The sequence below is a fragment of the Dokdonia sp. MED134 genome, assembly GCF_000152925.2.
Classification (GTDB): Bacteria; Bacteroidota; Bacteroidia; order Flavobacteriales; family Flavobacteriaceae; genus Dokdonia.
In genome coordinates this window covers 1,095,758-1,326,443 of sequence record NZ_CP009301.1, presented here as the reverse complement: position 1 = coordinate 1,326,443, position 230,686 = coordinate 1,095,758, and the positions used below count along the sequence as shown (strand labels likewise).

Annotated in this window: 218 protein-coding genes and 5 tRNA genes (2 of these 223 cut by a window edge); 132 read left to right on the top strand and 91 right to left on the bottom strand. The window is 38.1% G+C overall.

What is annotated here, in order from left to right; all coding sequences use genetic code 11:
- On the bottom strand, positions 1-1,083 hold the 5' portion of the coding sequence (locus MED134_RS05890; RefSeq protein WP_021778284.1) for a Nif3-like dinuclear metal center hexameric protein. The gene continues 12 nt to the left of window position 1, outside the view; only the first 1,083 of its 1,095 coding nucleotides appear in the window; the start codon lies at positions 1,081-1,083; its stop codon lies off the left edge, out of view.
- A gap of 33 nt (positions 1,084-1,116) precedes the next feature.
- Here MED134_RS05890 and lpxK point away from each other — a divergent pair, with 33 nt between their 5' ends.
- Positions 1,117-2,136 carry a tetraacyldisaccharide 4'-kinase gene (gene lpxK / locus MED134_RS05885; RefSeq protein WP_021778285.1) on the top strand — a complete coding sequence of 340 codons (1,020 nt, stop codon included), beginning with the start codon at positions 1,117-1,119 and terminating at the stop codon, positions 2,134-2,136.
- A gap of 36 nt (positions 2,137-2,172) precedes the next feature.
- Here lpxK and MED134_RS05880 read toward each other — a convergent pair whose 3' ends face one another.
- The 4 genes from MED134_RS05880 to MED134_RS05865 all read right to left on the bottom strand — a co-directional run bounded on the left by MED134_RS05880 (position 2,173) and on the right by MED134_RS05865 (position 7,117).
- Positions 2,173-4,398 carry a response regulator gene (locus MED134_RS05880; protein WP_021778286.1) on the bottom strand — a complete coding sequence of 742 codons (2,226 nt, stop codon included), beginning with the start codon at positions 4,396-4,398 and terminating at the stop codon, positions 2,173-2,175.
- Positions 4,399-4,430: 32 nt separating this feature from the next.
- The gene (gene gap, locus MED134_RS05875; protein WP_021778287.1) at positions 4,431-5,432 is read right to left on the bottom strand and encodes a type I glyceraldehyde-3-phosphate dehydrogenase; all 1,002 of its coding nucleotides are present in this window, start codon (positions 5,430-5,432) and stop codon (positions 4,431-4,433) included.
- 4 nt (positions 5,433-5,436) lie between these two features.
- Positions 5,437-6,312: a lipoyl synthase gene (gene lipA, locus MED134_RS05870; protein WP_021778288.1), complete on the bottom strand. Its 876-nt coding sequence runs from the start codon at positions 6,310-6,312 to the stop codon at positions 5,437-5,439.
- 73 nt (positions 6,313-6,385) lie between these two features.
- Positions 6,386-7,117: a biotin--[acetyl-CoA-carboxylase] ligase gene (locus MED134_RS05865; protein WP_021778289.1), complete on the bottom strand. Its 732-nt coding sequence runs from the start codon at positions 7,115-7,117 to the stop codon at positions 6,386-6,388.
- Between the two features lie 83 nt (positions 7,118-7,200).
- Here MED134_RS05865 and rsfS point away from each other — a divergent pair, with 83 nt between their 5' ends.
- The 6 genes from rsfS (at position 7,201) to MED134_RS05835 (ending at position 11,972) form a co-directional block, all read left to right on the top strand.
- Entirely contained in the window at positions 7,201-7,572 is a 372-nt protein-coding gene (gene rsfS / locus MED134_RS05860) for a ribosome silencing factor (RefSeq protein WP_021778290.1), read from the top strand.
- Between the two features lie 10 nt (positions 7,573-7,582).
- A complete protein-coding gene (gene ftsH / locus MED134_RS05855) occupies positions 7,583-9,538 on the top strand; it encodes an ATP-dependent zinc metalloprotease FtsH (protein ID WP_021778291.1) in 1,956 nt (651 codons plus the stop codon).
- Between the two features lie 114 nt (positions 9,539-9,652).
- Positions 9,653-10,267 (top strand): LUD domain-containing protein, encoded by a 615-nt coding sequence (locus MED134_RS05850; RefSeq protein ID WP_021778292.1) that lies wholly within the window; start codon positions 9,653-9,655, stop codon positions 10,265-10,267.
- Between the two features lies 1 nt (position 10,268).
- Positions 10,269-11,072, top strand: a complete 804-nt coding sequence (locus MED134_RS05845) for a phosphatidate cytidylyltransferase (RefSeq protein WP_021778293.1) — start codon at positions 10,269-10,271, stop codon at positions 11,070-11,072.
- On the top strand, positions 11,062-11,712 hold the full coding sequence (locus tag MED134_RS05840; RefSeq protein WP_021778294.1) for a phosphatidylserine decarboxylase family protein: 651 nt from the start codon (positions 11,062-11,064) through the stop codon (positions 11,710-11,712). Before MED134_RS05845 ends, MED134_RS05840 begins: the two co-directional genes overlap by 11 nt.
- Entirely contained in the window at positions 11,712-11,972 is a 261-nt protein-coding gene (locus MED134_RS05835) for an acyl-CoA-binding protein (RefSeq protein WP_021778295.1), read from the top strand. The genes MED134_RS05840 and MED134_RS05835 overlap by 1 nt, the downstream gene beginning before the upstream one ends.
- A 74-nt stretch (positions 11,973-12,046) precedes the next feature.
- Here MED134_RS05835 and MED134_RS05830 read toward each other — a convergent pair whose 3' ends face one another.
- Complete coding sequence (locus tag MED134_RS05830; protein ID WP_021778296.1) at positions 12,047-14,680, bottom strand: valine--tRNA ligase; 2,634 nt, start codon at positions 14,678-14,680, stop codon at positions 12,047-12,049.
- Positions 14,681-14,860: 180 nt separating this feature from the next.
- Here MED134_RS05830 and MED134_RS05825 point away from each other — a divergent pair, with 180 nt between their 5' ends.
- The 3 genes from MED134_RS05825 (at position 14,861) to murB (ending at position 17,594) form a co-directional block, all read left to right on the top strand.
- Positions 14,861-15,247, top strand: coding sequence for a DUF1573 domain-containing protein (locus MED134_RS05825; protein ID WP_038597274.1), 387 nt, complete (start codon positions 14,861-14,863; stop codon positions 15,245-15,247).
- Between the two features lie 137 nt (positions 15,248-15,384).
- Entirely contained in the window at positions 15,385-16,575 is a 1,191-nt protein-coding gene (locus MED134_RS05820) for a pyridoxal phosphate-dependent aminotransferase (RefSeq protein ID WP_038597271.1), read from the top strand.
- Positions 16,575-17,594 carry a UDP-N-acetylmuramate dehydrogenase gene (gene murB, locus MED134_RS05815; protein WP_021778299.1) on the top strand — a complete coding sequence of 340 codons (1,020 nt, stop codon included), beginning with the start codon at positions 16,575-16,577 and terminating at the stop codon, positions 17,592-17,594. Before MED134_RS05820 ends, murB begins: the two co-directional genes overlap by 1 nt.
- A 63-nt stretch (positions 17,595-17,657) precedes the next feature.
- On the opposite strand, the gene MED134_RS05810 is transcribed toward murB, so the two are convergent.
- Positions 17,658-18,170, bottom strand: coding sequence for a fasciclin domain-containing protein (locus MED134_RS05810; RefSeq protein ID WP_021778300.1), 513 nt, complete (start codon positions 18,168-18,170; stop codon positions 17,658-17,660).
- A 123-nt stretch (positions 18,171-18,293) separates the two neighbouring features.
- Between MED134_RS05810 and MED134_RS05805 the strand changes: the two genes are divergently transcribed.
- The 14 genes from MED134_RS05805 (at position 18,294) to MED134_RS05740 (ending at position 32,655) form a co-directional block, all read left to right on the top strand.
- Positions 18,294-18,848 (top strand): RNA polymerase sigma factor, encoded by a 555-nt coding sequence (locus MED134_RS05805; protein ID WP_021778301.1) that lies wholly within the window; start codon positions 18,294-18,296, stop codon positions 18,846-18,848.
- The gene (locus tag MED134_RS05800) at positions 18,845-19,630 is read left to right on the top strand and encodes an anti-sigma factor domain-containing protein (protein ID WP_021778302.1); all 786 of its coding nucleotides are present in this window, start codon (positions 18,845-18,847) and stop codon (positions 19,628-19,630) included. The genes MED134_RS05805 and MED134_RS05800 overlap by 4 nt, the downstream gene beginning before the upstream one ends.
- A gap of 51 nt (positions 19,631-19,681) precedes the next feature.
- Entirely contained in the window at positions 19,682-19,879 is a 198-nt protein-coding gene (locus MED134_RS05795) for a hypothetical protein (RefSeq protein WP_021778303.1), read from the top strand.
- 12 nt (positions 19,880-19,891) lie between these two features.
- The gene (locus tag MED134_RS05790) at positions 19,892-21,007 is read left to right on the top strand and encodes a glycosyltransferase (protein WP_021778304.1); all 1,116 of its coding nucleotides are present in this window, start codon (positions 19,892-19,894) and stop codon (positions 21,005-21,007) included.
- On the top strand, positions 20,998-21,567 hold the full coding sequence (locus tag MED134_RS05785) for an RNA polymerase sigma factor (RefSeq protein ID WP_021778305.1): 570 nt from the start codon (positions 20,998-21,000) through the stop codon (positions 21,565-21,567). Before MED134_RS05790 ends, MED134_RS05785 begins: the two co-directional genes overlap by 10 nt.
- Positions 21,564-22,799: an Nramp family divalent metal transporter gene (locus tag MED134_RS05780; protein WP_021778306.1), complete on the top strand. Its 1,236-nt coding sequence runs from the start codon at positions 21,564-21,566 to the stop codon at positions 22,797-22,799. The genes MED134_RS05785 and MED134_RS05780 overlap by 4 nt, the downstream gene beginning before the upstream one ends.
- Before the next feature lie 75 nt (positions 22,800-22,874).
- A complete protein-coding gene (gene tgt, locus MED134_RS05775; protein ID WP_021778307.1) occupies positions 22,875-24,005 on the top strand; it encodes a tRNA guanosine(34) transglycosylase Tgt in 1,131 nt (376 codons plus the stop codon).
- Positions 24,006-25,082, top strand: a complete 1,077-nt coding sequence (locus MED134_RS05770; RefSeq protein ID WP_021778308.1) for an LptF/LptG family permease — start codon at positions 24,006-24,008, stop codon at positions 25,080-25,082.
- Positions 25,069-25,974, top strand: a complete 906-nt coding sequence (locus tag MED134_RS05765) for a DMT family transporter (RefSeq protein ID WP_021778309.1) — start codon at positions 25,069-25,071, stop codon at positions 25,972-25,974. Before MED134_RS05770 ends, MED134_RS05765 begins: the two co-directional genes overlap by 14 nt.
- A gap of 80 nt (positions 25,975-26,054) precedes the next feature.
- Positions 26,055-27,008, top strand: a complete 954-nt coding sequence (locus tag MED134_RS05760) for an acetyl-CoA carboxylase carboxyltransferase subunit alpha (RefSeq protein WP_021778310.1) — start codon at positions 26,055-26,057, stop codon at positions 27,006-27,008.
- A gap of 167 nt (positions 27,009-27,175) precedes the next feature.
- The gene (gene dnaB, locus MED134_RS05755; RefSeq protein ID WP_021778311.1) at positions 27,176-28,732 is read left to right on the top strand and encodes a replicative DNA helicase; all 1,557 of its coding nucleotides are present in this window, start codon (positions 27,176-27,178) and stop codon (positions 28,730-28,732) included.
- Positions 28,733-29,019: 287 nt separating this feature from the next.
- The gene (locus MED134_RS05750) at positions 29,020-30,762 is read left to right on the top strand and encodes an alkaline phosphatase D family protein (protein WP_038597265.1); all 1,743 of its coding nucleotides are present in this window, start codon (positions 29,020-29,022) and stop codon (positions 30,760-30,762) included.
- A 94-nt stretch (positions 30,763-30,856) separates the two neighbouring features.
- Positions 30,857-32,119: a hypothetical protein gene (locus MED134_RS15255; RefSeq protein WP_021778313.1), complete on the top strand. Its 1,263-nt coding sequence runs from the start codon at positions 30,857-30,859 to the stop codon at positions 32,117-32,119.
- Between the two features lie 5 nt (positions 32,120-32,124).
- The gene (locus MED134_RS05740; protein ID WP_038597259.1) at positions 32,125-32,655 is read left to right on the top strand and encodes a hypothetical protein; all 531 of its coding nucleotides are present in this window, start codon (positions 32,125-32,127) and stop codon (positions 32,653-32,655) included.
- A gap of 123 nt (positions 32,656-32,778) precedes the next feature.
- Here MED134_RS05740 and MED134_RS05735 read toward each other — a convergent pair whose 3' ends face one another.
- Positions 32,779-33,315 (bottom strand): DUF2911 domain-containing protein, encoded by a 537-nt coding sequence (locus tag MED134_RS05735; protein ID WP_021778315.1) that lies wholly within the window; start codon positions 33,313-33,315, stop codon positions 32,779-32,781.
- Between the two features lie 251 nt (positions 33,316-33,566).
- Here MED134_RS05735 and asnB point away from each other — a divergent pair, with 251 nt between their 5' ends.
- On the top strand, positions 33,567-35,237 hold the full coding sequence (gene asnB, locus MED134_RS05730) for an asparagine synthase B (protein ID WP_021778316.1): 1,671 nt from the start codon (positions 33,567-33,569) through the stop codon (positions 35,235-35,237).
- 150 nt (positions 35,238-35,387) lie between these two features.
- Here asnB and MED134_RS05725 read toward each other — a convergent pair whose 3' ends face one another.
- The 10 genes from MED134_RS05725 to MED134_RS05680 all read right to left on the bottom strand — a co-directional run bounded on the left by MED134_RS05725 (position 35,388) and on the right by MED134_RS05680 (position 43,967).
- A complete protein-coding gene (locus MED134_RS05725; protein WP_021778317.1) occupies positions 35,388-35,945 on the bottom strand; it encodes a carboxymuconolactone decarboxylase family protein in 558 nt (185 codons plus the stop codon).
- Between the two features lie 70 nt (positions 35,946-36,015).
- Positions 36,016-36,579, bottom strand: a complete 564-nt coding sequence (locus tag MED134_RS05720) for a TetR/AcrR family transcriptional regulator (protein WP_021778318.1) — start codon at positions 36,577-36,579, stop codon at positions 36,016-36,018.
- 75 nt (positions 36,580-36,654) lie between these two features.
- On the bottom strand, positions 36,655-37,140 hold the full coding sequence (locus MED134_RS05715; RefSeq protein ID WP_021778319.1) for a MepB family protein: 486 nt from the start codon (positions 37,138-37,140) through the stop codon (positions 36,655-36,657).
- Between the two features lie 77 nt (positions 37,141-37,217).
- A complete protein-coding gene (locus MED134_RS05710; RefSeq protein ID WP_021778320.1) occupies positions 37,218-37,529 on the bottom strand; it encodes an immunity 53 family protein in 312 nt (103 codons plus the stop codon).
- Between the two features lie 11 nt (positions 37,530-37,540).
- The gene (locus MED134_RS05705) at positions 37,541-38,056 is read right to left on the bottom strand and encodes an NUDIX hydrolase (RefSeq protein WP_038600962.1); all 516 of its coding nucleotides are present in this window, start codon (positions 38,054-38,056) and stop codon (positions 37,541-37,543) included.
- A 298-nt stretch (positions 38,057-38,354) separates the two neighbouring features.
- Positions 38,355-39,647 (bottom strand): hypothetical protein, encoded by a 1,293-nt coding sequence (locus tag MED134_RS05700; protein WP_021778322.1) that lies wholly within the window; start codon positions 39,645-39,647, stop codon positions 38,355-38,357.
- Between the two features lie 3 nt (positions 39,648-39,650).
- On the bottom strand, positions 39,651-41,846 hold the full coding sequence (locus MED134_RS05695; protein ID WP_021778323.1) for an ATP-binding protein: 2,196 nt from the start codon (positions 41,844-41,846) through the stop codon (positions 39,651-39,653).
- 1 nt (position 41,847) lies between these two features.
- Positions 41,848-43,077, bottom strand: coding sequence for a DNA cytosine methyltransferase (locus MED134_RS05690; RefSeq protein ID WP_021778324.1), 1,230 nt, complete (start codon positions 43,075-43,077; stop codon positions 41,848-41,850).
- Positions 43,078-43,079: 2 nt separating this feature from the next.
- Entirely contained in the window at positions 43,080-43,322 is a 243-nt protein-coding gene (locus tag MED134_RS05685; RefSeq protein ID WP_237747154.1) for a helix-turn-helix domain-containing protein, read from the bottom strand.
- 195 nt (positions 43,323-43,517) lie between these two features.
- Positions 43,518-43,967, bottom strand: coding sequence for a GNAT family N-acetyltransferase (locus MED134_RS05680; RefSeq protein WP_021778325.1), 450 nt, complete (start codon positions 43,965-43,967; stop codon positions 43,518-43,520).
- Positions 43,968-44,289: 322 nt separating this feature from the next.
- On the opposite strand from MED134_RS05680, the gene MED134_RS05675 reads away from it, so the two are divergent.
- Complete coding sequence (locus MED134_RS05675; RefSeq protein ID WP_021778326.1) at positions 44,290-46,686, top strand: O-antigen ligase family protein; 2,397 nt, start codon at positions 44,290-44,292, stop codon at positions 46,684-46,686.
- Between the two features lie 174 nt (positions 46,687-46,860).
- On the opposite strand, the gene MED134_RS05670 is transcribed toward MED134_RS05675, so the two are convergent.
- Together MED134_RS05670 and MED134_RS05665 are read right to left on the bottom strand one after the other, a co-directional pair.
- Positions 46,861-47,316, bottom strand: coding sequence for a GNAT family N-acetyltransferase (locus tag MED134_RS05670; RefSeq protein ID WP_021778327.1), 456 nt, complete (start codon positions 47,314-47,316; stop codon positions 46,861-46,863).
- Between the two features lie 176 nt (positions 47,317-47,492).
- Positions 47,493-48,074: an SH3 domain-containing protein gene (locus tag MED134_RS05665; protein ID WP_021778328.1), complete on the bottom strand. Its 582-nt coding sequence runs from the start codon at positions 48,072-48,074 to the stop codon at positions 47,493-47,495.
- A 23-nt stretch (positions 48,075-48,097) separates the two neighbouring features.
- On the opposite strand from MED134_RS05665, the gene MED134_RS15430 reads away from it, so the two are divergent.
- Positions 48,098-48,232: a hypothetical protein gene (locus MED134_RS15430; RefSeq protein WP_021778329.1), complete on the top strand. Its 135-nt coding sequence runs from the start codon at positions 48,098-48,100 to the stop codon at positions 48,230-48,232.
- Between the two features lie 183 nt (positions 48,233-48,415).
- On the opposite strand, the gene MED134_RS05660 is transcribed toward MED134_RS15430, so the two are convergent.
- The 6 genes from MED134_RS05660 to rpsO all read right to left on the bottom strand — a co-directional run bounded on the left by MED134_RS05660 (position 48,416) and on the right by rpsO (position 54,943).
- Positions 48,416-49,516: a hypothetical protein gene (locus MED134_RS05660; protein WP_021778330.1), complete on the bottom strand. Its 1,101-nt coding sequence runs from the start codon at positions 49,514-49,516 to the stop codon at positions 48,416-48,418.
- A 111-nt stretch (positions 49,517-49,627) separates the two neighbouring features.
- Positions 49,628-49,837 carry a hypothetical protein gene (locus MED134_RS05655; protein ID WP_038597251.1) on the bottom strand — a complete coding sequence of 70 codons (210 nt, stop codon included), beginning with the start codon at positions 49,835-49,837 and terminating at the stop codon, positions 49,628-49,630.
- 20 nt (positions 49,838-49,857) lie between these two features.
- Positions 49,858-50,430, bottom strand: a complete 573-nt coding sequence (locus MED134_RS05650) for a hypothetical protein (protein WP_021778331.1) — start codon at positions 50,428-50,430, stop codon at positions 49,858-49,860.
- A gap of 188 nt (positions 50,431-50,618) precedes the next feature.
- Positions 50,619-51,623 (bottom strand): hypothetical protein, encoded by a 1,005-nt coding sequence (locus MED134_RS05645; RefSeq protein ID WP_021778332.1) that lies wholly within the window; start codon positions 51,621-51,623, stop codon positions 50,619-50,621.
- Between the two features lie 370 nt (positions 51,624-51,993).
- Complete coding sequence (locus tag MED134_RS05640; RefSeq protein ID WP_021778333.1) at positions 51,994-54,222, bottom strand: polyribonucleotide nucleotidyltransferase; 2,229 nt, start codon at positions 54,220-54,222, stop codon at positions 51,994-51,996.
- Positions 54,223-54,673: 451 nt separating this feature from the next.
- Positions 54,674-54,943, bottom strand: a complete 270-nt coding sequence (gene rpsO, locus MED134_RS05635; RefSeq protein WP_021778334.1) for a 30S ribosomal protein S15 — start codon at positions 54,941-54,943, stop codon at positions 54,674-54,676.
- 169 nt (positions 54,944-55,112) lie between these two features.
- Between rpsO and MED134_RS05630 the strand changes: the two genes are divergently transcribed.
- A complete protein-coding gene (locus MED134_RS05630; protein ID WP_021778335.1) occupies positions 55,113-55,943 on the top strand; it encodes a hypothetical protein in 831 nt (276 codons plus the stop codon).
- A gap of 50 nt (positions 55,944-55,993) precedes the next feature.
- On the opposite strand, the gene gldA is transcribed toward MED134_RS05630, so the two are convergent.
- A complete protein-coding gene (gene gldA, locus MED134_RS05625) occupies positions 55,994-56,887 on the bottom strand; it encodes a gliding motility-associated ABC transporter ATP-binding subunit GldA (protein WP_021778336.1) in 894 nt (297 codons plus the stop codon).
- A 563-nt stretch (positions 56,888-57,450) separates the two neighbouring features.
- Between gldA and MED134_RS05620 the strand changes: the two genes are divergently transcribed.
- From MED134_RS05620 to MED134_RS05605, 4 genes are all read left to right on the top strand, one after another.
- Complete coding sequence (locus tag MED134_RS05620) at positions 57,451-58,269, top strand: prephenate dehydratase (protein ID WP_021778337.1); 819 nt, start codon at positions 57,451-57,453, stop codon at positions 58,267-58,269.
- Positions 58,266-59,411 (top strand): pyridoxal phosphate-dependent aminotransferase, encoded by a 1,146-nt coding sequence (locus MED134_RS05615; RefSeq protein ID WP_021778338.1) that lies wholly within the window; start codon positions 58,266-58,268, stop codon positions 59,409-59,411. The genes MED134_RS05620 and MED134_RS05615 overlap by 4 nt, the downstream gene beginning before the upstream one ends.
- Before the next feature lie 74 nt (positions 59,412-59,485).
- On the top strand, positions 59,486-60,337 hold the full coding sequence (locus MED134_RS05610) for a prephenate dehydrogenase (RefSeq protein ID WP_021778339.1): 852 nt from the start codon (positions 59,486-59,488) through the stop codon (positions 60,335-60,337).
- Positions 60,338-60,394: 57 nt separating this feature from the next.
- The gene (locus MED134_RS05605) at positions 60,395-61,486 is read left to right on the top strand and encodes a bifunctional 3-deoxy-7-phosphoheptulonate synthase/chorismate mutase type II (RefSeq protein WP_038600953.1); all 1,092 of its coding nucleotides are present in this window, start codon (positions 60,395-60,397) and stop codon (positions 61,484-61,486) included.
- An 80-nt stretch (positions 61,487-61,566) separates the two neighbouring features.
- On the opposite strand, the gene MED134_RS05600 is transcribed toward MED134_RS05605, so the two are convergent.
- A complete protein-coding gene (locus MED134_RS05600) occupies positions 61,567-63,216 on the bottom strand; it encodes a hypothetical protein (RefSeq protein WP_021778341.1) in 1,650 nt (549 codons plus the stop codon).
- Positions 63,217-63,358: 142 nt separating this feature from the next.
- Here MED134_RS05600 and rsgA point away from each other — a divergent pair, with 142 nt between their 5' ends.
- The 9 genes from rsgA (at position 63,359) to queA (ending at position 75,458) form a co-directional block, all read left to right on the top strand.
- On the top strand, positions 63,359-64,312 hold the full coding sequence (rsgA, locus tag MED134_RS05595) for a ribosome small subunit-dependent GTPase A (protein ID WP_021778342.1): 954 nt from the start codon (positions 63,359-63,361) through the stop codon (positions 64,310-64,312).
- Positions 64,312-64,764, top strand: coding sequence for a D-aminoacyl-tRNA deacylase (gene dtd / locus MED134_RS05590; RefSeq protein WP_021778343.1), 453 nt, complete (start codon positions 64,312-64,314; stop codon positions 64,762-64,764). The genes rsgA and dtd overlap by 1 nt, the downstream gene beginning before the upstream one ends.
- A gap of 56 nt (positions 64,765-64,820) precedes the next feature.
- A complete protein-coding gene (locus MED134_RS05585; protein WP_038597246.1) occupies positions 64,821-66,716 on the top strand; it encodes a DUF3857 domain-containing protein in 1,896 nt (631 codons plus the stop codon).
- A 5-nt stretch (positions 66,717-66,721) separates the two neighbouring features.
- Positions 66,722-68,728 carry a DUF3857 domain-containing protein gene (locus tag MED134_RS05580; protein ID WP_021778345.1) on the top strand — a complete coding sequence of 669 codons (2,007 nt, stop codon included), beginning with the start codon at positions 66,722-66,724 and terminating at the stop codon, positions 68,726-68,728.
- Position 68,729: 1 nt separating this feature from the next.
- Positions 68,730-70,730 (top strand): DUF3857 domain-containing protein, encoded by a 2,001-nt coding sequence (locus MED134_RS05575; RefSeq protein ID WP_021778346.1) that lies wholly within the window; start codon positions 68,730-68,732, stop codon positions 70,728-70,730.
- A 104-nt stretch (positions 70,731-70,834) separates the two neighbouring features.
- On the top strand, positions 70,835-72,718 hold the full coding sequence (locus tag MED134_RS05570) for a hypothetical protein (protein WP_021778347.1): 1,884 nt from the start codon (positions 70,835-70,837) through the stop codon (positions 72,716-72,718).
- 3 nt (positions 72,719-72,721) lie between these two features.
- Positions 72,722-73,048 carry a nucleotide pyrophosphohydrolase gene (locus tag MED134_RS05565; RefSeq protein ID WP_021778348.1) on the top strand — a complete coding sequence of 109 codons (327 nt, stop codon included), beginning with the start codon at positions 72,722-72,724 and terminating at the stop codon, positions 73,046-73,048.
- Positions 73,049-73,051: 3 nt separating this feature from the next.
- Entirely contained in the window at positions 73,052-74,305 is a 1,254-nt protein-coding gene (locus MED134_RS05560; RefSeq protein ID WP_038597240.1) for a 3-phosphoshikimate 1-carboxyvinyltransferase, read from the top strand.
- A 103-nt stretch (positions 74,306-74,408) separates the two neighbouring features.
- Positions 74,409-75,458: a tRNA preQ1(34) S-adenosylmethionine ribosyltransferase-isomerase QueA gene (gene queA, locus MED134_RS05555; RefSeq protein ID WP_021778349.1), complete on the top strand. Its 1,050-nt coding sequence runs from the start codon at positions 74,409-74,411 to the stop codon at positions 75,456-75,458.
- Between the two features lie 196 nt (positions 75,459-75,654).
- Here queA and MED134_RS05550 read toward each other — a convergent pair whose 3' ends face one another.
- Complete coding sequence (locus MED134_RS05550) at positions 75,655-77,127, bottom strand: helix-turn-helix domain-containing protein (protein ID WP_021778350.1); 1,473 nt, start codon at positions 77,125-77,127, stop codon at positions 75,655-75,657.
- Positions 77,128-77,252: 125 nt separating this feature from the next.
- On the opposite strand from MED134_RS05550, the gene aceB reads away from it, so the two are divergent.
- Positions 77,253-78,848, top strand: coding sequence for a malate synthase A (gene aceB, locus MED134_RS05545; RefSeq protein ID WP_038597237.1), 1,596 nt, complete (start codon positions 77,253-77,255; stop codon positions 78,846-78,848).
- A gap of 64 nt (positions 78,849-78,912) precedes the next feature.
- Positions 78,913-80,523: an isocitrate lyase gene (locus MED134_RS05540; RefSeq protein WP_021778352.1), complete on the top strand. Its 1,611-nt coding sequence runs from the start codon at positions 78,913-78,915 to the stop codon at positions 80,521-80,523.
- Between the two features lie 55 nt (positions 80,524-80,578).
- On the opposite strand, the gene MED134_RS15250 is transcribed toward MED134_RS05540, so the two are convergent.
- Complete coding sequence (locus MED134_RS15250) at positions 80,579-80,731, bottom strand: hypothetical protein (protein WP_158407701.1); 153 nt, start codon at positions 80,729-80,731, stop codon at positions 80,579-80,581.
- Positions 80,732-80,787: 56 nt separating this feature from the next.
- On the opposite strand from MED134_RS15250, the gene MED134_RS05535 reads away from it, so the two are divergent.
- Positions 80,788-81,951: a pyridoxal-phosphate-dependent aminotransferase family protein gene (locus MED134_RS05535; RefSeq protein WP_021778353.1), complete on the top strand. Its 1,164-nt coding sequence runs from the start codon at positions 80,788-80,790 to the stop codon at positions 81,949-81,951.
- Between the two features lie 138 nt (positions 81,952-82,089).
- Positions 82,090-83,130 carry a 23S rRNA (adenine(2503)-C(2))-methyltransferase RlmN gene (gene rlmN / locus MED134_RS05530; RefSeq protein ID WP_021778354.1) on the top strand — a complete coding sequence of 347 codons (1,041 nt, stop codon included), beginning with the start codon at positions 82,090-82,092 and terminating at the stop codon, positions 83,128-83,130.
- Between the two features lie 46 nt (positions 83,131-83,176).
- Here rlmN and MED134_RS05525 read toward each other — a convergent pair whose 3' ends face one another.
- Positions 83,177-84,031 (bottom strand): T9SS-dependent choice-of-anchor J family protein, encoded by an 855-nt coding sequence (locus MED134_RS05525; protein ID WP_021778355.1) that lies wholly within the window; start codon positions 84,029-84,031, stop codon positions 83,177-83,179.
- Between the two features lie 130 nt (positions 84,032-84,161).
- Here MED134_RS05525 and MED134_RS05520 point away from each other — a divergent pair, with 130 nt between their 5' ends.
- A complete protein-coding gene (locus tag MED134_RS05520) occupies positions 84,162-85,139 on the top strand; it encodes a polyprenyl synthetase family protein (RefSeq protein ID WP_021778356.1) in 978 nt (325 codons plus the stop codon).
- 87 nt (positions 85,140-85,226) lie between these two features.
- Here the strand turns inward: MED134_RS05520 and accD are convergent, their stop codons facing one another.
- From accD to MED134_RS05505, 3 genes are all read right to left on the bottom strand, one after another.
- The gene (accD, locus tag MED134_RS05515; protein ID WP_035325293.1) at positions 85,227-86,084 is read right to left on the bottom strand and encodes an acetyl-CoA carboxylase, carboxyltransferase subunit beta; all 858 of its coding nucleotides are present in this window, start codon (positions 86,082-86,084) and stop codon (positions 85,227-85,229) included.
- A 184-nt stretch (positions 86,085-86,268) separates the two neighbouring features.
- Positions 86,269-87,336, bottom strand: coding sequence for a class II fructose-bisphosphate aldolase (fbaA, locus tag MED134_RS05510; protein WP_021778358.1), 1,068 nt, complete (start codon positions 87,334-87,336; stop codon positions 86,269-86,271).
- 179 nt (positions 87,337-87,515) lie between these two features.
- Positions 87,516-90,047 carry a BamA/TamA family outer membrane protein gene (locus tag MED134_RS05505; RefSeq protein ID WP_237747152.1) on the bottom strand — a complete coding sequence of 844 codons (2,532 nt, stop codon included), beginning with the start codon at positions 90,045-90,047 and terminating at the stop codon, positions 87,516-87,518.
- Between the two features lie 77 nt (positions 90,048-90,124).
- Between MED134_RS05505 and MED134_RS05500 the strand changes: the two genes are divergently transcribed.
- On the top strand, positions 90,125-90,865 hold the full coding sequence (locus MED134_RS05500) for an RNA methyltransferase (RefSeq protein WP_038597218.1): 741 nt from the start codon (positions 90,125-90,127) through the stop codon (positions 90,863-90,865).
- 10 nt (positions 90,866-90,875) lie between these two features.
- On the opposite strand, the gene MED134_RS05495 is transcribed toward MED134_RS05500, so the two are convergent.
- Entirely contained in the window at positions 90,876-91,580 is a 705-nt protein-coding gene (locus tag MED134_RS05495; protein WP_038597212.1) for a porin family protein, read from the bottom strand.
- A 4-nt stretch (positions 91,581-91,584) separates the two neighbouring features.
- Positions 91,585-92,313, bottom strand: a complete 729-nt coding sequence (gene ubiE / locus MED134_RS05490) for a bifunctional demethylmenaquinone methyltransferase/2-methoxy-6-polyprenyl-1,4-benzoquinol methylase UbiE (RefSeq protein ID WP_038600947.1) — start codon at positions 92,311-92,313, stop codon at positions 91,585-91,587.
- A 247-nt stretch (positions 92,314-92,560) separates the two neighbouring features.
- On the opposite strand from ubiE, the gene trkA reads away from it, so the two are divergent.
- The 5 genes from trkA (at position 92,561) to MED134_RS05465 (ending at position 97,902) form a co-directional block, all read left to right on the top strand.
- Positions 92,561-93,910, top strand: a complete 1,350-nt coding sequence (gene trkA, locus MED134_RS05485) for a Trk system potassium transporter TrkA (RefSeq protein WP_021778362.1) — start codon at positions 92,561-92,563, stop codon at positions 93,908-93,910.
- 5 nt (positions 93,911-93,915) lie between these two features.
- On the top strand, positions 93,916-95,412 hold the full coding sequence (locus MED134_RS05480; RefSeq protein WP_021778363.1) for a TrkH family potassium uptake protein: 1,497 nt from the start codon (positions 93,916-93,918) through the stop codon (positions 95,410-95,412).
- Positions 95,412-96,386, top strand: a complete 975-nt coding sequence (locus tag MED134_RS05475; RefSeq protein WP_038600944.1) for a YpdA family putative bacillithiol disulfide reductase — start codon at positions 95,412-95,414, stop codon at positions 96,384-96,386. Before MED134_RS05480 ends, MED134_RS05475 begins: the two co-directional genes overlap by 1 nt.
- 152 nt (positions 96,387-96,538) lie before the next feature.
- The gene (ctlX, locus tag MED134_RS05470) at positions 96,539-97,480 is read left to right on the top strand and encodes a citrulline utilization hydrolase CtlX (RefSeq protein ID WP_021778365.1); all 942 of its coding nucleotides are present in this window, start codon (positions 96,539-96,541) and stop codon (positions 97,478-97,480) included.
- A gap of 14 nt (positions 97,481-97,494) precedes the next feature.
- A complete protein-coding gene (locus MED134_RS05465; protein ID WP_021778366.1) occupies positions 97,495-97,902 on the top strand; it encodes an RrF2 family transcriptional regulator in 408 nt (135 codons plus the stop codon).
- A 250-nt stretch (positions 97,903-98,152) separates the two neighbouring features.
- Here the strand turns inward: MED134_RS05465 and MED134_RS05460 are convergent, their stop codons facing one another.
- Entirely contained in the window at positions 98,153-99,589 is a 1,437-nt protein-coding gene (locus tag MED134_RS05460; protein ID WP_021778367.1) for an SDR family oxidoreductase, read from the bottom strand.
- A 4-nt stretch (positions 99,590-99,593) separates the two neighbouring features.
- Positions 99,594-100,025, bottom strand: coding sequence for a hypothetical protein (locus MED134_RS05455; RefSeq protein WP_035325282.1), 432 nt, complete (start codon positions 100,023-100,025; stop codon positions 99,594-99,596).
- Positions 100,026-100,207: 182 nt separating this feature from the next.
- Between MED134_RS05455 and argS the strand changes: the two genes are divergently transcribed.
- The gene (gene argS, locus MED134_RS05450; RefSeq protein ID WP_038597203.1) at positions 100,208-102,139 is read left to right on the top strand and encodes an arginine--tRNA ligase; all 1,932 of its coding nucleotides are present in this window, start codon (positions 100,208-100,210) and stop codon (positions 102,137-102,139) included.
- Between the two features lie 78 nt (positions 102,140-102,217).
- Here the strand turns inward: argS and MED134_RS05445 are convergent, their stop codons facing one another.
- Genes MED134_RS05445 through recF form a run of 3 tightly spaced genes read right to left on the bottom strand, consistent with a single transcriptional unit; the run spans position 102,218 to position 104,067 of the window.
- Complete coding sequence (locus tag MED134_RS05445; RefSeq protein ID WP_021778370.1) at positions 102,218-102,511, bottom strand: DUF721 domain-containing protein; 294 nt, start codon at positions 102,509-102,511, stop codon at positions 102,218-102,220.
- Entirely contained in the window at positions 102,511-102,927 is a 417-nt protein-coding gene (locus MED134_RS05440; protein WP_038597195.1) for a hypothetical protein, read from the bottom strand. The genes MED134_RS05445 and MED134_RS05440 overlap by 1 nt, the downstream gene beginning before the upstream one ends.
- Before the next feature lie 48 nt (positions 102,928-102,975).
- Complete coding sequence (gene recF, locus MED134_RS05435; protein ID WP_021778372.1) at positions 102,976-104,067, bottom strand: DNA replication/repair protein RecF; 1,092 nt, start codon at positions 104,065-104,067, stop codon at positions 102,976-102,978.
- Positions 104,068-104,210: 143 nt separating this feature from the next.
- Between recF and MED134_RS05430 the strand changes: the two genes are divergently transcribed.
- The 7 genes from MED134_RS05430 to MED134_RS05400 all read left to right on the top strand — a co-directional run bounded on the left by MED134_RS05430 (position 104,211) and on the right by MED134_RS05400 (position 110,533).
- A complete protein-coding gene (locus tag MED134_RS05430; protein WP_021778373.1) occupies positions 104,211-104,996 on the top strand; it encodes a tetratricopeptide repeat protein in 786 nt (261 codons plus the stop codon).
- A gap of 63 nt (positions 104,997-105,059) precedes the next feature.
- Positions 105,060-105,557 carry a 6,7-dimethyl-8-ribityllumazine synthase gene (gene ribH / locus MED134_RS05425; RefSeq protein WP_021778374.1) on the top strand — a complete coding sequence of 166 codons (498 nt, stop codon included), beginning with the start codon at positions 105,060-105,062 and terminating at the stop codon, positions 105,555-105,557.
- Between the two features lie 126 nt (positions 105,558-105,683).
- Entirely contained in the window at positions 105,684-105,971 is a 288-nt protein-coding gene (locus MED134_RS05420; RefSeq protein ID WP_021778375.1) for a hypothetical protein, read from the top strand.
- A 14-nt stretch (positions 105,972-105,985) separates the two neighbouring features.
- On the top strand, positions 105,986-107,866 hold the full coding sequence (gene mutL / locus MED134_RS05415; protein ID WP_021778376.1) for a DNA mismatch repair endonuclease MutL: 1,881 nt from the start codon (positions 105,986-105,988) through the stop codon (positions 107,864-107,866).
- A 3-nt stretch (positions 107,867-107,869) separates the two neighbouring features.
- Positions 107,870-108,604, top strand: a complete 735-nt coding sequence (locus tag MED134_RS05410; RefSeq protein WP_021778377.1) for a rhomboid family intramembrane serine protease — start codon at positions 107,870-107,872, stop codon at positions 108,602-108,604.
- A gap of 9 nt (positions 108,605-108,613) precedes the next feature.
- Entirely contained in the window at positions 108,614-109,498 is an 885-nt protein-coding gene (locus MED134_RS05405) for a rhomboid family intramembrane serine protease (protein WP_021778378.1), read from the top strand.
- 3 nt (positions 109,499-109,501) lie between these two features.
- The gene (locus MED134_RS05400; RefSeq protein ID WP_021778379.1) at positions 109,502-110,533 is read left to right on the top strand and encodes an endonuclease/exonuclease/phosphatase family protein; all 1,032 of its coding nucleotides are present in this window, start codon (positions 109,502-109,504) and stop codon (positions 110,531-110,533) included.
- On the opposite strand, the gene MED134_RS05395 is transcribed toward MED134_RS05400, so the two are convergent.
- From MED134_RS05395 to MED134_RS05355, 9 genes are all read right to left on the bottom strand, one after another.
- Positions 110,514-111,149, bottom strand: coding sequence for a WbqC family protein (locus MED134_RS05395; RefSeq protein ID WP_021778380.1), 636 nt, complete (start codon positions 111,147-111,149; stop codon positions 110,514-110,516). The two genes, MED134_RS05400 and MED134_RS05395, sit on opposite strands and share 20 nt — an antisense overlap.
- Positions 111,150-111,158: 9 nt before the next feature.
- A complete protein-coding gene (gene lepB / locus MED134_RS05390) occupies positions 111,159-112,778 on the bottom strand; it encodes a signal peptidase I (protein WP_021778381.1) in 1,620 nt (539 codons plus the stop codon).
- Between the two features lie 51 nt (positions 112,779-112,829).
- Positions 112,830-113,534, bottom strand: coding sequence for a 4-hydroxy-tetrahydrodipicolinate reductase (gene dapB, locus MED134_RS05385; RefSeq protein ID WP_021778382.1), 705 nt, complete (start codon positions 113,532-113,534; stop codon positions 112,830-112,832).
- 1 nt (position 113,535) lies between these two features.
- The gene (locus tag MED134_RS05380) at positions 113,536-114,135 is read right to left on the bottom strand and encodes a DUF5683 domain-containing protein (protein WP_021778383.1); all 600 of its coding nucleotides are present in this window, start codon (positions 114,133-114,135) and stop codon (positions 113,536-113,538) included.
- The gene (locus MED134_RS05375; protein WP_021778384.1) at positions 114,125-115,024 is read right to left on the bottom strand and encodes a ParB/RepB/Spo0J family partition protein; all 900 of its coding nucleotides are present in this window, start codon (positions 115,022-115,024) and stop codon (positions 114,125-114,127) included. Before MED134_RS05375 ends, MED134_RS05380 begins: the two co-directional genes overlap by 11 nt.
- A gap of 3 nt (positions 115,025-115,027) precedes the next feature.
- Entirely contained in the window at positions 115,028-115,795 is a 768-nt protein-coding gene (locus MED134_RS05370; protein WP_021778385.1) for a ParA family protein, read from the bottom strand.
- A 118-nt stretch (positions 115,796-115,913) separates the two neighbouring features.
- Complete coding sequence (locus tag MED134_RS05365; RefSeq protein WP_021778386.1) at positions 115,914-117,026, bottom strand: outer membrane beta-barrel protein; 1,113 nt, start codon at positions 117,024-117,026, stop codon at positions 115,914-115,916.
- A gap of 104 nt (positions 117,027-117,130) precedes the next feature.
- The gene (locus tag MED134_RS05360; protein WP_021778387.1) at positions 117,131-117,556 is read right to left on the bottom strand and encodes a c-type cytochrome; all 426 of its coding nucleotides are present in this window, start codon (positions 117,554-117,556) and stop codon (positions 117,131-117,133) included.
- Positions 117,556-118,671: a PQQ-dependent sugar dehydrogenase gene (locus MED134_RS05355; protein ID WP_021778388.1), complete on the bottom strand. Its 1,116-nt coding sequence runs from the start codon at positions 118,669-118,671 to the stop codon at positions 117,556-117,558. The genes MED134_RS05360 and MED134_RS05355 overlap by 1 nt, the downstream gene beginning before the upstream one ends.
- 283 nt (positions 118,672-118,954) lie before the next feature.
- On the opposite strand from MED134_RS05355, the gene trxB reads away from it, so the two are divergent.
- Positions 118,955-119,962 carry a thioredoxin-disulfide reductase gene (gene trxB / locus MED134_RS05350; protein WP_021778389.1) on the top strand — a complete coding sequence of 336 codons (1,008 nt, stop codon included), beginning with the start codon at positions 118,955-118,957 and terminating at the stop codon, positions 119,960-119,962.
- Between the two features lie 447 nt (positions 119,963-120,409).
- On the opposite strand, the gene MED134_RS05345 is transcribed toward trxB, so the two are convergent.
- The 5 genes from MED134_RS05345 to MED134_RS05325 all read right to left on the bottom strand — a co-directional run bounded on the left by MED134_RS05345 (position 120,410) and on the right by MED134_RS05325 (position 129,418).
- Entirely contained in the window at positions 120,410-125,287 is a 4,878-nt protein-coding gene (locus MED134_RS05345; protein ID WP_021778390.1) for a DNA repair ATPase, read from the bottom strand.
- A 147-nt stretch (positions 125,288-125,434) separates the two neighbouring features.
- Positions 125,435-127,501: a flotillin family protein gene (locus MED134_RS05340; RefSeq protein ID WP_021778391.1), complete on the bottom strand. Its 2,067-nt coding sequence runs from the start codon at positions 127,499-127,501 to the stop codon at positions 125,435-125,437.
- A 54-nt stretch (positions 127,502-127,555) separates the two neighbouring features.
- Positions 127,556-128,269 (bottom strand): hypothetical protein, encoded by a 714-nt coding sequence (locus MED134_RS05335; protein ID WP_021778392.1) that lies wholly within the window; start codon positions 128,267-128,269, stop codon positions 127,556-127,558.
- Between the two features lie 28 nt (positions 128,270-128,297).
- Positions 128,298-129,011 (bottom strand): PspA/IM30 family protein, encoded by a 714-nt coding sequence (locus tag MED134_RS05330; RefSeq protein ID WP_021778393.1) that lies wholly within the window; start codon positions 129,009-129,011, stop codon positions 128,298-128,300.
- 11 nt (positions 129,012-129,022) lie between these two features.
- Complete coding sequence (locus tag MED134_RS05325; protein WP_035334318.1) at positions 129,023-129,418, bottom strand: hypothetical protein; 396 nt, start codon at positions 129,416-129,418, stop codon at positions 129,023-129,025.
- A 266-nt stretch (positions 129,419-129,684) separates the two neighbouring features.
- Between MED134_RS05325 and MED134_RS05320 the strand changes: the two genes are divergently transcribed.
- Positions 129,685-130,440, top strand: coding sequence for a helix-turn-helix domain-containing protein (locus MED134_RS05320; RefSeq protein WP_021778395.1), 756 nt, complete (start codon positions 129,685-129,687; stop codon positions 130,438-130,440).
- 81 nt (positions 130,441-130,521) lie between these two features.
- Here the strand turns inward: MED134_RS05320 and MED134_RS05315 are convergent, their stop codons facing one another.
- The 5 genes from MED134_RS05315 to MED134_RS05295 all read right to left on the bottom strand — a co-directional run bounded on the left by MED134_RS05315 (position 130,522) and on the right by MED134_RS05295 (position 134,631).
- The gene (locus MED134_RS05315) at positions 130,522-131,259 is read right to left on the bottom strand and encodes a head GIN domain-containing protein (protein WP_021778396.1); all 738 of its coding nucleotides are present in this window, start codon (positions 131,257-131,259) and stop codon (positions 130,522-130,524) included.
- A gap of 141 nt (positions 131,260-131,400) precedes the next feature.
- Positions 131,401-131,847, bottom strand: coding sequence for a nuclear transport factor 2 family protein (locus MED134_RS05310; protein WP_021778397.1), 447 nt, complete (start codon positions 131,845-131,847; stop codon positions 131,401-131,403).
- A gap of 6 nt (positions 131,848-131,853) precedes the next feature.
- Positions 131,854-133,650: a PspC domain-containing protein gene (locus MED134_RS05305; protein ID WP_021778398.1), complete on the bottom strand. Its 1,797-nt coding sequence runs from the start codon at positions 133,648-133,650 to the stop codon at positions 131,854-131,856.
- Complete coding sequence (locus MED134_RS05300; protein WP_021778399.1) at positions 133,647-133,988, bottom strand: PadR family transcriptional regulator; 342 nt, start codon at positions 133,986-133,988, stop codon at positions 133,647-133,649. Before MED134_RS05300 ends, MED134_RS05305 begins: the two co-directional genes overlap by 4 nt.
- Before the next feature lie 112 nt (positions 133,989-134,100).
- Positions 134,101-134,631, bottom strand: a complete 531-nt coding sequence (locus tag MED134_RS05295; RefSeq protein WP_021778400.1) for a DUF4870 domain-containing protein — start codon at positions 134,629-134,631, stop codon at positions 134,101-134,103.
- A gap of 143 nt (positions 134,632-134,774) precedes the next feature.
- Between MED134_RS05295 and MED134_RS05290 the strand changes: the two genes are divergently transcribed.
- Positions 134,775-135,239 (top strand): DUF4442 domain-containing protein, encoded by a 465-nt coding sequence (locus MED134_RS05290; protein WP_021778401.1) that lies wholly within the window; start codon positions 134,775-134,777, stop codon positions 135,237-135,239.
- A 129-nt stretch (positions 135,240-135,368) separates the two neighbouring features.
- Entirely contained in the window at positions 135,369-136,544 is a 1,176-nt protein-coding gene (locus MED134_RS05285; protein ID WP_021778402.1) for a GlmU family protein, read from the top strand.
- Positions 136,545-136,558: 14 nt separating this feature from the next.
- Here the strand turns inward: MED134_RS05285 and MED134_RS05280 are convergent, their stop codons facing one another.
- The 3 genes from MED134_RS05280 to ribD all read right to left on the bottom strand — a co-directional run bounded on the left by MED134_RS05280 (position 136,559) and on the right by ribD (position 138,922).
- Positions 136,559-136,867 (bottom strand): hypothetical protein, encoded by a 309-nt coding sequence (locus MED134_RS05280; protein ID WP_021778403.1) that lies wholly within the window; start codon positions 136,865-136,867, stop codon positions 136,559-136,561.
- 187 nt (positions 136,868-137,054) lie between these two features.
- Positions 137,055-137,924, bottom strand: coding sequence for an EamA family transporter (locus MED134_RS05275; protein ID WP_021778404.1), 870 nt, complete (start codon positions 137,922-137,924; stop codon positions 137,055-137,057).
- Positions 137,921-138,922 carry a bifunctional diaminohydroxyphosphoribosylaminopyrimidine deaminase/5-amino-6-(5-phosphoribosylamino)uracil reductase RibD gene (gene ribD, locus MED134_RS05270; protein ID WP_038597183.1) on the bottom strand — a complete coding sequence of 334 codons (1,002 nt, stop codon included), beginning with the start codon at positions 138,920-138,922 and terminating at the stop codon, positions 137,921-137,923. The genes MED134_RS05275 and ribD overlap by 4 nt, the downstream gene beginning before the upstream one ends.
- A gap of 26 nt (positions 138,923-138,948) precedes the next feature.
- Between ribD and MED134_RS05265 the strand changes: the two genes are divergently transcribed.
- The 6 genes from MED134_RS05265 to MED134_RS05240 all read left to right on the top strand — a co-directional run bounded on the left by MED134_RS05265 (position 138,949) and on the right by MED134_RS05240 (position 144,575).
- On the top strand, positions 138,949-139,434 hold the full coding sequence (locus MED134_RS05265) for a GNAT family N-acetyltransferase (RefSeq protein WP_038597180.1): 486 nt from the start codon (positions 138,949-138,951) through the stop codon (positions 139,432-139,434).
- On the top strand, positions 139,431-140,306 hold the full coding sequence (gene prmC / locus MED134_RS05260) for a peptide chain release factor N(5)-glutamine methyltransferase (RefSeq protein WP_021778406.1): 876 nt from the start codon (positions 139,431-139,433) through the stop codon (positions 140,304-140,306). The genes MED134_RS05265 and prmC overlap by 4 nt, the downstream gene beginning before the upstream one ends.
- 44 nt (positions 140,307-140,350) lie before the next feature.
- Positions 140,351-140,947, top strand: a complete 597-nt coding sequence (locus MED134_RS05255; RefSeq protein ID WP_021778407.1) for a TIGR00730 family Rossman fold protein — start codon at positions 140,351-140,353, stop codon at positions 140,945-140,947.
- Positions 140,948-141,093: 146 nt separating this feature from the next.
- Entirely contained in the window at positions 141,094-141,795 is a 702-nt protein-coding gene (aqpZ, locus tag MED134_RS05250; RefSeq protein ID WP_021778408.1) for an aquaporin Z, read from the top strand.
- A gap of 76 nt (positions 141,796-141,871) precedes the next feature.
- Positions 141,872-143,866: an NAD-dependent DNA ligase LigA gene (gene ligA, locus MED134_RS05245; protein ID WP_021778409.1), complete on the top strand. Its 1,995-nt coding sequence runs from the start codon at positions 141,872-141,874 to the stop codon at positions 143,864-143,866.
- Complete coding sequence (locus MED134_RS05240) at positions 143,859-144,575, top strand: hypothetical protein (RefSeq protein WP_038597176.1); 717 nt, start codon at positions 143,859-143,861, stop codon at positions 144,573-144,575. Before ligA ends, MED134_RS05240 begins: the two co-directional genes overlap by 8 nt.
- Position 144,576: 1 nt before the next feature.
- Here MED134_RS05240 and MED134_RS05235 read toward each other — a convergent pair whose 3' ends face one another.
- Both MED134_RS05235 and MED134_RS05230 read right to left on the bottom strand, forming a co-directional pair.
- The gene (locus MED134_RS05235; protein ID WP_021778411.1) at positions 144,577-145,500 is read right to left on the bottom strand and encodes a bifunctional metallophosphatase/5'-nucleotidase; all 924 of its coding nucleotides are present in this window, start codon (positions 145,498-145,500) and stop codon (positions 144,577-144,579) included.
- Positions 145,497-146,270 (bottom strand): 5'-nucleotidase C-terminal domain-containing protein, encoded by a 774-nt coding sequence (locus MED134_RS05230; RefSeq protein ID WP_021778412.1) that lies wholly within the window; start codon positions 146,268-146,270, stop codon positions 145,497-145,499. The genes MED134_RS05235 and MED134_RS05230 overlap by 4 nt, the downstream gene beginning before the upstream one ends.
- Before the next feature lie 57 nt (positions 146,271-146,327).
- On the opposite strand from MED134_RS05230, the gene MED134_RS14690 reads away from it, so the two are divergent.
- The 13 genes from MED134_RS14690 to MED134_RS05165 all read left to right on the top strand — a co-directional run bounded on the left by MED134_RS14690 (position 146,328) and on the right by MED134_RS05165 (position 158,834).
- On the top strand, positions 146,328-146,849 hold the full coding sequence (locus MED134_RS14690; protein ID WP_021778413.1) for a DUF6913 domain-containing protein: 522 nt from the start codon (positions 146,328-146,330) through the stop codon (positions 146,847-146,849).
- The gene (dapA, locus tag MED134_RS05220; protein ID WP_021778414.1) at positions 146,849-147,724 is read left to right on the top strand and encodes a 4-hydroxy-tetrahydrodipicolinate synthase; all 876 of its coding nucleotides are present in this window, start codon (positions 146,849-146,851) and stop codon (positions 147,722-147,724) included. Before MED134_RS14690 ends, dapA begins: the two co-directional genes overlap by 1 nt.
- Positions 147,725-147,847: 123 nt before the next feature.
- Positions 147,848-148,660, top strand: coding sequence for an outer membrane protein assembly factor BamD (locus MED134_RS05215; RefSeq protein ID WP_021778415.1), 813 nt, complete (start codon positions 147,848-147,850; stop codon positions 148,658-148,660).
- Positions 148,661-148,671: 11 nt separating this feature from the next.
- A complete protein-coding gene (locus MED134_RS05210; RefSeq protein ID WP_021778416.1) occupies positions 148,672-149,010 on the top strand; it encodes a DNA-directed RNA polymerase subunit omega in 339 nt (112 codons plus the stop codon).
- Positions 149,011-149,014: 4 nt separating this feature from the next.
- On the top strand, positions 149,015-150,220 hold the full coding sequence (gene coaBC / locus MED134_RS05205) for a bifunctional phosphopantothenoylcysteine decarboxylase/phosphopantothenate--cysteine ligase CoaBC (RefSeq protein WP_021778417.1): 1,206 nt from the start codon (positions 149,015-149,017) through the stop codon (positions 150,218-150,220).
- On the top strand, positions 150,217-151,107 hold the full coding sequence (locus tag MED134_RS05200; protein ID WP_021778418.1) for a DUF4835 family protein: 891 nt from the start codon (positions 150,217-150,219) through the stop codon (positions 151,105-151,107). The genes coaBC and MED134_RS05200 overlap by 4 nt, the downstream gene beginning before the upstream one ends.
- Positions 151,108-151,216: 109 nt before the next feature.
- Positions 151,217-152,869, top strand: a complete 1,653-nt coding sequence (gene recN / locus MED134_RS05195; RefSeq protein WP_021778419.1) for a DNA repair protein RecN — start codon at positions 151,217-151,219, stop codon at positions 152,867-152,869.
- Positions 152,870-152,959: 90 nt separating this feature from the next.
- Positions 152,960-153,787 (top strand): enoyl-ACP reductase, encoded by an 828-nt coding sequence (locus MED134_RS05190; protein WP_021778420.1) that lies wholly within the window; start codon positions 152,960-152,962, stop codon positions 153,785-153,787.
- Between the two features lie 108 nt (positions 153,788-153,895).
- Complete coding sequence (locus MED134_RS05185; RefSeq protein ID WP_038600935.1) at positions 153,896-154,912, top strand: glycosyltransferase; 1,017 nt, start codon at positions 153,896-153,898, stop codon at positions 154,910-154,912.
- A gap of 9 nt (positions 154,913-154,921) precedes the next feature.
- Positions 154,922-155,866 (top strand): hypothetical protein, encoded by a 945-nt coding sequence (locus MED134_RS05180; protein ID WP_021778422.1) that lies wholly within the window; start codon positions 154,922-154,924, stop codon positions 155,864-155,866.
- 2 nt (positions 155,867-155,868) lie between these two features.
- Positions 155,869-156,468: a dephospho-CoA kinase gene (coaE, locus tag MED134_RS05175; protein WP_021778423.1), complete on the top strand. Its 600-nt coding sequence runs from the start codon at positions 155,869-155,871 to the stop codon at positions 156,466-156,468.
- Between the two features lie 70 nt (positions 156,469-156,538).
- On the top strand, positions 156,539-158,122 hold the full coding sequence (locus MED134_RS05170; RefSeq protein WP_038600932.1) for a sensor histidine kinase: 1,584 nt from the start codon (positions 156,539-156,541) through the stop codon (positions 158,120-158,122).
- A 1-nt stretch (position 158,123) separates the two neighbouring features.
- Positions 158,124-158,834 (top strand): response regulator transcription factor, encoded by a 711-nt coding sequence (locus MED134_RS05165; RefSeq protein ID WP_021778425.1) that lies wholly within the window; start codon positions 158,124-158,126, stop codon positions 158,832-158,834.
- 48 nt (positions 158,835-158,882) lie between these two features.
- On the opposite strand, the gene miaA is transcribed toward MED134_RS05165, so the two are convergent.
- The 7 genes from miaA to MED134_RS05130 are packed head-to-tail and all read right to left on the bottom strand — an operon-like array spanning position 158,883 to position 165,928.
- On the bottom strand, positions 158,883-159,836 hold the full coding sequence (miaA, locus tag MED134_RS05160; protein WP_052084272.1) for a tRNA (adenosine(37)-N6)-dimethylallyltransferase MiaA: 954 nt from the start codon (positions 159,834-159,836) through the stop codon (positions 158,883-158,885).
- Positions 159,787-160,647 (bottom strand): ion transporter, encoded by an 861-nt coding sequence (locus tag MED134_RS05155; RefSeq protein ID WP_021778427.1) that lies wholly within the window; start codon positions 160,645-160,647, stop codon positions 159,787-159,789. The genes miaA and MED134_RS05155 overlap by 50 nt, the downstream gene beginning before the upstream one ends.
- 39 nt (positions 160,648-160,686) lie before the next feature.
- Positions 160,687-162,066 (bottom strand): exonuclease domain-containing protein, encoded by a 1,380-nt coding sequence (locus MED134_RS05150; protein ID WP_038597170.1) that lies wholly within the window; start codon positions 162,064-162,066, stop codon positions 160,687-160,689.
- Between the two features lie 59 nt (positions 162,067-162,125).
- A complete protein-coding gene (locus MED134_RS05145) occupies positions 162,126-162,773 on the bottom strand; it encodes a YggS family pyridoxal phosphate-dependent enzyme (RefSeq protein WP_021778429.1) in 648 nt (215 codons plus the stop codon).
- Positions 162,773-163,993 carry a DUF1015 domain-containing protein gene (locus tag MED134_RS05140; protein WP_021778430.1) on the bottom strand — a complete coding sequence of 407 codons (1,221 nt, stop codon included), beginning with the start codon at positions 163,991-163,993 and terminating at the stop codon, positions 162,773-162,775. The genes MED134_RS05145 and MED134_RS05140 overlap by 1 nt, the downstream gene beginning before the upstream one ends.
- Before the next feature lie 29 nt (positions 163,994-164,022).
- Positions 164,023-164,910, bottom strand: a complete 888-nt coding sequence (locus MED134_RS05135) for a 3-hydroxyacyl-CoA dehydrogenase family protein (RefSeq protein ID WP_021778431.1) — start codon at positions 164,908-164,910, stop codon at positions 164,023-164,025.
- Positions 164,911-164,968: 58 nt separating this feature from the next.
- Positions 164,969-165,928 carry a Gfo/Idh/MocA family oxidoreductase gene (locus MED134_RS05130; protein ID WP_021778432.1) on the bottom strand — a complete coding sequence of 320 codons (960 nt, stop codon included), beginning with the start codon at positions 165,926-165,928 and terminating at the stop codon, positions 164,969-164,971.
- 181 nt (positions 165,929-166,109) lie between these two features.
- Here MED134_RS05130 and MED134_RS05125 point away from each other — a divergent pair, with 181 nt between their 5' ends.
- The 4 genes from MED134_RS05125 (at position 166,110) to MED134_RS05110 (ending at position 169,992) form a co-directional block, all read left to right on the top strand.
- Positions 166,110-166,751, top strand: coding sequence for a protein-L-isoaspartate(D-aspartate) O-methyltransferase (locus tag MED134_RS05125; protein WP_021778433.1), 642 nt, complete (start codon positions 166,110-166,112; stop codon positions 166,749-166,751).
- 58 nt (positions 166,752-166,809) lie between these two features.
- Positions 166,810-167,427, top strand: coding sequence for a recombination mediator RecR (recR, locus tag MED134_RS05120; RefSeq protein WP_021778434.1), 618 nt, complete (start codon positions 166,810-166,812; stop codon positions 167,425-167,427).
- Positions 167,428-167,462: 35 nt separating this feature from the next.
- A complete protein-coding gene (locus MED134_RS05115; RefSeq protein WP_021778435.1) occupies positions 167,463-168,593 on the top strand; it encodes a glycosyltransferase family 2 protein in 1,131 nt (376 codons plus the stop codon).
- Positions 168,594-168,672: 79 nt separating this feature from the next.
- A complete protein-coding gene (locus MED134_RS05110; protein WP_021778436.1) occupies positions 168,673-169,992 on the top strand; it encodes a dihydrolipoamide acetyltransferase family protein in 1,320 nt (439 codons plus the stop codon).
- 78 nt (positions 169,993-170,070) lie between these two features.
- Here the strand turns inward: MED134_RS05110 and MED134_RS14685 are convergent, their stop codons facing one another.
- Together MED134_RS14685 and MED134_RS05100 are read right to left on the bottom strand one after the other, a co-directional pair.
- The gene (locus MED134_RS14685; protein ID WP_021778437.1) at positions 170,071-170,724 is read right to left on the bottom strand and encodes a hypothetical protein; all 654 of its coding nucleotides are present in this window, start codon (positions 170,722-170,724) and stop codon (positions 170,071-170,073) included.
- On the bottom strand, positions 170,717-171,187 hold the full coding sequence (locus tag MED134_RS05100) for a hypothetical protein (protein WP_021778438.1): 471 nt from the start codon (positions 171,185-171,187) through the stop codon (positions 170,717-170,719). Before MED134_RS05100 ends, MED134_RS14685 begins: the two co-directional genes overlap by 8 nt.
- Before the next feature lie 98 nt (positions 171,188-171,285).
- On the opposite strand from MED134_RS05100, the gene MED134_RS05095 reads away from it, so the two are divergent.
- From MED134_RS05095 to MED134_RS14870, 7 genes are all read left to right on the top strand, one after another.
- Positions 171,286-172,059 (top strand): 3'-5' exonuclease, encoded by a 774-nt coding sequence (locus tag MED134_RS05095; RefSeq protein ID WP_021778439.1) that lies wholly within the window; start codon positions 171,286-171,288, stop codon positions 172,057-172,059.
- Between the two features lie 3 nt (positions 172,060-172,062).
- Entirely contained in the window at positions 172,063-172,677 is a 615-nt protein-coding gene (locus MED134_RS05090) for a fumarylacetoacetate hydrolase family protein (protein ID WP_021778440.1), read from the top strand.
- Between the two features lies 1 nt (position 172,678).
- Positions 172,679-173,014, top strand: a complete 336-nt coding sequence (locus MED134_RS05085) for an Hpt domain-containing protein (protein ID WP_021778441.1) — start codon at positions 172,679-172,681, stop codon at positions 173,012-173,014.
- A complete protein-coding gene (locus MED134_RS05080; RefSeq protein WP_021778442.1) occupies positions 173,015-174,265 on the top strand; it encodes a competence/damage-inducible protein A in 1,251 nt (416 codons plus the stop codon).
- A gap of 191 nt (positions 174,266-174,456) precedes the next feature.
- The gene (gene rpmB, locus MED134_RS05075; RefSeq protein ID WP_021778443.1) at positions 174,457-174,696 is read left to right on the top strand and encodes a 50S ribosomal protein L28; all 240 of its coding nucleotides are present in this window, start codon (positions 174,457-174,459) and stop codon (positions 174,694-174,696) included.
- Between the two features lie 19 nt (positions 174,697-174,715).
- Complete coding sequence (gene rpmG / locus MED134_RS05070) at positions 174,716-174,898, top strand: 50S ribosomal protein L33 (RefSeq protein WP_013749890.1); 183 nt, start codon at positions 174,716-174,718, stop codon at positions 174,896-174,898.
- A 3-nt stretch (positions 174,899-174,901) separates the two neighbouring features.
- Positions 174,902-175,054, top strand: a complete 153-nt coding sequence (locus MED134_RS14870; protein WP_021778444.1) for a DUF4295 domain-containing protein — start codon at positions 174,902-174,904, stop codon at positions 175,052-175,054.
- A gap of 177 nt (positions 175,055-175,231) precedes the next feature.
- Here the strand turns inward: MED134_RS14870 and MED134_RS05065 are convergent, their stop codons facing one another.
- The 7 genes from MED134_RS05065 to MED134_RS05035 all read right to left on the bottom strand — a co-directional run bounded on the left by MED134_RS05065 (position 175,232) and on the right by MED134_RS05035 (position 181,156).
- Positions 175,232-175,729: a DUF192 domain-containing protein gene (locus MED134_RS05065; protein WP_021778445.1), complete on the bottom strand. Its 498-nt coding sequence runs from the start codon at positions 175,727-175,729 to the stop codon at positions 175,232-175,234.
- On the bottom strand, positions 175,716-176,654 hold the full coding sequence (gene lgt / locus MED134_RS05060) for a prolipoprotein diacylglyceryl transferase (protein ID WP_021778446.1): 939 nt from the start codon (positions 176,652-176,654) through the stop codon (positions 175,716-175,718). The genes MED134_RS05065 and lgt overlap by 14 nt, the downstream gene beginning before the upstream one ends.
- Positions 176,655-176,750: 96 nt before the next feature.
- Positions 176,751-177,005, bottom strand: coding sequence for a membrane protein insertion efficiency factor YidD (gene yidD, locus MED134_RS05055; protein ID WP_021778447.1), 255 nt, complete (start codon positions 177,003-177,005; stop codon positions 176,751-176,753).
- The gene (gene cysS / locus MED134_RS05050; protein ID WP_021778448.1) at positions 177,005-178,489 is read right to left on the bottom strand and encodes a cysteine--tRNA ligase; all 1,485 of its coding nucleotides are present in this window, start codon (positions 178,487-178,489) and stop codon (positions 177,005-177,007) included. Before cysS ends, yidD begins: the two co-directional genes overlap by 1 nt.
- Before the next feature lie 115 nt (positions 178,490-178,604).
- Complete coding sequence (gene folE / locus MED134_RS05045; protein ID WP_021778449.1) at positions 178,605-179,288, bottom strand: GTP cyclohydrolase I FolE; 684 nt, start codon at positions 179,286-179,288, stop codon at positions 178,605-178,607.
- A gap of 120 nt (positions 179,289-179,408) precedes the next feature.
- Positions 179,409-180,107: a LytR/AlgR family response regulator transcription factor gene (locus MED134_RS05040; RefSeq protein ID WP_021778450.1), complete on the bottom strand. Its 699-nt coding sequence runs from the start codon at positions 180,105-180,107 to the stop codon at positions 179,409-179,411.
- The gene (locus MED134_RS05035; RefSeq protein ID WP_021778451.1) at positions 180,104-181,156 is read right to left on the bottom strand and encodes a sensor histidine kinase; all 1,053 of its coding nucleotides are present in this window, start codon (positions 181,154-181,156) and stop codon (positions 180,104-180,106) included. Before MED134_RS05035 ends, MED134_RS05040 begins: the two co-directional genes overlap by 4 nt.
- Before the next feature lie 248 nt (positions 181,157-181,404).
- Here MED134_RS05035 and MED134_RS05025 point away from each other — a divergent pair, with 248 nt between their 5' ends.
- Together MED134_RS05025 and MED134_RS05020 are read left to right on the top strand one after the other, a co-directional pair.
- Positions 181,405-182,811: an alpha/beta hydrolase family protein gene (locus MED134_RS05025; RefSeq protein ID WP_158407700.1), complete on the top strand. Its 1,407-nt coding sequence runs from the start codon at positions 181,405-181,407 to the stop codon at positions 182,809-182,811.
- A gap of 124 nt (positions 182,812-182,935) precedes the next feature.
- Positions 182,936-183,313, top strand: a complete 378-nt coding sequence (locus MED134_RS05020) for a MotA/TolQ/ExbB proton channel family protein (protein WP_021778453.1) — start codon at positions 182,936-182,938, stop codon at positions 183,311-183,313.
- Between the two features lies 1 nt (position 183,314).
- Here the strand turns inward: MED134_RS05020 and MED134_RS05015 are convergent, their stop codons facing one another.
- From MED134_RS05015 to MED134_RS04995, 5 genes are all read right to left on the bottom strand, one after another.
- Entirely contained in the window at positions 183,315-184,163 is an 849-nt protein-coding gene (locus MED134_RS05015) for a phosphatase PAP2 family protein (RefSeq protein ID WP_021778454.1), read from the bottom strand.
- 52 nt (positions 184,164-184,215) lie between these two features.
- Positions 184,216-184,953, bottom strand: coding sequence for an LPS export ABC transporter ATP-binding protein (gene lptB, locus MED134_RS05010; protein WP_021778455.1), 738 nt, complete (start codon positions 184,951-184,953; stop codon positions 184,216-184,218).
- A 98-nt stretch (positions 184,954-185,051) separates the two neighbouring features.
- Entirely contained in the window at positions 185,052-185,411 is a 360-nt protein-coding gene (locus tag MED134_RS05005; protein WP_021778456.1) for a carboxymuconolactone decarboxylase family protein, read from the bottom strand.
- A gap of 70 nt (positions 185,412-185,481) precedes the next feature.
- Positions 185,482-186,321 carry a twin-arginine translocase subunit TatC gene (tatC, locus tag MED134_RS05000; protein ID WP_021778457.1) on the bottom strand — a complete coding sequence of 280 codons (840 nt, stop codon included), beginning with the start codon at positions 186,319-186,321 and terminating at the stop codon, positions 185,482-185,484.
- A complete protein-coding gene (locus MED134_RS04995) occupies positions 186,321-187,286 on the bottom strand; it encodes an SIS domain-containing protein (RefSeq protein WP_021778458.1) in 966 nt (321 codons plus the stop codon). Before MED134_RS04995 ends, tatC begins: the two co-directional genes overlap by 1 nt.
- 85 nt (positions 187,287-187,371) lie before the next feature.
- Here MED134_RS04995 and MED134_RS04990 point away from each other — a divergent pair, with 85 nt between their 5' ends.
- From MED134_RS04990 to MED134_RS04845, 30 genes are all read left to right on the top strand, one after another.
- Positions 187,372-189,567 (top strand): RecQ family ATP-dependent DNA helicase, encoded by a 2,196-nt coding sequence (locus tag MED134_RS04990; protein ID WP_021778459.1) that lies wholly within the window; start codon positions 187,372-187,374, stop codon positions 189,565-189,567.
- A 103-nt stretch (positions 189,568-189,670) separates the two neighbouring features.
- On the top strand, positions 189,671-189,901 hold the full coding sequence (locus MED134_RS04985) for a hypothetical protein (RefSeq protein WP_021778460.1): 231 nt from the start codon (positions 189,671-189,673) through the stop codon (positions 189,899-189,901).
- Positions 189,898-190,917: a potassium channel family protein gene (locus MED134_RS04980; RefSeq protein ID WP_021778461.1), complete on the top strand. Its 1,020-nt coding sequence runs from the start codon at positions 189,898-189,900 to the stop codon at positions 190,915-190,917. Before MED134_RS04985 ends, MED134_RS04980 begins: the two co-directional genes overlap by 4 nt.
- 97 nt (positions 190,918-191,014) lie before the next feature.
- Positions 191,015-192,700, top strand: a complete 1,686-nt coding sequence (locus MED134_RS04975; protein ID WP_038597141.1) for an alanine/glycine:cation symporter family protein — start codon at positions 191,015-191,017, stop codon at positions 192,698-192,700.
- 11 nt (positions 192,701-192,711) lie between these two features.
- Complete coding sequence (locus MED134_RS04970; protein ID WP_021778463.1) at positions 192,712-193,596, top strand: helix-hairpin-helix domain-containing protein; 885 nt, start codon at positions 192,712-192,714, stop codon at positions 193,594-193,596.
- 54 nt (positions 193,597-193,650) lie between these two features.
- The gene (locus tag MED134_RS04965) at positions 193,651-194,835 is read left to right on the top strand and encodes an acyl-CoA dehydrogenase family protein (RefSeq protein ID WP_021778464.1); all 1,185 of its coding nucleotides are present in this window, start codon (positions 193,651-193,653) and stop codon (positions 194,833-194,835) included.
- Between the two features lie 83 nt (positions 194,836-194,918).
- Entirely contained in the window at positions 194,919-195,113 is a 195-nt protein-coding gene (rpsU, locus tag MED134_RS04960; protein ID WP_013749868.1) for a 30S ribosomal protein S21, read from the top strand.
- A gap of 158 nt (positions 195,114-195,271) precedes the next feature.
- The gene (locus MED134_RS04955) at positions 195,272-196,162 is read left to right on the top strand and encodes a tyrosine-type recombinase/integrase (protein WP_021778465.1); all 891 of its coding nucleotides are present in this window, start codon (positions 195,272-195,274) and stop codon (positions 196,160-196,162) included.
- Between the two features lie 68 nt (positions 196,163-196,230).
- Positions 196,231-196,536, top strand: coding sequence for an HPF/RaiA family ribosome-associated protein (locus MED134_RS04950; protein ID WP_021778466.1), 306 nt, complete (start codon positions 196,231-196,233; stop codon positions 196,534-196,536).
- 109 nt (positions 196,537-196,645) lie between these two features.
- Positions 196,646-196,719, top strand: a tRNA-Thr gene (locus MED134_RS04945).
- 101 nt (positions 196,720-196,820) lie between these two features.
- Positions 196,821-196,902 (top strand) — tRNA-Tyr (locus MED134_RS04940).
- 45 nt (positions 196,903-196,947) lie between these two features.
- Positions 196,948-197,020, top strand: a tRNA-Gly gene (locus tag MED134_RS04935).
- Positions 197,021-197,068: 48 nt separating this feature from the next.
- A tRNA-Thr gene (locus tag MED134_RS04930) sits at positions 197,069-197,140 on the top strand.
- Positions 197,141-197,257: 117 nt separating this feature from the next.
- Positions 197,258-198,445 carry an elongation factor Tu gene (tuf, locus tag MED134_RS04925; RefSeq protein ID WP_021778467.1) on the top strand — a complete coding sequence of 396 codons (1,188 nt, stop codon included), beginning with the start codon at positions 197,258-197,260 and terminating at the stop codon, positions 198,443-198,445.
- A 130-nt stretch (positions 198,446-198,575) separates the two neighbouring features.
- Positions 198,576-198,648: transfer RNA gene (locus MED134_RS04920), tRNA-Trp, on the top strand.
- Positions 198,649-198,750: 102 nt separating this feature from the next.
- Positions 198,751-198,954: a preprotein translocase subunit SecE gene (secE, locus tag MED134_RS04915; RefSeq protein ID WP_021778468.1), complete on the top strand. Its 204-nt coding sequence runs from the start codon at positions 198,751-198,753 to the stop codon at positions 198,952-198,954.
- Positions 198,955-198,964: 10 nt separating this feature from the next.
- Entirely contained in the window at positions 198,965-199,519 is a 555-nt protein-coding gene (gene nusG / locus MED134_RS04910; protein WP_021778469.1) for a transcription termination/antitermination protein NusG, read from the top strand.
- 82 nt (positions 199,520-199,601) lie between these two features.
- Positions 199,602-200,042: a 50S ribosomal protein L11 gene (rplK, locus tag MED134_RS04905; protein WP_021778470.1), complete on the top strand. Its 441-nt coding sequence runs from the start codon at positions 199,602-199,604 to the stop codon at positions 200,040-200,042.
- Between the two features lie 21 nt (positions 200,043-200,063).
- On the top strand, positions 200,064-200,762 hold the full coding sequence (gene rplA, locus MED134_RS04900) for a 50S ribosomal protein L1 (RefSeq protein WP_021778471.1): 699 nt from the start codon (positions 200,064-200,066) through the stop codon (positions 200,760-200,762).
- Between the two features lie 15 nt (positions 200,763-200,777).
- Positions 200,778-201,299 (top strand): 50S ribosomal protein L10, encoded by a 522-nt coding sequence (gene rplJ / locus MED134_RS04895; protein ID WP_021778472.1) that lies wholly within the window; start codon positions 200,778-200,780, stop codon positions 201,297-201,299.
- A gap of 56 nt (positions 201,300-201,355) precedes the next feature.
- On the top strand, positions 201,356-201,730 hold the full coding sequence (gene rplL, locus MED134_RS04890) for a 50S ribosomal protein L7/L12 (protein WP_021778473.1): 375 nt from the start codon (positions 201,356-201,358) through the stop codon (positions 201,728-201,730).
- 194 nt (positions 201,731-201,924) lie between these two features.
- On the top strand, positions 201,925-205,746 hold the full coding sequence (gene rpoB / locus MED134_RS04885) for a DNA-directed RNA polymerase subunit beta (protein ID WP_021778474.1): 3,822 nt from the start codon (positions 201,925-201,927) through the stop codon (positions 205,744-205,746).
- 96 nt (positions 205,747-205,842) lie between these two features.
- Complete coding sequence (gene rpoC / locus MED134_RS04880; protein ID WP_021778475.1) at positions 205,843-210,144, top strand: DNA-directed RNA polymerase subunit beta'; 4,302 nt, start codon at positions 205,843-205,845, stop codon at positions 210,142-210,144.
- Between the two features lie 251 nt (positions 210,145-210,395).
- Entirely contained in the window at positions 210,396-210,716 is a 321-nt protein-coding gene (locus tag MED134_RS04875) for a DUF3467 domain-containing protein (protein WP_021778476.1), read from the top strand.
- 266 nt (positions 210,717-210,982) lie between these two features.
- Positions 210,983-214,585, top strand: a complete 3,603-nt coding sequence (locus MED134_RS04870) for a CheR family methyltransferase (RefSeq protein ID WP_021778477.1) — start codon at positions 210,983-210,985, stop codon at positions 214,583-214,585.
- Between the two features lie 4 nt (positions 214,586-214,589).
- Positions 214,590-216,797 carry an ATP-binding protein gene (locus tag MED134_RS04865; protein ID WP_021778478.1) on the top strand — a complete coding sequence of 736 codons (2,208 nt, stop codon included), beginning with the start codon at positions 214,590-214,592 and terminating at the stop codon, positions 216,795-216,797.
- Positions 216,797-217,204, top strand: coding sequence for a response regulator (locus tag MED134_RS04860; RefSeq protein WP_021778479.1), 408 nt, complete (start codon positions 216,797-216,799; stop codon positions 217,202-217,204). Before MED134_RS04865 ends, MED134_RS04860 begins: the two co-directional genes overlap by 1 nt.
- A gap of 2 nt (positions 217,205-217,206) precedes the next feature.
- Entirely contained in the window at positions 217,207-217,752 is a 546-nt protein-coding gene (locus tag MED134_RS04855) for a response regulator (protein WP_021778480.1), read from the top strand.
- Positions 217,749-218,324 carry a biliverdin-producing heme oxygenase gene (locus MED134_RS04850; protein ID WP_021778481.1) on the top strand — a complete coding sequence of 192 codons (576 nt, stop codon included), beginning with the start codon at positions 217,749-217,751 and terminating at the stop codon, positions 218,322-218,324. Before MED134_RS04855 ends, MED134_RS04850 begins: the two co-directional genes overlap by 4 nt.
- Positions 218,325-218,369: 45 nt before the next feature.
- On the top strand, positions 218,370-219,386 hold the full coding sequence (locus MED134_RS04845; RefSeq protein WP_021778482.1) for a helix-turn-helix domain-containing protein: 1,017 nt from the start codon (positions 218,370-218,372) through the stop codon (positions 219,384-219,386).
- Here the strand turns inward: MED134_RS04845 and MED134_RS04840 are convergent.
- Positions 219,383-219,679, bottom strand: coding sequence for a putative quinol monooxygenase (locus tag MED134_RS04840; protein WP_021778483.1), 297 nt, complete (start codon positions 219,677-219,679; stop codon positions 219,383-219,385). The two genes, MED134_RS04845 and MED134_RS04840, sit on opposite strands and share 4 nt — an antisense overlap.
- Positions 219,676-220,512 (bottom strand): S-adenosyl-l-methionine hydroxide adenosyltransferase family protein, encoded by an 837-nt coding sequence (locus tag MED134_RS04835; RefSeq protein WP_021778484.1) that lies wholly within the window; start codon positions 220,510-220,512, stop codon positions 219,676-219,678. Before MED134_RS04835 ends, MED134_RS04840 begins: the two co-directional genes overlap by 4 nt.
- Positions 220,513-220,697: 185 nt before the next feature.
- On the opposite strand from MED134_RS04835, the gene MED134_RS04830 reads away from it, so the two are divergent.
- Together MED134_RS04830 and MED134_RS04825 are read left to right on the top strand one after the other, a co-directional pair.
- Complete coding sequence (locus MED134_RS04830; protein ID WP_021778485.1) at positions 220,698-221,654, top strand: PhoH family protein; 957 nt, start codon at positions 220,698-220,700, stop codon at positions 221,652-221,654.
- A 115-nt stretch (positions 221,655-221,769) separates the two neighbouring features.
- Positions 221,770-222,720 (top strand): phosphoribosylaminoimidazolesuccinocarboxamide synthase, encoded by a 951-nt coding sequence (locus MED134_RS04825; protein WP_148305632.1) that lies wholly within the window; start codon positions 221,770-221,772, stop codon positions 222,718-222,720.
- A gap of 84 nt (positions 222,721-222,804) precedes the next feature.
- Here MED134_RS04825 and MED134_RS04820 read toward each other — a convergent pair whose 3' ends face one another.
- Positions 222,805-223,884: a DNA topoisomerase IB gene (locus tag MED134_RS04820; RefSeq protein ID WP_021778487.1), complete on the bottom strand. Its 1,080-nt coding sequence runs from the start codon at positions 223,882-223,884 to the stop codon at positions 222,805-222,807.
- A 106-nt stretch (positions 223,885-223,990) separates the two neighbouring features.
- Between MED134_RS04820 and MED134_RS04815 the strand changes: the two genes are divergently transcribed.
- Positions 223,991-225,379, top strand: coding sequence for an alanine/glycine:cation symporter family protein (locus MED134_RS04815; protein ID WP_021778488.1), 1,389 nt, complete (start codon positions 223,991-223,993; stop codon positions 225,377-225,379).
- Here MED134_RS04815 and MED134_RS04810 read toward each other — a convergent pair whose 3' ends face one another.
- Both MED134_RS04810 and MED134_RS04805 read right to left on the bottom strand, forming a co-directional pair.
- The gene (locus MED134_RS04810; RefSeq protein ID WP_021778489.1) at positions 225,380-225,808 is read right to left on the bottom strand and encodes a cytochrome c oxidase assembly factor Coa1 family protein; all 429 of its coding nucleotides are present in this window, start codon (positions 225,806-225,808) and stop codon (positions 225,380-225,382) included.
- Positions 225,809-225,871: 63 nt separating this feature from the next.
- A complete protein-coding gene (locus tag MED134_RS04805) occupies positions 225,872-227,500 on the bottom strand; it encodes an acyl-CoA carboxylase subunit beta (protein WP_021778490.1) in 1,629 nt (542 codons plus the stop codon).
- A gap of 163 nt (positions 227,501-227,663) precedes the next feature.
- Between MED134_RS04805 and MED134_RS04800 the strand changes: the two genes are divergently transcribed.
- The 3 genes in view from MED134_RS04800 to MED134_RS04790 are tightly spaced (at most 9 nt apart) and all read left to right on the top strand, a layout consistent with a single transcriptional unit that may run on beyond the window.
- A complete protein-coding gene (locus MED134_RS04800; protein ID WP_021778491.1) occupies positions 227,664-227,846 on the top strand; it encodes a CAL67264 family membrane protein in 183 nt (60 codons plus the stop codon).
- 9 nt (positions 227,847-227,855) lie between these two features.
- Entirely contained in the window at positions 227,856-229,163 is a 1,308-nt protein-coding gene (gene tilS / locus MED134_RS04795; protein WP_038597123.1) for a tRNA lysidine(34) synthetase TilS, read from the top strand.
- Positions 229,160-230,686, top strand: partial view of a protein-disulfide reductase DsbD family protein gene (locus MED134_RS04790; RefSeq protein WP_021778493.1) — the 5' portion only. 489 nt of this gene lie beyond the right edge of the window; 1,527 of the gene's 2,016 nt are visible here — the first part of the coding sequence; its start codon is at positions 229,160-229,162; its stop codon lies beyond the right edge, outside the window. The genes tilS and MED134_RS04790 overlap by 4 nt, the downstream gene beginning before the upstream one ends.

The window sequence follows — 230,686 nt, the reverse complement described above, 5'->3', positions numbered from 1 at the left end:
GATAGGATTGGTATTTTCCTCAGATAAAATGATTGCAAAAGTACTAATTTTTTCTGTAAGATGGTCGGCAATTAAGTTTTTCGTAAAGCGTTCACTCTCATAATGTCCCACATCACATAGCAATATCTTATTTTCGGCTTGATAATAGTCGTGGTATTTTAGATCTGCAGTGATAAGTGCATCTGCTCCTTGAGCCTTTGCTGCACCTATGGCAAATGCGCCACTACCACCTAAAACAGCAATTTTCTTTATGCTGGATCCCTTTAGTGCAGAATGACGTATACCTCCCGTTTTAAATATAGTTTTTGTGTAAGAAAGAAAATCACCTTCAGGCATTGCGGTCTCAAGCTCACCTATCATACCCATTCCCACATTTTGTAGTTTGTTTTCTAGTTGTGTAATCTCATAGGCCACTTCCTCATACGGGTGATTTGTAAATAGGGTTTTAAGCACTTTAGATTGTAAATGCTTTTCAAACGTTATATTTATTTGTGTCTCCGCTTCTGTATGGCGCACACCAGCTGTCCCTATAACAGGGTTGGACTTCTCATTGCCCTTAAAAGTTCCTTTCCCTTCTAGTTGAAAATTACACTCCTCATAATTACCTATGCTCCCCGCACCAGTGCTAAATAAAGCTTCAGAGAGTGCTTGTGCATTTTTGTGAGGAACATATGTAGTTAGTTTTAAAATATGATTCTTTTTTGGGCTTAGTATTTTTGCATTTTCTAGTCCTAGAGCCTTGCACATTCCGTAATTCACCCCGTGTTCTACATTGTCTAGAGCCGTGTGAATTGCAAATATGGAGATGTCATTTCTTATCGCTTTTTGAACCACTCGCTGCACATAGTTGCCACCCGTTAGTTTTTTTAAACCAGAAAATATGATGGGGTGAAAACATACAATAAGATTACAATCTTTTGCAACAGCCTCATCAACCACATTTTCTAGTGCGTCGTGAGAGACTAATATATTGCTCACCTGCTGGTTATAATCACCCACAAGCAAACCTACGTTGTCAAAATCTTCGGCATAGGCTAGGGGAGCCCACTCATTTAATATATTACTTACCTCTTGTACTGTCATAATCGTAAAGATAAAAAATGATACCTTCGTTTTATGAGAAAACTACGTCTCTTATTATTTCCTTTTGCTGGAGTGTACTATACAATTACGCTTACGCGAAATAAACTCTTTAATGCGGGTATTTTATCTTCAAAAAAGTATGACCTGCCCGTTATTTGTATAGGTAATTTAAGCGTGGGTGGTACAGGAAAATCTCCAATGACCGAGTATGTTATAAGGCTACTGCAAGCCCATAAACGTGTTGCAACCCTGAGTCGCGGTTATGGACGTACTACAAAGGGTTATAGAGATGTCTTGTCTACAAGCCTAGCGACAGAGGTAGGGGATGAGCCATTACAGTTTGCTCAAAAATTTGATGCTATTCAAGTAGCCGTTTGTGAAGATAGACAGGCTGGTATCTCAAGGTTATTATGTAAGGAAAATATACCAGAAGTCATACTTCTAGACGATGCCTACCAGCATAGAAAGGTAACTCCAGGATTCTCTATTTTATTAACTGCCTACGGTGATTTGTATAGTAATGATTATTTATTGCCTGCAGGTAATTTGAGAGAGCCTAGATCTGGCGCAAGTAGAGCAGATGTGGTTGTGGTTACAAAGTGCCCCTCACAACTAAGTAAGGTCGAGCAAGAAAATATAATACGACAACTAAAAACTATAGCAGGCCAAAAAGTGTTTTTTACAAAAATAGCTTATGACGATTGTGTTTATGGAGCAAATGGCAATGTGCAGTTACATAGTTTAAAAGTGCATAATGTAACTCTGGTTACAGGTATTGCAAACCCCGAGCCTCTAGTAAATTACTTAACAAGCGATGGCTTGTCTTTTAATCATAAGTCATATGGTGACCATCATAATTTTTCTGCTTCAGAGATTGTTGAGTTAGAAAAATTAGATTGTATCCTCACTACAGAAAAGGATTACGTAAGGTTACGCCCATTACTTACAATGAGACATTTATATTACTTACCTATAAAAGCGGCATTTTTAAATCATAGTGAAAACTTTGACAAGCGCATTACCCATTTCGTAAATGAGTATAATGAGAAGTAAATAGTTTCTGTTACGCTTTCGCGAAAGCGTAAAAAACTAGTTTAATACTTTACTGTTTCTAAGGCCGTTGTGTATTTTCTGGAAGAACTCTTCGACTTTATACGGTTTAGGTATGATATCATTAAAACCTACTGCATAAAAATCGTCAATATTTTCATCTATAGTAACAGCAGTAAGAGCTAGAATAGGAATTTCTTTATTGAACTCGCGTATTTGTTCTGTCGCCTCCATACCACTTATGCCTGGCATATGGATGTCCATAAGGATGAGGTCGTATTTTTTTGTTCTTGCCTTTTCCACAGCAATCTCGCCATTATCTGCAGTATCACAAGTCATCTTATTTTTTTCAAGAATCTTACGAGTAATCATCTGGTTAATTTTGTTGTCTTCTACCACAAGAATATGACGATTTTCTAGTGCGACATAATCAATGTCATAAATAATATTATGAGGATTGTCTTCACCAGGTAATGCCTGCATTAGATTGTATTTAAGGTCAAACTTGAAGGTTGTTCCTTTTCCTAGTGTACTGTCTAGAGATATTTTACTATTAAGTAAGTCTAATAGATTTTTTACAATAGATAGTCCTAACCCAGTACCCCCAAATTTTCTGTTTATTGCTACAGAACCTTGAGTGAAGTTTTGGAAAATGGTCTTTTGTTTCTTTTTTGAGATTCCTTCACCATTATCTTCTATCTCAAAATGTAATCTTATATCTGCCTCGCCTTGTGCTATTTTTTGAACGCGTATCCATACGTCACCATCTCTCGTAAACTTGATAGCATTACCTACAAGATTTATAAGTATTTGCGATATCATAAGAGGGTCTCCTAGTACCTCAAGAGGTATATCTTCATCTATTTCTAGGTGTAACTTGTTACCTTTATCTCTAGCAGACTTCCCTAATGCAAAAAGTACATCTTCAATACGCTTCTTGAGATTAAAGCTCGTTTCTTCTACCTCTACTTTGTTTGCTTCTAGTTTATTAAGGTCTAGTATATTATTTATGAGTGAGAGTAAGTACTCTCCAGAGAATTTGAGCGAGTCAAGATGCTTTTTTTGCTCGTCTGTAGGGTTTTCTGATAAAAGTAGGTGTGTGAGGCCTGTTACTGCATACATAGGTGTGCGCAGCTCGTGAGTAATGGTAGATAAGAATTGTGCTTTTACTGTAGATGCTTTTTCGGCATTATCTCTAGCAATAACAAGCTCAACATTTTTTGCCTGTAAGAGTTCATTTGCTTTTGCCCTTAAATTGTTGTTTTTATAAAGCGATAATGTAAGTAAGGCTAGAATAGAACACAGTGCAATACTAAGCACTAGTGTTAATCGCATTGCTTTTGAGTTTCGATCTTTTTCAATAAGCACATCTTTTTCAAGTTGAGTAACCATTGCATCTAGTTCCTCATTTGGTCCATTAGGCAATACTTGACTTTGAGTTCTTAAATCGGTGTCATCTTTTGATGCATAGTACATCGTAAGATAATCATTTGCTTCTTTGTAATTTCCTCTAGCTTGTGCTATGAGATGTTTTGTCTTGTATAATGTATTTGTGATGTAAGGAAGATCTTTGCCGTTTGCAAAGCCCTCTATTTCTAGCAAGGTTTCATCTGCTTCCTCTAGTCTTCCTACTGTGGCAAGGCTTACAGACTTATTAGCAAGTGATTGTGTTTTTAAGTATGCATTATTTGCTTGAGATGCGAGTGTGATACTTTGGTCATATGCTTGTATTGCATCTATATGATTGCTGCTTGATTGTAATATAGTACCTCTTAAGTTATATAGTTGTGATTTTAAATCATCACGACTGCTATCTTCAAGTATCGATAGTCCTTTTGTGATGTTGTTATTAGCTTCTCGTTGGTCTCCATCTACAAGCGAAAGCTCAGTGGCGGTAATATAACTTTGCCCTAAAAGGTCAGGACTATTTGCTTCTTTTTGTGCTAAAAGAGCTTTTTTATTTTCTCTTTTTGCACTCTCGTAGTCATTAAGTTCAAAATATAATTTTGCTAGTGTTCCTGATGTTAAGCCCACTCTTTTAGTATGACCTATATCTGTTGCAAGATCTCGAGAGTAGTTTAAAATATCTATGGCTTGCGTGTAATCACTTTCAGAAACAGCTATAACCGCTCTATTAAGAAGCGAGTCTATCTTATTATTTACAAGTGTTTCCTCAATAGTTTCCCTCTTTTGGGCAACACTTATCATAGGATAAGTAAGGAGTAGTGCAAAAAAGAAACGTACTAAGAGTACATTCACATTCATAGTTTTTATCTAAAATCTTTGTGCAAGATAAATTATTTTGTAGAAATGTATAGAATTAAGTCAACTAATCTGCTAGAATATCCCATTTCATTATCGTACCAACCTATAATTTTTACCATTTTTCCTATTACAGATGTCATTTGAGCGTCAAAAGTGCAAGAGCTTGTGTTGCCCACTATATCTATAGATACTATAGGGTCTTCTGTGTATGATAAGATACCATTAAGTCTACCATTTGCCGCTGTCTTCATAGCCTCATTAATTTCTTTAATAGTGGTATCTCTTTTTACATTAAAAGTGATATCTGTAAGTGATCCATTAGGTACAGGTACACGTATACCACAACCACCTATTACATCAGATAGATGTGGGAAGATACTCGTAAGTGCTTTTGCGGCTCCCGTAGTAGTAGGTACAATACTTTGCCCTGCTGCGCGAGCTCTCCTTAAATCTCTATGGGGTTGATCGTGTAAACTTTGATCTGTTGTGTAAGAGTGTATTGTAGTGATATAAGCCTGCTCTACACCGCATAAATCATCTATAATTTGCACCATAGGTGCTGCATTATTTGTAGTACAAGAAGCGTTAGAGATAATAGTATCAGTACTAGTAATTTCTGTGTGATTAACCCCCATAACAATCATAGGGATGTCTTCGTCTACCGGAGGAACGCTTAAAATAACACGGGCTGCACCAGCAGCGATGTGTTTTTGAAGCTCGTCTTTAGTTTTAAACTTACCTGTGCTTTCGATTACAAAATCTGGAGCGGTATCTCCCCAAGGAATTTCTGAAATTCCTTTTTTACAATAAAGAGGGATGTCCTTATCGTTAATCACTATAGAAGATTCTCCGGCGCTTATTTCCTTGTGCAAAACACCGTGTATGCTATCATATTTAAGGAGGTGAGAAAGCGTCTTTGCATCTGCAATGTCATTTATAGCAACGACTTCCATATCGGGATGCTGCTCTATGAGCCTAAAAACAGTTCTTCCTATACGTCCAAAACCGTTTATAGCAATTTTAAGTCTCGACATAAATCTAGGTAAGGTGTTTCTGAGCCTTGTATGATGAGCGCACTAAAGCACCACTCTCTACGTGACGGAATCCCATCTCTAGACCTATTTTTTCATATTTCTGAAACTGGTCTGGAGTAATAAATTGCTTTACAGGGAGGTGTTTTTTTGAAGGTTGAAGGTATTGACCTATAGTTACAATGTCAAGGTTTACCTCGCGCAAGTCTTTTAGGGTTTGTATAACCTCTTCTTCGGTTTCTCCTAGACCTAGCATAATACCAGACTTAGTTCTTTTTATACCGCTTTCTTTGAGATATTTTAATACACCTAGGCTACGCTCATATTTAGCTTGTATACGTACCTCACGTGTAAGACGTTTTACTGTCTCCATATTGTGTGATACTACCTCTGGCGCTACTTGTACAATCCTGTCAAGTAAATCTTCTCTTCCTTGAAAATCTGGAATTAAGGTTTCAAGCGTCGTGTTAGGATTCATACGTCTTATAGCCTGTACCGTTTCTGCCCAGATTATGGTGCCCATATCTTTTATATCATCACGGTCTACAGATGTAATTACCGCGTGTTTAATATCCATAAGCTTTATAGATCGAGCTACCTTTTCTGGTTCTTCCCAATCTACTTGTTCTGGACGTCCAGTTTTTACACCACAAAAACCACAAGAGCGTGTACATACGTTACCTAAAATCATAAAGGTAGCGGTACCCTCACTCCAGCATTCACCCATATTTGGGCAGCTTCCAGACGTACAAATAGTGTTAAGACTGTATTTATCTACAAGGCTACGTAGATCTGTATATTTTTTACCAGTAGGGAGTTTTACTCGCAGCCATTTTGGCTTTGCAACTCTCTCAGGTTTTGTAATTGTTAGTTCTTCTTGCATAGCATTTTTTCAAGCGTTACAAAGATAGTAAATAAAGAAATGAGAGGTGTTACGCTTTCGCGAAAGCGCAATACTAATACAGTAACTGTATTTCTTTTAAATCATACTCATTTATAACTTCATCTTCTTGGAGTAAAATTAACTTACCCGTCTCTGAAACTCCTTTTATAATACCGACAAATTGTGTGCCATCTGAAGCAATAAATGTTGCGGGTTTGTCTTTTTTAAAGAGATGCTGCTCGTAGTCATTCTTTATAGTTTCAAATTGCCCCTTTAAAAGTAAATCTACATAGTGGTGAAACTGCTTGAGAAGCATCGATAAGATTTCTTCTAGCTCAAAGTGAATGCCGGTTCTAGATTTTATAGAAGTGGCTCTGGGTGTGTCTTTCCATTCGGTTTGATTTACATTGAGGCCCACACCAAGAATCATTGCGTCTAGTTTTCCTCTTTTTATGACACTCTCTATAAGAATGCCGCATATTTTGTCGTTATCTGTCAATATGTCGTTAGGCCACTTGACACGTACATTTTTAATCAAAAGTTTTGAAAGCACATCTTTTACAGCGAGTGAAGCTGCCATAAGTGCATAAAATTGCTCACTTATTGTAATGCGTTTTACTTTTCTAAAAACGCTGAAGGTGAGGTTTTTACCGCTTTCTGCGCTCCAGGTAGTGCCCATTTGGCCTCTTCCGGCAGTTTGCTCAAGCGCCCATACCACGATGTCTTCTTGCGCATCTTCTTCTTTAGAAATACGTTTGAGGTAACTATTTGTTGAGTCGATGGTATGGAGTTTGTCTATGCGCATATGGAAAACACCTAGTCTAAACTTGTGTTAAGACCGCAGAGTAATGTAAATTTGTAATAACTTTGTGTAAATTAAAGAATTTAATGGCAAATAAGGAAAAGAACACAGATCAATTGATAGCGAAAATTGTTGAGGGAATTGAGGATGTGAAAGGTCAAAATATTGATATACTAGATCTTAGAGAGATAGAAAATACGGTTTGTGATTATTTTATCATTTGTGACGGTACTTCAAACACGCAAGTAGGGGCAATAGTAAACTCTATACAAAAAACGGCAAGTAAAGCCCTGCAAGAAAAAGCGTGGCACATAGAGGGTACAGAAAACCAAGAGTGGGTACTTATGGATTACGTAAACGTAGTTGTGCACGTATTTCAAAAACACATTCGTGAGTTTTATGATATAGAAAGCCTCTGGGGAGATGCAAAGATTACTTCAATCCCATCCAATTACTAAAAAATATTAAATGGCTAAAGAAGAAAAGAAAAATAGCGGCACGCCGCCAAATAAACCTAAATTTAGTTCTTACTGGATTTATGGACTTATCGTAGTGATTTTTATTGCTATAAGTATGCTTACAGGTAGCACTGGCATAGGTGAGGCAAAAAAGACATCTTTATATCAATTTGAACAGTATCTACAAGACGGCGATGTGCAACGCGTAGAGATTGTAAATAAAAATTCTGTAAAGGTTTATTTAACAAAGGAAGCAGAGTCTAAAGAAGTTCATAACAAAGGCCGCGGTACTGGTTTTTTTAAACCAGCAGCAGGAGCGCCAGACTATCGCTTTGAGATAGGTGATCTTCAAAATTTTGAAAATGACATAAATGAAATTATAGATGCAAACAGTCTTGACACACGCGTGTCATATGAGACTGAGGGAGATATGTGGGGTTTACTTGCTAGCTTCTTACCATTTATCTTAATTATCGGATTGTGGATTTTTATTATGCGTCGTATGTCTTCTGGAGGAGGAGGAGGCCCAGGAGGTCAAATCTTTAACATAGGGAAGTCTAAGGCAAAACTCTTTGATGAGAAAACAGATATAAAAACTACATTTAAGGATGTAGCAGGTCTTGAAGGTGCAAAAGAAGAAATACAAGAGATTGTGGATTTCTTAAAAAATCCAGAAAAGTATACGAGCTTAGGTGGTAAAATTCCTAAAGGAGCATTACTTGTAGGGCAGCCAGGTACTGGTAAGACTTTGCTCGCAAAAGCAGTAGCAGGAGAGGCAAAAGTGCCATTTTTCTCACTATCAGGTTCTGACTTTGTAGAGATGTTTGTGGGTGTAGGAGCATCACGTGTACGTGATCTCTTTAAACAAGCTAAAGAAAAATCACCAGCTATTATTTTTATAGATGAGATAGATGCAATAGGTCGTGCTCGTGGTAAGAATAATTTTTCTGGAGGTAATGACGAGCGTGAGAACACACTTAACCAGCTTCTTACTGAGATGGATGGTTTTGGTACAAACACAAATGTGATTGTACTCGCTGCAACAAACAGGGCAGATGTACTAGATAAAGCACTTATGCGTGCTGGTCGTTTTGATAGACAGATTTATGTAGATCTTCCAGATGTGCGTGAGCGTAAAGAAATTTTTGAGGTACACCTGCGTCCACTTAAAAAAGTAGATGAAGAGCTTGATGTAGATTTTCTTGCAAAACAAACACCAGGTTTCTCTGGTGCAGATATTGCAAATATGTGTAATGAGGCAGCACTTATCGCTGCTCGTAAAAGCAAGAAGGCAGTAGGTAAACAAGATTTCTTAGATGCGGTAGATCGTATTGTAGGTGGTCTTGAGAAGAAAAATAAAATAATCACTCCAGATGAGAAACGTGCTATTGCTTTTCACGAGGCTGGACACGCTACAGTGAGCTGGATGCTTGAGCACGCAGCACCACTTGTAAAAGTTACAATAGTTCCAAGAGGGCAATCACTTGGTGCGGCTTGGTACCTTCCAGAAGAGCGCTTAATCGTACGTCCAGAGCAAATGCTTGATGAGATGTGTGCAGCTTTAGGGGGTCGTGCAGCAGAGAAGGTGATTTTTAATAAAATATCAACTGGAGCTCTTAGTGATCTGGAAAAAGTTACTAAGCAAGCTAGAATGATGGTAACCGTTTACGGTCTTAATGATAAAGTAGGTAACCTTACTTATTACGACTCAACTGGGCAATCTGATAATGGATTTACAAAACCTTATAGCGAGCAAACAGCAGAGGTAATTGATAAAGAAATATCAAACATTATTGAGGAGCAATATCAACGCGCTATAGATTTACTCACAAAAGAAAAGGATAAGCTTACTCAACTTGCAGAGTTATTACTTGAAAAGGAAGTAATCTTTAAAGATAATCTTCAAGATATTTTTGGAGAGCGCCCTTTCGGGAAAATTGAAGACGAAGCAAAACCTGTAGTTTAAGGAGTTAGATACATTCTTAAATTAGAAATGTCAAAAAGTCTTGATTGCGCCAAAGGTTCAGTCAAGATTTTTTATATTTGACTATTACACCAAAAGAGTTGAGAAAACCTATAGATGAGTCTATTTAGAAAAATCTTCGGAAGCACATCAAACGTTGACAACCCCCGTCAGAATAAAGAAGGTGAAGCTCGCAGTAAGTATATGCCAGACATAGACACGCCTGCAGATGAGCGATTCACAAAAAACTTTATTCTTAACGGAGGAAGATTTCTATATGCGCTTAACAGAGAGGAGATTAATGATAACTTTGACAATATTCTTTTAGAAAACGATTGGTACGAGAGCAGTGTGTTTTGCACAGATGATAATTTAAAAAAAGCTTTTACTGGGTATAATCTAGATTTTGGGACAAATCGAGATGCTTCATTCTTCTTGACTACTTGCGAGAGTCTCGTTGCAAACGATGGTTCACTACTCGTTTGTTCAAAGCAACTCAAAGAGCTTAAATTGCACGATTTTCCAAAAGATGTAATCGTTTTCGGAACCACAAGCCAGATTGTAAATACTATAGGTGAGGGTTTAAGACTTATAAAAAATAGAAATGCAGGTAGTATTCCTACTAATATTACGACTATCAAAAACTTTCAGAGTAAAGAAAACGATAAGAATTTTATGACCTATGGTAGTAGTACAAAAAATGTATATCTACTCTTGCTAGAAGATCTTTAGTATGCGTGAAGTATTAATCCGTGCACTCTCAGGGCTGCTTTACGTTACCCTGTTACTCTTAGCTATATTCTCATTAGAGACTACCTATCTTCTTGTCTTTTTAGGGCTTGGTGTTGTAGTGTTATATGAGTTTTTAAAGCTTGTAGGTATCAAGTCTTTCTTACCTTATATTTTTCTGTTTACGTGCGTGGCGGTATTTTGTTATTTTAAATTAGATAGACTAGCGACACTTATTTTCTTGGCACTCACGATAACAGTTAATTTATATCTCATTAAAAATTTAATACGTCCATCAGAACGTTATATTACAGTATCACAAAAATACGCCTACACTATTTTTTATATTGTTGGAGGTGTTGTGTTTACAATCTTATTGCCCTCATACAGAGGAGAATATACGTCGCTTCTAGTTGCTAGTGTTTTTGCATTGATCTGGATAAACGATACCTTTGCATTTATAGTGGGCAAGAGTATGGGTAAGCACAAATTGTTAGAGCGTATTTCACCTAAAAAGACAATAGAAGGATTTATAGGTGGACTTGTTTTTTGTTGTCTTGCCAGTGTTCTATTTTATTATTTTACAGACTTGCTTAGTCTTAAGTTATGGATTACTATCGCCTTGGTAACTTCAATTTTTGGAACCTTAGGAGATTTGATACAATCACAGCTTAAGCGTCAGGCTGGTGTAAAGGATAGTGGTCGTATTATGCCTGGCCACGGAGGACTATATGATAGGTTAGATAGTATCATATTTGCAGCACCATTTTTATACTTATTTTTAATTGTACTTGACTATGTTCCATAAAGAAGGATATAAGATTATTGTAATAGCATTAGTGATTTTTACAGGCCTTATCTTGCTTGCAAATAAGTTTCTCGAGAAGAACTGGTTGTTCTATTTAGTAGCTTTAGTGCTAGGAGTATTGTTATATCTTATACTTCAGTTTTTTAGAAATCCAGATCGTACAGCGCCTTTAGATTCTAATGTAATCACATCACCAGTAGATGGTAAGGTGGTTGTAATAGAAGAGGTGTATGAAGCAGAATACTTTAAGGATAAACGTCTTCAAGTCTCTGTGTTTATGTCGCCGCTTAATGTGCACGTAACACGATACCCATCTGGAGGAAAGATTGCATATAGTAAATACCACCCAGGAAAATATCTTGTAGCCTGGCACCCTAAATCTAGTACAGAAAATGAACGTACAACCGTAGTGGTAAGCACAGAAAAGTTTGGTGATGTTCTTTACCGTCAGATTGCTGGTGCGCTAGCAAAGCGTATCATTAATTATGCAGAAGAAGGGCAAATGGTACAGCAAGGTGAAGACAGTGGGTTTATACGTTTTGGCTCTCGTGTAGATCTATATTTACCTATCGGGACAAAATTAGACGTAGAGCTTAATCAAGTAGTAAAAGGAGCGCAATCGGTAATAGCATCAATATAATGGATAAGAAGGTACTTCATAAAGAGTTTGAAGATGCCTTCCGTAGGGTGAGTAATTCTTCTCAAGAATTTCCGCCAGATGTATTGCTGCAGTTTTATGCGCTTTACAAACAAGCTACGCAAAAGAACACCTTTAGCCATAATGAAGGTGAACACGAGCTTGTGAGTGCTTTTAAAATCAACGCGCTACTTCAGGTAAAAGGTATGACGGAAGATGAGGCAATGGAGGCTTATGTAGAAGCTGCAAAGAAGTATCTCTAACAAGAAAAATAACATAAATAAAAAGGCGTCTAAATAATTTTAGACGCCTTTTTTATGTGATATATGTAAGTCTATTAAGACAAACTAGCCAGTCGTTTTTCTAGCGCTTCTATTTTTGCTTCGGCATCTGCCATCTTTTGTTTTTCGATAGCGACCACCTTCTCTGGTGCGTTGCTTACAAAACGCTCATTAGATAGCTTTTTTGAAACCGACATTAAGAATCCTTTTGTGTATTTAAGTTCTTCCTCAATTTTTGCAACTTCGGCTTCTACGTCAATAGCTCCCGCAAGAGGTATGAAGTACTCATTAGATTTTACTCTAAAAGATAATGCTCCGTCTAGTGGCGCTTTCGCGAAAGCGATCTCACTCACATTACCTAGTTTTGAGATGATACTATTGTAATCACTAGAAACTTCTTCATTGCTTAGAACGTGCACTTCTATAGCGTCTTTAAAAGCGATGTTTTTACTTTTTCTAATAGTTCGTATACCTGAAATCACTTGTGAGGCGTAGTCAAAATCTGCAATAATTTTTTCATTTACCGCACCACCTTCTGGCCATTTATTGATAATCAAAGCCTCTTCTGGAGTACGTGTAGCGATAGTCTGCCAGATCTCTTCAGATGCAAATGGAATAAATGGGTGCAATATGCGTAGGTTATTCTCAAAAGCTGCAATTACTGCGTCGTAGGTCTTGCGATCTATAGGTTGCTGGTATGCTGGTTTTATAATCTCCAGTAACCACCCGCAGAAGTCGTTCCATACCACTTTGTAACTCGCCATAAGCGCGTCTGAGATACGGTACTTTGAGAAGTGGTCTTCTATCTCTAGAAGTGTTTGGTTAAAACGGTTTGTATACCACTCAATACCTTGCGCGCTATGTGCTGGTTGTGGTATAGTCTCGTCTATCTCCCATCCCTGTATGAGGCTAAAGGCGCTCAAGTTTTTCTTGATAAACCCTTTTCCTTGTTTAAGAAGATCTTCGTCAAACATAAGGTCGTTACCGGCAGCACTACTTAATAATAGCCCTACACGCACACCGTCTGCTCCATATTCTTTAATAAGTTCTAGCGCATCTGGTGAGTTACCTAGTGACTTAGACATCTTGCGACGCTGCTTGTCACGCACTAAACCTGTGAGGTAAACATTTTGGAAAGGTCTTTTATCTGTGTACTCATATCCCGCTATGATCATACGCGCTACCCAGAAGAATAAAATATCTGGTCCTGTTACAAGATCATTAGTAGGGTAATAGTAGTTAAACTCCTCGTTATCTGGATTGCGCACTCCGTCAAAAACACTCATAGGCCATAACCAAGAGCTGAACCAAGTGTCCATAGCATCTTCGTCTTGACGTAAATTTTCGGCAGTGAGGGAATCGTTTCCGGTACGCTTTCGCGAAAGCGTAACAGCATCTTCAATAGATTCGGCAACTACAAAATCTTCCTTTCCTTCTCCATAGAAGTAAGCAGGGATTTGCTGTCCCCACCATAGCTGGCGAGAGATGTTCCAGTCACGTATGTTCTCCATCCAGTGACGGTAGGTATTTTCAAACTTCTTAGGAAATAACTTTACATCTCCAGTTTCTAGTACGGCTTTTATGGCAGGCTTTACAAGCTCTTCCATTTTAAGGAACCACTGGTCTGATAGTCTAGGCTCTATTACCGCCTTTGTACGCTCAGATGTTCCTACTTTATTAATGTGGTTTTCTGTCTTTACCAGAGCACCTAGTTCTTCAAGTTCTTTTTTTATAGCCTTGCGCACTACAAAACGATCTTGGCCTTCATAGTGAAGCCCAAAACTGTTAAGAGAAGCGTCATCATTAAAGATGTCTATTACTTCTAGCTTATGCTTGTCACCCAGCATCTTATCATTCTCATCGTGTGCTGGTGTTACCTTAAGGCAACCTGTACCAAACTCAAGATCTACATACTCATCTTCTATAATAGGAATCACGCGACCACTTATAGGTACAATGGCTTTCTTCTCTTTAAGATGTGTGAAGCGCTCGTCATTTGGGTTAATACAAATCGCTGTATCTCCAAAAATAGTCTCAGGTCTTGTAGTTGCTATTGTTAATAACTCCTCAGATCCTTCTAGTTTATAATTTATGTAATAGAGTAAGCCTTGTCGCTCTTCGTGTATTACCTCCTCGTCAGAGAGTGTTGTTTTTGCTTCTGGATCCCAGTTTACCATACGGTAACCGCGATATATTAATCCTTTATTATAAAGATCTACAAATGTTTTTATCACAGACTCAGACATTGCTGGGTCCATAGTAAAGGCTGTGCGATCCCAGTCGCAAGAGGCTCCTAGTTTTTTAAGTTGGTCAAGTATAACGCCACCATATTCTTCTTTCCACTCCCAGGCGTGGGCTAGAAATTCCTCACGAGTAAGGTCAGATTTTTTGATGCCTTGCTCTTTAAGTCTGGCAACTACCTTTGCCTCTGTAGCAATAGATGCGTGGTCTGTACCAGGTACCCAGCACGCATTTTTACCTAGTAATCTTGCACGACGTATTAATACGTCTTGTATCGTGTTGTTAAGCATATGTCCCATATGTAAGACACCTGTCACGTTAGGAGGTGGGATTACAATGGTGTATGGTTCTCTATCATCTGGTGTAGAATGGAAATAATTATGCTCCATCCAGTAGCTGTACCACTTATCTTCTACCTGTGTAGAATCATATTTTGACGCTATGCTCATAGTTTGGTCTGATTATTGTCTTATAGATGGCAAAAGTAGGGATAACAGTAGGATTAATATATAGTCTACGTGCTATTTTTGGTGCAGATGTAAGTTATTGCTACCTGTTAATGTTAATATCATTTTTTGGCAGGCAGGTATTTTGTGACTACATTTGGATTCCCTCAAATATTAAAAATTATGAAAAAATTAATGTTTTTATTTGTTGCTACAATGCTAGCAGTAAGTGTACAAGCACAAGAAAAGAAGGCTGAAATCACTTTTGACTCAGACGTAGTAGACTATGGCGAGGTAGAATATGGTGGTGACGGTGTACGTAAGTTTACATTTACAAATACAGGAGATGACGTACTTATCGTAGCAAGAGTATATTCTACTTGCGGATGTACAATCCCAAAAAAACCAGAAAACCCTATCCAGCCAGGTGAAAAAGGTGAGATAGAAGTAAAGTATGACACAAAGCGCCCTGGGCCTATTAGAAAAACCATAACGGTATATTCTAATGCCTCTGAAGTGCCTTACAGTTTAAAGATTAAAGGTGTTGTAAAGCCAGAAGCTGGAGAATAACATCGCTTTATACAAAGTAATAACTAAAGACCGTTTTATAGCGGTCTTTTTTTATGCGCTTTCGCGAAAGCAAAATACCCACGTTCTAGTTTTAAAAACCACAATAATTTCCTCATTTTTGTATAAAAAAATACTTAATGCCAGCAATATCAAAGAAGGGGCTCGCAATGCCTCAATCGCCTATACGTAAACTCGTACCTTTTGCTGAAGGAGCAAAGGCTAGAGGAATAAAAATTCACCAACTTAACATCGGCCAGCCGGATATCAAGACGCCACAAGTAGCGCTAGATGCTGTAAAGAATAATGATCTTGAAGTTTTAGCATATAGTCACAGTGCAGGATTTCAGTCTTACAGAGATAAGCTGGCTAGCTATTATAGCAATCACGGAATAGATGTCTCGTCTGAAGATATTATCATTTCTACCGGAGGATCTGAAGCCTTATTATTTGCAATGGGATCTGTTACAGACCCAGGAGATGAGATCATCATACCAGAGCCTTTTTATGCAAACTACAATGGTTTTGCAACGGCGAGTGGTGTTAAGGTTGTACCTGTGATATCTACACTAGAAGAGGGATTTGCATTGCCTCCTATATCAGATTTTGAGAAGTTAATCTCAGATAAAACAAAGGCTATCGTTATCTGTAACCCTGGTAACCCTACTGGATATTTATACTCAGAAGATGAGATACGCCAGCTTGCAGAGCTTGTAAAGAAGCACGACCTATTCCTCATTGCAGATGAGGTATATCGTGAGTTTGCTTACGACGGTCATAAGCATCACTCAGTGATGAAGCAGCGTGATATAGATGCTCATACTATTATGATAGACTCTGTGTCAAAACGTTTCTCGATGTGTGGCGCTCGTATAGGATGTATCGTAAGTCGCAATAAAGAACTTATGAGCACAGCGATGAAGTTTGCACAAGCACGTTTAAGTCCTCCTACATTTGCACAAATCGCATCTGAGGCTGCACTAGACACGCCTCAATCATACTTTGACGACGTGATTGAAGAGTATGTATCTAGAAGAAATACACTTGTAGCAGGACTAGAGGCAATACCTGGAGTAAAAGTAGCAAAACCTAAAGGTGCCTTTTACTGTATTGCAGAACTACCTGTAAAAAATGCAGATGCTTTTGCACAGTGGTTACTAGAGTCTTTTGACCTTGATGGAAAAACCATTATGGTTGCACCAGCGGCAGGTTTTTATAGTAGTGATAATGTAGGTCTTAATCAAGTGAGAATTGCCTATGTGCTAGAAGAAAACCATCTTAAAGAAGCAGTTACTATTCTTAAAGCTGCTTTAGAACAATACCAAGATTAATGACAGTACAAGAAAACGTATCGCTTAAGGCATACAATACCTTTGGTATAGATGTAAACGCTCGCTTTTTTGCGAGCGTTTCTTCTGTACAGCAATTGCAAGAGTTGCTGGGAGATGCGAGATATCCTAATCCTTTTGTAATAGGCGGAGGGAGCAATATGTTACTCACACAAGATGTAAATAGACTTGTGATACATCTCGATATTAAAGGTATATCACTTATTGATGATTCGTTTTCAAAAAATGAAGTACTACTCAAAGTTGCTGGTGGCGAAAACTGGCACGAGTTTGTACTCTATTGTGTAGCGCATAACCTGGGAGGTGTAGAAAACCTATCGCTTATCCCTGGTAATGTGGGTACATCACCAGTGCAAAATATAGGTGCCTACGGTGTAGAGCTCAAAGATACTTTTTATGAGTGCGAGGCTGTGCATAGAGACACGCAAGAAGTGAGGGTGTTTACGCTAGAAGATTGTGCTTTTGGCTATCGTGATTCGGTATTTAAAAATGAGCTTAAAGATGCCTACGTCATTACCTCTGTCACCTTTAAACTCACAAAGAGTAATCATAATATAAATACTGACTACGGTGCTATTTTTGACACGCTTAAAGCGAAAGAAATCACAACGCCTACATTAAAAGACGTGTCAGATGCTGTAATAGCTATCAGGCAGTCTAAGCTTCCAGATCCTAAGAAAATAGGCAATAGCGGATCTTTCTTTAAGAATCCAGTGATCTCACAAGCGCAGTTTACTCAACTTAGAAAAGTGCATACAGAAATTCCTTTTTATCCCATAGGCAATGAGCAAATCAAGGTGCCTGCTGGGTGGCTTATCGAGCAAGCAGGCTTTAAGGGGAAACGTTTTGGCGATGCTGGTATACACGATAGGCAGGCTCTGGTACTCGTAAATCACGGCAATGCTACAGGTCAAGAAGTGTGGGCAGTTGCAATGAAAGTACAAGCGGCAGTAGAGGAGAAGTTTGGGATAAAGATTGTTCCAGAGGTGAATGTGATATAATTACGCTTTCGCGAAAGCGTAAAAAAAGCCCCACTCGCGTGAGGCCTCCAACTAAACTAAACTTTAGTTGCTAGGTGTTAGCACTGTATCTATCACGTGTATGATGCCATTTTTTCCATTGATATCGGTCTTAGTGAGAAGCGAAGTGTGACCCGTTGTATCTGTGATTACTATTTTATTATCCTTTAAGGTAGCCACGAGTTGCTGGCCATTTACTGTCTGTACTATAAAACTGCCATTTTCTACATTTATTTTATTTATTATTTCTGTCTCGGTTAGTGATCTGGCTATTACGTGATATGACAGAATAGATGCGAGCGTTGCTTTGTTTTCTGGGTTGAGAAGGGTTGCTAGTTGTTTAGGAGGTAGCTTATCAAACGCCTCATTAGTAGGGGCAAATATGGTGTATGGTCCATCTTCTTTAAGTGTTGATACGAGCCCTGCAGCTTTTATGGTGGTAACGAGTGTTGTGTGGTCTGATGAGGTTACGATAATGTCTACAATATCAGATTGTGCGTAGCTACTTATTGATAATGAGATGATTATAAAGAGCGTAATATTTTTTAAGAACTGCATAATAAAGTGGGACTTGTTGAGTTTATGATAGAATCTTTTTCTATGTTAGATGTACGTACTAACTTTGGCCATTGGATGAAAGTGTATTCCCAAAATTTCGTTAATTCATAAAAACTACATTATTTGAAGACATTTGTTGAAAAACATATTGTAGATCTTCTTAAAACTGGAGATGAGCGAGCCATAGGGTTGTTATATGACCATTATGCGCCTGCGCTCTATGGTGTAGCTATAAAAGTGACACACGATGAGGAGCTTGCACAAGATGTACTTCAAGAATCTTTTGTAAAAATCTGGAAAAACGCACATAAGTATGATGCAGATAAAGCGCGTCTATTTACGTGGCTTTTTAGGGTGGTCCAGAATACGGCTATAGACAAAGTGCGTAGCCGTAAAAGAAAAATGAATAAAGAAGTCCAAACAGACGATTCTAACGTATATCATTTACAGTCTACATCACTGGCTATAGAGCATATGGATTTGCAAGAGCATACAGATGGGCTAGAAGATAAGTATCGTGTGGTGATAGATGCGTTGTTTTTTCAGGGTATGACCCAGCAAGAAGCAAGTGATGAGTTAAACATCCCGCTGGGAACCGTAAAGTCAAGATTAAAAATAGGCTTGAGGGAACTGCGTAAATTATTTGGAGTTTTATTTTTGATGATAAGTGTGTTATGAGTGATAGAGTGTCACAATTTTTAGAAAGCGATTTGTTGGAGCGTTACCTTATGGGTACAACTTCACCTATGGAGTCTCAAGAGGTTGAGTACTTTGTGGCAAAGTTTCCTGAGGTAAAAACTACTTATAATGAGTTGCAAGAAAATTTAGAAAACTATGCAGCTTCTTATGCTGTAGACGTGCCTAAAGATGTACGTGCAAAGATTTTAAAACAAACTAAGGCAAAGCCTAAACGTGCGCTGCCACTTCTGGCTATTGCAGCTTGTACTATAGCAACTCTTTTTGGACTTGTCGCAATAATGATTTACAATCAAAATCAAGAACTTCTTGAAGACAGAAAGTTTACTTCAAACTTGCTAGAAAATCTTAATGATGACATTGTTTCAAACAGGCAAATGTTACAATCTGTAGAGGAGCAGTTTATGATACTTAATAACACTGCAACTCAAAAATATATTCTTAAGGGTAATAATAGAGCAAATAGACTAGAGGCTGTAGCTTATATTAATGAGCTAGAAAAAAGATCTTATGTACACGTAAATACACTACCAGAGCTTCCAGATGAGCAGGTATACCAGATGTGGGCCTCTGTAGATGGTAAACTTGTGCCGTTAGATATCTTAAAAGTCACAAAAGATAACCTTGTAGAAATACCTTATGAGGAGCGTATGGCAAGTATAAATGTCACTATAGAACCTAAAGGTGGTAGTAAAGAAGCAACCAAAGCAAATGAAGTTGCGGCCATAAAATTTGATCAAGAACAGCAAATACCTATCCCGTAAAAAACTTTTAGGTGCTACAAGGTTTCTGTATCTTTGTAGAAAATATTTGTAATGGAATTACTCTTGATAACATTAGTCCTTCTAGCACTATCGGTAGCAGGCATTGCGATAAAAATCTGGGCAAAAAAAGACGGCAAATTTGCAGGTACGTGTGCCAGCCAGAGTCCATTTCTTAACAAGAGTGGAGAGCCTTGTGGTATGTGTGGTAAAATGCCCGAAGAAATGGGTGATTGTTCTGGAGATAAGTAAGCCTTTCAGCTATTGGAACAATTTTATCCCGCACTATTTTATACTTTAATAGGAGTCACGTTTGTAAACGTGGCTTTTTATGTTTTCTACTGGTTGTTCGCTTTCGCGAAAGCGTCTCAAAAACCAAATAAATCATTACCACCAGTTTCTGTTATTATTTGCGCAAAAAACGAGTCGCAAAATTTACAAAAGAATGTCTCGTTCATTCTTGAACAAGACTATCCAGAATTTGAAATTATACTCATAAACGACGCCTCAAGTGACGATACAGAAGAGGTAATGGAGGCCTATGCTCTTGCGCATAAAAATGTACACCAAGTTAATGTGGTCAATAACGAAGCCTTCTGGGGTAATAAAAAATATGCGCTCACTCTAGGCATAAAACGCGCTGGTTATGCGCATATGATATTTACAGATGCAGACTGTGTGCCTGCCTCACCACTGTGGCTTAGACATATGGCAGGCTCTTTTGTAGCTAAAAAAGAGATTGTACTAGGGTACGGAGCATATCAAAAAATAAAGGGGTCATTTATAAATAAACTCATTCGTTTTGAAACTCTAATGACCGCCATACAGTACTTTACTTATGCAAAAGCTGGTAGACCTTATATGGGTGTAGGGCGCAATCTTGCGTATACTGCAGCTATATTTTATGAGCAAAAAGGGTTTATAAGCCATATGAAGATTAAAAGTGGAGATGACGATCTGTTTGTAAATCAAGCAAGCACTAGAAAGAATACAGCGCTACAATATCATCCAGAGTCTTTTACAATAAGTACACCTAAAACCTCTTTTGGTGCCTGGATTACTCAAAAGCGTAGACATATAACTACAGCTAGTCATTACAAGTTTCTAGAGAAATTTTTATTGAGTCTTTTTTACGTGAGCCAGTTGTTATTTTTTATGGTAGGTATAGCAGTACTTGCTACAATGTACAAGTGGGAGTTAGTTCTTGCAGTAATAGGAGTACGTTACTTTGTCGCCTGGCTTGCAATAGGTTTTAGTGCTAGTAAACTACGAGAGAAAGACGTGACTTATTTTTATCCTATATTTGAGATGGTACTTGTATGCGTGCAATTAAGTATCTTTATAAGCAACCTTATCTCAAAGCCCACTAAGTGGAAGTAACTCCAGAAAAAATTCAACTTGAAATTAAAAGAGCAAAAGCTGGGGAGCAAAGTGCTTTTAACTTCTTGCTCAACTCCTTCTGGAGTGAAGTGTATGGCTTCCAGCTCAAGCGTACAAGAAATGCCTATGATGCAGAGGATATTACCATACAGACATTTTCAAAGGCGTTTTCAAAAATTGATACTTTTAAGGAGGAATATAAATTTGCTACTTGGCTCATTGCTATTTCTAAAAATATTCAAATTGACATTCTTAGAAAGAAAGAGTCCTCTATACGCTCTAGAATTTCTGATAGTGACCAAGAACGGGTTTACAAAGTTGCAGACCTTAATCCCTCGCCAGAAGATGTACTCATTAAAGAGCAAAACCTAGCACAACTTTTAAGTTTTGTGAAGATGCTCAAGCCTCATTATCAGGAGATGATTAATTTACGTTATTTTCAAGAGATGAGTTATAAAGAAATGGCAGAGTATCTAGACGAACCTATGAGTAATGTAAAAGTGAAGCTACTACGTGCAAGGAGGTTACTGGCAGATATTATAAAAAAAACTGGGCATTGAAAGCTGTTCCTTTTAAAAAGCTGGGCCCCGGTTTACTCTTTGCTGGTGCGGCCATAGGTGTATCTCACCTTGTGCAAAGCACAAGGGCAGGTGCAGATTTTGGTTTTGGCCTACTATGGGCTCTTTTTCTAGTTAATATTATTAAATATCCTTTCTTTCAGATGGGGCCTCGTTATGCATCTGTTACTGGTAAAAGTTTGCTTGACGGATATTATAAGCTGGGTAAACCAGTGTTGTGGGTATATTTTTTTTTAACCCTAGGCACAATGTTTACCATACAGACGGCTGTAACGATTGTCACGGCTGGTATAGCGGTCCAGTTATTTGGTATTTCTAATGATATTGCGGTTTGGAGTGTAGCAATTACGCTATTATGTGCTGCTATTTTAACAATAGGGAAGTATAGAATCTTGGATAAACTAATGAAGGTTATCATCATTACACTAACTATAAGCACACTGTTTGCGGTTTTTTTCGCTTTTCGCGAAAGCGTAACACATCAAGGTACTGGTACCACGACAGATTTAATCCAACTACTTCCCACAGATGGTGCGGCAATTGCTTTTTTAATCGCCTTTATGGGGTGGATGCCGGCACCGCTGGACATCTCTATATGGCACTCGCTATGGACACTTGAAAAAAGAGATAAAGGTGAGGAAGCAGTGCGTAATTCTATTTTTGATTTTAATGTAGGGTATGCAGGTGCTGTGGTGCTGGGTGTTTGTTTTATGACGCTGGGAGCTCTTGTGATGTATGGTAGTGGAGAGACATTTTCATCAAAAGGAGGCATTTTTGCCGGCCAGCTTATTAATATGTACACGGCAAGTCTAGGTGACTGGGCAACGGTGCTTATAGGTGTAGCGGCCTTTACAACTATGTTTAGCACCACACTTACTACGCTAGATGCATCGCCTAGAGCGCTAGAAGCAACCACTAGATTGCTCGGTATTGGGTTTAAAAAGAAAGGGTATCTTTTCTGGCTTTTTGTACTCATATTGGGTACTTGCGTTATCTTATTTTTCTTAATTAGTGAGATGGGGGTCTTAGTAAAACTGGCTACAATTCTTTCTTTTCTCACGGCCCCGTTTTATGCAATTTGTAATTACCTTGCTTTTAGAGATAAAGAGATTCCGGAGGCGTATAGATTATCTCTAGGTATGCGGGTGTTGAGTATTGTGAGTATTATAGCCTTAGTAGGTTTTAGTATTTGGTACGTGATCACGCTGTTTTAGTCGCTGGCATAACTTGCCATTTTAACTATTGCTCAAGTGCGTGTATTTACTCGTTTAAAACTATCTTTGCCCCTTATGCAATTTGACTTACTTACTACAGATCCTGCTTCAAAAGCGAGAGCGGGAAAACTTACTACAGATCACGGTGTTATTGAGACACCTATTTTTATGCCTGTTGGTACCGTTGCTTCGGTAAAAGGGGTGCACCAGCGCGAGTTGAGAGAAGATATAAATCCAGACATTATTTTGGGTAATACGTATCACCTATACCTACGTCCCAAAATGGATATCTTACAACGCGCAGGGGGATTACATAAATTTATGAACTGGGATCGTCCTATCCTTACAGATAGTGGAGGGTATCAAGTATACTCGCTTTCTAATAGACGTAAAATTAAGGAAGAAGGAGTGCGTTTTAAGTCACACGTAGATGGGTCTATGCACCTTTTTACTCCAGAAAATGTGATGGAAATACAGCGACAGATAGGGGCAGATATTATGATGGCCTTTGATGAGTGTACACCATATCCTTGTGATTATAGGTATGCAAAACGCTCTATGCATATGACTCATAGATGGCTAGATCGTTGTATTAATCATTTTAATAAGATCCCTGCATTATATGGTCACGAGCAAGCACTATTCCCTATAGTACAGGGAAGTACGTATAAAGATTTAAGAGCACAGTCTGCAGAGTATATTGCAAATGCTGGTGCTTTTGGAAATGCCATAGGTGGTCTTTCTGTAGGAGAGCCGGCAGAGGAGATGTATGGTATGACAGAAGTAGTAACAGCTATCTTACCAGAAGAAAAACCAAGATATCTTATGGGTGTAGGTACACCTATAAATATTTTAGAGAATATTGCGTTAGGTGTAGATATGTTTGACTGTGTGATGCCTACCCGTAATGCACGTAACGGTATGTTATTTACCGCTCACGGTAGTATTAATATTAAAAATCTCAAATGGGAAGACGATTTTTCTCCTATAGATGAGATGGGTATTACTTGGGTAGATACAGAGTATAGTAAGGCTTACTTACGTCACTTGTTTAAGTGTCACGAGTTATTAGGTATGCAAATTGCTACTATACATAATCTAGGGTTTTATATGTGGCTCGTGCGTGAGGCAAGAAAGCATATTTTAGCTGGAGATTTCTCAACTTGGAAAGAGAAAATGGTTAAACAAATGGATAATCGTTTATAATTGAAAATATTAGATTGGTATATCGTAAAGCGCTACATCGGGACATTTGTCACGATGCTTGTACTATTTATACCTATAGGGATTATTGTAAACCTTGCCGAAAAGATTGATAAAATTCTGGCAAATGAGGTGCCCTTTGGAGAAGTAGCCTTGTACTACCTTAATTTTACAATCTATTTTGCAAATCTGTTATTTCCTTTATTCTTATTTCTCTCGGTGATATGGTTTACCTCTAAGCTGGCAAACAATACTGAGGTGATAGCCTTTTTAAGTAGTGGGGTGTCTTTTACACGCTTTTTGCGTCCTTATCTTATAGGTGCCACAGTAGTGTGTGCAGGAGCTTTTGTAATGGGAACCTACCTAGCACCGCGAGCAAATAAGGGCTACAATGAGTTTATCTTTGAGTATCTCAAAAAGAAAAAAAACGATAGAGATACTAGAGACGTCTATAGACAGATAGATGCTGGTGATTATATCTACGCGAGTAGCTTTAACCCGCGCACAAAACGTGGTCGTAATTTTACTTGGGAGCATTTTGAAGGTAATAAAATGACCTATAAGATGAGTGCAACTCAAATAAGGTTTAATGAAGAGGATACTACCTATACACTTTACGGTTTTAAAAAACGCATTATAGGAGAAGATGGTGATGTGCTTATAAAACAAGCAAAAATAGACACTACCTTTGCGTTTGACATAGATGATCTAACCCCTGTAGAGTATATAGCAGAAACACTTAACACACCAGAGCTTAGAGAATTTATAGCAAAGGAGAAGGCAAGAGGGTCTTCATACATAAGCCGTTATGAGGTAACGTTACAAAAACGTTACAGTCTACCTGTAGCCGCATACATACTTACAATTATAGCAGTAGCCGTAAGTGCAATGAAGCGTCGTGGAGGTATGGGTATCAACCTCGCTTTTGGTATTGTGTTAGCCTTTGTATTTATATTTTTTGATAAAGTTTTCGGAACACTAGCAGAGCAGTCAGACTTTCCGCCGCTGGTAGCAGTCTGGACGCCTAATATTCTATTTGCAATACTTGCAGCATACCTCCTCCAAAATGCAAAACGATAGACTCAAAGCCTATTTACATTTTCATCTCATAGTTTTTATCTGGGGCTTTACAGCCGTACTTGGCGCGCTTATCACTATAGATGCAGTGCCACTTGTATGGTTTAGAATGGGGCTCGCCAGTTTATTTATATTTATCTATATAAAAGTGCGCGGTATCTCTCTTGCGCTTTCGCGAAAAGCGTTACTGGGTTTCGCTATTGCAGGTCTGGTCATTGCCATACACTGGCTTACCTTTTTTGGAGCAATAAAGGCGTCTAATGTTTCTATAACACTGGCTATGATGAGTACTGGGGCCTTCTTTACAGCCTTGCTTGAACCTATTTTTTATAAACGAAAATTAATCTGGTATGAGCTTCTTTTTGGAGGAATTGTAATAGCTGCTTTATATATGATTTTTGAGGTAGAGACGGCATATCGTACAGGGATATTACTAGCCTTACTGTCTGCTTTTTTATCTGCTGTATTTACCTTGATAAATGGGAAGTTTATTGCAAATCATAATCCTACTAAGATCTCATTTTATGAGTTGCTTATAGGTACAGCTTGCATCACTTTATATTTTGTCATAGCACAGCCAGCTACTTTTTTTTCTATGTCGTTTTTTAATCTCCCTACGATGGACTGGGTCTACATAGGCATACTAGCCTCTGTATGTACGGCTTATGCCTTTATAGCTGCCGTAGCTGTGATGAAGCATTTGAGTCCATACACTATAATGCTTACTATAAACCTAGAGCCTGTTTATGGTATCTTACTAGCATTTATAGTACTAGGAGATGCAGAGCAAATGAGTAGTGAGTTTTACTATGGAGCCATAGTTATACTTGCCGTGGTAATCGCAAATGGTATCTTAAAAAACACTAAAAAATTCAAGGCTGTTAAAGAGGCTTGAGTCTCTTAAGAAAACCATTATATTTGTAGACTAATCCTAACCGAATATATAGTGCTGTATAGCACCATAAAACCCTGAAGATGGAATATTTAGATTTCGAATTACCCATTAAAGAGCTTGAAGAACAACTGGAAAAATGTGCCTTAATAGGGCAAGAAAGTGATGTTGATGTAACCCAGACTTGCAAGCAAATAGAGAAAAAACTAGCTGCTACCAAAAAAGATATTTATAAAAATCTTACAGCCTGGCAACGTGTCCAGCTGTCTAGACACCCTAACCGTCCTTATACATTAGATTACATAAACGCCATCTGTGGAGACACTTTTTTAGAGCTACACGGAGATCGCAATGTAAAAGATGATAAGGCGATGATAGGTGGCCTAGGTAAAATAGACGACCAGTCGTTTATGTTTATAGGGCAGCAAAAAGGTTATAATACAAAAACACGCCAGTACCGTAACTTTGGTATGGCAAACCCAGAAGGATACCGCAAGGCATTACGCCTTATGAAAAGCGCCGAAAAATTTGGCGTACCTGTAGTATCTATTATAGACACACCAGGAGCATACCCAGGTCTTGAAGCCGAAGAGCGTGGTCAAGGAGAAGCAATTGCTCGTAACATCTTAGAGATGACACGCCTTAAAGTGCCTATCATTGTAGTGATTATAGGTGAAGGAGCAAGTGGTGGAGCCTTAGGTATAGGTGTAGGAGATAAAGTATTAATGCTAGAAAACACTTGGTACTCTGTAATATCTCCAGAGTCTTGTTCTTCTATATTATGGAGAAGCTGGGAGTTTAAAGAGCAAGCTGCAGAGGCGCTTAAGCTTACTGCAAAAGATATGAAAAAGCAAAAAATCATAGACGAGATTGTAAAAGAACCACTAGGTGGTGCACACGCAAATCGTCCTGAGACTTTCCTTACAGTAAAAGATTCAATTCTGAAAGCGTTTGATGAATTTAAGAACTTATCACCAACAGAATTAGTAGATCAGCGTATGGAAAAGTATTCTCAAATGGGAGTCTTCAAGGGCTAACAAGACCTTTTTCACTTGATGCCATAATCCGCACTTTGTAAGTGCGGATTTTTTTACCCTTATTAACAATATTTTCAAGTTATTAACAGTTGCATTGTTAATGACCTGTGAGTACTACGCTTTCGCGAAAGCGTAACTCGCATAACTATTTTTTTACATTCGTAGCTATGGAACAAACCAAGCCAAAACCAGCATATAATACTTCTAAGGGGCAGGTAATTAGCCTTGAAAAAGGTAAAATACCGCCACAAGCACTTGATCTTGAGGTAGTTGTGCTAGGTGCGCTTATGATTGATAAGAAGGGTGTAGATGAGGTGATAGACATCTTATCACCAGAGGTTTTTTATAAAGAACAGCATAAACACATCTTTGAGGCAATACGCGTGCTCTTTGAAGAAGGGCAGCCTGTAGACTTATTAACCGTATCTGAGCAGCTCAAGAAAATGGCAAAGCTAGAAGCGGCTGGAGGTGATTATTACCTTATACAACTTACTCAAAAAGTAGCCTCTTCTGCACACATTGAGTACCACGCACGTATCATCTTACAGAAGTTTATACAGCGATCACTTATTAAAATCTCAAACGAGATTATAGAAGAAGCATATGATGAGACCACAGATGTTTTTGACCTACTAGACACTGCTGAAACCAAGTTATACGAGGTAACACAGGGTAATGTAAAGCGTAGCTCAGAAAGTGCGCAGAGTCTCGTAATACAAGCCAAAAAGAAGATTGAAGAAATTGCAAACCAAGAGGGGCTCTCGGGTATACCTACTGGTTTTCATAAGGTAGATGAGCTTACCTCAGGATGGCAACCATCAGATTTAATTATTGTGGCGGCTCGTCCAGGTATGGGTAAAACGGCTATGACCCTTACAATGGCTCGTAATATGGCGGTAGACCAGAATGTGCCTGTAGCCTTCTTCTCTCTGGAGATGTCTTCTGTACAGCTCATCACACGTTTGATCTCGTCTGAGACGGGATTGTCTTCTGAGAAGTTACGTACTGGTAAACTAGAAAAACACGAGTGGGAACAGCTTAACGTAAAGGTAAAGAGCCTTGAGAAAGCACCACTATTTATAGATGATACTCCGTCGCTTTCTATTTTTGACTTACGAGCAAAGGCGAGACGTCTAGCATCACAGTTTGGTATTAAAATAATTATGATTGATTACCTCCAGCTTATGACGGGAGGATCTGCAAATAAAGGAGGCGGTAACCGTGAGCAGGAGATCTCTATGATTTCTCGTAACCTTAAGGCACTTGCAAAAGAACTTAGTGTGCCTGTAATCGCACTATCGCAGCTATCGCGTGCGGTAGAGACGCGTGGTGGTAGTAAACGACCACTACTGTCTGACCTGCGTGAATCTGGAGCGATCGAGCAGGATGCAGATATAGTATCGTTTATTTACCGTCCAGAATATTATAAGATAGAGGAGTGGGATGATGAGGAGCGCAGCCCGACTGAAGGTCAAGGAGAGTTTATCGTGGCTAAACACCGTAACGGGGGGCTAGATAACATCCGTCTTAAGTTTATAGGTCACTTAGGTAAATTTGATAACCTAGACGACTTTACAACACCGTATGAGTTTGCAAGTAGTATGAACGCCGCTGCAAATGATGATACCTTTAATCCTAATGCATTACCTAGTGCAGATGACGCCTTTGGCGGTCCAGCACCTGGACTACCTAGTGAAGAGGAAGATGATGGGGTTCCATTTTAGAACATAATGTAATTACAGAAAAAGCCTCAATAGTATCGCTATTGAGGCTTTTTTTATCACCCGGCATCAATTCTGACCTTAAATAATGATTTCTATAACTTATGATTGCGATAGCCTTTGTCATAACAAATCTGTAGTTAATGTTAACACAGTTACACTAGCTGGTGCCGTATTCTAATAGAATAATAACATATCACTTGGTTTGATAAAGCTACTTTAACTTTAGAATAACTCAGACTTTAAGAAAGAGCTTTAATTATGTATCATAAAATCAAACACTTAATTTTATGAGTAATCCATCTAAAAAAAGAAGACTTTTTCTAAAAAATACATTGTTAGCAACTGGGGGTATAATGCTGATCCCTAACTTTATAAGCTGCTCTGATGATGATGATCTTAGTCCAAATAACGCAACCATACCAGACGGCCTTACAACAGCAAATTTTGATCTTGGCGTAGCGAGTTTTGACCCTACTAGTAATCAAGTCATTATCTGGACACATTACACTACAGATGGAAGTCAAGCAACGATTACTTATGAATTAAGTACAGATGCAGATTTTAATACTATCGTAAGAAGTGGGGAGGTAATTACAGATAGCAGCCGTGACTTTACCGTAAGTATCGAAGTGCAAGATCTTGAGGCTGATCAAAAGCTATACTATCGCTTTGCAAACCTAGAAGATCAAACTGTTTCTATAATAGGAGAGACCATTACTTTACCATCAAGCGGTCTTGATGCAGTATCTATGGGAGTGGTTTCTTGTGCAAACTATGCTGCTGGGCTTTTTAATGTATATGATGCCCTAGGAAATTCTGATGTGGATATCATAGTCCACTTAGGAGATTATATTTACGAGTACGGAGAGAATCAATATGGAACAAATGAAAATACGGTTGCACTAGGTAGAGTTCCTGAGCCTAATTATGAAATCGTAAGTCTTGATGATTATCGCCAGAGATATCGTCAATATCGTAGTGATTCTGGGTTAAAGCTAGCACATCAAAAGAAACCGTTTATTGCCGTATGGGATGATCACGAGATTACAAATGATACTTATCAAGATGGTGCCCAAAATCATCAAGATGATGAAGGTGATTTTGAAACTCGCAAGCAGGCAGCACTCCAAGCATATAGTGAGTATTTACCAGCAATGACTAATGATGTAAATATCATTTATAGAAGTTTTAAAATAGGAGATCTTGCAGATTTAATTATGCTTGATACTCGATTAGTAGGTCGTGATAAGCAACTAGATTTTAATAACTACTTTGGGAGTACTGGTAGTTTTGATTTTGCTGCATTTGGAGAAGATCTATTAGATCCTAGCCGTAGTATGCTAGGCGCACAACAAAAGAGCTGGTTCCAGAGCACACTAGCAAGCAGTTCTTCAAAGTATCAAGTAATAGGGCAGCAGGTACTTATGGGTAAGATGTTCATACCGGCAGAGCTTATCGTTACGATTGGAACCATTTTAGGAGAAATAGGAGCAACAGGATCGGTGTCTGCCGCAACGACGGCTTTCTTTCAAGCCCAACTTACCGAGCTGGTAGAGCTTAAACTACGTGTACAAGCAAATGACCCAACGCTTACCACTCAAGAAATTGCACGTATATCAAATACAATTCCTTATAATCTTGATGCTTGGGATGGATACTTAGTAGAAAGAGAAGAGTTAATGAATGGTTTTGTAGGGAAAGATGTGGTTGTTCTTGCGGGAGATACACATAATGCGTGGTATAACGATCTTACACTTCAAGATGGAACTGCCGTAGGTAAGGAGCTAGCGACAGCTTCTGTAAGTTCACCTGGTTTTGAAGGTATTTTAGGAGGTGATGCAGCCACCATAACAGGGTTCCAGCAGGCGATGACGATTCTTATAGATGGACTTAATTACTTCAATGCAAGTGAGCGTGGTTATCTTAAGGTAACTTTAAGTGGTTCTGGGGTACAGTCAGATTGGATTTTTATAGATACGCTTGTTTCTTCAAACTATACAGCGCACACAGGTTACTCTGAGAGTTTCTAGTAACACTAGAATAAAAAAATGATTAGAACCCTTATTGTAATATAAGGGTTTTTTTGTGCACGATTTTTGTAATTTCAACGTTAGAAAAATAGTTATGAGAAAAAAATATATTCTAATAGTGTTGATGGTGTTGAATTTCGCTTTCGCGAAAGCGTCATATATCCTCATACCTATGGATGTAGAGACACAAAAGGAACACCTCAAAGCCTATGGTATTACCTACTGGTCACTTGATAAAAGCCAGAAGGTAAAATGGTTACTCAACTATCGTGGTGGGTCATTTTTATTACCAGATACAGAGGAGGTGCGCCGTGAGTGCACCATACGTGGGGTCTCTTATGAGGTGCTCTCAGATAGTCAGACCGAAAAGATTCTTACAGAGATTGCGAGTCCATCGCAAAATATGGAGGCTGTCGTATTAGAAAAAGCACCAAAAATTGCCGTTTACACACCAGATAGTAAAGTGCCGTGGGATGATGCCGTGACGATGGTACTTACCTATGCAGAGATTCCTTATACGACTATATATGATAAAGAGGTGCTAAGCGACCAACTTATATTATATGACTGGTTACACTTGCATCACGAGGATTTTACAGGCCAGTTTGGAAAATTTTATGGAGCCTACAGAGCAGCACCTTGGTACATAGAAGAAAAGAAAGCCGCCGAAGCACTTGCTGCCGAGCTAGGGTATAGCAAAGTGTCTGAAGAGAAGCGAGATGTTGCTTTAAAAATACGTGACTACGTAGTGGGCGGTGGTTTTATGTTTGCAATGTGTAGCGCGACAGATAGTTTTGATATTGCACTAGCTGCAGAGGGTGTAGATATTTGTGAGCCTATGTTTGACGGAGATCCTAGTGACCCTAGTTATAGCTCAAAGATTGATTTTAAAAAGACCTTTGCTTTTAAGAATTTCACGCTGGAGCGATCGCCTACTATGTATGAGTTCTCATCTATAGATATGACTCGTAAACGCAAGATTCCTTTTAGTACAGATTATTTTACGCTCAAAGATTATAGCGCAAAGTGGGACCCTATCCCTACAATGTTATGCCAGAACCATACGGCACTAGTAAAAGGATTTATGGGGCAAACCACGAGTTATGACTCAGAGGTTATAAAATCTAATGTGCTCGTGATGGGCGAAAATCTTACTAATGGTGAGGCGCGTTACATACACGGTATAAAAGGTAAGGGCTTCTTTACATTTTATGGAGGGCACGACCCAGAAGATTACCGTCACCGCGTGGGAGACCCAAAAACAGAGCTTGAGCTTCATCCTAATTCACCTGGGTATCGTCTTATACTTAATAATGTATTGTTTCCTGCGGCTCGTAAGAAAAAACAAAAAACCTGATTACGTTGTTACGCCTAGTCTACATACTTTGTGCAGTTGCACTTATGGCCACTGCAGATGCTCCAGAGCGATTTGCGTGGAGTGAGACACGCGCCTTGCAGTGGTCAGATTTTAAAGGATCACCGGGTACGCTAGATGGCTGGGCAGCTAGTTCTAGTACGGGTATGAGTCAGGGGTATGCCTCAAATGGTCAAGGCTTTTTAGATAAAAATAGCATTACTGTAACCGCACATTTTTATCCAGAATACTCGTGGGTGCGACATAAAGAAAAAACAAAACACCTCCTCGCACACGAGCAAACACATTTTGATATTACAGAGGTCTATGCTCGTAAACTCCAGGCACGCATTGCTGCCTATAACTTTACAGAAAATGGCCTAGAAGAAATTAAAGCCATTTACCAAGAAGTAGAACAAGAGCGCATTGCTACCCAAAAGTTATTTGATAAAGAGTCTAACCACTCTATAGATCATATGAAAGAACTACAATGGGAGCTTAGAGTAGCCAGATGGCTCGATGGCAACTTTGAAGAATAAGGTAATACGTATTCAAGTTACTGCATAAAAAAACTGGATTCTCATTTTTGAGAATCCAGTTTTCTGTTTCTTAGCCTAAAGCCTAAAGCCTAAAGCCTAAAGCCTAAAGCCTAAAGCCTGTTTTTAGTTGTAAAACGGTACTTCTACACGCGCATTACCCCACGCCATATGTAAGTGAGCACCTTTATCTTCTGGAGTAAACTCCATACCAAAATACTCTATAGACTCATCTTCCATTGTAACTGGTACAGTGATACGTGCTACGTCATTTTCTGGTTTGTAAAAGTAAGATCCCCATACATTAAGGTCTGAGCTTAAGATTACCGTCCACTCATTACCATTAGGCATTGCATACATTGTGTACGTTCCAGCTTTTACCGGTGTCGTACCTAGTTTCATATCCTTATATAATGTCACCTCTACAGCTTCATTTGCTCCTAGTCTCCATACTTTTCCTTCTGGAGCAAGTTTAGAAAGTTCACGTCCTTTAAGTTGCGGTCTACTGTAAGTTACTTTAATATCTTTATTTGCTTCTTTATAACTTGTAGGGAAAGCCGCTTGGTCCATAGGACTCTTGTCTACTTTAAAATCTTGAGCATTAAGTGATGGTGCTGCAACAAAGGCAAGAGCAACCATCGCAGTCATAAGTACATTTTTCATAGTTAATTAATTTTGAGTTAATGAGGCTTATAAGGCCTTGGGTTATAGTGTAAAGTTAAGATGTAGGTCGGCAATATTTATTAAAACTTTCAAAATGTTTTTAAAGTACGCTTTCGCGAAAGCGTATACCTATACATTTACACACTTACTCTGTATATAGTTACAATTTGTAATCATAATAGCTATTTATGTTTTATTAATGAAAGTGTAAGTGCATCTTTGACTTATCAATAACAAATAAAACAAGTATTATGTGTGGAATTGTATGCGCCTTTGATCTAAAGGAGAAAGCCGAAGATTTACGCCCCCAATTATTAGAAATGTCTAAAAAAATTCGTCATAGAGGACCGGATTGGAATGGAGTTTTTAATAATGAGAATGCGATAATGACTCACGAGCGTCTCTCTATAGTAGATCCCGCTTCTGGAAAGCAGCCTTTGTTTTCAAAAGATAAAAGCCTTGTGCTTGCGGCAAATGGGGAGATATACAATCACAAAGAGCTGCGTGAGCAACTTACGGGTGACTATGAGTTTCAAACAGCATCAGACTGTGAGATTATACTCGCACTTTATAAAGAGCACGGTCACGATTTTTGTGATATGCTCAACGGTATTTTTGGGTTTGCACTCTATGATGTAGAAAAAGATGAGTACTTCGTAGCTCGTGATCATATGGGTATCATCCCTTTATATATGGGATGGGATCAACACGGTACTTTTTATGTAGCCTCAGAACTTAAAGCACTAGAAGGGGTTTGTTCAAAAATAGAATTATTTCCTCCGGGACACTATTATTCTAGCACAACGGGAGAGCTTACTCGCTGGTACACCCGTGACTGGATGGAGTATGATAATGTAAAAGATAACGAGTCTAGTATAGAAGAGTTACACGATGCACTTGCGGCCTCTGTAAAACGCCAGCTTATGAGTGATGTACCTTATGGGGTATTACTCTCTGGAGGGCTTGACTCCTCTATTACTAGTGCTGTGGCAAAGCTATACTCTGAGAAGCGTATAGAGTCTGGAGATAAAACCGGAGCGTGGTGGCCACAGTTACACTCTTTTAGTATAGGGCTCAAGGGGTCCCCCGACCTTGCGGCTGCTCAAGTAGTGGCAGACCATATAGGCACTGTACATCACCCTATAGAGTTTACGATACAGGAAGGACTAGATGCCATAAAAGATGTGATCTATCACCTTGAGACCTATGATATCACTACGATAAGAGCCAGTACGCCTATGTATCTTATGGCTAGGGTGATCAAGTCTATGGGAGTAAAAATGGTACTCTCTGGTGAGGGGGCAGATGAGATTTTTGGAGGGTATTTATATTTCCACAAAGCACCTACGGCAAAAGATTTTCACGAGGAGACCGTACGTAAGCTAGACAAGTTGCATATGTATGACTGCCTGCGCGCAAACAAGTCACTTGCTGCCTGGGGTATAGAAGGACGCGTACCCTTTTTAGACAAAGAATTTATGGATGTGGCAATGCGCCTCAACCCAGTAGATAAAATGATCACCAAAGAACGCCGCAGTATGGAAAAGTGGATCTTACGTAAGGCGTTTGAAAAATACCTTCCAGAAAGTGTAGCCTGGAGACAGAAAGAACAATTTTCTGACGGTGTAGGCTACTCGTGGATAGACACACTTAAGGATGTGGTAGACCAAGCGGTAAGTGCCACCCAAATGGAAAACGCACACCACCGCTTCCCAACGCATACACCGCAAAACAAAGAAGAGTTTTACTACCGCAGTATTTTTGAAGAGTACTTCCCAAGTGATGCTGCAGCGCTTTGTGTACCGTCTGTGCCTAGTGTCGCGTGTAGTACGCCTATCGCACTAGAGTGGGATGAGGCATTTAAAAATATGAACGACCCATCGGGTAGGGCAGTAGCTTTTGTGCACGATGATGCCTATTAAGATTTTTGTTTTATTAGTTTAATTGTAAAGAACCCACTTGTAATGAGTGGGTTTTTTTTACGCTTTCGCGAAAGCGGACTCATACCCATAAAATAAAAAAGCCTTAGTAGGGGACTAAGGCTTTATAATCATTAAGAGGGGGAGCGGTATTTATACGGTCTCGGCTTTCCAAGCAAATTTTTGGAAAGGATCATCTACTGGCGTATTTGCGATGTGGTTTGTGTAGTTACTTATCACCTTTTGAGAAAGACCCAAAATGATATCTAGTACTTGTCTCTCACCATATCCTGCAGCATAAAATGTATCAAGATCTTCTTGAGTTACGTTACCACGGTTACGAGTTACTGTAAGTGTGAAGTCACGTAGTGCCTCAAGCTTCTCAGACGGTAAGGTAGTCTTGTTGCGTAGGGCATCTGTGATGGCAGCGTCTACCTTCATCATATGTGCAATCCCTGTGTGTGCTGGTACACAGTAGTGACACTCGTGCTCTACATTAATAGTTTGCCATACCACGGTAAGCTCATCATTATCAAAAGAAGACTCACCAAATAATTTGTGAAGTGTCTGGTATGCTTCTAGTAGTTGAGGTGACTCAGCGAGTACGCCGTGTAGGCCTGGTACCATTCCAAAGGCTTTAAGAGATCCCTCAAGTAAAGGCTTACTTTCTTGTGGTGCAGAGTCAATGTCGTGAATTTTTAAAGTAGTCATAATTTTTTCTTTTTCTAGTTATTGTTAATTATATCTAAACAATCGTTTAGTTTTAGGTTAAAAAAAACCGTTACTGGTTTTTAAATATGTTTTCTATATAATGTGATAATTGCTCTTGTGTAAACATCCTTGTGGCAGATGAGAGTCCAAACATTGCGATAAGCAAGTAATCTGCCTGGGCTGCAATTTCTTGCGGCGTCTTAGTGCCATCTTGTGCAATGATGCTTGCAAATATGGTTTTAATCTCACCGGTAAAACTCGCTAGTGCATCCTTAATACCTTGGTCTGCATCTGGGCCTATCTCGTTTGCCGTATTTGTCACTAGGCATCCTTTACCGTACTCGGTCTCTCTGGTAAAAGCTATAAAGTTGTAAAAGTATTCTTTTATACCTGCTACGCCTTTTTGTGTTGCCTTGAGCTCCTTTACAAGCGTGTACAGCTTCTTTTTATAACAAGCAATGCTCTCTAAAAAAACACCGTTCTTACTGCCAAAGCTTGAGTAAATAGAAAATTTATTAATCCCCATTTCCTTTTCAAGCATTTGCATAGAGGTACCCTCATAGCCGTTACGCCAAAAAAGGTTCATCGCTTTCTCGATTACCAGGTCTTCTCTATATGCTTTTTTTCTTGCCATACGTGTAATACGATACAAAACTAACCACTTGGTTAGTTATCGCCAAATTTTTAACGTTTATTTAGTGTATGGTGGCTAGAAGAGGTGTGCTAGTTTGTTAAGATCACTAGCATTATCTAGTTTGTAAAAATGGGGTGCTTGCCACTTTTGTGTGGCAAGGGCTTGCTTGCTCGTAGGTATATCCCAGGGAGGATAGACTCTAAAACCGCGCTTGCCTTCTTTGTGAGCTGTGCTTACTATCGCCTTGTCTCGCAAGCGGTCTTTTGTAAAAACAAATACGCCCGCCTCGGTCTCGTTGCTTGTATAGATGATGTAATAATCAAAGAGGTCATCTATATGAAAAGGTGCAATAGTTGCTATGCCCTCTCTTTTCCAAAAAGTCACAAACTGCCCTACTTTTTTTGGCGTCTGTTTGGCTTTTCTGTAGATGATGGTTTTTTGACCGACTATAAAGCTACAGCCCTCATATGCTTTGCTCTCTGCATCTTCTGTATACTTAGACAGCTCCAAATGATGTGGAGCAAAAAACACGTCTATAAGTATGCAGAGCGATGGATGCATTTATGAGTTAGTTAGTTTGTAGCTGTTTTTATGGTCTGGGTAAACGTAGCAGGTGGCACCACTACATCTACTTTTCTTTACGGCTCGATGCCTTCTATTTTCTCAATGGTTTCTTTAAAGAGCCCGAGCAAAAACTGTAGCTTTTGTGCATCTCCAGAGGCGCTGAAGGTTTTATCTTCAATCTTTACACTATACCAGTCGTTCTTATTTTTCTCGTTAAGTATTTGTGGGATAGCCAGTGTAGCCAGTGAGGTGTTGGACACATCTATCTCTACTTCCCAGCCGGGGTTATCTGTGGTGTTTATTTGTATGGCTTCGCCTTGCTCCCAGGTGCCGTCACAGTTGTTTAAAAACCACTGTTGTATCCAGTCTAGTATGGTATCATTCATAAGGTGTGTTTTTATAAGGTATTTGCAATGTGTTTGAGTAAAAAGGTCTCGCGCTCTATACTCATCCCTTTTTTTGAGCTCGTTGCTATGGTATGCTCATTATGAGCAATGGCCTCTTGTATGGGGATCCCTACGGCTTTCATCCCGTTGCTCGTCTCATAACGCTCTAGGCTTGCAGTGCCCAGTTCTTTATGTACCTCACAGGTGTAGCAATAAGAGATCATATGCTGTATATCGTGCGTGGGTTTATACCACGGTCTGTACTCCTCATAGGTGCCGTAGGGAGTAATGTTTGTAATACCCGTCGCACCCGTCTCCTCACGCAGCTCTCGCATCATACCCGTGATGATATCTTCACCCTCATCAAGACCACCACCAGGCAGGCTGTAATCTTCATAACGAGCGGTATACATAAGCAGTATGTAATCACCCTGCATCGCGATGCTCCTTGTGGTAAGCCGCTTGATGATAGACTTGCCCTCTAGGCTTGTGATATCTGGGTGATAATGTGTCTTTAAGTGTTGCATTGCGGTAACGTAAGTAGCACGCAAAAATACCTACTTAATTTGCTTTATGGCGGTATATAGGTCGTAAAGTATGAAGTAGTATGATTACGCTTTCGCGAAAATAAAAAACCACCCGTTCCTATTTTGAGATGGGTGGTTTTTTAGGTTGTTGAGCTTATTTTTCACCCAATTTTCTTGTAGGCACCGACTTAATGTCGAGTATTTGCTAGTCTTGGCAAGATAGACTCTTTTGCAATTTTGGGCTTGTGTATTGGCTGAAGCGAATTACAAATGTGTATGGCTTTAAGTATTAGCATTATTAGATAATCTGTGTAATACCCAATCTACTGGAATACGCACTATATTCAACTTGAATTTCCGATAACAATTCTTTATTAAACACTTTTATCTTTTCAAATCTTTCTTCAAATATGTCAGGAGGTAATGAAAAGGCATATCTAAAATCAAATATTATTGCACAATCAGTTTCTGAATCAGATAATGAAAGGTGGTCGTAAAGTTTTAATGACAGAGGTCTTGTGTTATTACCTCTAAACTTATTTTTATTATCTCTAATCGGATTTATAATCAGAGTACCACTTAGTAGTTTTAAATTTCTTCCAAACTTATTCTGAGCAATATCACAAGGTCTGGAGACAATAACTGAGATATCATATAATTTAGGCTTTTTTTCTTCCGCCTCAATTTGACGTTTCAAGTATTTTATAACTATTTCATCATTTTGCAAGCTATAATTTTTTCTTAATGATAAGTTCTTAAAGTAACTTATTAATCCAGAGGTAATAAAATTGGACTCTATTGTATTTTCAATTAATTTAAAATGAAACCAAGAGTTTAATTTAGAATCTATATCTGTAATAGGAAACCTAGGTATATTATAAAGAAAGTCCTTGTTTGTTTGAGAAATAGATTGATTTGGTCTAGTAATTTTGGAATTTGATGTTAGTATATCATCTAAGGCATCAAAAAGGACTTCCCTTTTTCGTGTTTCTTTATCTGCTCCCAATAGATATGTTCCACCGTGTCCAATAATGATTTTTTGCAATTTTTTTCTTAACGCGTCAGCATCTATGTTTTTTGATAAATGGCCTATAACGATGTTAGATGAATTGAGTATACTCTTTTTCCAAATTGTAAGTTCCTCTATTTCTGGTATAGCTTCTAACTCAGCATTGATTTTTTCTTTGAGCTCATTCCATTTAAAAGAATTATCCTCATTTTTATATTCCTCATTTTTTGTTTCTGTGAAAGTTGTAAAAGGCTTTTTTCCAATTTCTTCTAAGCCAGTTATAATCTCTTCACTATGATGTGTGTCTTTTGACCAAATAACTAAAATATAGAAAGAATTTTTTGGAATAATACTATCAATCCACCCTAAACATAAGTCAATTTCAAATTCGTTCTTATAATATAAATCAAGGTATACTAGATTAACATTTGTAAATTGAGTCTCTGGTTTAGAATCACCATCAACAAGGTCAGCATTATAAAATTTTACAGCAGCGCCTTCATTTCTATATAATTGAATTATTCCATTAACTTGTTCTACTTTATCGTCAACAAAGACAATATTGGGTTCAAATGATAACATATTTTACTGATTTTTGTTGAACGTTAATTTAATAGCTGCACCTCGGTATTTATTTGGAATTTGAATATCATCCAATTCTGAATTTTTAAGTATCTCGAACTTTCCATATTTCATCATAATTGTATCAATAAGATATAGACCAATACCGATACCGTCATCTTTTCGAGAAAAGAATGGTCTTACTAAATCTGTAATTTCATCTTTAAAACCAGGACCATTATCTACAATAATAATAACTGGAAAACTCTTTTCTAAATAAGTTTTGATGAATATCCCTTTATCTTGTTTGTAAATAGTGTCTAACCAATAAATACTGTTATCAATTATATTCATAATCATTGTGATAAAGTATCTTTTGTCACATTTGATTACATCTACATTATTTTCAAAATCTGTAATAGCTTCTATTTTTCTAGTTTTCAGTTTATAGCTATAATTGGAAATTGATTTTTCAATTGATTCTTGAATTTTAATAGGTTTGTTTCCACCTTTGCGTAATACAGATAAAATTCCTTGAACATAATCGTCCAATTCATTTACTTTTTCATTTCCCAAAGCAGGTAAAAATGGAACTGTATTTACAACTTCTTTGATTCTTGGTACTAATTTCTCAATTTCGTGAAGAGCTACCGAAGCTGTCATACCAACACCTGCAGGAATCAACAATGTGTCTTTTTTTTCTTCGAAATCTTTCTGTAGATTTTGAGCTTCATTTTTTAATTTTTGTTTTTTTTCCTCATCTGAAAAATCAGTTGAATCGATAAGCTCGTTAAATAAAGATGTTTGTTCTTCAAATTTTCTAGTCTTAGGTGCTGGTTTTATGGAATCGAGCCATTTATTTCTATCTAGATTTCTTTCGATTCTAAAATCATTGACTACTTCCAAAACACATTTATAGAAGATTTTATAAGCTGCATTATCAATAAAACCTTCTCGGTTAGTTTTTTCTATTAAACTTGTTGAGTTCTCCGAGTCTAAATAAACAAAACCAATATTTTGATTATTAGAAAACCATTTTTTACTCTGAACTCTTTTTATATCTAACTCTAACCAATCATTACCTGGTTCACCATAATTAAAAACCCTCATATCATCTTTAAACACTTTAATTCCTGAATGTTGGTTCAGGATGTTTTTTAAAGTTTTAGAATCATAGGTGTAATTTCTAAGAGTAGCTGAATCTAAATCATATGAGTAAATTTCCATCAAAATGTTTCCGAATGGATTTTTGTGTTCTTGAAATTCTGCAATAAATTTTACTATATCTTCCTCGAGATAGTTTTCTTCCTCTAGTTCTTTTCTAAAAACAGGTGTTAATAACCCACGTATATTATCTGTTTTATCTTTTATTTCTCTCCTGCCAAATTCGTTGTTCAGTTCTAAAGAGAATGAATAATCTACTGTTAAGTTGTAATCTTCATCTAATAATGCAGTATACTTATAAGGTGCTATATTCAAAATCTGATTAGCGTCAGGAAATCCGTCTAACCATTGGTTACCAAAGTTTAAATTAATTTTAAATTTATTAGTGTCATTTTTAGGGGAAAGCATAGAAACTACATTTCTTTTTAGGCTTCTTGCCATTCTCCTCGTCCAAGGCTCTTTTAATGATGTAACTTCAATCAATGTGCCTGAATCTTCTTTAAAATGAAATTTGGATTTATCTCTATTTGTGTCCCAGCTAATAGGTATATCTTCTAAATATTTTGATTGTGAAAACGTTTTCCAGTCTATTGTTAAAGTAATTTCATAGTCCAAAACATACTTTCTCCATTCTTCTTTTTCATCAAGACACGTTATAATATTAGCAGGTCTTGTTATAAGTTTAATTTTATTACCTAATTTATGTACAGCAAAACGACCAACACCTTTTTCCCCCATTGGTACTCTATTATATATAGGACTTCGATTAATAATGCGATTCCCATTGAAGTCAATTGGTTTGCGGTGGTCGGTTCCTGGTTCAAGCCATACATTTTCAATTACTTCACTTGTTAGACCAGTTCCATTGTCTTCAATTTTTACGGTTGCATTTTGTATATTCTGTATGTCTAAAAAATTGACGTCTACATAACTAGAATCTGCATCATAACTATTTTTAGCCAACTCATAAATTGCCATAATTGGACTTTTAATAAGTTCTTCACCTAGTAATTTTAAAATGTGTGCTTTTGGTTTAAAGTGTTTTATATTCTCCATTCTAAAATTGTTCTTTTATTTTTTTTGCAATTTCTTTAGCCATCAAAGGTGGAACTGCATTGCCTATTTGTCTAAAAGCAGCACTTCTGCCACCTTCAAAAAAGAAGTCGTCTGGAAATGATTGAATTCGTGCAGCTTCTCTTACAGATAATGATCTTATTTGTTTCTTGTCTGGATAAATATAATGATGACCATCTTTTGCTATGTGAGCAACCATTGTATGAGAAAGACCGTTGATGTCAACAACTTTATATCTGTCAACAAATGATTTTTCATTTTTATGGGTTTTGAGTTCAGTTGGTAAATCAGGATATTTTAATCGCTCTGATTTCTTTAACCATTTGTTTATGGCAATTTTGTAGATGTTTAGATCTCTTTCATTATGAGGTCTAGCTATATGCTGTGTAACAAAATCTACTCCATTTCTTAATTCAAATCTTTCTAGATATGTTGTTATAGGTTTAGCATATTTTGTCACATTTTTTTGGTCACCTGGTTTTAATTTTTTTAAATCTGATAGAATTTGACGAATAGTAAATTTCTCATCGAGTTCCTCAAATTCTGGGTATTTAAAACCTGAACCTTTTTGCCACCCTATTAAAATAATCCTTCTTCTTTTTTGTAACACACCGAAATGCTCTGATTTTTGAATTGTATAATCCAATTCATAACCAATACGTTTAAAATATGCTTGCATATTTTTGAAATAACTTCCCTTTTCGGCGGTTATTAATCCCATTACATTCTCAAAGACAAATACTTTTGGTTCGTATTTTTTGAGAAATTTTGCATATTCTTTATAAAGAAAATTTCGAGGGTCATTTTTCATACCATCTTTATCTCTTGACCTTCCAACAAGGGAATAGGCTTGACAAGGTGGGCCACCAATAATTAAATCAATTTGTTTTCCTTTTGCAAGTGTGTCTATTTTGTCAAAAATGATTTTATTGTTTTTACCTCCGATTGGAATATTTATGACAGAATTAGAAAGTTCTGAATTAGAAAAAGTCTTTATAAACTCTTCTCTGGTGATTTTTTCAGAAATATAATCGTAATATTTTTCTGTTTTATTCTCAGAATTTAATTTATGATATATCAGTCTAGTTTCTAAAGTGTCACAGGCTTTTTTGTCTATTTCTACGTGAGCAATAGGTTTAAAACCTGCTTTGATAAATCCTTCAGATAAGCCGCCTGCACCTGAAAATAAATCTATGAAATTTAGTTTTTCCATAATTAATTATTCAGTCTTAAATGTCCATAAACTTTTTCAAGAATTTCAGTTGGGTTCGCATCAATTGCCTTAGAGATTAGATATAATTCTTCTGCTTTGAGATTTGTATCTTCTTTCGTACTTAGATTACTAAGGCGAGATTTTCTTATACCCGTTTTTCGTGCAACTTCAGCCTTATTTATTGACTTGTCAGTAAGAAATTTACCAAGAAGGGTCATATTTTTTAAATTAAATTTATTTCTCAAAAATATACAAAAGTTCCGTTTTTAGAAATATTTGTATCTATTTAAAGAACTATTTAATAAAATTTAATTTTATGATTTTAATCACTTTAACCAATTTCACTATCTAAATTTCCTAAGCCCAGTAAAACTGTATGCTAGTTGGTTATTTTAGTTTAATAAGTCATAACTATTTTTTGTTAGACAAAGAATATTTTATTACATACTATAACTGTAAGCATAAAATTGTTTGTCTCTTGTAAAGCCTATTCTTTCATATAGTTTTTGAGCGCTATAATTATCTTTTGCTGTTCCTAGATCGACTCTTATAGCACCCACGCTTTTTGCTAGTTCAAATGTTTTACGTATCAGTTGTTCAGCAATTCCGTTTTTACGGTATTCTGGTTGTACATATAAATCATTTAGGGTTATTGTTTTTCCCAGCGATACAGAACTAAACGCGTAATAATTTAAAACAAATCCTAAAGGTGTATTATTAACATCAATAGCTAGATAAACTGTTGCCTCTTTGTTTTCAATTCTTTCTTTTAAATAAGCCTTGTATATAGGCTCATTTGAGGGCTTTTTGTAAAAAATCATATACTTATTGAAAAGATGAGTTACACTATCCAATTGGTCAATATTCGCTTCAATTATTCTTATTGTCATATGTTTTGACGCTCTCTTTTAATGTTTAACTACCATTGCCTAAACGCAAGCTTATAAACAGCTACGCTACAGTGCTCTAAAATACAGTACTGCTATCATACTTCTTTACGGTTTTCCTTATTCTATGCACATTTTTATAAACATTTTCCTACAAAAGGTGTTGTAGGGTATGAGTGGTGACTTTCGCGAAAGCGTCATTATAAGTTGTTGTTTCATAATATTGTGCGCTCTTCTTGGGTCTACCGTTTTGCTAATAAAACGTTAAAAAGGTTTTCTTAACTTCGTCGTGTCAATGGTGACAAGAATAAAAGAAGTTTGACTTTTGGAAAATTCTCGAGATACCTTAAACCTGCTGGGGTTTAAACTATTAATAGTTCTGTACTGTATAATAAGTATCATCCCTCGTTTTGAAGCGATAGACCCTATAGGATCTCAGTGGTTCTACTTTGGGGTTATAAACCTTTTAGGTCTTATATTTTTTTATAACAACCGTACGCTAGGGGTGCTGCGCACTTCTTCTCGTGTTGCGTTTTGGTTTTTTGGCATCTACCTGGTCTTCTTTGTTGCCTGCTTGGCATCCATTTTTGGGAGTTTAAATATCTCTGAGGGAGTAAAAGATATTGCCCGCGTGGGAATCACGCTGGTAGGGGTGTTTAATCTTTATCTCATTTTTAAAGTTGCGCCGCATCGTTTATTTGCGTTTTTAGTCAAAACATTACACGTCACTGTGTTTGTTGTTGGGATTCAGATTATATTTCATTTTATTGATAACTGGAGTGTCCCACGTACGGGTACCTTAGTAAAGGAAACCGAGTTGCTCTTTGGGAGTCAAAATGTGACCGCTGCTTTTCTTTCTATTACCATACCCTTTATTATTTCTGGAGTGTTAAAACACGCAGGACGCTGGAGAGTGATGTCACTGCTTACGCTCTTTGTAAGTTTCACAGCACTATTTTATGTGGGAGCACGTACAGCAGTATTAAGTGCGACGGTTATATTTTCTTTACTAATCATTTATTTTATCATTGATGGAGTGCGCTCTGGTGCTCTGGTACAAAGACTTAAATACCCGCTCCTACCTATTATAGGTATACTTATAGCCGGCTTCTTACTAGTAACTAATTCTAATAGACTGGATAGAAGCAAAGCCAATAGTTATAAAAATATACTTTATACAAAATCTAGTGTTCAAAATGCTACTCTTGCACCAGCTCCAGTACAAGCAGGATTAAGTAAAATAGCTGGTATACGTTCCCTATATTATAAAATGGCTATGGACGATTTTAAGAGGAGTCCCTTAGTAGGTATTGGGTTAGGAAACTGGAAGCTAGGTAATAAAGATGCGTATTATAGCCAGTCTAATAGAGATCGATTTTTGTATCCCTTACGAGTGCATAATGACTTTTTACAGATACTGGCAGAGGCGGGCATCTTAGGTTTTATACCTTATGTCTTGTTATTTATGATGTTATCTGGCGGTATATTATTGCTCTTCTTTAAAAATCAAGATTCCGAAAAAAGATGGACCTTTCTTGTGCTTGCCTTAGCCCTTATTGCTTACGGGCTTGATGCTTCTATAAATTTCCCATTAGAGCGCACGCCTATCCAAGGTTTATTTGCCATACTAGCGGCGCTTATCATCTCACTTATGGAAACCGAAGGTGTGAAGGTGAAGAGCCAAAGCGAGAAGCCAAAACTCGCCTTACCACTCGTACCGGTACTGATAGGTTTAGGAATTGTAGGGCTGGTAGCGGCTGTGATCTCATATGCCAAGTATGACTCGTATGTAAACCAAAATTATATTGTAGCAGATACGGGATCTCAAAACTTAATGACGGCAGACTATGTCTACTCATACGGGCAAGCTAGGGGGAGAATAGATGGCTTTTTTGAAATAAGTGGTGCAGGTAGACCTAATGAGCACGTGATGGCTATGTATGCAATGAGCGAGGGTAATAATAAACTGGCGTTGCAACACCTAGATAAATCGATTGCTATTGCTCCTAATCAGTATGAGTCTAAAATGCTCAAGGCGATTATATTTGGCCAGCGTCAAAAAAATCTTGATAGCGCTATCTATTATGCAAAGCAGGGATTTGAAAAATACCCAGCCATAAAGAATAACTACGTCATCTTGCTTAATGCCTACCGTGATAAGGGAGATACCGTAAATTATTTTAAAACATACGACGCTCGATTAGAACGTTTTCCAAATGACGTACAGCAATGGAAAGCAAAAGCTTCTCGCGTGTTTGAATTCTATAAGGATACAGACCGTGCCGCTGCAATAGTAGATCAAGCTATAAAGCTCAACCCTAGCGATAGCAGCCTAGTTTTGTTTAGAGAAAAATTCACCAGCCGTAAGAATGAGGGATCTATACGTGCTTGGTATAAAAAAGGATTTGACTTTATTAATGAGAAAAAATATCCAGAGGCCAAAAAAGAGTTCTTAAAAATACTGGCAGTGACTCCGTCTAATAATCCCACACTACTTAACCTAGGTATTATAGAGGTTAAGATGAAACAGTATGAAGATGCCGTAGCGCATCTCACAAAAGTGATAGATGCAAAAGCTTTTAGAGACGGAAGACCAGAATATAATAGGGCAGTGGCTTATGAACGCCTAGGTAACAGTGAGCGAGCAAAACGCGACTATAGAGTGAGTAAGAAAAAGGGATATAAACTCGCTCAAAACCTCCCCAAAAGTAAACTGGAGTAAGAGTACTTAAATTTTTAAAAGAGCGCTTTCGCGAAAGCGTACTCATAATAAAAAAAGGCTGCCCAGTAAAGGGTGGCCTTTTTTATCTCAAGACACGCTATCTATCTGGTGTATAAAAGCTTTAAAAAAATACTTCAAGCCAAAAGCTAGCTATAGCGGGTATCTATTTACGTTTTAAAGTATCTCTTTACGATAAACATTTGGGTCGTGCTTCTCCATATAAAACTCGGGATTTGGCACTGCTGTAAAACCAAATTTTTTATAAAGCCACTCGGCGGTATTAGTTAATAAAATCCAGCGTCTTAACCCTTGTAGGTTAGGGTGTTGCATAATCTCACTTAGCAACCATTTGCTTAATCCCTTCCCTCTATAGGTATCTAGTACATACACATCACCTAGATAGGCAATGGTAGAGAAGTCTGTGATTACTCTTGCAAACCCTATCTGTTTGTCATTGTGGTACACTCCAAAATTTAGAGAGTTTTCTATAGATGTTTGTAGGGTCTGAATGGGGATTCCCTGCGCCCAGTCTGTCTCATTTGCCAGAAACTGGTGTATGCTTGCAATATCTAGTTTATGCTTATCTGTAGAGATGGTGTAGGCGCCTCGGTGTGTTTCTATAACGTTCACGGTGGTTTGTGATAAATTATTGTTTACTCTTATGGGGCTCTCAGTGACAAAATTAGAAAATTATAGATTAAAATAGAACCTAAAAGCCTGTGATAAGGTTTGTTGAGGTAGGTTTTATTTTTAAGCTCAGTTCTTTATTGTAACTATTTTTATGCGATACAGTTAGATACTATTCTTTACGAGCAGGTAGTAAGTGGGTTACCGCATAACCATTTACTTTCAATCCAACCTTTATGTTTGTTATATTCAACTTTTACCCAATTACCACACATCTCTATGAAGTGAAGACCAGCTGCTTGGTCTTCAAAAATTACAAGAGTCTCGCCATCTCCTGGCTTATCTAGTAATTTTAAATGTTCTCCTTGATAATTACGAGTGTCAACAGATATCACAGAGCCGTGTATCCAGCCTTCTCCGCCTGGAATGTTGATGTCATTTTCTGAACCTGTTATGGGGTTTTTAATTTTAAACCATCCATCTTGAGACGTTGTGAGCCTTAACATATACTCGAAGTTTACATCATCCTTTATAAGTGTTTTTATGATCTCCCCGTTAGGACTTTTACGAATATTGGTGCCAGACTTGTCTGCGTCATTTAAGTATGCCTCTATTTCGCTCGGGTAACAACTTTGCGGGTATATATGACTTGCTAGTAGCGCACTATCGCCTTTACTTTTTGACGCTAGGTCTGTCGCTGCTTTTTGTGTGCAAGAACAAAAGACTACTATGAGAAAACTGTAAATTATTACATTTTTCATATTAAATATTGAGTAGATGAGCAATGAAAATACAAGAACTAAGTATTAAAAATATAGCATTGAGAGCTATTGCCTTAGTGCTAGATTTTTTAATGATACTCATAATTAATAACCCCAAAAAAAGAACTAAAAAACCTAAAGAAATTTTTGGTGAGTAGTTATAATAAAAATCATAACACCCATTAGTAAATAAGCAACATAGCATTGCCGCTAGATAGATAGTAAAAGAGATTTTTATGAAGGCAATGACCTTGTTATTTATCATAAATTGAAACTGTTAGTTGGGTAATTAGTTTTGAGGTTTTCTCTGTGATTTTCTTTTAAACTCAGTTCTTTGATAGTCACCGTGTTTTTGACTTTTCAAATGGTCTTTTATCCGAAGTGTTCATTTTATATTGTTCTAAAGCCTCTTCCAGAGTAAGATCTGTTGGCATATTTTCAACGAATGTCATAACTGATGTAAATATGAACGGTATGTTGCTTCTTGAATTAAAATCAGATTTTGTTGCAATGTCATCTAATTGATCAGCATTCCATTTTTTTCTTATTCTATTGGCACTCTCATATTTTTCTTTATTCAAATTTGGAAGCCATATTTTGTTATTTAGAGAATCTGGCAACAAATGATGTCTATATTGCCAAGTCGAGTAAACCTCAAAATTCCCTTTATCTTTATCATTTTGGAAATGTAGGTAAGAGATTGCCTGTTCAGGATCAAATCGCCCCTCATTTACTGCCTTGCAAAGAATTGGTTCAAGATCAATTATATTTTTATTGCTGCTTCTTTTTTGAGATGTATGAACTAAAACCACATCGTGATTTTGCCCTCTTAAAGATTTTCTAAAACCGAGCTCCATCTGAGAAGGAAAGCCAACAGAATCTGCTATTGAAAGTATCCTGTTCATATTAATCACTCGATTAGCTTGAATAGTGTCATTATGAGTATCATACATAGGTCTGAATAATTGATCTCTTTCATAAATTGACTTGAATTCGTTTCTCAATCTTGAATCAAATTCAATCGTTCTTTGCTCTATAAAAGAATTCCAAAGGTTTTCATCTATATAGGTGCTGACAAAAATTGACTTTAGCAATTCTAAATCATCAGAATTATTTATTAGTAGTTGAAGATTTAAATTTCTTTCATCAAAATTATTAGCGAGTTGATTTGAAAGTGCGGCATTATAAACATCTGCACCAAAAGGTTTTTTGATTTCTCTAAATGCTAGTGAGTAATTCTTGGATGCTCTATCGAAATCACCATTACAAATTGCAATTTCAGCTTTATTAGTTAGCGTGTAATATGCAGTAATTGCTTCATTATTGTAGTTGCATTTTGTTAATTCTGTGATGGCAGAATTATCAGACTTACTATTGGTCTCATTACGGTTTTTACAACTTATTTGAATTGTCAGAATAATTATAATGAATGTTATTCTCATTCTTTAAGTTTTATGGTTACCAACAGTTTGTGTATGAAACGTAGCGTGCAAATTAGAAAATAATTTTCGGTTTAAGCCCAAGCTATGAGCTATATACGTTGTTGTGCAACGTTATTTTCCGAATCCTTTGAATGCTTTTTTTAAATCGTTTTCAACTTCTTTCTTTATTTCGGACGACATTTTATTTGTCAGCTTTGTTCGAAATTCTTCGCAGCAACAAGATATATCTATTGAATCTCTTTTTGGTGTTGCTTTCGGTTTTTCATTATGTTTTGAACATCTTTCTCTTTCAAGATTTCGAGCAATTTTTTTTAAATCCATTTTCTTAAATTTTATTCTTGTTAAACATTTGCATTTACAATATCTCGAAACTGTTCTTTAGTCACAATTAAAAAATTTGTTGTGTCATAAGCGTTTTTTTCTACTCTTTTGAGAAATCCCATATAATTTAGCATTCTGATAAATGTTCGCAGTACGCTGTCATTATACGCAATTCCAATTCCAACTCGTCCTAAAGAAGCAGCATTAATCATACTTCCCATAATATGCTTTTTCGTACTACTATTCTCTATTTCGATTGACATTAAACATCTTGCATTTTGATTTTTACGTATTAAAAAATCAAATTCAGGAATATTTATTTCGTTTAGCCATTCTTCTCCGATATTCTCAATATGAGTATCGTATATACTCCTCAAGAAATTATTTATGACTGGTCTCGTTATAATCTCATTGTATTCAGCTGTCCGATTTCGACCAGGCGCCACACTAAAAGGTCCAACTGCAATGTCAACTCTTGGTGAATATTGGTAATTGATACCTCGAAAAGATCGCCACTCACTAACAACTTCCAAATCGCCAAATTTTTCAATCATTACAGGTGTTAATATGTTTTGGTATTCAGTCGCTGTCATTAATTTTAGTTAATCAGTTTGTTGTGATGCTCAATGTTTGTCATAATGTTGCACAACGGTCTCGGCTATGAGTAGTTGCGTGGTTAAGCACTTAACTTTGCAAGTACGCACCAAACTGAAAATCCGCGAGGATTTTCAGAAGTAGGCGAGAACAAGCAATTACTTATAGCCATTGTTGTAGCACGTTTTTATTCAGCACCTTTTGTCATTCTTGATGCTACGTCTAATAATTCTTTTATATCTTCTATTTTATAATTTTTTGAACTTGATTTTTTTTCAATGTCTTTTTCCGCTGGCGAGAAAATCACTGTGGCTGCATCTGTTGTAATTTTATCTCCAACAGACTTTTCTGTTAAAAGTTCAGGGTATGAAGGAAGAGTTTCTGCGATTGCAGATTTATGAGCATAAATTTCTTCCAATTTCCGTTCTTTTGAATATTGTTTTATTGCAAAAAACACCACAAAGTAAATTGGAAATAGAATTAACAGCCTTAATACCCAAATAATTCCAATTGTATTAGATTCAATTATATTTTCTGTTTTTTCTGATGGATTTATCATATCAGCGATTAGTTCAGATACATTGGCTGTGTAATACATTGCAACAATTATGCTTACGAGCACCAAAATCAACCAACCAATTTTTTGCTTAAAGATTTCGCTTTTTCTCTTGCTAAATGCTGTACTCAATCTGTCAGCAACCGCTGGCGACATTAACGTTCGTACTTGCTTTGCAAGTTTGTCAATTTCAGATTTTCTTTCGTTAATATTTTCAAGTTGTTCTTGAATCAAACGATTATTTTCAGGAATATCTGGTGACAATCTTAAAAGAGCAAATAGTCCACTATTTCTAATATTAGAATTAACAGAATTGATTTGATTTAAAGGATTGTGATGTTGATTCCGTAATTGATTTGGTGCAAGCCCTTTTACTGTTTGAAACTGACTATTAAAATTATTTAAATTACTATTTATGGATTTTAGGTAATTAAATGGTAAGGTCTCGAGTAAATTTTTGTCAATAGCATCATTTAGTAGTTCGAAAGTTTCTTCTACCAATTTTTGTATTTCATCAGTTGTTAGTGCGTTCCAGTTTTGCACGTTAGCATCATCAGACCATAATATAGAGAGGTCATCCGCAATGTTTCTTTCAACATTTGATTTTATTCCGCTTAAGTATGTTTCGGTACTCATATATTATGGTTTCTGGATTTCTTAAATGTGCTACAACTAGCGTATAACAGCAAGTTTACTATTTATGGCCTGTAAGCCCAGTAAAACTGTATGCCAGCTAGTTATTTTAGTTTAATAGGTCGTATGTCGTTTTTAGTTGTATAAACGCAACTTTGTAAACAGCTACGCTACAGTGCTCTAAAATACAGTACTGCCATCATACTTCTTTACGGTTTTCCTTATTCTGTGTACATTTTTATAAACATTTTCTTACAAAAGGGGTTGTAGGGTGTGCGTGGCAACTTTCGCGAAAGCGCACCACAAAAAAAAATCGGCTACCCAGTAAAGGATAACCGATTCTTTAAAAATCAATTAAATCGTTATAAGGTGCTTAGTCCTTTTTACGATCGTCACGTCTGTTATCGCGACCACCACGATTATCACGACCACCGCGGTTGCGATCGTTGTTTTCTCTAGGTGGGCGTGCTACATATCCTTCTGGCTTTTCCATAAGCGCCTTACGAGATACTTTCTCTTTACGAGTGCGCTTGTCTATACCAAAGTATTTTACATCTAGCTCTTCACCCATAGAGAGTACGTCACTAGCGTTTTCTGTACGTTCCCAAGCGATCTCAGATACGTGTAGTAATACCTCGTTACCAGGAGCGTCTAGATACTCTACTACAGCTCCAAAGTCTAGCATCTTGATTACCTTCACCTTGTATGTGTTACCCACAACTGGCTTAAAGGTAATAGAGTCTATCTTTGCAAGTACGGCGTCTATACCGGCTTGACCTGTACCTAGTATCTCTACAACACCTTCTTCTGTTACAGGGTCTTCGTTTATCACGATAGTGGTACCTGTTTCTTTCTGAAGTTCTTGTATTACTTTACCACCTGGGCCTATTAATGCACCTATGTACTCATTTGCAATACGTACACCTACCATCTTAGGAGCGTAGTCTTTTACGTCTTCACGTGGTGCTGCAATGGTATCTGTAAGTTTCTCAAGGATGTGTAAACGACCTGCACGTGCTTGTTGTAGTGCATTTACGAGTATCTCATAAGAGAGTCCTTTTACTTTAATATCCATCTGGCAAGCCGTAATACCGTCTTCCGTACCGGTTACTTTAAAGTCCATATCTCCTAGGTGATCCTCATCTCCTAGTATGTCTGAAAGTACAGCATATTTACCAGTCTCTGCATCTGAGATAAGTCCCATTGCAATACCAGATACTGGCTTAGTCATCTGTATACCTGCATCCATCATTGCCATTGTACCTGCACATACGGTTGCCATAGAAGAAGAACCGTTTGATTCTAATACTTCAGACACGACACGTACTGTATAAGGACAATCATCTGGTACCATTCCTTTAAGACCACGTTGTGCAAGGTTACCGTGACCTACCTCACGACGTGAAGTACCACGTATAGGTCTTGCCTCACCAGTACAGAAAGGAGGGAAGTTATAGTGTAAGTAAAAACGCTCTTCGCCCTCGTGGCTAGGCATATCTATCTGGTTTGCATCTCTAGAGGTACCTAGGGTTACTGTTGCAAGTGCCTGAGTTTCTCCACGTGTAAATACTGCAGACCCGTGTACAGATGGTAAGTAATCTGTCTCACACCAGATAGGGCGTATGTCTACCGTCTGGCGACCGTCTAGACGTAGTCCCTCATTAAGGGTAAGGTCACGTATTGCAGCCTTTTCTGCACTGCGGTAGTACTTAGATACTAGATCTCCAAAATCTTCTAGCTCTTCTTCTGAGAAGGTAGCTTTGATCTCTTCTTTAATTTGAGAAAAAGCCATTCCTCTTTCTTTCTTAGAAGAACCAGCCTTTGCGATCGCATATACTTTATCATATGCCATATCGTGTACCTTCTTCTTAAGATCTTCATCTTCACGCTCTGCTGGGTACTCACGTACTTCTTTGCGTCCTACAGCTTCTGCAAGTCTCATTTGAGCCTCACACTGTACTTTAATGTGTTCGTGAGCAAACTTAATTGCGTCTGCCATTTCTTCTTCAGAAATCTCGTCCATCTCACCCTCAACCATCATCACAGACTCTGCAGAGGCACCTATCATCATATCGATGTCAGACTCTTCTAGCTGTGCTCTAGTAGGGTTAATGATAAACTCACCATTTACACGGCCTACTCTTGCCTCTGAGATTGCACACTCAAAAGGGAAGTCAGATAGTTGTATTGCTGCACTTGCTGCAAGACCTGCCATTGCATCTGGCATTACGTCATCATCGTGAGACATAAGCTGGATCATCACCTGAGTTTCAGAGTGGTAATCTTTTGGGAAAAGTGGGCGTAGTACACGGTCTACTAGACGCATCGTTAATACCTCACCGTCAGACGGGCGTGCTTCTCTCTTAAAGAAACCACCTGGGTAACGTCCTGCTGCTGCAAACTTCTCGCGGTAATCTACCGTAAGTGGTAAGAAGTCTACGTCTTTACTCTCGTAGTTAGACACTACTGTACAAAGCATCATACACTTTCCAGACTGTACTACTACAGATCCGTGTGCTTGCTTTGCAAGTTTTCCTGTTTCGATAGAGATTTCTCTTCCATCACCAAGGTCAATGACCTCTTTGTAAACCTTTGGAATCATAAAATGTGTTTTTCTTTCCCGAGTATATCGGGAGATTTTCTCGCGGTATGAGGATTGCTATAATCCCGCTTTCGCGAAAAATGTTAATAGTTCAGAACACCCTTCGTGGGTATTCATAGTGTCGTTGTGTTGTGTAGTTGATGTATCTCAAACAGATACGGGATGATAAATGGGTAGTTACTTCCCAAAAATCGGACACCAATGAAAAACTAGCTGTGAAAGCTTTCTCTGCCGTTTTGTTATGATATGTAATCATACAAAAGGTCTTATGTAATATGTCTTGCCTTAAGGCGAAAATCTGAAATTTTAGTAAGTAACCGCTGTGGGTTGTGTACTAATGTGTTTTCAGAATTTGATCCGTTTTGAAATTTCGCGTAAGCGTACCTCTCAAAACATCGGTATTAAATATATAGAAAAAGGGAGCCGTGAAGCTCCCTTTTTTAAAAAATTCTTATTTACGGATACCTAGCTCCTTAATGATAGCTCTGTAACGTAAGATGTCTTTTTTCTTTAAGTAATCAAGTAAAGAACGACGCTTACCTACCAGCATTACTAGTGAACGCTCAGTGTTATAATCCTTGCGGTTTTTCTTTAAGTGCTCAGTTAAGTGTGTGATACGGTGCGTGAATAAAGCGATTTGACCCTCTGCAGATCCAGTATCGTTTTTCCCTTTTCCGTGCTTTGCAAAAATTTCTTCTTTTACTTCTTTTGATAAATACATTCCAATATTGTTTTAAATGAGATCGATGTATGTCGTGATAGTTTCTCTATCAGCGTGCAAAGATATAAATAATAATATCAAATAAAATAAATCGCACAAATATTTGTTTGTGATTAAACCTATTGATTTTAATAAAGTCTTAACATTTGAACCTTTAAAACAATGTATTATGAAACCTCAAATCAAAATTCCTTTAGTAGCACTATTAAGTATTGTTATGATTACCATCTCTTGCTCTGATGATGATGAGAATAACACAACCCAAGAAGTATCTACAGAAAACCTTACACTCGCAGCTCAAGTAGATGTCATAGATGACGCAAGTTATGACATTGTAGAAAATGTATATTTAGAAAATGTGCAAGATACACGTAGTACTGTAGTAACTAGCTTTTTTCCAGAATGTGCTACACTAGATGTAATGCCTAATGGTGATGGTAGCGGTAACATACTTGTAAGCTTTACAGAGGCTTGTACACTTAATAATGGTGCCGTTGTATCTGGACAAATTACACTTGCATATGCCGCTGTAAACGAGGGTACGCGTGAAGTAACTTATGAGTACAATGATTTTACTTATAACGGTCACGGGGTGACTGGTGGTGGTACCGTAATAAGAACCTTTGAAAATACAAACGGAAACCCACAAGCTGCACTAACCTCTAGTATCACAGTAGATATTGCAAATAGTGATGTAGATGCGTCACGTACGTTATCTAGAACTCGCGAGTGGATAGAAGGAGTAGGATCTGGAACGTGGACAGATAATGCTTTTCTTATTACAGGTAACTGGGACACCACATTTACTAATGGATTGTCTAGAAGTGGCGAAGTGACAAGCGCACTACGCAGGGAAGCTACCTGTCCTTATTTTGTAAGTGGTGAGCTATCTATCGTTACTCAAAACGATATAGAAGGAACACTAGATTATGGTGATGGCACTTGTGATAACGTAGCAGTTATTACCATAGCAGGTCAAGAGTTTACCATCCAGTTATAAATAAAAAACCTTATATAAATTGCCTTCTAGTAGTACCTAGAGGGCATTTTTTATGCGGTAAGTTCTGTAAACAGACTCTCGAGACTGGCGTTTTTCTGGTTGAGCTGTAAGATCTTGAGCTCATTATCGTGTGCAAAGTCAAACACGTTTGCACGCATATCCTCTTGCGTAGCAAAGGTAATCTCATAGGTAAAGCCTGTTGTGTTTTTTACACTGGCTACCTTATCGAGCCTGCTTAGCGCAACTTCTTCTACGCGGTAGTCAAACTCTACTATAACCACTTGCTGCTCGCCATCTCGTAGCTCGCTCATCTTTCTATCTGCTACAATCTGTCCCTTATTAATGATAATCACGCGGTCACAAATAGCTTCTACCTCTTGCATAATGTGAGTGCTCATTAATATAGTTTTATGTTGCCCTATATTTTTTATAAGGCTACGTATCTCTAGCAACTGGTTAGGGTCTAGACCGGTAGTAGGCTCATCTAGTATAAGCACTTCTGGGTCGTGCAGCAGTGCCGTAGCAAGACCAACACGCTGGCGATACCCTTTTGAGAGTTGGCTTATTTTTTTATGTGCTTCTGGTGTGAGCCCTGTGAGCTGTATCACCTCTGCTATGCGCTCTTTACTTACCTTATATATACCTGCATTAAAAGCGAGGTACTCCTTTACATACATCTCTAGATATAACGGGTTGTGCTCTGGGAGATAGCCTACAGCGCTACGTACCTGTTGTACCTCCTTACGTGTATCATATGAGTTTACTTGAGCCGTACCTTGAGTAGGAGCGAGGTAGGTGGTTAAGATTTTCATCATTGTACTTTTACCGGCACCGTTAGGACCTAGAAAACCTACTATCTCACCTTTATTAAGTGTAAACGAGATGTCGTCTAGCGCTTTTTGAGTGCCATAGGTTTTTGTAATTCCGTGTACTTGGATAGACATATGATGATTTTGTTCTTACACAAAGTTAGTAAATAAGGGGTGAGCATAAAACGTAACAGCCACGAGTTTCTTGTGTTCATTACTATATAGGAGTAGGAGCTTGACCTATTTTAAGCACTAGTTCTAGGGCTTATAGTCATTTTGATAAAGGTGTGACGCTATAGCAGTCTTATACTAAGCTTTTTAATGCTGAGATGTATGTGAGATTATGTGGATGTGATGACGCTTTCGCGAAAGCGTACTCAAAACCATTATGAATTCCGTAATAAAAAGAGGTTATAAAAATTTATTTCGCAAAAGAGATGGTTTGTCGGTTCTCATTAGATTTTTTTTCTACATTAGCAGTCTAAGAATTGAATATGCAAACGCAAGTTTATTATTGGAACAACTTTTTTTATTTCTTCTTTTTTAAGAAGAGATCAGGATTGGTATTGCAGTAATTAGACATACTCAAAACTAGAAAAGTCCTGATAAAATTTTTTATCAGGACTTTTTTATTGGAGTCAATTCAAGTAAAATAAAATTTAGAAAGGTGATTACAAATCATCTATAGAAAACAGATTATGAAAGTAGCGATACAAGGCGTACAAGGATCATTTCACCACAAGGTAGCTCAAGAGTTTTTTGGGGCAGATGTGGAGGTGCTGGAGTGTATGTCTTTCCCAAGACTGGTAGATGCGTTACTAGATGGTGAGGTAGATGATGCCGTGATGGCAATAGAAAACACCATAGCAGGAGCCATATTACCTAACTATGCCTTACTAGATGATCATAATCTTACTATAGAAGGAGAGTACTACCTAGATATACAACACAACTTAATGGCGCTCAAAGGGCAAGATCTTACTACCATAAAAGAAGTATGGTCACACCCTATGGCAATATTGCAATGCAGACAGTTTTTTAGAGACTACCCATCTATAAAACTGGTAGAAGATACAGATACGGCGGGCGTTGCAAGAGAGATAAAAGAACGCAATCTAGCGGGTATTGCAGCAATTGCAAGCACGACAGCGGCCGAAATCTATGATTTATCAATCATTAAGTCATCTATACAAACTGTAGATGAGAATGCTACTCGCTTTTTTATTCTCAATAAAAATGGAAAAGAAGCCGAAGGGGTTATAAACAAAGCATCACTGCGATTTACAACAGACCACAAGCGTGGGAGCCTGGCAACAATTCTTAATGTGCTAAGCGATTGCAAGATGAATCTCACAAAAATTCAATCTATGCCTATCATAGAGAAACCTTGGGAGTATGCCTTCTTTGTAGATGTCACTTTTGATAGTGTAGAAAGTTTTAAGAAAGCAACCACTTTAGTCTCGCTTATGGCAAAAGATTTTAAAGTGTTAGGTGCCTATAAAAATCAGAAGCAATGAGTAAGCCAGCAAATAGATTACAAGAAACTAAAGAGTACTACTTCTCAAAAAAGTTAAAAGAAGTACGTGGTCTCATAGCTGCTGGTCACCCTGTGATTAATATGGGAATAGGAAGTCCAGATATGCCAGCACCTCCAGCAGCAGTAGCAGCAATGCTCAAGGGATTGCACGATAGTGTTGCAGACCAGTACCAAAGCTATACCGGTATACCAGCACTAAGAGAGGCAATGGCTACTTTTTATAAAGATAATTATGGAGTCACTGCGCAAGCAGATACCGAGATCTTACCATTAATGGGGTCAAAAGAAGGGATTATGCATATCTCTATGGCTTTTTTAAATCCTGAAGACAAGGTGTTATTTCCTAATCCTGGGTATCCTAGTTATGCAGCTGTAACACGACTCGTAGAGGCAGAAGCACTTACCTATGACTTAACGGCAGAAAATGGATGGTTGCCAGACCTTAAAGAACTGGCAAAGCAAGACCTATCCCAAGTAAAATTAATGTGGGTAAACTACCCGCATATGCCTACAGGTACAAAGGTGCCAGATGGTTTTTTTGAAGAATTAATCGCTTTTGCAAAAGCGCAAGATATTCTTGTTATAAACGACAACCCATATAGCTTTATACTCAATGACAACCCACAGTCATTGCTTGCAGTACCGGGAGCTATGGATGTAGCGCTAGAGCTTAATAGTTTAAGTAAAACATATAATATGGCAGGCTGGCGCGTGGGGATGGTGCTAGGTAGTGCAACTCATATAGGTCACATATTACGTGTAAAATCTAATATGGATAGCGGGATGTTTTATGGTATACAAAAAGGAGCCATTGCAGCACTAGGTCTTGGAAAAGATTGGTTTGATCATATTAATGGTATCTACGCACAAAGGCGTGCTCTTGTTTTTAAACTAGTAGAAACGCTAGGGTGTAGTTATGATAGTAACCAAGTAGGACTCTTTGTATGGGCAAAGTTGCCATCAGGTATAGACGCCGAAGCATTTATAGATAAAATGCTACTAGAGAAATACATATTTATCACCCCAGGCACCATTTTTGGAACGATGGGAGCAGGCTATATACGTTTTAGCCTCTGTGTAAAGGAAGAACAAATAAAAGAAGCCATAGAGAGAGTAAAGTAATAAGGATGCTGAATATTGTTAATTGATAAGTGTAAGGTGTTGATTTTCAAATAAAAGTGTAGAAATAAAGATAAATGAAAGACATTTGTATCATAGGGGTAGGGCTTATAGGAGGCTCTTTTGCACGAGATTTGCGCGCGCAGTTGCCAGAAGCAACCGTGTGTGGTATAGATGCCAGTAAAAAACATCTTGATGAAGCACTAGCGTTAGGCTTTATAGATAAGGCGGGTGTACTGGAGGATGTTGCAAAGGCAGACCTGGTTGTGCTAGCAATACCAGTAGATGTAGCGATACACGTACTACCAGACGTTCTTAACATAATAAATGATGATACCGTAGTGATAGATATGGGCTCAACAAAACAAGCTATTTGTGAGGTTGTAACAAATCATCCTAAACGCCGAAATTTTCTAGCGTGTCATCCCATCGCGGGAACCGAGTTTTCTGGACCTAGCGCGGCAATTACTGGTCTTTATGAGGGAAAAACAAACATCGTTTGTGAGGTAGAAAAAACCGCATTTAAGCTACAAGAGCCAGTGCTTGACCTTTTTAAAAATATGGGAATGCGTATGCGTTATATGGATCCAGTTTCTCACGATAAGCACATTGCATATATGAGTCACCTGTCACACATAAGTGCATTTATGCTAGGTAAAACGGTTATAGATAAGGAGAAGAATGAACGTGATATTTTTGATATGGCGGGCAGTGGGTTTGCATCTACCGTGCGTCTAGCAAAAAGTAATCCCGTGACCTGGACCTCTATCTTTAAACAAAATAGAGATAACGTATTAGAAACACTCACCGAGTACATTGCAAATCTCAATGATTTCAAATCCCTTTTGGAAGCCGAAGATTATACAGGAGTACACAATGAGATGGAAAATACAAACCACATAAAAGAAATATTAAACGGAATAAAATAGTTTTACGCTTTCGCGAAAGCGGAATCACAAGCCCAAAGCGGCACAAATTAAATGAATATGGAAAATAAAAAAGAACTTAGAAATTGGTTAGACGCTTTTGGCCTTGATCACCCACTCGTGATAGCAGGACCTTGTAGCGCAGAGACAGAAGCACAGGTGCTTAAAATTGCACACCAGCTTAAAGACACAGATGCTACGGTACTACGTGCCGGTATCTGGAAGCCTAGAACCCGCCCAGGAAACTTTGAAGGGGTAGGTGCATTAGGTCTTAAGTGGCTTCAAAAAGCAAAAGAAGAAACAGGAATGCTTACCACTACAGAGGTGGCAAATGCAAACCACGTTGATCTTGCACTAGAGGCAGATATAGATATTTTATGGATAGGAGCACGTACAACGGTATCTCCATTTATCGTGCAAGATATTGCAGAGGCGCTTAAGGGAACGGATAAAACGGTTCTTATCAAGAACCCGGTAAACCCAGATCTTGCATTATGGCTAGGAGCTGTAGAGCGTTTTTACACACAAGACATTAAAAACCTTGGAGTGATACACAGAGGGTTCTCAACGTATGAGAAGACACGCTACAGAAACAATCCAGAGTGGCAAATCGCTGTAGATTTACAGAATAAATTTCCAGATTTACCATTAATTCTTGACCCTTCACACATTGCAGGGCGTCGTGATATTATACACGATTTATGTCAGACAGGTCTTGATCTTAACTATGATGGTCTTATGGTTGAGACACACTATGATCCAGATAACGCTTGGAGTGATGCTGCACAGCAAATTACACCAGCTACGCTCGTACAGATGATGAAGGATTTAAAAATCCGTAAAGAAGTAGGTACAGAGGTAGAGTATAATAATAAACTTAATACACTACGTACTCAGATAGACGTTATAGATCACCAGCTTATTGAAAACCTTGGGAAGCGTATGAAAATCTCTGATGGAATAGGGGAGCTCAAGGCAGAAAATAATGTCTCAATACTACAAACAAAGCGTTGGAACGAGATCCTTGGGAAGATGATTCTAGAAGGAGAGCAACACAACCTAAGTGAGGAGTTTATCTTACGTGTGTTTAAAGCAGTGCACCAAGAGTCTATAAACCACCAGAAAAAAGTGGCACAGATGCAAGGAGCTTAAACCCATAAAAGCACATAATTTAAAAAGCCCTCTAGTAGTTAAACTGCTAGAGGGCTTTCTTTTTATACTGTCGGTATGTGTTAATCTATTTTCAAAATACCAAGCTTAGTTTCTGATCGGTTTGAGCCGTAAATGATAGTTTCATTCTCACTTAATGGGTATACGACACCTGGGCGTACTACAATTTGTCTTTTCTCAAAATCTTCTGGGTCAATACGTGTCATTTCGCCAGTTGTACCGTCAAGTTCGAAGGCAACGGGAATCATCTTATTTATATTTCTTACCTTTTTTACATCATCCATTTTTGTAATGCCTATGTTCTTTGGGTCATCATTTACAATTACAGTTAATTTATTGTCTTTGTAAAATGGCATAGAGCTTAAGTACTCAGGGCCATCTCCCATAGAAGCAACTGGAAACATTACTCCTGCAGATATCGAAAAAGATCCATTTGACGCACCACCTACAAGCCCTACAGATATAACACTTATTGCTGCTTTTTGTTCTTTAGGGATAACATTACTCCAGGCTAGTGTACCATCTGCATTAAGGGCAGTTACAATAATTTCGTTTGTGTCGTATATAACTGGAGTAGCACTTATACCTACTCCTGCTATGCCTATTCCAGAAGATCTCCCTATGGTTTTAAAGAAATACTCAGAAAGTACAATTACTCCTCCATTTTCTCTTTCAATTAAATCTGTGTTTCTGTAAAATGGTTTGAGGTTCTTACCTTTTTTTGCTCTTCTTTCTCCTATGAGTTTAGATTTAGTTTCTACCGTGAAGTCATTAAAAACTTTCTTGTCTATAGCGTTATTTGTTGTGTTTACCGCAATATCAAAAATTCCTTCTATCTTATATTCTGATCTTCCGCTCTTCCTTAGCTTTGAGTAAAATCCTACTAGTTGTATCTTATTTTCTGTATAAATAAGATCACAGTTTACTACTCGCTTTCCATTAAGAGGGATTTTAGTTTCAATTAATTCGTAGTTTTTATTTCTGTAGTAAGTCTGTAGTGTGATGTTGTTTTTTGTGGTTTTGGCTTTTCGATCTCTGTAGCTCTCCGTGTATACTATAAAAGCATCACCATTTTCGTTTACTCCAAAATCTGCAAAATCAAAAAATAAATCTTTTCTATCTTCAAAGCTTACGGTGTTTACATCCTCCTTTACAATACTCATATTTGCGTCTACTAAAGAGAACTCATACCTAAGAAGTTCTTTCTTGTCGTTTATGTAAACGTGAGTTACCATATAGTTAATCTCATCATATGACATTTCAAATAAGAAAACACCTTTCTTAGATCTGCTGTCTACTTGTGAAGACAAGATAACTCTAGGCGCACCAAGCTCTAGACCGTCAAGTATTTCTAAAGCAGCAAAATTATATGTTTTATCTTTTTTGCTATAGTACGTAGCCATCACGTAGGCTTTGTCTTGTATTACAACAACATCCTCTACATAAGCTTTGTTGTCTCTAATTTTTTCAAGTTTTAAAAGTTTACTTGCTACATTTTTTTTGCTGTCGGTGTCAAAAGTCTGTAGGTAAAACTTTTTTCCCTTTTTTGATAAGGTGTGGATTAAGCCATTTTTTACTCCAGCAATATTTACAATGTTTCCTTCAGTTTCAGAAATATCTTCTCCGAAATCCAGTTGCACACTACCTACACTTAGCTGGGCCATTAAGCTAGTGGTAACTAATAAGAATAAAAGGTTAAATGCTTTTTTCATTTAATATAAGTTTGATTGATTAAGCGACGAAAATAACATAATTAACGAGATAATTCCTACATCGCTCAATTATTTAAGGACTTTACCACATTTGTTTATGGAGTATTAAAAAAGAGGTTATTTTTACACCTCACAATACACTATGACAGGAACAGTTTATAAATCTACAGGGAGTTGGTATACCGTAAAGGCAGAAGACGGCAGGTGGTTTGAATGTAGAATAAAAGGGAAGTTCCGTATTAAAGGAATCAAGAGTACAAACCCTGTTGCGGTGGGTGACGTGGTAGATTTTGACCTAGATACAAAAAGTGATGTAGAGACAGGTGTGATTACTAACATACACCCTCGCGAAAATTATATTGTACGTAAGTCTGTAAATCTTTCTAAACAAACCCACATCATCGCGAGTAATGTAGATACCGTTTTCTTACTGGTGACTCTTAACAATCCACCCACGTTTACAGCATTTATAGATCGTTTTCTAGTTACTGCAGAGGCATATCACATTAAAGCAGTATTGCTTTTTAATAAAATAGATACTTATAACGAAGAAGAAATACTTGAGATACGATACCTAGCAGCTATCTATCGTGAGATAGGGTATGAGTGTGTAGGTATATCTGCCATTACCGGTAAAAATGTAGATACTGTAAAGGAAATGATGGAAGGTAAGACCTGTATGTTTACCGGACACTCTGGTGTAGGTAAGTCTACGCTGGTAAACGCCATAGAGCCTACACTAGACCTCAAGACAAAACAAATAAGTGTACAGCACAGCCAGGGGCAACACACCACCACCTTTGCAGAGATGTTTGACCTAGGTTTTGATGCGCGCATTATTGATACACCAGGTATAAAAGGCTTTGGGATAGTAGATATGGAGCGCGAAGAAATAGGAGATTATTTTCCTGAGTTTTTTGCTCTTAAGAGTGAGTGTAAGTTTAATAATTGCTTACACCTAGAAGAGCCAAAATGTGCCGTAAAAGCTGCGCTTGACAATGATGAAATCCCGTGGTCTCGCTATAAGAGTTATACCCAAATGCTTGCCGGTGATGATGACCAACATTACAGAAAAGATATTTATCCAGAAGAATAATGAAAGCAGTCATACAGCGAGTTACACAGGCTTCGGTTACTATAAATGGTGTTGTAAAGTCAGAAATAAAAAGCGGCCTTCTTGTGCTCTTAGGTGTTACTCACGATGATACACAAGAGGACATCGAGTGGCTTTCTAATAAAATTATAGGCTTACGTATTTTTGGCGATGAGCAAGGTGCAATGAATCTTTCTGTGGGTGATATAGATGGTGATATTTTAGTGATAAGTCAGTTCACATTATTTGCCAGTACAAAAAAAGGAAATCGTCCTTCTTTCTTACAAGCAGCACGCCCAGAACACGCAATACCTATGTATGAGGAGTTTGTGAGTACGCTTTCGCGAAAGCGTAATAAACCCACTTATACAGGAGAGTTTGGTGCAGATATGAAAGTGCAACTGATCAATGACGGGCCAGTTACCATAGTAATAGATACAAAAAATAGGGTATAGAGACTTGTGCGGTAGGTGTCTTTTTTATACTTTGCTGACACATCAATCAAATCAAAATGCGCATACCTACTTTCCTCCTATGTATGTGGGCACTATTTGCCTACTCTCAAGATAATTTATATACTTCTAAAAATATTCCTGAAGACCTTTTAAAATCTGCAAACAGTGTCTTGCGTTTTGAAAAACATACCATAGATATACCCAATTCATCTACCATAAAAACAGCTCACAAACGCGTGGTGACTGTTTTAAATAAACGTGGTAATAGAGATGTAGAGGCATATATGTATTATGATGATGTTACTCGCATAAAAAATGCTTCTGTTGTAATATATGATGATAGCGGTAAGGAGGTTAAAAAGTATAAACAACGCGACTTTAAGGATGTAAGCGCTGCAGACGGTATAAGTCTCTATATAGATACACGCTTGTTATATCTCGATTTTACGCCTACCAGCTATCCTTATACTGTCGTGGTAGAAAGCGAGATTGTCTCAAAAAATACAGCTTCTATTCCATCTTTTTATAAAAACGAGGGGTATTACTCAAGCACAGAAGAAAAGATTTTTGAAATTAACTATGCAGATGAGGTTAATTTAAAGCACAAAATGTACGGGGATTATGAAGGTATAGAAGTAGAAGAATCTCAAAATACGCTACGGCTTGTCGTTAACAATTCTCCAGCGCTTGTTCCAGAAGATTATAGTCCTGGGTTTAGAAATATAGTGGGTAGGGTGGCTATTGCTCTTAATGATTTTCACTTAGAAGGGCTAGATGGAGACGCTCGTGACTGGGGTACTTTTGGACAGTGGATGAATGAGAATTTGCTTCAAGGTGCGCAAGACTTACCGGAAGAAACAATTACACAGGCAAAGGAACTTGTAAAAGACATTAAAGATCCTATAGCTAAGGCCAAGATTATATATGATTTTGTACAAAACAAAACACGATACATAAGTGTGCAAGTAGGTATAGGTGGCTGGAAACCTATGCTAGCATCACAAGTAGATAAACTGGGTTATGGTGATTGTAAGGCCCTTACAAATTACACAAAATCTTTACTTGAAGCGGTGGGGGTGCCATCCTATTACACTATTCTTTATGGGAGCCGTGACAAGCGTGATATAGAAGATGACTTTACGGCTATACAGGGTAATCACGCAATTTTATCTGTACCCACAGGTGATGATTATGTGTGGTTAGAATGTACAGATCAAGAAGTTCCATTTGGTTTTATAGCTGGTTTTACAGATGATCGAGATGTACTTGTCGTAAAGCCAGATGGAGGTGAGATTGTTCATACCAAAAAGTATACGGCTCAAGATAACTATCAGACAATGAATGGTTCTTTTACTATAGATGCTAGCGGTAATGCTCAAGGAGGGGTAAGTATTAAATCTGGAGGTTTACAATATGCAGGTAAATACAGGCTCGTCGCAGAAAACCAAGACGATAAAAAGAAGTATTATTATAAGTTTTGGAATTATCTGAATAATGTATCCTTAACAAGCATTGACCTTCTAAATAATCGTGATGAAGCTATAACTACCGAAAACATAGAACTTGAGGTAGAAAATTATGCTTCATTTGCTGGTGATGAAATGCTTGTTCCTCTCAATTTATTTAATAGATATACAGCGCTTCCGGATCGTGTTAAGAATAGAATGTTTGAAGTAGAAATATCAAGAGGGTTTAAAGATGAAGAAACTATTGAGATTAATCTTCCCGATGATTTTATGATTGTAAGTATTCCCGAAGGAAAGCAGGTTGATTCCCCGTTTGGGTCATATACCTACAGTATAACCCAAGCAGAGAACTCAAAGATTATCTATAAGAGGTCGTTTCTATTTAACGAAGGGACTTACAGTAAAGAAAATTATTCAAAACTTAGAAGCTTTATAAGAAGTGTTATAAGAAATGATCAACAAAAAATCGTCATCAAAAAACAATAATTCATATGAAAAAATCACTACTCATCACTATTTTAATGTTTCTTGCTATAGTTGCTACTGCTCAAGATTATGACTTTGGAAAAGTATCTAAAGAAGAGATTTTGCAAAAGGAACACCCCAATTACCCAGATGCAAATGCAAGTATTTTATATAGAAATACTGATACGAAATTTGGTTATAGTCAAGACGAAGGTTTTTATGTCAAGACAGAGGTACAAGAGCGTATAAAGATTTACAATCAAGATGGATATGACGAGGCTACAATAATGCTGAGCCAGTATATAGGAGAAAGAGAAGAAGAGCAAGTTACAGGTATAAAAGCATATACTTATAACTTAGAAGGTGATAAGATTGTTGAAAGTAAATTACAGTCGCGTGATATTTTTAAAGAAGAGAAATCGAAATATAGGAAAGTTACTAAGTTTACAATGCCAGATATAAGTGACGGTTCTGTAATTGAATATAAGTATACTTTTAAATCACCTTTTTATTCAAATATAGACGAGTTTAGATTTCAAGAAGAAATACCAGTAGATCGAGTAGATATGAGGTTTTTGGCGCCGGAGTACTTAATCTATCGTACACACGGTAAAGGAGTAATACCCCTCAATCTAACTACAGATAAAAGGAATCGTACCTTGAGATTTAGATATACAAGCACAAAACTTGCTGAAGTTGCAACATCTAGATCTTCAAATGAGGAGGTAGAGTTTATTGAGAATGGATATATAGTAAACTTAAGTAACGTTCCTCCTATAAAGAATGAGCCGTATTCTGGAAATCTCAATAATTATATGTCTGCATTAAAGTTTGAACTGGCTATGACAAAATTTCCTAATAGCGAGATAAGATCTTATGCGACGTCTTGGGAAGATGTAGCTAGCAAAATTTATCAGTCTACAGGATTTGGAAAGGAATTAGATCGCCAGAGTTATTATAAAAAAGATATTGATAAGCTTATAAGCAGTGCATCGAGCCCGACTGAGAAGATGTTCCTTATCTATGATTATGTAAAAAGTAAGATGACTTGGAATGACTACTACGGTGTTTATGTAGATGCTGGTGTAAAAAAAGCCTATAAAGATGGTGTAGGTAATGTGGCCGACATTAACCTAATGCTCTCTTCTATGCTTAGATACGCTGGTGTAAGGTGTAGTCCGGTATTGTTAAGCACAAAAAATAATGGTATTCCTGTTTTTCCAACACGTACTGGTTTTAACTACGTAGTGGCAGGAGCTATTGTAAACGATAATTTGTATTTGCTAGACGGTGCCGATAAATCCGGAACTCCAAATGTTTTAAAACCAGAACTTCTAAACTGGATGGGTAGAATGGTTAAGGCAGATGGATCTTCAAGATTAATAGATTTATTTCCGTCTAGACCCGCTACGCATATAGGAATGCTTACTCTAGAAGTTACAGATGATATGATAATTTCTGGGAATGCCAAAAATAGATTTTCTGGTCACTATGCAAGATCAGAGCGTAACAAGTTTGCTGCACTTACTAGTGACGAGCAGTTAGAAAAATTAGACAGTTATTATGAGAGTATAGATGCAATAGACGTTTCTTTTAAAGACTTAAAAGTAGGTTCCAAACCACTCACGCTTGAATACAATTTTGAAGCAGAAGAGATGATAGATGAAGCTGGAGATAAGCTTTATATAAATCCACTAGCTCATTTAGGAACAACAAGAAATTACCTTACCGCAGAGGAACGTAGCCATCCCGTAGATTATGTGTATCCTTGGTCAGATAAGTACACGGTTTCTATTAAAATTCCAGAAGGATACCAAGTAGAGTCTGTGCCTGATGATCTGGCAATAAATCTTGTGGATAATATGGGGTCTTATCGTTTTGGTGTAACCGTGTCTGGAGATAAGGTAAATGTAGGGCTACAAAACACGATGAGTACGGCTCTTGTTAACTCTAACTACTATAAAGACTTGCAAGCCTATTTAAAAATGATAGTTGCAAAGGAGAGTGAAAAAATTGTGTTTAAGAAGATATAATATGAAATACACTCTAACTGTAATAGTGCTCATATGTTTTTTTCATACTAATGCACAAGAATTTAAGTCTGGTAAGATAGATCAAGATTGGTTTGAAAAAACTCTCACAGAAGAGCAACTTGAAGCACCAGCGGTCTTTCTTGAAAAATATAGAGATACAAATTTTGAATATCGAGATAACCTAGATGGATGGACGCTTTTTACAACAATTCATAATGTAATAAAGATAAACAATACCGAAGGTTTGGAATATGGTACCCATAAAGTTGTATTACAACATCAGGGAAGGCAAGAAGAAAAAATAGATAGAATTGAGGCCTATTCCTATTCAAACTCGAGCGCCGGAGTAGAGCGTACTAAAATGTCTCGTAGCGAGGTTATAGACAATAAGCTCAATAAATGGTTAGACGAAAAAGTAATAGTAATCCCAAATGTTAAGGTTGGGGATATTATTGAGTATTCATATCGTGTAGAATCTACCTATTGGCATATTAAAGATTTAAATCTTCAAGAAGACATCCCTGTTTTGCACGCTTATGCGAAAATTGCTATTCCACAATTCTTTGATTATAATGTTTATGTAAAAGGAGATATTGAGATTGTTCCAAAATTATCAGTGGGCGGAAGAACCGAAAACTTCTCTACAGAAGATAAAAACCCTTTTGGAGGAAGAACTCAGCGTACAGATTTTGCAAACATAAGATTTAAAGAAAATATTAGTGAGTTTGAATTTTCAAATGTCTCTCCTATCAAAGAAGAAGAGTTTACAAATAATATTGAAAACTTTAGAAGTGCAGTACTATGGGAACTAGGAGCTGTAGAAATGAGTAAAGGTAATAAAGTAAATAGAGCCAAAACTTGGGATCAGGTTGCAGACTATTACTATGAGCAGTTGGAACTAAGCGATAATCTAGAGAGTACTAACTTTTTAGATGAAAGTGCTCAAGCTCTTAAATCTAAGCACAGTAATCAAGTAGAGCTTATAGAAGCTGTTTATAGATTTATACAAAACAAAATGACTTGGGATGAGAAGGAGTATAACTATGACACTCCTGACCTGAGAAAAGCTTTTAAGGATGGTAGCGGTTCATCTTATGAAATAAATGTGCTTCTTGTTGCTCTACTCAAGAAAGTAGGACTTAATAGTTCTCCAGTTATGGCAAGTACAAAAAGTAATGGAGTGCCTCTCTATCCTACTGTAAACGGGTTTAATTATGTACTCGCCGCAGTTGTAAAAGATAATGAGTGGTTAATTATGGATGCCACAGAAAAAAATGCTATACCAGGTCTATTACCAGAGCGAATTATGAACTGGGAAGGGCGGCTTGTAAAACAAAACGGAACATCTAAAGGAATTCCACTATTTGCTAAGAAATTTTCCTCTCAAAAAACGATGGTGATAGCTTCTGTAAATACAGAGGGTATAGCAACCGGTAAATTGAGAGCTAGTTATTCTAATAATCTGGCATTGAGTTTTGTAAATATATACAAGCCTGCTGCTGCGAGTACTAGAGAAAAAATTCTAGCAAAAGAGTTTGAACCGGACCTCATAACAAATCCACAATTTAAATTTGGAACCTTACCTAAGTCCAGTACCGTGTCGTTTGCTTTTGAAGATGATACCAGTGAGATAATAGGGGATAAATTGTACATTTTGCCACAGCTATTTTTGAGTGCTACTGAAAATCCTTTTACTCTAGAAAAGCGTTCTTATGCCATTGACTTTAGTTACCCTAAACAACTTGAAAATGTAGTAACCTTAAACTTGCCTGTCGGGTATACTATAGCCTCTTTGCCAGAAGCTATAGAAATTAATTTACCTGGTAATATGGGAGTTTATAGATTTAAATGTAGTAGCGCAACGGGTAGAAGTGTTCAGGTAGTAAGATCTTTATCTATTAATACGACTCTAATTGATGCAGAGATGTATAATGAAATAAAGAAATTCTTTGCCCAAATTGTAAATAAAGAAAAAGAAACTATAGTCTTAATAAAAGGGTAGACACCATATTGAAGTTTTTGGTTCTTTCTTGCTATGTGATAGGATTTGAAAAAACTACAACCCTAAGAAAGGTAGACTAACCTCAAAATCTTATATACATTATAATGATTAACCAATTATCAAATCATATTTTATTTACTGCTAGAGTCTTAATTATTTTAGGTTTCTCCTTCCAGACTTATGGACAAATGGACCTTTTTGAAGAGGTCACAGAAGAGATGTTAAGCCTCACTAAAGATGAGTTATTTCCAGAAGCTGTAGCAATTATTTTAGAGAGAAATGTAGAGGTTGAGGTAGGTGGTTACGTAATAGTAAAAGAGCGAGTTAAGATTTTTAATAAAGAGGGCTATGATTATGCGACGGTAGATTTTCCTCACCAAAATATTGAAAAAATATCTGGACAAACTTACAATCTCGTAGATGGAAAGATTGCTATAACTCAACTCAGTAAAAGAATTTCTTTAGCAGGAAATGATAAGGGTGAAAAAATCAAAAAGTTAGAATCATTTACAATGCCTCAAATACGAGAGGGTTCCATTTTTGAATATGTTTATAAAGCCACAAGAGGAACTTTTAATGATATACCCTTACAGTTTTCTATTCCCGTAAAGAAAATAAATATATCTATCCGTAATGCGTCAAGATATCATTATGATATACTTCAGAACCCTAGAGCTTTATTAGATCTTACTATCACAAAGAGTAATGAAACCACGTATTTGTCTAAAACAAATATAGCTCCTTTAAAAAATGAGAAATATGTTTTTGACATCAATCAGTATAGATCTAAGTTAGAAATAAGTACTACTGGTGCTGTATACAACAAGAAGTATAATACGTTTGATAAATATGTTGAGAGTCTCGTAAGCCGAACAAGTTTTATAAATGGGTACAAGCCTGTAAAAACTTATAAGGATGACGTGGCTCAAGTCATTAAAGGTGTGACAGATAAGGAGAAGCAGGTAGAATTATTATATAATTTTATTAAATCCCATAAAAAATGGAACGGCTATTACGGTATATGGCCTGATAATGAATCTGCTAGATTTGCCTACAAAAATCCAGAAGGTGATGGGGCAGACATCAATATGCTTTTGATTTCCGTCTTAAAAAGTATAGGTTTTACTGCTGCTCCAGTCCTAGTGTCTTCTAAGCGTAATGGTTTGCCTATAACTCCAAGTTCAGATGTTTTTAACTACGTGCTTGCAGGTGTGTATCTTGACGGTAATCTTAAATTGCTAGACGCTGCAAGTAATAAAGCAAATTATAATATGCTGCCTAAACCAATGGTAAATTGGCGCGGTATCCTTATTAAAGAAGATAAGAGTTATGAATGGGTAGATCTTAAATTTCAAAGCGTTTCAAAATCAAGTACACTGGTTACGGCACAAATTGACGAAGACTTGGTTCTTACAGGTAATGTAAAGTATAGACTTAATGGTCATTATGCGTCAGATAGTCAAGAGACGCTAAAAGATGTCTCAACCGAAAAGTTTTTAAAGTTTACAAATATTGATGATGGTAATTACGAGATAGAAAATCTTACAAGGAAGAGTGTTGATACTATTGCTCATCAAAGTGTTTGGGACTATGAGTTTACAAATGAGTTTGATATTGAGGAAGTAGGAGATAAAATTTATCTGTCACCTTTACTTATGTATGGTAAGCAAACTAATCCATTTAAAAATGAAGAACGCTTATACCCTATTGATTTTGGTTATCCTAAAGTAAGTTCGCATATGATTAACATTAGTATTCCAGATGGTTATAAAGTGCAAACTATTCCAGAGATGATGAGAATCGCAATGCCAGAAAATATAGGAAGCTACTTATATAGCATAAACGTAGTAGATAATGTCATTCAAGTAGTTTCTAGGTTTACAATTAAAGAAAGTGTTGTACCTATCGATTTTTATGACGAATTGCGTAAATTTTTCAGCCTAAGAGCAGAAAAGGAAAAAGAAACCATAGTTTTGGTAAAAAAATAAATTATGAATATCTCAAACGCTCAGCAGGCTGTAGACGACTGGATAAAGACTCACGGTGTGCGATACTTTAATGAACTCACTAATATGGCTCAACTCACCGAAGAAGTAGGAGAAGTAGCCAGAATTATTGCACGCCGTTATGGAGAGCAAAGTGAGAAAGAAAGTGATAAAGGTAAAGACCTAGGTGAGGAGCTTGCAGATGTAATGTTTGTGGTACTATGCCTAGCAAACCAGACAGGTGTAGATTTACAAGAAGCATTTGATAAGAAGCTGGACATAAAAACAAAACGTGATCACGACCGTCATCACAACAATGAAAAATTAAAGTAAGCTATGCTTTTAAAAGTTCACCATACAGCATCGCATTGTAACGGCGATATACAGATTACAGGTTCCAAAAGTGAGACTAACAGGCTACTTATCTTACAAGCACTCTTTGATGGTATTACATTAAAAAATGTATCAAATAGCGATGATGCCCAAGTTATGCAAAAGGCACTATCATCTAGTGATGAGGTGGTAGACATACATCACGCCGGTACTGCTATGCGTTTTCTTACGGCCTATTTTTCTATTCAAGAAGGGAGAGATACACTCCTTACCGGTAGTGCTCGTATGCAAGAACGCCCTATGGCAATACTGGTAGAAGCGCTTCAAGAGCTGGGAGCTCAAATCACATTTACTCACAATGAAGGGTACCCACCATTACAAATAAAAGGGACAACATTACAGCGCGATGAGGTAACACTCAAGGCAAATGTGAGCAGCCAGTATATCTCTGCACTTATGATGATGGGAGCAAAGCTAGATAACGGCCTTACCATACATCTTGATGGCAAGATTACCTCGGTTCCTTACATAAATATGACGCTTGCGTTATTACATCAGCTTGATATAGAGGCTACCTTTGAGGGGCAAAAAATAGTGATAAAACCGGGTAGAACTTCAGCGGTAGCTAGAGAGATAACGGTCGAGTCAGACTGGAGTAGTGCGTCGTATTTTTATAGTATTGTTGCGCTTTCGCGAAAGCGTAATTTTAACACCCCACACACCATTACCATAGCTAGTTATAAAGAGAGTAGCCTGCAAGGAGATGCTGCTCTTAGAGAAATATACAAGCAGCTGGGCGTGGTTTCTAGCTTTGCTGGAGATAAGCTCACACTCTCGCTTAATCAAGATTTTGAGTTGCCAGAAACGATAACCTTAGATCTTGCAAACTCACCAGACATTGCACAAACTATAGCGGTAAGCTGTTTGGGTCTAGGCGTAGGGTGTCACCTCACGGGCTTGCACACACTTAAAATAAAGGAAACAGATAGGCTAGAGGCACTGCGAGAGGAGATTACAAAGCTGGGAGGTAGTATTATGGTTACAGATCAAGATCTTACGCTATTACCTCAAAAAGCTGCTGTAAATGAAAATATTACCATAGCTACATATCACGATCACCGTATGGCAATGGCCTTTGCACCACTTGCTTTACAAGTACCATTACTTATAGAAGATGCTGGTGTTGTGTCAAAATCATATCCAGATTTTTGGACAGATCTAGAAGTTTTAGGCTTTGGTCAAGAGATAATTGGCTAAAGACTTGACAACCCCTATCTCGAGATTGTATATTTGCCGTCTTGCGAGCTAGCGCTATATAGGTGCTATAGCTTGACTTAAAAAACAAAAACCAGAACCCTTTATGAAGTTATCACACTTTAACTTTGACTTACCAGATGAATTACTAGCAGAGCACCCTGCCGAAAACAGGGACGAGTCTAGATTAATGGTCCTTAATCGCAAGGAGCAAACCATCGAGCATAAGATGTTTAAAGATCTTATAGATTATTTTGAGCCAGAAGATGTTATGGTACTTAATAATACAAAGGTTTTTCCGGCACGTTTATACGGTAATAAAGAGAAGACAGGAGCTCGTATCGAGGTATTTTTACTTAGAGAGTTAAACTCTGAGACACGACTGTGGGATGTACTTGTAGATCCAGCACGTAAAATACGTATAGGTAATAAGTTATACTTTGGTGATGATGAGAGTCTAGTAGCAGAGGTAATAGATAACACAACATCACGTGGCCGTACGTTACGTTTCTTATATGATGGGTCTTATGAAGAGTTTAGAAAAAAACTTACTTCACTAGGAGAAACACCATTGCCAAAATACATAAACCGTGAGGTAGAGCCAGAAGATGAGGAGCGCTACCAGACTATCTATGCAAAAGAAGAAGGAGCTGTAGCAGCACCTACAGCAGGACTTCACTTCTCAAAGCACCTATTAAAGCGTTTAGAAATTAAAGGTATTGACTTTGCTGAGGTAACTTTACACGTAGGTCTTGGTACATTTAGCGCGGTAGAGGTAGAAGACCTCTCAAAGCACAAAATGGATAGTGAGGAAGCATACATACGTAAGCCAGCCACAGAGATTATAAATAAAGCTATTTCAGAAAAGCGTCGTGTGTGTGCCGTAGGTACTACCGCAATGCGCGTGATGGAAAGTGCTGTATCTAGTAGCGGTACACTTAACGAGTTTAGTGGTTGGACTAATAAATTTATATTCCCACCATATGACTTTAGTATTGCAAACTGTATGATTACAAACTTTCACACGCCTAAGTCTACATTGCTTATGATGGTGTCTGCCTTTGCAGGTCACGATTTTATGAAGCGCGCTTATGATGAGGCAGTAAAAGAAAAATACAAATTCTACTCTTATGGAGATGCAATGTTAATTATCTAATTCATTGCTATAATGTACAAAAGCCCAGACTGTAAAGTTTGGGCTTTTTTGTTTGTAGCGCTATCTTAAGGTGTACTTGTATAAGTAGTATCCCGCTTTACATTGCAATCCCTCGTGCCGGCTACGCCAGGCAACTGCGGGATTTACATTACAATCGGGGCTAGTAGGTATAGTCGGTTTGTATCTTTTAGTGTGATTAATATGTATCATTAAGCTGCTCTACAATAGCGGCTATTTTTTTATTCTTTGAAGTTCGATTTAAAACCTTTGGAGGAGCTTGTCTCACTTCACAATCTGTAATGGCACAACGTTCACAAGTAACCCCTACGTTACGAGTAGGAATATTTGGGTCATTGAGAAATTTTATTTTGCGCTCAAGTTGTTTATTTATGAGTAGCCCTATACTTATGCTTCTAAACTTGTTCTCTTTAAAAGGATCTTTTGTTGCAGTAGAGAGCACTAGATACTGTACGCCCTCATTCTCATAGTTAGATATTTGTAAGTCAAACTTACTATTCTCATTACTCTTAGATAAATCTTTGAGCACTTGTAAAGACACCCATCTCCTGCAGTAATGTTCATCACTCTCATTTGCTCGTGGCGCGTGCTGGTGCGCTAGGTGCAACTCCTTTGTGAGGTGAAATTTTGTGTCATTAAGCTTGTGTGTAAACCGCAAGAAAAACAAGTTTTTGATATTAAACTCCTTAGGTAGAATATTAGTAAGCCTTTGATAAAAAGACTCTGGTGATGCGTTAAACTCATTTGTGATGTGCTCAAAAGAATCTTTATGAAAAATAGGTTCCTTAAAAATATCTTTAATTTTTGCCGTAAGGTTTTTGCTAGGTATGATTAATGCTCCTGCAAAGTAAGAGGCATAAAAATTATTAAGTACCTGGTCAAAAGTTTCAAATAGTATCCACGGGAAGGTATATAGCCTTTCTTTGATTTCTAGATAGTTATAAGCTATTTCCTTTGCATAAATAAAGGTGCGCTGTGACTCGTCTATATCATTTGCAACTAGTAGTGTGTGCGATTTAGGTATAAAAACAGATCGTAAGTTATCTAAATCTTTGTGCTTATCGAGTTCATCATTTTTTATGGAGTAGTTGTATTCTTCTATGAGGATTTCTTCTAGCTCGTTTGATGAGATACTTTGCCCTATGTTTATTTGATACGATTTTACAAAGTCGAGTACCTTTTGCTCTATGTTATCAAAGTAGTTGTTATTTGCTTCTTGATATGAACGCACAGATGCAAGAAAAAAGCTTTCCCTCCCAAAGTTGTAGTGCTGTGCAATTTCTATGATTGTGCTTATAAAGGCGTTGACTTTTGCCGGCGCATTAGATACAATATCTATGAGATCACTTTCTTTTATACCAAAAAGCTCTAGAGGAATCTCTTTAAGAATCTTTGATTTTAAGATTTCACCTATTGGAGCAAGGTTTTTATCCAGCTTTAAAGACACCATTTGATCGTACGGAATGTCTAATTTTTCCGAAAGCGTAAATATTTTATCAGGTTTTGGATATTTTTTTCCGTGTTCAATTTCATTTAAATATGACTTTGATAGGCCGGTTAATTTTGATAATCCAAAAAGTGATAGATTCTTGTCAGTCCTTATCTGTCGGAGCTTAAGCCCAAAAATTAGTTTGATATCTTCTTCATCCATATACACAAATATAAGTCTTTTTGCGAATACTTAATTTTAGTGAAAATATATTTTTAGCGAACGTTCGCTTTTTTAATTAAAGTATTTTTTTTAACATTGTGGTGTAGAATTTAAAACAGTAATAGATGGCACCAGAAATAAACCAGTATGCAATAAGTTTTAACCGTAATGTTAAAAGCTATTACTCAGAGATATTAACAGATGAGGCTTTAGACTTTATTAAAGCCCTTCACGAACGGTTTAATTCCAGACGGTTAGAATTACTACAAGCAAGAGAGCAACAGCAGCTATTGTTTGATCAAGGTCAGAAACCTTTATTTCCAACGGAGACAAAAGATATTAGAGAGGGTGAGTGGGTTGCAGGAGAGATTCCTCACGACTTGCAAGATAGAAGAGTGGAGATTACGGGGCCTACAGATCGTAAAATGGTTATAAATGCGCTCAACTCTGGAGCAAGAACTTTTATGGCAGATCTAGAAGATAGTACCGCACCTAGCTGGCAGAATGTGATGGAAGGTCAGATTAATCTTCGTGATGCTGTAAATAAAACAATAACCTATCATCACCCTACTAAAGATAAAAAATATACACTTAACGATGAGGTTGCCACCTTACTAGTAAGACCTAGAGGATGGCATCTCAATGAGAAGCATTTACTTATAGATAATGTAGAAGTATCGGGTTCACTGGTAGATTTTGGATTATACTTTTTTACAAACGTTTCCCAACTTTTAAAAAATAACACAGCGCCTTATTTCTATCTGGCAAAGTTGGAGCACTATCTAGAGGCAAGACTCTGGAATGATGTATTTGAGTTTGCACAAGAGTACCTGCAGTTGCCTTTAGGTACTATAAAATGTACAGTACTTATAGAAACTATTACAGCAAGTCACCAGCTAGATGAAATTATTTATGAATTAAAAGACCACATCGTAGGTCTTAACTGTGGGCGTTGGGATTATATATTTTCATACATCAAGAAGTTTAGAAATGATCCAGACTTCTTAGTGCCTAATCGTGACCAGGTAGGGATGACCGCACCATTTATGGATGCCTATTCAAAACTTGTTATACAACGCTGTCACAAAAGGAAAATCTTAGCCATAGGCGGTATGGCAGCACAAGTGCCTATAAAAAATAACCCTCAGGCAAATAAGGCAGCTTTAGAAAAAGTAAGAAAGGACAAAGAGCGTGAGGTAAAAAATGGACACGATGGTACCTGGGTAGCACATCCAGCACTAGTGCAAGTTGCGATAGATGAGTTTAATGCATATATGCCAGCACCTAACCAGGTGGAAGTCACTAGAGATGATGTAACCGTCACGGCAAATGATCTTATAGCTATTCCAGAAGGTACGGTTACAGAGGACGGTGTTCGTAAAAATATCAACGTAGGTATTCTGTATCTCAATGCCTGGCTCAGTGGCCAGGGAGCAGTGGCACTCTATCACCTTATGGAAGATGCTGCTACAGCCGAAATCTCAAGAACTCAAATCTGGCACTGGCTTAAAAATAAAGCCGTCTTAGAGGATGGAAATGTGCTTACTAAAGATCTGTACACAATGCTTTTTGATGAAGAGGTGGAAAAAATAATAACAGAGGTGGGGGCAGATAAGATAGAGGCAACCCAATTTGAAAATGCTTTTAATCTCTTTAATGACCTCGTCTTATCAGAAGATTTTGAAGAATTTTTAACCACACCAGCTTACACATATTTATAAACACAATCTATATAGAATAGCCTTACAGGCTTTTAAATAAAATAATCTCTTAATACTTAATACTATGTCAAATTATAATTCAGCCCTTGAAGTTATTCGTACACTTAAAGCAAAACACGGAAACTCGTGGAGTTCTATAAGCCCAGAAAACACGGCTCGTATGTCGGTGCAAAATAGATTTAAAACCGGTCTTGATATCGCCAGATACACCGCAGCTATTATGCGTAAGGATATGGAAGAATATGATGCAAACCCTATGAATTATACGCAATCACTAGGTTGCTGGCACGGGTTTGTAGCGCAACAAAAAATGATCGCTGTAAAGAAGCATCACGGCACTACAAATAAAAAATACTTATATCTTTCTGGATGGATGGTTGCCGCTTTACGTTCGGAACTAGGGCCATTACCAGATCAATCTATGCACGAAAAAACTGCTGTGCCTAAGTTAATAGAAGAGATTTACACTTTTTTACGCCAGGCAGATGCTGTAGAGCTCAACGATCTATTTCGTCGTCTAGATGCTGGTGAAGATGTGCAGGATCAAATAGATAATTATGAGACGCACGTTGTGCCTATCATTGCAGATATTGATGCAGGTTTTGGTAATGAAGAGGCAACATACCTTCTTGCCAAAAAAATGATAGAGGCAGGTGCTTGTGCTCTTCAAATAGAAAATCAAGTGTCTGACGCTAAGCAGTGTGGGCACCAAGATGGAAAGGTAACCGTACCGCACGAAGATTTTATTGCAAAAATTAATGCACTACGCTATGCCTTTTTAGAACTAGGAGTAGAGCAAGGTGTTATTGTAGCAAGAACAGACTCTGAGGGGGCTGGTCTTACTCAAAAGCTACCGGTAAGTCAGGAGCCAGGAGATCTTGCATCACAATATCTTGCTTTTGTAGAGGCAGAAGAGATAGATGTTGCTACTGCAAAAGAAGATGATGTACTATTAAAACGTGATGGTAAAATTGTACGTCCAGTAAGACTACCTAACGGATTGTATAAATTCAAAAACGGAACAAATATAGATCGTGTTGTATTAGATTGTATTACGAGTTTACAAAATGGAGCAGATCTTTTATGGATAGAAACCCCTACACCTAATGTAAAGCAAATCGCTCATATGGTTAATAGAGTGAGAGCGGTAATGCCTAGTGCAAAGCTGGTATACAACAACTCACCGTCATTTAACTGGACACTCAATTTCCGTAATCAAGCTTATGACGAGATGCTAGAAGAAGGCGAGAATATGACAGCTTATGACCGTAATAATCTTATGGATGTAGAGTATGATAATACAGAGTTGTCACACCGTGCAGATGAGAAGATTAAAACCTTCCAGATGGATGGTGCTAGAGAGGCAGGCATCTTCCACCACCTTATTACATTGCCTACATATCACACCACTGCGCTGCATATGAATAATCTTACCGAAGGCTATTTTGGAGATCAAGGTATGCTAGCCTACGTAAAAGATGTGCAGAGAGAAGAAATACGCAAAGGTGTTTCTTGTGTAAAACACCAGAGAATGGCTGGTTCAGATCTGGGAGATGATCACAAAACATTTTATGCAGGAGATAGAGCTCTCAAGGCTGGTGGAGCAAATAATACCAGTAACCAGTTTACTGTAAAAGAACCCGTAACAAAGCAAAAGGCTGTGCTCGCAGAGTAAGTAAACCTCAATTTGTTGTAAGAAGGCGATGCTTGCTCACATCGTCTTTTTGAAATTAAAGAAATTTCAGTCCAGATATAGTCTTTGGTAGGAAGTATTGGTTTACACTATCTGGCTGGAATTTCTTATTTGTATAATGGCTGTGTGGGGTGTTATTACGCTTTCGCGAAAGCGTATATCTAAAAAGTTGTATCATTATAATGAGCATCTTTATGTGATGATTTACTCACTTCAGAAAAGAGCCTTAACATATTATTGAAAATTATGAAAAGCAGAAAATTACTTATGATACCTGGACCAATAGAGTTTGAACCAGATGTATTGCAAGCAATGGCTGTGCCTACCACAAGTCACGTTGCGCCAAATTTTATCGACGTTTTTGGAAACGCTCTGGATATGATGAAGGAGGTTTGGAAATCAACTAGTGGTCAGCCCTTTATAGTTGCCGGAAGCGGAACGCTAGCTATGGATATGGCGGCGTCTAACCTTATTGAGAAAGGAGATAGTGCGCTTGTCATTTCTACCGGATATTTTGGAGCGCGGTTTAAAGATATTCTAGAAACTTATGGCGCAGAAGCTACGGTTCTTAGTGCGCCTATAGGTGAAGTAGTGCCTTTAGATATTATAGAGGAAACGCTCAAAGAAGGCTCCTATAAATTACTCACGTTTACACACGTAGATACATCTACAGGAGTTATGGTAGCGCCAGAGGCTATATGTAAGCTTGCGCAAAAGTATGGAGTACTCACTATACTTGACGGGGTATGCTCTGTAGCAGGGGAAGAAATTTTACAAGAAAAGTGGGGAGTAGATGTGGTATTAACTGGATCTCAAAAAGCCATAGGCGTACCGCCGGGGCTTGCACTGCTTGTTGCTTCTCAAAAAGCGCTAGACGTCTGGAAAAATAGAAAAACACCCGTAGGTAACTATTATGCTTCTTGGAATAACTGGCTACCTATAATGATTGCTTATCAAGAAGAGAGACCATCTTATTTTGGCACGCCGCCTGTAAATCTTATTTTGGCCTTAGAGAAAAGTTTAGGTATTATTTGTGATGAGGGAATAGGCGCAAGAGTGCAAAGACATAAAAGGCTTGCTCGAGCCTTTAGAGCTGCAATAACCTCTCTTAATTTATCTATTTTACCTACAGAAGATGTAATCGCTGCTCATACACTAACAGCTGTTTATTATCCAGAAAATATAGATGGAGCATTACTGCGTGCTCATATGGTAGCAGATGATGTTATCGTAGCGGGAGGATTGCTTTCTGAAGTTAAGACAACTTATTTTAGAGTAGGGCATATGGGGTCTGTATCATCTAATGATTTGCTAGCTGTGCTGGGAGCGCTAGAGCGTGCACTACAATCTCAGAAGTATCCTTTTGAAATGGGAGTAAGTCTTAGAACATTTCAAGATAGTCTCATCTAGTATTGATTATCATATTTAAAACAATTAAGCCCTCATAATAGAGGGTTTTATTGTTTTATGATGGGTGTGGTATGGTGACCTGGTTGTATCTATAAGATCTAGTGCGGGAAACAACAAACAACTCCGTACCTTTGCATCGTGAAAACAGAAAAGAAAGACATACGTAAATTAACCAAAGAAGATCTTAGAGCTTTTTTTGTAGACCAAGGTGATAAAGCCTTTAGAGGTAATCAGGTTTATGAGTGGTTATGGCAAAAGGGCGCACACGACTTTGTAGATATGACTAACATTTCAAAGGAGACACGCATCTTGCTAGATGAGCATTTTGTGATTAACCATATACGTGTTGACCAGATGCAACGTAGTAGTGATGGTACTATAAAGAACGCTGTAAAGCTGCACGATGGTCTTACGGTTGAGTCTGTTTTAATACCTACTAAGAGTAGGACAACCGCCTGTGTGTCTTCACAAGTAGGTTGTAGTCTTAATTGCAAATTTTGTGCGACAGCTAGATTAAAGAGAATGCGTAATCTCAACCCAGATGAGATCGTAGATCAAGTAGTTGTGATAGATAGACAAAGTAAGTTATATCACGATAGACCCCTGTCTAACATTGTTTTTATGGGGATGGGAGAGCCATTAATGAATTATAATAATGTGATTAAGGCTATAGATAAGATCACAGATCCAGAAGGACTAGGTATGTCACCTAAGAGAATTACAGTCTCTACCTCTGGTGTGCCTAAGATTATTAAAAAAATGGCAGATGAAGAGGTGAAGTTTAATCTTGCTGTATCGCTGCACTCTGCACTAGATGATGTACGTACAGAGATTATGCCCTTTAATGAGCAAATGCCACTCGCAGATCTCAAAGAAGCACTTATTTACTGGTATGAAAAAACTGGAAAGCGCATTACGTATGAGTATGTAGTTTGGGATGGCATAAATGATAGACAGATAGATATAGATGCTTTATTAGATTTTTGTAAAGCAGTGCCTAGTAAAGTAAATATCATAGAGTATAACCCTATAGATGATGGTCAGTTTCAACAAGCAAACCCTCAAGCTATAGACCGTTATGTAGATGTGCTTGAAGCAAATGGTGTCACAGTAACCGTGAGAAGATCACGAGGTAAAGATATAGATGCCGCTTGCGGACAACTGGCAAATAAGCAATAAAAAAGCGACTCAATTGAGTCGCTTTTTTTATGTCTAAGTAATAAACTTATTTGTTTACAATTTTTATTGAAGTAGATGCAGTAGCGCTACTTATTTGAGCAACATATACTCCAGTAGGTAAATCATTGAGATCTACTGTATCTGTATTTCCGCTAAGTGAAGATGTTCTTACATCTTGCCCTAAGAGATTGAAAATTTTTGCATTTACTAATTCTTCTTGCGAACTTATTGTAAGTATTTTAGATGCTACAGAAATGTTTAAGCCTTGAGCTAGTAGCTCTTCTGTAGAAAGCGTTGCGTCTACAGTAAGACGATCAATACCTATATAGTTTGAGTTGTTTCCTGCTGGTCCACCATCTGTAACCCAGTATCTAAATGCAACTTTAGTAATCACCCCGCCGTCTGGAAGACCGGACATTGTTACAACTTGTTGTTCCCAATCTTCTGGGTATCCTCCCACTGCAAGAGATGGATTTATTTCTAATAGTACGTCGGTATAAGAACCATTACTTGAAGAAGTTGGTTCAGTTCCGCTTCCATCAGGATCTAAACGCACTTCTAATCTGTCTGGGAAAGCACTAGCTGCACCAGTTCTAGTATAAAATGTTAATTCATCACCATTGCTTAAATTTAGCTCTGGCGTTATAAAGTAAACATCAATAACTGATCCACCTGTAGCGTTAAAATTCATACCTAAATAAGATGTGCTGGCACCATCAAATGCTTCAAAAACAGCATCGTTACCTTGAAATATATCTGTATTAGGAGTATCACTTACATTTAAAACAGTATAGTCAGTTAAGGTCGTAATATCATCAAAACCCTCATCAATCAAGGTGTTTTGAGCATTCATTGTAAATACTGCAAGAAAAAAAGCAGCAATAAGAGTAATTTGTTTCATATTTTTTTAATTAGGATTATTAATACGAGGCTTAAGTTACAGAAATTATAGGCTCTTAATGAAAATTTAACACTATCTATACAATAAGTTTATAAATACAATCCTATTTGTAAGTGGTATCTTTACTATAATGAAAGTAGTAGCTCAAATTAAAGAACCCATAGCCTATGAAATGGAGCTTTTTGAAGAAAAGTTTGCCCTTTCTATGCGCTCTAAAGTCGCGCTTCTTAATCGTATAACACATTATATTGTAAATCGTAAGGGCAAGCAAATGCGACCTATGTTTGTATTCCTTACTGCAAAAATGATGAATAGCGGTGAGGTAAACGACCGTACATATCGAGGCGCCTCTGTTATAGAATTAATACATACGGCAAGTCTCGTACACGATGATGTAGTAGACGATAGTAATATGCGTCGCAGTTTCTTTTCACTCAATGCTTTATGGAAAAATAAGATTGCTGTATTAGTAGGTGATTTTTTATTTTCAAAAGGACTACTTCTTTCTATAGATAATGGTGATACAGATTTATTACAAATTATCTCTGTCGCTGTACGCGAAATTTCTGAAGGAGAACTACTCCAGATTGAAAAAGCAAGAAAACTAGATATCACCGAAGAGTTGTACTACGAGATTATTAGACAAAAAACCGCGACACTCATTGCAGCTTGTTGTGCAATGGGAGCTCAAGCCGTTCACGCAAAAGGTAAAGAGGTAAAGCGTATGCATAAGTTTGGTGAACTTATAGGGATGGCTTTTCAAATTAAAGATGATCTTTTTGATTACGGTTCTGAAAAAATAGGAAAACCTACAGGTATTGATATCAAGGAACAAAAGATGACCTTACCGCTTATATATGTACTCAATACAGTTTCAAAAAAAGAGAAGGACTGGCTTATTAATAGTATAAAAAATAAGAATACAGATAAGAAGCGTGTAAAAGAAGTGATTGCCTTTGTAAAAGATAATGGCGGCCTCGATTATGCGATATTAAAAATGAAGGCATTACAGCAAGAGGCACTCGAGATACTTATGACCTATCCTCAATCTGTATACCGTGACTCGCTAGAGCTTATGGTAAATTATGTGATAGATAGAAAGAAGTAAATTTTTTAATAACTCCTTGCTTGCATAATACATAAACGATAAAAGCGGCTCAATGAGCCGCTTTTATCGTTTATGTAGATATAAAAATTAAGCCCTTACTGGTCTATTTAGTATAAGATCTAAGTAAAGATTAATTTTGTTTTTAAGCTCCTGTCTAGGTGTTATAAAATCTAAGAAACCGTGCTCTTGTACAAACTCTGCGGTCTGGAAACCTTCTGGTAATTCTTTACCTGTAGTGTCGCGTACCACACGAGGTCCAGCAAAACCTATAAGTGCTCCTGGCTCTGAGATGTTAATGTCTCCTAGCATTGCAAATGAGGCAGTTGTTCCTCCAGTGGTAGGGTCTGTACATAATGATATGTAAGGTATACCAGCATCTGCTAGTTGAGCAAGTTTAGAACTTGTTTTTGCTAGTTGCATAAGTGATAGTGCGGCTTCCATCATACGAGCACCACCAGATTTTGAGATGATCATAAAAGGAATATTATTTTTGAGAGAGTAGTCTGCAGCACGTGCAATCTTTTCTCCTACAACGCTACCCATAGATCCACCTATGAAGCTAAAATCCATACAAGCTATCACTAGGTCTGAGCCTTTAGATTTACCTACAGCAGTACGCACGGCATCTTTAAGTCCAGTCTTTTCTTGAGCGGCAACTAGCCTATCTGCATACGCCTTTTTGTCTTCAAATTTGAGAGGATCTTTTGAGGTGAGTTTTGCGTCTAGCTCTTTGTATTTATTATCATCAAATAGAATTTCAAAATACTCATTACTCCCTATGCGTACGTGGTACCCATCTTCTGGTGAGATATAGAAGTTTTTTTCTAGCTCTTCTGTGTCTACTATTTTACCAGTAGGTGATTTATACCAGAGTCCTTTAGGAGTATCCTTTTTATCCTCTGTTGCAGTGTGTATTCCTTTTTCTTTACGTTTGAACCAAGCCATATAAGGTGTTTGAATTTGGTTAAGGGTATTATTAGTTCTTCTTAGCAAAGGTGACATTGTATGGTATCAACCTTTCGCGTAAGCGGTCAAAATTTCAAAATAATAGGCTGTAAAAATACGTAAAAGGGATGATATCAAACAATTTTGACATCATCCCTTTTATGTTGTAATAATATGTTGATTATTAGAGCGTATCTACATTATTAAGGTCTTCAAAAGCTTTTTTAAGACGTGCTCCCATCGTTCCTTCTGCCTTGCGTAACCATACGCGTGGGTCATAAAATTTCTTGTTAGGAGAGTCATCACCAGTAGGGTTTCCTATTTGAGTTTTAAGATATTCGGCGTTTTCTCCAAAATAATCACGTATACCCTCTGCAGTAGCATACTGAAGATCTGTATCTATATTCATCTTTATAGTACCATATCCTATAGCCTCACGTATCTCTTCTACGGTAGAACCGCTTCCTCCGTGAAAAACAAAATCTATATGATTATGCTCCTTTCCATACTTTTCTGAAATGTACTCTTGTGAGTTTTTAAGAATTTTTGGTGTAAGCTTCACATTACCTGGCTTGTATACTCCGTGTACGTTTCCAAAAGCTGCAGCGATTGTAAATTGATCACTTACCTTGCTCAATTCTTCATATGCATAAGCAACTTCTTCTGGCTGGGTATATAATTTTGAGTCATCTACATCGCTATTATCTACACCATCTTCTTCACCACCTGTGATTCCTAACTCTATCTCAAGGGTCATATCCATTTTTGCCATACGCTCAAGATACTTTTTACAAATCTCTATGTTCTCTTCTATAGGCTCCTCACTTAGGTCTATCATATGAGAGCTGAAGAGTGAGTGACCGTGCTCCTTATAGTACGCCTCACTAGCATCTAGTAAACCATCTATCCAAGGGAGTAACTTTTTTGCACAGTGGTCTGTGTGTAAAATAACTGTAGCTCCATATGCCTTTGCAAGCTCGTGTACGTGCTTTGCTCCAGCTACTGCTCCTAGTACGGCTGCTTGCTGGTTTTCATTACTAAGTCCTTTACCTGCGTTAAACTGGGCGCCACCATTAGAAAACTGTATGATGACAGGAGCGTTAAGTGAAGCTGCTGTTTCTAGCACAGTATTTATACTATTAGACCCTATAACATTTACAGCAGGAAGGGCAAAACCTTTTTCCTTTGCATAGTTAAAAATTGCTTGTACTTCGTGCCCTGTGGCAACACCTGGTTTTATAGAATGCGACATTGTATGAGTTTAAAATTTATGTAGTAAAAGTAATGAATATTACTCGTTTATTATTCTTGTGAGGTGGGTTACTACGATAACGTTTTAGGAGAATTACGCTTTCGCGAAAGCATAATTAGAAGTATTTCAATGATATAAAGTGTGTCTATATCATTTTACATAAGCTCATCTATCTAAGATTAAAATGGGTAATTAATCCCCACGTTATAGACAGCATTTGCAAAGTTGTACTGGGTAAACCATCTATCACCCTCTGCAAGGGCTGGGTTGTATGTTTTAAAACCTATGTCAAAGCGGAGTGCAAAAAAGTCAAAATCCCATCGCAGTCCAAAACCTGAACCTAATGCTAGCTCCTGTAAACTCTCAAACCCTGTAAATCTTGAGGCCTCATCTTCTACATTATCAAAAACATTCCAAATATTACCAGCGTCTGTAAAGAGCGCACCTTCTATAGGCCCTATGAGGTCAAATCTATATTCTAGGTTAAAAGCAAGTTTCATATTTGCTTCATTAAACTCATTGGGGCTACCGCTGCTTCCTGGTCCCAGGTCATAAGCTCTCCAGGCTCTGTTATCATTAGACCCACCGCCAAAGAAACTACGTATAAAAGGAATACTCCCAGAGTTACCATAAGGAATGGCAATCCCACCAAAGGCTCTTGCCGCAATAATATTATTATTACCTAGGTCCCAGTGACGAGAGTAGTCTAGTTCTGTTTTTACATACTGTGAGTATACTACGCCAAAGAGACTTTTATTACCATCTTCATTTTTGCTAGTATTTGCAATATTACCTGCCAGGGCTAAGGCATTACCAGCAAGCTCGATGTTTGTTCTAAAACGGCTAAAGGTTTCGTCAAAAAGGTTTTCTCTATTATCGTAGGTGTGGGAGATATTAAGAGATACAATGAGGTTATCTTCTGTAAGTCGCTCCTGTCGCTCGCCTATAGCTTGTATATCATTTATATCATTTTGAGAAATATCACCAGCGTTACCATTATCTACATCATTTATAAACTGCTCTGCGCCAAAAGGTATTGAGAGGTTTACCTCACCACTTGCATCTGTAGTAAAATATGCAGGATTTATATCTGCCTGATTGTTTTGAGCAATACTGTTTAAATCATCATAACTATTTCTGTAGATGTTAAAATAGTTATCTGGATTGAGGTTGCGCACATATTGTGCATTTACAAGATCTACGCTAAAAGATCTTTTCCAAGATGGGCTCCAGTTGTACGTGAGACTACCGCTCACAGTTTGTTTATCTAGACCTATATTTTGCTGTACGCCCACACCTAGGTTAAAACGGGTGTTAGGTTGCCACTCTGCAGGTATCCATTTATTAGTATTAAAAGGAAAAAATATACGTGGGAAGGTAAGACGCATATCTGCGCCTATTTCAGAGATATTAAAAAAACTATCATCTGGATTTGCCGCATCATCAGATGCTCCTACACTACCACGACCAGAGATTTCAAGTGTTTCTGCTCCTCTAAAGATATTACGAATTAATAGCGACCCAAAACCTGCAATCCCAAAGTCTTGAATGTTTGAGGTAGAGACATCAAAATCTGCCCTAAGCTTATATTTTTCTAGCGGTGTGAGTCGTATGCTTGCTATAAGGTCAGATCGTGTACTGTCTGCAGGGTCTTCGGTATATGAGATACTAGGGTACTTAAATGTACCAAGTCTACTCAACCTGCTCAAACTCTGTATGCGATCTACATCGCGGTAGATAGCGCCAGGCTTAAGAGGGATAATATCTGTAAGTGCCTTAGGTCTGTAATTTATTTTATCATAAGCATAGATATTAAAGCCATCACTTACAAGCGAGTCATTAAAGGTTTTATTACGATTATCATAATTATAATCTGTTATGATGTTTACGTTAGATACTTTATGCACTTTAAAAGGAACCTCATACGTAGAGTCATTTACAGTCTCTGTACGGTTATCTATTATATACTCTAGATTTGCCTTATGGTTTGTTTTTACAGTATCTCCTACAAGGCGTATATAATCAGACTCAAAGTGGTATAAGCCATTGTTTCTAAATAATTCTGTAAGGCGCTGTGTCTCTGTATTTATGTTTGCTGTGGCATAACGCTCTCCCGGTTTTAGTACAGACTCGTCTTTATGTACATAATAAATAGAATCTGCCACTGGAGAAGCAATGATAGGGGTAAGACTATCTAAAAAGTAAGGTGTACCCTTCTTTACTTTATAATCTATAGATGCGCGCTGGTTACTATCTTTCTTAATGTCGTAGCCCACCTCGGCATTAAAATAGCCATTGTTTACATAATAAGCAGTAAGGCGTTGGGCAGATTTTTCGGTAATGGCTTCTGTTACGATGGCTGGAGCTTCACCAGTCTTTTTTATACCGCTATTAAAATTCTTTTTAAAATTACGCACAGCTTCTACTTGCTTTGCAGAAAGTAGTCGTTCCCAGAAGGTATATCTATTTGCACTCGCAGCACGTTGCGCATCAAGTATAGAGTCTATATTAGGCCTTGCCAGATTATAAATATATAACCGTAGAGGCGTACCTATGAGGGGTAGTTTTGTGTTAGGTTTTTGGTACAGGTAATTGTAAAGGCGTGTCTCGCTTACTTTTTCTTCACCATCATAAATGGTGTTTTCTGTAAGGAGGTGACCATCTGCAGGAACTCGTTTTGTTGCGTTACAACCTAACAGAAAGAGTGCCACTACCAGAAATAGTGATATTTTTGTACAAGTTGTTTTCAATAGGTCGTTTTCATCATTTTCAAAAGTACATCTTAATCGTGGTAAGCAAAAATACAATCAAACGAATAACGAGTTTAGGGCAAAAAAAGTACCGCCAGCGCGAAGGTGTTTTTGTTGCAGAGGGTATTAAGGTTGTAAATGAACTTCTTTTATCATCACTAGAGCTTGTAGAATTACATACCGAAGATGTTTCCGCTTTCGCGAAAGCGTTATCACCCCAAGACCAGTCTAAAGTAAATGAAACAACTCCAGCCGAGCTTAAGAAACTCACCTTTTTAAAAACCGCACAAAAGGCAGTGGCAACATTTAAAATGCCAGAAGCAATAGCTATAGATAGGTCTGGGCTTACCGTTGTGCTAGATGATGTACGTGACCCTGGTAACCTAGGCACTATTATACGTCTTTGTGATTGGTTTGGGATAAAGCAGCTGGTGTGCTCAAAGGCTACTGTAGATTGTTATAACCCAAAGGTGGTGCAAGCCACAATGGGATCGCTCACGCGGGTATCGATTATTTATACAGATATTGATACATACTTGTCTAATGAAGACCGTCCCGTTTTTGGGACCTTTATGGATGGAGAAAATATTTATGCAGCATCACTGCCGCAAGAGGGTGTGATTGTAATGGGTAATGAGGCAAACGGAATCTCTACGAGTATTGAGGAACTCGTGACAAAGCGTATTGCTATACCTAGATTTGGTATCACACAAGCTACCGAAAGTCTTAACGTAGCAACGGCAACGGCAATTTGCTTAAGTGAGTTTAAAAGAGGGTAGTAGCGCGGTCTTACTGAAAGGTGAAGTTTAAGAACACACCTCTGGTTTGCATCTTTGTAATATTACCGGTCCAAGGGCTGTTAGGTCTATTATCACGTACTAACTCGTCAGACGCGGCAAAGACACCTTTTATACTAGGTATAAATTTAAAGTAGTAAAGATATAGTTCTACACCTATAGCCATCTCATAAAAGAAAGGACTAGAGGTTGTACGGAACTGTCCAGCAAAGTTATCATCTGGATTGTCTTCGTTGCTAGATAAATTAGTTACTGTAGCTACGCCAAATTGTACATAAGGGCGCACATTATTAAGTCTTCTCGTATTAAATTTAAGTGCAAGTGGTAAGTATATATACGTAGAGGGCACCTCGCGTAGCTGATCATTTTCATCATCAAAACGTGGGTCTGGCACATACATAAGATTACGCTGTGTGTAGATAAGTCCTGGCTCAGTACGTAAACTCACAAACTCAGAGAGTCTTAAGTCACCTATGAGACCTACATTAAAACCTACAGATTTTTCAACCTGTATGTCTTCTTGCTCATTTTGATAATCAAAATTGTAATCCATCGAGTTTACACCAAAGTAGTATCCCCAAGAAATAGGTTTTTTATCAAAGTTTTGATCATTCTGAACTCTGGGTCTTGATAACCACTGAGCATTAACCGAAGAAAAACTTAAAACAAGTGCTATTACAGCAATGTATGTGCGCATAAAATTATTTTGTAGCCGTGTAAATTGTTGCAACGCCAAAGGTTTGTGGCTTATGTTGCACGTCTTTAAACCCAATTTTACGCAAAATATTGTTGAGTACCTCTCCAAAAGGAAATGCATTTGCGCTTTCACTCAGGTAGCCGTAAGCATTTTTATCTTTAGAAAATAGTTTACCCACGGAAGGTAAGATCACTTTAGAGTGGAAGTTGTATCCTTGCTTAAAAGGTGTTTTTGTAGGGACAGAGGTTTCTAATATCACAAAAATTCCTCCTGGTTTCAGTACGCGTAGTATCTCTGCTAGACCTTTTTCTAATGTTTCAAAATTACGTACCCCAAAGGCTACAGTAATAGCATCAAAAGTATGGTCTTCAAAGGGCATATTCTCACTATCTGCCTGCATCATCTCGATGCGGTCATCAAGTTCTTTGGCAGCAATTTTCCTTCGGCCTACAGATAGCATTCCTTCAGATATGTCAAGACCTACTAGTTTACTAGCATTTGTACTTGCCATATTAATAATGAGGTCTCCTGTACCTGTTGCAATGTCAAGGATAGAATCTGGGTTAGTATCTGCCACAAGTTGTACCACCTTCTTGCGCCACTTTACGTCTATCCCAAAAGAGATCACACGGTTAAGACCGTCATACTCGCCAGAAATGTTATCAAACATTTGCTCTACTTGCTCTTTTTTAGACTGGTCTGAAGACTTATATGGGGTTACCTTTTTGGCCATTTCAATTTTTTTACAAAGATAACGCTTTCGCGAAAAATTATAATCCTTAACCCCTTTATCTTCTTGACGAAAGCTTATTTGTCTTGCTCTGGGTTTCAACTCCAGATGCTTAGTTATTTTGAATACCGTTCGTTTTTTTCGCGAAAGCGCACCTACAAAGCCCTCCAAACTAGCAATAAACCCTTGCATTTTTTTTAATCCATCACCTATGTAGTATCTTTGTACGCATTTTTGAGCACATCCATTTATGAAAATAATCATTGCAGGAGCAGGAGAAGTAGGGTTTCACTTAGCAAAATTACTCTCTTACGAATCTCAAGATATTACCCTTATAGATACTAATAGAGAGAGTCTGTCATATGCAGATACGCATCTAGATATCAGAACTATAAAAGGAGACGCAACCTCTATTGCGATACTACAAGACTCACGAGTTGAGGGAGTAGATCTTCTTATAGCAGTTACAGCCAGCGAGACTACAAATATCACGGTTTGTGTACTGGCAAAACAGCTGGGTGCACAGCGCACGATTGCTCGTATATCTAACACAGAGTTTATTGAGCACAAGGAGCTGGCAGGCTTTCAGAAATTTGGGATAGACGAGTTAATCTCTCCAGAGAGTCTAGCAGCAAGTGAGATTGAGTTACTACTTAACCAGAGTGGTTTTTCAGATAGTTACGAGTTTGATAATGGAGCACTTACTATGGTAGGTACGACCTTATCACGTACGGCTTCTTTTGTAGGTAAAAGTGTGAAAGAGGCAGCAAAGATTTTTCCAGAGTTACACTTTATGCCTATCGCGATACAGCGAGAAGGAACACAATATACATTGATCCCTAGAGGTGATACTGTTTTTAAGGAAGGTGATCACATTTACTTTGTGACGGTGCAGGGCGGTGTAGAAGAGATTTACAAGCTTACTGGTAAAGTACGCCAGAATATCAAAAACGTAATGATACTGGGCGGTAGTAACATCGGGTCAAAAACTGCAAAAGATTTATGTAGTAATAGATTTAATGTAAAACTAGTAGAGAAGAACCGTGAGAAAGCAATTGACCTAGCAGATTTACTACCTAAGGCACTCGTTATAAATGGTGACGGTCGTAATGTAGAGCTACTAGATGAAGAAAATATACACGATATGGATGCCTTTATCTCTGTAACGGGAGATAGTGAGACTAATATTATGTCGTGTCTGGTTGCTAAGTCAAAAGGAGTACAAAAAACTATAGCCCTGGTTGAGAATATGGATTACTTCCAGCTCTCACAGAGTATAGGTATTGATACCCTTATCAATAAAAAACTACTAGCTGCAAATAATATCTTTAGATACATCCGTAAAGGAGAGGTGGTAGCAATGACTAAGCTCAATAATATGAATGCAGAGCTACTAGAATTTATTGTAAAAGACTCTTCTGAAGTGCAAGGAAAACGTATACGCGACATAGACTTCCCTAGAAGTGCGACTATAGCAGGAGTAGTAAGAAATAATCAAGGTCTTATAGCCTTAGGTGCTTTTAGAATAGAAAAGGGTGACCGTGTAGTAGTATGCTGTTTACCTAGATCTATTAAAAAGGTAGAAGAAATGTTTATCTAGCCCCAATGCCAAAACTCAATTACAAGATTATATTTCACTTAATGGGATTACTGCTGCTTTTTAATGGCGGCTTTATGCTCATTGCAGCACTTGTAAGTTTTCTTGCAAAAGATGGCGTAGGTCTTGAAGTCTCGGCAGCAGCATTGCTTACTGCATTTGCTGGTACGTTGCTTATGTTTATGACACGTGGGCACGAGAAAATTGTAAAAAAACGAGAAGGATATATTATTGTGACCTTTGGGTGGCTATTTATGTCACTTAGTGGTATGTTGCCTTACCTTTTTACAGGAGCTATACCAGGCGTGGCAAATGCCTTTTTTGAGACTATAAGTGGGTATACCACAACAGGAGCCACCATACTTACAGATATAGAAGCGTTGCCTAAGAGTATTCTCTTCTGGCGCTCTACCACACACTGGATAGGGGGTATGGGTATCATTGTACTTGCTATTGCTATACTGCCATTGCTGGGTATAGGAGGGATGCAGCTCTTTGCGGCTGAAGCTCCAGGACCTAGTGCAGATAAGTTACACCCTAGAATTACTGATACGGCAAAACGTCTATGGTTAATTTACGTAAGCTTTACAGTGATTGAAACCATCTTGCTTAAGCTGGCTGGTATGTCATTTTTTGATGCGGTAAACCACGCATTGAGTACGCTCTCAACTGGAGGATTTTCTACAAAAAATGCAAGTGTAGCTTACTGGAATGATAAGCCAGTTATACAGTACATCATAACGTTCTTTATGCTCCTCGCGGGTACAAACTTTGTATTAAGCTATTTTGCATTTAAGGGTAAAATCCAGAAGATTTTAAAAGATGAGGAGTTTAGACTTTATATGGCTTTTGTCTTTGGCTTTGGTATTTTAGTGTCATTAGTTATGTATTTTAATGCAGACCTTAGTCTGTCTACAATAGAGCACCCTATGGTGTGGGGTAAGGCAGAAGCTGCTTTTCGTCACGGGTTGTTTCAAGTGCTAGCAGTTATCACAACCACAGGATTTGTCACGGCAGACTACACAATGTGGACACCTTTTCTTACCGTTATTTTCTTCGGACTTATGTTCTTAGGAGGATCTGCAGGGTCAACATCTGGAGGTATTAAAGTTGTGCGCCACCTGCTTACCATACGTAATGCTATAGTTGAGTTTAAAAGAACACTGCACCCTAACGCTATACTACCTGTGCGCTACAATTCAAAATCTGTAGATCGCTCTATTATATTTAACATCCTTGCATTCTTTATATTATATATGCTCTCTTGGATTATAGGCGCAAGTGTACTTGCCTCGATGGGACTTGATTTTAGAACAGCCCTAGGAGGATCTGCATCTGCATTAGGTAATGTAGGTCCAGCCTTTGGAGGGTTAAGTCCCGTAGATAGTTACGGGTGGTTACCTATAGGAGCAAAGTGGTGGATGGCATTCTTAATGCTCATAGGGCGTCTAGAACTTTTTACCGTACTTATTTTATTAACCCCATTTTTCTGGAGAAATAGATGATGTTTGCACAATCACCATACGATCTTATAATAATAGGCGCAGGTCCTATAGGTCTTGCCTGCGGTATTGCGGCCCATAAAAAAGGACTTAATTACCTTATTGTAGAAAAGGGAGTGCTCGTAAATACCATCTACAGGTATCCAGAAAATATGACTTTTTTTAGTACCTCAAAGTTGCTAGAAATAGGTCGCGTTCCTTTTGTATCACATACAGATAAGCCTACTCGTAAGGAGGCGCTTGAGTATTATAGAAGAGTGCAAGACACCTGGAAACTAAGATTAAAACTCTATACTCAGGTACAGAAAATGACGCCTAAAGATGGCGGATATGAGATTGAGACAGATAAGGGTAACGCTTTCGCGAAAGCGGTTATAGTATCCACCGGTTTTTATGATGTCGCTCGCACACTAGGCGTACCCGGAGAAGACCTACCTAAGGTAAAACACTTTTATGACAGTCCGCACCCGTATGTAGATCAAAAAATACTTGTGGTGGGAGCTGCAAACTCTGCCTGTGATGTTGCGCTAGAAACCTACTACAAAAATGCAGAGGTGACAATGGCAATACGTGGGGAAGGCCTGTATGAAAAAACCAAATACTGGATCAAGCCTAACATTGAAAACCGAATTAAAGAAGGTTCCATAAAGGCTTACTTTAATACAACAGTAAAAGAAATAACACCGTCTACCGTAGTTTTAAATACTCCAGAAGGGAAGGTCGTCTTAGAAAATGACTTCGTACTCGCAATGATAGGCTACAAGCCAGATTATACCTTGTTTGAAAAGTTAGGCCTCCCTGTTACAGATGACGAGACACGCACACCTATTCATAATGAAGAGACGCTAGAAACGCCACTAGAGCGTGTATATGTTGCTGGGGTAATTGCTGCAGGAATGCGCACAAGCAAACTCTTTATAGAGAATACACGTGAGCACGGCGATATGATTATAGACGATCTTATTACCAAGCTTTAAGGCACGTAAATCTAGGTATTTTTAGAGCGATTTTTTTAGTAATAAAAAAGTCAAAAAGAGATAGGTATTCCTCAAATTCTCGACTAAATTCGCAATCGATATAGTTTTTATATTCACCACTACTTATAAAAATATCATACACGAGGTAAGCTATGGCATCACGACAAATTACAAACACAATTTTAATGATACGTCCTGTTCAGTTTAGAATGAACGAGGAGACGGCGGTTAATAATTATTTTCAAGAAGATATAAGTCTTAAAAATGATGAGATCAACACAAAAGCACAACAGGAGTTTGATGACTTTGTTGCAAAGCTGCGCGCCGTGGGTGTAAACGTTATTGTTGAAAATGATGATATAAAAGGGAATACTCCAGATTCTGTCTTTCCAAATAACTGGGTATCTTTTCACGAAAGTGGTAATGTAGCCCTGTACCCTATGTTTGCCGAAAATAGAAGAAGAGAACGCAGAGAAGAAGTTCTTGCAAGGCTAGAAAGTGAAGGATTTACTATTAACAATATTGTAGACTACACAGAGGCAGAAGATGAAGATGTTTTTCTGGAAGGTACAGGTAGTATTCTTATGGACCGCCAGAACGAGCGTGCTTACTGCGCCTTATCTGCAAGAGCAGACGAGAGTTTGTTTATAGAGTTTTGTGAAGATTTTGAGTACACACCAGTCGTGTTTACTGCAAACCAAACGGTAGATGGTAAGAGATTACCTATTTATCACACTAACGTGATGATGTGTCTTGCAGAAGAGTTTTGTGTGATCTGTCTTGATACTATAGATGATAAAAAGGAGCGTAAAAATGTGCTCAAACACTTAAAAGAAACGGGTAAGCAAGTGATATCTATCACAGAAGAGCAGATGCATCATTTTGCAGGTAATATGTTACAGGTACTGGGAGCAGATGATAAGAAGTACCTAGTGATGAGTGCAGATGCACACCAGAGCCTTACTAAGGATCAAGTTAATAGGATAGAAAAACACTGTGAGATTTTAAGTAGCGACTTAAGTACGATAGAAACTTGTGGAGGAGGTAGTGCAAGATGTATGATGGCAGAGGTGTTTCTTCCTAAGGAAGAATAAAGTATATTCGTATTATGCTTTCGCGAAAAACAAAATACGGATTAAAGGCACTCACTTTTCTAGCAAAAAAGCCAGAGAATACAACAGTGCTTATACAAGAAATCGCAGATTCTGAAAATATCTCAAAAAAGTTTCTGGAGAGTATTTTACTTTCTATGCGTAAAGCGGGCTACCTAGGTAGTAAAAAAGGCAAAGGTGGTGGATACTACCTTATTAAAAGCCCAGAAGATATAAAGATATCATCTGTGATACGCACGCTAGAGGGACCTATTGCGTTATTGCCTTGTGTGAGTCTTAACTTTTATGAACATTGTGATGATTGTCCCAAAGAAGAGGAGTGTAGTCTTCATATACTTATGATAGAAGTAAGAGACCAGACATTAAAAGTTTTAGAAAATAAGTCACTTATAGATCTTATTTAAACGATTTTGTGTAAAAGTGTATTAAATTCACACGAATCGGTATCTAAAGTGTAGGAAATTAGAGAATAACGCATTATATTTATCATATAGGCGTTCTAGAATAATGTATTGAGAGAAGCAATTTTATAAGTGTTTGTAGTTTTCACTTTTAAAATTAACTGGTAAAACAGTACGGGTAATTTTTTTTAGTAGGATTTAAAAAGCGACCGAATTTATCTCTCAGATAATACACGTTCTGGTTCGCCTTTTTTTATTGCTCAAATCGCTTTGTAGCAATATTTCTTATCATCTCACCAAAAATAAAGTAGTGAAAGGGTAGCATACTATACCAGTATAGTCTGCCAAAAATACCTCTTGGCCTAAAGGTTGCCGTCTGGTGCAGTACATCATTATCATCTATTGTAAACTCAAGCCAAGCTTCTCCGGGTACGCGCATCTCTGCAAATAGTAATAACCTAGGCTCTTCTTTACTTGCTAGTAACACACGCCAGAAGTCTATTACATCACCTGTAAAAATCTTATCTGGATGTGTTCTTCCTCTGCGCAGGCCTACGCCTCCTACAAGTTTGTCTATATACCCTCTTATCTTCCACATCCAGTCACCATAATACCAGCCTCTATCACCACCTATTGCCCAGATATTTTCTAGAGCTAGGTTACGGTCTTTTAGATGTATGGTTTGTTTGTCTTTGAGGCATCCATAGCTAGGTACTTGTATATAGTCATCTAGATTTACTTTAATACGACCACTTACAAGACTATCTTTCCAAGAGCTCGCTACCTGATTTTGTTCAATTTTGGCGAAAGCCAAATCAATAGCATCTTCATAACTTATAGGAGTGATGCCTAGTAAATCTTGCAATCTAGAGTCACTTGAGATCACCTCTACCTTCATACTATCTACAAGGTTTAGTGCCAGTTTATAAGATGTTGAGGTGATAAAATACAACCAGTATGAAGAGATTTTTGGGCTCATTACTGGTACTGTAAAAATATACAATGGTAGATTGCGCACTGTTGCATAACGCTGCATCATCTCTTTATAGCTTAGCACATCTGGCCCACCTATATCAAATTGATCATTATAAGTGCTCTCGTTGCCTAAAACTCCAGTGAGGTATTGCATTACATTGCGTATAGCTATAGGCTGGCATTTTGTATTGACCCATTTTGGGGTAATCATCACAGGTAGCTTCTCACATAGGTCGCGTATAATCTCAAAAGAAGAACTCCCAGATCCCACAATGATCCCTGCTCTAAGTACTGTGAGAGCAGCTTTACCTTTTTTTAGAGTGTTCTCTACGTTTTGACGTGAGCGTAGGTGTTTACTTAAGTTTTTATCATTTGCAATACCCCCTAGGTAGATTACCTGCTGGCAACTAGTAGGAGCGAGATAGGTGTTAAAATTGAGCGCAGAGAGCTCTTCCTTCTCGTCAAAATCTGATGTGCTCGAGCTCATAGAGTGCAAGAGGTAGTAGGCAACATCTATATCTTTCGGTAATTTATTTGCTTCTGGTTTGTCTAGAAAGTCTATCTCTATAATAGTAATCTGTTCCTTTATTTTTTTACTTACAGACAGCCGCGCCTCATTGCGCACCACACACACCACCTCGTGATTTTCTTCAAGTAACATAGGGAGTAATCGCATCCCTATATATCCATTTGCACCCGTAAGTAATATTTTCATAATCTTACAGGTCGTCTATGTTTGTGGGAGATTGCTGTGCTTTCTGGTCAAGAATACGCTTCATAAAATTATGCACTTTTTTATCTTTAGCCTTAGCTTCAATTTTGATAAAATAATTATCGCGATAGACACTATACTCTTCTGCTCGACCCTTGTAAAGGTTGAGTTTCCAGTAGGGAATTACCAGCGCATAGCTGTCTAGTAAGGCTCTAAAACCTATGATAATACCACGGGGTCTAAGCTCTATATTGCACTTATTGCGATATTTATCTAGAGCAAGAAAATTCTGGATCTGTATGCTAGATTCTGTAATGACAAGGTGACCTATACCTATGCCGCCTTGTTTAATGCGCTCACGCAATCCGTAGGGCTCGCCTACTTCTTCGTTAATTTTGCGCTTTACATCAGGATTGTTGTAAGATACGTTAAGAAGCATTTTTTCTTTTAAAGATACGAGTTTCGCTAGTGTTTCCCTATGCGCTCTTTCAATTTTCACATATATTTGTGCCATATTTTTAGACACCCTGTGACTTAAATATGTGTAGCGGTGGCGTGGTCGTAATTACGCTTTCGCGAAAGCGCAATAAGTCCCATTATATTTTCAACTATCAAGATCCTATGTCGTTACAATCTACTATAGAAACTCACGTAAAAGCCGCTGTTGCCGAAATTTATAAAGCTGAACTCCCAGCTGTCGAATTTCAAGCAACTCGCAAAGAATTTGAAGGAGATATCACAGTAGTGGTTTTCCCTATGCTACGTGTTGTAAAAGGAAACCCTGTACAGATAGGAACACAAATAGGGGAGTACCTCGTAGCACAAGTTGAAGAGATTACTGCTTTTAATGTAGTAAAAGGTTTCTTAAACTTAGTAGTGGCAGATGCATTTTATATGAACGCCTTTGCAGAGATACAAGCCACCGAAAATTTTGGAAAAACACCAGAAGCCGGTAAAGCGGTAATGGTTGAGTACTCATCTCCTAACACAAATAAGCCACTTCACCTAGGTCACGTACGTAACGTGTTATTAGGATACTCTGTGTCAGAAATTATTAAGGCAGCAGGTTCTAAAGTTTATAAAACTCAAATCATTAATGACCGTGGGATTCATATCTGTAAGTCTATGCTGGCTTGGGAGCGTTATGGTAACGGTGAGACTCCAGAGTCTACAGGTCTTAAAGGAGATAAATTAGTCGGTAATTACTATGTAAAGTTTGAAAGTGTATTTCAAAAAGAATATACCAAATGGTTGACATCAGACGAAGGTTTATCTAAGTTTCAAGAGTTGAAGGAAACTCAACTTGATAAAATTCTTAAGGAAGTCGTAAGCATCGAATCTAAAGATGTCAAGTTAAATAAGCACTTGGCGATAGAAGTTTCGGAGGAAGATTTAAGAAAAGGTTTCAAAAAGTTTTTTAAAAATCAATATTTTGGGGACTATAGTGAGGTAGGTCAAGCGGCAAAAGAAATGCTACGCAAGTGGGAAGCTGGAGATGCAGAGACTGTTGCACTATGGAAAAAAATGAACCAGTGGGTGTATGACGGTTTTGAAGTAACTTATAAAAATATAGGAGTAGATTTTGATAGCTACTACTATGAGAGTAACACCTACCTACTAGGAAAAGACAATATAGAAGAGGGTCTTAAAAAAGGCGTTTTTGAAAGAGATCCAGACGGCTCTGTATGGTGTGACCTTACAGAAGATGGTCTAGATAGAAAAATTGTATTGCGTGCAGATGGTACTGCAGTATATATGACGCAAGATATAGGTACTGCGATACAACGTGTAAAAGACCATCCAGATGTAGGTGGTATGATTTACACAGTAGGAAACGAGCAAGATTATCACTTTCAAGTATTATTCTTGATACTTAAAAAACTAGGATACGACTGGGCAGAAAATCTTTTTCACCTTAGTTATGGTATGGTAGATCTTCCTTCTGGAAAGATGAAGTCTCGTGAAGGTACTGTAGTAGATGCAGATGATCTTATAAATGAAGTAGCTGCAACCGCCGGAGAAATCTCTGAAGAGCTAGGTAAGCTAGATGGGTATACAGATGAGGAGAAGAAGGCGCTATATAAAACGATAGGTCTGGGAGCTCTTAAGTACTACATTCTTAAAGTAGACCCAAAAAAGAGAATTCTTTTTGACCCTAAGGAGTCTGTAGATTTTCAAGGAAATACGGGGCCATTTATACAATATACATACGTGCGTATACAAGCCATATTACGCAAGGCTAAGGAGCTTAATGTTCCTGCGAGTGTTGAGGGAGCTAGAGATTTACACCCTAAAGAAAAAGAGCTTATTAAGCTTGTACAAGACTATCCAGCAACGATACAGCTTGCCGCGGCCCAGAAGAGTCCTGCTATTATCGCAAACTACACCTATGATTTGGTAAAAGAGTATAACTCATTCTTCCAGCAGGTGCAGATTCTGGGCACAGATAATGTCGCAGACCAAAGCTTTAGAGTGGCCCTTAGTAAAGAAGTAGGGCAGGTAATAGAGAGTGCCTTTGGATTATTAGGAATAGACGTTCCAGAGCGTATGTAGTCCTTAGTACTGGAAATAGGAAACAAAAAATGCGAGACAATAGTCTCGCATTTTTTTATGCTAGAATGTAGCTTGTTGTTATCTCAAGATGAGTTTTTTTATAACCTCACGGCCTAATTCCTCATTAAGCATTGTGCGTATTTTTTCTTTACCATAAGAGAGTTCTTCCCTAAAAACAGAAGAGCTTAGGTTTACAAAGAGTGTCTCTCTCTCAAAACGTATAGAAGTAGTATACGTCTCAAATGCTGGATTGAGCTTGTACCAAGCGGCTGTGACATCTACTTTGTCCATACCTTTGCTTAGTTTGTTTTTTTCTACAAATTCTCCCAGCGCTTGACTTATAGAAATTGGGTCTGCGTTTCTTTTTGCCATTACTCTATGATGAGGGGTTGATATCTACGGTATTTATAGATAATATCGTCTTTATTAATAAGAATGAGCTCTTCTTTGCTAGCTTTTTTTACAGTTTCTTGCCAGCTGTCTAAAGCTGTTGAATAACTCAATGTAAGAAGATCATCTTCTATAATTGCATTGATGTTCTCGCTATCGTTTGAGGTGATAAACTCTCCTAGCGCATTGGGCTGTACTTTTTTACGTACGCCAGTCCCGTCTTCATTTATTTCAAAAAAGTCAATATTTTGACTCATTCCATAGGTTCTTGAGGTGCCGTCTGGCATCTCTATAGCGGCAATTTCCCAGTAACCGTTTATGTGTGCAAGTTTTTCTTGTGGGGATGAGCTACAGCTCAAAATGAGGAGGGCGAGAAGGGTATAAACTAGTTTTTTCACGTAAGTGTTCTAATAATGAGTACTGCAAATTACGATAAAAACAACAGCTTATTGTGCTCGTTCTAGATGAAAAAGCTCATAACTCTGGTGTATTTTTTTTACCACATTTTCTGTGCGCTCTGGGTGGGTGTCACTTATAAACAGCTGGCCAAAGTCGTTTGTGTTTACTAGTTCAATGATATGTTGCACACGGTTTTCATCTAGCTTGTCAAAAATATCATCGAGTAAGAGTAGCGGTGTAGTACCACTTTCTTGCTTTATAAAATCAAACTGCGCAAGCTTGAGCGCGATGAGATATGATTTTTGTTGTCCCTGACTGCCAAATTTCTTTACAGGGTGGCCATTTATCTCAAACTGTAGGTCGTCTTTGTGTATCCCCACGCTTGTATATTGTAGGGAGCGATCTTTTGCTAGCGCATTAGTAAGTGAGTGCTTGAGCGGCATTGTATTTAGTGAGCTGTTATACGTAAGGGTTACATTTTCTGTATCGCCACTTATGGCTTTGTAGCGCTCATTAAAAATAGGTGCAAAGCGCTCTAAAAACTGCTGTCTTTTTTCAAAAATAGGAGTGCCAAAACCTTCTAGTTGCTCGTTATATACAGCAAGCGTATCTGTATTAAATGTATTATTTGCCGCAAAGTATTTAAGCAGGGCGTTGCGTTGCGATAGTATTTTTGAGTAGCCTAGTAGGTCAGAAAGATAGCTTTTGTCACTTTGTGAGATCACGCCATCTATAAATTTACGGCGGGTGTCACTGCCTTCTGTGATGAGGTCTCTATCTGCCGGAGAGATAATAACTAGAGGTAAAAAGCCTATGTGGTCTGCAAAGCGGTCATATATTTTTGCATTGCGTTTTATAACCTTTTTCTGGCCTTTTTTTGCACTTACTACAACCTTCTCATCTCGTTCTTTTTTCTCATATAAACCATCTATTACAAAGAAGTCTGCATTGTGATTTATGTTTTGACTTGTGACGGGATTAAAGTAGCTTTTTCCAAAAGAAAGGTGGTAAATCGCATCGAGCACATTTGTCTTCCCCACGCCGTTATTTCCAACAAAACAATTAATTTTTGCATCAAAGGTAAAGGCCTTTGACTCAAAGTTTTTATAGTTTATAAGAGAGAGCGATTTTAAGATCATAGGGTGGGGTAGGTGTGGCGCGCTTTCGCGAAAGCGGTAAACATCTAGTAATATTGCTTATTAAGTCTTCAAAATTAAGCATTAATTTCCCTTTCATAATTCAATAAATATTATATTTTTGCCCGACTAATAAACGACGAAATATGGCAACATATAATAAAAGAGGATATAAACCGAAAACAAAGCCCGTAAAGGAAGAAGTTGAAGAGTTTATAGACGATAGCGAGAGTACAACTGCAGAGGTTTTTGGATCACTAGACGAAGGAGCAAATAAAGCAGAGGAGTGGTTTGAAAAAAATCAGAAACCAGTAATAGGCATCATAGTAGGTATTCTTGTTATTGCATTATTATATCTAGCATACAATAAATTTGTGGCAGAACCTGCAGAGGCAGAAGCGGCAAATGAGCTTGTACTAGCTCAAGATAGCTTTACAACAGCACTAGAGGCGACTAATACTTCTGTAAAGGACTCACTTTATATGGTGGCTCTTAACGGTAAGAATGGTAAGTATGGTCTTCTAGATGTGGCAGATAACTACGGTGGTACTGCAGCAGGAAACCTAGCAAACTACTACGCAGGGATGTCTTACCTTGAAGTAAAAGATTACCAGAAGGCAATCTCGCATCTTCAAGACTTCTCATCAGACGACCAGATGCTTGCGCCACTTGCAAAAGGAGCGATAGGTGATGCATTTATGCAACTAGGTCAACCAGAAGAGGCTCTAGGATACTACGAGAAGGCAGCTGGACTTAATGCAAACGATTTTACAACACCACGTTTCTTATTTAAAGCGGGTGTAACGGCTATAGAGCTTGGAAAAATGGATGCTGCTGTAAAATACCTTACACAGGTAAAAGAAGAGTATGCAACCTCAGACTATGCTGCGCAGGTAGATCTTTATCTAGGTCAAGCACAAGCAGGAAATTAATTAAGAGGTCATATTCTTAAAGTATATTGTAACTTTAAGGTATAACTTTTAAAACATAATATTATGGCAACAGTAGGTAACAACCTCTCTGTCTATGATAAAGCAACCATCCCAAACTCGAAAGATTTCAAGTTTGGGATTGTTGTTTCTGAGTGGAATGATGAGATTACAGAAGGACTTTTTCAAGGAGCATTTGATGCGCTTAAAGATTGTGGCGCTATAAACGATAACATTGTACGCTGGAACGTGCCAGGCGCTTTTGAGCTCATCTACGGGGCAAAAAAAATGACGCAGGCTTATGATATGCTCGATGCTGTAATCGTTATAGGTACAGTGATACAAGGAGAGACTAAGCATTTTGACTTTGTATGTGAAGGCGTTACTCAAGGCATTAAAGACCTTAACATTCAGCAAGATATTCCTGTTATTTTCTGTGTACTTACAGATAATACTATTGAGCAATCGAGAGCTCGTAGTGGTGGGGAGCACGGTAATAAAGGTACAGAAGCCGCTATCGCAGCTATAAAAATGGCACAATTACGTAAAGACGCAAAGTTTTAATACGTAGTAGTTTTACGCTTTCGCGAAAGCGTACTTATCCCCATAAACAAATCTCTTTAACGCATAGCGAGCGCAAATTCGGTATGCTTTTTGGATACGAAATCGTATATTTGAAATAACAATATTATGGGATTTGTAAAACGCACAAATAAGAAGTATAGCTATGAGCCTCGCTATTACAATAGCGAGAAAGAAGGGAGTCCTTTTAAGATAGAAGGGCGCTTTGATGAGCACCGTAAAACCTTAACTTATAATAAAGGTTTAAAGAAGAAGTTTACAACCGCTTGGGATGAACTTCAAGAAAGCCGAAAGGGAGGTTACAACCGCACTATATTTTTTATCGTACTCATTTTAATATTTCTCTTTCTCTGGATAATAGATTTTGATTTATCCATCTTTACCAACCCTCTATAAAGTAGTAGGTCCTAATGGCAGACATTATAAAACTCTTACCCGATCACGTAGCAAACCAGATCGCTGCGGGAGAAGTTGTGCAACGCCCAGCATCTGTGGTTAAAGAATTACTTGAAAACGCCATAGACGCAGGAGCATCTTCTATAAAGCTTATCGTAAAAGATGCAGGTAAGACACTTATCCAGATTATAGATGATGGTAAGGGTATGAGTGATACAGATGCTCGTATGAGTTTTGAACGTCACGCTACCTCAAAGATTACCACGGCAGATGATTTATTTAATCTTAATACAAAAGGTTTTAGAGGAGAGGCGCTTGCCTCTATAGCGGCTGTCGCTCACGTGGCACTTAAGACACGGCCAGAAGGAGCAGAGGTGGGTACGCATATAGAGATAGAAGGTAGTAAGATTATTACCCAAGAGGTTTGTGCCACACCTAAGGGCACCTCACTTGCGGTTAAGAATCTCTTTTTTAATATACCAGCACGTCGTAATTTTTTAAAATCAAATAGTGTTGAGTTGCGTCACGTGATAGATGAGTTTCAGCGTGTGGCACTAGCACACCCTGATATTGCATTTGCAATGTATCATAACGAGGGGGAGCTTTTTCAATTACCTAAAGGGAATTTAAAACAACGCATTGTTGCCATTTTTGGCGGGAAGACTAATGAGAAGTTAGTTCCCGTGCAAGAGGAGACAGATATACTTACCATAAATGGGTTTGTAGTAAAACCTGAGTTTTCAAAAAAGACGCGTGGTGAGCAGTTTTTCTTTGTAAATGATCGATTTATAAAAAGTGCTTACTTAAATCACGCGGTAACGGCAGCCTTTGATGGACTACTTCCAGATAGAGCGAGAGCAAGTTACTTTCTATACCTCAAGGTAGACCCAGCTACGATTGATATAAACATACACCCTACAAAGACCGAAATAAAATTTGACGATGAGCACGCTTTATATGCGATGTTACGTAGTACCATAAAGCATAGCTTAGGCCAGTTTAGTATTGCACCTGTGCTTGATTTTAATAGAGATAGCGAGCTCGATACACCTTATGATTACAAAAATAAAGGAGTGGTAACTCCTAAGATTGAGGTAGATCGCACATTTAATCCCTTTGAGAGCGTTCCTGCGCCAAAAAGAGGAGCACAGCGCCCCGACTATGAGAAGCCAGACGTAACTGGCTGGGAGAAGATGTATGAGGGAATGGAGTCGCAAGCAACTGCAGGTAGTACCGTGACTTTTGAGAAGGAAGTGAGTACGGGGAATATGTTTGAGAGCGGTCTTAATACAAAAGCAGCTGCACCTATAGCGGCGACAGCAGTCAGTCAAGATGAATCTTCTACATACCAACTCAATAAAAAATACATCGTAAGTACCATTAAGAGTGGTATGGTGATCATAGATCAACATAAAGCACACCAACGCGTCTTGTATGAAGAGTTTTTGCGTAATATAACAGTAAAAGAATCTGTGAGTCAGCAATTGTTATTTCCGTTAACGCTTACGTATTCTACAACAGAGCTTGCTTTAATAGAAGAGCTTAAAGAAGGACTGGAGAATACAGGTTTTATCTTTGGTCTCATAAGCGGAGATATTTTAGAAATAAACGGTATCCCTACTTCTATAACAGAAAGTCAAGTGCCAGTTGTCATAGATCAATTACTTAGTGATTTAGAAAACGAGGTGCCAGACAGCGGTTTTAGCCAGACAGACACACTTGCAAAGAGTATGGCAAAAAGCCTCGCGGTAAAAGGAGGAGAGACGCTAGATAGCCTTTCTAGAGAACACTTAGTAAATAGTCTCTTTGCTTGTAAAGAACCTAGTATATCGCCTACTAACAAGAAAACATTTATCACCATCACAGGTGATGATCTTGATAGAAAATTTAAATAACCTATGGGAAGAATCACAGAAACGGTTAAGATATTATTAATAGTAAATGTGATCTTTTACTTAGGGTCGCTGTTTATTATAAAACCAGACCCAGCAATGCAATTATTTGCATTGTGGTTTGTAGAAAACCCTAGTTGGCAGGTATGGCAACCACTTACGCATATGTTTATGCACGACTTGTCAAGCCCTATGCATATAGCATTTAATATGTATGCCTTATGGATGTTTGGGAGTCCTATAGAAAATGCTCTAGGACAAAAACGCTTTATATTCTTTTACTTCTCAGCAGGTCTTGGAGCAGCTTTGATACATACATTGGTTAATTACTACCACTTCACTAATGCAAGTGAGGCTATAATGGCTTTAGGGTTTAATGCCCAAGATATTACTGATATTCTTACTAGTGGCTCTTTTAGTGAGAGAATACCTAGAGAGACTGCACAATCGCTTTATGAATCATTTTCTGTTCCAGCAGTAGGAGCGTCTGGCGCAATAATGGGTGTGCTTGTAGCGTTTGGTATGTTATTTCCTAACGCGTCACTAGGGCTACTATTTATACCTGTACCTATTAAAGCAAAGTACTTTATACCTATCTTAGTAGGAATAGATTTATTTTCTGGTGTTACAGGGTTCTCAATATTTGGAGCAAACATTGCAAACTGGGCGCACTTAGGTGGTGCATTATTCGGTTTTATAATGATGTTCTACTGGAAAAAACAGGGGTTAGGAAAGTATTAAAGTACACATATGGCAAACACATCTATAGCATATAAATACAAAACAGCAAATATTGCAATAAAGCTCATTGTTGTAAATGTGCTTGTATATGTACTGTTCAATATCATCTCTTGGCTAGTGGGCTTGGGCTCTGGCGCTTTTAGTCAGTATTTTGTGCTACCGTCAGATGTGATACGCTTTTTACAACAACCGTGGAGCGTTGTGACTTATGCTTTTTTGCACTCTGGTTTTGGTCACCTCTTTTGGAATATGGTTTTCCTTTACGTGTTTTCAAGATTTGTTTTAAATCTGTTTTCAGAAAAGAAGTTTCTTGCGATTTATCTTTTAGGAGCTATTGCAGGGGGTGTGTTATTTGCATTACTATATAATGTTTTACCTGTCTTTAGAGGTACTGGTGTTCTTTTAGGAGCATCTGCCGCAGTAAATGCTATTGTGGTTTTTATAGGTACATACACGCCAGATGCAGAGGTGCGCATATTTACATTTAATGTAAAACTATGGTGGATTGCTGCATTTATAGTAGTCAAGGATATTTTATTACTAGATGCTGGTAACGCTGGAGGTCTCATATCACACTTGGGTGGTGCGGCCTTTGGGTTTTATTATGCAAAACAATTACTAGCAGGTAATGATATAGGCCTCTGGTTTGAGAGACTTATTGATAATGTGAGTGGCTGGTTTACTAAAAAACCAAAAAGACAAAAGAAAAGCCCACTACGCACCGTGCATAAAAATAAAAAGAGCAGTGCTAGCTCTGTAAAGAAAACAGCCACAGCAACTAAGAGTGAGCAACAACAGCGCATAGATGCCATACTTGATAAAATAAGTAAGAGCGGCTATGACAGCCTCTCAAAAGCCGAAAAAGATTTCCTTTTTAAAGCCGGTAAGGAGTAACTAATGAAAAACCTAAATCTTCTTGAGAAGTTTATCTTTCTCATAAATAGTATCTGCGCGGTGCTATTGCTTTTTAGTTACTTATTGCCTTACATTCCGCCACATATTTTTCCGGCACTGTCAGTACTGAGCCTATTGCTTCCGGTGCTGCTTATTATTAATTTTTTATTCTTATTATTCTGGTTATTTAAAGCCAAAAGACAATTACTATTATCTGCCGTAATCTTAGCATTAGGGATAACACATATATTCTCGCTCATACGCTTTGGTGGTGGTAGTGATACAAAACAAGTTGACACACTCACACTTTTAACCTATAACGTACGCCAGTTTAATGTTTATGGATGGGTAGAAGAGGCAAACGTTGGCAAACGCGCCATCGCATTTATAGAAGATCAAAATCCAGATATTGTTTGCCTGCAAGAGTATCACCCCGACTTTGAGCTAGATGCAAAGAAGTATCCATTTAAGCATAAAGTAATGCGTCCTGCAAATAGCAAATTTGGACAAGTAATTTTTTCAAAGTTTCCTATCGTTCATAGCGGTTCGCTTGATTTTGGAAAAAAAGGGAACAACGGTATTTATGCAGATATCAAGGTGGGTGAGGACACGATTAGAGCGTATAATATGCATTTTCAATCCTTTCGATTGTCGCCTAGTCTAAATAATCTACAAAAAGAAAATTCAAAAAAGCTACTTGGCAGACTAGGAGTTGCTTTCGAAAAACAAGAAGGTCAGGTTAAAAAGTTTTTACAGAGTGAGGCAGCCTCTCCGCATAAAGTTATCGTAGCAGGTGATTTTAATAATAGCGCAACTTCATATATGTATCGCAAAGTGCGTGGTGATAAGGTTGACGCTTTCGCGAAAGCGGGATCAGGTACAGGAGCAACCTTCTGGTTTGACATCATACCATTACGCATAGACTTTATACTTGCAGATGAGCAACTAGAAGTCTTAGATTTTGAAACGTATGGAGATATAGATCTTTCTGATCACAAACCTTCTATGGCAACCTTTAAGCGCTTAAGCCAGTAAGGTCAATCTTCTCGAGGTAATCTTGTGCACTAGGGCCAAGATTAAAAAGTAAATCTAAAATGGTGAGGTTTTCTAAATATCCGTGATTTTCATTAAAAAGCTGGTGATATTGTGGTAGAGGGTATTGAGGCTCCTTTTTTGCATTTACAAGCTGTCTGCAATCTATCTGCTCAGGATTTTTAAAATATTCTTTTGTTAGTATAGGCGTTATATCTAGCTGTAAACACTCCATAATAATCGCGTGACACGCTTTATTAAAATCTATGAGTGTCTCATACTCGGTATGATAAAGTGGCTCAAACTCATCTTCATAATACTCAAAGTACGGAGAGGTCTGGTAGGCTATTTTTAAAGACCTCCAGTGATCACGCTGCCAGTGAAATTTATTCTCAATCTTTACATCATAATACCGCTGTCTCTCTGTTTTATCCTTGCGGTGGAGGATAGGTATAATGAGTGTGAGCGTACCTGTAGATGTGGCAATTTTCATACGGGTGCGGTATGACTGCTTCTGGAAATTTCCATTTGCCTCTATATGTAGCTGCTCGGTTTGAGCAATTACAGCATATTGAATGATAGGGGCGCAGTAGCCGTGAGTGATAAGAGCAGCTTTCATTATAATGGATTATGCTTTGGGTTGTTTTTTCTTTCTAAAAAATGACCAACCTATATAAAGCAGTAACGCTCCTAAAAACCAGTATCTATAGCTCACTAGTGGTCCATCACCACCTACTGTGGTAAATACACGATCCCAGCGTATGCCTGCAAGACCAGGTACATTTGCATCTTTACTAAACCATACAAAAACTGGTTTACCCACTACGTGATTAAAAGGCACGTAACCCCACGCTCTAGCGTCTTGAGAGTTATGACGATTATCACCCATAAGCCAGTAATAATCTTGCTCAAAGGTGTACTCTGTAAGCGGCTCACCATTCATTAATATCTCATTGCCATTAACCGTGATGTCGCGCTCTCTACCCATTTCATAGCCTTCGTACACTTCTATAATTCGTTTGTAATATGGAAGGCTTTCTGGGTTAATTGCCACAGTCTTCCCTTCTTCAGGAATGTATATAGGGCCAAAGTTATCTACACTAGATGCGCGTCCTGGTTTTGCACCAAAAATCGCTTTGTTATTTTCTATCGCATCATAATGTGTGCGCTCTATACTTATGATGTTTGAGTTGTTTTTGAGCTTTTCTATAGAAGCTTCACTTGCTTGAGCAGTGTGTACATAAGGTCCATTGTCACCTTGAACGCCAGAGAGGTAGATGTCAGAAATCTCATAGCGACCGTTCATAAGATCTGAAGGGAATACATAGTTTCCGTTTGCATCTTGAGCTCTTTTTACAAGAAGTTCCTTAGAGACAATTGTGTAACTAAATTGTATGCGTGCACGATCTGGTAAATCATTCTTCTCTCCATTAATATATACATAACCATCTCGTACTTCGAGAGAATCTCCAGGAACCCCTACAGCACGTTTTACATAGTTAGACTTCTTGTCTATAGGTTTTCTCACACTGCCGCGCATATTACCAGGTGTAATATCTACAAGAGTGTCTACAGGCCAGCTAAAAACAACAATGTCATTGCGCTCTATGTCTTGAAAACCTGGTAATCTAAAGTAAGGCAGTTGCGGTTTTGTTAAGTAACTCTTAGTCTTTGTACCATATATAGTATCGTGTAGCATAGGTGTTGCTACTGTGGTTATAGGTGTTCTAGCACCGTAGTGAAACTTACTTACAAAAAGCCAGTCACCTACAAGTAGCGTCTTTTCTAGTGAAGAAGAAGGGATAACAAAAGGCTGCATAAAATACGTATGCACAATGGTCGCGGCAACGATGGCAAATAGTAAAGAACTGGTCCACTCACCACTAGATGATTTTGGATTAATATCTCTCCCTTTAATGTGCGGTGCATCTGTTGCATAGTTTATATAGTAGAGGTAAAGTCCTCCTGTAAGTACTGCGAGCGCTGTATCTTTAAAACTGTTAAACCCAAAAGACCTTGCTGTCTCAACCCACACTACTGGTATCATAATAAGATTTACAATAGGTACAAAGAGTAAGATAGTCCACCACTTAGGTCTATTTATAATACCCATAAGCACTACGGCATTGTAAATAGGTACTCCTGCTTCCCAGGCTTTTCTACCAGCGCGTACGTAAAGTTTCCACGTTCCGGCAAAGTGTACTGCTTGAACGATAAGAAAAAATATAAACCATTGTGTAAGTGTCATCTGTATTCTTTTAGTTTGTGATAGGTCTTAAGTTTGTCTATTATGTTACGGTTATAGACCTAAAACATCACGCATTGAGAAATTTCCTTGTTTGCCTAGTAACCACTCGGCTGCAACTACGGCACCTTGCGCAAAGCCTTGTCTTGAGTGCGCCTCGTGACTTAAGGTTATGGTGTCTATGTCGCTTTTGTAATTTATGATATGTGTACCAGGTACAGTTCCTTCTCTTTCGGCAGTGATGGGTATGTGGTTATCTTTTATAGATTGTCCTTCGGCAAGTGACCAGTTTGTATACGGAGTAGTCTCTATAATTCCTTCTGCTAGGGTGATGGCTGTACCACTAGGAGCATCTAGTTTTTGTGTATGGTGTATCTCGGTCATATCTACCTTATAGTCGTTATGAGGAGCCATAATTTGAGCTAATTTCTTATTAAACTCAAAAAACAGATTCACACCTACACTAAAGTTTGATGCATAAATAAAACCACTATTTTTTTCTTTGCAAAGCGCCACCATATCTTCATAACTATCTAGCCAGCCTGTGGTGCCAGACACAATAGGGATACCCGCTTCAAAACATTTTGTGATATGGTTTACCGCGCTATCTGGAATGCTAAAGTCTATTGCAATATCTGCATTTGCAAGGGTGAAATTTTCTGGTGAGCTCACGCGAGCTACAATCTCGTGACCTCTAGATTCGGCAATTTTTTCTATAGTTTGCCCCATCTTACCATAGCCAAGAAGTGCTATTTTCATATTAAAACTTATAATTTATGGTTAGACCGTAGTTCATAGTTTGGCCCATATCATCATTGTAAATTGCTGGTCCAAAGGTAAGCTCATCATCTACGTCAAATTGCGATAGATGCGCATCTACATTTGCCTCAACTATCTGAAGTATATACACTCCTGCCGATACTAAAATAAATAGGTCACGACGTTTTCTAAACTGCTCTTGGCCATTAAGTAAGGCGTCATCAGAAAATCTTTCGGTGGCTACACCATCTTCATCTACTTCAGTAAACTCATCTATACGTCCCGCGAGTCGTTCTTTAAATGCGGTTCTAAAACGCTCAGATTGTGTAGAGTTATATGATACGGCATAGATGCTTGATCCCAGTGCGCCATATACAAGTGGTAACTTCCAGTAATCTTTATTGTAGAGTTGCCCTAGACCCGGTAACACTGCGCCATAAAAGGCAGCCTTTGCAGGTCGTAACGGTTCATAAGGATCATTATCACTCACGGCAGTAACTGTTTCTTGATCTAAAAGTGTAGATGCTGGGTCTTCTTGCGCTTTCGCGAAAGCGTAAAAAAACAAGAGTACTACCAGTAAGAGGAGTTTATTATTTTGCACCCTTAATGAGTTTCTGTAATCGACTAAAATCTTCTTCTGAAGAAAACGGAATGGTAATCTTACCACGCCCATTCTTTGAAACTTTGATGTCAACCTTTGCACCAAAATATTCGGCAAAGTCTTTTGTGCCTTTCTTTATGAACTTAGGTGTTTCTTCCTTTGCTGGTGTCTCAATATTTGCCGTAGCGTGATAGTTTTTTACAAGGGCTTCTGTTTGTCTCACAGAGAGCTTTTCTTGTAAAATCTTCTCGTATATATCTAGCTGGTCACCTGTGTTTTCTACATTTATGAGTGCACGACCGTGCCCCATAGATAAGAAACCATCTCGCATACCTGTTTGTACTATTGGGTCTAGTTTAAGTAGTCTCAAATAGTTTGTGATGGTAGAGCGATTTTTACCCACGCGATCACTCATTTGCTCTTGCGTGAGGTTTATCTCATCTATTAAGCGCTGGTATGAAAGGGCAATTTCAATAGGGTCAAGATCTTGACGCTGTATATTTTCAACAAGGGCCATTGTGAGGCTCTCATTATCATTTGCAATACGTATGTATGCAGGTACTGTTTTGTTACCTATAAGCTTAGAAGCTCTATAACGACGCTCTCCAGATACAAGTTGATATTTACCAAAGCTTATCTTACGTACCGTGATAGGTTGTATCACGCCTAACTCTTTTATAGATGAGGCGAGCTCTCTAAGAGTTTCCTCATTAAAGCTAGTACGCGGTTGGAACGGGTTTACATCTATATCTTCTAGATCTAACTCTACGATGTTACCTACAACCTTGTCTGCATTTTTATCTTCTGCACTGTTTATATCATTTGCAGGGTCTTTGAGCAGAGCCGAGAGACCACGCCCTAGTGCTTGTTTTTTTGTTGCTTTAGCCATTTGTTAGCTATTGTTTTTTGTAATAAGTTCTTGAGCAAGACTCAAGTAGTTAGTAGCGCCTTTACTTGCAGCATCATAATTTATAATACTCTCTCCATAACTAGGTGCTTCACTTAAACGTACATTACGCTGTATGATTGTCTCAAAGACCATCTCGCTAAAATGTTTTTGAACTTCTTCTACTACCTGATTAGATAATCGTAGTCGTGAGTCAAACATTGTAAGAAGTAATCCTTCTATATCAAGATCCTTATTGTGTATTTTCTGAACGCTTTTTATCGTGTTAAGCAACTTACCTAACCCTTCTAGTGCAAAATACTCGCACTGTATAGGGATAATTACAGAGTCTGCAGAGGTAAGTGCATTAAGAGTAAGCAAGCCTAGTGATGGTGCACAGTCTATCAAGATGTAATCATATACATCCTTTAGGTGAGAAATCGCTTTCTTTAACATATACTCACGTGCCTCTTTATCTACAAGCTCTATTTCTATAGCTACAAGATCTATGTGTGCAGGTATAAGATCTAGATTAGGAGAAGAGGTTTTTACAATAGCATCTTCTGCCTTGTTAGTATGTTCTAGTAGCTGGTATGTTCCTACTTCTACACTCTCTACATCTATACCTAAGCCAGAGGTTGCATTAGCCTGTGGGTCTGCATCTATGAGAAGTACTTTCTTCTCGAGCACGCCTAGAGAGGCTGCGAGATTTACAGAAGTCGTGGTCTTGCCTACACCACCTTTTTGGTTTGCAATAGCAATTATTTTACCCATAAAATTTGAGGACGATTAGGAGGTAAAAATACAATTTAAAATGGGTTATTAAAATGGATTAGAAATGAAAAAACCGAGATTATGCATCTCGGTTTTAATATTGTGAGTGATAGTGGTCTTAAAAGTAATAGTTTACCCCTAGTGTGAGTGTTGTTACATCAATCTTAAGAGGAATAACTTCTTCTTCTGTAGGAAATGTTAAGTCATTATCATAACCGGTTATATAACTTAGGCTAGCACCTAGATGGTGCCCATTGCTTAATTCATATCTCACGCCTACACGCGGAACAAAAATGGGATTACCACCACTTATGTCAAAATCATTACCATCTAGAGTCCCTTCATAATAATCACCAGTAGGACCTACCGCAGCTGCTATAAAAGGCTTAAATTTTCCTTCTTTATTAAATTGATACTCTAGACCAAACAACAGTCTAAAAGAACTCATTTTAAAATTTAAATCATTAGGCAAGTTCTCAAAACTATTATCACCAGATAAGGCAGCATTTCCTTCAAGAGAGAAGTAAAGGTTTCCTTGTAAAGTTCCTAAAAAGCCTGGAGTAGCTATTACACCAAGTTGTACCTGCCCTGTCACAATAGACTCAGAATCGTCACTATCAAAAAACTTCAAGTTATTAACGCTTGTACCTACACCTAGATAAAAACTAGCAGCATCGGTATTATAAGAAGCTGCTGCATCTACCTCATTAGGCGTGGGAGCATAAATCTCATAATCACAAGCATTGTAGGCTTGTACATTGCGTATAAGTGCAGACTCATTAAATTGATCTATAGCATTAAGTGGTCTTCGTATGGAATTACAATCAGAAAAAAGTACGGCAAGCGTGCCAGCTATATTTGCTCTGTCATTATCTAAGTTGATAACCTTAGAGGTTCCAGTAGCGTTTGTGATAAGATATTCTGAGGGACTTATTTGATATAAAGACGCTTTTCCATCTTGTAATGGTGTGGCAAAATAAACGATATTATCTACTTCTATTTTATCAAGGTTTCTATTGTTGAGAGAGACACTAGTTACCTGGTCAAAAGTATAAACGGTGGTTTTATAATTCTTTTTGTAAAGTACTGTTTGAGCAAGGTAATCTATGGCTACACTACCTTCTAGTGGGTTATTATTAAGTACTGTAATGCTTCCCGATGAGTAATTTTGAGCTGTAAGTACAGAGCAAAAAGCAATCATAAAAAATAGGGATGTAATGATTTTTTTCATAGTATTTTCTTTTACCTAAAAAGTTAGCACTTTTTTGTCGTTTTAAAAGCCAATTCTTTACTAAAAAATCTTAGGACCTTACTTCTGCTATTTACGAGATCACCTTATTTTGAGATAGCTTTCACCACTTCTTCGGTAACCATTTTTGTCTGTTTATTGCCCCAGCTATTCATAATGTAGTTCATCACATCTGCCACTTCATCTTCATAAAGTTCAAGGTTTGCCATCACGCCATTATATGCGACACCATTTACGGTAATAGGACCTTGCTGGCCATATTTTACAGCTTTTATGGCTTCTTTATAGCGATCTTCTGTGAGCCAGTCTGATCCAGCAAGCGGCGGGAAAGTTCCTGCCACACCTTCTCCCTTACCTAGGTGACACTGTATACAAAAGTCTTGGTATACCTCTGCACCACGTTCTATAGATTCTGCAAGTGGGTCTTGAGAGGTGTAAACTTCTTTTTCCGCTTTCGCGAAAAATAAAAAAACACTAACTCCTGCCGTACATAAACTTATAAGTAGCTTCATTATTTCTTAACTAGTTTAAGGATTCCTTTTCCCTCTGCACCTACATAGATAGTGCCATTGTGATTAATCACATTACGCACACGACCTACATCTTCTAGTAACTTTTCGCGAGCAACTACCTTGTCATTTTCTAGAATGGCAAGCTCTAGGTATTCAAATTTAAGCGAACCTATTAATAAGTTACCATCAAGTTTTGCATCACCAGTACCGTTTGCAAAAGCCATCCCAGAAGGAGCGATAGAAGGAACCCAGTAATACACTGGCTGCTCCATTCCCTCTTTTTCTGTAATTTCTGTAAACGTAGTTCCGCTGTAATTAATACCGTATGAGATTACTGGCCACCCAAAGTTTTTGCCAGCCTCAGGGATATTAATCTCATCCCCACCACGAGGTCCGTGCTCGTGTATCCATATCTTACCTGTCTCAGGATGTACCGCCATTCCTTGCGGATTACGATGTCCATAAGAGAAGATGGCTTCTTTTGCTCCGTCTTTACCTACAAAGGGATTATCTGCAGGGATGCTTCCATCTGCATTAAGTCTATAAATTTTGCCTCCATCACGAGTAACATCCTGCGGATTTTCATCCCTAGCACCACGATCTCCTATAGAAAAGTACACATAACCATCTTTGTCAAAACGCACGCGGCTGCCAAAGTGATGTCCCTTTCTCGTATTTGGGCTTCCTTTATATAACACCTTCTTTTCGGTAAGCGCGCCGTCTTTTAATTGTGCTCTCATAAGTGCTGTCATCGCTCCATCTTCTTCGCCTTCTGGTGATGAGTATGTGATGTATATCCAGCCATTAGTCACATAATCTGGATGCAATCGTATGTCCAGTAAACCACCTTGATTACGCGTCACCACCTCTGGAGCACCAGTAATCATTGTTTTTTTGCCATCCTTAAAGTGTATAAGTTCTCCACTTTTTTCAGTGATGAGCATAGACTCATCTGGCAATACAGCCAGTCCCCAAGGGTTTGTAAGTTCTGGAACAATAACCTCATAGGTATAATCTAGGTTTGAGGTTAGTGTGACATCATTTTCTCTAGTTTCTTGCGCGCAAGCCACACTTGCAACAAGTAATAATAAGATATAAGTAAAACGACTTTTCATAGTATCAGATTTTAACGGCAAATTACAGAATTATCACCACACTCTATGATGTATTAACAATTTGAAAACACGTGTTAGAGGTTAGAATCTTATCTTTAATCTATGCAAGAGTAAGCGCGTGATGAGTTATATCACTTTTGGTGATAAAGCCATTCGTTTTCTTGATAACTTGATTGTAAGGTTTGGCTTGTAAAACCTACTTTTGTAAGGAAGATATAAATAAGAATTGTGCGATTGTAAAAGTGTTTATTACGCTTTCGCGAAAGCTTAAAAATAATACAGTATGTCAGTAGAAAAAGTAAAATGCCTTATCATAGGTTCAGGACCAGCGGGATATACCGCAGCAATTTATGCAGCACGTGCAAATATGGCACCAGTTCTTTACCAAGGGCAGCAGCCAGGAGGACAGCTTACCACGACTAACGAGGTGGAGAACTTCCCTGGTTATGTAGATGGTGTGACTGGACCAGAAATGATGGTGCAGTTAATGAAACAAGCACAGCGTTTTGATACAGATGTACGTGACGGATGGGTGACTAAAGTAGATTTTTCTGGAGATGTACACAAAGCGTGGATCAACGGAGAAAAGGAAATACACGCAGAGTCTGTGATTATATCTACAGGAGCGAGTGCAAAATATTTAGGATTACCTTCTGAGCAGAAGTATTTAAAAATGGGTGGAGGTGTATCTGCCTGTGCCGTTTGCGACGGATTCTTTTACCGTGGGCAAGAAACCATAATTGTAGGTGCTGGAGATAGCGCTTGTGAGGAGGCACACTACCTTTCTAAATTATGTAAGAAAGTAACAATGCTCGTACGTCGTGACGAGTTTAGAGCATCAAAAATTATGGCTGCTCGTGTACAGAAAACAGAAAACATTGAGATCCTTTTCAACACAGAAACTGTTGAGGTGCTAGGTGACGATGTAGGTGTGACAGGAGCTAGAGTAAAGAATAATGTAACCGGTGAAGAACACGATATCCCAGCAACAGGATTTTTTGTAGCGATAGGGCACAAGCCTAACACAGATATCTTTAAGGACTATTTAGATTTAGATGAGACTGGATATATCATCAATACACCAGGAACTTCTAAAACAAACGTACCAGGCGTATTCGTATCTGGAGATGCAGCAGATCACGTGTACCGTCAAGCAATTACCGCTGCCGGAACAGGATGTATGGCTGCACTAGATGCAGAGCGTTACCTAGCGTCAAAAGACGAGCTTCCACAAGACGAGCCAGGAGTAGGCTCAACTTATGTGGATGAGGTTCCAGCTGCACGTCAGTAAAGGACATACCTTATATAGAATTTAAAAACGACAGCGAGAGCTGTCGTTTTTTTTGTTTGCTATTTTTTGTGGACATCTCACGTTTTGTGACTTTTTCTCCTTTTTGCGGACATCTCCCTGACTCCCTCTTCAAAGAGGGACACTGGTGTTGTTTGATACTTTTTAATTTTGCTTTGCAAAATTAAAAAGTATCGTGAGTATTTTCCCCTCTTTGAAGAGGGGCTAGGGGAGATGTTTTTTGAGTACCCTTTTTATAGATATGAATTTCTTGCAATAGTCACCCCAAAGGAATTTTATTGAATATCCTCACTTTGCGGACATCTCCCTGACTCCCTCTTCAAAGAGGGACACTGTTGTGAGTTTATACTTTTAGTTTTGCTTTGCAAAATAAAAAGTATCGTGAGTATTCCCCTCTTCGAAGAGGGGCTAGGGGAGATGTTTTTAAAATCATTTCTCCAACCCCTTCTCCAGCGCTTTCTTAATCCCTTCTAGATTCTCGGTAAACTCCATCATTTGAGAGAGTACTTGTGCCATCTCGTTTTTATCACCAAATCCTTTGAGTTTATTATTTTTTACGAAGGTTTCTTTCATCGTGTTCCAGCGCTGTTGCTGTGTTTCATCTAGCGCATTTATGAGTTCGCGGTACTTTAAGAGGTTTGCTTCTGCGCTTGAAGTGAGAGTTTGTGACTCACTTTCATAGTGCGAAAGAAGCAATGTCGCAAGCTCTGTGTCATTCATAATGGGAACTACTTTTGCTACGAGTTTGTTCATATCTCGGTATGACCCTTGAAGTTTAAAAGACGGCTCTGTACGATAGGCATCTTCTTGCGCGGCACTGCGTATGTATTCTGCATTTACCTTGAGCACCGTGTTACGTATGGTGATTACCTTCTCTAGTACCTTTGTATAATCTGCCACTTCTTGCGCAGTGTGATTTCCTTTGAGCTGACTGTCCTGCGTCCCATTTTCTATGCGGTCTATTAAGGTATACACATCCTCGAAATGACTACTACTCAACTGCTGCAGTAGCGGATTTGCAGTGAGTGAATTCTCAATAAGACTCAGCTTAAACAGGTGTTCCGTATCTCCTATGATGTCTCCCAGGTTATAAATGTCTGCCCTGTTTGCAAGCATATCTGGTATACGGAATTTCTCTCCACTCTCTGTATACGGGTTACCCGCCATTATCACACAGAATTTCTTGCTACGGAGGTCATAGGTTTTTGACTTCCCATTGTACACACCTTCTATCTTACGTGTACCATCAGACAAGGAGATGAATTTTTGTAAAAACTCAGGATTACAGTGCTGTATATCGTCTAGATATAGCATCACATTGTTACCCATTTCAAAAGCGACGTTGAGTTTTTTGAGCTCTTCACGTGCAGCGCTATTTGTAGCACTTTCTGGATCTACAGAAGTAACTTCGTGACCTATGGCTGGGCCATTAATTTTTACAAAAACAAGACCTAGACGGTTTGCGATATATTCCATCAGGGTGGTTTTTCCGTATCCTGGTGGAGAGATGAGCAGCAACATACCCATACGGTCAGTACGTTTATTATCACCTACGGTTCCTAGTTGCTTTGCAAGGTTATCACCAAACAATGGGAAATACACTTGGTCAATCAGCTTATTACGCACAAAGGATGTAAGCACCCTTGGTTTAAATTCGTCCAGTTTTAAAGCTTCTTTTAATTCTTCAGTAACCGTGTGTTTTGCTTTCTTAAAAGTTTCAAATGCGGGTACTTGCTCTGTTACAAATAAGTTGAGCCTTGCCGTAAAGTCGTGATAGTTAAAGTTAAAAACACCTTCGCTTATCGTGCTGTGATCGCCGCTTAAACCAGTAATTTTCTCATTTGGAGAAGCCGCTTTTGTTTTTAAAACTGACTCATCTTCAAAGAGTAGTAAACACACCACTTCATCTACGTAGCGCACATCGGTTAGGCTTTCTTGGGTGCGTACAAATGCCGTTACCCACTGTTTTACGAGATGCACTTTCCCTTTTAAGCTAGGGAGCGACTCATAACTCTTTTTAAACTTAAGGTCTGCCTGTTGTTGTTTTAACGCTTTCGCGAAAGCGTCTTTTAAACGTACAGCAACACTACTACGCACAAACTCTGTGTCACCTTGAAGCTCATCAAAGATGTAGGTCGCAATGGTCTGACTTAACTCTGGTGAGAAAAGGGATTCCGCTTTCGCGAAAGCGTGTATCTCCTCACTTAAAGTCTCAACGATAAATTGGTACTCCTTTGCATCTGGAAAAAACTGTAACACCTCTCCCGAAGCCTTTATAGACTGGTTAAGCGTTTTTTGAGTAGTTGGGTCAATGCTGTTCCAGAAATACTGAGCGTATGCTCTAATTTCTGGAGCGTAGGTGAGTAAACCTAGCTCGTTGTGTTTGTGTACGAGTACCTTTAAAATTTTAGTCGCATCTATATCGTGTACCCCTTTTACATAGCCCTCTGCATAATCATTGCGGCTTTCTTCTTGCACAATAGCAAGTAGCGCATCATCACCAGCTTCAAGTAGCGTGTGTTTATCTAGTTTATTAAATAATTTATAAGCTAGGTAGGCACTGCGGTACACCTCGCTAGTTTCTGATACAAATTCTTGATCCCAGATATGGCGAGAGGCGAGAAGGGTCTCGTTTGAGAGTTCTTGATAAAAATCGGTACCTGTGAGGTGATAGTTAAGTGCGCCATCTTTAAGTACAATAGTGAGGTCAAGCGGCTGCTTATTTACACCAAATTTATGCTTGCCAAGTCGTATCACCGTATCTCCGTCTTCATAGAGATCTAGTTTGTCTTTGAGCTTGCGTAGCGCATCTTCACGAGCTGTTTTAAGTCCAGTCTCAATCTCTTCTGCCTTACCGGTATCTTCTTGCTCTTTAAGTTGCTGTATGATATCGCGTACCTTATTAATCATAAGGTCTGCGGCAAAATATCCGTTTATTTCAGAGGCTGTTTTAAAGCTTTCGGCTTTTTTACGTACACCTTTTAAAATGCGTTCTGAGGCATTTTTTAATGCCATTGCCTTTTTATTGCGCTTTTCTATCAGTGCATTTTTACGTGCTTCAAAAGCTCCATATACTTCCTCGCGCTTTTCAATAATGAGCGTGATAAACTCATCCCAATCTGCAAACTTTCCTTCTAGCTCTTCTAGCTGGATAGAGATTTTAGTCTGGAACTCATCACACTTTTCTGGCGTGGTGGCAATATCTAGGTAGTTTATGATACTTTGATCAATAAGCTTCAATTGGGCAGCAAAGTCGGCTTGTGCTTCTGCACTTCCTAGTGATTTTTTCTTATTCTTAATCCCAGCCTTTAACTGATTGATAGTCGCAAAAATGAGCGAGATATCATCAATTATCTTAGTAGAGTGAGAGGTGTCTTCTATATCAAGATTTGAAACAATGTCGATAAGTAACTCAAGATCTGTTGCAATCTGGTTTACTTCTTCTTCGAGTTTCTTGGCTTCAATTACTTTCTTGATGCCATCCATCGCCTGTTTCTTTTCGGCTACGGCATCGTGATACGGTTTTAACGCTTTGTCATCTAGTAAGAACTGTACACACTTCTCAGAAATTTTTTGTGTTTGCACAGCAATTTCTTCCTCTAGCGTTTTCACGAAAGTGGGATCTACATACCGTATATCATTAAGAGAGATGGTCTCTCCACGCAATGATCGCAACTGCGTGAGCAGCGCCACAAAATCATTAATAGATTTAAAAGAGGTGCTTTTTATTTTGCCAAAAATCTCAGAGGCTTTGGTCTCAACTTCTTTAGTTTGTTTGGCAGCGTTGCGCTTGAGCTGTACTACTTTTTGAAACTCATCTATTGCGGCATTTGCAGCTCCGTTTATTTCTGCAAGCGGTACGTTGAGTTGCTTGGTTTCGGCTTCTGGAAGCCAGTAGTAAGCATCTAGTATATCTTTTGAGAACTTAGCAATATCGCTATACAGTCCGTCGTAATTATCTTCTTTGTTGAGCAGTGTGATGAGGCTATTTACCTCTGCCATTGCTTTTACAATATCTTTGTTTCCTATTTTATAAAGCAAGGTGTCTTCGTGTTGAGAAGGCATATAGTCCCCCTTTAAAAATGGGGTTTGCCAGATCTGTATCACGTGATGTTTAGTCTGCTCATTTTCGGTTCTAAAATAGCATAGCTGCCCATCTTGCAATACGGTAAAACCATTACAGATAATAGGAGTTTTTATCTCTTGAGTAATCACATTATATGACATCAAGTTATACAACGCCTCTTCTGGCGAGTAAAAGACATATAAAAAGTCCTCCCCGTTAGGCGAACTCACCTTCTGCTGAAATTTTACATTTGGGATGGCATTATCAAAAATGTTGTATTCTCCTGTTTGTAAGTAGTAGCCTGTTGGGAAAATGATACCTTGATCATCTGGAAGCAAGACACAAGTGTCCTTTACGCTCTGTATTTTTTGAACTTCCTTTAGTTTGTTATTAAATACAAAATAGCGAGGCTCTTCTTGAAAGGGTTTAATTTCCAGTGCAAGTAGGTTGCCCAGATCTGCATAGCGATACTGACCATCATCTAGTGTCTGGTCTATAAGCTCTACCGGCTCATCTAGTATTCCTTTACCTTGATCTGTATTATCTTCTATTTTTATGGTAAGATCACCACCTATAGTCTCTACAAACACCTTGTCTAAAATAGATACGTGAGCGTGCTCACCATAACGGTGCATATCACGCGTAGCCTCTTGCCACTTAAAATCGTGTTGCTGTGGGAAGCGATACTCGTGCTCACTACGGTTATCTACATACTGTAACGTATCTTCTTTTATGAGCCACTTAAATGTTTTAATATCTGTAACACTATCACTAAGCTGAAATACCATATAGAGGTAGTTACCTATAATCGCAAACTTTGAAAAGATGGTATTACGGTAATACTTGTACAGGTTTGCAAAGTCTAGTAGAAAAGTGTCGTCTTGTAAAAGTGAAAGATCACGAGGTTCAAAACGATTGTCTTTAAACTCATAGGCACTAAAAACATCTCCTAAGTGTATGTCTGTGCGTAGTCCAAAATGCACATTGTAACCAAATAAACACAAGTTTTTAAGCGATACAATATCACGAGCAATACAGTTATTTTCTGTATTGATACGGTCATTTGCAATGAGCTTTGTTTCTAGTGAACCAAAAACATTTTTACGCTCCTCGTTAAGTTCTTGTAACCGCTGTTGTAAGTCGGTTTTTTGTTTTTGCAGTCTACCTTGTATAATCTCATAGGTGCCGCCGTCAAGAGTTTGCGTTGCTTTAGGTTGTATATCTGGAGTTTCGTTTGCCATAAATGTTGGAAACTAATCGTTGGTTTGTTGATTGATTCTTGTGATGAAAGTTGTAAGATGTAGTAGTAATTACGCTTTCGCGAAAGCTTAAAAACAACCAGCAGCTTGCCATCTCACTGGGTGCAAGCTGCCGTTGTTTACTGAGTTTTATTTCAATTTCTTATCAGATAATCCTAATCCTTTTGCAAGGTTAAATAGGTTACTGAATAAGGTTTGCTCATCGCTGTCTGAAGATTTAGATTTTAAATCCATCAGTAAGTTTGCAATGGTCACATTTTTAAGATCCTCAGAAGAGATGCCGTACTTATCTGCAAATTCTTTTACTTTTTCAAGCAAGTTTCCTTTTACATCATCACTACCTAAAATGGCATCTTTTACCTCTGTCACCGTTTCTGAGTGGTGTACGAGTCTGTCGTAACCTTTGGCCTTTGTAATTTGCCCTATAATCTGGTCAAAGAACATAGTCTCACCACCTACAATATCAATATTTGCAGCCTTAAGAGCATCGCCTATAACCTGTGCTTGCGCATCTGCAATATCTTTCTGGATATTAATCTCTGCAAGATCTACCTGAAGTTCTTTGTCAAGACGTAGTTTAAACTCTTCGTGTTCTTTACCTACACCGTCAAGTTTCTTCATAGCATTTGCCTTCTCTTCGATACCTGCGGCATCTGCAAGCGCTTTCTCTTTAATTACATCTGCCTCTGCAAGACCATCTTTACGTTTTGCCTCAGCTTTTGCTTCAATTCCGGCAGCTTCTGCAAGTGCCTTTTTCTCGATAACGGTTGCCTCAACAATACCTTGACGCTCGTTTGCATCTGCCTTAGCGTGCATTACTTGTGCCTCAGACATACCTACAGTTGCTTCTTCCTTAGCTTGTGCTTCGGCAAGAATTTTACGTGCATCTGCCTCTTTCTCACTTGCTTCTTTATGCGCTAGTGCTTCGATATTAATTTCTTCGGCTTTTTGTTTTGCTGCTTCTTTTGATGCTTCGGCTGCTTTTATGGTCTTAATAAGATCTTCTTGAGCTGCTGCCTCTGCATTTGTGATTGCTACTTGCTTAGAACGGTCTGCAGTTTTAAAAGCCTCAATATCTTTCATATTTTCTTGCTCCTCTACCACACCTTTCTCTAGCATCACGCGGTCGCGTATCACATCTTGAATGTTCTTTTTCTCAACTTCAACAACTTTCTCTTTTTCGATTTGAGCCAGTGTTACTACGCGCTCTCTCTCGGTAAGTTCTAGCATACGGTCTTTCTCCACACGCTCTGTCTCCACCTTGTCTGTACGTTGCTTATTTTTCTCAGCAACGATGATCTGGCGTTGCATATTTTCTTCGGCTACTTTTACTTTTTCTTCGGTAGCAATGCGAGCTGTTTCAGACTTGAGACGCTCTTCTTCGGCAACTTTAAGAATCTCTGCCTCTTCACGAGATTTTATGTTTGAGATCTCACGTTTTTGCTGTTCTTCTTTTTCGGCGAGTTGCTTATCTAGTTCTAGTATCGCCTCGCGAGCCTCTACATCTTGCTTGCGTATTACTTTTTCCTCATCACGTTTAATAAGGTTTGCCTTGATGTTTTGTGCAGCTGTAAGATCTGTGATTTTCTTAATACCTTCTGCATCAAGTATATTATCTGCCTTGAGATGTGTGACTGCAGTTTGCTCTAGGTAATCTATCGCACAATCTTCAAGAGTATACCCATTAAGATCTGTACCTATAATGTCTACAATCTCATCGCGAAACTCACGACGAGCTTCATAAAGCTGTATAAAGTCAAACTTTTTACCCACGGTTTTAAGCGCTTCAGAAAATTTTGCTTCAAAAAGCTCTTCTAGCGTTTCTTGACGTGATGCACGTTGCACACCTATGGTTTGAGCTACTTTCTTAATGTACTCTACTTCATTATTTACACGTACAAAGAAGGCTACCTTGATATCTGCACGCATATTGTCTTTACAAATAAGACCCTCTGATGCAAGACGCTCAATCTGGATTTTCTTTACAGAAATATCCATTACTTCTACACGGTGAAAGACAGGAACCACATAGAGCCCTTTATCTGTCGCTACTTTTGTCCCGCCAAAACCTGTACGAACCAAGGCTTGACCTTGATGTACCTTTTTGTAGAACATCGCGATGATGAGGAAGTAAATAACAATGAGTGCCACAATACCCACAACAAGGGCGATGGCGATAGATGGTAGGTTTTCCATAAAATTGATGATTTTTGTTTTTGGTTGATTATGAATGTGCGTTTACACGCTTAATTAATATTTGCTGACTAAAAAGTAATTTTTATCTGGTGACTGTTTGATGATGAGTACGCTTTCGCGAAAGCGTATTTCTGACCCATCTAGTGATTTTACATAAATACTCATAGGGTTACCATCTGCTAGTACTTCTGCATTACCCATCTTATCTCCAGAAATGGTAGATAGCAACACTGCGTCACGACCTAAAAAGTCTGTAGCCTTATCACCATCTTTATTCAAGTTTTTAAAAAACGACTTAAATGGAGTGGTAAATATCTTAGTAAGGAACAAAGCAGGGATCATACAGCTCAACATAAGTATGTAACCAAAACTAGTTGCATAGCTACCGGTAATACTTGTGGTTACTAGGGTGCAAAGCCACCATAAAAATACCCATACCGTAAAGGTGAACATAAATGGAAGACCTACAAAGTTGAAGTAAATTAAAAATACTTGCCACCACTTAAGCGGTTTACGTCTTTTATTTACAACGTGTGACCTGTCTACCTCTGCACTTGATACATCTTCAAAATCCATACTACCAGAGTCTACGGTGTTGATGTCAAAATCTGCATCTACATCTACATCAAGATCAATGTCGATGTCCATATCGTAGTCAAAATCAATACCGCTCACCGAGGTAAGTACCCAGTAAATGATCAAGAGTATCAATAAGACGCTCAAGATGATATTAACTTCTGAAAATATGAGATTTATAAAGTTGTCCAATGGTTGATGGTTTTAAGGTTTATGATGGCTAGGCGTTGTCTTTACCTAGCCCTAATTGTTCTTTAAGTTTTGCAAGCTCGTCATCTACTTTCTCCTCGCTAGTATCTGCAGCGGCGTTTATCTCATCATCCATATTTTTATTAGTATCTGCGATGTCTCCATAAGCCTCTGCAAGTGCTTCTTCTTGCGCTACTTTTTCTTTCATACGTTCTAGCATACTCACGGTACCAGTGTTATCTAGGGCCGCCATTTGCTTGTTTACATTCTTTGTAGCATCGCTCACTTTTACACGTGCCTTGAGCGTTTTAAGCTCGTTCTCCCAGTTGCTTATATTGTCTTTAATAGTCTGGATAGTGCCTTGTAGTTGCGCTACATTACCTTCAAATTTTGAAGTATCCTCACCAGCGCGTGTCGCGTGTGACTGTGCTTCTTCTTTTTTGGCCAGGGCTTCTTTGGCTAGTCTGTCTGCATCTGTCGCATCCATAGATCCTGCGTGTGCTTTTTTAAGAATAGCGATGGCTTTGCTCTCGTAGTCTTTTGCTTTTGCATCGTGCTCGTCACGCTCGTTTTTTGCGCGTATGGCCATTGCTTTTACTTGTGCCATTGCCTCTACACTTTTGGCAAGATCTTCTTTCATATCTCGTATGCCTTGCTCTGTCATCTTGATAGGATCTTCCATATTATCTATAGATGCATTTGCCTCTGCTTGTCCTATTTTAAAAAGTCGTTTAAATATGTTCATAATGTCGTTTTTTAATATTTTGAAAATTCTATAATCTGTTCTGAGTACTCACTCATAAGTAAACTCAGGGAGTTCAAGCTACCCTCTAGCTCGTTGAGGTCAAGATTTTCTATCTGTAGGGTATCTCTAAAGATGACCTTTTTACCAGTATCATCTAGTACAAAAGCGCCGTGTATGATATCTCGGTTTTTTTGCAGCAGACTTTTAAAAATCTTTTCTGACTGGTTATTGATGGTAAAAATAAATTGCTCGATAATTAGAATAGGAGGAGCAATGCCCAGAATCAGGTTTTTGATACCTGAGTTTTCCTTTTGCACAACCATAATACCATCTGCCGTATTTTCTGTAGTGATATTAAAATTGAGTTCTAATAAAAAATCTCGAGTAATTGTAAAGTGGTTCTTCATAAAGAGTGTCAATGTTGTGTTCCAATACATTGGAAGGTTAATAATACGAAAACTTGTCTCTGTAAATACCCAATTGTTTATAAGTGGCTCAGGATGTAAATAATTAAAGTGGTCATAATGTTTGATTTTTGATTGATGAATGTTTGATGATGCTAGTACGCTTTCGCGAAAAAGCTAAATAAATTAGCATAAGTGAATTCTTTTTGCTAAAATTGTTAGGTAAATATACAAACAATTTTGTCATTTGCAAATAAAATTAGCAAAATATGTCATTCTTTGGTAAAAACATTCGAAAAATAAGAACCGTAAAGACGCTTAGTCAGCAGTCGTTTGCAGAGCTCTTTGACCTGAAAAGAGGGACGTTAGGGGCTTATGAGGAGGGTAGGAGTGAACCTAAAATAGATACGGTAATTAAAATTGCTAATTATTTTAGCATTCCTATAGATGACTTGCTCACAAAAGAGCTTACCGTAAATAGTTTGCTCAAATTTAAAGCAGACCTTACTACAGATCACGAGCAGATTACAAAAGAAACTTTTGCAACAATACCTTGCATCACCCCAAAAAACACAAACGATTATCTACTATATAATGACAGGGAAGCTTTTGTAGCAGATATGCCTGTCTTACAACTACCCGTAAATCCAGAAAAAGATTTCAGAGCCTTTACGGTAGATAACTTGGAAATGAGTAGTAATGACAAAGGACTCTTCCCAAAGGATATTGTAATAGGTGAGCACATCCCCAAAAACGTTTATAAAAAGCTCAATAATGGACATCTCATTCTAGCCGTTTTTAATGATAGACTAGTATTAAGACGTTGCTATCTCTCTGGTAATACTATTACCCTAAGAGCAGATCATAAAAATATAGACGACTTAGAGTTTCCTATAAAAGAAATTAAAGAACTCTGGCGCATACGCTACGTCTTCTATCACAGAGTGCCAGAACTGGCAGATGGGCTAGAAGAAAAAATGGCAATGCTAGAAGCCCAATTTATGAAAATAAAGGCTGGATTGTAACTCTTGACTATTATATACATAAAAAAATGCTCGATACTATCGAGCATTTTTGTGTTGATTGATTGATGTTATTTATTGTAATTATTCTTTGCTTCTTATAACCCCGCCAGAGTAGCTTTTTTTAGGCTTATCCACATTTCTTGGGCTACCGTAGTAATTTATAATTCCTCCAGAAGAGGCCTCTGCCTTAAGATCTTGAGAAGCATAAACGTCCATCACGCCTCCAGATGAAGCATCTGCCTTTGCACTCACAGATTTGAGTTGGCTTATTCTTGCTACACCACCACTAGAAACCGAAGCATCCAGTCGCTCTGCACTACCAGAGATACGTGCCACGCCACCGCTACTTACATCTGTCTCTACATTTTTTGCAGAAACTTGTACGCGCATTGTCCCTCCAGAAGATGCGTCAAATTCTATGTCATCTCCAGTAAGTGTTTCCTTTGTAGTGAGACTTGCACCACTATTTACGCTCACATCAGTAAGATTTTCTGAGTAGGTTACAAACACCTTTTTTGAGGTAGCACTTTTGATATTGTCTTCGCAGTATATTTTTAGCTTCCCGTCTTTTACATAAATTTCGGCAGCATCTACAAGGTTTTGGTCTGCTTCAAGTATTACGGCGTTAGTGCTTCCTTTTTCTAAAAACACTTCCCAGCCATTACCAGCGACTACTTCGTCAAAGTCTTCTGTGATGTTCAGATCTTCTGTAACTACATTTCCGTCGCCGTGCATTTGCCCTAGATTAATGTCAAACTGACAAGAGGTGACGAGTAAAGCAGTAAGGATTCCTAAAATTGTTTTGATGAGCGTTGTCATAATGATTGGTTTTTTGGTGGTTGGTTCGTTTTTGTTTGATTGATTGTTTTTGATTGATGATGTAAAGATGTAGATAAGTCCGCTTTCGCGAAAGCGTAACCTACCCAACTGTAATAATTTATGACTGAGTTGTATAGATTGCTAGTGCAAGCTTATCACCCGTGTGATTTTCCAGCCTTTTGGGGTGTCTTTTAATATGGTAATAAACTTAGATGGTTCTGAGTGGCTGTCTTCTACTAGGTTGTGAAAACTATGTTTTCCAAGTGACACAGCACCAAAACCTGCTATCTCGTGTACCTCAAAGGTACCTGGAGTAAGTGTTCTCTGTACTTTATTACAAATATTCTCCTTGAGCGCCTGCATATAATCTGTTTTGCTAGTAGAAAGTCCACCCTTGTCGTGATAAAACTCAAGATCTTCTGAGATGAGAGTTTCGTGAGTTGCGAGGTCACAATTATTGTACGAGCCAAAAAGAGCAGTATCTATAGCAAGAATTTCTTTATAAAGTTTGCTATCCTTAGACACCTGCGCCACTCCGATCAAGGGGAGTAGCAACAGGATCCAAAGAAGGTTGGTTGGGTTTTTCATAGTAGGTTAGTTATTTCGTAGCGCTTCTGTGTCAGGAGCTTCTGGTGGCGTAGGAGCTTGGGGTGCTTCTGGCTCACGATCCCATTCTGGAGCATTTTCTCCTTCTTCATAACTGCGTTCTTCCCAAGAATCATTACCAGATTGCTCCCAAGAGTTATCATCATCGTTATAATCATAACTGCGATCTTCTGGACAGCCGTCACAAAGAAGCTTGCCATTACCCACGGTTAGGTATTGCTCTTCTGTTCCATTATCTAGTATGTCACGGTATCTACTATCATTGCGGTGGTATGAGTACGTATTTTCATCTGCAATGAGGGTAGTTCCTTCTGGAAGGTATACAATCACTTGTACCTCGCGATCATTCCAGTGGCCATATGATTTTTGAGTAGGTGAGGTAAGAAAACCATCTAGTGATAAAACACCGTCTTCTAGTTTAAAATCATACTGTATAGATGAGGCTAGCTCACGTGCTTCTTCATAGGTGAAGTTATCTGCTCGTTTTTCTATCTGGATGTAGCCATTACTATCTTTAGTACTTCTCACAATAAGACGTACGTCACGCTCTATAGTCACATTTTCTGTGTCACTCTTAATCGTTCTCATAAACCCTGTAGATCGCCCAAAAGGAATTTCATAACGATCACTCTCTCGCATCTGTATGCGCAGGGTGTCACTTGCCTTTATCGCAAGCTCTGTGCGCTCTACTACTTTACCAGTTTCTGTGTTAGAATACTTAATAGCTTCTTTTACAGAAAATACGCCTATCACTATCGCAGATACAAGCCACAGGCCAAAGAGGCTAAGCTTTGCACTCACCGGCATAGATTTTAGGTTAGAAGAAACAATCTTAAGTCCTAAATAAAACAAGAAGAAGAAAGGTATCCCAACTGCAAATAAGGTGAGAAGAAGTACAAGCCAGATAGGCAGTCCTGTCTCATTATTTACCCACGGTAAATCGGCTAGATTAGGAGTAAATAGATCTACTACACCACCTGTTAAAAAGGTGATAAGTAAAGAGATAACTACAGTAGCTCCCGTTATAATAAGGAGTACACCTATAATCTTTGCAAGGACCTTAAAGAAAAACATAATAATCTTACCAATGGTCCCGAAAAAACCTTGAGCTCCTGTTTTTACTTTATTACCATACTTATCATAATCTACACTCTTTACGGTGTCAGCCACATTTTCAAATCCTTCTTTTACTTTTTCTGTGATATTGTCAATGTTAACTGCCTTTCCCCGCATTGCGAGTTTATCTGCCGTGGTTTGTGCTTCTGGTACAAAAACCCATAGAGCAAGATAGATAAGTGCTGTACCTCCTAGTGTAAACCAAGTAAGCGCTATAAGTAATACCCAGCCTATACGAACCCATAAAGGATCTATACCCAGATAGTGTCCCATACCGCTAGATACACCGCCTATGTAAGCATTATCTGTATCTCTGTAAAAACGACGTTGTGCGATACGTGGTGCTTGTTTTGACTTTTTTGAGGAGTTGCTGCTAGCTGCAGGCTCATCTTCAAAAATATCGTCATCTACCATATAGTCTTCTGGTTGTCCCATTACAGCAATCACCTCGTCTAGCTCTTGTGAGCCTATTACCTGGCGCTCGTCTTTAATGCGCTCAGAAAATAGCTCAGAGATACGAGCTTCTATATCTGCTATAATTTCATCTTCACCTTGCATACCTTCAAAAGAACGTTTGATGGCAGCGAGATATCTCTGTAATTTACCGTAAGCATCCTCATCTATATGAAAAAATACTCCTGCTAAATTTATATTAACTGTCTTGTTCATTTTTTTGTGGTTTTAGTGGATGTAACTACGGCTACTGCTGTCTGTAACTCATCCCAAGTGGTTGAGAGTTCTTTTAAAAATATCTTACCCGTTTCGGTAAGTCCATAATATTTACGTGGTGGACCACTGGTAGATTCTTCCCAGCGATAGTTGAGTAAACCAGCGTTTTTAAGTCTAGTGAGAAGCGGGTAAATTGTACCCTCTACCACCAGCAACTTGGCGTCTTTAAGCGTGCCTAAGATCTCTGCTACATATGCATCTTCGTCTTTTAATACAGAGAGGATACAGTATTCTAGCACGCCTTTTCGCATTTGCGCTTTGGTGTTTTCAATCTTCATAGATTTCCATTTTTAAATACATTAAACTGTTCGTTTTGGTCCTGATTTGGGTCAGGTGATTGATTAATTGTTGTTACGCTTTCGCGAAAGCGTACATAGTCATACCACTACATTACATAGTAGGTTGCTCTTGAGTTGATGAGTCCTCTTGAGTATCTGGGGTTTCTGCAACGGCAGAAGCTTTAATAAAATTTATAAGAAGCGGAAACTTGTAAATGCCTCCTTGTGATGCCTGCACTGCTGCCGAAATTACTGTGATAATCTCTATAAGAAATAATCCTATAGCCAGTACACCTACCACAATGGCAGTGATGAGAAAACCACCTAGATCTGCAAAGTCACTAGGGTCATTTATGTATCCATTGTTAAGCAAACTAGCGCTTCCTTCACCAGCACTTACTATAAAGTAAATAAAGAACGGAATGCTTATTACCGCCAGCGCAATAAAATATAAAAGTATACTGAGCTGAAAGTTTATGGCATCTCTACCGTGCTTGTCTATAAATAGAGAGTTGCGCTTTTGAGCGCTCCATAAAATGAGCGGCGCAATAAAATTTCCAAAAGGAAAAAGGTATTTACAGAAGGTAGAAAGGTGTATTAATGTTCCTACATTTTTGTGATGTGTGGGTATGCTAGTTTCCATAGTCTATTAATGTCTTATGCAAATATATGTCTAAAAAAAGGTACTTTGTTACGCATAGTACTAAATATTAACATTTATTTAAGATATTAATATGCACGCATAGTATTAATAAATATTGTTACTTTTGTCTAAAAGCAATAGATATGTCCTTTCCTACACCTAGTAAATTCAATACGTTCACAATGTTTAAGCTACCCTCTGCGTGGCTTACGGGAGTGCGTGTTAAGTCACTATCACCAGAGTCTTGTACAACCACAGTAAAACATCGCTGGATTAATCAAAATCCTTTTAATAGTATGTTTTGGGCAGTACAGGGTATGGCGGCAGAGCTTGCTACAGGAGCACTTGTTATTGCACACATACAAAAGAGCGGAAAAAAGATATCGATGCTTGTGGCAAATAATAATGCCACTTTTACAAAAAAAGCAACTGGCAGAATACACTTTGTGTGTGATAATGGCCCTCAGATTAAAGAGGCTATAGATAAAGCGGTTGCTACTGGTGAGGGTCAAACCTGCTGGATGAAAGCTGTAGGGACAAACAAAGACGGTGTGCAGGTTTCTGAGTTTAACTTTGAGTGGACGATTCTTGTAAAAAAGAAGAAGTAAGACACAGTTGTACTAGTGTGTATTCTTTATAACTAGATACATTTCTTTATCTAAGAGTCTTTACATTTGCGGTATAAGTCGATGCTCATTTTTGCAATCGCTTTTTCAACAGACTAACAGTACTTAGAGATGAACTATATCCTTTTTGACGGTAACGTACGCAATCAACTTTTACCTTTTACTTATACAAAACCCGTAGCAGACTTACGCATAGGGATACTTACCATACGTGAGAAATGGGAGTTTGTACTAGGTTCAACAACCTCTACCGTTACAGAAGAGTATCTCTCAGAAAGATGGCCTATGGTTGAGCTGGAGGTAAATGTGATGATTAATGCATCATATCTCCCTTCTCCTAATCTCGCTCAGATTATTAAAGGCCTAGAACCACAACAAGCCATTTTTGATGGAGAAGAAATCATTGCCTTTTATGTAAAGGAGGGTGAAGAAGTAGATTTTGACACCTATGATTGTATACAATACACTGCTCCAGATATTCTTACGGTAGCCCATACTTGGGATATTTTTGCCAAAAACGGAGAGGCAATCACCAGAGATTTCGAGATGCTTACCGAAGATAGAGAGTCTCAAGACATTCCGGAGCACGTAATAGCAATAAATAAAGATCAAATATTTATAGAGGAAGGAGCAACAGTTCACTACTCACATCTTAATGCTACAGATGGCCCTATCTATATAGGCAAAGATGCCCAGATTATGGAAGGTGCACTCGTAAGAGGACCTTTTGCGGTATGTGATCACGGAGCTGTAAAAATGGGCGCCAAGATTTATAGCGGCACCACTCTAGGTCCGCACTGTAAAGTAGGAGGAGAGGTAAATAACGCCGTGCTTATGGGGTATTCAAGTAAAGGTCACGATGGCTTTTTAGGCAATAGTGTCCTTGGAGAATGGTGTAACATAGGTGCAGATTCAAACAACTCAAACCTTAAAAATAATTATGCCCCCGTAAAGTTATGGGATTATGAAACAGGTCGCTTTGCAAATACAGGGCTACAGTTTTGTGGTCTTATGATGGGTGACCACTCTAAGTGTGGTATTAATACAATGTTTAATACCGGTACCGTAGTGGGCGTAGCTTCTAATATTTTTGGGAGTGGTTTTCCACGTAATTTTGTTCCTTCATTTTCTTGGGGAGGTGCTAGTGGCTTTGTAACCCACAAAACAAATAAGGCCTACGAGACGGCAAAAATAGCAATGGCACGTCGTGATATAGAACTTACTGAACAAGACATCGCTATACTTGATCACGTTTTTGAAGAGACAAAGCAGTACCGTAGAGAATAATCTGTGATTTGGTATTAATACTTGTGAGGATTAAAACTATTAGTAAAAATGAGATCCCAAGGTATTACAGCTATCGCAAGCACCAATAGTATAAAGGCAATAATTGTCACAATTAGGACCTTACGTCTATAGCGTTTGTTATCTCTACGTATACGTTTACGTATTTCCATAAGTTGTTCAAAAGACGCTTTTTTAGGGTCTACCCACTTTTCATTTACAGTAGATACAAAAGATAAGTCACCTCTCTTACGCTTTTGCTTAAGAAGGTTTCTATTGTTTCTCATTACTTGATTTGCTGCAAGAGCTGCTCCACCGAATCCCATATCGTTTTCATTTTGGTTACATAGATATGTTGAGATAATTCACAAAATGTTACAGAGCTTATATCTTGTAATCCCTTTGTTAACGGGAGTTTGGTGGTTTTTTAAATAAACAAAGCTAGTAGAATTATAGGGCGAGGGGTGTTGAGTACGCTTTCGCGAAAGCGTAAAAAAAAAGTATAATTCTTTTCTAATTAAATAAACTTACAAGCAAAATGCTCACCACGGCGAGTGCAATACCTATCCAGTTTTTGAGGAGAAGTTTTTCTTTAAAAAACAAGATTCCTATAAAGGTACTTACCATCACAATGGCAACATTGTTTATGGTAAAAAGTGTAGAGCTATCAAATCTTGGATCTCGCAAAGCCTGTACAAGCATATAGATAGAAAAATAGTTAGGTATACCCAGACCGACACCTGCCACAATATTTTTGAGCTTAAAAGTAAATGTCTTAGTGATGATTTGATACCCTATAATTAAAAAGCCAATACAAGCAGCAGCGCCAAAGATAGTTGCGCTAAAAATGGGTACATCTCCATTACTTACATATGCACCCTCTATAAATTTAAGACTAGTATCTATCGCACCACTACCTAAGAACACAAGAATTGGGAAGATGAGGTTTTCTTTCTTTATAGCAATCCCATCTTTTGCTTTTACAGAGGCGAGATAAACGGCTATTAAAGCAAGTATGATCCCAATGCTTTTGTAGAGCCCTAGCGACTCGTTGTAATAGAAAACGCCAAAAAGTATGGGAATCCCCACACTCATTTTGGTCGCTACAGATACTACAGAGAGTCCACTCTTTTGTGTAGTGTATGCCATTAAGTTAAATACAACAATAAAGAGCACACCAAGCCCAGCAGATGCATAAAACCACTCCTGCTCTGGAACTTGTGCTAGTGTAGTACCGCCTTCATAAAACAAGATGCCACAAGTAAAGGCCACCACATAGTTTACGATAATAGCTTGTAGCGTATTTACTTCAAATTTTGAAAATAACTTGAAGATTACAAATATGAGACTGGAAGCCGCTATGCTTAGTAATAAGTAAATCAAGAGTCGCTGCGTGTGTAAATGTCTAACCTGTCACCTTGTACGTGTTGACTAGATTGTAGTGTAAATTGGCTTGTTTTCTTGGGAGCCTTTATACCTGCGTTAAAGTTTGTAAGGCCTGTAAACACACTAGCCTCATCCCATAAAGCTGCATCTATAAAACGTTGTAGGGTAGCAGCGCCACCTTCTACAATAACAGATTGTATGTTATGCTCAAAAAGTTCTTTACAGATGCTTTTTGGGTCACTGTCTTTAAGCACTATTGTAGGTGCTTCATTATTAAATATGTGTAACTTCTTAGGTAGGTTACCTTGTGTGTCAATCACGATTCTGGTCGGGTTGCTGCCGTGCCAGTCACGTGTGGTAAGTGTAGGATTATCTTCTATAACGGTCTTGCCGCCCACTAAAATGCCCATCTCCTTGCTACGTAGTTTGTGCACTAGTTGTCTAGAGTGAGAGTTTGTAATCCACACCGGTTCTTGCTTATCTCTGCTAGCAGGAGCTATAAAACCATTTGCGGTTTCGGCCCATTTTAAAATTATAAATGGTCGCTTCTCATTGTGATAAGTAAAGAAGCGTTTATTTACCTCTTGACATTCTTTTTCAAGCACGCCTACGGTAACATCAACTCCAGCTTGCATAAGTTTTTTTATGCCAGCGCCGGCTACCTTGGCAAAAGGGTCTATGGTGCCTATCACTACGCGTTTAATTCCTGAGTCTATAACGAGATCTGCACAAGGAGGGGTTTTTCCCCAGTGTGAGCAAGGTTCTAGAGATACGTACAAGGTGGATTTGGCAATGAGTTCTGGGGTATTCGCTTTCGCGAAAGCGATACAATTTACCTCTGCGTGAGGACCGCCATATGCACTTGTATAGCCTTCTGCAATAATCGTGTTGTTATGCACAAGTACGGCTCCTACGGAGGGGTTAGGCATTGCTGCTGGAAGCCCATTTTTTGCAAGGGCAATACATCTTTTTATATAGGTGTTGTGTATCTTCACATCGCAAAAGTAAACGTTTAATTGTGATGAACAAACCAATCATTAGACCTATTCAAAAGGAAGATAATGCACAGGTTGCGGCCGTAGTGCGCAAGGTGCTGGTAGATATGGGCGCTCCAAAGGTAGGGACCGCTTATGCAGATGAGGCGCTAGATACAATGTATGAGCATTATGATAGGCCTAAGGCTGCCTATTTTGTGGTAGAAGATAATGGCGCGATAATAGGCTGTGCGGGTATCGCACAACTTGATAATTATGATGGTAATGTGTGCGAGTTGCAAAAGATGTACTTCTTAGAAGAAGCACGAGGCAAGGGTCTAGGGTCGGCTATGATGAAGAAGTGTCTAGATACGGCTCGAGATTTTGGATTTGAGCAATGCTACCTTGAGACGATGCCCTATATGGAGGCAGCCCAAAAATTATACAAGCGCACCGGTTTTGATTATATAGATGGACCTATGGGTAACACAGGTCACTTTTCGTGTCCCGTTCATATGCTTATAAAACTATGAGTATAGACGATTTTCGCGCAGATTTCAAGAAGCAACTGGCAGCACTTTATGAGCCAGAAGAGGTCGAGAACCTATGTTTCTTAACACTTGAGCACGTATTAAAAATGAATAGGGTTGAGATCTCGCTTTCGCGAAAGCAAAACATACACCCATCACAACGTAAAGAGCTTGAAGAAATAACAGCTAGACTGTCTAAGAGTGAGCCTATGCAATATATCACAGGTAGCTCGTCATTTTACGGGCTTGACTTTCAGGTAAATCCTGCTACGTTAATACCTAGGCCAGAAACCGAAGAACTCGTCGCCTGGATTATAGATGATGTGGCGCAAGGTCTATTAAAAGAGGAAGCACAAGATATGTTACGTCTTTTAGACATAGGTACAGGTTCTGGTTGTATAGCCATTACACTTGCAAAAAATATTAATAAAGCAACAGTAGAAGCGGTAGATATCTCCCAGAATGCACTTGCCACAGCATATCAAAATGCTAAGGCAAATGGCGTGAAAGTAGACTTTTATAATCAGAACATCCTCGAGACGCAAGCCCTCGATGAAGTTTATAATGTTATCGTGAGTAACCCGCCGTATGTGCGTGAGCAAGAAAAGGCAATGATGAGAGAAAACGTGCTGAGCAATGAGCCAGATAGTGCACTATTTGTTTCAGATCAAGATCCTCTTATTTTTTATAGAAAGATTGGTGAGCTGGCCCGTAAAAGTTTAGCACCTTCGGGAGCTCTGTATTTTGAGATTAATGAATATCTGGGTAGAGAGACTGTAGCATTATTAAAAAATATAGGCTTTACAGATGTTGTGCTTAGAAAAGATATGTTTGGTAAAGATAGGATGATAAAGGCGTGTATGGCTTTAACCTAAATGCTTCTAAATATCAAAACAATTGTTAGAAAAAAAGAAATCGTATGAAGTTAGCATCTATTTGTGTGTACTGTGGTAGCAGTGCAGGAACTGATCCAGAGATTATAAACCAAGCTCGCTTGCTAGGAGCCACACTGGCAAAAAAGGATATGACACTCGTATACGGTGCTGCCAAAATAGGGGTGATGGGAGCTGTTGCTCAGGGCGCTCTTGATGTAAATGGTAAAGTGATTGGGGTGATTCCGGCATTTTTACAAATTAAAGAAGTGGTGCATACAGGCCTTACAGAGCTTATAGTAAATGAGACAATGCACGAGCGCAAGATGAAGCTCCAAGAACTGTCTGACGGTTTTATAACACTTCCTGGTGGTTTTGGAACGATGGAAGAGCTCTTTGAGGTGCTTACTTGGAGCCAGCTAGCGTTGCATAAAAAGCCTGTGGGGATGCTCAATGTAAATGGCTTTTATGATGATCTTTTAAGTGCGCTTAAAAATATGGTAGACAAAGGTTTTCTGAAACAAGAAAATTATGACATCCTTCTTGTAGACACTACCATTGATGGTCTTCTAGATCAGATGGAGAATTTTGAACCTATGGCAATGCCTAAGTGGTTAAAAGCTTCGCTATCTGAAAATGAGTAGTTTGGCTGTGTTAGTTTACCCGTAGTTTACTCTTAAGCGATGCAAAAGCGTTTTTTATCTATTACCTAAGAGGTATCTCTATTTTGTTTAAGCTTTTGTCTTAAAATGTCTAGTTTGTAGTAATTAACTAAAACAATTATTTACAAATGAACACAAAGAAAAAATTTTTTGCAGAAGGTTTGGGCACATTTGCCTTGGTTTTGTTTGGTTGTGGAGCGGCAACTATTGCTAGTGTCTCACAATCTGGTCCAGAAGGAATAGGACTCTTAGGTATCTCACTTGCTTTTGGATTTTCGGTAGTTGTGATGGCATACGCCATTGGTCCAATTTCTGGTTGTCATATTAATCCAGCTATCTCAATTGCAATGCTTGTTGCGGGTAAACTTAGCGCAAAAGATACGGTAGGGTATGTCATATCACAATGCATAGGAGCTATACTAGCTGCTGGGGTGTTATATCTATTAGCCTCTGGAAGTGCTGGTTTTACTATGCCAGAGTGGGGTCTAGGTAGTAATGGCTGGGGTGAAGGTTATCTGGGTAATTATAATATGACATCTGCTCTCATTGCAGAGTTTGTATTTACATTTTTGTTTTTACTCGTGATCTTTGGAACAACGGCAAAAAATGCATCTCCTCTTATGGCAGGTCTAGCTATTGGGATTTCTTTAGCATTAATACATATGGTTGCAATCCCTATCACAGGTACATCTGTAAATCCTGCAAGAAGTTTAGGTCCTGCACTATTTGCTGGAGGTAAAGCGATGAGCCAGTTATGGTTATTTATTGTTACACCTATTGCAGGAGGTATTTGTGCTGCATTAGTTAGAAATCTATTTATAGAAGACTAACTTTTTATATAATAAATAGTGTAAAGGCTGTTGCAATCTTCATTGTAACAGCCTTTCTTTTTGGTTATTTTTACATATGACTATTGAAGAACAAATCTTACAGCTTCGTCAAGAGCTACGCGAGCACAACTATAACTACTACACGCTAGATACGCCCACTATTTCTGATTTTGAATTTGATAAAAAATTAGAACAACTTAAGGCGCTAGAACTTGCAAATCCAGCATATGATGATCCTAACTCGCCTACACATCGCGTAGGTGGTGCAGTGACTAAAAATTTTGAGACTATTGTACACGAGCATAGAATGTACTCTCTAGATAACTCCTACTCAAAGGAAGATCTTGAGGACTGGGAAGCCCGCGTTAAGAAAATGGTAGATGGTGAAGTACATTATACCTGCGAGCTTAAATATGACGGTGCTTCAATAAGTCTCACCTATGAAAATGGAGAGTTGCTCAGAGCTGTAACCCGTGGAGATGGATTACAGGGAGATGATGTAACTACTAATATTAAAACCATAAAATCTGTTCCTTTAAAGTTAAAAGGAGATTATCCTCCTAAGTTTGACATACGTGGTGAGATTGTGCTTCCTTGGGATGGTTTTCACGCGATGAATGCAGAGCGCGAGGAACTAGGGTTTGAGCTATATCGTAACCCGCGTAATACCGCAAGTGGTTCTCTAAAACTTCAAGATAGTGCAGAGGTTGCAAAGCGACCATTGCAGTGCTTACTTTATAATATCACTGGTAATAATCTAGGGATAACTACCCAGATAGAAAGTTTGCAAAAAGCTAGAGACTGGGGTTTTATGGTGCCAGATGCAGCAGTACTAGCAAAGAGCATTGATGAGGTATTAGATTTTATTAATCACTGGGATAAGGCTCGTCACGACTTACCGTATGAGACAGATGGTGTTGTAGTAAAAGTAAACGGACTCCAGCAGCAAGAGGAGTTGGGGTATACTGCAAAAGCTCCGCGATGGGCTATGGCTTACAAGTTTAAAGCAGAACAGGTGTCTACCCGCTTACGCGAAATAACATATCAGGTAGGTCGTACTGGAGCCATCACACCAGTGGCAAACCTAGAACCTGTAGAGCTTGCCGGGACAACCGTTAAAAGAGCCAGTCTTCATAATGCGGATCAGATAGAACGACTAGATATACGAGAAGGTGATGAGGTTTTTGTAGAAAAAGGAGGGGAAATCATCCCAAAAATCATAGCAGTAGATCTTACAAAACGCCCAGCAGATTCTGAGCCTACCGATTATATAGCCGAGTGTCCAGAATGTGATACTCAGCTTGTGCGTAAAGAGGGGGAAGCACAACACTACTGTCCTAACGATATGGGTTGCCCACCACAAATTATAGGTCGCATACAACATTATATATCTAGAAAAGCAATGGATATAGATGGGCTAGGAGGTGAGACGGTAGCTTTACTCGTAAACGAGGGACTTATATTAAATTATGCAGATCTATATGAGCTTACAGTAGCGCAGTTGCTTCCGTTAGAAAGAATGGCTCAAAAAAGTGCCGAAAACTTAGTGAATGGTGTGCAGGCGTCTGTTAAGATTCCTTTTGAGAAGGTGTTGTTTGGTTTAGGTATACGATACGTAGGAGAGACTGTAGCAAAGAAACTTGCAAAGCATTACAAGTCTATTGATGCGATTATTTCGGCAACAGAAGAGGAGCTGGTTGCTGTAGATGAAATAGGAATTAAGATTGCTGAGAGTGTAGTTGCATTTTTCGCGAAAGCGGAACATATAGCACTCATAGAGCGTTTAAGATCTTACGGAGTACAACTAGAAATTTCTGCAGAGAAGCTTGCAAACCAGTCAGATGTGCTTGCAGGTAAGACGTTTGTGGTTTCTGGTGTGTTTGAAATGCCACGTAATGATCTTAAAAAATTGATAGAAGATAACGGAGGAAAAGTCTCAAGTTCTATCTCATCTAAAACATCATACCTCGTTGCGGGCGAAAAAATGGGACCTAGCAAATTAGAAAAAGCTCAAAAACTAGGAATTACTATTATTTCTGAAATAGAATTCTTAGCTTTAACTAATGCTTAGAGAGAACTTTACCGGATATAGGTTATATAGATCTATCAGTATTCTGCTAGGGTTTATGATGATGCTTACACCTGTCTTTTTTGACCAGAATGATGTGTTCTATCTAACTCCTTTTGGTTCTTTGTTTTTGTATATATATGTAATAAAAGCAACAGGTAAGTTTAGTATTTCCTTTTTAATATTTTTAGTAGCAACGCTACTGGCGGAGTATTTGTTCTTAACAGACTATGAGAAAAATATAACACTCACGTGCCTAGCATCTATTGTAGGGTATGCTGCACTCTTGTTTATAATGAAACCTGTATTAAAAAAACGAGTAACTGCCTTTTCAAAGCATAATCTTGTAGAGCTCATTGTGGGGTTTATAACACTTAGCTTTGTGCTGCTATACATTGTTTATCTAGTAATGCCGTTTATACCAGAAACGAGCCTCTTCTTGCTTACAGTGGTGGTTTTTGGTATAACAATGAGTGTTTGCTTTATAATACCTAATTATAACCTCCACCCAGACAATATAGGTCTTATTATGATAGGTGGTAGCTACATTGCTGGTACCGTATTTGGCTTCATATACTATTTTCTTTATAATGAAATTCCTATGCTTATAATGGCCACATTTATGATGGTATTTATGAAAGTAACCTTAGCCACTTATATAACTAGGTTTAAACGAATAGAAAAAGAAAGTACATATCAGGAGTATATCTAGATTATATATCTAGTACTAAGCTCGAACTCTCTAGATTATTTTTGTCATCTAGGTAGAAATCAACTCTTCCTAGATTAATACCTCCCCAACCTACTTGGTTTACAAGTACAAATTTTTCGTTTTTGTTTTGAACAATTGTAGGTTTCTTTAAAAATGTATGTGTGTGACCTCCTATAATGAGGTCTATACCTTCGGTCTTTCCTGCAAGTGCTATATCAGATATGGTGTCACTATTGCGATACTCATAACCTAGATGAGAAAGGCATATAACAAGGTCGCAGCGCTCCTTTTGTTTTAGGGTTTTAACAGTATCTGTGGCCATTTCTACGGGATCTAGATATTTTGTCTCCTTAAACATATTTTGATTTACAAGGCCACTAAGTTTTATCCCTAGGCCAAAAACACCAATACGTACCCCATCTTTTACAAAAACCTTATAAGGTTTTGTGAGGCCATCCATTATGGTATTTGAGAAGTCATAATTTGCTGTGAGAAGTTCAAAAGATGCATTAGGCATTTGAGCAGCTAGCCCACCTATACCATTGTCAAAATCGTGATTACCTATGGTAGCGGCATCATATCCCATCATAGACATAAGTTTAAACTCAAGCTCACCTCCATAAAAATTAAAGTAAGGAGTACCCTGAAAGATATCACCTGCATCAAGAAGTAATGTGTTTGGGTTTTCTTTACGTACAGCCGTGATAACTCCCATTCTTCTGGCGGCACCTCCTAGATTTGCATATTTTGGGTCGTTAGAAGGGAAGGGCTCAACGTGACTATGTACATCGTTAGTGTGTAAAATAGTGATGTGCTTTTTTTGCTTTCGCGAAAGCGTATCTACACCCATACCCATTGTTAACCCTCCTAATCCTACAAGACTTGTTGCTGCGGCGGTTTGTTTTATAAAAGTTCTACGTATCATTTGCTATCTCTTGTAAATCTGTTATCTCTTACGGGTGCGATGGTGTCATACTTTTTAAAATAATCGATGAGCACATTTCTTATTTTGTAATCTAGCGGAAGCGTGCTTACTGGGTTTTCAAAAAAGGTCATATGGTCACCACCATTCTTGAGGTAGTCGCTAGTTGCGATAAAGTAAGTCTCGTTATCATCAATATCTTGACCTTGCACTTGTGTTTTTAAAAGATCACCTGTGGCCGATAGTTGTACTTCCATACCTGCGATGGGATGTGCACTTCCACCTTTTAAATATTCAAAAAGAGATCTCATTTGCTTACCACTAAGCTCTACGACAACCACTTCGTTTTCAAAAGGCATTAACTCGTAGGCGGTTCTGGTAGTGATGTTTCCTTTATTAAGAGCAGAGCGTATGCCTCCATAATTGAGAAGCACTGCGTTAAAGGGATATCCAGTTCTTTTTTGAAATATAGGGTTTGCCATTTCATAAACAGCATCTGCCATCATATTGCCTACTGCTGTGTTGAGCTTGCCGTCCTTTTTTGTGTACGATGCTGGTGCAATGGCTAGTACACTATCCATTTCTGCCTGTATAGCTTCCTTGTATGGAAGTATGGCTTGAGTTATCTCTTCACTCGTTGGGCTATTTTGATTTATAGGGATAAGATCTCCTTTAATACGCTCTGGAGCATAGTGAGACTCTTCCTTACAAGATATTGCTGTTGTATATATAACAATCGCATAGATGATAGTTAAAAGCGTAGTCCTCCTCATAATTTATGGCGTAGGTAGCAGTAAATTTTATCTACATTTGTTCAAAAGTAAAGTTATATGTTTTTAACCGGATTAAAAGCAAAATCCATCATTAAACAAATAGATAAAGCACAACAAGCACGCAATTATAAGGCGAGCACAACTGCAGTATCTAGCGTTGCTATTTTACAAGATGTAGATAAGCCTTTTAATCAAAATAATCTTTCTTCTTTGTGCAAAGCAATAGGAGTAAAGTCTAAAGATGTAGCAATACTTGAGTATGTAAAAACCTTAACAAAAGAGCAGCGTGAGCAGTCACAGTTATTTTCAGATAAGCAAGTAGGGTGGAAAGGAGTTTTTAAAACTAAGACTCTCAAAGATTTTAGTGCAACTCCTTTTGATATTTTAATAAGCTACTACACGCCAGAAAATTTATCGCTTAAAGCAATGACAGCACTCTCTGCTGCAAAGTTTAAAGTAGGGATTGACTCAGCTATGGAAACATATAATGATCTTACGATACACGTAGCTACAGATCAAGAAGTGGTTTTTGCAAAAGAATTAGAAAAATATTTAAAAATTTTAAAAGTTATAAATTAATGCAGGAGTTAAGGGGTACAGGTGTTGCTCTCGTTACACCATTTAATGAAGATTTGTCTATAGACTATAATGGACTTACTAAGCTGGTAGAATATTGTATTTCTGGCGGTGTAAATTATCTAGTGGCGCTAGGTACCACAGCAGAGAGTGCTACGTTATCTAGTGAAGAGAAGCAGGCGGTGGTTGCTCATATTATTAAAGTGACAAACGGTCGCTTACCTGTCGTGCTAGGTGTGGGGGGTAATCATACTGCCGCAGTTGTAGCAGAACTTAAAAATGGTAAGTATGATGGCATAAGCGCTATACTATCGGTATCTCCGGCTTATAATAAACCTACTCAAGAAGGAATTTATCAGCACTTTGCGGCTGTAGCTACAGCTAGCTCTTTGCCGGTTGTCTTATATAATGTGCCAGGTAGAACATCTAGTAATATGTTACCAGAAACTACGGCGAGACTTGCTAGAGATTTTGACAATATTATAGCTATAAAAGAAGCTACCGGTGATATGTCACAGGTGCTTGAATTAATACACAAAACCCCAGATGATTTTATGGTGATCTCTGGAGATGACACACTTTCATTGCCATTAGTTTCGGCTGGAGGTAGTGGTGTGATATCTGTGATAGGTCAAGGTATTCCAGAAGTTTTTACAGCGATTATTAATGATGGTTTAAATAACGCTTTCGCGAAAGCGTATAAAGAACACTTTAAAATATTAGAACTTATAGATCTTATTTTTGAAGAGGGTAACCCTGCCGGTATTAAATCATTGTTAGCGCATCAGGGTGTGTGCAAGCCCTTTGTGAGATTGCCACTAGTAAAAGCTACAGATGAATTGCATCAAAAGATAGGAGCATTTTTAAACACTTTATAGAAGTTGTTAAACGTATGCTAACAAAATAAATACTAGGGTAAAAGCGTTTATTTTTGGGCTACATTAATTAAGTTATGTTATGTGATTGATTTTACGTAATTTTGCCTGCTGTTTTTAACCCTTATGAAGAATATATTTTTCCTACTAGTTGCAGTTGTTTTATTGAGCTCTTGTTCGGCGTATCAAGATGTTCTTAAAAACGATGATATAAAAGCAAAGTACACATTTGCAGATTCCTTGTATTCTCAAGGTAAATACAAAAAAGCCTTAAAGCTTTGGGAGCAGATTGTGCCGCTATACAGAGGACGCCCACAAGCAGAGCGTGTGTCATATCTTTATGCGAATACATTTTATGAGCTAGGAGATTATTACCAAGGAGGGTATCAATTTGAACGTTTTGTAAAATCTTTTCCTCAGAGTGAGAAGAGAGAAGAGGCAGCTTATAAAAGTGCAGAGAGCTATTATAATAGATCACCTAGATTTAACTTAGATCAAGGCGATACATACATAGCAATGGGTAAACTTCAAGATTTTATAAATCAGTATCCAGATTCTGAGCGTCTAGATGATGCAAATGCTAAGGTACAGGAGCTTAACCAGAAGATAGAGCGCAAGGCTTACGAGATAGCAAAAGGATATAATAAAATAGGAGAGAGTAGAGGTACATTTCCAAACGCGATAAAAGCGTTTGATAACTTTTTACTAGATTTCCCAGGGTCTAAGTATCGTGAGGATGCTTTGTACTGGAAGTTTAACTCTACTTATCAACTAGCATTAGGAAGTGTAAGACGTCGTAAGGCAGAAAGACTTGAGGATGCAAAAGAAGCATATAATGCCTTAGAGAAGTATTTTCCAGAAGGAAAGTATAGCGAGCAGGCAGCAGAAGAAGTAGCAGCTGTAAATGAAGCGCTGCTAGCAATGGAAACTTTAAATTAAAGAAGAATATTATGAATATTAAGGACTTAGACGCACCTTTAAGCACAACTACAATTGACAAGAATCTTGTAGATGCCCCTACAGATAACATCTATGAGGCAATTTCTATAATTGCAAAACGTGCTTCACAGATCAATACTGAGATCAAAAAGGAGCTTTCAGAAAAACTAGATGAGTTTGCTACATTTAATGATAGTCTTGAAGAAATCTTTGAGAACAAAGAGCAGATAGAAGTATCTAAGTTTTATGAGCGTCTACCTAAAGCTCACGCACTAGCAGTGCAAGAGTGGTTAGAAGATCGTATTTACCACAGAGATCCATCTGTTACTGAAGAAAAAAGTAACGACTAGATAGATGTCAGTATTAAGCGGTAAAAAAATACTTTTAGGAGTAACCGCTGGCATTGCAGCATATAAAAGCGCCAGTCTTGTGAGAGCATTCATAAAGGCTGGCGCTTCTGTGCAAGTAGTAATGACAGAGAAGGCAAAAGACTTTGTTACTCCGCTCACATTAAGTACACTCTCTCGTAATGAGGTACACTCATCGTTTACAATTGAAGGTGATGATAATGCGGTGTGGACAAATCACGTGGAGCTTGGGCTGTGGGCAGACCTTATGGTTATAGCTCCTGCAACAGCAAACACGCTTTCAAAAATGGCAAATGGGGCTTCAGATAATTTGCTGCTAGCCACATACCTAAGTGCAAAGTGTCCTGTGTATTTTGCTCCAGCAATGGATCTTGATATGTATATCCATCCTTCATCTACAAATTCTTTTCAGAAACTGCAGTCTTATGGTAATGTAATGATAGAGGCTACCAGTGGTGAACTTGCTTCTGGTCTGGTAGGTAAAGGACGTATGGCAGAGCCAGAGGATATCGTGACATTTATTGAGAATGATGTAATGGGTAAGTTGCCTCTAAGAGGTAAACGTGTGATGATTACAGCAGGACCTACTTATGAAGCAATAGATCCCGTACGTTTTATAGGAAATCACAGTAGTGGTAAGATGGGATGCGAGCTTGCTTTAAGAGCAGCAGACCTGGGTGCGACAGTAGATCTTATACTGGGACCTAGTGCTATAAAAGTAAATCATAGTTTAATTACAGTACATAATGTAGTCTCTGGTGAGCAAATGTATGATGCTGCACACGCCGTATTTGATAAGGTAGATGTAGCAATCGCAGCAGCAGCAGTGGCTGACTATAAGCCAGCGCAAGTAGCAGAGGAGAAGATCAAGAAAAAAGACACTTCGATGCAAATAGACTTAGTAAAAACTAAGGATATTCTTGCATCACTGGGAACTATTAAAAAAGATCAATATCTTTTAGGCTTTGCATTAGAGACTCAAAATGAGTTAGAAAATGCAAAGAAAAAGCTCGAGAAGAAAAATCTTGACGCGATTGTTTTAAACTCTTTGCGAGATAAAGGTGCAGGGTTTCAGACCAAAACCAATAAAATTACGTTTATTGAAAAAGACGGTTCGGTTACGGAGTATGATTTAAAGACTAAAGCCGAAGTGTCTATTGATATATTTGATAAAATAGCCGAAAAAATATGATGAGAGTACTTACATTCTTAGTGGTTTTATGTTGCTCATTTAACCTTGTAGCACAAGAGCTTAATGCAGTTGTGATTATCAACGCAGAGCAAACTAATAAAGCAGATTTACAAGTTTTTAAAACTTTAGAACGCTCACTTACGGAGTTTATAAATACTACTAAGTGGACAGATAAACGTTTTAAGCAACAAGAGCGTATAGACTGTTCTTTTAATGTAATTATTACTCAGCAGGATGGTAACAACTTTCGCGCAAGCGTACAAGTAGGAGCATCGCGACCTGTTTTTGGTTCTAATTATGATACGCCTACTTTTAACTTTAACGATAAGCAGTTTGATTTTGAGTACACAGAGTTTCAGCCGCTTATTTTTAACCCTAATACGTTTGACTCAAACTTAGTTTCTGTAATTGCTTTTTATGCTTATACTATCATAGGTATGGATGCAAATACGTTTAAGCTTAATGATGGTGATAGATATTTTCAGCTTGCAAAGCAAATAGTTACAACTGCGCAGCCTAGTAGTGAGACCGGATGGAGTCCTCAAGACGGGTCACAGTCTAGATATAGATTAAATGAAGATTTACTTTCTCCTAATTTTAGAGAGTTTGCAGGTATAATGTATACGTATCACCGTACGGGTCTTGATTTTATGGGTGAAGATAAAAAGCGTAGTAAACAAACACTTGCAACTACCTTATCTCAATTTAGGTCTATGTATAACAAGAGGCCTAATAATTTTTTAACCCGTGTATTTTTTGATACTAAGGGGGAGGAGATTGCTTCTATCTTTTCTGGGGGTCCTTCTGTAAATGTAAAATCTCTTGTAGAGGTGCTCAATCAAGTTGCACCAACTAAATCAAATTACTGGAGACAAATCACATTTTAATAGTATATAATAAGGACAATCCTTAATTTTAAATTCCCGTATAACGGGAATTTTTTGTTGAGTATTACATCTCACTTTGTGCGTTTATTTTAACTAAATCTAAAAATCATTGCTTACTTCCCTTTCTATAAAAAATTATGCACTTATTCAATCTGTACAATTACAGTTTGATAAAGGGTTTACTGTTATTACTGGAGAGACAGGTGCTGGTAAGTCTATATTGCTAGGAGCACTAGGTCTTATTACGGGTAAAAGAGCAGATATGTCTAGCGCAGGAGATGCGTCTCAAAAATGTGTAGTAGAGGGTGTTTTTGCTATAAGTGACTACCACCTCAAAACTTTTTTTAAGGCTAATGATCTCGATTATGATGCGTCTACTATTATAAGAAGGGAAATTTTACCTTCTGGAAAAAGTAGAGCCTTCATAAATGACACGCCGGTAACACTATCACAACTTTCCACACTGGGCGCTAGGCTAGTAGATATACATAGCCAGAATAAAACACTGCAAGTGGTTGAAAATGATTTTCAATTTGAGATGATTGATACGTTCTCAAACAGTGTGGCATTATTAAAAAAATATAGAACGGCTTACACTCAGTGGAAGACTTCAAAAGCGGCCCTTGTCGAACTTTTAGAAAAAAAGAAGCAAGCCCAGCTAGAGTATGATTATCAATCTTTTCTTTTTACAGAGCTTGACGAGGCAGCATTAAAGGTAGGAGAGTATGCAGAGATAGAAGAGGAGCTTAACACACTAAGCAATGCAGATGAGATTATGCAGCAGCTGGCTACAGCTGTGCAAAATGTATCTCTAGAACAAACTGGAGCTATAGATCAACTTGCCGCAGCTAGAGCAGCGCTGGGTAGACTCAATAGTTATGGTACTCAATATACAGAATTGTATGAGCGACTTAATAGTACACTACTTGAACTAGAAGATATAGGAGAAGTACTTAGTCAGGTTTCTGATAATGTAGATGCAGACCCACTTACACTAGAACGACTCAATACTCGTATGCAATTATTGCACTCGCTTATTAAAAAACATCAGGTAGGAAGTGTAGAAGAACTTATTGAGATACGAGATAGACTAGATAATGATCTTCAAGATATCGCAGGGGTAGATGATAAGATAGAAGCGCTAGAAGCTCAGATACAATTAGAAAAGGAAAGTGCATTTGCACTGGCTTCTCAGTTACATAAAGATCGTGCTGCTGCAATACCACACCTTACCTCACTAGTAGAAAAACTACTTGTTGAACTTGGTATGCCTAATGCACAGTTTGCAGTTCAGTTAGATTCTCAAGATACTCTTACAACAACTGGAACAGATAACTTAGAATTTTTATTTTCGGCCAATAAGGGTAGTGATCTAAAACCTTTAGGTAAAGGAGCCTCTGGCGGTGAGCTCTCTAGAGTAATGCTCGCCCTTAAGTCTGTTCTTAGTAAACATAAACAATTGCCTACACTTATTTTTGATGAGATTGATACCGGTGTGAGCGGAGATATTGCAGTAAAGATGGGAGCCATCTTGAAAAAAATGGGGCGTACAATGCAACTTGTAAGTATCACCCACTTACCGCAAATTGCGGGTCAGGGTGCTTCACATTTTAAAGTGTACAAGAAAGATACAGATGAGCGTACGCAAACCTACATAGAACGACTCAATGAGGATGAACGTATTGTAGAGATAGCAGCTATGCTAGGTGGTGGGCAACACAGTGACGCGGCAATTGCTCACGCAAAAAATCTACTAAACTAGTGTGATTTAAGCAGAAACCACGATATTTACACCTCCATAACGGCGCAGGCCGAAAACCTAACTAGAATACATCAAACCATTACTGTTATTATGAGTTATAACTTACTTAAAGGAAAACGCGGAATTATTTTTGGAGCATTAGATGCAAATTCAATCGCTTGGAAAACAGCAGAGCGTGTACACGAAGAGGGAGGATCTTTTGTACTTACTAACGCACCTATCGCTATGCGTATGGGACAGATTAACGAGCTTGCAGAAAAGACAGGGTCAGAGATTATTCCTGCAGATGCTACATCGCTAGAAGATCTAGAAAACCTTGTTACAAAAGCACAAGAAATACTAGGAGGTAAGTTAGACTTTGTACTACACTCTATCGGGATGTCTGTAAACGTACGTAAAGGGCGTGCTTATACAGATCAAAAATATGACTGGACACAAAAAGGTACAGATGTATCTGCAATGTCTTTTCATAAAGTAATGCAAACACTCTACAAGCAAGATGCTATGAATGAGTGGGGAAGTATCGTAGCCCTTACCTATATGGCAGCGCAGCGTGTATTTCCAGATTATAACGATATGGCAGATAATAAGGCATACTTAGAGTCTATCGCACGTAGTTTTGGATACTTTTATGGTAAAGAAAAGAACGTACGTGTAAACACAATATCACAATCACCTACACCTACTACGGCAGGTCAAGGAGTAAAAGGTTTTGACGGTTTTATCGCTTATGCAGAGAAGATGAGTCCGCTAGGTAATGCTACGGCACAAGACTGTGCAGATTATACCATCTCACTATTTTCAGACCTTACAAAGCGTGTAACAATGCAAAACCTTTATAATGACGGAGGTTTCAGCAACACGGGAGTAAGTAATGAGGTGATGGACGCTTTTATGAAAGCCGAAGGACACGAATAAACTTTAGTACGCTTTCGCGAAAGCGGAATCAAACCCATACCAACCACCGTCTATATGTCGGTGGTTTTTTATTGCCTAGCCTTTAGGGATGTCTTAGCTTTGTTTTATATGCAACTTTCATATTCATTTATTATTCCCGTTTATAATCGACCAGATGAGGTGGCCGAACTACTTGCTAGTTTTGACCAGCAAGAAACCGCTATTCCTTATGAGATTGTAATTATTGAAGATGGCTCTAGCTTACCTTGTAAAGAAGTAATAGATGCTTACCCAGATCTTGATGTTACCTATTTAACAAAGCCTAACTCAGGCCCAGGGAGTTCTCGCAACTATGGGATGGAGAGAGCGAGAGGTAATTATTTTATCATACTAGATTCAGATTGTATGTTGCCTCCACAGTATGTTGAGGTGATGGATAAGCAGTTAAAGGAGCGATATGTAGATTGTTTTGGCGGTCCAGATGCGGCACATCCAGACTTTTCTAACTTGCAGAAGGCTATAAGTTATAGTATGACTTCATTTTTTACCACGGGCGGCATACGCGGCGGAAGTGAAGATACCGGAAAATTCCAACCTCGTAGTTTTAATATGGGATTGTCTAAAAAGGCTTTTCAAGCTAGTAAAGGTTTTGGAGATATTCATCCCGGGGAGGATCCAGATCTCGTATTGCGATTATGGGATCTAGGTTTTAAAACGGCGCTTATACCAGAGGCTTTTGTCTATCATAAACGTCGTATCTCTTGGAAAAAGTTTTACACTCAAGTTCATAAATTTGGACTAGTACGACCTATACTAAACGCGTGGCACCCTAGTACAGCAAAGCTTACTTATTGGTTTCCTACTTTGTTTATCGTAGGTCTAGCTGTAAGTTTACTCGTAGCATTGTTTGGTAATACGATACTACTCAAGTTTTACGCATTGTATGTTGCGATTATTTTTGTGCATTCAAGTATTATAAATAAAAGCCTCGTTATAGGTTATCTAAGTATTGTTGCAACCGGTATTCAGTTTTATGGCTACGGTACGGGTTTTCTGTCTTCTACAATAGAAATAAAATGGCTAAGACAGCTTCCGCGAAAGCGTTATCCACATCTTTTTTTTAGTACATTAGAGAACCAAAAGTAACCACCGTATATGTTGAGAGGAATTAAAATAAACAGCGTGAGTGCAAGAGAGTTTTTATTCTTCTTGCTGTTTACTACTATCATTGCTGGCCTCATAAAATTATCTAAAACATATAAAACGCAATTTGAGGTAGCCATAGAAGTGGTAGATGTCCCTATAGACCGAACGGTACAAGAGTTAACACCTAGCTATGTAAAAGTAAGTGCAGAAGGTTCTGGTTTTTCCTTACTTACAAATGCTATAGAGGAGCCTACATTAAAAGTGTCTTTTACAGAGCTACAGAGCGTAGAGTCTCATATGTATGAATATACAGTAACAGCTAGATCACTTTCACAAAAAGAAGTTGTAGATAATGAAGGAGCTGTACTTGCAATCGTTCCTCCTCAAATACGTATAGCTGTAGATTCTGTAGCGTCAAAGCGTATCCCAGTACAATCTAATGTTGCCGTTTCTTATAAAACAGGTTATGGAGCAAAAAGTAAACTACGTATCGAGCCAGATAGTATTACCATAGTGGGCCCAGCGACTTCTATAACATCAATCAAAGAAGTTTTTACAATAGGAAAAGAACTAATGGAGGTAGATAAAAAGATAGCGCAAGAAGTAGCACTATCTACTCAAGAGCTGCCACAAGATGTGCGGTTGTCACAAACTGCGGTAAATGTAGTACAAGATGTAGCTAAGTATACAGAGGGTAAAATTGTAGTGCCTATTACCATACTTAATGATCTAGATACGCAGGTTAAAATATTGCCCAAAACTGCAGAAGTAAGCTATATAGTAGAACTCGAAAATTTTGATAAAATCACCCCGTCAGATTTCCTTGTTACCTGTGATTATGAAAACGCTTCAGATAATGATGCTTATTTACCGCTCAAAATAGCAAAGGCACCTGCTACCGTAAAAGTTGCGAGACTTATAAACAAGCAAGTAAAGTTTATTGTAATTAATTAGTTATGATAGTAGTAGGTATTACAGGCGGCATAGGAAGCGGTAAAACGACGATTGCAGGTTTTTTTAAAGAATTAGGAATACCTGTTTATATTGCAGATGACGAGGCAAAACTCCTTATGAACACAAGCAAGGAATTGCAAAGGGAGATCATTAACCTTTTTGGAGAAGAAGCATATAGGGAAGGTTTACTTAATAGGCCTTATATAGCGAGTAAGGTCTTTAACTCAAAAAAAATGCTATCTAGACTCAATGCTATAGTACACCCTGCGGTTAGAAAACATTTTCAAGACTGGGTTGCCGCTCAAAATGCAGCATACGTTATGCAAGAGGCTGCAATTTTATTTGAAAACGGGGGATATAATTTATGTGACTTTACCATACTTGTAACGGCTCCTTTAAAAGAGCGTATCGCTCGTACTATAAAAAGAGACGGTACGACCGAAAATGAGGTAATTAAGAGAATGAAAGCACAATGGTCTGATGATCGTAAGGCTGCAATGGCAGATGTTGTCGTAGAAAATATAAAACTCGAAGAAGCAAAAAACGCTGTGTCACGCATTCACACTCATATTATGGTGCGTCTAGATAAGGGTTGGGCATAGCATAACTACCGCTTGTTAACATTTGGTTAAACCGAAACCGCCTGAAATGTTAAAATCTTATTTTTGGGTAGTGAATAAAAAACTATTTTACTTATTAATTGTGCTTATGAGCTTGTCGCTCATAGGTATCATATTTGTACAAGGCTATTGGATATCTAGTAGTGTAGATGCTAAGCGTGAGCAATTTAGCTTTAACGCTAAGCAAGCACTATCTGCTGTGGTAGATAGAATAGAAAACCGAGAGCTAGAGGATTACTATTATCCGGTACAGAAAATGGTAGATAGTATTGGGCTTCCAGACGAGTTGTCTTTTGAAGAATACTTTTACATAAATGAAGATCTCGTAAATAATGAGATTACTTTATACAGTAGCGGCATTTTACAAGAAGATTTTAAAATCACAGCGCCAGGAGTTACAGGAGAAGAAGGGGATAGTATAGAGTTTAAAAGATATGCAAACAGAAGATCTACTCAAATCATAAAAAGGGGTAGTGTAGACGGTAATGAAAGTTCAACATCAAATAGAATACAAGAATTTTCTAGATTGCTCGATTACGAGAAATACCAATTTTCTGGAATTGTAAGCGATATAGCAAATAGAATTCCTATACATAATCGTGTTACAGAGGAGGAAATAAGTAAACTTCTTACCATAGAGCTTGTAGAGCGTAATCTAGAAACAGATTTTGAATTTGGAGTATATAGTAATGATCTATTAACAAGAGTACGATCTAAAGATTTTAAGTTTAGAAAGTCTGCACCGGGATATAGCGAGCCTATATTTCTATACGATAAAGACGTAAGTGATTACTCATTATATGTTCAGTTTCCTGGTGAGAAGAAGTTTGTTATCTCTTCTATATTAGGAATGGCAGGGTTGTCTATAATTTTTACACTTATAATAGTGATCGCCTACTCAAGTGCATTACATCAGCTCAATAAGCAACGACAGATATCACAGATTAAGACAGATTTTATAAATAATATGACCCACGAGTTTAAAACACCTATCGCTACTATAAACCTAGCGCTAGATGCTTTAAAAAATTCAAAAATTTCTAGCAGTCCAGAAAAAGTAGCATACTATCAAGGTCTTATAAGAGAAGAAAATAAACGTATGCACGGACAAGTAGAAAATGTACTGCGCATATCTAAACTAGAGAAAAACGAATTAGACATTAATAAAGAGCGTCTCGATATGCACGAGCTTGTAGAAGATGCAAGTAACCATATATTGCTGCTAGTAGAAGATCGAGGAGGTTATATTAATCTTCACCTTGACGCAGAGCGCACACCAGTGCTAGCAAATGAGTCACATTTCACAAATGTGTTAGTCAATATAATGGACAATGCTGTAAAGTATACACCAGAAGATAGAGCGCCAGAAATAGATGTTTATACAGAAAACACAAAAGACTCCATTGTCATAAAGATAAAAGACAAAGGTGATGGAATGTCTAAAACTGTGCAGAAAAAAGTATTTGATAAATTTTACCGTGAGCATACGGGAGATATACATAACGTAAAAGGCCACGGCTTAGGGCTTGCATATGCAAAACGAATAGTAGATGATCACCAAGGTGAAATCTCTGTCGAAAGCGAAAAAGGAATGGGGAGCACATTCATAATCAAATTACCACTAATATCATTATAATATGGAAACTGAAAACAAAAAGATTTTACTAGTAGAGGATGATCCAAACTTTGGAACTGTTCTTAAGGATTACCTTATGATGAATGACTATGATGTCACTCACGCAAAGAATGGAATGGAAGGATTTGAAAAATTCAAAAAAGATGATTACGATCTATGTATCTTAGACGTGATGATGCCTTACAAAGATGGATTTACACTGGCAAAAGAAATAAGAGAGAAGAACGAAGAAATTCCTATTATCTTCTTAACGGCAAAAGCGCTTAAAGAAGATGTTCTTAAAGGGTATAAAGTAGGAGCAGATGATTACCTTAATAAGCCTTTTGATAGTGAGGTCTTACTTATGAAAATTAAGGCAATCATACAGCGCAAAGCGGTAGACTCTGTTGCAGACTCTAAGCAGTTTGAGTTTAACATAGGGAACTTCCACCTTAACTCTAAGTTACGTTTCTTAACATATAAAGAAGAAGAGCCTATAAAATTATCTCCTAAGGAGAATGAATTATTACGTATGCTTGCCCTACACGAGAATGACCTTATGCCCCGTGAGCTAGCACTTACAAAGATCTGGAGAGATGATAACTACTTTACTTCACGTAGTATGGATGTATACATCGCAAAACTACGTAAGTACTTAAAGAAAGATGACGTTGTTGAGATTCTTAACATACACGGAGAAGGTTTCCGTCTAGTCGTTAAGAAAGACGAGTAAGCATTTAATATCTAAAAGATATTAGTGAATTTATAAAACGTACCACTTTTATGAGTGGTGCGTTTTCTTGTTTAAAAATGAAGCGATTTCTTCAAAAGGAGTTTCAAAATCAAACCAGTGTATACTCGTATCTTTACGGTACCAGGTCATTTGTCTTTTGGCAAATCTTCGGGTGTTTGTTTTTATATTCTCTATGGCGCGCTCTAGTGTAACTTTCCCTTCAAAATATTCAAAAAGCTCTCTGTAACCCACAGTGATAAGTGCATTATTTTGCTTTCGCGAAAGCAAACTTTCTACCTCCTCTACAAGTCCATTTTCAACCATAATATCTACACGTCTATTAATGCGATCATACATAATCTCACGGTCTGCCTTAAGGCCTATTTTTATGGTTTGAAAGTCACGAGCAGGTCTAGGTTTATCTCTAAAAGATGAAAATGGCTTACCAGATGACAGGCAAACCTCAAGTGCTCTGATCACTCGTTGTGTATTATCTATATCTACTTGAGAATAATAGGTGGGATCTTTTTCTTTAAGAAGCTTTTGTAGAGCTATTTTTCCGTCTGTTGCTAGTAAAGTTTTAAGGTCTTCTCTTACGCCAGGTTTTACATCTGGAAATTCATCAAGACCATTTATAACAGCGTCTACATACATTCCAGAACCGCCTACCATAACGAGTTCATTATGCATTTTGTGCAAGGTTGTAATCTTTTGTATCGCATCTTTTTCAAAATGGCCTACGCTGTAAGGCTCATCTACAGATAAGTGTTGTATAAAGTGATGGGGCGCCGCTGCAAGTTCTTCTGGCTCTGGTACAGCTGTACCTATGTACATCTCCTTAAAAAATTGCCTACTATCTGCAGAGAGAATCTCTGTATTAAAATGCTGGGCGACTTTTATAGAGAGAGCCGTTTTACCTATAGCGGTAGGGCCTACAATGGCAATAAGATACTTAGAAGTCACGGTCAAGAGAGTTACCGCATTTATGACAAAACTCTGCATCATCACGATGCTTCTTTGCATTACAATTTTGACAGCACTGTGTATTCATATGTACATAGTCTTCACCATCTATTGTAACTTTAGAAGGTTCCATATCCTTTGCATACTCTGCGCTTACGATTCCTGTTGGTACAGCGATAATCCCATAACCTAAAATCATAATAAGGGCAGCTATAAATTGCCCAAGAGGTGTCACAGGTGCAATATCTCCAAAACCTACCGTAGTAAGGGTAACTATACACCAATATACACTTACAGGTATACTTGTAAAGCCACTTTCTTCTCCTTCTACCATATACATAATTGTACCAGCTATGATACAAAGTATAAGCACAGCAAATAAAAATATACTAATCTTTGCTCTAGAGTCTTTAAGAGCTCTAGATAATTTATTAGACTCACCTACGTATCTTGTAATCTTTAAAATTCTGAAGACCCTAAGCAAGCGCAGTGCTCTTACGGTTAATAGCGCATTTGAGCCTATAAAGAAAAAAGCTAGGTATTGAGGTATAGTAGAGAAGAAGTCTATAAGACCGTAGAAGCTAAAAATATAAGTGCCAGGTTTTTTGATAGTAACTATTCTAGCAAAATATTCTAGTGTGAAGAATATCGTGATAATCCATTCTCCTATCTCAAAATAATCGTGAAATCTTGCATCAATACTCTTTACACTCTCAAGCATTACCAGAGCAATACTTGCAAGTATAAGTATGAGTAATACTACGTCAAATAACTTTCCGGCAGGCGTATCTGCCTCATAAATAATATCGTGAAGTTTTCTACGCCAGGGTGATGTACTGTCTTTTGTCACTGTTTGTTGTGCCTATTATGTGATAAATGTACTACTTATCTATGAGTTTGAAATATGCTCTAGGGCAATCACCTTTAATCGCTTGCGACTTCTAGTATACGTTTGTATAATATGCTTTGCATCTCTATTATCAGACATAGGTTCTATAATAGTGTTTAAATAGTCAAGATCGCTTATATCATTGTTATGATCATAAAAACCTATTCCTTTAAATTTCCCATTTTCTATTAATACAAAAGAGCGCTCATTAGACTTACGACCACGATCTGTGATAATCATACTTTTGTTTTTATAGCTATGCTTATCTATAAATTGCTGTACTCGCTTGTTATATGAAGCTGGATCTTCTTTTTCTACACAGGCACCATTACACTTTTCAATCCCATAATTAAAACAACTACCAGATTTTGAATTAAACTGTGTTTTATTCATACACAGGTTGTAGGCAGCAATAATACGTTCCAGACTACTCTTTGCACTCATTGTATTGCTATAGGTAGTAATAGACTCCTTACGTCCATCTGCACGTTCTGTCTTAAGATGTATGTAACCTTGCTGGTCTGTAAAGTGTGTAAGTTGTACCTTAAATTTTGTGCGTCTTAGGGCTCTATTATACTTAGGTTTATAGTGTTTTATAGCATCGTTCTCTTTAAGTAATGCTAGAAGTTCACTTCCCGTTTGTATATAAGTGACACTCTCTACTTCATCTTGTATTTTTTTACTTTTGCGGTTGTCGTTTGTAAAATGCTGGGTAAGCCGCTTCTTCATATTTTTACTTTTCCCAATGTATATAATGGTCTCATTTACATTATGCATAAAGTACACTCCAGTCTCAGAAGGAACAGATTTTATAAGCTCCTTGAGCTTAGTATCCATATGCTTTTTAGGAAAAGAGCGCGTCGCTTTTTTAAAAACTATTTGCTCTGGATCTTTTGATAGTAGTAGTTCAAAGAGTTTTACAGTAGCAATCGCGTCGCCATCTGCACGGTGACGATTAGACATTGAAATACCTAATGCCTTTGTGAGTTTTCCTAAGCTGTAACTGTCGTGCCCTGGTAAGAGCTCTTGTGATAGCTCAACGGTACAGAGTGTTGTTCTATCAAAGTGATATCCTAACCTATCAAACTCTAGACTAAGTATGCGGTAGTCAAATTGTGCATTGTGAGCAACAATGGTACAACCCTCAGTGATTTCTATAATGCGTTTTGCAACCTCGTGAAATTTTGGCGCATTGCGTAACATTTCATTATTTATACCCGTAAGACCTACTACAAAAGCTTGTATAGGTCGCTCTGGGTTTACAAGGGTGACAAACTCATCAACAACTGTCTGCCCGTCAAATTTATAAATAGCTATCTCCGTAATACCTTCTTCGTTGTATTTTCCACCGGTGGTTTCTATGTCTAGTATTGCGTAAATAAGTCTATTGTTTTGCTCGTAAAACGAGTACTATAATTAAATTGTTGTGTGTATAATGGCTATCTAGCGCCAAAAATACTACTCCCCACACGTATCATTGTGCTGCCGTTATCTATGGCTAGTTTATAATCACCACTCATACCTGATGATAAAATGGTGAGATTTGCGCTTTCGCGAAAGCGTAAAAATAACCCTTCTAGCAACTCAAACTCTGCCTGTACCTGGCGTTGATCATCTGTAAAAGTTGCCATACCCATAAGGCCAACTACGTTTACATTAGGATAGTTGTCAAGCTCTTTAGATTGAAAAAGCGAGATAACATCATCTACCGCCATACCAAATTTTGAATCTTCTCGCGCAATTTTCACCTGTATAAGTACATCTATCACACGATCATTTGCAAGGGCTTGTTTGTTAATTTCTTTGAGGAGCTTTATACGGTCTACCGCGTGCACGAGACTTACAAAGGGAGCCATAAACTTGACCTTGTTAGTCTGCACGTGACCTATCATATGCCATTGTATATCTTTTGGCATTTCTTCCCACTTCTCTGTCATTTCTTGGATTTTATTTTCTCCAAAAATGCGTTGTCCAGTCTCATAGGCTTCCATAAGATCTGCTACGGGTTTTGTTTTTGAAACCGCTACAAGTGTTACGTGTGGTGGGATGCTTTCGCGAAAGCGTAAAATATTTTCTGCTATACTCATTAAAATTCGTAAATCGTGACGCCGCTGCGTAGTTTAGGTTCAATATACGTACTTTTTGGTGGCATTTTAAGCCCTGCGTCTGCAATTTCTTTTAAGTCTTCTATGGTGATAGGAAGCATTCCAAAACTCACAACAAACTCTTTACTGTCTACACGGTCTGTAAGGCTTGCGATATCACGCCTCCCGTCTATATATTCTATACGCTTGTCATTGCGTAAATCTGTGATGCCTAAAATAGGTTTTAACACAGTCTCATATAATATTTGAGTATCTAGTCGCTCAAGGGGCGTGTCAAAAGTTCTAAGTTTATGGCGTAAATACAAACTGTAGTACTCACCATCTAGATACATACTAAAGTGGTATTTCTTAGATGGTCTATAAGGTAGCTTTCCTCTGTTTTGAATTCTATAATGGCTGTCTAATGCTATGAGGAAAGCTTCTTTAGTAAGACCGTTAAGGTCTTTTATAAGTCTATTAAACTCATAAATAAGCAACTCAGACTCTGGAATTAAAAAGCTCATAAAGTGATGGTATGTCTCTTGATGCTCTGGATGTCCCTCTGAGAGTAGTGCAGAGGAGGAGGAGCGATGGTGCCCATCTGCAATATAAAGATTACCTAGTTGCTCAAAGGCTTCTTGAAGTGCTGTTATAGTTGAGTTATCTGTAACTGGCCATAAGTAATGTGTGTCTCGGTATGTGGTTGTAAACTCATACTCTGCACGTGTACTCATTACATCTTGTAATATCGCTTTTATGCTAGAGTCATCTTGATAGGTGAGTAGTACAGCCTCTGCATTAAACCCTACCGTCTCAAGATAGTCTTTAAAGAGTAGCTCACGATCTTGCAGGGTGTCTTCGTGCTTTTTTATGACATCATTTTTATAGTCTTCTACAGAGGCGCTTGCCACAATACCGTGAAAGGTGTTCTGGTCTCTATCTACAATCTTATATATGTAAAAAGCAGGTTTATTTTCTTTTATAAAAATGCCATCTTCTTTAAACTCTTGATATCTATTACGTACAAGCTCAAATCGCTGTTTACCCGTAATCTCTTTGTGAAATTTATATCCAGGATTTATAATGTGCAAAAAAGAAAACGGATTACGTGCCATACGGTGATCTCGCCCCTCTTGATCATAAAATTGATATGCACGTGTGGCTACGAGACCTACTTTATCTCTTGTAGGTCGCACAGCGCAGAAGGGGGAGATTTTTGCCATAATATGATGCGTATCTTAGTTATGTAGTATTATGAAAACATTGCGGCTACCCTATCTGCCTTGCGTGATTCTTTATAATCATAAAAACCTTCGCCAGACTTAACACCATACTTTCCTGCACGTACCATATTTACTAGTAATGGGCACGGTGCGTACTTAGGGTTTTTAAAACCTTCATACATTACTTCAAGTATAGATAGACATACATCAAGACCTATAAAATCTGCAAGTTGTAATGGTCCCATAGGGTGCGCCATACCTAGCTTCATCACAGTGTCTATTTCATAAACGCCAGCTACACCATTATATAAAGTCTCAATAGCCTCATTAATCATAGGCATAAGGATACGGTTTGCTACAAAACCTGGGTAGTCATTTACCTCTACAGGTACCTTGCCTAGCTTTTCAGAAAGCTCCATAATAGTTTGCGTGGTTGCATCACTAGTAGAGTATCCTCTTATGATTTCAACAAGCTTCATAATAGGCACTGGGTTCATAAAGTGCATCCCTATAACGAGTTCAGGTCTTTTTGTGACTGCCGCAATCTGTGTGATTGAAATAGAAGAGGTATTTGTGGCAAGGATACAATCATCACCAGTAGCTTCATCTAGCGATTCAAAAATTTTGAGTTTGAGATCGACGTTTTCTGTAGCAGCCTCTACTACAAGTCCAGCATATTCTACACCCTCTTCTAGGTTAGTAAAAGTGGTGATGTTATCTAGCGTTTGTTGCTTTTCTATGGCAGTGATACGCTCTTTTGCAACCATTCTATCTAGGTTTTTTGAGATGGTGTTCATCCCTCTATCTAGTGATTCTTGTGAGATATCTACTAGCTGTACTTTGTAACCGCTTTGAGCAAAAGTGTGAGCAATACCATTACCCATTGTTCCGGCTCCTATAACTGCTATGTTTTTCATAATTGTGATGCTTAGTTTCTTTCCCAGTGGGAAAGGGTGTGTGTTTGAATATGTGTGTTTAAAAATCTGCGATAATCATTTTGGCTACGCGCAGTGCCTCTGTACCTGCCTCAAGTGAGACGATAGGAGTGGTGTTATCTTTTATTGCTTTCGCGAAAGCGTCTAGCTCATCAAGTATTGCATTATTGCTAGGTACCTCTGGATTGTCAAAATATATTTGCTTTTTGAGCCCCTCTGCATTTTGAAGAATCATCGCAAAATCATCTGGATTTTCTGGTGCATCCTTCATTTTTACAACTTCTACTTTTTTCTCTAGAAAGTCTACAGAGATGTAGGCGTCTTTTTGAAAGAAACGAGCCTTGCGCATATTTTTCATAGAGATGCGGCTAGAAGTGAGGTTTGCCACACAGCCGTTTTCAAACTCGATGCGTGCGTTTGCTATATCTGGTGTTTCAGATATAACAGAGACACCGCTAGCGTTTACACTTTTTACAGGGCTTTGTACCACGCTTAATATTGCATCTATGTCGTGTATCATAAGGTCTAGCACAACAGGCACATCTGTACCTCTAGGGTTAAACTCTGCTAGTCTATGCGCTTCTATAAACATAGGGCTCTTTATACCTTCATTTACCGCCATAAATGCTGGGTTAAAACGCTCTACTTGACCTACCTGTCCTAACACATTATGCTCCTTTGCAAGGGCGAGTAATTGCTCTGCTTCTTCTACCGTACTTGTGATAGGTTTTTCTATAAAGAGATGTTTTCCAGCTTTAATTACTTTTTCTGCACTTGTGAAGTGATACGTGGTAGGGGTTACAACATCTACCATATCACAGGCGTCTATAAGTGCTTCTTCACTATCAAATGCTACGTAGCCAAACTCTGTTGATATGGCTTCACGTACCTCTTTTGAGGTGTCGTAAAAGCCTACCAGTTCATAGTTTTCTGATAGTTTAAGAAGTTTTAAGTGTATTTTTCCTAAGTGGCCTGCACCTAGAACGCCAGCTTTGAGCATAGTATATTGTTTTTTACAAAAATAAGGTTTTTAGTTGCTTTTATGACGTCCTGATTTTAGGGTGTGAAGATTTTAAGTAACCAGCTGGTAGCATTGATTTTGAAAATAAAATGGGGTGCTCTTGATAAATCATTTGTGATTGAGAGTGAGTTTTATTGTAAAAAAACTATTTTAGTAACCGATGAAAGACACTACTCGCCACCAAGGAAAACGCCGCCAACTCGTTCAAATATTAAAAGAAAAGGGCATTGCAAATAGTCTAGTACTTAAGGCTATAGGTAAAATACCACGTCACTTTTTTATGGATAGCAGTTTTGAGCATCACGCTTACCAAGATAAAGCGTTTCCTATCGCGGCAGATCAAACCATCTCTCAGCCTTATACGGTAGCTTTTCAAAGCGAGTTGCTAGAGATAGAAAAAGGACACAATGTACTAGAAATAGGTACGGGTAGCGGGTACCAAACAGCGGTATTGTGTGAGCTTGGTGCAAAAGTATATTCTATAGAGCGCCAGCAGGAGTTATATAAAAAGACAAAATTATTTCTCACAAAGCTGGGATACAGACCTCGTTATCTAAGTTTTGGAGATGGTTATAAAGGATTACCAGAATATGCGCCTTTTGATAGTATTATAGTGACAGCCGGAGCGCCATTTGTACCTAAACCATTACTGGCACAACTCAAGATAGGAGGGAAGCTTGTGATACCTGTAGGCGACGACCCGCAGATAATGCATCGCTACATAAGAACCTCTGCAACCTCTTTTGAAAAGAAAGAGTATGGAGAATTTAGATTTGTGCCATTACTGGAGGATAAAAATTAAAGGACGGCTATTGTTCCGAGCCTACTACTTATTTTCTAAAGAAGTATCTTTGCAACCTATGGAATTCTCTTCAAAACTTCTTGAAAACGCAGTCTATGAGATGTCTCAACTCCCGGGAGTTGGTAAGCGCACAGCCTTACGACTTGTGCTGCATTTATTAAGGCAGCCAGAGAACCAGACGCACCATCTTACTGAGGCGCTTAACACGATGCGAGACACCATCAAGTTTTGTAAAAAATGCCATAATATATCTGATGTAGAGTTATGCGAGATTTGTTCTAACCCTAATAGGGATGCATCATTAGTTTGTGTGGTAGAAGATGTGAGAGACGTGATGGCTATTGAGAATACAAGCCAGTATCGTGGCTTGTACCACGTGCTGGGCGGAAAGATTAGTCCGCTGGACGGTGTAGGTCCACAAGATCTTAATATTTACTCCCTCATAGACAAGGCAAAAAGCGGAGAGGTAAAGGAGGTGATATTTGCGTTGAGCTCCACAATGGAAGGGGATACTACAAATTTTTATATTTATAGACAACTGGAGGCTTATGACATTAAGACCTCTACCATTGCCCGCGGTATTTCTGTAGGTGATGAGCTTGAGTATGCAGATGAGGTTACTTTAGGAAGAAGTATCTTACATCGCATACCTTTCGAAAATTCCTTAAAGAGTTAGAAAGTTTATAGAATACTCACTTTAAAAAATCCTGCTTGCAATTATCTATTGTCATTGTAAACTATAATGTAAAAGACTATCTACATCTCTGTTTAGATAGTGTTACTGCTAGCATACAAAATCTAGATGCAGAGATTATAGTCGTAGATAATGCGTCAATAGATGGTAGTGCAGCAATGGTAAGAGACCTGTTTCCTCAGGTTATTCTTATTGCAAATAAAGATAATGTAGGTTTTTCTAAAGCAAATAATCAAGGCGTAGCTGTAGCTCAAGGCGAGTATGTCTGTATTCTCAATCCAGATACGGTAGTGGGTGAAAACACGTTTAATGATGTATACGCTTTCGCGAAAGCGCAACAAAAATTAGGCATTATAGGAGTACAGCTGGTGGACGGAACCGGTAGGTTTTTACCAGAAAGTAAAAGAAACGTCCCTACACTTAAAGTATCGCTCAATAAGATGATAGGTGATGCTAGACATTATTATGCTTCACACCTTACAAACGATGAAATAGGAGAGGTATCTGTACTTGTAGGTGCTTTTATGTTTATGCCTCGTGCAGTTTATGCAGAAGTAGGCGGTTTTGACGAGCGTTATTTTATGTATGGTGAAGATATAGACCTATCATATACAGTATTACAAGCAGGTTATGCAAATTATTACCTTGGGGATACTGCTATTATACACTTTAAGGGAGAAAGTACCGTAAAAGATAAACGTTACAGAAAGCGTTTTTATGGAGCAATGCAGCTCTTTTATGATAAGCATTTGTATAAAAATGTATTTCAACAAACAATAGTGAGACTAGGTCTAAGTATTGCAAAAGGCAAGTCTTGGATTACTCATTTTAAAAACCAAGCGGTCATAAAAGATCATCAAAAAATTAAAGAGTATATCCTGCTGTCTAATAATGATGATCTGGCGAGAAAGTTGTCACAAAGTGTGAAAAAGACGGTAATGACCCAAAACGAGCTATCTACTATAAAGAGCGTTCAAGAAATACTCTTTGATGCCCAGTATACGGGCTATGAGAAAATAATTAAGGAAATTATAACACACGCCAGTAGTGGTGTTTCTTATAAACTAATACCTAAAAAGAGTACTTTTGCGATAGGCAGTAATAGTAGTGAGGGAAGAGGAGAGATAATCACGTTTCAAATAGAATAGTGATTTATTCTCACCATAAAACTGAATAAATTACTATTTTTGTAAAAATAACAATTGAAAACAGCTACATTTTACGAATATGGCAAGATTTGAATTAAAGCTACCAAAAATGGGAGAGAGTGTTGCAGAAGCAACGCTTACATCGTGGTTAAAAGAAGTAGGAGATGTCATAGAGGCAGACGAGCCTGTACTTGAGATCGCAACAGATAAGGTAGATAGTGAAGTGCCTAGTGAAGTAGACGGAGTACTAGTCGAAAAACTTTTTGATGTAGATGCTGTGATAGAAGTGGGACAAACCATAGCTATTATAGAAACAGATGGTGAAGGTGGTGATACAGCAACTACAGAGACTACTGTACAAGAGGTTGTAGAAGAAGCTCCTCCAGAGGCAGCTGCCGTTGCTCAAACGGTAACAGCAGCCCAAGATGCGGTAGCAGCACCAGTAAGTTCTGGAGATAGATTTTACTCACCGCTTGTGCGTAATATGGCAAAGCAAGAAGGAATCTCTCAGTCTGAACTTGATGCAATACAAGGATCTGGTAAGGACGGTCGTGTGACTAAGGATGATATGGTGTCATACCTTGCAAACCGCGGTACTCAAAAAGCCGCTCCAGCAACACAAGGTGTTAAGGCGCAGCCAGCACAAAAAAGCGCACCAGCCAAAAAAGCCGCTCCAGTAAGCGTAAATGGTGAAGATGAGGTGATAGAGATGACTCGTATGGGTAAACTTATATCGCACCATATGGTGGCATCTGTGCAGACCAGTGCTCACGTACAATCATTTATTGAGGCGGACGTAACTAATATCTGGAACTGGCGTAAGAAGAATAAAGATGCATTTGCAAAGAAGGAAGGTGAGAACCTTACATTTACTCCTATATTTATGGAGGCAGTGGCAAAAGCAATACGTGATTACCCACTCATAAACATCGCAGTAGATGGTGATCGTATTATAAAACGTAAAAACATAAACCTGGGTATGGCGGCAGCTTTACCAGATGGTAACCTTATTGTACCGGTTATAAAAAATGCAGACCAGCTTAACCTTGTAGGAATGGCAAAATCTGTAAATGATCTTGCTGGTAGAGCTCGTGACGGTAAGTTAAAACCAGACGATACCGCTGGAGGGACATATACTGTGACAAATGTAGGTACCTTTGGGTCTATAATGGGAACACCTATTATAAACCAGCCACAAGTTGCTATACTTGCTCTTGGAGCTATACGCAAAGTACCTGCAGTGATAGAAACTCCAGATGGGGACTTTATAGGTATACGTATGAAGATGTTCTTATCTCACTCTTATGATCACCGCGTGGTAAATGGAGCGCTAGGAGGTCAGTTTGTAAAGAGAGTAGCAGAGTACTTAGAAAACTTTGATGTAAATAGAGAGATATAATCATATTTATTCTCAATGACTATATAAAAAAGCGCAACCTCAGGTTGCGCTTTTTTTTATAAGATCACTTATTGTTTTTTATTCTAAGGAGCTCCAGTCATAACTACTTATAAAAGCATCTATATCTTCTATATCATAGGTCTTTTTGCCTTTGTGCATAATAACGGGTAAACCTACTTTACCACCATTGTGGCCATCACTTTTGAGATGTTGAAACATAAAATCTGCTACTTTTTTATGTTTTGATACAACGAGAGTTCGGTATTTAAGGTGGTTGTCATTTAGGTAATTAATAAGCACTTCACATTTGTCACAGTTATCTTTTGTAAAGACCGTAAACTCACTTGCTATAATAGGGCGTATGTTTACATAAGCTTCGTCGTCTTCGCCTTTGCGCTTACTTATAGATTGTAGCTTGTTGTTGTAGTTAAATATCTTAGTATAGGTAGGGGTGGCACCTCTTAACGGTATTAAAGTAATCATAAGTACCTTTTCATTAGGCGGTATTTTTTTTATAACCGGTCTATCTGCACTACGTCTAAAGCCTTCGCCCTGTACAATGAGAAAAGCTTCTTGTTCTTGATCTGTATTATTTTGGGCATAAAGAAGCCATCGCTTAGGCTGCTTTTCTTCTATGAGCTCTACATCTGGGGTGGAGGTGTTTTGCGCTTTCGCGAAAAATACCATACTCACAGTAAGTAAGACGGTGTATATAAGTTTTAATCTATTCATTGGTTTTGTGAAGTTTTAAGCTTTTGGTTACTGTATACTCAGATTTGAAAAAATGAATGTAGGTAGGTTGAGGTTTTGGTGAGTTATTGCGTGGTGATTTTTTAAAAAATCGGGCCTTTGAACCGTTTAGATTTATGGTGTACTTATCATCTATATCTTGTGGTGAGCTTGTAAATGACACTATTTTACCTTTAAGAGTCCATTGCCCTCTTGCATACCAATGCTCTTCTGGCTGACCTTTTAATTGTCTTGAGTTGTGGTATTCAAAAGTTCCATCTGGCGATAGTATAAGTTGCCATTGCACAGGTAGGCTAGTCACTTCGGGGTTTGTGATGAGCGCTTTTCTGTAGTCATTTGTGTAGGTCCCTATTACATCTTGGGTAGTAAAGGCCGAGGTTTGTGCAAAGGAAACTTTCGCGAAAGCGAAAAAAATAACAACGAGACTTAAGTATTTTATATTCATAACAGAATGAAATCAAATCTTATACCAAGATAACATTTCTGAAATTTTTAATAGTTAGAGGTTTAAACATTGTAATTATAAACAAGTATTTTTGTGAAATGCAATTAAATATAACAAGACCCATTTGTTTTTTTGACCTTGAGACCACAGGTGTTAATGTCGCAAAAGATAGGATTGTAGAGATATCTATCCTTAAAGTTTTTCCAGATGGAAGAGAGGAGGAGTTTACAGAGCGTATAAATCCTACGGTGCCTATTCCAGCAGTAACGACAGCAGTACACGGTATAAGTGATGCAGATGTGGCAGACAAGCCTACCTTTGCAGAGCGAGCAAAGGAGATTTATGATATTATAAAAGACTCAGATCTTGCTGGTTTTAATTCAAACAGATTTGATATACCACTTCTGGTTGAGGAGCTACTGCGATCGGGCATAGACTTTGATATGAAAAATCGCAATGCGATAGATGTGCAAAATATTTTTCATAAAATGGAGCAGCGCACACTGGTTGCAGCATACAAGTTTTATTGTGATAAGGACCTGACTAATGCGCACAGCGCATCTGCAGATACGTGGGCTACCTATGAGGTTTTAAAATCTCAGCTGGATAGATATGATGAGCTGGAGAACGATATGAAATTTTTAGGCGACTTTAGTACGCGTAAAAGAAATGCAGATTTTGCTGGTTTTATAGGTTATGATAAGGATGATGTAGAGATTTTTACATTTGGAAAACATAAGGGTAAGAAGGTAGAAGAAGTGCTAGAGAAAGAGCCGGGATATTTTGGGTGGATTCAAAATGCAGACTTTCCTTTATATACAAAGAAGGTACTTACAGCAATAAAACTACGTAAGCTTAATACTAAAGGATAATTTATGAAACTTATTTGTATAGGTCGCAATTATGCAAAGCATATAGAAGAGCTAGATAATGAAAGGCCAGAGCATCCGGTTGTTTTTTTGAAGCCAGATTCTTCTATATTATTAAGTAAACACCCCTTTGTGATCCCGCCATTTTCTAATGATGTGCATCACGAAGTTGAAGTGCTTGTTAAGATTAAAAAGATAGGAAAGCACATAGATGAGAAGTTTGCTGCTACCTATTATGATGAGATAGGTCTCGGTATAGATTTTACCGCTAGAGATCTACAAGCGCAGCTTAAGGAAAAAGGGTTGCCTTGGGAAAAGGCAAAGGGATTTGATGGTGCTGCGGTTATAGGGACTAAATGGTTGCCAGTATCAGACTTTGAGAGTGTAGATGATATCTCATTTAGACTAGAGTCTAATGGAGAGGTTGTGCAGCGGGGTTCTACAAAGGAGATGCTCTGGAAAATTGATGCTTTAATAAGCTATGTCTCTCAATATTTTACACTTAAGATAGGAGATATTATATTTACAGGTACGCCAGCTGGCGTTGCACGTGTTGAAGAAAACGATAAGTTAAAAGGATTTATAGGAGATACAGAGATGTTCTCAATAAACGTAAAATAATATGTCAAGACATTACAATCTAGAAAAAGTAAGAGAGATCGCCGGTGGTGATGAAGATTTTGTGGCAGTCATTGTTTCAACTTTCTTACAAGAAATACCGCCAGATCTTGAGTCTATGCAAAATGCTATTGAGAATGTAAACCATAAAATGGCATATCAGTTTGCGCATAAGATGAAACCTAATTTAGATATGTTTGGTATAGATCTTTTAGACCAAATTAAGGCAATGGAGAAGTGGAGTGATACAAATAAGCCTACATCTGCCATACAGACTAAGCTAGATGATATTACAAATACCCTTACTACGGTAATTGCAGAGCTACAAGAAGACTTCTAGATGAAAGCAGAAATAATTACAATAGGCGATGAGATACTCATAGGCCAGATTGTAGATACAAATAGTGCATACATATCTTCTGTTCTTAATAAAATAGGGGTTTCTGTATATCAGATAACGTCTATACAAGATGATAAGGCACATCTTTTAGAAGCTTTTGCGGCAGCACAAAGTCGTACAGATCTTGTCATAATCACAGGAGGGCTAGGTCCTACTAAGGATGATATCACAAAGCATACGCTTTGTGAATACTTCAGCGATGAGCTAGTACTTGATCAGAGTGTGCTTGATCACGTGACATACTTGTTTAAGGAGTATGTAAAAAAACCTATGCTTGAAGCAAATAAGACACAAGCGCTAGTGCCTAGTAAGGCACAAATCCTTGTAAATAAATTTGGTACAGCACCTGGTATGTGGATTGAAGATAAAGACATTGTCTTTATCTCAATGCCAGGAGTCCCTTATGAAATGAAGGGACTTATGGAAAACGAAGTGCTACCAAGGCTTCAAGAGCAGTTTAAGTTACCCTACATACTGCATAAAACCTTCCTGACCTATGGAATGGGAGAGAGTGCTATCGCAGAGCGTATAGAAACTTTTGAAAATGAGTTGCCCGCTACTATAAAGCTAGCCTACTTACCTTCACTAGGTAGAGTGCGCTTACGTCTATCTACATCTGGACCAGAACAAGATGTGCTTGAAAAAGAAATGGCTATCCAGACTAAAAAGCTTTTGCCACTTATAGATGATATTTTTATCGGTTTTGAAAGTGATGGAGAGCTAGAAGAAGTTGTTGCAAAACTGCTGGTAGATCATAATAAAACATTAGCCATTGCAGAGAGCTGTACTGGAGGTCAAATGGTAGAGCGTTTTACAAAGCACGGTGGCGCATCTCAATATCTTAAAGGAAGCCTAGTGACCTATGCTACACAGTCTAAAATTGATATACTAGGCGTAGACCCTGCTGTAATAGACAAGCATTCTGTAGTAAGTGCAGAGGTTGCGTCACAAATGGCGGTAAACGCAAAGCGTCTCTATAAATCAGACATAGGTATATCTACCACTGGTAATGCTGGACCTTCTAAGGGTGATAGTGATGCAGAGGTAGGTACAGTATACATAGGTATCGCTACAGATAAAGGAGTTACTGCACATCACTTTATGATGGGTAATCACCGCAAGAGAGTAATAGGTAAGAGTGTTAATAAAGCACTTGAGCTATTAAGAGATGTGATACGTAAGGAGGGGTAAAATGTTTTTTGGTACGCTTTCGCGAAAGCGTAATAAAACTCCTTCTATTATATAAATTATAGGGCTCTATTGTAGAAAATAAGAGCCATAAAATAAATTAACAGGAAAAAACTAGAAATAAGTTTTGTAGTGACCTATAAAATTACGTATTTTTGCACCCTGTTTTGAAATAACTATTTAAAGTTTTAGGAATGTCTAGAGTTTGTGAGCTTACAGGTAAAAAAGCAATGGTAGGAAACAATGTTTCCCACGCGATGAATAAGACGAAGCGTAAATTTAACGTGAATCTTATGAAAAAACGTTTTTACCTTCCAGCAGAGGATAAGTGGATCACTTTGAAAGTGTCTGCATCTGCATTAAAAAATATCAATAAGAAAGGAATCGACGCGGTTGTTAAAGAGGCTCGCGCAAACGGATTCTTAACTAAATAATCCCATAAAGTAAACCGAGATGGCAAAGAAAGGGAATAGAGTACAAGTAATCTTAGAGTGCACAGAGCACAAAGCGACTGGTCAACCAGGAACGTCAAGATACATCACGACAAAAAATAAAAAGAACACACCTGACCGTATGGAGTTGAAGAAATTCAACAACGTACTTAAGAAGATGACTGTTCATAAAGAAATCAAATAAGTTATGGCAAAGAAATCAGTTGCATCGTTACAGACAGGATCAAAGCGTTTAACTAAAGCGATCAAAATGGTAAAATCTCCAAAAACTGGAGCTTACACTTTTGTTGAGTCAGTAATGTCTCCAGATCAAGTAAGCGATTTCTTAGCTAAGAAATAAGCTTTACTTTAAGATAGTTCAAAACCCGTTTCATTTATTGAGACGGGTTTTTTGTGCTTTATCAACATAAACGAGCACAAAAAATAAATCCTCCTATCAAAAGCTTGATAGGAGGATTTATTATGTGGTTTTTTTTAAGGTAGCCCTTTATTCTAACTAGTGGGTATTAAAATCGTATTAGTTAGTAAATTTCCATTCTACATAGTCGCCTACTTCTATAACCCATTCTTCAGATAGACCTCCATTTATTTTTAATACGAGTTGTGCTGGTACTTGAGAAGGTAAAAATGTACTATCATCTAGAGGAGTTGTATTCTCTGCAAAGCTCACGATTCTATTATCTCCATTTATAAATATAATATCTAGTGGGTAGCGTATGTCTTTCATAAAGTACCCACGTAAATCTTCTTCTGGGTACAAGAATAACATACCTTGGTGGGCTTTTAAGAGGTCTCTATTTTTGAGATCTGTTTCTTGCTCAAAGGCAGTATCTGCTACTTCTACATCTATTGTTCTTATAAGTTTGCCAGAAGCTTTATATAGTGATAATTCTCCCTCTTTATTAAATGCGGGAGTCTCCATAGTTATTACTTTATCAGAGCCACTAGTATTATTACAACTACTTAACGTTAGTAAGGCAGCGAGTGATAGCGTAAAAGGTTTAATTAGTTTCATTAATAGGTTTTTTAGTAAATGCGGTAATAACAAAGTAGAGTCCAATAAGGATAAAGGGAATACTCAATACTTGCCCTGTGTTAAGGTTAAATATCCAGTCCTCTCTACCTTCTACTTGTTCTCTCTTAAAGTTTTCGACCACAAGGCGCACTGTCATAAGAAGAAGTAAAAATAATCCAAACAAGAATCCAGGTTTTTTACGCGCTTCGGTTTTCCAGTATAGAAGGTATAATATGATAAATACAAATACATAGCCAAATGCTTCCATAAGTTGCCCCGGGTATCGGTAAGGAATACTACTTATTATTTCGGCAAATTGTGGATCTTCTGTGAGGGCTTGATATGCCTTTTTTGGGTTTTGTATGTTTGTAAGGCTTACAGCACGTCGCTCAGAAATCTCATCTTGCACAAACTGTATACCTAGTGGGCCATCTGTAATCTTACCCACCATTTCTGAGTTTAAAAAGTTACCTATGCGCACAAAAATGGCTCCAGATGCGCAGGTAATAACTACGCGGTCTAAAATCCATAGCACAGATTTATGTAAGATTTTTTTATTGTATAAATAAAGGCCAAATATAGTCGCGATGGCAGCACCGTGACTGGCAAGGCCTCTGAAACCTGTAAACTCAAACTCTGGTACAAACCTAAACGGAAGTATTACAGATAGTGGGTCTTCCCATAAAAGCTCTGTTTGATAAAAAAATACGTGACCTAACCTAGCTCCCAGTAGTATAGAAACGACTGCATAGATAAAAAGACTATCTAACTTTTCTATAGCAACCTCTTCACGTTGAAACATCTTTTTCATCAAGTAAAAACCTAATGAAAATGCCACTACAAACATCAAACTGTAAAAATGGATGGTGATAAAACCTAAATCTAATCCAGATATTGGGTTCCAAGTAAATTTGAGTGCAAACATATTTTCTATTTTGATCTTTCTAGCACCGTACTTATGACGCTATGTTTATAATTATGGACAGCAAGTTAAAACCTTAATGGCAGATAGTAAAAAGCTTTAGTCATTATTTAAGGGTTCTTTTTCTGGCACGGGATCATAACCTTGGCCACCCCAAGGATGGCAAGATAAAATACGTTTTAATGCTAGCTTTCCTCCTGTTAAAAGTCCGTGCCTTTGTAAAGCCGTCTTGGTGTAATGAGAACAAGTGGGTGAGTAGCGACAGGTGCTAGGTGTCCACGAGGAGATAAATTTTTGGTAAAACCAGATGATTCCTAAAAAGGGAGCAATTGCTATTTTCTTTGCAGAAGCCATTAGTTTACAGTAAAGGTAGTTCCCTCACGACCATCTTTCAGTTGAATTCCTAGCTCTATAAGTTCATCTCGTATTTTGTCGCTTAGTGCAAAATCTTTGTTTTCACGTGCTTCTTTACGAAGTTTTATAAGTAACTCTACGGTACCACTTAATTTTGAATCGTCCGCTTTCGCGAAAGCGTTATTGTCTTCAAGTCCAAGTACGTCAAAAACGAAAGCATTAATCGTCTCAAGTAATAACTTAAGATCACTTGCAGTGATGGTTGCTTTTCCGTCTTTAATAAGGTGTATTTGCTTTACTGCATCAAAAAGATGTGCAATGAGTATCGGAGTGTTAAAATCGTCATTCATCGCGGCGTAGCAAGACGCCTTCCAGTCGTTTACATTAAAGCTACTTTCTTTAGATGTGTCTAGGTTTTTTGCAATCTTAAGCGCTTCCATTAGTCTGTTAAAACCTTTTTCACTCGCTAGTAATGCGTCATTTGAGAAGTCCATAATGCTTCGGTAGCTACTCTGTAAGATAAAAAACCTCGCAACGCTAGGAGCAAATCCTTTTGTTAAGTGTGGACTGTCTCCTGTAAAAATCTCACCTGGGTTGATACTGTTACCAGTACTCTTTGCCATTTTCTGGCCGTTAAGGGTGAGCATATTTGCGTGTAGCCAGTACTTTACAGGCTCTGTACCTATTGCAGCTTCATTTTGAGCAATCTCACACTCGTGGTGAGGGAACTTAAGATCCATACCACCACCGTGTATATCAAACTGTTCTCCTAGATATTTTGTACTCATTGCAGTACACTCTAGGTGCCAGCCTGGGAAGCCATCACCCCACGGGCTAGGCCAGCGCATTATGTGCTCAGGTTCGGCTTTTTTCCAAAGTGCAAAATCTTGAGGATTGTTCTTCTCATCTTGAGCACTAAGGGCACGAGTGTTTGTAATCATATCTTCTAGCTTGCGGCCAGAAAGTTTACCATACTCGTGGTCTTCATTAAATTTTATTACATCAAAGTATACAGAGCCATTTTTCTCATAAGCATACCCGTTGTCTATAATCTTTTTGATTATTTCTATTTGCTCTATGATGTGACCTGTAGCTGTAGGTTCTATACTAGGAGGTAAGAAATTAAATTTATTGAGAATGTCGTGAAAGTCTAGCGTGTACTTCTGTACAACTTCCATAGGCTCAATTTGCTCTAGTCTTGCTTTTTTTGCAATCTTATCTTCTCCTTGATCTGCATCATCTGTGAGGTGACCAGCATCTGTAATATTACGCACATAGCGCACTTTATAACCTAAGTGTTTGAGATACCTAAATATCATATCAAAACTCATAAAGGTGCGCACATTACCTAAGTGTACATTACTATATACCGTAGGGCCACACACATACATACCTACATAACCCTCAAGTAGGGGTGTGAAGATTTCTTTCTTTCCAGAAAGCGAATTGTAAACTGTGAGTTCTTGATCTTGGTATAAAGGCATTTTATGTGCTATTTATGTGTGTAACGAAGGTAAATATCTTAATTGTAAAACTCAAAAAGCGGTCACTAAAAAGAAACCGCTTTTTTATAGGTATGTATAAGCAAGCTGTAGCTTCTTAAAAATCTGTGTCTAGCTTGATGTAGTCTAAAAATTCTCTACGTGTAGCTTCTTCTTTAAACTTCCCGCCAAACTCGCTAGTTACCGTGCTACTTTCTATATCACGTATACCACGGCTGTTTACACAAAGGTGTTTTGCATCTATAACGCAGGCTACATCTTCTGTGCCCATAGCACGTTGTAATTCTTGCACAATTTGCATAGTGAGTCGCTCTTGAACTTGAGGACGCTTTGCATAGTAGTCTACAATGCGGTTCATTTTACTAAGCCCTACTACGGTTCCGTTTGAGATGTATGCTACGTGTGCACGACCTACTATAGGTAGTAAGTGATGCTCACAGGTAGAGTATACTGTAATGTTTTTTTCAACTAGCATCTCTCCGTATTTGTAATTATTATCAAATACTGAAACATTAGGCTTATTATCAGGATGTAAACCAGAAAATATCTCGTTTACAAACATCTTTGCCACACGTTTTGGTGTTCCTTTAAGGCTGTCGTCTGTCATATCTAGCCCTAGGGTTTCCATAATGTGAGCGACGTCCTTCTGGATGCTTGCAAGTTTATCTGCATTGCTCATTTTAAAAGCATCTGCACGCAATGGGGTAACCGCACTGGTCCCTATGTGATCATCACCTATTGCTTCAATCTGTTCTAATTGTCTTTCTAATTCTGTTTTCATAGTATGCGGTACTCCTTTTAATGGGGTCTTTTACGCTTTCGCGAAAGCGTAATCAACACATTATTTTTACCTCAGTCGTTAAGACTTTTAAAGGCTTGCAAAGGTACGCAATAAACTGCGTTATTTTATAGAACTTAATGACTGAAGCGTTGTATCTCGATAGCTTCTACTTATAGGGATAACGGTTTTATCTATAGTTATGTGCTCATTTGTGTAGCTATCTATTTTTTGCACGGCAACTACGTATGAGCGATGGGTTCTGAAGAATTGTTTTGTGGGCAATTTTTCTATAGCAGATGATAGTGTCTCGCGGGTAACAAGAATCTCATCGTGCGTGTGAATTTTTAGGTAGTCACCTAGACTTTCTATATAAAGAATACTGTCAAAGTCTACCTTCACCATTTTACGGTCAGATCTAAAAAATGTAAAGGTATCTGTAATGGTTTTTTGTGCTGGCTTTTCTACTTCGTTATAAAATTTCTGAAGGGCCTTCATTAATCTTTCTAGTGAGATAGGTTTAAGGAGATAGTCTACTGCTTGAAGATCAAAACCATCTATGGCATACTCACGGTAAGCGGTTGTGAAAATAATCTTAGTATTACCTTGTATTGCCCTGGCAAACATAAGACCTGTGACTTCTGGCATATTTATGTCTAAAAATACAAGGTCTACATCGTGAGCACTTAGAGCGCTAAAACCCTGTGCGGCATTTTTACAAGAGGCTACCACGCTTATTTGTTCAATTTTTGAAAGGTGACTTTCTAAAATCTCACGTGCCATAGGCTCGTCGTCTATTATGATTGCATTGTACGTTCTCATTGATCTAAGGTAATGTTTACATCTAGGTAAAACCAGTTGCCTTTTAACTCACTTGTGAGTGTGTATCTCTGTGGGTAAAGCACATCAAGTCTTTTTTTACTGTTTTTAAGGCCAAGACCGTGATTAAGCGTGTTGTTTTGAGCAGCTTTTACTGTATTTTTTATTGTAAAATGTAATCGCTTATCTATCACCTCAAGATATATGTTTATAATAAGGAACTCATCTATAGGTCCTCCGTGTTTAAAAGCATTTTCTACAAACGCGATAAATAACATAGGCGGAACTTGAATATCTCTCTGTATGTTTTTTGTAAAGGTGACACTTAGAGACTCCCTAAAACGCACTTGCTCAAGACCTATATAAGAATCTATATATCCAGTCTCTTCAGATATGGCAACGGTCTTTTTCTTTATTTGATTAAGCGAGTAGTCTAGTAGATTAGATAATTTGAGAATGAGATCAGGAGTGTGCTTAGATTCTTTTAGGGCTGCTCCATAAATCGTATTAAGTGTGTTAAATAAAAAATGTGGGTGTATTTGCTCTTTAAGGTAATGGAGTTCCTTTTCTTTAAGTAGTAATTGCCCTTCTAGTATTTTATTTTCTAATACACTATTGCGATGTATTGCCTTGTAGTTGTATTTGAGCAGTTGTGCAAGTGAGACTAATCCAGCCACGAGGTACACAAGTATAAAAACAAAAACAAAGTTACGCGTGAGCAAGGGCATTTGCTTCATATCATAATTAGATAAGAAGATAAAGTTTATGAAGGTGATGATAATTATTAAAAAAAGTGAGCCTACTACTGTGTATAATAGGTATGCAGTAAAAACAATATATCTCTTTTTGAGAAGGAAACGTGGTATTAGATAGTATGCAATAATGTAGGTTACTACGATAGTAATAGGTAAGAGGCTAGTTGCAAAGTGTATGACAAACTGATCATTATCTGCCGCATAGCTAAAGAAATAAATGTAAAATAACCATACTAATACCCATAGTATAATATGTATAGGTAAGTAAATGGTTTTTTTAAGCAATGATGCAAGCATCTCACAAAGATGACAAAAAAATGGTAGCCCTTATTTATTTTGAGATGAATAACGCTTTTATAAATCTATATGACAGATTGTGTTGTGTTTTTGCATTTTATACAGTTAGTCCGGTGGAAACACCTTTAAATATAGTTGCTTGTCGATTTAAATTATCACGCGACATTAAAGATTTTACATTTACGCTGAGCTTTTGAAATAGATTAATTTAAATAACTATGAGAATTTTAGAAATTTTAATACTAGTAATGATAACAGTGCTACCGCTTGTGATAACACGTGTGAGAGGTTTGAATAAGAAAATCTTAATAATTTCAATTCTAGTAGTGACTTTGTTGCAAATTATTTTAGAAGGCTATCGCTGGCAAATGATTCCGGCATATTTTATACTCCTTATTAGTATGCTATTACTATGTTTTGGAAAAGTCTTTTTTAGGGGCAGTTTATTTAAGAAAATAGTGGTGGGACTTTTTTTGTTTTTATCCTTGAGCCTTGCCTGGGTTTTACCATATATCTTCCCAGTCTTTACATTGCCGGAGCCTACCGGGGTGTATGAAGTGGGAGCTCAAGATATTTATTTAAAGACTGATCTTGATGAAATCATTACCGAAGACCCTAATGATACAAGAGAATTAATGATAAAAGCTTGGTTTCCTGCAGCGCCAGAAGAGGAAAGTAGAGAGCCTTATTTAAATCAGGCAGATAGACAGGGGTTTGCATTAAAATATGGCTTACCCATAACGTCTTTTAATTATTTAGACTTAATTGAAACACATACGTTTAAAGATGCACAAGTTGCGCCAGGTGAGTTTCCTGTATTAATATATTCACACGGTCAGTATTCTAATGCAACGGGATATTCTGCTATTATTGAAGATATCGTAAGTCACGGATATATTGTTTTAGTAATCAATCACACCTATGAGAGTATGGGTTCATTATTTCCGGATGGACGTATAGCATATTTTAATGCCGAATATGATAGTCAAAAACTTAATCAAGAAATGACAGATCTCGCCTGGACTAGCTCTCAAGATTTTCTCAATGCAACCACAAAAGTAGAAAAACGTGCCATAGCAGAAAGATTGGTGTTAAACTATTATGCTTCAGAAATCACTCAACGATGGGCTATGGATGTAAAGGTAGTTATTAATGAGCTTGAAGTATGGAATGCAAAATCATTTTTATCTAATCATATTGATCTTAACAATATTGGAGTTTTCGGTCATTCACAAGGAGGTGCAGCTATAGGGCAAGCAATGGTAAATAGTATTAAAATTAAAGCAGGGTTTAATATAGATGGAGTACAATGGGGTACTGTAATAAATGATACTATAAGGCAGCCACTTGTTTTATTATCTTCAGACTGGCCAGACAATCACCCTAAGATTAATACTCAAGTTTATCGAGAAGATAATATTGCAAATTTTACTAGTTTTTTGCTACAAAACTCAGGTCACGCAAGTTTTATGGATATTCCATATATCATAAATATTTCAAAACTAAGCGAAAGCGGCAGCATAGATAAAAGTCTAGCAAGTAGAATAACTTCAGAGACCGTTGTACGATTCTTTAATGAACATTTAAAAGATCAAGGAACATTTGATGTTGACAAGTTAACTGCCAAGTATTCAGAGTTAGTAGTTGAGGATTAAAAAAGAGGATAGCTATAGGAGCTTTTTTAGCTTTCGCGAAAGCATAAAAACTGAAAACATATATATAGAGATGATACGTCTCTAGCATTAAAAGAATTATTTTTAACCTTTAACACTATATATTATGTCACAAATTATCGATCGTATTAATGAAGGAGGGCCATTATTTATGGTACCTATTTTACTTGTTTTACTTGCAGTAGTAGTCTTATTTATTTTAGCACTTGTAGGTAAAAAGCGTGTAAGAAATACACTAGAGCTCATAGGTCATCTCAGTCTTTTTGCACTTATGTGGGGACTTCTCGGGTCTACTATAGGTCTTATTACAGCCTTTGATGCTATAGAGGGAAATGGAAATATCTCACAGCCTATGATGGCAGGAGGGCTCAAAGTAGCCTTGCTATGTACCGTTTTTGGGTTGCTATGCTTTGTGATAAGCAGGGTAGTAATGCTTGTGCTTACTATAAAAGCACAGAAGCAAGAAAATTTACCAGTAAGTTAATCTAGAAAGTACCAGTAAGCCCGGCGCGACCTAAGCCTACATTAAATTTCCAAGAAATGCTATTTTTTTTCTTAGAGCCGTCGGGATATACATTTGCCTTGTTCATATAGTTATCTATAGAATCTACAATCACAATACTAAGTGCAGCACTAAGGGCCACATCTGTAAGCCAGTGCGCTCCACCCCATAACCTTTGTAAAGGAGCTATAGAGCCTATAGCATAAATACCAACCTTTACCCAAACATTATCAAATTGCTTTGCTACTGCGTGAGCCATTGTTACAGAAAGAATGGTGTGACCAGAAGGGAATGCTCTAAAACCAGCCTCGCCACTATAAGGATTAAAGCTAAATTTACCTTGACCATTAGTAGGTCTACTTCTTCCTGTTGATGCTTTAAGAAGTGTTTGTAATAATCCAGCGGTCACTGCAGATGAGGTCATTAAAGCCCCAGTACGACGTACTTTCTCATTTTTTGTAAATAACCCAAAAAGATAAGTGCCGGCTGTAATTCCATAAGCTACTTGAGGGCTCCCTAGTCGCTCTCCAGCTTCGTCAAGTACCGTAGGGATATCTTCTCTTCTATCTATAAAGTAGTTTTCTACATCATCATCTACAAAGTAGAGGAGTGCAGTACCACCTACAATGGCTCCTGCCACAATAAAGTCATCTTTTTTCCATCGCAGAGGGCCTGTGTATGCGTGGCCTATACCTTTAAGCATCACCTTGGTGTCGTAAAAAGCAAGTTTTAAAATCCCCAGAGTATCTTGCTCTTGAGAAGGAATAGGTGTTTGTGCTTTACAAAAAATAGAAAACAGGACTACAAGTATGAGAGTATAAGTATATTTCATAACAAGATGTATAGAGGGTGATCTTAATTATAAGATTGTATGTAAGCTTTAATTAAAAGAGCTTCTTTTTTCTTAGTTCAAAATTCTGACCTAGATAAACTTTTCTCACCATCTCATCTGCTGCGAGTTCTTCTGGCTCTCCGTGTTTGAGTATACTTCCTTCAAACATTAGGTAAGTGCGGTCTGTGATAGCCAGCGTTTCTTGCACATTGTGATCTGTGATAAGGATGCCTATATTTTTATTTTTGAGCTGTGCAACGATGCGCTGTATATCTTCTACAGCAACCGGGTCTACACCGGCAAAGGGCTCATCTAGTAATATAAAAGACGGTGAGGTAGCAAGGGCTCTAGCAATTTCTGTACGTCTACGCTCTCCACCAGATAAAAGGTCACCACGGCTTTTACGTATATGCCCTAAGCTAAACTCCTCTATAAGCTCCTCCATCTTATGAAGTTGCTCTTTTTTAGACAGTTTTGTAAGTTGTAAAACGCTTAGTATATTATCTTCTATACTCAGTTTTCTAAAAACAGAAGCTTCTTGCGCTAGGTAGCCTATACCGTTTTGCGCCCTTTTATACATAGGGTATTTAGTAATATCTTGCTGGTCTAGGTATATGTTACCGCCATTAGGTTTTACAAGACCCACTATCATATAAAACGACGTAGTCTTCCCGGCTCCATTAGGGCCTAAGAGCCCTACAATTTCACCTTGGTTAACCTCTACAGAAATCCCCTTTACAACCTTTCGGCCTTTGTAAGATTTCATTAAGTTTTCTGCGCGTAGTTTCATATGTAACAAATATACGTATTGTTTAAGCCTTTATTTTAAAGATCTATAACGCTCATTAAGAACGAGCATTGTAGATCTTTATAACAGAAAAGAAATGCTTATTGATTTCCTTTCTTTTCATCTAGGGCTTCCCAGTACTCATAAGCACGGCGTAGGTGTGGTATTACTATAGTTCCTCCTACAAGGGTACCTATACTAAGTGTTTCCATCACCTCCTCTTTAGTCACGCCCTCATCGTGGCAGCTTTCTAAGTGATATTTTACACAGTCATCACAACGTAGCACTGTAGAGGCAACAAGACCTAAAAGTTCTTTTGTCTTTTTGTCTAGAGCACCTGCGGTAAAAGCGTTTGTGTCAAGATTAAAGATGCGCTTTACAATTTTGTTATTGTCTGCGAGTATTTTATCATTCATTTTTGAACGATAACTATTAAAGTCGTCTATTATATTGTTACTCATAATGTAAGTGGGGGTTTACGCTTTCGCGAAAGCGTACAACGATTAATTATTAATAATTTTTGCCTGTTCCTTATGCGAGACCGGCTTTTTTGAGTCGGCGTTTTTCTCTTCTTATTACACCTCCTGAGATAAAAATACTAACCTCGTAAAGTATAATTATCGGTATAGCAACAATGACTTGTGTTGATATATCTGGTGGTGTAATTATGGCCGCCAAAATTAATACAATTACAAGCGCATACTTTCTGTTTTTCTTTAAAAATTCTGGTGTAACTAGGCCTATTTTAGTTAAAAAATACATAATGATAGGTAGTTCAAATATGAAACCAGAAGCTAGTACAGATGCACGCACGAGCCCTATAAATGAGTCTATGTCAAATTCATTTTGAACGGCTTCAGATATTTTAAAAGTGGCAAGGAAGTTTATAGAAAGTGGTGCTACTACAAAGTATCCAAATGCTGCTCCCATAAAGAAAAGCAATGAGGCAACTACTATAAAACTTTTACTAGATTTACGCTCATTCTCATATAAGCCTGGTGAGATAAATTTCCAAAATTCATAAAGTATGTATGGAAAACCTATCACAACGCCCGCCATAATGGAGGTCCATATAGCTGCGCTAAACTGTCCTGCAACCTTTCTACTCTGTATAATAAAGTCCATATCACCATCTGCAATACATCCCTTTTCGGCTCCAAAGAAGCGTGATATCTCACACAGTATGTCGTAAGAAACAAAGTCAGGACTTTGTGGCCCAAAGATGATTTTAAAAAGTGTTCCCTTAAAAATAAAAGCGACTACACCTATGATAACTACTGCTAGTGTTGCTCTTATTAAATGCCATCTTAATTCTTCAAGATGATCCAGAAAGGACATCTCATCTGGGTGTTTTTTTTCTTTTTTTGCCATTATGCGATTCCTTCTTTTATGAGGTCGTGTATATGTACAACGCCAGCATAGTTACCATCTTTTACGACCAGTAGCTGGCTTATGTTATGTTCTTCTAGAATATCTTTTGCAGCGATTGCCATAGCTGTGTGATTTACAGTTTTTGGATTTTCGCTCATAATCTGTTGTGCTGTAAGGCCTTCTAGTGAGTCGTTTTTCGCAAGCATTCTACGCAGGTCCCCATCTGTGATTATTCCTTGGATAACCCCATTTAGAACGACAGCGGTTACACCTAGTCTTTTTTTTGAGATTTCAACGATAACCTCTTTAATACTTGCATCTGGTGTTACTGCAGGGTTCTGGTGTGTGGCACATATATCTTGTACTGTAAGATATAATCGCTTGCCTAGCGCACCTCCTGGGTGATACTTTGCAAAGTCTTTTTCTGTAAAACCTCTTAGATCTAGTAGTGCTACAGCAACGGCATCACCTATAACGAGCTGTGCCGTTGTGCTTGTAGTAGGAGCAAGGTTATTAGGGCAAGCCTCTTCCTTTACAAAAGCGTGTAAAACATAGTCTGCCTCATTGCCTAAAAATGATGTTTTATTTGAGGTAATTGCAATGAGTGTATTCTCAGTTTTCTTAATAAGTGGGACTAAGGCTTTAATCTCTGGTGTTGTGCCGCTTTTTGAGATACATATCACAATGTCATCTATAAGTATACTCCCTAGGTCGCCGTGTATTGCATCTGCCGCGTGCATAAATAGTGCAGGAGTACCTGTACTGTTAAGTGTTGCAACTATTTTTTGAGCTATAATGGCGCTTTTACCTATACCTGTAATAACAACTCTACCTTTTGATGAGTAAATAGCTTGTACTGCTTGAGCAAATTCTTCATCTATAAGAGACGATAGATTTGCAATGGCGGCTTGCTCTATGTTAATGGTTTTCTGTGCGCTAGCAATGATTTGCTGAGTAATGTTCAAAACTTGGTTTTGTTATGATTTGTTTAACGTGGGGAAATTACTATCTTTAGAAAACACAAAGGTATGTAAAAATGCATTTGAATAGATGAAGACAGAACAAATAGACTTACACAAAGAACTTAAGAAATATTTTGGCTTTGGTCAGTTTAAGGGTTTGCAGGAAGAGGTAATTAAAAGCATTGTAGGGGGAAATCACACCTTTGTTATAATGCCTACTGGTGGTGGTAAATCACTATGTTACCAACTGCCAGCTCTTATAGCAGAGGGAACCGCTATTGTGGTGTCTCCTCTCATAGCTCTTATGAAAAATCAAGTAGATGCCTTGCGCGGTATCTCACAAGATGAGGGCATTGCTCACGTTTTAAATAGTTCTCTTACTAAAGGTGAGATTAAAACGGTTAAAGAGGATATAGCAAGAGGTGTTACAAAACTGCTGTATGTTGCTCCAGAATCACTTACCAAAGAAGAAAATGTAGAGTTCTTACGTGAGCAGAAAATATCTTTTCTGGCTATAGACGAGGCACACTGTATCTCAGAGTGGGGGCACGATTTTAGACCTGAGTATAGAAACCTTAGAAAGATTATAGGAAGAATAGGTGATAATATCCCTATCATAGCTGTAACAGCTACTGCCACACCAAAAGTGCAAGAAGATATTCTTAAAAACTTAGGAATAACAAACGCAAATACTTTTAAAGCTTCCTTTAATAGACCTAACCTTTATTATGAAGTGCGCCCTAAAACAGCACAAGTAGATGCAGATATCATTCGGTTTGTAAAACAAAATGAAGGTAAGAGCGGCATAATCTATTGCCTTGCACGTAAACGCGTAGAAGAGCTCGCACAAACTCTACAGGTCAATGGTCTTAAAGCAGTGCCTTATCACGCAGGGCTAGATGCAAAGACTAGAGCAAGACATCAAGATATGTTCTTAATGGAAGATGTAGATGTTGTGGTTGCAACCATAGCCTTTGGTATGGGTATAGATAAGCCAGATGTACGTTTTGTAATTCACCACGATATACCCAAGAGTATAGAGAGCTATTATCAAGAAACAGGTCGTGCTGGTCGCGATGGAGGCGAAGGCCATTGTCTTGCTTTTTATGCCTACAAGGATATTGAGAAGCTCGAGAAGTTTATGAGTGGTAAACCTGTAGCAGAGCAGGAGATAGGTCACGCATTATTGCAAGAAGTAGTTGCATTTGCAGAGACAAGTATTTCTAGAAGAAAGTTCATTCTGCACTATTTTGGTGAAGAGTTTGATAACGCTACTGGAGAAGGTGGGATGCTGGATGATAATATGCGCAACCCAAAAAAGAAGCACGAAGCAAAAGATGAACTTGTAAAAGTGCTTACTGTTATACGTGACACAAAAGAAATTTATAAGAGTAAAGAAGTAGTTTTCACGCTGAGGGGCAAGGAAAACGCAATCATCACCTCTCATAAAACACACGAGCAAGCATTCTTTGGAATAGGTAAAGACCAGAAAAAAGAATATTGGTTTGCACTACTAAGACAAGCTATTGTCGCAGGATATATTAAAAAAGATATAGAGACCTATGGTGTGATAAAAATGACACCTAAAGGTCTTTCCTTCATAGAAGAACCATCTTCATTTATGATGACAGATGATCACACCTTTGGGGTAGATGCAGACAATACAATTATCTCTGCCCAAAAAGCTGGCGGTGCAGATAAAAAACTGATGGAAATGCTACGTGACTTACGTAAAAAGGTTGCCAAAAGGCTCGATGTACCTCCATTTGTAGTTTTTCAAGACCCATCATTGCAAGATATGGCTATAAAGTACCCTATCACCATTCAAGAGCTTGGTAACGTACACGGTGTAGGCGATGGAAAGGCAAAAAAGTATGGAAAAGATTTTGTAAAGCTCATACAGACTTATGTGGAGGAAAATGATATCCTTCGTCCAGATGATCTTGTTGTTAAAAGTACAGGAGCAAACAGTGCTCTTAAACTTTATATTATACAAAATGTAGATCGTAAACTGCCGCTAGATGATCTTGCTTCTGCAAAGGGTAAGGAAATGCCAGATTTTATTAAAGAGATGGAAGCCATAGTTTTTAGTGGTACCAGACTCAATATAGACTACTGGATTAATGACATTCTTGATGAAGATCAACAAGAAGAGTTACACGATTATTTTATGGAGGCAGAGACAGATAAGATAGATGTCGCTATGGAAGAGTTTGATGGAGAATATGAAGATGAGGAGCTTCGTCTGTATAGAATTAAATTTATGAGCGAGGTCGCAAACTAGGCTCTTATAGCGTGAGGTGTATAATTACGCTTTCGCGAAAGCGTAACAAAAACCATCGCCACCACAACCACTTTTAGTTACAATAGTTTTTTTAAGTATCACGATGCTAAAATTTGTTTACAACATACGACACTATTTTGAAAAACGTGGCTTTTACGTATCATCGAGGCTTGCAGATAGGTTAGGTATGCGAGCAAAGAATGTACGTCTTTTTTTTATTTACGTATCGTTTGCAACGCTGGGAGCAGGTTTTGCATTGTACCTAACCGTAGCCTTCTGGCTTAAACTTAAAGATCTCATTTATACAAAACGAACCTCTGTTTTTGATCTATGAGACTATTCTCTCTATTTAAACATAAGATTTATCTTGCTGTTATACTTCTTGTAATTACCCTTTTTATAGGTGTTGTAGGGTATAGATTTATTGCAGATTATACTTGGGTAGATGCTATGTATATGACGGTCATAACCATTACCACGGTTGGTTTTGGTGAAGTAGTGCCGCTCACCCCAGAAGCAAAAATTTTTACAATAATACTCATCCTCCTTAGTGTGGTTATAGTTGGTTTTGCCATTACGGTAATTTCAGAATATATATTGAGTAGGAGCTCGTACAATGATTTAATACATAGAAAGGTGCAACAGGAAATAGATAAAATGAATGATCACATTATAGTGTGTGGTTATGGTCGTAACGGTCAAGAAGCTGTTCAAAAATTAATGGCATACAACAAGCAGTTTGTTGTGATTGAAATGGATACAGATATTATTGAAAAATATGAATCTGATAATAATATTCATTTTGTAAATGGTAATGCAAATGAAGATGAAATTCTTGAAAAAGCAGGAATAGACCGTGCATCTGCATTATTATGTGCATTGCCTGAAGATGCAGATAATCTCTTTATTGTATTAAGTGCGAGGCAGCTTAATAGTACATTAAAAATTATAAGTAGAGCAACGGCAGAAACTTCACAAAAAAAACTCAAACTTGCTGGAGCAGATAATGTGATTATGCCAGATCGCATAGGTGGTGACCATATGGCATCTCTTGTGGTTGTTCCAGATCTTATTGAATTTTTAGACAACTTATCTGTAGTAGGAGAGGAGGATAGTATAAATGTTGAGGAAATAGGTTTTAGTCAAGTATGTCTAGATGGTAAAGAAGCGACTATTAAAGAAATTAACTTACGTTACAGAACTGGGTGTACTATTATAGGATATAGGTCTCCATCTGGTAAGTACATAGTTAACCCTGAGGCAGATATGAGAATAGAAAAAGAGTCTAAACTCATCGTTATAGGAAGGCCTGAACAAATCAAAAAGCTACAGGCTACTTTCGGTATTTAGTAAATGTGTACTATTTTAAGAGACTTTCCTTTGAATAAGGGGCATTTTTTTAGATATTGCTAGCTGAATTTTTATTATAACCAAACACATACATATGATGAAGAAATATCTTCTATTCATTTTATCAGCATTTATTCCATTAATTTCATTTGCACAAAACAACCAAGAAGTAGGAATTGATCAAAAAATTGATCAAGCATTCCAGCCTGTTTCAGATTTCTTTTCTTCTATCGTATTTTTTGAAGTAGCAGGTACTCCATTTGTACTTATATTACTTGTAGCAAGTGCTGCATTTTTTACAATTTACTTTGGTTTTCCAAACATTAGATATTTCTGGAGAGCTATCCAGACGGTACGTGGTAAATATGAAGATATTGAAAAACACGGGGCTACAGAGCTTTATGGAGAAGATGGTATCGCTCAAGGGCAAGATCTCACTAAAGTAGACATTGAAGATCATATTGAAAAAATAGATGACGACCTCGCTGTAGATGGTGATATTGTAGACACAATACGTGATGAAAGTTCAGATGGTGAAGTTTCTCACTTTCAAGCACTGGCAACAGCAGTTTCTGGTACTGTAGGTAATGGTAACATTGCAGGGGTTGCACTAGCAATCGCATTAGGAGGTCCAGGTGCAACATTCTGGATGATAGTTTGTGGTTTACTGGGGATGTCTACAAAATTTGTAGAGTGTACTCTAGGAGTACAATACAGAGATGTAGGTGAAGATGGTACCGTATACGGAGGGCCTATGTATTACCTTACTAAAGGACTTAAAGCAAGAGGATTTGCAACAATAGGTAAAGTAGCAGCTGTAATTTTTGCAATCTTCTGTATAGGTGGATCTTTTGGTGGAGGTAACGCTGCACAATCTAACCAGGCAACCATTGTACTTAAAGAAATGTTTAATATGACAAGTGCAGCCTCTGGTTTTATAGTAGGTATTGTTCTTGCGATTATAGTAGGTATTATCATCATAGGTGGTATAAAACGTATCGCTCAGGTAACTGAGAAGGTGGTACCATTTATGGCAGTTATGTATGTTCTTGCTTGTTTGTATATCATCTTTAGTAACTTTAGTCTTATAGATGATGCAGTAGCACTTATTGTACAAGAAGCATTTAACCCTACAGCAATCGGTGTAGGTGGATTTATAGGAGTACTACTAGTTGGATTTAAAAGAGCTGCCTTTTCAAATGAGGCTGGTGCAGGTTCTGCTTCTATTGCACACTCTGCAGTACGTACAAAGTACTCTGCAAGTGAGGGGCTAGTTGCATTATTAGAGCCTTTTATTGATACAGTACTTATCTGTTCTATGACCGCATTAGTAATCATTATCTTCAATTTCGGAGGGTTCTTTGAGTATGGAGGAGACGGTACAGGAGCAGTATTAATAGGTGGAGAATCTTTTGAGGGTGCAGGTATTACTTCAAAGGCATTTGCAGAGTACATTCCTTACTCTAATGTGTTTCTAACAATAGCGGTTGTGCTGTTTGCAGTATCAACTATGATTTCTTGGTCTTACTACGGGTTACAATCTTGGAAATTCCTTTTCGGGCGTGGTAAAGTAGCAGATCTTGTATATAAAATATTATTCTTAACCTTTGTAGTGGTAGGAGCTTCTGCAAGTATGAATTCAATCTGGGCATTCTCAGATGCAATGATATTTGCAATGGTATTTCCTAATATGGTAGGTCTTTTCTTCTTATTCCCAGTGGTAAAAAAGCAGCTTAAAAGATACCTTGATGCCATAAAGCTTAAGGAGCAAGCTATAGACTAAGATCAAATAAGATGAAACTATTTAAATCCCATTTTGTTTACGACAGACGTAAGCGAAATGGGATTTTATTTTTTGCCATACTTTGTCTTGCGTGTCTAGGAGTTATTGCTGTTAGTGAAAATCTTACAGATTCTCCTGCTGCAACACTGCAAGAAGATGCTCGTGTCCTGGCTTTTCAAAAAGAAATAGACTCGCTTAAAGCGATTGAACTAGAAAGAAGAAAGCCTAAAATTTATCCTTTTAATCCTACATTACTCACAGATTATAATGGGTATAAACTCGGGATGAGTACAGAGGAAATAGATAGAGTAGTACGCTTTCGCGAAAGCGGAAAATGGTTTAACTCTACAGCAGAGTTTCAGCAAGTCTCAAAAGTATCAGACTCACTACTGGCGCAAATATCTCCCTATTTTAAATGGCCAAAATGGTTGCTAGAGCAACGCAAGACTCCACAAAAGAAAAATAATTATAAGAAGAAGTGGAAAACTGCCGAAGAGAAAGGAATGCTTAATAGCTTAACATATGAAGATTTACTCGCAATAGAGGGTGTAGATGAAAATGCTGCTACTGCTATTATACGACATCGTGATAAGGTGGGAGGTTATCAGGTGGATTTTCAGATTTACAGTGTCTATGGTGTAGATAAATCTGTAAAGAGGCTTGTGCTTAATCATTATACGGTAAAAAATAGGCCAGAAATCCGTTTTGTAAATGTAAATACTGCGACAGCATCAGACCTTTCTACGGTTCCATTGCTTAATTTTGATTTGGCAAAAGAAATAGTAGACTATCGTACGCTTAGAGAGGGAATTAGCTCACTAGAAGAATTGAAAGATTTGGAGGGTATGACAGACTTCAAATATGACATAATAGCGTTATATTTACAAATAAATTAAAATGTGCTATGATTACCTGCGATATCTTCAGTAAGCAGGGATAAAAATAAGAATATGACAGATATGTATTTTACAGAGGAGCATAACCTCTTTCGCGAAAGCTTAAAAGATTTTCTTCAAAAAGAAGTAGTCCCACATATTGATAAATGGGAAGAAACTGGACAGATAGAACGTTTTATCTGGAAGAAATTTGGAGATATGGGATTCTTCGGGATTGCTTATCCAGAAGAGTATGGAGGGATGAACCTTGATTTCTTTTATACTGTAATACTACTAGAGGAGTTACAGAAGATTAATAGTGGAGGATTTGCAGCCGCTATATGGGCGCACGCTTATCTTGCGATGACGCACCTCAATGCAGAGGGCGATATGAGAATAAAGTCTGAATATCTTGCGCCTAGTATCGCTGGTGATAAAATAGGGTGTCTGTGTATTACAGAACCTTTTGGGGGAAGTGATGTGGCTGGTATGCGCACAACAGCTGTAAAAGAAGGTGATCACTATATTATTAATGGCTCAAAAACCTTTATTACAAACGGTGTTTACTCAGACTATCTAGTGGTTGCTGCAAAGACGGCACCAGAGCTAGGAGGTAAGGGTATGAGTATTTTCCTTTTGGATAGAGATATGCCTGGTATTAATGCTACAAAACTTGATAAACTAGGTTGGAGAGCATCAGATACTGGTGAGATTTCTTTTGATAATGTAAAAGTTCCTGCCGAAAATTTAATGGGGGAGGAAAATGCTGGTTTTGGGTACATAATGCAACACTTTGCATCAGAACGTTTAATTATGGGTATTAATGCACACGCTCGAGCAGAGTATGCTATAGAGTATGCGTTAGGTTATATGAAAGAGCGTACCGCTTTTGGAGTTACAATAGATAAGTTTCAGGCATTACGTCACAAACTAGCAGAACGTACTGCAGAGGTGGAGATGTCTAAAGCTTTTAATTATACAGTGGCTCATCGTCTAGGTAATGGCGAGTATGTGGTAAAAGAAGCGACGATGTCTAAGCTTACAGCAACAAAAATTGCAGACGAGGTAATTTATGATTGTTTACAGATGTTAGGAGGTTACGGTTATATGGAAGAATACCCGCTAGCACGTATGTTACGTGATAGTCGCCTAGGCCCTATAGGTGGAGGTACATCTGAAATCTTACGAGAAATCATTGCAAAAATGGTTATCGATAAGAAGACTTATAAGCCTAAAACTGAAGAAATTTCAAAAAAATAAAGGTTACTGTTGCGGGATTGCTTTTTAAGCGTATCTTTGCAGTCTGAAAACCGAATAAGAATTTAAAGAAAGGAGGTCCCACTATGTTAATTATACCAGTAAAAGACGGAGAAAATATAGATAGAGCGCTTAAACGTTTTAAGCGTAAATTTGATCGCACAAAGACTATGCGTAATCTTAGAGAGCGCAAGCAGTTTACAAAGCCTTCTGTAGTAAGAAGACGTGAGATTCAAAAAGCATCATACATTCAAGGAATGAGAGATGCAGAGAATATCTAGTATTTATTAATCCGTCGTCACGTATAGCGTGATCTGGATTAACAGGGAGACTCATCCTCTCTCAATCATATATAACCGTTGTGTTGTAAAGTGTATCTTTACAGTACAACGGTTTTTTATTGCTTGTAACTTAATCGTGTGTTTATATTGTTTTTATAATGTCGCTTAAACCATTCTTAGAATATCTCAATCTTGAGAAAAATTATAGTAAGCATACGGTGCTTGCTTATGAGAAGGATGTTACAAGTTTTTTTGTCTTTTTAGAAAACAATTATGGAGAAAGGGATCCAGTTAAGGTAGCTTATGCTCAGATAAGAGCCTGGATTATATCGCTGGTTGATGCGGGACTGTCTAGTCAGAGTGTAAATAGAAAGGTATCTTCTCTTAAGTCATATTATAAGTTTTTACTTAAAACGGGTGATATTTTAGTATCGCCGCTCGTAAAACATAAATCTCTTAAGGTTTCAAAACGAGTGCAAATTCCATTTTCCGAAAAAGAAGTTGCAATTGTACTTGAAGAATTAAGAGAATCTCAAGACTTTACTTCACTGCGCGATCTTCTTATAGTAGAATTGTTATATGGTACTGGGATGAGGAGGGCAGAGCTTATTGATCTAACTATGGGCAGTGTAGACTTTTCTCAAAAAATACTTAAAGTAAAAGGCAAAAGAGATAAAGAACGTTTTATACCATTGTTACCGGGAGTAATAACAACCCTAGAGAGATATGTGGTTGAACGAGCACAGGTGGCTCAGTCTGGTAATAGTGAACCTTTACTTGTTACTTTAAAAGGGTTAAAAGTGTATAGTACACTTGTGTACAGAATTATAAATCGCTATTTTAGTGAGGCTTCTGATAAGTTTAAGACGAGCCCGCATATATTAAGACATTCTTTTGCGACTCACCTTCTCAATCAAGGAGCAGATTTAAACGTTGTAAAAGAGCTTTTGGGTCACGCGAGTCTAGCCTCTACACAGGTATATACACATAATAGTATAAAGGCTCTTAAAGATGTATACTCAAAAGCTCATCCTCGCACTAAGAAATAGAAGAACAACGTTTAATATGTAAAACACTACGAGAGTGTTTTGTGTGTAACCAATTAAACCATATTCTTATGAAAGTAACTGTAGAAGCTCCAAAGTTTGATGCAGATGTCAAACTCACTAATTTTATAAAGAAGAAAGTCGGAAAATTGGAACATTTTTATGATAAGATTATTCATACCGATGTTTATCTAAAACTAGAGCCTAACGAAAGGCCAAATAATAAAATTGTAGAATTATTAGTTAGTGTGCCTGGCGATGAATTTATCGTTAAAAAGATGGCAAAATCTTTCGAAGAGGCTACAGATGTGTGTGTTCAGTCTATGGAAAGAATACTTTTAAAACGTAAAGAAAAAATAAGATCACGTGTGATGTAATTTTTTTCAAAAAAAAGTTTGGGTAGGGATAAAAATTACCTACATTTGCAGTCCGTTAGAAATAGCGGACTTTTTTATGCTTCTTTTGGGAAGTGTGGGTGAGTAAAAAGCCGATGTAGCTCAGCTGGCTAGAGCAGCTGATTTGTAATCAGCAGGTCGTGGGTTCGAGTCCCTCCATCGGCTCTTTTTTTAACTTAAAAATAAAGTTAAAAAGTTCTTTAAAATATTGTTTTATTATCAAAAAGATTTGCTTAGTTTTGCGCACTGAAATTTGATAACAAATAGGGGAGATACTCAAGCGGCCAACGAGGACTGACTGTAACTCAGTTGTTTTTAACTTCGCAGGTTCGAATCCTGCTCTCCCCACACCTTTAATCTCACTCTATATGTATATGGGGTGAGTTTATAAACGCGGGAGTAGCTCAGTTGGTAGAGCGTCAGCCTTCCAAGCTGAATGTCGCCAGTTCGAACCTGGTCTCCCGCTCTAAATGCCTTTGAGGTGTTGAGCTTTCGCGAAAGCGTAAATTTACCAGCCGACGTAGCTCAGGGGTAGAGCGTTTCCTTGGTAAGGAAGAGGCCACGGGTTCAATTCCCGTCGTTGGCTCAAAACAAAATATTAATAATGAGTGCTGGTCGCACTCACTTTTCGTGTTTAAATGAGAAGGGACTCGATCACTAGTAAATAGTACACTAATAATAACTAAGATTAAATAATTACATTATGGCAAAGGAAACATATGATCGTTCGAAACCCCATTTAAATGTTGGAACTATCGGGCACGTAGATCACGGTAAAACAACTTTAACTGCTGCGATTACGAAAGTATTGGCAGATGCTGGTTTTTCAGAAGCTTCTGCTTTTGATCAAATTGATAATGCTCCTGAGGAAAAAGAAAGAGGTATAACAATTAACTCTTCACACGTTGAGTACGCGACTGAAAACCGTCACTACGCACACGTTGACTGTCCAGGTCACGCCGATTACGTAAAGAATATGGTAACTGGTGCTGCTCAAATGGATGGTGCTATTCTTGTGGTTGCTGCTACAGATGGTCCTATGCCACAAACTCGTGAGCACATCCTTCTTGGTCGTCAGGTAGGTATTCCACGTATCGTTGTATTTATGAATAAAGTAGATATGGTTGATGATGAGGAGCTTCTTGAGCTTGTAGAGATGGAGATTAGAGATCTTCTTTCTTTCTACGAGTATGATGGAGATAATGGTCCTGTTGTAGCTGGTTCTGCACTTGGAGCGTTAAACGGTGAGCAAAAATGGGTTGATACAGTATTAGAGCTTATGGCTGCTGTTGATTCTTGGATCGAAGAGCCATTACGTGAGACTGAAAAAGATTTTCTAATGCCTATTGAGGATGTATTCTCTATTACTGGTCGTGGAACTGTTGCTACAGGTCGTATCGAAACTGGTATCGCAAACACTGGAGATCCTGTTGAGATCATCGGTATGGGTGCTGAGAAACTTACTTCTACTATTACAGGTATTGAGATGTTCCGTCAGATCCTTGATAGAGGTGAGGCTGGAGATAACGCTGGTATCTTATTAAGAGGTATTGAGAAGTCTCAAATCTCTAGAGGTATGGTAATCGTTAAGCCAGGATCTGTAACACCACACGCTAAGTTTAAAGCTGAGGTTTATATCCTTAAGAAAGAAGAAGGTGGACGTCACACTCCATTCCACAATAACTACCGTCCACAGTTTTACGTACGTACAACTGACGTAACTGGTAACATCGGTCTTCCTGATGGAATCGAGATGGTAATGCCTGGTGATAACTTAACTATTACTGTTGAGCTTATCCAGCCTATCGCACTTAACATCGGACTTCGTTTTGCAGTACGTGAAGGTGGTAGAACAGTAGGAGCTGGTCAGGTTACTGAGATTTTAGATTAATTTTATCTAGATAATAAATAAAAGTAAAGGTGTTCTGTTTTTTCAGAACGCCTTGACTTTTGTTAAAGAGAAGGTTATTGCGCTTTCGCGAAAGCGTAAAAATTATCTCAAGTAGGTTAGTCCTACGGATACGGGTTTAGCTCAGTTGGTAGAGCACTGGTCTCCAAAACCAGGTGTCGTGAGTTCGAGTCTCTCAACCCGTGCAATTTATGAGTATTTACACAATGTGTCTTGCTCATTAGAATTTTGGAATTTACTAGAAGATTATTAGATATCTTATCTACTTCTAAAACGATATAACTATTATGGCTGGATTAATTAATTACGTTCAAGAATCATATAACGAATTGAAAAATCACGTAACGTGGACACCACTTCCAGAGGCTCAGCGTCTTATGGTTGTAGTTGCTGTGTTTTCGATACTATTTTCTTTAGCTATATGGGGTGTTGATACTGTTTTTAGCAATGTAATTAAGTTATACTTTGATAAAATAGTAGGAACAAATTAATTAAGACGATATGGCTAAAGCAAACAGCACCAAACAGTGGTATGTGGTAAGGGCCGTTAGTGGTCAAGAGAATAAAGTTAAGGCATATATCGAGCAAGAAATTTCACGATTAAGTCTAGAGGATAACATTGAGGAAGTTTTAGTTCCTACAGAAAAGGTTATTCAAATACGTAACGGTAAGAAAGTAAACAAAGAACGTGTTTACTTCCCAGGTTACATAATGGTTAAAGCAAATCTAGCTGGAGAAATACCTCACATCATTAAGTCTATTAATGGTGTTATAGGATTTTTAGGAGAAGTAAAAGGTGGTGATCCTGTTCCGTTAAGAAAGGCGGAGGTGAACCGTATGCTAGGTAAGGTAGATGAGCTTGCTGTAAAACAAGACAGCGTTGCAATACCATTTACTATAGGTGAGACTATCAAGGTTATAGATGGTCCTTTTAATGGTTTTAATGGAACTGTTGAAAAAGTAAATGAAGAAAAGCGTAAGCTTGAGGTGATGGTGAAAATTTTTGGAAGAAAAACACCATTAGAGCTTAGCTATATGCAGGTTGAAAAGGTATAAGAAATTAATTGTTACATTAATATATTTTGGATTTTGTTCTATTGCTTCCACTTTATGAACAGATCAGTTTAAATTTTTAGAAATGGCAAAAGAAGTAAGTAAGGTTGTAAAGTTACAAGTACGAGGAGGTGCCGCAAACCCTTCTCCACCAGTAGGACCTGCTTTAGGTGCTGCCGGCGTAAATATTATGGAGTTCTGTAAGCAGTTTAATGCTAGAACTCAAGATAAAGCTGGTAAAGTACTTCCTGTTGCGATAACTGTATATAAGGATAAGTCTTTTGATTTTGTAATCAAGACTCCTCCGGCAGCAGTTCAACTATTGGAAGCAGCTAAAGTAAAGAGTGGATCTGGTGAACCAAACCGTAAGAAGGTTGCAAAAGTTACTTGGGATCAAGTACGTGCAATTGCAGAGGACAAAATGCCTGACCTTAATGCATTCACTGTAGAAAGTGCAATGAAAATGGTAGCAGGTACAGCTCGTTCAATGGGTATAACGGTTAAAGGTGGAGATGCACCAGCTTAACAGCTTAAAAAGAAAACAATAATGGCAAAATTAACAAAAAAGCAAAAAGAAAATCAGTCTAAGATTGAAGCGGGTCAAACCTACAATCTAGCTGAAGCTTCTGCTTTAATCAAAGAAGTAAGTAACGTAAACTTTGACCCTTCTGTAGATATTGCTGTACGTCTTAATGTAGATCCTCGTAAAGCAAACCAGATGGTGCGTGGCGTGGTAACTCTTCCTCACGGAACAGGTAAAGACGTAAAAGTGCTAGCTCTTGTTACTCCGGATAAAGCGGGAGAAGCTGAGGCAGCAGGAGCAGACTACGTAGGTCTTGATGAGTACCTTGAGAAAATCAAAGGTGGTTGGACAGATGTAGACGTTATAATCACAATGCCTAGTGTAATGGGTAAATTAGGACCTTTAGGACGTGTCTTAGGACCACGTGGTTTAATGCCTAACCCAAAGACAGGTACAGTAACTATGGATATTGCAAAAGCAGTTTCTGATGTAAAAGCTGGTAAAATTGACTTTAAAGTTGATAAGACTGGTATCATCCACGCCTCTGTAGGTAAGGCATCTTTTGATGCAGAAAAAATTGCTGGTAACGCAAGAGAATTAATAACAACATTAGTAAAGCTTAAGCCTACAACTGCAAAGGGTGTTTACATAAAAAGTATTTTTATGTCAAGTACAATGAGCCCTTCTGTAGAGGTTGATACTAAGCGTTTTGCTACTGACTAGTTTAAATTTTAGATTATGACAAGAGAAGAAAAATCAATAGTAATTCAAGATTTAACTACGCAGTTAGGAGAGAACGCTCACATATACCTTACTGATATTTCTGGACTAGATGCTGGGACGACTTCAAATTTACGTCGTGCTTGTTTCAAGGCAGGAGTAAGTTTATCTGTAGTTAAGAACACATTGCTTGCAAAAGCAATGGAAGCATCAGACAAAGATTTTGCAGAACTTCCTGAAGTTTTAAAAGGAAACACTGCAATTATGTTTTCTGAAACTGGAAATGCACCAGCAAAGGTAATTAAGGAATTTCGTAAGAAATCTGAGAAGCCTTTATTAAAAGGAGCATTTATAGAAGAAGCTATCTACGTTGGAGATGATCAACTAGATAACCTGGTAAATATCAAATCAAGAGAGGAACTTATTGGAGACATCATTGGATTACTTCAATCGCCTGCTAAGAACGTTGTTAGCGCTCTTAAGTCAAGTGGAGGAACCCTTGCTGGTATTATCAAAACCCTTTCTGAGAAGGAAGGTTAAGCAGTACGCACTATTATTTATTATATAACAATTACAATTTTCAAAAACGATAGAAAATGGCAGATTTAAAAGAATTCGCAGAACAATTAGTTAACCTTACAGTAAAAGAAGTAAACGAGTTAGCTACTATTTTAAAAGATGAGTATGGTATTGAGCCTGCTGCTGCAGCTGTAGCTGTTGCTGCTGGTGGAGCTGGTGGTGGAGACGCTGCTGAGGAGAAGTCAGAATTTGACGTAATCCTTAAGGCTGCTGGAGCTTCTAAGCTTGCTGTAGTTAAGCTTGTAAAAGAATTAACTGGATTAGGTCTTAAAGACGCTAAAGGATTAGTAGATGGTGCTCCATCTCCAGTTAAAGAAGGTGTTGCTAAAGATGAGGCAGAAGCACTTAAAGCTCAGTTAGAAGAAGCTGGTGCAGAAGTTGAGCTTAAGTAAGCTTACCATAATAAATAGATAAAGGTTTAGACTAGTTGTGTCTGTCAAAGGCGCAATTTGGTCTAAACCATTTGTCGTATAAAGTAGTTACCTTTTTTATGTAACTCGACTTTTTCTTGATTTCGGTCGTTAATTTAAAATCTTTTTAGACTTGCTAAGGGGCAAGTTTAGTTCTAATCAAATTCCGTTCGTTGATGATGCAAGATGCAAAACAAGGAGAAAGAATCAGTTTCTCATCGGTAAAGAATAGACCTGATTATCCAGACTTTTTGGATATTCAAGTAAAGTCTTTCCAAGATTTCTTCCAGCTGGAAACAAAGTCTGATGAGAGAGGTGATGAGGGTCTTTACAATACTTTTCTCGAGAACTTCCCAATTACAGATACTCGTAACAATTTTGTACTCGAGTTTTTAGATTATTTTGTTGATCCACCTAGATATTCTATACAAGAGTGTATAGAGCGTGGACTTACTTATAGTGTGCCGTTAAAAGCACGTCTAAAATTATACTGTACAGACGAGGAACACGAAGATTTTGAAACAATCGTACAAGATGTATATCTTGGTACAATCCCATATATGACTCCTAGCGGAACATTTGTGATCAACGGCGCAGAGCGTGTTGTTGTTTCTCAATTACACCGTTCTCCAGGGGTATTCTTTGGACAGTCGTTCCACGCAAATGGAACAAAATTATATTCTGCACGTGTAATTCCTTTTAAAGGTTCGTGGATAGAATTTGCGACAGATATTAATAGCGTTATGTACGCTTATATTGATCGTAAAAAGAAATTACCTGTTACTACACTTTTCCGAGCTATCGGTTTTGAAAGAGATAAAGATATCCTTGAGATATTTGATCTTGCAGAAGAGGTTAAAGTTTCTAAAACAGGGCTTAAAAAATATCTTGGTCGCAAGCTTGCAGCACGTGTTCTTAACACTTGGCACGAGGATTTTGTTGATGAAGATACAGGTGAAGTAGTATCTATTGAGCGTAATGAGATAGTGCTTGATCGTGATACAGTTCTTGAAAAAGAGCACGTAGAAGAAATTCTTGAGGCTGGAGCAAAAACTGTACTACTTCACAAAGAAGATAATCAGCAGGCAGATTATGCGATTATCCATAATACATTACAGAAGGATCCAACAAATTCTGAAAAAGAAGCTGTTGAGCATATCTATAGACAATTACGTAATGCAGAACCGCCAGATGAGGAAACTGCACGTGGTATTATAGATAAGTTATTCTTCTCAGACCAACGTTACAACTTAGGTGAAGTAGGTCGTTATAGAATGAATAAGAAATTAGGTCTTGATATCGAGATGGATAAGCAGGTGCTTACTAAGCTAGATATTATTACCATTATAAAATACCTAATTGAGTTAATCAATGCAAAAGCAGAGATTGATGATATTGATCACTTATCAAACCGTCGTGTACGTACAGTAGGTGAGCAACTTTCTGCCCAGTTTGGTGTAGGTCTTGCTCGTATGGCTCGTACAATACGTGAGCGTATGAACGTGCGTGATAACGAAGTGTTTACTCCTATAGATTTGATTAATGCAAAGACATTGTCTTCTGTAATTAATTCATTCTTTGGTACAAACCAGTTATCACAGTTTATGGACCAGACTAATCCACTTGCTGAGATCACGCACAAGCGTCGTCTATCTGCACTTGGGCCAGGAGGTCTATCACGTGAGCGTGCAGGATTTGAGGTACGTGATGTACACTACACACACTACGGTAGATTATGTCCTATTGAAACACCAGAGGGGCCTAACATTGGTCTTATATCTTCACTAGCAGTATATGCTAAGGTGAATAATATGGGATTCATTGAGACTCCATATCGTAAGGTTGAAGGTGGTAAGATAGATTTAAAATCAGAACCACAATACTTAAGTGCTGAGGAAGAAGAAGGGATGTTAATAGCGCAAGCAAACAACCCTATGAATGATGAAGGTACAATTACTGAAGAAAAAGTAATTGCGCGTATGGAAGGTGATTTCCCAGTAGTAGATCCAGATACAGTACATTATGCAGATGTTAGTCCTAACCAGATTGCATCTATCTCTGCATCACTTATTCCATTCTTGGAACACGATGATGCAAACCGTGCACTGATGGGGTCGAATATGATGCGCCAGGCAGTACCACTTATTATGGCAGATGCGCCTATCGTGGGAACAGGTCTGGAACGTCAAGTAGCTACAGATTCTAGAGTACTAATTAATGCAGAAGGTGCAGGTACAGTAGAGTATGTAGATGCAAATATGATTACTATAAAATATGATCGTACAGATGATGAGCGTCTCGTAAGTTTTGACGAGGATTCTAAATCTTACAATCTTATTAAATTCCGTAAGACTAACCAGGGTACAAATATCAACCTTAAACCTATTGTAAAAGTAGGAGATAGAGTTGAGCGTGGTCAAGTATTATGTCAAGGGTATGCTACCGAGAAAGGTGAGCTTGCACTAGGACGTAATATGAAGGTGGCCTTTATGCCTTGGAAGGGATATAACTTTGAGGATGCGATTGTAATATCAGAAAAAGTAGTACGTGACGATATCTTTACTTCTATACACATTGATGAGTACTCTCTTGATGTACGTGATACGAAGTTAGGTAACGAAGAGCTTACTAATGATATTCCTAACGTTTCTGAAGAGGCTACAAAAGACCTTGATGAGAACGGAATGATCCGTATAGGTGCAGAAGTAAAACCTGGAGATATATTAATAGGTAAGATTACTCCAAAAGGAGAGTCTGACCCTACTCCAGAAGAAAAATTACTTCGCGCAATATTTGGAGATAAAGCAGGAGACGTAAAAGATGCTTCCCTTAAAGCATCACCATCTTTACACGGTGTAGTTATAAACAAGAAATTGTTTGCTAGAGCGATAAAAGATAAGCGTAAACGTGCAAAAGATAAAGAAGACATCGCAGTACTTGAAGATAAGTATGATGTGAAGTTTGACGATTTACAGGCGGTATTAATTGAAAAATTATTCAAACTTGTAAATGGTAAGACTGCTCAAGGTGTAATGAATGATTTAGGTGAAGAAGTACTTCCTAAAGGAAAGAAATTTACACTCAAGATGCTTAACTCTGTAGAAGATTACACGCACCTTACACAAGGTACTTGGACTACAGATGATAAGACTAATACACTTATTGCAGACTTATTACACAACTATAAGATTAAAGAAAACGATCTACAAGGTAACTTACGTCGTGAGAAATTTACAATCTCAGTAGGAGATGAGCTACCAGCTGGTATCATCAAGCTTGCTAAGGTTTATATTGCTAAAAAACGTAAGCTTAAAGTAGGAGATAAGATGGCGGGACGTCACGGTAACAAAGGTATCGTTGCACGTATCGTACGTCAAGAGGATATGCCATTCCTTGAGGATGGAACTCCTGTAGACATCGTTCTTAACCCACTAGGTGTACCATCACGTATGAACATTGGTCAGATTTATGAGACCGTGTTAGGATGGGCAGGTCAAAAATTAGGAAGAACATATGCGACCCCTATTTTTGATGGAGCAACACTGGATCAGATTAACGCACTTACAGACGAGGCAGGTATACCACGCTTTGGTCATACATACTTATATGACGGAGGTACTGGAGATCGTTTTGATCAACCAGCAACGGTAGGAGTTATCTATATGCTTAAATTAGGGCATATGGTAGACGACAAGATGCACGCGCGTTCTATCGGGCCGTACTCTCTTATTACGCAACAACCTCTTGGAGGTAAGGCGCAGTTTGGAGGGCAACGTTTTGGTGAGATGGAGGTATGGGCTCTTGAGGCATATGGAGCTTCGGCAACATTGCGTGAGATCCTTACTGTAAAGTCTGATGACGTGATTGGTCGTGCTAAGACGTATGAAAGTATTGTAAAAGGAGAGCCTATGCCAGAGCCAGGTCTTCCTGAATCTTTCAACGTATTAATGCACGAGCTTAAAGGACTGGGACTAGACATTCGTCTAGAAGAAAAGTAAATGGTTTTTGGAAAGTGGAGTCTCTTGGGATTCCGCTTTCGCGAAAGCGTAACAACAACCATTCACAACAATAATTAATTCGACATACACAGAATTATGGCAAGAAATAATGACAATGTACAACAGCCGAAGTTTAACGCTATCTCTATTGGTCTTGCGTCTCCAGAATCTATTCTTGGGGCATCAAAAGGAGAAGTATTAAAGCCGGAAACAATCAACTACAGAACGCACAAGCCAGAGCGTGACGGGTTGTTCTGTGAGCGTATTTTTGGTCCCGTAAAGGATTATGAGTGTGCTTGTGGTAAATATAAAAGAATACGCTACAAAGGGATCGTTTGTGACCGTTGTGGTGTAGAGGTGACAGAGAAGAAAGTACGTCGTGATCGTGTAGGACACATTAACCTTGTGGTTCCTGTGGCTCACATCTGGTACTTTAGATCTTTACCTAATAAAATAGGGTACTTACTTGGTCTTCCATCTAAGAAATTAGATATGATCATTTATTACGAGCGTTACGTGGTTATACAACCAGGTATTGCAAAGAATGAAGAGGGTGAAGACCTTAATAAAATGGATTTCCTTACGGAAGAAGAGTACTTAAACATACTTGACAGTTTACCGCAAGAAAACCTATACCTTGATGATGAAGATCCAAACAAATTTATCGCCAAAATGGGTGCTGAATGTTTGATCGAACTTTTAAGAAGAATAGATCTTAACGAGCTTTCTTATGAGTTACGTCACAAGGCAAATAACGAAACGTCTAAGCAACGTAAAACGGAGGCACTTAAACGTCTTCAAGTTGTAGAGGCATTACGTGATGCAAATAAAAACCGTGAGAATCTTCCAGAATGGATGATTATGAAGGTTGTACCAGTAATTCCACCAGAATTACGCCCACTAGTACCACTAGATGGAGGTCGTTTTGCAACATCAGATCTTAATGATCTTTACCGTCGTGTAATTATACGTAACAACCGTCTTAAGCGATTGATGGAAATCAAAGCGCCAGAGGTAATCTTACGTAATGAGAAGCGTATGCTACAGGAGTCTGTAGATTCACTTTTTGATAACACACGTAAATCTTCTGCAGTAAAAACAGATTCTAACAGACCATTAAAGTCTCTTTCTGATTCTTTAAAAGGTAAGCAAGGACGTTTCCGTCAAAACTTACTTGGTAAGCGTGTAGATTACTCAGCACGTTCTGTAATTGTTGTAGGACCAGAATTAAAGTTATTTGAATGTGGTATTCCTAAGGGAATGGCAGCAGAGCTTTATAAGCCTTTTGTAATACGTAAGCTTATAGAGCGTGGTATTGTAAAGACTGTAAAATCTGCAAAGAAAATAATAGACAAAAAAGAGCCTGTAGTTTGGGATATATTAGAGAATGTTCTTAAAGGACATCCTATCCTCCTTAACCGTGCTCCTACGCTTCACCGTCTAGGTATACAGGCATTCCAGCCTAAGCTTATTGAAGGTAAAGCGATACAATTACACCCACTTGTGTGTACAGCATTTAACGCCGATTTTGACGGTGACCAGATGGCAGTACACTTACCACTTGGGCCAGAGGCGATACTTGAGGCACAGTTATTAATGCTTGCTTCTCATAATATCTTAAACCCTGCAAATGGTGCTCCAGTAGCAGTACCTTCTCAGGATATGGTATTAGGTCTTTACTATATGACAAAGGCCAGAAAATCGACTCCAGAGTTTCACGTAAAAGGAGAAGGAATCACTTTCTACTCTGCAGAAGAGGTAAACATTGCCTATAATGAGAAGCGTGTAGACATTAATGCGATCATTAAAATACGTGCTAAGGATTTTAATGAAAACAAAGAGCTTGTATACAAAGTAATGGAGACGACTGTAGGTCGTGTGCTATTTAATGAGGCTGTACCAGAAGAAGCTGGATATATTAACGAAGTATTGACTAAAAAGTCACTGCGTGATATTATAGGACGTATTCTTAAGGTAACAAGTGTACCAGTTACTGCAGCTTTCCTTGACCGTATTAAGACTATGGGATATGGATTTGCATTCCGTGGAGGATTATCATTCTCACTTGGAGATATCATTATCCCAGATGAGAAGCACGGTATGATAGACGAGGCAAATGAGCAAGTAGAAGGTATTACAGGATCTTATAATATGGGTCTTATTACTAATACAGAGCGTTATAACCAAGTTATTGATGTGTGGACATCTACAAACGCAACTCTTACTGAGCTTTCTATGAAGCGTATCCGTGAGGATCAACAAGGGTTTAACTCGGTGTATATGATGCTTGACTCAGGAGCACGTGGATCTAAAGAGCAGATACGCCAGCTTACAGGTATGCGTGGTCTAATGGCAAAACCTAAGAAATCTAACGATGGAGGTGGGGCTATTATTGAAAACCCAATTCTTTCTAACTTTAAGGAGGGTCTTTCAATTCTTGAGTACTTTATCTCTACGCACGGTGCACGTAAAGGTCTTGCAGATACCGCTCTTAAAACGGCAGATGCAGGTTACTTAACACGTCGTCTAGTAGATGTATCTCAAGATGTAATCATAAACAGTACAGATTGTGGTACATTAAGAGGAGTAGAAGTAGCTGCGTTAAAGAAAAACGAAGAGGTGATAGAATCTCTAAGTGCTCGTATCGTAGGTCGTACATCTCTTAATGATGTTATAAACCCGCTTACTAACGAGGTAATCGTTGAGGCTGGTGTTGAGATAGATGAAGATATCGCAGAGCTTATAGGCGCTGCACCAATAGAAACTGTAGAAGTACGTTCTGCGCTTACTTGTGAGGCTAAGAAAGGTATTTGTGTAAAATGTTACGGTCGTAACCTAGCTACTAATAAAACGGTACAAATGGGTGAGGCAGTAGGAGTAGTTGCAGCACAGTCTATTGGAGAACCAGGAACACAGCTTACACTTCGTACCTTCCACGTAGGAGGGGTTGCAGGAGGTGTATCTGAAGACTCTAGCGTAACAGCTAAGTTTGATGGTAAACTGGAGATAGAAGATCTTAAGACAGTAATGGGAGAAGATAATGAAGGTAACCCTGCAGAAATCGTAATCTCTCGTACTTCTGAAGCAAAAGTTTCAGATCCTAAGACGGGTATCACACTTAGTACAAATACAATTCCTTACGGTTCACAAATATTTGCAAAGTCTGGTGATAAGGTGAAAGCTGGAGAGGTAATCTGTAAGTGGGATCCATTTAACGGAGTTGTGATTTCAGAATTTGCAGGAAAAATTAAGTTTGAGTCTATTGAGCAAGGTATAACGTACCGTGTAGAGACAGATGAGCAAACAGGTTTCCAAGAAAAAGTAATTTCTGAATCTAGAGATAAGAAGAAAATACCAACATTAATTATTGAGGATAGCAAAGGAAACGCGCTACGTTCTTACAACTTACCAGTTGGAGCTCACCTTATGATAGATGATGGAGATAAGATTAAAGAAGGAAAAATTCTTGTAAAAATACCTCGTAGGTCTGCAAAGGCTGGAGATATTACAGGAGGTCTACCACGTGTGACAGAATTATTTGAAGCACGTAACCCATCTAACCCAGCAGTAGTGTCTGAGATAGACGGTGTAGTATCTTTCGGAAAAATAAAGCGTGGTAATCGTGAGATTATCGTAGAGTCAAAACTTGGTGAAGTTAAGAAGTACCTAGTAAAATTATCTAACCAGATTCTTGTACAAGAAAATGATTATGTAAGAGCAGGTATGCCACTTTCTGATGGTTCTGTAACGCCTAACGATATATTAAATATCAAAGGCCCATCTGCAGTACAACAGTACCTTGTTAACGAAGTACAAGAAGTATATCGTCTACAAGGGGTGAAGATTAACGATAAGCACTTTGAGGTTGTAGTACGCCAGATGATGCGTAAAGTACGTATACAAGATCCAGGTGATACTATCTTCTTAGAGAACCAGCTTATTCACAAAGCAGACTTTATCGAAGAGAATGATGCTATGTACGGAATGAAAGTCGTAGAAGATGCAGGAGAATCTGAAAACCTGAAACCAGGACAGCTAGTAACTCCACGTGAACTTCGTGATGAAAATTCTTTACTAAGAAGAGAAGATAAGAATCAAGTAACTGCACGTGATGTACAACCAGCTACTGCTTCTCCTATCCTTCAAGGTATTACAAGAGCATCGCTACAGACTAAGTCATTTATCTCTGCAGCATCTTTCCAAGAGACAACAAAAGTACTTAACGAAGCTGCTGTAAGCGGTAAGATAGATTACTTAGAAGGTCTTAAAGAAAATGTAATTGTAGGTCATAAAATTCCAGCTGGTACAGGTATGCGTCGTTATGATGACATTCTCGTAGGTAGTAAGGAAGATCTAGCAAATATGATGCAAGAAAAGCAAGAAGTAAACTATAACTAGTACCTATTGTACTAACAGTATAGTTAGATATAAAATCCCGTTTGACTTTTTTGTCAAACGGGATTTTTATTTTCATTGAGTATGTAAACAGCATTTTGACTAAGTAATACACTAGTATCAGTACAAAGTGGTAAGGTTTTTATTCCGCTTTCGCGAAAGCGCACCAATCCTTACCTTCACAATAGATAAAGTGATGTATGGACATTGCTCACTCCCATAAATTGATTTAAAAATTAACAAAGACACCAATAATGGCAGACGATAAAAAACAAAACCAAAACCAGAAGAAAATAAATATAGAGCTTACAGAAGATATGGCTCAGGGTACTTATTCTAACCTAGCAATAATAAATCACTCTGTATCTGAGTTTGTGGTAGATTTTGTAAATATTATGCCTGGCACTCCTAAAAGTAAGGTGAAGAGTCGTATAATTCTTACTCCTCAACACGCAAAGCGACTTGCTAAGGCACTAGCAGATAATGTAAAACGTTTTGAAAATGCACACGGCGTTATAAAGGACTACGAGAAGCAGCCAGTGCCACTTAATTTTGGACCTACTGGTCAAGCCTAAGTCGTATTTTTTTTTAATTTTACCTTGTCTATAAACGGTTTATTTTAGCTAATTTTGATTTCTTAATTTTTTGTTAAAATGTTCTCATTTGGCTAAATTATGAATGCTATTAATGCAATGCATCTATAATCATAATCAATTTAAATGAGCTCATTATGAAAATGTTAAAATAAATCGTAAATTTCTAATGCGAAATAATTTTTGAGACTCTAGTGTGAAAATTAGTGACTTAAACAGGTGTATATTTCTCACTAAATTTCTATTTCTTGAAAATCTCAAAAAATAAAAAACACATCATTGTTGCTGTAGGAGCAAGTGCAGGAGGTCTAGAGGCTCTCAATGCTTTTTTTGATAATGTGGTAGAAAATTATGACTACAGTTATGTAATCATACAGCATCTATCACCAGATCATAAGAGCTTAATGGCAGAGTTACTTGCAAAGAAAACTAAAGTGCCTATAGTAGCAGTTACAGACGATTCTATAATTGAGAGAAACTGTATTTATGTGATTCCTCCTACTATGAATCTTGTAATACAAGATGGACATCTCAAGTTACTAGACAAGCCAGAGGCAAAAACGCTCAATTTACCCATAGATTTATTTATGGAGTCTCTAGCAGTGGCCTATGGTAGAGATGCTGTAGGTGTTATATTAAGTGGTACGGGTAGTGATGGTACACGTGGTATACAGGCTATAAAAAAACAAGGCGGACTAGTCCTTGTACAACAACCAGAAGATGCTAGCTTTAATGGTATGCCATCTAGCGCAATAAATACAGGTGATGTAGACTATATCGTTCCTGCAAGAGAAATGATAGGTGAGATACATACATATTACAATGATGGTCTCATTGTAAACTATGATGATGAAACTTCTCAAAAAGTAAATGAGCAGTTGCGCACCATTTTAAACATATTGCATAGTAGCACTACAATAAATTTTAACTATTATAAAAGACCTACCATATTAAGACGTACAGAGCGACGTATGAATAGTCTTAAAATCAAAACCTTTGATGAGTATATTAACTATCTCCATATGCATTCTGAAGAGGTCATTATTTTATATAAAGAGTTTTTAATAGGTGTGACAAAATTTTTTAGAGATACAAAAGCGTGGGATCTACTTGAAACAGAAACCATACCTGCCATTGTAAGTGATAAGCATAGTGGTGATATTATAAAGGTTTGGGACGTGGCTTGTTCAACAGGAGAAGAGTCATACTCTATAGCCATCCTTTTTGAAGAAGAAATTAAGAAGCAAAATAAGGATATAACGCTCAAAATTTTTGCTACAGATATTTCTGAAGAACATATACAAAGTGCATCTGCAGGTGTATTTACAAAGCGAGTAGTAGATAACGTTCCACCTTCAAAATTAAATAAATATTTTAGTCAAGAGGGTGATGAGTTTAAAATCAACCCAGATCTCAGGAATAAAATTATTTTTTCAAATCACGATATTTTAAAAGATCCTCCATTTAAAAATATGGATATGGTTATATGCCGTAATCTTTTAATATATCTCAAGCCAGAGGTGCAAACCGCCGTTTTGCATACCCTGCATTACTCGCTTAAACGTGATGGGTATTTATTTTTGGGTTCTAGCGAGTCTCATACAGCTTTACGTAACTCTTTTGAAGCTGTAAATGGAAAGTTGAATGTTTTCAAAAACATTATCCCATCAGAAAGATTGCATAGTGAGCTTCTTACCTCAAAGGTTAAAAAGGGTAGTAGTACGCTTTCGCGAAAGCAAAAACAAAAATCGGTCACACCTTCTGTATCCTTTGACGGAGATATTAAAATGTGTATTTCTGATGCGATTATTTCACAGTTTGATACCGCTAGTGTTTATATAGAAAGTGATTTTAAAGTAGTAGATGCAATGGGGGCCTTTGCAAAATATGCTCAGTTGCCAGAAACAGGTTTTTCACTAGACTTGCTCAAAATGCTACCAGATAATCTAAAGACTGCTGTAAATAGTGCGACCAGAAAGGCTAAGCGCACTAAAAGCGATTTTATTTATAAAAATGTGGCTACACAAAAGGCTGGTGTAGACACTATGGTAAATGTAATTGCAAAGCCCATATTTAAAAATAATACAGATGACTGTGATTATGTAATCACATTTATTGAGCAAGAGTTTACTCCAGATACAACCATACAGACGGGTGTTATGAGCCTTGCTACTACACCAGATGCACGTATTAAAGACCTCATTGATGAAATCGAGGAGACTAGAGGAGAGTTAAAAAAGGCCTTAGAAGATGCAGAGAGTAGCAATGAAGAATTACAAACACTTAACGAGGAGTTACTAGCATCAAATGAAGAGTTACAAAGTACTAATGAAGAGTTGCAAAGTGTAAACGAGGAGCTGCATACCGTTAATGTTGAGCACATAGAGAAAATGGATGATCTTGCCCTGCTCAATGCAGATATGGACAACATACTCAATAGTACACAGATTGCTACTATATTTTTAGATAGAGAGCTTACTATTAGAAAGTTTACTCCTTCTATACAAGAACATTTTAAGTTAATAAAACAAGATGTAGGGAGGCCTATCGAGCATTTCTTAACCCAGCTGGGTACAGGTGCTAAGTCTATGCTCAAAACCAAGATCGAGAAGGTGATGGAAACTGGCATAATAAACGAAACCCAGATAAATAAAAAAGATGGGCGTTCATACATAAGGCGTATATCTCCATTTTATACAGGAACTAAAAAAATAGAAGGTTCTGTCATCACATTTGTAGATATTACAAAAACCGTCGAGTCACAGAAAAAATTAAAAGAAAGCCAGCAAAAGTTTAAAGACTTCTACGAGAATGATCCCGTGATGCACGCTAGCGTAAACCCGTCTACAGGTCGTATAGTAGAGTGTAATAAAATATTTTTAGACACCCTTAAACTAAAGTCTAGAGATGAGGCAATAGGTAGACGCATATTTGACTTTTATACAGACCAGTCTAAGGCAAAAGGATTGGGTCTTCTTGATCAGATTCAAAAAACTGGGGTTATAGAAGGAGAGCAAATGACACTTGTAGATATAGATGGAAATCATATACCTATCATTCTTAATTCAGAGCTCGTAGTTCCAGAGGTGGGATCTTCATACTCTAGATCTACTTTAATAAATATATCAGACTTGCAGCGCGCACAGCAACTTATGTATGATAAAAATGAGGAGCTGCAACGCATTAATACAGACCTAGAGCAGTTTGTCTCTATTTGCTCGCACGATTTACAAGAGCCTCTTGGTACGATACGTTTTAGCAGTGATGTGATTTTAAAGAAATTTAGTGACAATCTAGATCCAAAAGCCACAGAGTACCTAGGTTACATATATGGTGCCGCTGGTAGAATGGCAGACCAAATTAAAGGCTTACTAGAACATAGTCGTATAGGTCAAGAACTGGAGCGTACCGAGGTAGATGTGCAAGAGTTATTAGAAATTGTAAAATATGACCTAGGTAAGCGCCTTAGAGAGTGCAATGGTAAAATACACTTAAGCAGGATGCCTTCTATATGGGCTTATAAGACAGAGCTTAGATTATTGTTTCAAAACCTTATAGGGAACTCTCTTAAATATTGCAAACCAGATGTGAGCCCGGTGGTGCGCATTTCTTCTTTTGAAGATGAGGGCTATTGGACATTTGTGATTAATGATAACGGTATAGGCATCGCTCAAGATGATCTAGATAATGTGTTTAAAATATTTGGTAGAGCTGCTACTCAGCACAAGTATGAGGGTACCGGTGTGGGGCTTGCTCATTGTGAGAAAATTGTAAAACTGCACGACGGGACCATTTGGGTAGACTCGCAAGTTAATGTGGGTAGTACATTTTACTTTAAAATTAAAAAGTAAACATATGTCAGGCCCTTCTACTTTATATCCAAAGAAAATAGACCTTACTAATTGTGACAAGGAGCCTATACATTTACTAGGTCAAGTACAATCACACGCCTATCTCTTTGTGATAGATGTACTTAATAAACAACTTGTGCGTGCATCTGAAAATGTATTTGATTTGCTTTCGCGAAAGCGTGAAGACATTCATACAATCACGCTTAAAGATATTTTTGGACCTAGTGCTCCTACCATTGCATCGCATATTGAAGGTAAAAATACTCAGACTATTGAAGCCGAAGTTGTAGGAAAGAGATATGTAGTGATTACTCACTATAGAGAAAATCTTATTTATATAGAGCTAGAACCTATAGTAGCGCAAGCAGAAGCTCATATAATACAGCGACAGCTTTCAGATATTATTACAGATCTTAGTCAAGCTATTACAGTGAGTGAGATGTGTGATAAAACGGCAAATCTCATAAAAAGCTTAACCGGTTATGACCGTGTAATGCTTTATAAATTTGATCAAAACTGGAATGGCACTATCATCTCTGAGTCTCGTGAAGAGGTATTAGAAAGTTGGCTAGGAATGCATTATCCTGCTACAGATATTCCACAGCAGGCTCGTAAAAGCTTTTTAAAGCAAGGGGTGCGCATCATTGCAGATGTTGCCTCTCAGACATCTGCCGTATTTCCCGAGCTTGATGAGCAGGGGCAGCCATTAGACCTCACGCATTGTGAGTCTAGAGCCTCTTCTCCTATACATATAGAGTATCTAGAGAATATGAAAGTAGGAGCTACTCTTACTGCTGCTATTGTAAGTAATGGAACTTTATGGGGGCTTATAGCTTGCCACCATTACAGCTCTAAGTTTACAAATTATTACCAGCGGCAAACTATAAAATTTTTGACTCAAGTTTTTTCTACGCAGCTTACTTTACGTTCTTCAAACGAGGTTCTTGCGCGTATTAATACCACCACAGCAAGTCGAGCAAAACTTGTAGAACAAATGAGTAATGAGTGGGATGTGCAGGGAGGTTTAACAAAAAAACCTACATCTATGCTAACCATCACAGAAGCTACAGGTGGGGCTGTGTTTTTAGAAAACACACTGTCTACAGTGGGTGATACACCTAGTAGAGAAGACATAAAAAATCTCATAGACTGGATATACACAACGCAACTAGGTAATACATATACAACTCAAAATCTTGCTAAAGTATATGAGAAAGGTGAGGCTTTCGCCAAAATGGCTTCTGGCGTGTTATGTGTTTTTATTGCAAAAGGACAAAAGGACTGCCTTCTTTGGTTTAAACCAGAACTAAAACAAGTGATTTCTTGGGGTGGAAATCCAGAAAAGGCCGTTGCCGAAAAGAATAAGCGCTTAAGCCCTCGTAAGTCTTTTGAAAAGTGGAACCAAGAGCAAGTACTTACCTCGTTGCCTTGGAAAGATTATGAAATTGCATCTGCTCAAGCCTTAAAAACAAGTATATCTAATATCATTATAAGTAGATATCAAGAAGTAAAAGAACTTAATGATAAATTAAAGGAAGCCTATAAAGAGTTAGAGTCTTTTAGTTATAGCGTTTCTCACGATCTGAGATCGCCACTAAGGGGTATAGATGGATTTGCTCAAATTATTAAAGAAGATTATTTTGATGCTCTAGACGATTATGGTAAGAATGCCATACAGACTATTATAGACTCAACAAGTAAGATGAACACGCTTATAGATGATATACTTGCTTTTTCTGGAATAGGCAAGGATCAGACAGCTATGGGAGTTTTTGATATGCAAGAACTAGTAAATGAGGTGATACAATTTTTACAACTTGAAAAAAAATATAGCAATACTACCATAGAGGTAGAAGCAGATTTGCCTAAAGCATATGGAGATAGAGGTATGATTTTTCAGCTTTTAATTAACCTTATAGGCAATGCCTTAAAGTATAGCCATACAGTACAAAAACCATCTGTACATATAGGTGTTTTAAAAGATAAATCACCAGCAGTTTACTACGTGCGTGATAATGGTATAGGCTTTAATGAAGATCACAAGGAAAAAATTTTCGGTGTTTTTAACAGACTCGTAAAAGACGAATTTGAGGGATCTGGTATAGGGCTTGCGATTGCACAACGTGTTATTGATAAGCATCAAGGAGTCATTTGGGCAGAGAGTAAGGAGCATCAAGGAGCAACATTTTATTTTCAACTCCCAGTTAGATAATGAAAGGATTTATAGTTTCTGTAGAAGATAACCCTAATGATTGTGCATTGATGAAGCGTATTTTTGAACGTGAGATGCCTTTAGTAAAAACACATATTATAGAAGATTCTCTTAAAGCACTTACTTGGTTTCAAGAGTTTAATGATGTAAAAAATACTCCAGATCTTATATTCTTAGATATCAAAATGCCTAAATTAGATGGGCTATCATTACTAAAAGAAATCCGTAGGCTGCCACTTTTTACAAACTCGCCTGTTGTGATAATGAGTTCTTCAGACCAGCTAAGTGATAGGGATAAAGCATATGCATACGGTGCAAATAGTTATCTAGAGAAACCTAAAAGCTATACAGAACTCAAAGAACGATTACCCATAATCTCGAGCTACTGGCTTACGTTAAATAAATAGTTATGACAACAGAAGTACATATATTGCTAGTAGAAGACACAGAGTCTGATGCTGTTTTGATTACTAGGCAGATTCATAAACTAGATAAAAATTATAAAGTTCAAGTTGTAGATAATCTTTCAGATCTTGATGTTGCTATTAAAACGTTTAATCCTCAACTCATAATTTCGGATTATAACCTGCCTACTTGTACGGGTATGGAGGTTCTAGAGGTATCTAGAGGTAAATCGCCTACAGCTATTTTTCTATTTGTTACAGGCACCTTACAAGATGAGGAGCTGGCGGCAGAGACTATTTTAAATGGTGCAGATGGCTTCATACTCAAAAAGCATATAAACGTACTGGCCTCAAAACTATCACCATATATTGATAAAATTAAGAATAGACCAGTTATAGTTCAGAATACGAGAAATAGAATAAAACAAAGTACAGATCTCGTTAGTGATATCAAGAATTATATGGATGATATAAATAAAGAAAATATCACTCATCAAGAGCGCATTGCCAAAATAAGAGAACACCTAGAAAAAATTAAAAAATCCCTATGATATTAGAACATCTCAAAGAAAAAACTAAAGCGATACACGATGAGGTAGAAGAAGATAACCTTACGGGCTTTATAATGGATGGCAGTATAAATCAAGCGCAATACGAAGAGCTCTTGAGGCAAAACTTTTCTGTTTACAAGGCGGTTGAAGATTTTATAAACGCACGTTATGATAACTTGCCAGACGAACTTAAGCCCTTTGCTGGTTATCAAAAAACAAATGCACTGGCAAAGGATATAGCTGGTTTTTCTAACTTCCCATTACCACAACCTACAGCTATAACAGGCCCTCGTGACTTAGGTACGCTCGTAGGAGCTTTATATGTAATAGAGGGATCTATGATGGGGGGTATGATGATGAGTAAAAAACTACAATCTTGTGAGAAGTTGTCTCATATAGAAGCGCATTATTTTTATAACACAGACACAAAAGTAGCTGCTACTAGATGGAAATCATTTAAGGAGGCTGTATTGAGTTGCAAGTTTACAAGTGAGGATATAGATAAGGCTGGTGTAAGTGCCATTCATATTTTTGAACACTTTAAAAAGGCTTATAAAAAGCCCACAATGTAGTATCACCTCATATCATTACTACGATTTACTTTTTTATAGAGACTTATGAAATCTTACAAACTTAAAATAGAACAGGTAGATGACTTTGTACCTGAGATTGCAGGGGCCTTTGGCGTAAATTTTACGAATAGTTTTGGAGAGTTTGCAGTAAAGATACCATCGCACATAGGTACTGGAGAGATAAAGGGTATTAATTTCCCTAACGGTATAGGTTTACATATCATAAACTGTGATATGCACGATGATACCGAGTTCTATTTTGAGAATAATGGTATAAACTCTCTCAGGTTCATATATTGTATGAAAGGGGAGATTGCTCATAAGTTTTCTTCTAGCGAAGAAGAGATTGCCATACGTCGCGCAGAGCATCTTATTGCCGCACCTACATATGAGGAAGACCAGATTTATATTATAAAAAAAGATAGTCCTGCCGTTGTTTGTTATTTGGAGATAAATAAAGTTAAGTTTCAAGAGCAGTTGTCGTATGACCTTAATAAGATAGATGCAGCTTACTATCCACTTTTTGCAGATGTAAATGGGCTAACCCAAATTACCCATAAAGGTTACTATAGTCTACAAATTTCTGATATCATAGACAGTATTCTCAATAACGAAGATCAAGGTCTGGTTCGTACTAATTACCTAGGAGCAAAGGCACTTGAGTGTACTTCACTTATGCTTAAACTGTATAGGGAGGACTCGCTAGAAGGTAATAAACGTACCACATTAAGACTATCAGATATGGATACTGTGGTAGCTGCCGTAAACTATATAGAAAATAACATTTCAAAACTTGAGACCATACCAGAAATTGCCGAAGCTGTAGGTATAGAAGCTTATAGGTTACAAGATGGTTTTAAACGCAATTACGGGATGACCGTAAATGATTATATAAAAGAGTATCGATTAAAACGTGCCTTAACAATGCTCACCTCAGAAGATAAGAATGTCTCTGAGGTTGTGTATGCACTTGGACTATCCAGTAGGAGCTACTTCTCAAAAATTTTTAAAGAAAAGTATGGTATTCCTCCTTCTTCATTGCGCAAGGTGCCAGAGCTCTAATCTTGTTTATCAAGAGAATTTGTACTCCAGGCTTCTGGTTTTCCAGAAAATTTTGGCTTCGTGTTTGCCCATATGCCTTTAAAGAGATCTGAGTTGCGATAACCCTGCAGAGCCTCGTTAGATTCCCAGTGACTGTGCGTAAAGAATATAGAAGGATCTTCGGCATCTTGCAGTAGTTCTAAGTAGAGACAACCTTTAAAAGCACGTATATCACTTTTCACCTTTTCAAAATTGTTTAAAAAAGAGGGTATCTCGCTTTCGCGAAAGCGTAATTTTACCAGTCTTACGATCATTTATCTGTAAAGTTTATCATTACCGTGTCTCTATAATTGAGGCCAAAGAGACTAGCAGCACTTCCTACAGTGCTTGGGTTACTTTTATAAATAGCAAGCTCGATGTAACCACCAGAGTTAAAAACGGCTAGTTTCTTACCTTCCTCTTCTCGCTTAGACTTTTCTATGTCAAAGTTTATAGCATCGCTATACTGCTTATAGATTTTTGTGATATCTGCACCACGTGCTTCAAGCTTAAAGCTGCGACCTTTGCCTACTTCGTCAAATAATTTTTTTGTGATGTTACTTACCACATTACCATAGTTATCTATATAAATGACATTACCAGATATCTGGTTGCGAGCCGTGTTTATAACAGGTGCGATACCTGTAAGTTGTCTTATATTATCTATGTTTTTACCTATCACACCAAGGGTGCCGCCGCGTGCGATATGACAGGCTGTCTTTACAAACACATCTAGTACAGTAAAGTTAGTAAGTGTACGGTCGTGTATGTTTATCTCTACTTTTTCTTCAGGTACAATATCTTTTGTGAGTAGCGATATGATACCATTATTTGCACATATAAAATAATGACCATCTAGTTTTACGGCTATGTGGTTTGTTTCTGGGGTGAGCTCGCTGTCTACACCTATAACGTGTATGGACCCTTTTGGGAAATTTTGATACGCATTTTGAATTATATAAGCTGCCTCCATAAGATGAAAAGGCGATACAGAGTGCGATATATCTACAATACACACATCCTCTAGCTCTGAGTAAATCGCTCCTTTTACGGCTCCTGCAAAAGGATCTTTCTCGCCATAGTCTGTTGTAAGAGTGATTAATTTCATATAAGGTATTGTGCTTTGTTTTCTTAAAGAGTTACTTGTTTAAAATAGTTATAAACCATCATTGTTTATTATTTAATCGTTAACAGCGTGTTGAACTCGTGTTTTGGTGATTAAAAAATGCGTATTTTGGTAGTAAACAAAGCTAAAATATTTTACGGACGTAACTCACTAAATCCTTCTGCCTTTTGAACGAATTAATCTTAGAACTCTCAGAAATCAATCCGCGCGAATTTTTTGGACAGCGCAATGCTAATATAGAACTCCTTAAGCAGTATTTTCCTAAACTCAAAATAGTAGCTAGAGGTAATAAAATCAAAGCTTACGGAGATGAAGATCTTCTAGAAGAGTTTGATATGCGTATGACGATGCTTATGGATCACTTTGGGAAGTATAATAAGATAGATGAAAACTCAATAGAGCGCGTACTTACAAGTGTGAGTAAAGAAGATTATGAGACGCCTGTAGAGAGTGGCGATGTGCTAGTACACGGCGTGAGTGGTAAACTCATAAAACCACAAACGGCAAACCAGCGTAAACTGGTAGAGCTTTCAAAAAAGAATGATCTAACCTTTGCGATAGGTCCTGCCGGTACCGGTAAAACATATGTAGGCGTTGCACTAGCCGTAAAAGCGCTCAAAGAGAAGCGAGTAAAACGTATTATACTCACAAGGCCTGCTGTAGAGGCTGGAGAAAATTTAGGTTTTCTGCCTGGTGATATGAAGGAGAAGCTCGACCCTTATATGCAACCACTTTATGATGCCCTTAGGGATATGATACCTAGTGAAAAACTAGAGACCTTTATTGAGAAAGGAGTGATACAAATTGCACCTATGGCATTTATGCGTGGTCGTACACTTGATAATGCTTTTGTGATACTTGATGAAGCTCAAAACACAACACACGCCCAGATGAAGATGTTCCTTACTCGTATGGGACGTAATGCAAAGTTTATGATTACTGGAGATCCAGGGCAGATAGATTTACCTAGACGTGTCACCAGTGGTCTTAAGGAAGCGTTGCTTATCCTCAAAACCGTAAAGGGAGTAGGGATGATTTATCTTGATGATAAAGATGTGGTGCGCCATCCTCTAGTAAAGAAAATGATTGCGGCTTATCGCGAGATAGAAAATAGAAACGACTAACATATTTCTATACTTTTAATTCGTAATATATCATTCAGAATTTTACTTTTGAAGAATAACTAATCGTGTTGTTTTAATACCTCAAAAGGATTAATACAACCGTTCAAACCAACCTATAGTGAACACTATTACAGACACTAATTTTAACTTCCCTGGTCAGAAATCTATCTACAAGGGTAAAGTGAGAGAAGTCTACACACTCGAAGATGATTTATTACTTATGGTTGCAACAGATAGGCTAAGCGCCTTTGACGTTGTAATGCCTAAAGGAATTCCTTTTAAGGGACAAATCTTAAATCAGATTGCTACTAAAATGATGAAGGATACAGAAGATCTCGTGCCTAACTGGCTCGTGGCTACTCCAGATCCTAATGTGGCAATAGGGAAGCGATGTGAGCCTTTTAAAGTGGAGATGGTAATACGTGGCTATATGTCTGGGCACGCGGCTAGAGAGTATAAAGCGGGTAGGAGAATACTTTGTGGTGTTGCTATGCCAGAAGGAATGAAAGAAAATGATGTCTTTCCAGAGCCTATCATCACACCAGCTACTAAGGCAGAGATGGGTGACCACGATGAGGATATCTCAAGAGAGGATATCATAAAAAAGAACATTGTTTCAGAAGAGGATTACCTCGTGCTTGAAGATTACACACGCAAGCTTTTTCAAAGAGGAAGTGAGATTGCAGCATCTAGAGGACTTATATTGGTAGATACGAAGTATGAATTTGGAAAAACCGCAGATGGTGAGATTGTTCTCATAGATGAGATACATACACCAGACTCTTCTCGTTACTTCTATGCCGAAGGTTATGAGGAACGTCAGGCAGCTGGCGAAGCTCAAAAACAACTATCTAAAGAGTTTGTGAGACAGTGGCTTATCTCAAATAACTTTCAAGGTCTAGAAGGACAAACGGTGCCTGAGATGACAGATGAGTACATAGAGACTGTATCAGAAAGATATATTGAGTTGTATGAGAATATTACAGGTGACGCTTTCGCGAAAGCGGATACTTCAAACATTCAAGAGCGTATCGAGAAAAACGTGCTCACATACCTTGCAAAATAACAGCATAGCATCTTAAAAATTAATAAGCCCTTTCGTTACGAAGGGGCTTTTTTTGTGTTACGCTTTCGCGAAAGCGTACTTATATCACTTGCTAAAATCTAATTCAAACTTTGAAATCATTTGCAGTAATACCTCCTCAGTTTCTGTAAAAAATGGTCTTGCGCCTTGGTGAGCATCTACCTTTTTAAACTCAGCGACGATAGATCCAGACTCATAGGCATCTACTATTTGAGGATGCACATAGTACTTGCGACATACATTGCGTGTATTGCCTAGAGCCTCTGCAGCGGCATCAAAGGCGGTGAGTATGTTTGCTTTGTTTTCTTTTTCGTCTTTTGTGTAGCCTAGGTCGTGCACGGTTTCAAAAAAAGTCTTTGTGGCTCCCCAAGTTCTAAAATCTTTTGCCGAAAATAAGTCACCACTCAGCTCGTGTATGTAATCGTTTACCATCGTGCTATCTACGCGGTGCTTTTCGCCATTTGTATCATAAAATTGAAATAACTCCCAGCCAGGTATTTCTTCGCAACGGTTTACAAGTTTTGCTAGTTTCTTATTGCGTAGGGTGATGTTGTGCTTTTTGCCTTTTTTACCCACAAACTCAAAGCGGATTTTTTCTTTGGTAGTTGTCACGTGTCTGGTGCGTAAGGTAGAGAGGCCGTAGGTTTTATTGCGCTTTGCGTAGTAGTCGTTACCTATACGTATGTGAGTTTCTTCCATAAGCCTGAGGACAAGTGCAAGCACCTTGCGTTTTGACATCTCTGGAGCATCAAGATCCTCATCTATGCGCTCGCGTATGCTAGGCAGTGCGTTTCCAAAATTGGCTAGTTTATAAAACTTAGTTTGGTTTCTAATTTTTGACCATAGGTCGTGATAGCGGTATACTTTTCTGTTTTTAGCATCGCGACCTACCACTTGTAAATGTCCGTTAGGAGGATATGCAATGCGCACTTTATCCCAGTTAGGCGGTATCACAAGATTATTGATGCGCTCTAATTCCTTTTTGTCCTTAAGAGGCTTATCATTAAAGTAATAGTGAAAGTTTTTCTTCTTCTTTTTCCTTCTTATGTTGAGGTCTGCATCAGAGACGTAAATGAGATTTGCTGCGGCTGCAGTTTCCTCTGGGTTTCTTAGGATGTTCTCGATTTGGCTGGCGGTGAGTGTCATAAGAGTAAATTTAGTGACGAAAACAAATGCCTGTTCAAAAATATATGTGAACGTTTTGGTAAACTGCTCTTAATTTTTGTTACTTCACCATATAAATAGATCTTGTATGCAAGCACAACCATCATTTTACGATCAGGCTAATGAACTTATAGCAGATTTTTCTAGCGCTATGTGGGGAATCCCGCTCGTGTGCTTACTTATAGGTGGCGGTCTGTTTTTACTCATCTATTCGAGATTTTTGCCATTTAGATACCTAGGTCACGCTGTTGCAGTATTGCGAGGCAAATATGATGGAGAAAATGATGAAGGAGAGATCACACACTTTCAGGCGCTCACTACAGCGCTTAGTGCAACCGTAGGTATGGGTAACATCGCAGGTGTTGCAGTGGCAATTGCTATAGGAGGTCCAGGTGCTGTTTTCTGGATGTGGATGAGTGCCATTGTGGGTATGGCAACAAAGTTTTTTACAGGCTCACTTGCCATAATGTATAGAGGTAAAGATAGTGAGGGCAAAACACAGGGTGGACCTATGTATTTTATCACAGAAGGAATGGGTAAGGCTTGGAAACCACTTGCCGTAATCTTCAGCATTGCGGGACTCGTGGGAGCATTACCGGTTTTTAATGTAAACCAACTCACGCAGGCGGTAAATGATATATTGCTCGTACCTCAGGGTGTTGAGGTGGGTTTTACTTCTAACTTGATTATCGGGCTTGTGCTTGTTGCTATCACATCAGTTGTCATACTAGGCGGACTCGATCGTATTTCTAAAACTGCATCAAGACTAGTGCCTGCGATGGTCTTTATTTACTTTGTAGCAGTAATGGCTATACTCTTTGTAAACATAGATGTAGTTCCTAAATATCTGGGTCTCATATTTACAGATGCCTTCTCTGCCGATTTTTATACAGGAGATAAACTGCTGGGTGGCGTGGTAGGTGGTCTCATATTACTCGGTATTAAACGTGGTGCTTTTTCAAACGAGGCTGGTGTAGGTACGGCACCTATGGCGCACGGCGCTGCAAAAACTGCACAACCCATACGTGAAGGACTGGTGGCAATGCTAGGCCCTGCAATAGATACCATTGTGGTGTGTACACTTACGGCGCTTGCAATTTTGGTAACAGACGTGTGGCAAACTACAGATGCAAATGGAGTTACGCTTACGGCTTCCGCTTTCGCGAAAGCGTTATCACCCGCAGGAAAATACATCTTACTATTGTGCATCGCCGTGTTTAGTATCTCATCGCTTTTCTCATATAGTTACTATGGGACAAAGTGCTTGAGTTTTCTTTTTGGAGCGCATAATAAGAAGTATTATAACATCGCTTACATCGCAAGTATCTTGATAGGAGCGACCACATCACTTAGTATGATGATTAACTTGATAGACGGGTTTTTTGCCATAATGGCAATACCAACGATGATTGCAACCTTGTATCTCGCACCAAGAGTGATGAAGGAAGCGAGGAGGTATTTTAAGGAGTTGAGTTAATTATCGCAATACCTTAAAGGTGCGCTTTTCTGGTTTTTTAAGACGAACATCTATAGAGTCGTGCTGCCATTTTTCCTCAGTAAGATGTGCATAAATATCAATCTTGCCTGAACCTTTGTTTCCTTTAAGAGGGACAGTAATGCGTATGGTTTTTGCTTTATCATCTATGAGAACATCACCATCTATAATATTGCCTATTTGTAACGGTGATCCAAAGTAGGTCGTTACCTCCTTATTCTTTTCTGCTTCTTCTCTAGCTTTCTCAATAAGTTCTGGATCTGCCATTGCAGTTCCCATTGCGTTTATAAAATCACCAGCAGCCATAATGAATAGTGTAAAACAAACAATGATAAGAGTGGTGGGCACAAACCACTTCCAGTTGCGATGCAGCCAAGGCTTTTTTGCAATGAGTTCGTTGTTATAAGACATAAAAAAAGGTTGTTCGTTTATAGAGTAAACGAACAACCTTCATATCTGTTACAGCTATTGTGATTACACTTGAATCACCCCAAGATTAAAGGGCTTCTCGATAGGAGCGTGGTCTGCGGCTTCGATACCCATTGAGATCCACTTACGCGTGTCTCGTGGGTCTATAATGCCATCTGTCCAGATTCTTGATGCTGCGTAGTATGGTGATACTTGATCATCATAACGAGACTTAATACGGTCAAAAAGTTCTTTTTCTACCTCTGGTGTAATTTCTTTCCCTTGCTTTTTGAGCGAGGCAGTTTCTATCTGTAGTAATACTTTTGCAGCACTATTACCAGACATCACGGCAAGCTCTGCACTAGGCCAAGCTACTATAAGCCTTGGGTCGTAAGCTTTACCACACATTGCATAGTTTCCTGCTCCGTAAGAGTTTCCTATAACAATAGTAAACTTAGGTACCACCGAATTTGAAACAGCGTTTACCATTTTTGCTCCGTCTTTTATAATACCTCCGTGCTCACTTTTACTACCTACCATAAAGCCAGTTACATCTTGTAAGAATACAAGCGGTATTTTTTTCTGATTACAGTTGGCTATAAAGCGCGTCGCCTTATCTGCACTGTCTGAGTAGATTACTCCGCCAAACTGCATTTCGCCTTTTTTAGTTTTTACAAGTTTGCGCTGGTTTGCGACAATACCTACTGCCCATCCATTAATGCGAGCATAACCCGTAAGTATAGATTGCCCATAGCCCTCCTTGTACTCATCAAACTCAGAGTTGTCTACCAGTCTGTCTATAATGTCTCGCATATCATATTGATCTGCACGAGAGGCAGGCAGGATACCAAAAAGTTCTTCTGGATCTTTTGCAGGCTTTGCAGGTTCAATACGGTTGTAACCTGCTTTTGTATAATCGCCTATTTTTCCCATCAATTTTTTAATGGTATTAAGAGCGTCCTTGTCATCTTTAGATTTATAATCTGTCACACCAGAAATCTCACAGTGAGTAGTGGCTCCTCCTAGTGTCTCATTATCTATAGATTCACCTATTGCTGCTTTTACAAGGTAGCTTCCCGCAAGGAAAATACTTCCCGTTTTATCCACTATAAGTGCTTCATCACTCATAATAGGTAAGTATGCACCACCAGCAACACAACTTCCCATTACTGCAGAAATCTGTGTGATACCCATACTACTCATTACCGCATTGTTACGGAAGATGCGTCCAAAGTGCTCCTTATCTGGAAAAATCTCATCTTGCATAGGGAGATAAACACCTGCACTATCTACTAGGTAGATAATAGGTAGCTTATTTTCCATAGCGATTTCTTGTGCTCTTAGGTTTTTCTTTCCTGTGATAGGGAACCAGGCTCCGGCCTTAACAGTAGCATCATTTGCAACGATGAGACATTGCTTGCCAGATACGTACCCTATTTTTACAACCACACCACCAGAAGGGCATCCGCCGTGTTCTTCATACATCCCTTCTCCAGCAAAAGCGGCAATCTCAATACACTTTTTTGGGTTGTCTACTAGGTAATCTATGCGCTCTCGGGCAGTCATTTTACCCTTAGCTTTATGTTTATCTATACGTTTTTGCCCACCACCTAGTTTTACTTCGGCAAGGCGGTTTCTCATCTCTGATAAGAGTAACTTATTATGATCTTCGTTTTTATTGAATTTTAAATCCATAAAATGTGTGTGTGTGCTTGAATGTTTTTCTGTCTATAAAGGTAAGTATTGTAGCACAAGCTTGAAATGAGAATTGTAAAAATTACCTACTACCCAAATTCCAATAAATAACCGATATTTGTAGCTTGTCTTATTACATAAGATTTTCCCTAAAAATAAAACTATGGGTATGAATAAAAATACCGTTTTGGCGTGGGCCACTTTTATAATGATTTTAGTAGGTTTAGGACTTATAGGTCTTGGCGTTTTTAAATATAACGATGTTGCTGGCTGGGGATTTGCCTCTGTAGGTGTTGGATTTTTTGCCATTGCTTGGGTTTTTAATGCCCTTAAGGGTCGTGTATAATGTGTAAGGATGCTTGAGGATTTTAAGCACCATATCGCACAAGATTTACCATTTCTTCTTGATAGTAAGATACTCGTCACAGTAAGTGGTGGGCTTGATAGTATGCTCCTATTATTGCTCTGTCGTCAGGCAGGCCTTACGATACGCGTAGCACACTGCAATTTTAATTTAAGAGGAGTAGAGAGTGATGGTGATCAAGCTTTTGTAGAAAGCTATTGCAAGCTCCATAACATTCCTATTTACATAAAGAGTTTTGATACTTCCGCTTACGCGAAAATTGAAAAAACATCAACCCAGATCGCCGCAAGAGAGCTGCGTTATCAGTGGTTTAAAGAACTTTCGGCTACCGAAGGTTTGGATTATATCTTAACTGCCCATCATCTCAATGATGAGTTAGAAACCTTTCTCATAAACTTAGGTCGCGGTACGGGCGTTAAAGGCCTTACTGGCATCCCAGAGATAAACGAACGGGTTGTGAGACCACTGTTGCCTTTTTCGCGAAAGCGTATAAAAGAATATGCATTACAAGAAAAACTAGCGTGGCGTGAGGATAGCAGTAATGCAACAGATAACTACGTGCGCAACCACTTAAGGCATCACGCCATACCGAGTATGGTGGCAGCGCAACCAGGTATTTTGCAAGGTTTACAGACCACGCAGCAACATTTACGTCAAACAGATAAGTTACTAGCGATCTACACAGTGTCTTTGAGGAAAGCGTATGTGACAACACGAGATGGACTACAAGTAATAAACGTACCAGCGCTAAAGAAACACGAGGAGCCACAGGCGGTTTTATACCAGTTACTACATCCTTATAATTTTACAGCGTGGAGTGATGTTTATGAGCTGCTTGATGCACAATCTGGTAAGCAAATATTTTCTGAAACGCATCGTTTAGTAAAAGATAGAGACGTGCTATTACTTACAGAAAATACCGTTGCACAATCTACAACTTATACCTGGGGATCTGGTCTGAGTAAGATAGAAGGTGACTTTGGTACATTAAGGCTTGAGACAAGTGATACTTTTGAGAGCACCTCAAGAAAGGAGATAGTGGTAGATGCGACAAAGTTGACATTTCCGCTCACGATAAGGAAGTGGGAAAAAGGTGATTTTTTCTATCCTTTTGGGATGAAAGGAAAAAAGAAGTTGAGTAAGTATTTAAAAGATGAAAAGGTATCTTTGATAGCAAAGGAGCACGTATGGCTGCTTTGTAATGATAAAGATATTGTGTGGGTGATAGGTCACAGAGCAGATGACCGTTTTAAGGTAGCTGATGACGCACAAAAAATGATAAAATTTACAACTATATGACGCGTAAAGCATTCATAATATTAAGTTCGCTTATAGTACTTATGGCGACTGCTGTAAGTGCACAAGATTTTAGTTTTGGGATTTCTGAAGTTACTGTAGATCCAGTACAGTGGGCAGGTAGCGTAGAGAAAAAATCTGATACAGAATATATTTTAAACTACGAGGCCACCATAGAAGAGGGATGGTATATTTATGCTCAAAAATCGCCAGCTGGTATTCCGTTTAATTTTGAGTTTTTACAAAAGGATGCAGGAGTTACTCGCGAGAAGTTTGCACAAGAGAGTGAGACAAAGACAGCCTTTGATGAGATTTTTGAAGAAGATGTCATAAAGTATGTAGGGCAGAGCCCTGTGCTCTCTATGCCTATTACACTTACAGACAAGAGTATAACCATTGTCAAGTCGGTTATAAACTATCAGGTCTGTAAAGAGGTGTGTATTCCTCAAGACTTTTACATTGCTCACAACTTAAAAACTGGAAAGGCAAAGGTCTTTACAGATTATAATGAGTTTGAAAAATATGGTGCTAGCCCAGCACAAAAGGATAAAGGCGATAGCGATGATGATTATGAAGAGGATGAAAGCACAAGCAACAAAGGGCTCTGGACGGTCTTTTTCTTATCATTTTTAGGAGGTCTGGCAGCATTATTTACACCTTGTGTGTTCCCTATGATCCCTATGACGGTGAGTTACTTTACAAAACAAAGTAAGTCTAGAGCAGCTGGTATACGTAACGCGATTATTTATGGTATCTCTATCATTATTATATATGTGGTGATAGGTCTTACGGTCACGGCAATCTTTGGCGCGACTGCAATTGTTGAGGTGTCTACGAGCGTTACTTTTAATTTAGTATTCTTTGTATTACTAGTAGTATTTGCTATTTCATTTTTTGGAGCATTTGAGATTATGCTTCCTCAAAAATGGGCAAATAAGATAGATCGTAAAGCAGATAGAGGTGGTTACCTAGGTATCTTTTTTATGGCGCTTGCGCTCGCTATTGTTTCTTTTAGCTGTACGGGACCTATAGTAGGTGTCGCTTTAGTACAGTCTATAACAGAGGGTGGTATCACACCTATCATAAGTATGCTAGGTTTCTCTAGTGCGATTGCCTTGCCATTTGCACTATTTGCAATGTTTCCAGGGTGGTTAAATAGTTTGCCAAAATCTGGCGGATGGCTTAACACAGTAAAGGTGGTTCTAGGATTTTTAGAACTAGGGCTAGCACTCAAATTCTTATCAAATGCAGATCTTGTAGTAGATGGTAATTACTTGCCTAGAGAAGTATTTTTAGTACTTTTAATTGCGATAATGATAGGCCTTGCCTTGTACTTATTTGGAAAAATTAAACTAGCACACGATACAGAAGTAAAACATATCTCGGTAGGTCGCTTGCTACTAGGTATACTCACGACGGCATTTATTCTTTATCTCATACCAGGTGTTTGGGGTGCGCCACTTAAACTCATAAGCGGCTTCCCGCCACCTATGAATTATAGAGAGTCACCTTATGGTATAGGAGGA

Bases quoted from the DNA above. Each gene is read 5' to 3' on its own strand.
- MED134_RS05735 (WP_021778315.1), bottom strand. From the start codon at position 33,315: ATGAAAAATGTACTTATGACTGCGATGGTTGCTCTTGCCTTTGTTGCA.
- MED134_RS05135 (WP_021778431.1), bottom strand. From the start codon at position 164,910: ATGAAAAACATAGCAGTTATAGGAGCCGGAACAATGGGTAATGGTATT.
- MED134_RS05240 (WP_038597176.1), top strand. From the start codon at position 143,859: ATGCTTAGAGAGAACTTTACCGGATATAGGTTATATAGATCTATCAGT.
- MED134_RS05325 (WP_035334318.1), bottom strand. From the start codon at position 129,418: ATGAAGAACCACTTTACAATTACTCGAGATTTTTTATTAGAACTCAAT.
- MED134_RS05165 (WP_021778425.1), top strand. From the start codon at position 158,124: ATGGAAACTGAAAACAAAAAGATTTTACTAGTAGAGGATGATCCAAAC.
- MED134_RS04835 (WP_021778484.1), bottom strand. From the start codon at position 220,512: ATGAAATTAATCACTCTTACAACAGACTATGGCGAGAAAGATCCTTTT.
- MED134_RS04815 (WP_021778488.1), top strand. From the start codon at position 223,991: ATGCAAGCACAACCATCATTTTACGATCAGGCTAATGAACTTATAGCA.
- MED134_RS05420 (WP_021778375.1), top strand. From the start codon at position 105,684: ATGGGATTTGTAAAACGCACAAATAAGAAGTATAGCTATGAGCCTCGC.
- MED134_RS05845 (WP_021778293.1), top strand. From the start codon at position 10,269: ATGCGTGAAGTATTAATCCGTGCACTCTCAGGGCTGCTTTACGTTACC.
- MED134_RS05430 (WP_021778373.1), top strand. From the start codon at position 104,211: ATGGCAACATATAATAAAAGAGGATATAAACCGAAAACAAAGCCCGTA.
- MED134_RS14870 (WP_021778444.1), top strand. From the start codon at position 174,902: ATGGCAAAGAAATCAGTTGCATCGTTACAGACAGGATCAAAGCGTTTA.
- MED134_RS14690 (WP_021778413.1), top strand. From the start codon at position 146,328: ATGTTTTTAACCGGATTAAAAGCAAAATCCATCATTAAACAAATAGAT.
- gap (WP_021778287.1), bottom strand. From the start codon at position 5,432: ATGTCGAGACTTAAAATTGCTATAAACGGTTTTGGACGTATAGGAAGA.
- MED134_RS05550 (WP_021778350.1), bottom strand. From the start codon at position 77,127: ATGGATGAAGAAGATATCAAACTAATTTTTGGGCTTAAGCTCCGACAG.
- yidD (WP_021778447.1), bottom strand. From the start codon at position 177,005: ATGGCTTCTGCAAAGAAAATAGCAATTGCTCCCTTTTTAGGAATCATC.
- MED134_RS05705 (WP_038600962.1), bottom strand. From the start codon at position 38,056: ATGCAACACTTAAAGACACATTATCACCCAGATATCACAAGCCTAGAG.
- MED134_RS05365 (WP_021778386.1), bottom strand. From the start codon at position 117,026: ATGAAAAAAATCATTACATCCCTATTTTTTATGATTGCTTTTTGCTCT.
- coaE (WP_021778423.1), top strand. From the start codon at position 155,869: ATGATAGTAGTAGGTATTACAGGCGGCATAGGAAGCGGTAAAACGACG.
- MED134_RS05620 (WP_021778337.1), top strand. From the start codon at position 57,451: ATGAAAGTAGCGATACAAGGCGTACAAGGATCATTTCACCACAAGGTA.
- MED134_RS05830 (WP_021778296.1), bottom strand. From the start codon at position 14,680: ATGAGCATAGCGTCAAAATATGATTCTACACAGGTAGAAGATAAGTGG.
- MED134_RS05445 (WP_021778370.1), bottom strand. From the start codon at position 102,511: ATGGCAAAAAGAAACGCAGACCCAATTTCTATAAGTCAAGCGCTGGGA.
- dapB (WP_021778382.1), bottom strand. From the start codon at position 113,534: ATGAAAATAGCACTTCTTGGCTATGGTAAGATGGGGCAAACTATAGAA.
- MED134_RS05095 (WP_021778439.1), top strand. From the start codon at position 171,286: ATGCAATTAAATATAACAAGACCCATTTGTTTTTTTGACCTTGAGACC.
- MED134_RS15250 (WP_158407701.1), bottom strand. From the start codon at position 80,731: ATGCTCATTATAATGATACAACTTTTTAGATATACGCTTTCGCGAAAG.
- MED134_RS04875 (WP_021778476.1), top strand. From the start codon at position 210,396: ATGGCAGACGATAAAAAACAAAACCAAAACCAGAAGAAAATAAATATA.
- rpsU (WP_013749868.1), top strand. From the start codon at position 194,919: ATGTTAATTATACCAGTAAAAGACGGAGAAAATATAGATAGAGCGCTT.
- MED134_RS05465 (WP_021778366.1), top strand. From the start codon at position 97,495: ATGCTTTCGCGAAAAACAAAATACGGATTAAAGGCACTCACTTTTCTA.
- MED134_RS05140 (WP_021778430.1), bottom strand. From the start codon at position 163,993: ATGGCAAAAATCTCCCCCTTCTGCGCTGTGCGACCTACAAGAGATAAA.
- MED134_RS05680 (WP_021778325.1), bottom strand. From the start codon at position 43,967: ATGACAATAAGAATAATTGAAGCGAATATTGACCAATTGGATAGTGTA.
- MED134_RS04965 (WP_021778464.1), top strand. From the start codon at position 193,651: ATGACAGATATGTATTTTACAGAGGAGCATAACCTCTTTCGCGAAAGC.
- MED134_RS05665 (WP_021778328.1), bottom strand. From the start codon at position 48,074: ATGAAAAATGTAATAATTTACAGTTTTCTCATAGTAGTCTTTTGTTCT.
- argS (WP_038597203.1), top strand. From the start codon at position 100,208: ATGTCGTTACAATCTACTATAGAAACTCACGTAAAAGCCGCTGTTGCC.
- MED134_RS05460 (WP_021778367.1), bottom strand. From the start codon at position 99,589: ATGAAAATATTACTTACGGGTGCAAATGGATATATAGGGATGCGATTA.
- MED134_RS05280 (WP_021778403.1), bottom strand. From the start codon at position 136,867: ATGGGATTCGGTGGAGCAGCTCTTGCAGCAAATCAAGTAATGAGAAAC.
- MED134_RS05710 (WP_021778320.1), bottom strand. From the start codon at position 37,529: ATGAATGATACCATACTAGACTGGATACAACAGTGGTTTTTAAACAAC.
- MED134_RS05145 (WP_021778429.1), bottom strand. From the start codon at position 162,773: ATGAGTATAGCAGAAAATATTTTACGCTTTCGCGAAAGCATCCCACCA.
- rpmB (WP_021778443.1), top strand. From the start codon at position 174,457: ATGTCTAGAGTTTGTGAGCTTACAGGTAAAAAAGCAATGGTAGGAAAC.
- nusG (WP_021778469.1), top strand. From the start codon at position 198,965: ATGGCTAAAGCAAACAGCACCAAACAGTGGTATGTGGTAAGGGCCGTT.
- tuf (WP_021778467.1), top strand. From the start codon at position 197,258: ATGGCAAAGGAAACATATGATCGTTCGAAACCCCATTTAAATGTTGGA.
- MED134_RS05800 (WP_021778302.1), top strand. From the start codon at position 18,845: ATGAGTGATAGAGTGTCACAATTTTTAGAAAGCGATTTGTTGGAGCGT.
- murB (WP_021778299.1), top strand. From the start codon at position 16,575: ATGACAGTACAAGAAAACGTATCGCTTAAGGCATACAATACCTTTGGT.
- dnaB (WP_021778311.1), top strand. From the start codon at position 27,176: ATGGAACAAACCAAGCCAAAACCAGCATATAATACTTCTAAGGGGCAG.
- MED134_RS05715 (WP_021778319.1), bottom strand. From the start codon at position 37,140: ATGCATCCATCGCTCTGCATACTTATAGACGTGTTTTTTGCTCCACAT.
- asnB (WP_021778316.1), top strand. From the start codon at position 33,567: ATGTGTGGAATTGTATGCGCCTTTGATCTAAAGGAGAAAGCCGAAGAT.
- MED134_RS05615 (WP_021778338.1), top strand. From the start codon at position 58,266: ATGAGTAAGCCAGCAAATAGATTACAAGAAACTAAAGAGTACTACTTC.
- MED134_RS05330 (WP_021778393.1), bottom strand. From the start codon at position 129,011: ATGAACATATTTAAACGACTTTTTAAAATAGGACAAGCAGAGGCAAAT.
- MED134_RS05020 (WP_021778453.1), top strand. From the start codon at position 182,936: ATGTCACAAATTATCGATCGTATTAATGAAGGAGGGCCATTATTTATG.
- aqpZ (WP_021778408.1), top strand. From the start codon at position 141,094: ATGAACACAAAGAAAAAATTTTTTGCAGAAGGTTTGGGCACATTTGCC.
- MED134_RS05795 (WP_021778303.1), top strand. From the start codon at position 19,682: ATGGAATTACTCTTGATAACATTAGTCCTTCTAGCACTATCGGTAGCA.
- MED134_RS05315 (WP_021778396.1), bottom strand. From the start codon at position 131,259: ATGACAACGCTCATCAAAACAATTTTAGGAATCCTTACTGCTTTACTC.
- MED134_RS05395 (WP_021778380.1), bottom strand. From the start codon at position 111,149: ATGAAAGCTGCTCTTATCACTCACGGCTACTGCGCCCCTATCATTCAA.
- folE (WP_021778449.1), bottom strand. From the start codon at position 179,288: ATGAAAACAGAATTAGAAAGACAATTAGAACAGATTGAAGCAATAGGT.
- rpoC (WP_021778475.1), top strand. From the start codon at position 205,843: ATGGCAAGAAATAATGACAATGTACAACAGCCGAAGTTTAACGCTATC.
- MED134_RS05340 (WP_021778391.1), bottom strand. From the start codon at position 127,501: ATGGAAAACCTACCATCTATCGCCATCGCCCTTGTTGTGGGTATTGTG.
- MED134_RS05765 (WP_021778309.1), top strand. From the start codon at position 25,069: ATGCAAAACGATAGACTCAAAGCCTATTTACATTTTCATCTCATAGTT.
- fbaA (WP_021778358.1), bottom strand. From the start codon at position 87,336: ATGTCGCATTCTATAAAACCAGGTGTTGCCACAGGGCACGAAGTACAA.
- MED134_RS05110 (WP_021778436.1), top strand. From the start codon at position 168,673: ATGGCAAGATTTGAATTAAAGCTACCAAAAATGGGAGAGAGTGTTGCA.
- MED134_RS05405 (WP_021778378.1), top strand. From the start codon at position 108,614: ATGGCAAACACATCTATAGCATATAAATACAAAACAGCAAATATTGCA.
- MED134_RS04975 (WP_038597141.1), top strand. From the start codon at position 191,015: ATGAAGAAATATCTTCTATTCATTTTATCAGCATTTATTCCATTAATT.
- tatC (WP_021778457.1), bottom strand. From the start codon at position 186,321: ATGGCAAAAAAAGAAAAAAAACACCCAGATGAGATGTCCTTTCTGGAT.
- MED134_RS05345 (WP_021778390.1), bottom strand. From the start codon at position 125,287: ATGGCAAACGAAACTCCAGATATACAACCTAAAGCAACGCAAACTCTT.
- MED134_RS05700 (WP_021778322.1), bottom strand. From the start codon at position 39,647: ATGTTATCATTTGAACCCAATATTGTCTTTGTTGACGATAAAGTAGAA.
- recR (WP_021778434.1), top strand. From the start codon at position 166,810: ATGGAATTCTCTTCAAAACTTCTTGAAAACGCAGTCTATGAGATGTCT.
- MED134_RS05200 (WP_021778418.1), top strand. From the start codon at position 150,217: ATGATGAGAGTACTTACATTCTTAGTGGTTTTATGTTGCTCATTTAAC.
- tgt (WP_021778307.1), top strand. From the start codon at position 22,875: ATGCAATTTGACTTACTTACTACAGATCCTGCTTCAAAAGCGAGAGCG.
- MED134_RS04955 (WP_021778465.1), top strand. From the start codon at position 195,272: ATGTCGCTTAAACCATTCTTAGAATATCTCAATCTTGAGAAAAATTAT.
- MED134_RS04950 (WP_021778466.1), top strand. From the start codon at position 196,231: ATGAAAGTAACTGTAGAAGCTCCAAAGTTTGATGCAGATGTCAAACTC.
- MED134_RS05810 (WP_021778300.1), bottom strand. From the start codon at position 18,170: ATGCAGTTCTTAAAAAATATTACGCTCTTTATAATCATCTCATTATCA.
- MED134_RS05825 (WP_038597274.1), top strand. From the start codon at position 14,861: ATGAAAAAATTAATGTTTTTATTTGTTGCTACAATGCTAGCAGTAAGT.
- MED134_RS05630 (WP_021778335.1), top strand. From the start codon at position 55,113: ATGAAACCTCAAATCAAAATTCCTTTAGTAGCACTATTAAGTATTGTT.
- MED134_RS05130 (WP_021778432.1), bottom strand. From the start codon at position 165,928: ATGCTCAAAGCTGGCGTTCTAGGTGCAGGCCACTTAGGAAAAATACAC.
- MED134_RS14685 (WP_021778437.1), bottom strand. From the start codon at position 170,724: ATGAATAGATTAAAACTTATATACACCGTCTTACTTACTGTGAGTATG.
- MED134_RS05355 (WP_021778388.1), bottom strand. From the start codon at position 118,671: ATGAAAAGTCGTTTTACTTATATCTTATTATTACTTGTTGCAAGTGTG.
- MED134_RS04970 (WP_021778463.1), top strand. From the start codon at position 192,712: ATGAAACTATTTAAATCCCATTTTGTTTACGACAGACGTAAGCGAAAT.
- MED134_RS05015 (WP_021778454.1), bottom strand. From the start codon at position 184,163: ATGAAATATACTTATACTCTCATACTTGTAGTCCTGTTTTCTATTTTT.
- dapA (WP_021778414.1), top strand. From the start codon at position 146,849: ATGCAGGAGTTAAGGGGTACAGGTGTTGCTCTCGTTACACCATTTAAT.
- MED134_RS04860 (WP_021778479.1), top strand. From the start codon at position 216,797: ATGAAAGGATTTATAGTTTCTGTAGAAGATAACCCTAATGATTGTGCA.
- dtd (WP_021778343.1), top strand. From the start codon at position 64,312: ATGAAAGCAGTCATACAGCGAGTTACACAGGCTTCGGTTACTATAAAT.
- MED134_RS05570 (WP_021778347.1), top strand. From the start codon at position 70,835: ATGATTAACCAATTATCAAATCATATTTTATTTACTGCTAGAGTCTTA.
- MED134_RS05185 (WP_038600935.1), top strand. From the start codon at position 153,896: ATGCAACTTTCATATTCATTTATTATTCCCGTTTATAATCGACCAGAT.
- coaBC (WP_021778417.1), top strand. From the start codon at position 149,015: ATGTCAGTATTAAGCGGTAAAAAAATACTTTTAGGAGTAACCGCTGGC.
- MED134_RS05650 (WP_021778331.1), bottom strand. From the start codon at position 50,430: ATGACAGCGACTGAATACCAAAACATATTAACACCTGTAATGATTGAA.
- MED134_RS05235 (WP_021778411.1), bottom strand. From the start codon at position 145,500: ATGATACGTAGAACTTTTATAAAACAAACCGCCGCAGCAACAAGTCTT.
- MED134_RS15255 (WP_021778313.1), top strand. From the start codon at position 30,857: ATGAGAAAAAAATATATTCTAATAGTGTTGATGGTGTTGAATTTCGCT.
- MED134_RS05585 (WP_038597246.1), top strand. From the start codon at position 64,821: ATGCGCATACCTACTTTCCTCCTATGTATGTGGGCACTATTTGCCTAC.
- MED134_RS05230 (WP_021778412.1), bottom strand. From the start codon at position 146,270: ATGAGGAGGACTACGCTTTTAACTATCATCTATGCGATTGTTATATAT.
- MED134_RS05375 (WP_021778384.1), bottom strand. From the start codon at position 115,024: ATGGCTAAAGCAACAAAAAAACAAGCACTAGGGCGTGGTCTCTCGGCT.
- secE (WP_021778468.1), top strand. From the start codon at position 198,751: ATGGCTGGATTAATTAATTACGTTCAAGAATCATATAACGAATTGAAA.
- MED134_RS05255 (WP_021778407.1), top strand. From the start codon at position 140,351: ATGAAGTTAGCATCTATTTGTGTGTACTGTGGTAGCAGTGCAGGAACT.
- MED134_RS05540 (WP_021778352.1), top strand. From the start codon at position 78,913: ATGTCAAATTATAATTCAGCCCTTGAAGTTATTCGTACACTTAAAGCA.
- MED134_RS05025 (WP_158407700.1), top strand. From the start codon at position 181,405: ATGATAACAGTGCTACCGCTTGTGATAACACGTGTGAGAGGTTTGAAT.
- ribH (WP_021778374.1), top strand. From the start codon at position 105,060: ATGGCAACAGTAGGTAACAACCTCTCTGTCTATGATAAAGCAACCATC.
- MED134_RS05575 (WP_021778346.1), top strand. From the start codon at position 68,730: ATGAAATACACTCTAACTGTAATAGTGCTCATATGTTTTTTTCATACT.
- ligA (WP_021778409.1), top strand. From the start codon at position 141,872: ATGACTATTGAAGAACAAATCTTACAGCTTCGTCAAGAGCTACGCGAG.
- MED134_RS05750 (WP_038597265.1), top strand. From the start codon at position 29,020: ATGAGTAATCCATCTAAAAAAAGAAGACTTTTTCTAAAAAATACATTG.
- MED134_RS04800 (WP_021778491.1), top strand. From the start codon at position 227,664: ATGGGTATGAATAAAAATACCGTTTTGGCGTGGGCCACTTTTATAATG.
- MED134_RS05660 (WP_021778330.1), bottom strand. From the start codon at position 49,516: ATGAGAATAACATTCATTATAATTATTCTGACAATTCAAATAAGTTGT.
- MED134_RS05005 (WP_021778456.1), bottom strand. From the start codon at position 185,411: ATGAGTAACAATATAATAGACGACTTTAATAGTTATCGTTCAAAAATG.
- MED134_RS04850 (WP_021778481.1), top strand. From the start codon at position 217,749: ATGATATTAGAACATCTCAAAGAAAAAACTAAAGCGATACACGATGAG.
- ctlX (WP_021778365.1), top strand. From the start codon at position 96,539: ATGGCATCACGACAAATTACAAACACAATTTTAATGATACGTCCTGTT.
- MED134_RS05645 (WP_021778332.1), bottom strand. From the start codon at position 51,623: ATGAGTACCGAAACATACTTAAGCGGAATAAAATCAAATGTTGAAAGA.
- lepB (WP_021778381.1), bottom strand. From the start codon at position 112,778: ATGACACTTACACAATGGTTTATATTTTTTCTTATCGTTCAAGCAGTA.
- MED134_RS05840 (WP_021778294.1), top strand. From the start codon at position 11,062: ATGTTCCATAAAGAAGGATATAAGATTATTGTAATAGCATTAGTGATT.
- MED134_RS04840 (WP_021778483.1), bottom strand. From the start codon at position 219,679: ATGATCGTAAGACTGGTAAAATTACGCTTTCGCGAAAGCGAGATACCC.
- MED134_RS05655 (WP_038597251.1), bottom strand. From the start codon at position 49,837: ATGGATTTAAAAAAAATTGCTCGAAATCTTGAAAGAGAAAGATGTTCA.
- cysS (WP_021778448.1), bottom strand. From the start codon at position 178,489: ATGCCTTTATACCAAGATCAAGAACTCACAGTTTACAATTCGCTTTCT.
- prmC (WP_021778406.1), top strand. From the start codon at position 139,431: ATGAGTATAGACGATTTTCGCGCAGATTTCAAGAAGCAACTGGCAGCA.
- MED134_RS05880 (WP_021778286.1), bottom strand. From the start codon at position 4,398: ATGAATGTGAATGTACTCTTAGTACGTTTCTTTTTTGCACTACTCCTT.
- tilS (WP_038597123.1), top strand. From the start codon at position 227,856: ATGCTTGAGGATTTTAAGCACCATATCGCACAAGATTTACCATTTCTT.
- trxB (WP_021778389.1), top strand. From the start codon at position 118,955: ATGTCAGTAGAAAAAGTAAAATGCCTTATCATAGGTTCAGGACCAGCG.
- MED134_RS05605 (WP_038600953.1), top strand. From the start codon at position 60,395: ATGGAAAATAAAAAAGAACTTAGAAATTGGTTAGACGCTTTTGGCCTT.
- rsfS (WP_021778290.1), top strand. From the start codon at position 7,201: ATGGCAAATAAGGAAAAGAACACAGATCAATTGATAGCGAAAATTGTT.
- MED134_RS05065 (WP_021778445.1), bottom strand. From the start codon at position 175,729: ATGAAACTAATTAAACCTTTTACGCTATCACTCGCTGCCTTACTAACG.
- rplJ (WP_021778472.1), top strand. From the start codon at position 200,778: ATGACAAGAGAAGAAAAATCAATAGTAATTCAAGATTTAACTACGCAG.
- recF (WP_021778372.1), bottom strand. From the start codon at position 104,067: ATGATCTTAAAATCGCTCTCTCTTATAAACTATAAAAACTTTGAGTCA.
- rpoB (WP_021778474.1), top strand. From the start codon at position 201,925: ATGATGCAAGATGCAAAACAAGGAGAAAGAATCAGTTTCTCATCGGTA.
- MED134_RS05475 (WP_038600944.1), top strand. From the start codon at position 95,412: ATGTTTGCACAATCACCATACGATCTTATAATAATAGGCGCAGGTCCT.
- MED134_RS05865 (WP_021778289.1), bottom strand. From the start codon at position 7,117: ATGCGCATAGACAAACTCCATACCATCGACTCAACAAATAGTTACCTC.
- lptB (WP_021778455.1), bottom strand. From the start codon at position 184,953: ATGAAACTACGCGCAGAAAACTTAATGAAATCTTACAAAGGCCGAAAG.
- MED134_RS05410 (WP_021778377.1), top strand. From the start codon at position 107,870: ATGGGAAGAATCACAGAAACGGTTAAGATATTATTAATAGTAAATGTG.
- MED134_RS05610 (WP_021778339.1), top strand. From the start codon at position 59,486: ATGAAAGACATTTGTATCATAGGGGTAGGGCTTATAGGAGGCTCTTTT.
- rpmG (WP_013749890.1), top strand. From the start codon at position 174,716: ATGGCAAAGAAAGGGAATAGAGTACAAGTAATCTTAGAGTGCACAGAG.
- accD (WP_035325293.1), bottom strand. From the start codon at position 86,084: ATGGCTTGGTTCAAACGTAAAGAAAAAGGAATACACACTGCAACAGAG.
- lgt (WP_021778446.1), bottom strand. From the start codon at position 176,654: ATGTTTGCACTCAAATTTACTTGGAACCCAATATCTGGATTAGATTTA.
- MED134_RS05495 (WP_038597212.1), bottom strand. From the start codon at position 91,580: ATGCGCACATACATTGCTGTAATAGCACTTGTTTTAAGTTTTTCTTCG.
- MED134_RS05850 (WP_021778292.1), top strand. From the start codon at position 9,653: ATGAGTCTATTTAGAAAAATCTTCGGAAGCACATCAAACGTTGACAAC.
- MED134_RS05040 (WP_021778450.1), bottom strand. From the start codon at position 180,107: ATGAGAACGTACAATGCAATCATAATAGACGACGAGCCTATGGCACGT.
- MED134_RS04855 (WP_021778480.1), top strand. From the start codon at position 217,207: ATGACAACAGAAGTACATATATTGCTAGTAGAAGACACAGAGTCTGAT.
- MED134_RS05535 (WP_021778353.1), top strand. From the start codon at position 80,788: ATGAAAAGCAGAAAATTACTTATGATACCTGGACCAATAGAGTTTGAA.
- mutL (WP_021778376.1), top strand. From the start codon at position 105,986: ATGGCAGACATTATAAAACTCTTACCCGATCACGTAGCAAACCAGATC.
- trkA (WP_021778362.1), top strand. From the start codon at position 92,561: ATGAAAATAATCATTGCAGGAGCAGGAGAAGTAGGGTTTCACTTAGCA.
- MED134_RS05600 (WP_021778341.1), bottom strand. From the start codon at position 63,216: ATGAAAAAAGCATTTAACCTTTTATTCTTATTAGTTACCACTAGCTTA.
- MED134_RS04810 (WP_021778489.1), bottom strand. From the start codon at position 225,808: ATGTCTTATAACAACGAACTCATTGCAAAAAAGCCTTGGCTGCATCGC.
- MED134_RS05285 (WP_021778402.1), top strand. From the start codon at position 135,369: ATGAACTATATCCTTTTTGACGGTAACGTACGCAATCAACTTTTACCT.
- aceB (WP_038597237.1), top strand. From the start codon at position 77,253: ATGGCACCAGAAATAAACCAGTATGCAATAAGTTTTAACCGTAATGTT.
- MED134_RS04985 (WP_021778460.1), top strand. From the start codon at position 189,671: ATGCTAAAATTTGTTTACAACATACGACACTATTTTGAAAAACGTGGC.
- MED134_RS05400 (WP_021778379.1), top strand. From the start codon at position 109,502: ATGAAAAACCTAAATCTTCTTGAGAAGTTTATCTTTCTCATAAATAGT.
- MED134_RS05820 (WP_038597271.1), top strand. From the start codon at position 15,385: ATGCCAGCAATATCAAAGAAGGGGCTCGCAATGCCTCAATCGCCTATA.
- MED134_RS05125 (WP_021778433.1), top strand. From the start codon at position 166,110: ATGAAAGACACTACTCGCCACCAAGGAAAACGCCGCCAACTCGTTCAA.
- ftsH (WP_021778291.1), top strand. From the start codon at position 7,583: ATGGCTAAAGAAGAAAAGAAAAATAGCGGCACGCCGCCAAATAAACCT.
- MED134_RS05090 (WP_021778440.1), top strand. From the start codon at position 172,063: ATGAAACTTATTTGTATAGGTCGCAATTATGCAAAGCATATAGAAGAG.
- MED134_RS05300 (WP_021778399.1), bottom strand. From the start codon at position 133,988: ATGAAGATTGAAAACACCAAAGCGCAAATGCGAAAAGGCGTGCTAGAA.
- MED134_RS05525 (WP_021778355.1), bottom strand. From the start codon at position 84,031: ATGAAACAAATTACTCTTATTGCTGCTTTTTTTCTTGCAGTATTTACA.
- MED134_RS04990 (WP_021778459.1), top strand. From the start codon at position 187,372: ATGAAGACAGAACAAATAGACTTACACAAAGAACTTAAGAAATATTTT.
- MED134_RS05035 (WP_021778451.1), bottom strand. From the start codon at position 181,156: ATGCTTGCATCATTGCTTAAAAAAACCATTTACTTACCTATACATATT.
- lipA (WP_021778288.1), bottom strand. From the start codon at position 6,312: ATGCAAGAAGAACTAACAATTACAAAACCTGAGAGAGTTGCAAAGCCA.
- MED134_RS04845 (WP_021778482.1), top strand. From the start codon at position 218,370: ATGAAATCTTACAAACTTAAAATAGAACAGGTAGATGACTTTGTACCT.
- MED134_RS05480 (WP_021778363.1), top strand. From the start codon at position 93,916: ATGCCAAAACTCAATTACAAGATTATATTTCACTTAATGGGATTACTG.
- MED134_RS05760 (WP_021778310.1), top strand. From the start codon at position 26,055: ATGGAATATTTAGATTTCGAATTACCCATTAAAGAGCTTGAAGAACAA.
- MED134_RS05360 (WP_021778387.1), bottom strand. From the start codon at position 117,556: ATGAAGCTACTTATAAGTTTATGTACGGCAGGAGTTAGTGTTTTTTTA.
- MED134_RS05725 (WP_021778317.1), bottom strand. From the start codon at position 35,945: ATGACTACTTTAAAAATTCACGACATTGACTCTGCACCACAAGAAAGT.
- MED134_RS04980 (WP_021778461.1), top strand. From the start codon at position 189,898: ATGAGACTATTCTCTCTATTTAAACATAAGATTTATCTTGCTGTTATA.
- MED134_RS05560 (WP_038597240.1), top strand. From the start codon at position 73,052: ATGCTTTTAAAAGTTCACCATACAGCATCGCATTGTAACGGCGATATA.
- miaA (WP_052084272.1), bottom strand. From the start codon at position 159,836: ATGCAGAGTTTTGTCATAAATGCGGTAACTCTCTTGACCGTGACTTCT.
- MED134_RS05305 (WP_021778398.1), bottom strand. From the start codon at position 133,650: ATGAACAAGACAGTTAATATAAATTTAGCAGGAGTATTTTTTCATATA.
- rsgA (WP_021778342.1), top strand. From the start codon at position 63,359: ATGACAGGAACAGTTTATAAATCTACAGGGAGTTGGTATACCGTAAAG.
- MED134_RS05695 (WP_021778323.1), bottom strand. From the start codon at position 41,846: ATGGAGAATATAAAACACTTTAAACCAAAAGCACACATTTTAAAATTA.
- MED134_RS05190 (WP_021778420.1), top strand. From the start codon at position 152,960: ATGAGTTATAACTTACTTAAAGGAAAACGCGGAATTATTTTTGGAGCA.
- MED134_RS05580 (WP_021778345.1), top strand. From the start codon at position 66,722: ATGAAAAAATCACTACTCATCACTATTTTAATGTTTCTTGCTATAGTT.
- MED134_RS05310 (WP_021778397.1), bottom strand. From the start codon at position 131,847: ATGAAAAACCCAACCAACCTTCTTTGGATCCTGTTGCTACTCCCCTTG.
- rplK (WP_021778470.1), top strand. From the start codon at position 199,602: ATGGCAAAAGAAGTAAGTAAGGTTGTAAAGTTACAAGTACGAGGAGGT.
- gldA (WP_021778336.1), bottom strand. From the start codon at position 56,887: ATGTCTATCCAAGTACACGGAATTACAAAAACCTATGGCACTCAAAAA.
- MED134_RS05370 (WP_021778385.1), bottom strand. From the start codon at position 115,795: ATGGGTAAAATAATTGCTATTGCAAACCAAAAAGGTGGTGTAGGCAAG.
- lpxK (WP_021778285.1), top strand. From the start codon at position 1,117: ATGAGAAAACTACGTCTCTTATTATTTCCTTTTGCTGGAGTGTACTAT.
- MED134_RS05295 (WP_021778400.1), bottom strand. From the start codon at position 134,631: ATGGAAACTAGCATACCCACACATCACAAAAATGTAGGAACATTAATA.
- MED134_RS05180 (WP_021778422.1), top strand. From the start codon at position 154,922: ATGTTGAGAGGAATTAAAATAAACAGCGTGAGTGCAAGAGAGTTTTTA.
- MED134_RS05085 (WP_021778441.1), top strand. From the start codon at position 172,679: ATGTCAAGACATTACAATCTAGAAAAAGTAAGAGAGATCGCCGGTGGT.
- MED134_RS04805 (WP_021778490.1), bottom strand. From the start codon at position 227,500: ATGGATTTAAAATTCAATAAAAACGAAGATCATAATAAGTTACTCTTA.
- MED134_RS05210 (WP_021778416.1), top strand. From the start codon at position 148,672: ATGAATATTAAGGACTTAGACGCACCTTTAAGCACAACTACAATTGAC.
- MED134_RS05690 (WP_021778324.1), bottom strand. From the start codon at position 43,077: ATGGAAAAACTAAATTTCATAGATTTATTTTCAGGTGCAGGCGGCTTA.
- rplA (WP_021778471.1), top strand. From the start codon at position 200,064: ATGGCAAAATTAACAAAAAAGCAAAAAGAAAATCAGTCTAAGATTGAA.
- queA (WP_021778349.1), top strand. From the start codon at position 74,409: ATGAAGTTATCACACTTTAACTTTGACTTACCAGATGAATTACTAGCA.
- MED134_RS05290 (WP_021778401.1), top strand. From the start codon at position 134,775: ATGTCCTTTCCTACACCTAGTAAATTCAATACGTTCACAATGTTTAAG.
- MED134_RS05080 (WP_021778442.1), top strand. From the start codon at position 173,015: ATGAAAGCAGAAATAATTACAATAGGCGATGAGATACTCATAGGCCAG.
- MED134_RS05720 (WP_021778318.1), bottom strand. From the start codon at position 36,579: ATGGCAAGAAAAAAAGCATATAGAGAAGACCTGGTAATCGAGAAAGCG.
- MED134_RS05320 (WP_021778395.1), top strand. From the start codon at position 129,685: ATGTCATTCTTTGGTAAAAACATTCGAAAAATAAGAACCGTAAAGACG.
- MED134_RS05565 (WP_021778348.1), top strand. From the start codon at position 72,722: ATGAATATCTCAAACGCTCAGCAGGCTGTAGACGACTGGATAAAGACT.
- ubiE (WP_038600947.1), bottom strand. From the start codon at position 92,313: ATGGCCAAAAAGGTAACCCCATATAAGTCTTCAGACCAGTCTAAAAAA.
- MED134_RS04865 (WP_021778478.1), top strand. From the start codon at position 214,590: ATGTCAGGCCCTTCTACTTTATATCCAAAGAAAATAGACCTTACTAAT.
- MED134_RS05265 (WP_038597180.1), top strand. From the start codon at position 138,949: ATGAACAAACCAATCATTAGACCTATTCAAAAGGAAGATAATGCACAG.
- rpsO (WP_021778334.1), bottom strand. From the start codon at position 54,943: ATGTATTTATCAAAAGAAGTAAAAGAAGAAATTTTTGCAAAGCACGGA.
- MED134_RS04820 (WP_021778487.1), bottom strand. From the start codon at position 223,884: ATGACACTCACCGCCAGCCAAATCGAGAACATCCTAAGAAACCCAGAG.
- MED134_RS05100 (WP_021778438.1), bottom strand. From the start codon at position 171,187: ATGAATATAAAATACTTAAGTCTCGTTGTTATTTTTTTCGCTTTCGCG.
- MED134_RS05455 (WP_035325282.1), bottom strand. From the start codon at position 100,025: ATGCTTCTTAACGTATCTTACAACAATCCTGATGTAAAGCGCAAAATT.
- rplL (WP_021778473.1), top strand. From the start codon at position 201,356: ATGGCAGATTTAAAAGAATTCGCAGAACAATTAGTTAACCTTACAGTA.
- MED134_RS05215 (WP_021778415.1), top strand. From the start codon at position 147,848: ATGAAGAATATATTTTTCCTACTAGTTGCAGTTGTTTTATTGAGCTCT.
- MED134_RS15430 (WP_021778329.1), top strand. From the start codon at position 48,098: ATGAAAATACAAGAACTAAGTATTAAAAATATAGCATTGAGAGCTATT.
- MED134_RS05640 (WP_021778333.1), bottom strand. From the start codon at position 54,222: ATGATTCCAAAGGTTTACAAAGAGGTCATTGACCTTGGTGATGGAAGA.
- MED134_RS05835 (WP_021778295.1), top strand. From the start codon at position 11,712: ATGGATAAGAAGGTACTTCATAAAGAGTTTGAAGATGCCTTCCGTAGG.
- MED134_RS05520 (WP_021778356.1), top strand. From the start codon at position 84,162: ATGAAAGTAGTAGCTCAAATTAAAGAACCCATAGCCTATGAAATGGAG.